The organism is Streptomyces sp. NBC_01216 (assembly GCF_035994945.1).
Classification (GTDB): domain Bacteria; phylum Actinomycetota; class Actinomycetes; order Streptomycetales; family Streptomycetaceae; genus Streptomyces.
Window position 1 is genome coordinate 5,760,879 of sequence record NZ_CP108677.1, and the last position, 227,019, is coordinate 5,987,897.

Consider the following 227,019-nt stretch of genomic DNA (forward strand, 5'->3'; position numbering starts at 1 on the left):
TCCTGGCCCGCGGACGCGCCCGCGCCTGACGCAGGCCGCCACCAGCAGGGGGGACGGGGGCCCGGGGCCGTCGGGGAAGCCGAAGGCCCCGGGGGGCGGGAGCCTGGGCGCGCGGAGCGGTGTCGGGGAGCACCGGGGGGTCCGCGCCGCCCGCCACGGGGCCGAGGTGTGCCGGCCCGGTGGCACACCGCGGGGAGGACGGGGCCGGCGGCCCCGCCCTCCCCGCGGCACACCGGCACCCCGCGAGCCCGCTCCGGCACACGCCGTCTGCGTGCCCCGCCGGATGTCAGCCCGCGATCAACAGCGCCTGGTCCAGGGCCTGGAGGAACCGGTTCGTCGTCGCGCGGTCGCGGACCGCGAGACGCAGCCAGTGCCGGTCGAGGCCCGGAAACGTGTCGCCGCGCCGCGCCGCGAAACCGAGCGCCCGCAGCCGCTCGCGCACCGCGTCCGCGTGGGCGATCCGCACCAGGACGAACGGGCCTTCCGCCGACGCCACCGCCCGCACCTCGTCGAACTCCGCGAGTCCGGCCAGCAGATGCGCCCGCTCGACACCGATCCGGTACGCCGCGCGCTCCGCCTCCGCCAGCGCGGCCCGGGACATGCACGCCTCCGCCGCCACCAGGGCCGGCGTGGACACCGGCCACAAGGGCTGTGCCCGTTCCAGGGTGGCGATCGTCTCCCCGTCCGCGAGGACGTAGCCGATGCGCAGCCCCGCGAGACCCCAGGTCTTGGTCAGGCTGCGCAGAACCACCAGGCCGGGCACGTCCGTCCGCCCGGCCAGCGACTCCCGCTCGCCCGGCACCGCGTCCATGAACGCCTCGTCCACCACCAGGGTGCGTCCCGGCCGCGCCAGTGCCGCGAGCGACTCGGCGGGGTGCAGCACGGACGTCGGGTTCGTCGGATTGCCGACGACGACCAGGTCCGCGTCCGCCGGAACGAGCGCCGGATCGAGACGGAAGCCGTCCTCCGCGCGCAGCAGGACCCGGCCCACCTCGTGCCCGGCGTCGCGCAGCGCCGCCTCGGGCTCGGTGAACTGCGGGTGCACCACCACGGGGCGTCTCGCCGGCAGGGCCCGCGCCAGGAGCACGAACGCCTCCGCGGCGCCCGCCGTGAGCAGTACCCGCCCGGTCGGCAGATCGTGCCGCTCGGCGACGGCGGCCCGCGCGGACCGACCGTCCGGGTACGCCGCGAGGCTCGTGAGCGAGTCCGCGATCCGCTCCCGCAGCCAGTCCGGAGGGGTGTGGGTCCGTACGTTGACCGCGAGGTCGACGAGTTTCTCGTCCCGTACCTCCGCGTCACCGTGGTGCCGCAGATCGTGGACGTCAGTGTGCGCGTGCGTTTCCATGGCCGCCGTCGGGTGGGTGGGGATGGTGGGGGGTGAGCGGAGTCCGGGAGCCGGGCTGGGTGGGGGTGGGTCGAACGCCGCCTGACCACGGGTGTACCCCCGCGCCCGTGGCAACAACCGCACGGAGGCGGCGTCTTCGTCCGGACGAAGCGGGATGGAACGGGCGAGAGCGCACGTAGCGTGCCGCGACCGTCGCTTCGGCACGACGAGTTCGGCCCCGTCCCCGGTCTCGGCGGCGGCCAGCAGCGCGGCCGCCTCGGCCACCGACGCCGTCCCCGACACCGCCAGCGGCACCGCCGACGGATGCGGCACCGGGACGGCGGCCAGCGCCCCCGACGCGTACGCCAGCACCGGGACGCCGAACCGCTCCGCCGCGCCCGTGATCCCCGGCTCGTCGGCGCGTGTCCGCAGCGTCGCCAGGGCCCGTACGGCCGAGACCGGCAGCCCGGCCTCGCGCAGCGCCGCCTCGACCAGACCCGCCACCTCCTCGGCGCGGACCCCCGAACGCGCCCCGACACCGGCCACCACCCGACAGCCGGGCCTCGCCTCGTCTCCGGCGTCCGCCCCGGCCGTCCGGCCGTCTCCGCTCGCGTCCCCGGCGCTCATCGCGTCCCCCAGAGCAGGAACACCGGAGCCACCGGGGCGGCCGACGAGGCGTCATCGGGCAGCAGCCGCTGGGAGCGGAGCAGGACGCCCCCGACCGAGAACCCGGAGGACTCCAGGGCCGAACGCAGCGGAGTCAGCCGTTCCCGAGCCGCCGCCGCCACCACGACCGCCCGCCGCGCCCGCCGCGCCGCGGTCAGGACGACCGTCCGCGGGTCCCGGCAGCCGTCTCCGACGAACACCCCGTCCGGATCGGAGAGATGGGACAGGACCGTCGGCGCCGCCCCGCGCACCACCCGCACCTCGGCGCCCAGCGCCGCGGCGTGCCCGCGGATTCGTGCGGCGCCCGCATCGGTCTCCTCCACCGCGACCGCGCCGGCACCGAGCCGGGCGCACTCCACGGCCACCGAACCGCAGCCCGAGCCGATGTCCCAGACCAGGTCCCCGGTCCTGGGCCCCAGCCGGGCGAGGACCAGCGCCCGCGCCTCGTACGGCAGCGGCGGTGCCACGGCCGGGGCGTCGCCCTCCCCGGTATTCCGGCCGGTACGGGGGAAACCGGAACCCGCCCGGGAGCCTTCCCCGGACCGTGCGCCGGCCGTCGCCCCCGGCAGGAACTCCGTGTCCGGCAGCGCCCAGTGGCCCGGACCGGTGAGCGGCCCGGACACCGCGGGCGCGTGCCGTTGCGGCCGGGACTCGTCCAGGCACAGGACCAGGTCCACCGCCTCCCAGACACGGCACATCGCCTCGTGGGGGGTGACCCGTTCGAAACGCTCGCGGAAGGGGTCGCCGAGGGCCGAGAACACCACCAGCGTCCGGGAGTCCACCCGGTGTACCAGGGCCGCGCCCAGTTCCGCCGGACCCACCCCGGGGCCGGGCAGTACCGCCACCTTGGGGTGGACCCGGCACACGTTGACCGCGCGGTCGAGCGCGGGCCCGTCCCAGGCCGCGGCCCCGTCCACCACGACGGCGTCGTCCCATGCCGGCCGAGGGCGCGCGAAGGCGAGTCCCACCGCCCCGGCTCCCCTGCGCGCGGCCGGGGCGCGCACGAACAGCCGGCCGCCTGCCGGGACGGACTCCGGGGCGCCCGGTGCCTCGGCGCGCGCCTCCGCCACCGGCGTCGCCTCGCTCGTCCAGGAACCCCCGCCACCCGCGTCCGCGTCCGCGCCGGAACCGGTCACCGTGAACACGTGAACACCCTCCCCGCGACCCGCTCGGCGAGGTGCGCCGGGCCCCGCCGATCCGATAGCAAAGGCCCATGGCCGTACTCGTCGCGCTCGGCGCGTTCCTCATGACGCTGTTCGGCGGGTGGACGGCGCAGCGCGTCACCGACCGGCGCCACCTGGTCCTCGGGCTTGCCGGCGGACTGATGCTCGGCGTGGTCGGACTCGACCTGCTGCCCGAGGCGATGGAGGCCGCGGGGAACGAGGTCTTCGGCGTGCCTCGGGCACTGCTGCTGTTCGTCGGCGGCTTCCTCCTCGCACACGTGGTCGAGCGGCTGCTGGCCGTCCGCCGGGCCGCGCACGGTCTCGGGGCCGACGAGCGGGTCCCGCAGGTCGGACTGACGGCCGCGGCGGCGATGATCCTGCACAGCCTCATGGACGGCATCGCGCTCGGCGCGGCCTTCCAGGTCGGCGGCGGCATGGGAGCCACCGTCGCGCTCGCCGTGATCACCCACGACTTCGCCGACGGCTTCAACACCTACACGATCACCAGCCTGTACGGGAACGCCCGGCACAGAGCGGTCGCGATGTTGGTCGCGGACGCCCTCGCACCGGTGGTCGGCGCCGCGTCCACGCTGCTGTTCACCCTTCCGGAGGAGCTCCTCGGCAGCTATCTCGGGTTCTTCGGCGGCGCTCTGCTCTACCTGGCCGCCGCCGAGATCCTGCCCGAGGCCCATCACGAGCACCCCGCCGGCTCCACCCTGCTGTGCACGGTGTCGGGCGTGGGCTTCATCTGGCTGGTGGTGGGTCTGTCCGGCTGAGCTCACGGACCCGGCTCCGCGCTCCGGCCGGGCCGGCAGTGCGCGACGAACCGCGCCGCGGCCTCCGGAGCCCCCGCCCAGTGGGTGTGCACGTAGCTCGCGTGCACTCCCTGCCGGACGAAGCCCTCCAGCCGCCGCTCGGGCTGCCGAAGCCCCCACGCGGCCTGCGCGCCGGCGCCCGGTTCGATCACGGTCCGGTGGAACTCGTGCCCGCGCATCCGCGCGCCGGTGGCGGCGAGCGGGCTGTCGCTCACCGCCACCGCGTCCCGGTACCCGAGCGTGAGGCGCTCCGACATCCGCGCGTCGGCGTCGAGGACCCCGCACATGGGCGTCCCGTCCAGAGACCGCGCCAGGTAGAGCAGCCCGGCGCACTCCGCGGCGACCGGCGCCCCGGAGCGCGCCAGTTCGGCGACGGCCTTGCGCAGCGGCTCGTTCGCGGACAGCTCGGCGCCGTACATCTCCGGGAACCCGCCGCCGATGACGAGCCCCGCGGTGCCGTCGGGCAGTCCCTCGTCGCGGAGCGGGTCGAAGACGACGACGTCCGCGCCCGCCGCGGAGAGCAGCTCCGTGTGCTCGGCGTACGAGAAGGTGAACGCGGCGCCGCCGGCCACGGCCACGACCGGCCGCCGGCCGGCCGGCGGGGCGCCCTCGTCCCGCCGGACACCGGCTACCAGCGTGCGCGCGTCCCACGCCTCGGTGCTCAGTTCGGGGGCGCTGCGGGCGAGCGCCAGCAACGCGTCCAGATCGCATCCGGCGCGTACCTGCTCGGCCTGCGCCGCGACCGCCGCCACGGCGGCCGTCTGCCGCTCCGCCACCGGCACCAGACCCAGGTGCCGCGACGGCGTCGCCACCGCCGGAGCTCGGCGCAGCACGCCGAGCACCGGCACGCCCGACCCGCCGAGCGCCTCGCGCAGCAGGTGCTCGTGCCGGTCGGTGGCCACCTTGTTCAGGATCACCCCGCCGATCCGCACTTCCGGGTCCCAGGACGCGAAGCCGTGCACCAGCGCCGCCACCGACCGGGACTGCGACGAGGCGTCCACGACCAGCACCACGGGCGCCTTCAGCAGCTTGGCGACCTGTGCGGTCGAGGCCAGTTCGCCCTGGTCCGCGGCGCCGTCGTACAGGCCCATGACACCTTCGACGACCGCCAGGTCGCAGCCGCGCGCCCCGTGGGCGAAGAGCGGTGCGATCAGGCCCGTACCGCACATGTACGCGTCGAGGTTGCGGCCGGGCCGGCCGGTCGCCAGGGCGTGGTAGCCCGGGTCGATGTAGTCCGGGCCGACCTTGTGCGGGGACACCGCGAGACCGCGGTCGGCGAACGCGGCCATCAGGCCGGTCGCGACCGTGGTCTTGCCCGCGCCGGAAGACGGCGCGGCGATGACGAGACGTGCTACCACTCGATGCCCCGCTGGCCCTTCTGACCCGCGTCCATCGGGTGCTTCACCTTCGACATGTCGGTGACGAGGTCCGCGAAGTCCACGAGTGCGCGCGGCGCGTTGCGGCCGGTGATCACGACATGCTGCTGCCCGGGACGGTCGCGCAGCACCTCGACCACCTCGGCGGTGTCGATCCAGCCCCAGTGCAGCAGGTAGGCGAACTCGTCGAGGACGTAGAACTTGTACGCCTCGGCGGCCAGGTCGCGCTTGACCTGCTCCCAGCCCTCGCGTGCCTTGTCCTCGTGGGACTGCTCGCCCTCGGCGACCTCACGCTGGATCCAGGACCAGCCCTCGCCCATCTTGTTCCACGTGACGGTGCCACCCTTGCCCGTCTCGCCGAGCGCCTTGAGGGCGTTCTCCTCGCCGACCCGCCACTTGGCGGACTTCACGAACTGGAACACCCCGACCGGCCAGCCCTGGTTCCAGGCGCGCAGCGCCATCCCGAAGGCGGCGGTCGACTTCCCCTTGCCGACACCCGTGTGCACCATCACCAGCGCGCGGTTGCGGCGCTGACGGGTGGTCAGTCCGTCGTCGGGCACGACGGTAGGCTGCCCCTGCGGCATTAAGCGGCCCTCCTGGTTGCTTGTCCGAATTGTCCGGCTTGTACGTCCCTGACGAGTCCGGCGATCGAGTCCGCACGCAGTTCGTCCAGGGTCACCACGGTGCCGCCCAGGTCCCGGGCGAGATTCCCGGCGAGTCCGAGCCGTACCGGCCCGGTCTCGCAGTCCACGACGACGGCTGCGGTGCCTTCGGCGGCGTGCAGCCGCGCCGCGCGGGCGGCGAGCGCCACCGGGTCCTTGCCGCCGCCGGTCGCCCGGCCGTCGGTCACGACGACGAGCAGGGGGCGGCGCGAGGGGTCCCGCAGCCGCTCGACGCGCAGCACGTCGTGGGCCTTGAGGAGCCCGGCCGACAGCGGCGTACGCCCGCCGGTGGGGAGCTGTTCGAGGCGGGCCGCCGCCGCGTCGACGGACGAGGTCGGCGGCAGCGCCACCTCGGCGTACCGGCCGCGAAAGGTGATCAGGCCGACCTTGTCCCGCCGCTGGTACGCGTCGAGGAGCAGGGAGAGCACGGCTCCCTTGACGGCGCTCATGCGCTGCCGGGCCGCCATCGAACCGGAGGCGTCCACGGCGAACAGCACCAGATTGCCCTCACGGCCCTCGCGGGTCGCCTGCCGCAGATCGTCCCGGCGCACCACCAGCCCGGGACCGGTGCGCCCGCGGGTCGCCTGGTGCGGCGCGGCGGCACGTACGGTCGCCGACAGGTGCAGCCTGGTCAGCGCGCCCCGCGGGCGCACCGCGCCGGTGGTCCTGCCGTGCTCGGTCCGGGCCCGGGAGCGGCGCCCCGCGGCGCCCTCGCCGAGTCCGGGCACGCTCAGCGTCTTCGTACGGAAGGGCTCCGCGGCCCGTACGGCGGCCCGTTCCCCCGCGCCCGGCCCGCCGGGGGCCTGCGTCGGCGAAGGCTCGGACGGGGTCTCCTCGGCGCCGGTGCTCTCCGGCGCCGGCTCCGGGCCCTCGCCCTGCGGCGGCACACCGCCGCCCCCGCCGCCCCCGCCGTCCCCGCCGTCCCCCGGCCCCGGGTCCGGATCGTCGTCGCCCTCGTCCTCGCCCTGGAACCGCTCCAGCGTCTCGTCGAGCTTGTCCTCGTCGAGTCCGGGCGCGTCGAAGGGGTTGCGCCGCCTGCGGTGGGGGAGGGCCAGCAGCGCCGCCCGGCGGACGTCCTCGGAGGTCACGTCGGTCCGTCCGGCCCACGCGGCCAGCGCCGTGGCGGTCCGCGCCATCACGATGTCGGCGCGCATGCCGTCGACCTCGAACGCGGCGCAGGTCGCGGCGATCTGCAGCAGCGCCGCGTCCCCGAGCACCACCCGCGGCACCAGGGCGCGGGCGGCCGTGATCCGGTCGCGCAGGGCCGTCTCCTCCCCGGCCCAGCGCGCCGCGAAGCCCACCGGGTCGTCGTCGTAGGCCAGCCTGCGCCGCACCACCTCCACCCGCTGCTCGGGCTCACGCGAGGCGGCGACCTCGACGGTCAGGCCGAAGCGGTCGAGCAACTGGGGGCGCAGTTCGCCCTCTTCGGGGTTCATCGTCCCGACGAGCAGGAAACGGGCCGCGTGCCGTACGGAGACACCCTCGCGCTCGACGTACGACGAGCCCATGGCGGCGGCGTCGAGCAGCAGGTCGATCAGGTGGTCGTGGAGGAGGTTGACCTCGTCGACGTAGAGGATGCCGCGGTGCGCGTCGGCGAGGAGCCCCGGCTCGAAGGCTTTCACGCCCTCCGCGAGGGCCCGTTCGATGTCGAGCGCGCCGACGAGCCGGTCCTCGGAGGCACCGACGGGCAGCTCCACCATCCGCGCGGGACGGTCGGCGGCCGGGCCGGCCTCGTGCGGGCCGTCCGGGCAGGCCGGATCGGGCGCGCCCGGGTCGCAGCTGAACCGGCAGCCCGCGACCACCGGCACCGCCGGCAGCAGGTCCGCGAGCGCGCGGACGGCCGTGCTCTTGGCGGTGCCCTTCTCGCCGCGGACGAGGACACCGCCCACCGCCGGGCTGACGGCGTTCAGCAGCAGCGCCAGCCGCAGGTCGTCCATGCCGACGACGGCGGTGAACGGGTACCGGGTGCTCATCGGTCGATCCTTCCTTCGCGTTCGCTGTGCGTCTCCCACGGGGCGTGCGGCCCTCGTGCGCGCGTGGTGCGGGTGGTGTCGTGTGTCCCGCCCGTGAGGCGCGGGGCGTCCACGGGCGCGGTCACGGAGCGCCCGGCGGGATGAAGGGCAGACCGGCCGGCGGCCCGGTCTCGATGAGCCGGAGCAGCGCGTCCGTGTCGGCGTGTTCCTCGATCAGGTCGCCCAGCCGGTCCAGCTGTTCCTCGCGCAGCGCGCCGAAGGACGTGTCCGGCGCGGGGACGAAGCGGCGTGAGGCGCCCGCGGCCACCTCGCGCAGGAACGCCCGGCGGAATCCGTCGCTCTCCAGCGAGCCGTGCCAGTGCGTGCCCCAGACGGCGCCGACCCGGCAGCCGTCCAGGAAGGGGGCCCCGCCCAGGACCTCGGCGACGCCGTGATGGATCTCGTAGCCCTCGACCCGCTCGCCGAGCGCCTCGCCGACCGGACGGGCCAGTGTCTTGCCCGCGGCGAACCGGACCCGTACCGGCAGCAGGCCGAGCCCGTCGACCGTCCCGGCCTTCGACTCGACCTCGTCCTCGATCCGCTCCCCGAGCGCCTGGAAGCCGCCGCAGATGCCGAGGACCGGCCGGCCCTCCGCCGCCCGCCGCGCGAGGGCGTCCGCGAGGCCGCGCTCGCGCAGCCAGGCCAGCGCCCGTACCGTGCCGCGGGTGCCCGGCACGATCACCAGGTCCGCGTCGACGAGCTCCTCGGCCCGGTCCACGAAGCGCACCACCACGCCCGGCTCGGCGGCCAGCGCGTCCACGTCCGTGAAGTTGGACATGAGGGGCACGGCGCAGACCGCGACCCGCAGTACGTCCTCGCCGACGGGCGGGGCCACGACCGACTCGCGGACCGCGCCGCGCATCGAGACCCGCAGCCCGTCCTCCTCGTCGATGCCGAGCCCGTGGGCGTAGGGCAGAACGCCGAAGGTCCGGCGTCCGGTCAGCCCGTGCAGCATGTCGAGCCCCGGCTCCAGCAGCGTGACGTCGCCGCGGAACTTGTTCACCAGGTAGCCCGCGATCAGTTCCTGGTCCTCCGGTGCCAGCAGGGCCGTCGTGCCGAAGAACTGGGCGAACACCCCGCCCCGGTCGATGTCGCCGACCACGAGCACCGGCAGTCGCGCGGCGCGCGCGATGCCCATGTTCACGATGTCGGTGCGCCGCAGATTGATCTCGGCCGGACTGCCCGCCCCCTCGCAGATCACGGCGTCATACGTGCCCCGCAGCTCCTCCAGGCACGCCAGGACCGGCTCGAAGAGCTCCTTCTGCCGTCCCCCGTGATAGCCGCGCGCGCTCAGCTCGCCGACCGGCCTGCCCATCAGGACGACCTGGCTGGAACGGTCGCTGCCGGGCTTCAGCAGCACCGGGTTCATCAGGGCCGTCGGCTCCACTCGCGCGGCCTGCGCCTGCATGGCCTGCGCCCGCCCGATCTCCGCGCCCTCGCGGGTCACGAAGGAGTTCAGGGACATGTTCTGGCCCTTGAAGGGGGCCACCTTCACGCCCCGGCGGACCAGCCAGCGGCAGATGCCGGCCGTGACGACGCTCTTTCCCGCGTCGGACGTGGTCCCGGCGACCAGCAGTCCGCCCCTCATATCAGCCTCCGCTTGATGGCACCTATGATCATCCGGCCGCCCGCGCAGGTCACCAGCGTCAGCGCGGTCACCCGTCGCGAGAGCCGTACGGCCCGTTCGATGTCGGCGACCTCCACGTCCCGTCCGGGCGCGTTCAGCGCGGGCCGGTGCTCGACCCGTCCGCCGTACGAGAGCGTCCCCCCGAGCCGTACGCCGAGCGCCCCCGCGAACGAGGACTCCACCGGACCGGCGTTCGGGCTGGGATGCCGCCCGGCGTCGGCCCGCCAGGCGCGCAAGGACCCGCGCGGGTCGCCGCCGGCCACCGTGGCGAGCGCGGCGGTCAGCCGGGCCCCCGGCCAGCCGGCGACGTCGTCCAGCCTGGCCGAGGCCCAGCCGAAGCGCCGGTGACGCGGGGACCTGTGGCCGACCATGGCGTCCAGGGTGTTCACGGCCCGGAACCCCACCAGGCCCGGGACACCGGCGGCGGCGCCCCACACGAGCGCCCCCACGACCGCGTCGGAGGTGTTCTCGGCGACGGACTCCACGACCGCGCGGGCCATCGCCGGGCCGTCCAGGGAGTGCGGATCACGCCCGCACAGGTGCGGCAGCCGTTCGCGGGCGACCTCCAGGTCCCCGGCGGCCAGGGCGCCGCCGATGGCGCGGGCCTCCCGGCCCAGGGTCGTCCCGCCGACGACGGCCCACACGGTGGCCGCGGTCAGGGCGACGGACGCGGCGGGCCGGTCCCGGACGGCCCGCGCGGCCAGCGCTCCGGCCGCCGCGGCGCCTCCGGCGCAGAGGGCGGTGTGCAACGCGCCCCAGCCGCGGTGGTCGTGCCACAGAAGACGTTCGACGGTGCCGGCGAACCGCCCGAAACCGGCGACCGGATGGCCGCGGCGGGGGTCGCCGACGAGCAGGTCCGCGGCCAGACCGGCGGCGGCGCCGTACGCGAATACACCGGTGGCTGCAATGCGGCCAGGCATGGCGCTGTGTCCTCACTCAGGGTCCGCGCCCTGGCTCGACGTGACCGACGGCGAGAGTTCCTGGCTCCCGGGGAGGGTTCCCCGGTCACAGTGGCGGGACCGCGCCGGATTCGCACCGGGCTTCCTCTTCTGCCGCCGTCATGGCCCCGGAAGTCCACCACGCTGCGCGAACACCCGTCAACTCACCCTTGACCTGCGGCGGGACAGTGTGCGAAGCCCCACAGCCGACCCGCGCACAGGAAGGGCGGCGCGGCCCGTACGCACAGGACGGCCGGGCGGGCCGCACCCGAAGGTGCGGCCCGCCCGGCCGTCGGTGCTCGCCGCCGTCAGGCGACGATCAGATAGATGCCGTACGCGACGGCCGCCGCGCACAGGGCGAAGCAGGCGTAGGCGCCGGTGCGCGCCAGGGCGGCGGAGCCGCCCTGTGCGGCGGCCTGCTCCTGCTTGGAGAGGCCGACGATGCCGAGGGTGAACAGGCCCACGAGGGCGACGGTCGCCACGAGGCTGACTCCGAAGACGGAGCCGAGAGCTGCCCAGTCGATCTTCATGCGTGCGTGTCCCTTGGTTCCTTAGACCGCCGCGGCGGGGGCCGCGGGGGCTGCCGGGTCCGTGGGGGCCGGCGCGGGGATGGTGGTCTTGAGCTCCTCGGCCGCGGCGACCGCGGTTCCGGTGGGCGGCGGGGTGACGGCCGCGATCGCGGTGGTCACGACACCGGCGGGCTCGTCGTCGAGGTCGTCCGCGGTGACGTTGCTGTGGTCGACCGGCTTGCGGCGGGACAGGGCCCAGATGACGCCCGACCCGGCGACCAGCAGGATCGCGACGACGACGATGCCCCAGGTGCCCTGCTTGGTGAGGAACTCGGCGCCGGCGCCGACCAGTCCGGCGGCGGGCAGGGTCAGGCCCCAGGCGACGAACATCCGGGTCGCGGTGGACCAGCGGACGACACCGCCCTTGCGGCCGAGGCCCGCGCCCATCACGGCACCGGAGCAGGACTGCGTGGTGGAGAGGGAGAAGCCGAGGTGGGAGGAGGCCAGGATGACCGTGGCCGCGCTGGTCTGGGCGGCGAAGCCCTGCGGCGGCCGGAGGTCGGTCAGGCCCTTGCCCATGGTGCGGATGATGCGCCAGCCGCCGAGGTAGGTGCCGAGCGCGATGGCCACACCGGCCGCGACGATGACCCACATCGGAGGGTTGGAGCCGGGGACGAGGACGCCGCCGGTGACCAGGGCGAGGGTGATGACACCCATGGTCTTCTGGGCGTCGTTGGTGCCGTGGGCGAGGGAGACGAGGCCGGCGGAGGCGATCTGCCCGGCACGGTAGCCCTTGGCCGTGGCCTTCGCGTCGGTCCGGGAACCGATCCGGTACGTCAGCCTGGTGGCCGCCCAGGCGGCCAGTCCGGCGACGACCGGTGCGGCGATCGCGGGGAGCAGGACCTTGGTGACGACGGTGCCGCCGTTGACCGCGGACCAGCCGGCCGACATGACGGCCGCGCCTATGAGGCCGCCGAAGAGAGCGTGGGAGGAGCTGGACGGAAGTCCGAGCAGCCAGGTCAGCAGATTCCAGAGGATGGCACCGACGAGCGCCGCGAAGATCACTTCGGTACGAATGCCCTGTTCGTTGATGATCCCGCCGGAGATCGTCTTGGCGACCTCCACGGACAGGAACGCACCGACCAGGTTGAGCACGGCGGACATGGCCACCGCCGTCTTGGGCTTGAGGGCACCGGTCGAGATGGTCGTCGCCATCGCGTTGGCGGTGTCGTGGAAACCGTTCGTGAAATCGAACACGAGAGCTGTCACGACCACAATCGCGAGCAGCAGCGTGATGTGTTCCATTTACCCAGGCAATCGTTTGACGTCAGTGGCTCGTCGAACGTAGGCAACCTGGGTGAACGGAAGGTGAACTGAGTCGGTCGGTGTGGTGTCCCCAACAGGTTCCGCGCGTTCCACTTAGTGCTCCGGAGGTCCGGCCGTCCACGATGTTCCCCACGCAAACCCGGGTAAGCCCTGCCGTAAGGGGACGGTTCCGCCCCCTCCGGGCCGTGGACGGGACCGCCCCCACGTGGGGAGGCGTGGAAGTGACCCGCGTCACCACGGCGAGGCCCCCGCGGACACCCCGGACGACGGCGGTCCGGTGGCACCCCGCCCACGGACTGCCGACACTGGGAGCGTGCGCCCGGCTACAGCGACGGCAGCGGCCGTCACCACACTGATCGGTGCCGGCGCGGCCGCGATCGCGGCCGGCCGGTACGCCGGCGACGTCGCCCTCAGGGTGCCGTCCGGACGACCGCTGCCCGGCGATCCCCGGCTCACCGTGCACGCCACGGAGCCGGACCGGGTCACCCTCACCAGGAGCCTCGTCTCCCTGCGCCCCGGTACCTACGGACTCGACGGCCCGGGGGTCCACGCCGTCGTCGGCCCCGTCCTCGACCGGGTCCCGCACTCCGCCGACACCGTCGTCCGCCGCCTGGAGCGGGTCGAGTACGGGACCCTGGAGCCGGGCACCCGCGTCCGCCTCGACCCCGCCCTGCACACCGGCACGCCGAGGTCGGCGCTCGGCGTCGACTACGAGGACGTCGAGATCCCCGGTGAACTCGGCCCACTGCCCGGCTGGCTCGTCCCCGGCCCCCGGCCCACCTGGGTCGTCGCCCTGCACGGCCTCGGTACCACCCGGCACCAGCCCCTCAACCTGGTCCCCTTCCTCAGTCGCCGGCAGATCCCGGTCCTGATCCCCGCCTACCGCGGGGACGAGGGCGCCCCGCCACCCCCGGACGGCCTCGGCCGCCTCGGCGACTCCGAATGGCGCGACGCCGACGCCGCCGTCCGCTACGCCGTCCGCCGCGGCGCGCGACACGTCGTCCTGTGCGGCTGGGGCACCGGCGCCACGATGGCCTTGCACGCCGCCGCCGACTCCGGCGTACGGGACGCGGTCCGCGGGCTCGTCCTGGACTCCCCGGTCCTCGACCGGGAGGCCACCCTGCGCGCCCTCCTCGCGGCCCGCCACGTGCCCGGTCCGCTGCTGCCGCTCGCCGTCCACGCCGCCCTCAGCCGGGCCGAACTCCACGGCGAACGGCTCCAGGAGGCCGCCGACCCGGCCGCCCTGCGCGTCCCGACCCTGGTCTTCCACGGGCCCGACGACCTGCTCGCGCCCTGGGAGCCGTCCCTTCGGCTGGCCTCCCGCCGCCCCGGACTCGTCACCCTCCAGACGGTCCGGCAGGCCCCCCACGCGTCCATGTGGAACGCCGACCCGGTCCGTTACGAGGAGGCGCTGCGGCGCTTCCTCACCCCTCTGATGTAGGGCGGGCTCCGGGGCCGCGGGCCCCTGGCGCGGGACGCGAGCCGGGGCCCGGACGCGGTCCGGCCGTCCCGCACGCCGCACGCCGCACGCCGCACGCCTCGCGGACCCGCTCCCGCGGAACGCCCTCGCGATCCGTTCCGGAGCCTTCGCGACCCCCGTTCGCCCGCCGCTCCCGAGGGCTTTCGCGGTGGATTCGGATTCCGATTGGGCTTTCGGGCCGCCAGCGGGAAGACTGCCCCCGTGACGTCTCGACAGCCTGATGAGCATTTGGCGCGCAACTCCAGACTCCGACTCGTCCGTCCGCGGGCACTCGCGACCGCCCGACGGGCCGTGACGACCCGGCGGACACGGCCGGCGCCGCGTCCGCCGGAGGGCACTCCGCCCCGCGCGGAACTGGCCCGCCAGGCGCGGACCGTCCTCGCCGACGCCGTACGGATCGCCCGCTGGGCCGCCGACGGACGCGCGGCCGGACTCGTCGCGGTCACCGGCCCCGGCGCCGCCTCCGCCCAGGAACGCGCCGCCCTCGCACTGGACCTGACTCCGGACCAGGTCCGGGCCGGCTGGGACCGGGCCCGTCTCGCCGGGCTCGTCGAGATCCACGGCGACACGGCGCGCCCCGGCTGGCGGCTGCAGGCATGGGATCGCGACGACTCCGCCGTGCTACGCGGCTGGGTCGCCCTGTTCGACGCCTGGTCGCTGGTCCACCCGGCGCCCGAGGGGGTGGCGCCCGGCACCGTCGCCGAGGTCGTCGAGGCCGTCCCCCAGGTCCTCTCGCTCCTTCAGCTGTCCGCGGGGCCGGTGGCCGCCCCGGCCCTCCTCGACCTGCTCCGCCGACGCGTCGAGGAACTGCGCGAGGAACGCTGCGAGGTCCCCTGCGGCCCCCGGCCCCCTGGGGACACCGCGCCCCCCGCCCGGGAGGCCGTTCCCGGCGCGCCGGAGACCGGCGGACTCTGTCCGCTGCTCGCCTGGGCCCTGGACGGCCTCGCGGCCGTCGGAGCCCTGACCCTCGGCCCCGACCAGGCGACCCTGACACCCCTCGGCAACTGGGCGGTCTGGGTCAAACTGGAGCAGATCTGCGTCGCGGCCCAGAGCCCGGCCGGGAACATCGAGCAGTCCGCCGAGGACATGCTCCGCGGCTGCGCCCGTCTCACTCCGGGGCCGGCCCGCGACGAGTACCGTGCCTGGCTGGCGGCCCGGACCTTCTCCAGCGCGGTCACCGAACTCCTGGCTGTGGCGCGCGGCGAGGACGCCCTGCTGCGCGGTCTCGCGTTCGAGGCCCTCCGGGTCGTCGGCGCCCCCGCCGAGACCGAGGTCCGGGCCGCCGCCGAGGAACCCCCGCTCCGCCCGTACGCCCTGCTCTGGCTCGCCGAGTACGACGGCGCCGACCCCGACGACGCGCAGGAGGTGCTGTCCCGCGAGGAGGCGACCTGGCTCTGGGTCGACACCGCCGCGGCCGTCGCCGACCACGGAGAGAGCGCGCTGCTCGTCCGCCACCTCGACTCCGCCGTGCAGGGCACGGTCCCGGCCCTCCTCGACGAGGTCCAGGCCGTCGGCCACCCCCGGACGGTCCAGGTCCTGGTCGCGCTCGCCGCCGCGCACCCCGATCCCGCCCTCGCCAAGGCCGTACGGCGAGCCGCCTTCCAGGTCCACACCGGCGGAGTCTGACCGCCCAGCCCCGGGAGCCGCCGAGTGAACCGTGCCCCGCCGGGCGATGCGCCCGGCGGGGCACGGTTCACTCCGAGACTCCCGGGGCGTACGTCCCGAAGGACCAGATGTTGCCCTCGGAGTCCCGCGCCATGTAGTCCCGCGCCCCGTAGTCCTGGTCCGTGGGCGGCATCACGATCTCGGCGCCGTGCTCCACGGCCCGCGCGTGGTGCGCGTCCACGTCGGCGACCCGGACGTACACCCCGACGGGGCCGCCGTCCGCCATCAGCCGGTCGAACTCGGTACCGGTGCCCTTGCTGCCCAGCATCACCAGCCCGTTGCCGTGTGAGAGCTCCGCGTGGACGACCTTGCCGTCCTCTCCCTCGAACACGGACTTCTCGGTGAAGCCGAACGCCTCCGTCAGCAGGGTGACGGCGGCCTTCGCGTCGTCGTACATGAGGGTCGGACAGATGTCGGGTGCCTCGCCCATCCCGATCACTCCTTCTCGCTCGCTCCGCCGGAATGTGACCCGGGTCTCAGTCTGACAGTCGTCGCCGGTGTGTCAGCGGAAGGTGTCGCACCGGGCCATGTCGCCGGTCTCGAAGCCCGTACGGAACCACTGCCGGCGCTGCGCCGCCGACCCGTGGGTCCACGTCTCGGGTGTCACCCGGCCCTGGAGCCTCTCCTGGACCCGGTCGTCGCCCACCGCCGCCGCCGCATCCAGACCCTCCCGGATGTCCGCTTCCGTCAGCCGGGTGAGCAGCGGGCGGCCGGTCTTCGCGTCCGGAGCCGACGTCGCGTGGTGCGCCCACACGCCCGCGTAGCAGTCCGCCTGCAGTTCGACCCGTACGGACTGGGAGGCGGCTCCCGCGCGCCCGTCCCGGGCGCGTGCGAGTGCGCCCGTCTGGTTCTGGACGTGGTGTCCGTACTCGTGCGCCACCACGTATGCCTGCGCGAAGGGACCTCCGGTCGCACCGAACGTGGTCCGCAGCTCGTCGAAGAAGCCGAGGTCCAGGTAGACCCGCCGGTCGCCCGGGCAGTAGAAGGGCCCGACCGCGGAGGTGGCCGAGCCGCAGGCGGTGGACACCCGGCCGGTGAACATCACCGTGCGCGCGTCCCCGTAGCGGCCCCCGCGCCGCGCGTACTCCGCGCGCCAGTAGTCCTGGAGACTGTTGACGACCGCCACGATCCGGCAGTCGTCGCGGGTGTTCGCGTCCGCTCCCGTCCGGCAGGTCCGCTCCACCCGGGCGGCGGACGAGGCGCTCGCGGCCCGGTCCTCGTCACCGGCGGAGAGGCCCAGCTGTTCGGGGCCCACGCCGAACAGGACGCCCAGGACGAGGGCGATGAGCCCGACGATCCCGCCGCCGACGGTGGCCCCGCCGCCGGGGACGCGGTTGCCGCGGACGTCCCGCACCTCCGAGGTGTCCAGCTCGGCGTCGTCGTCGAACCGCATGGGCCACCGTCCTCCGCGTCGTGCCGCGGCCCTGGCCGCGGCCCTCCGGCCGAGTATCGATCACTCCGAACGGCCCCGCCCCTTGTGCGCGGCGGCGGAGAGGGAGGGGCGGCACCGCCCACCGCCGAGAGCATGTCCGAAAAGCAGTTGCAAGCGACCGTTAGACTGGCTGCATGGCCATTCTCCTTGCGCACGCGTAGCGGCGTCGAAACCGTCAGAGCCCTTCCGCCGTCCATCCCCGCCCTGGAGTCTGTCCGTGATCACCGCTTCCGGCATCGAGCTGCGCGCCGGCGCCCGCATCCTCATCGAGTCCGCTTCCTTCCGCATCGCCAAGGGCGATCGCATCGGCCTGGTCGGCCGGAACGGCGCGGGCAAGACCACGCTCACCAAGTGCCTCGCCGGTGAGGGGCAGCCCGCCGGCGGCACCATCGCCTGCTCCGGAGAGGTCGGCTACCTTCCGCAGGACCCGCGTACCGGGGACCTCGACGTGCTGGCCCGCGACCGCATCCTGTCCGCCCGTGGTCTGGACGTGCTGCTGCGCAAGATGCGGCTGAACGAGGAACGCATCGCCACCGGCACCGGGGCCACCCGCGACAAGGCGATGAAGCAGTACGAGCGCCAGGAGACGGAGTTCCTCACCAAGGGCGGGTACGCCGCCGAGGCGGAGGCGTCCACCATCGCGGCGGCCCTCGGACTGCCCGACCGGGTCCTCGGCCAGCCGCTGCACACCCTCTCCGGCGGCCAGCGCCGCCGTGTCGAGCTCGCCCGGATCCTCTTCTCCGACGCCGACACCCTGCTCCTCGACGAGCCCACCAACCACCTCGACGCCGACTCGATCGTCTGGCTGCGCGACTACCTCAAGACCTACCGCGGCGGCTTCATCGTCATCTCGCACGACGTCGACCTCGTCGAGACCGTCGTGAACAAGGTCTTCTACCTGGACGCCAACCGTTCGACCATCGACGTCTACAACATGGGCTGGAAGCTCTACCAGCAGCAGCGCGAGGCCGACGAGAAGCGCCGCCGCCGCGAGCGCCAGAACGCCGAGAAGAAGGCGGCGGCCCTCAACTCGCAGGCCGACAAGATGCGCGCGAAGGCCACCAAGACCGTCGCCGCGCAGAACATGGCCAAGCGCGCCGAGCGCCTGCTGTCGGGCCTGGAGGCGGTCCGGGTCTCCGACAAGGTCGCCAAGCTCCGCTTCCCGGAGCCCGCGCCGTGCGGCAAGACGCCGCTCACCGCCGAGGGCCTGTCCAAGTCGTACGGCTCGCTCGAGATCTTCACCGACGTGAACCTCGCGATCGACAAGGGCTCGCGCGTCGTGATCCTCGGCCTCAACGGCGCGGGCAAGACCACCCTGCTGCGCCTCCTCGCGGGCGCGGAGAACCCGGACACCGGCGAGGTCACGCCGGGGCACGGTCTCAAGCTCGGCTACTACGCGCAGGAACACGAGACGCTCGATCCCGAGCGCACGGTCCTGGAGAACATGCGCTCCTCCGCGCCCGACCTGGACCTCGTCGAGGTGCGCAAGACGCTCGGCTCCTTCCTCTTCTCCGGCGACGACGTCGACAAGCCGGCCGGAGTGCTCTCCGGCGGCGAGAAGACCCGGCTGGCCCTGGCCACCCTCGTCGTCTCCTCGGCGAACGTGCTGCTCCTGGACGAACCGACGAACAACCTCGACCCCGCCAGCCGTGAGGAGATCCTCGGCGCCCTGCGCACCTACAAGGGCGCGGTGGTGCTGGTCACCCACGACGAGGGCGCGGTGGACGCGCTGGAGCCGGAGCGGATCATCCTGCTGCCGGACGGTGTCGAGGACCTGTGGGGACCGGACTACAAGGATCTGGTGGCCCTCGCCTGACGGGAGCGAGCCGGGGTGCGGGCCGCGCCCGCGACCGGCGGGCCGACCGCTTCGGCCCTCCGCTGATCATTCCGGTATGGATCATTCGGCTCATGGGTGATCCTTCATCTGAGTGAGTGCGTCTCATACCCCCGGTGCGGCACCCGGCGGAATCCTTCCGTCAGGTGTCGCGCCGTCCTCTTTCCCGACGGACGTGCTGACCTGGGACTTCCCGCGCTCGGCGGCTTCCCCGCGTGTCTCGCACGCATCGGAATGAGGGCTTCCGGTCGTGTCGGCGCCTTGTCTTCCGGCGAACCCGGCGGAACGGACCTCGTCGAATGGGTGGCCAGGACGTCCGGAAGGGGTGATCATGAGAAGTCCAGAGCGCACTTCCCATGAGGAGGCACGGGTGGCCGAGACTCTGAAGAAGGGCAGCCGGGTGACCGGCGCCGCGCGCGACAAGCTCGCGGCAGACCTGAAGAAGAAGTACGACTCCGGTGCGAGCATCCGGGCGCTGGCCGAGGAAACCGGCCGCTCCTATGGATTCGTCCATCGGATGCTCAGCGAGTCCGGAGTCACACTGCGTGGACGTGGCGGAGCGACGCGAGGCAAGAAGACGTCCTCGGCCTGACTCGGGGCGCGGTTCGTCGGGTCCACCGGTTCCGAGGTGGCCACCCGGTCGGCCGTGCGGTCGACCGGGTGGTTACTGTGCAGTCACTTAGTGGCCGAAGCGGTTACTGAGCGATCGCCCAGTGCTGCACCGGAACCGGAGGCGCCCCATGACTTCGCTCGACTCTGTGCTCGTGTTCGACAAGGACGGTGTACGGCTCACCGTCGAGGACGCCGTTGCCACGGTGACCCTGACCAATCCGGCGAAGCGCAACGCCCAGTCTCCCGCTCTGTGGCGGGCGTTGGTGGAAGCCGGCCGGTCATTGCCCGGCAGCGTGCGGGTCGTGGTACTGCGGGGAGAGGGCCAGTCCTTCTCCGCGGGTCTCGACCGGCAGGCGTTCACGCCCGAGGGCTTCGACGGCGAGCCGTCCTTCCTCGACCTGGCACGGGGTTCCGACGAGGACCTCGACGCGGTCATCGCCGAGTACCAGGAGGCGTTCACCTGGTGGCGCCGCGGCGACCTCGTGTCGATCGCGGCCGTCCAGGGGCACGCCATCGGCGCCGGCTTCCAGCTCGCCCTCGCCTGCGACCTGCGGGTCGTCGCCGAGGACGTGCAGTTCGCCATGCGCGAGACCAGCCTGGGCCTGGTGCCGGACCTCACCGGCACACATCCCCTGGTCTCGCTCGTGGGCCCTGCCCGCGCGCTGGAGATCTGCGCCACGGGCCGCTTCGTCCACGCCGACGAGGCCGAGCGGATCGGCCTCGCCAACATCGCCGTGCCCGGTGCCGAGCTCGACGCCGCGGTCCGGGACCTCGCAGCGGCCCTGCTCGCCGCTCCCCGTGACGCGGTGATCGAGACCAAGGCGCTGCTCCAGGGCGCCTCCGGCCGCACCTACGAGGAGCAGCGCGTCGCCGAGCGGGCCGCCCAGGCCCGTCGCCTGCGCGACCTGGCCGGCCTGGGCGACTGAGAGCCTGCCGGCCGAAGGCACCCGACAGGCTCTGACCCGCGCGAGCCACCGCGGACACCCCGTCGGCGGACGCCGGCCGGGACACCCTCACCGCACCTCGGACACCAGGACCGTGACCGCGGTCCCCGCCGGAGAGGCCGCGGTCAGGGCCGCGCGGACGGCTCGGGCCACGTCCAGGGCGCGACGGCCGGCGGTCACGGCGCACTCCACCCGGAGCGCGTCCGGCGCGCGGTGGACCGGCGGGCCCAGGGCGTCCGTGAGTGCGGCCACGCCCGCGACGGCCCGCACGGTCACCGCGACCGGGTCCGTCACGGCCGGCGAGGTGTGCCCGGGGGGTGGCGCGACGTCCGGGTCCTCGGCGGTGCCCGTCCCGTCCCCGACGAGTTCCGTCACCCGCAGATCCACCCGTACGGCCCTCAGGCCCAGCTCCGTCTCCGCCGCGGCGCAGAGCGCCGCGCGGACCTGCTCCGCCAGGGCGGGCAGTGGGTGGTCACCCGACACGGCGAACTCCGCCGTGATCCCCAGCGGTCCCGGCGGCAGCCCGCCCGGCGGCAGCCCGCCCGGCGGTACGGGCGAGGGCACACCGGGCGGCCCGTTCCCCGCCGAGTCCGCCGGCCCGGCCGCCGCCTCCGGGGCCGCCACGAGTCCCACCCGCAGGCGCCCCGGGATCACGCCGTCCACCCGGCCGGCGGCCCGCAGCAGCACCGTCCGCGCCGCCCGTTCCGCCAGCCACACGCCGTCCCGCTCGTCCCCCAGTGGCAGTAGCAGGCCCGGCCCCAGCCGCCCGCGTACCGCCGCCGCCCATCCCGCTTCCGCACGCGTCGTCATCAGTCCAGCCTGCCGCATCCCCGGCGCGCGACCGGGTAAGCGCACTTAATGTGAGCGAAGGAGCTGAAAACAGCCCCGATCTCCCTCGATCCTCCGGAAGGGGCGAACGGCGATGAGCGAGACCACGCATTCCGACGGACTGTCCGTGACCAAGCGGGGCGGCGGCCCCCCGGCTACCCGCGGACGCACGACGATCGCCGACGGCGTCGTCGAGAAGATCGCCGGCCTGGCCGCGCGGGACGTCGTCGGCGTCCACGCCATGGGCAGCGGTCTCTCCCGCACCCTCGGGGCCGTTCGCGACCGGGTACCGGGCGGAGGCAGCGCCAAGTCGAACGCCACCAGGGGTGTCAAGGCCGAGGTCGGCGAGGTGCAGACCGCCCTCGACCTGGAGATCGTCGTCGACTACGGAGTCTCGATCTCCGAGGTGGCCGGCGAGGTCCGCGAGAACGTGGTCGCGGCCGTGGAGCGCATGACCGGCCTGGAGGTCGTCGAGGTCAACATCGCCGTCAGCGACGTGAAGCTGCCGGACGAAGAGGACGAAGAGCCGGAGCAGCGGCTCCAGTAGCCGCGGGCGGCCGGGCGGAAAGGGCTCAGCATGAGCATGGCATCGGTCGGCCTGGTGGCCGGCATGGCCCTCGGCTTCGCCGGATACTTCGGCGGCTTCGGGGCGTTTCTCCTGGTCGCGGCCTTGGGGGCGATCGGATTCGTCGTCGGGCGCTTCCTCGAGGGCGATCTCGAAGCCGGCGACTTCTTCCGGAGTCGCGCACGCGGCGACCGGCGGCGGTGACCCGGGTGGCAACGGTTCCGGTCGGAGCCGCGGGCCGCGGGGCGACCACCATCGCCGACCGGGTCGTCGCGAAGATCGCCGCACGGGCGGCACGGGAGGCACTCGTCTCCCTGCCCGGGGAGGCTTCGGCACCGCACGCCTCGGTCGTCGTCCACCGGGACACGGCGCGGGTCTCGGTAAGCCTGGAGCTCGGCTATCCCGCCGATCTCAGCCGCCAGTGCGGCGCGGTCCGCAGCCGGGTGAGGCGGCGGGTCGAGGAACTGGCCGGTCTGGAGGTGCCGGAAGTGACCGTGCACGTCGAGCGGCTGTACTCGCCGCACACGGCGCGCGACTCCGCCCGGGGGAGGCTGCGGTGACCGCGGAACCCGGCACGGAGCCCGTGCCACCGGCGCCCCCCGCCCGGGAGGAGCGGCCCGACGCGGTGCCCGCGCGCCGGTTCTGGGCGGTACGGCGCGTCCCCGCCGGGCTGGTCGCCCTGATCCTGCTCGGAGCCACCGGCCTGCTCCTCTACGACGTCGCCGCGGTGCGGGCCGGCCACAGCGCCATGCAGTGGCGGCGCGACCTCGCCGACGACCTGGCCACGACCCCCCTCGACAACGCCTGGGTGCAGGCCGGGGCGGCCCTCGCCGTACTCCTCGGCGTCTGGCTCCTCGTGCTGGCGGCCACCCCCGGCCTGCGCGCCGTGCTGCCCATGCGACGGCGCCACGCCGACGTATGCGCCGGGCTCGACCGCGACGCCGTCGCGCTCATCCTGCGCGACCGGGCCATGGAGGTCTCCGGCGTGCAGTCGGCCCGGGTGAAGGCGAGACGGCGCAGGGTGGCGGTGCGCGCGGTCTCGCACTTCCGCGAACTGGACGAGGTGCGGGCCGACCTGGACACCGTGGTCGCCACCGGCATCGAGGAACTGGGGCTCGCCCGCCCGCCGGCGGCGACCGTCCGGGTGACCCGCCCGCCGAAGAAGGGATGAGGATGACCGTCGTCCTGCGCCGCGTCAACCGGATCGTGCTCGGCCTCGTGGGGCTGGCCCTCGTCGCCGTCGGCGGGGCGGTGCTCGCGGCCGGCCTGGACCTGCCCGTACCGGACTGGTGGCCGTGGTCGGGCCCCGCCGACGTGCTGCTGAGCCGGGCCGAACGGCAGCGGTGGCGCGACGAAGGCTGGTGGTGGCCCGCGGTCATCGCCCTGCTCGGGGTTCTGGTGCTGCTGTTCCTGTGGTGGCTGCTGGCCCAGTTCCGCAGGGCCCGGCTGCGGGAGGTGGTGATCGACACCGGTGACGGAGAGGCCGCGGTCGTCAGGGGACGGGCCCTGACAGGCGTCCTGGTGGCGGACGCCGCCGCCCAGGACGGTGTGGCCGGCGCCCGGATCGTCCTGACGGGCCGTCGCACCGCACCGCGTGCCCGGGTCGCCCTGCTCCTCGAGCCGCACGCCTCGCCGGGCGAGACCCTGCGCGGACTGACGCACGAGGCCCTGGCGCACGCCCGGACCTCCACCGGGCTGCCGTCCCTTCCGGCGGAGGCCCGGCTGCGCGCGGTCAGGCACCGGGCGCGCCGGGTCTCCTGACCCGGGACCCGCGGGCCCCGTGCCGGGCGGGCCGTCAGAAGCCGTGCCGCGCACCGCCGTCCACCTGCAGCATCACCCCGGTGAGGTACGAGGCCGCCGGTGACAGCAGGAACGCCGCGGTGGCACCGAACTCCTCGGGCCTGCCGTAGCGGCGCAGCGGGATCCGGGACTCGTTGGCCGCGCGTGTCGCGTCCGCGTCGCCCGACAGGGCGTCCAGGGCGCTCATCCGGTCGGTGGCGATCCGGCCCGGCAGCAGGCCGACGACCCGGATGCCCCGGGGGCCCAGGTCCGCGGCGAGGGACTTCGCGAATCCGGCGAGCCCGGGCCGCAGACCGTTGGAGAGGGCCAGGCCCGGGATCGGCTCGTGCACCGAGCCGGACAGCACGAAGCCGATCACCCCGCCCTCGGTCAGCGTCTCCGCGGCGGCGCGCGCCATCCGCACCGCGCCCAGGAAGACGGTGTCGAAGGCCGCCGCCCACTGTTCGTCGGTGTTGTCGGCGCCGAAGCCCGGCGCGGGACCGCCCACGCTGATCAGGATGCCGTCGAAGCGTCCGAAACGGGACCGGGCCTCCGCGATCAGGCGGCCGACGGCCTCCGGGTCGGCGTTGTCCGCGGCGACCCCGGCCGCGCCCGGTCCCAGTTCCGCGACCGCCTCGGCGACCGGCTTCTCCTCCCGCCCGGTGATCACCACCTTCGCGCCCTCGGCGAGGAGCGCCTCGGCGGATGCCCGGCCGAGCCCTCGCGTCGCCCCGGTCACCACGTACACACGGTCGTTCAGTCCGAGATCCATGGGCCTATCCTGCCGTCTCCTCCCACGGCAGGGCGAGGGCGGTGTTCACCAGCCCGATGTGGCTGAATGCCTGGGGGAAGTTGCCCAGCTGCCGCCGCGCCACCGGGTCGTACTCCTCCGCCAGCAGCCCCACGTCGTTGCGGAGGGACAGCAGTCGCTCGAACAGTTCCCGGGCCTCCTTCACGTGCCCGGTCAGCCGCAGGGCGTCCGCCAGCCAGAACGAGCAGACCAGGAAGGTGCCTTCCTGCCCGGGGAGCCCGTCGACCGAGGCGCCCTCGGTGCTGTACCGGCGGAGGAAGCCCTCGTGCAGCAGTTCCGCGCGCACCGCCTCGACGGTTCCCGCCACCCGGGGGTCCTCCGGCGGCAGGAAGCCGACCTGCGGGATCATGAGGGTCGCCGCGTCCAGTTCCCGTGAACCGTACGACTGGGTGAAGGTGTTGCGCTCCGGGTCGTAGCCCTTCTGACAGACCTCGGCGTGGATCTCCTCCCGCATCGCCCGCCAGCGCGCCGGGTCGCCGTGCAGCGAGGGGTCTGCCTCCAGCATCCGCACCGCCCGGTCGGCCGCCACCCACGCCATCACCTTGGAGTGGACGAAGTGGCGCCTGGGCCCGCGCACCTCCCAGAGCCCCTCGTCCGGCTGCCGCCAGGTCGACTCCAGGAAGCCGAGCAGGCTCAGCTGGAGGTTCCAGGCGTGACGTTCGGCCGGGATGCCCGCCTCCCTGGCCCGGTACAGCGAGTCCATGACCTCGCCGTACACGTCGAGCTGGAACTGGTCCACGGCCGCGTTGCCGGTCCGTACCGGCGCCGAGTCCGCGTGGCCGCGCAGCCACGGCAGGGTCGTCTCGGGCAGCCGACGTTCCCCGGCCGGCCCGTACATGATCTGGAGGTCGGCCGGATCGCCCGCCACGGCGCGCAGCAGCCAGTCGCGCCAGGCCGCCGCCTCCTGGACGTAGCCGGCCTCCAGCAGCGCCCCGAGCGTCAGGGTCGAGTCGCGCAGCCAGCAGGAGCGGTAGTCCCAGTTGCGGACACCGCCGAGTTCCTCGGGCAGCGAGGTGGTGGGGGCGGCGACGATGCCGCCCGTCGGGCTGTAGGTGAGCGCCTTCAGGGTGATGAGGGAGCGCAGCACGGCCGGCCGGTAGGGGCCCTCGTAGGTGCACCGCGCGGACCAGTCCCGCCAGTCCATCAGGCACTGTTCGAGGGCCGAGTACGGGTCGATCAGCTCCGGACGCGGCTCGTGCGAGGGGTGCCAGGTGAGGACGAAGGCCACCTTCCGGCCCGCCTCCACCGTGAACGAGGAGCAGGTGGAGAACTGCTGGCCCCAGGTCTTCACCTCCGGCTCGCTGCGGAGCCAGACCGAGTCGGGCCCGGCGACCGCCACCCGGTGGCCGTCGGCGCGCCGGACCCAGGGCACGATCGAGCCGTAGTCGAAGCGAAGCCGCAGCACGGAGCTCATCTCCACGCTGCCGCTGACGCCCTCCACGATGCGCATGACGTCGGGTGCCGTGTCCCGCTGCGGCATGAAGTCGACGACCTTGACGGTGCCGGTGCGGGTCTGCCAGTACGTCTCCAGGACCAGGGAGTCACCCGCGTAGCCTCGCCGGGTGCACTGGGTGGCGCCCTTGGGCGCGATCCGCCAGTGGCCGTTGTCCTCGTCGCCCAGGATCGAGGCGAAGCAGGCCGCCGAGTCGAAGCGCGGCAGGCACAGCCAGTCGATGGATCCGTCGCGTCCGACGAGCGCGGCGGTCTGCAGATCGCCGATGAGGGCGTAGTCGTCGATGCGTTGCGTCACGCTCTGGCGTGTTCCCGCAAGAGGCGAAGGTCAATCAGCGGGGCGCCGGTGGGTGTGCCGGACGACGGGGTACGCGGGGCGGGGCGGGCACCCGGAGGGAGCCGCGCCGTGCGGGACGGGAGCGGTGACGCGGCGGGAGCCGTCCGCCCCGCGTGCCTGTCGGGTGATCTCCGAGCGGGCGGTCGTGCGCGTCGGTCGAAGGCCATCCCACAGGCTCTCAGCCGACGGCCGCGGCCGGTTCGGGGCTCTCCGCGACCCCTTCGGCGCGGGCCGCGGCCTGCCGGTCACGCTTCTCGCGACGCACCAGGATCACCCAGCCCACCGGGACGCCGGCGGTGAAGAGCCACCACTGGACGGCGTACGCCATGTGCGCGCCGATCGAGTCGTGGTCGGGCTCGGGGATCGGCTCGGGCGTGCCGCCGGCGGGCTCGGGGCCGGTCTGTTCCAGATAGCCGCCGAGCACCTCGCGGCCGAGCAGTTCCTCCTGCTGCCCGCTGTTGATCAGCATCACCTGGCGGTCCGGCAGGCCGCGCAGGTCCTTGATCCCGCTGGCGTCGGTGGTCTCGTCCGCCTTCAGCCGGCCGGTGACCGTGACCTCGCCCCGGGGGGCGGGCGGGACGTCGGGGTATGCCTTCTGGTCGGCCGCCGCCGGGACCCAGCCGCGGTTGACCAGGACGGTCCGGCCGTCCTCGAGTACCAGCGGGGTGAGGACGTGCACGCCGATCCGGTCGTCGGCCGAGGTCCTGCGGCGGACGACGACCTCGTGCGCGGTGTCGAAGGTGCCGGTGGCGGTGACCCGCCGCCAGTAGTCGGCCCGCGGGACGGTGTGCCCGACGCCGGTCAGCGTCTCCATGGGGACCGGTTCCGCCCGCAGGTTGTCCGCGATCAGGGCGTTCTGGGCGACCCGGCGCTCGTGCCGGTGGAACTGCCAGAAGCCCAGCTCGATCATCGTCGGCATGAGGACGAGGGCGACGAGGGTGAGGATCACCCACTGCCGGGACAACAGGAAGCGGTACACCCCATGACGGTACAACCGCGGTCACGGGGTGCGCGCAGGGGGGCTCCGGTCGCTCGGGACGGCCGGGCCCTCAGACCTTGTCGACGATGCCCACCTTCCCCTCCGACCGGGCGCAGTGGGCGCCGCAGTACCAGGTGCCCTCGACCTCGACGCCCTGGCCGATGATCTGGACCCGGCAGTGGTCACAGATGGGCGCCATGCGGTGGATGGCGCAGGAGAAGCAGTCGAAGACGTGCACCGCGCCCTGCGCGTGCACCTCGAACGACATGCCGTAATCGTTTCCGCAGACCTCACAACGTGCCATGCGCCACAGGGTGGGGCCCCGGGCGGCGGAAGAGTGGGACGCACGCCCGGCGCGTCACCCGTCTGCCGGGTCCACGTCCCGCAGCAACTGGGTGAAGGCCGCCTCGTCGACGATCGGCGTGCCGAAGGACTTCGCCTTCACCGTCTTGGAGGTGGCCGCGTCCGGATCGTTCGTCACCAGCAGGCTCGTCAGCCGGGAGACGCCGCTCGCCACATGGAGCCCGGCCTCGGTCGCGCGGTCCTCCAGGAGCTCGCGGTCGATGGAGGTGTCGCCGGAGAACGCCACCCGCATACCCTGTTTGAGCGGTTTGTCGGATGTGTAACGTCCGGGGTTCGGATACGGGCACGGTGGGCGCTTCCGTGAGGGGCGCCAGCCGTTCGCGTGGTACGACGCCTGGTGACCGACCCTCGGCGCGGCCGGCGCGGACACCCACTCCGTCAGCGGCCGGCACTCCAGCAGCGGCAGCCGCACGCCGCGCTCCGCCGCCGCGCGCAGACTCGGCCGGAACGCCTCGGCCAGCACCCGGGCGTCGTCCAGCGCGTTGTGCGCGCGCCGCTGTACGACGCCGAAGTGCGCGGCCAGCGACTCCAGCTTGTGGTTGGGCAGCGGGAGCGACAGCTCCTTGGCGAGCGCGATGGTGCACAGCCGCTGGCGCACCGGCGCGGTCCGCTCGGCACGCGCGTACTCCCGGGCGATCATCGACCAGTCGAAGAGCGCGTTGTGCGCCACCAGCACCCTGCCGTCGAGACGGGCGGAGAACTCGGCGGCGATCTCCGGGAAGAGCGGCGCGCCCTCCAGGACGTCGCTGGTCAGGCCATGGATCCAGACCGGACCGGGGTCCCGTTCCGGATTGACGAGCGTGTACCAGTGGTCCTCCACCTCGCCCTGGGCGTCCAGCCGGTAGACGGCAGCCGACACTATCCGGTCGTCACGGGCGAGGCCGGTGGTCTCCACGTCGACGACCGCGTACCCCTGGGGGTAGGCGGTCGGCCACGGCGCTGCTGTCGTACGGTCGTCGAGCATGGTCACTGAGAATACGGGCAGCCGCCGACACCGCGTCCCCCGGTTCCGGAACCGGGCCCCCGGTTCCGGCCATCCCATGGGCACGTGAGGGCTGAGAGCCGGCCGCCCGGAGGGGACGACGGGTCAGCCGACCGGGCCCCGCGGCGGCCCCGGAACCGCCAACAGTCCCTCCACCAGGGCCCGCACGGACACGGCGAAGAGGTGTCCGGTGTCCACCGGGCGGGCCAGCGCGCGGGCCAGGGCCGGGTCGGGCGACGTGTCGCCCTCGGCGTTCCAGAGAACCTCCTCGCCCGGCGACTGGACCGGGGCCCGTTCCCGGTTCCGCTCCACCAGGACGTAGCCGACGACCTGGAACTGCACGGCGCGGACCACCCGCGCGGCCCGCGTGCCCCGCAGCCCCGCCGCGTGCACCTCGCGGGCCAGGGCGCGCTGGGCGGGCAGGAACATCCGTTCCGTCAGGCCCCGCTCGTGGACCATTGCCACCAGGTGTGGGCGTTCGCGCAGATCGCGGCGGAGAGCGTCGGCCACGGAGACGATCCGGTCGACGGGGGTGCGGCCGTGGGCGGTGACCGCGGCCAGCTCCGCCACGGTCCGTTCGACGAGCGCGTCCAGGAGGGACTCGCGGTTTCCCACGTGCCAGTAGATCGAGGTGACCGCGGTGCCCAGCTCGGCCGCCAGTCCGCGCATCGTGAGCGCGTCCGGACCGAGCTCCCTCACCAGCGCCGCGGCGGCGCGCAGGACCTCCTCGCGGGTCAGCGCGGAGCGAGCCATGGTCTCCTCAAGTCTCTTGTTCGCACGGGTATTTACCCTTCATCGCGCGGGGTGTAACTGTGTTACACGCTGACGGTTCCCCGAAGGGCGGTACCTCATGGCACGCGTACGGTACGGCGCGCGCACGGACGCCGAGATCGCGGCGGCCCGCGCGAGGCGATCCTCGCTTCCCGACCTCTGGTCCACCGGCGTGGTCGCCGTCTGGGAGACCGACCCCGAGGTGGTCGCGGCCGTCCTGCCGCCTCCGCTGAAACCCGTCGGGGATCCCCTCGTCCGGGCCACCCTCTCCCGGGTGGACCTGTCGGGTCACCCCCTCGGCGCCGGCTCGGTCGCCGTCGCCGCCGCCCACGGCGACCGGGAGGGCTGGTATCCCCTGGTCATGCCGATGACCCACGAGCGCGCCCTGGTCGGCGGACGCGAGGTCTTCGGCGAGCCCAAGAAGCTCGGCGAGGTCACCGTCGAGCGGGAGGGCACGGCCGTCCGGGCCGCGCTCGCCCGCCACGGTGTCGCCTTCGTCGAGGTACGCGGCGCGGTGTCCGGCCCGCTGCCCCTGCCCGAGCCCGCGGAGAAGACCGACTTCTACTACAAGTTCCTTCCCGCGGTGGACGGTTCCGGCTTCGAGGACGATCCCGTCCTCGTCCACTGCGTCCGCCGCGAGAAGGTCCGCCGGCTGGAGCGTGTCATCGGCGACGTCGTCCTGCGCGAGTCCCCGTACGACCCGGTCGCCGACCTCGCCGTCCGCCGGATCGTCGGGATCACCCTCGGCGAGAAGACCACCGGCCAGTGGGGCCGGGTGGCCGAGCGGGTGAGCGCCGCGAGCCTCGCGCCGTACGCCCACCAGCGCTACGACGACCCGGGGCAGAGCCTCGACGGCCCGCCCGAAGGGAGCGCGTGATGGACCTGCGCGCGGGACAGGTCGCCGTCGTCACCGGGGCGGCCGGCGGCATCGGACTCGCGATGGCCCGCCGATTCGCCGCCGAGGGACTGGCCGTCGTCCTCGGCGACGTGGAGGAGCCCGCGCTCGGCCGGGCCGCCGCGGAGTTGTCGGGGGACGGCGCCCGAGTCCTCGCCCACCCGGTCGACGTCACCGACTCGGCGTCCGTGACGGCCCTCGCGGACGCCGCCTATGACACCTTCGGCGCGGTACACGTGCTGTGCAACAACGCGGGTGTCGCCTCGGGCGCCGAGGGCCCGATGTGGGAGCACGAGCCCAACGACTGGGCATGGGCCTTCGCCGTCAACGTGTGGGGCGTCTTCCACGGCGTCCAGGCATTCGTCCCGCGCATGATCGCGAGCGGCGGCCCCGGGCACGTCGTCAACACCTCCTCCGGGGACGGCGGGATCGCCCCGCTGCCCACCGCCTCCGTCTACGCCGTCACCAAGTCGGCCGTGGTCACCCTGACCGAGTCGCTGTACGCGCAGCTGAGGGCCCGGCGCGCGCCCGTGGGCGCTTCCGTGCTCTTCCCCGGCCCGCACATGCTGCGCACCGGCTTGTGGGAGTCGCACCGCAACCGGCCCGAGCGGTACGCCAAGCAGCGCCCGCGCCGGACCCCGTACCGCAGCCTCGACCAGTGGGAGGCGGCCATGAGGGCGGCCGGGCACGAGGTCGCCTTCACCCCCGTCGAGGAGGTGGCCGGGCACGTCGTCGACGGCATCCGTGCCGACCGCTTCTGGATGCTGCCGGCCGGCGAGCACAGCGACCGTCAGATCAGGGCGCGCTCCCAGTCCATGCTCGACCGCGCCGACCCGACCTATCTGGAGAGCTTCATCCTCGACTGAGGGGCTTCGCCATGAGCGATGACGATCCGTATCTGATCATCTCCTCCGACTGCCACGCCGGGCTGCCGACCGAGCGGTACCGGCCTTACCTCGACTCCCGGTTCCACCGGGACTTCGACGAGTTCCTCGCCGGCCGGGACGCCCGCCGCGAGGCCATGACACGGCTCGGCGTGCGCAACGAGACCTTCGCGGAGAAGTGGTTCAGCGACAACGAGGAAGGACTGCGCGGCGGCTGGGACGCCGCCCGGCGGCTCAAGGAACTCGACGGCGACGGCGTCGCGGCCGAGGTCGTCTTCCCCGACGCGGACGCCGTCGACAGCCGGACCGCCGCCCCCTTCGGCGTCGGCCTCGGCCTCTCCGGCGACCAGGACCCGCGGCTCGGCATGGCAGGCGCGCGGGCCCACAACCGCTGGCTGGCCGAGTTCGTGGGGAGCCACCCCGAACGCCATCGCGGGGTGGCTCTCCTGCCGGTGACAGCCGACACGGACGAGGTCGTCGCCGAGATCCGCCGCGCCAGGGAGTCGGGCCTCGGCGCCCTCATGATCCCCTCGATGTGGGTGGACAAGGAGCCCTACCACGACCGGCGCTACGACCCGGTGTGGGCCGCGGCGGCCGAGGCCGGCATGCCCCTGGTCACCCACTCCGGCGCGGCCCCCCGGGAGGAGTACGGCGACCACCTCGGCATCTACGTCAGCGAGGTGACCTGGTGGCCCGCCAGACCGCTCTGGTTCCTGCTCTGGTCGGGGGTCTTCGAACGCCACCCAGGGCTGCGGTTCGGCGTCGCCGAGTCCGGATGCTGGTGGCTGCCCAACCTGCTGTGGTTCATGGACCGCCTCTACCTCGGGGCCCACGGCGGCAAGAAGCTGTCACCGTTCCCGGGACTCCGGCGGCCCCCGAGCGAGTACCTGGACCGGCAGGTCTTCGTCTGCGCCACCAACACCAAGCGGCGGGAGCTGGCCCAGCGGTACGAGATCGGCGTCGACAACATCCTGTGGGGCTCCGACTTCCCGCACCCCGAGGGGACCTGGCCGGCCACCCGCGCATGGCTCCGGCGGACCTTCCACGACATTCCGGTGACCGAGACCCGGCGGATGCTGGGACTGTCCGCCGCCGAGGTCTTCGGCTTCGACACCGCCGCACTGGCGCCGGTCGCCCGCCGGATCGGCCCCACCCCCGCCGAACTCGGCCAGCCGGCCGACCAGACGGCGGTGGAGGCGTCCTGGGCCCGCTCCCGCGAGGTCGGCCGCCACTGGCTGACGGACCACGACTTCCCCGCGCTGGGAGTGACACCGTGAACGGCGACGACCGGTACACCGTCATCTCGGCCGACTGTCACGCCGGCGCCGACCTGCTCGACTACCGGCCCTACCTGGAGAAGCGCCACCACGACGACTTCGACGCCTGGGCGGCCGGCTACGTCAACCCGTACGAGGACCTGCTCGCCGACACCGCCGACCGCAACTGGAACTCCGCGCGCCGGCTGCGCGAACTGGAAGCGGACGGCATCGTCGCCGAGGTCGTCTTCCCCAACACCGTCCCACCGTTCTTCCCCTCCGCCTCGCTGATGGCCCCGGCGCCCACCCGGCAGGAGTACGAACGGCGCTGGGCGGGCCTGCGGGCCCACAACCGCTGGCTCGCCGACTTCTGCGCCCGGGCGCCGGGCCGCAGGGCGGGGGTGGCACAGATCCTCCTCAACGACGTCGACGAGGCGGTGCGGGAGATCCGCCGCACCAGGGAGGCGGGGCTCACCGGCGGCATCCTGCTGCCCGGCACCCCGCCCGGCAGCGGGCTCCCGGAGCTCCACTCACGGACGTACGACCCGATCTGGGCGGTCTGCGCGGAGCTGGAGGTCCCGGTCAACCACCACGGCGGCTCCGCCTCACCACCGCTCGGCGACGAACCGGCGGCGCGCGCGGTGTTCATGGTCGAGACGACCTGGTTCTCGCACCGGGCGCTGTGGCACCTGGTGTTCGGCGGGGCCTTCCGCCGCCATCCGGGACTTCGGCTGGTCCTCACCGAACAGGGCTCCGGCTGGATCCCCGGCGTCCTGGAGATGCTGGACTACTACCACGCCCGCCTCGTCCCGGCCGGCTCCCGGACCGCCACCGCGGAGTCCCGGTTCGGCACGGGCCTCGCCCGGTCCGCGGACAGGCGGCCCAGTGAGGTGTGGCGCGAGAACTGCTTCGTCGGTGCCAGTTTCATGCGCCCGCACGAGGTTCCGCTGCGCGACCGGATCGGCCTCGACAAGATCATGTGGGGCAGCGACTACCCGCACGACGAGGGCACCACGCCGTACTCCCGCGAGGCACTCCGCATCGCCTACGCGGGGCTGCCGCCGGCGGAGGTCGCGGCGATGGCGGGCGGCAACGCGGCCCGCGTGTACGGCTTCGACCCGGCGCTGCTGGAGCCGCTGGCCGCGCTGCACGGGCCGACGGTCGCCGAGATCGCCCGGCCCCTGACGGAGATCCCGCGCGACGCCACCAGCCCCGCCTTCGCGTCGGGCGGGTCGGTCCGCGTGTGGTGAGCGCCCGCGGGGAATACTCCGCGTCGTGACCGACGAGACCGGGACCGCAGCGACCGAGCACGACGAAGCCCACGGGGGCGGCCTCGGTACCCGCCTCAACTGGCTCCGAGCCGCCGTCCTCGGGGCCAACGACGGTGTCGTCTCCACCGCGGGCCTCGTCGTCGGCGTCGCCGGCGCGACGGCCTCCCGCTCCGCGCTGCTGACCGCGGGCCTGGCCGGACTGCTCGCCGGGTCGATGTCGATGGCGGCGGGCGAGTACGTGTCGGTCTCCACCCAGCGAGACTCGGAGAAGGCGGCCCTGGCCCAGGAGAGACGCGAACTGCGCGAGCGGCCCGAGGAGGAGCTGGCCGAGCTGACCGAGCTGCTGTCCGCCCGCGGCCTCTCACCGGCCGTCGCCCGCGAGGCCGCCGAGCAGCTCACCGACCGCGACGCCCTGCGGGCCCATGCCCGCGTGGAACTGGGCATCGACCCCGACGCGCTCACCAACCCCTGGCACGCGGCAGGCGCGAGCTTTCTCGCCTTCACGGTCGGCGCCCTGCTGCCGCTGCTGGCGATGGTCCTGCCCCCCGCCCCGGCCCGGCTCTGGATCACGGTCGTGTCGGTCCTCGCGGCCCTGGCCCTCGCCGGCTGGGGGAGCGCCCGCCTGGGAGCCGCCCCGCCGGGCCGGGCGGTGCTCCGGAACACCGGGGGAGGGGCGCTGGCGATGGCGGTGACCTACGCGGCCGGGTCACTGCTGGGCGCGGCCGGAGTCTGACGCCCCGGCCGGCGGCGACGGTGTGGGCGGCGACCGGCCGCCAGGACCGGGCCCCCGGGGGACGGCAGCGTGCCGGTGCCCTCCCCGGCGACGGCGGATGCGCCACGACCGGAGTACGGTGAACGTCGTACGAACGTCTGCACAGCCGAGGACCGCCCCCATGCGCGCCACCACCATCCACGCCCCCTTCGACATGCGCGTGGAGGACGTGCCCGACCCGGTGATCAAGGAGTCCACGGACGTCGTCCTGCGGGTGCTGCGCGCCTGCATCTGCGGCAGCGACCTGTGGGCCTACCGGGGCGAGTCCGCCCGGCGGCCCGGCCAGCGCATCGGCCACGAGTTCCTCGGCATCGTCGAGGAGACCGGTGCCGACGTCACCGGCTTCGCCCCCGGTGATCTGGCCGTGGCCCCCTTCGTCTGGTCCGACGGGACCTGCGCCTTCTGCGACGAGGGCCTCCAGACCTCCTGCCCACGGGGCGGGTTCTGGGGCTCGGTGGGCTCCGACGGCGGCCAGGGCGAAGCGGTCCGTGTCCCCTTCGCCGACGGCACCCTCGTCCGGCTTCCCGCCGAGGCGGCCTCCGACGACCACCTGCTGACCGGTCTCCTCGCCCTCTCGGACGTCCTCGGCACCGGCCACCACGCGGCCCTCGGCGCCGGTGTCAAGCCGGGCGCCACCGTCGCGGTCGTCGGCGACGGGGCCGTGGGCCTGTGCGGCGTGCTCGCCGCCCGGCGGCTCGGCGCGGAACGGATCATCGCGCTCGGCCGGCACACCACCCGCACCGACATCGCCCGCACCTTCGGCGCCACCGACGTCGTAGCCGAGCGCGGCGAGGCCGCAGAGGCGGCCGTCCGCGAGCTCACCGGCGGCCACGGCGCCCACGCCGTCATCGAGGCGGTCGGCACGGAGCAGTCGATGCGCACCGCCGTCGCCATCGCCCGGGACGGGGGCTCCGTCGGCTACGTCGGCGTCCCGCACGGCAGCGGCACCGGCCTGGACCTCTCGGTGATGTTCGGCCGGAACATCTCGCTGCGCGGCGGGGTCGCCCCGGTCCGCGCGTACATCCCGGAGCTGCTCCCCGACGTGCTCGACGGCACGATCGACCCGGGCCCCGTGTTCGACCTGGCCGTCGGCCTCGACGGCGTCCCGGCCGGATACCGGGCCATGGACGAGCGCACGGCCCTGAAGGTCCTCGTCACGCCGTAGGCGTACCTCGGGCGCGGTCCGGGGCGGGCCGGTGTCCTCAGGCCCCGAGCCACTCGGGCGCGTCGGCCCCCGCCGGGCCCGGGGGACGCGACCAGTCCGCCGGCCCTCCGTCGTACACCACCGGCGACCGCGCGTACCGCAGCCGCCCGGCCGGGCCGTCCCGCTCGGTGAGGTGGGGCTCCGGCTCGTACCGGGGGAGCGCGGCCGACAGCCAGTGGCCCGTCTGCGCCAGCGCGAGCCGGACCAGCCGGGTGCCACCGTCCCGGTCCTGCTCGGTGAGGGAGCGCAGCACGGCCGCCGCCAGCAGATAGCCCGAGCCGTGGTCCAGTGCCTGCGCCGGCAGGGCACCCGGCTGCTCCGTCGAGCCCTCCGTCACCGCGATCCCGGTCGCCGCCTGCACGAGGCTGTCGAATCCGCGTCGCTCGCCCCAGGGGCCGTAGTCGCCCCACGCCGACAGCCGGGCCACGACGAGACCGGGGCGGTGCAGACCGAAGCGGTCCAGGGCCCCCGGGCGGTAGCCGGTGACCAGGACGTCGGCGGAGTCCAGGAGGTCGTCGAGGGTGCGGCGGTCCGACGGGCGCGTCAGATCCAGCGCCGCCGTCCGCTTCCCGATGTCGCCGTCCGTGTGCTGGTCGGGGAGTTCGGGCCGCTGCGGCGGGTCGATCCGCAGCACGTCCGCGCCCAGCAGCGCCAGCGTCCGGGTGGCCACCGGACCCGCGATGACCCGGGTCAGATCGAGGACGCGCAGCGGACGTCCGTCGGGTGCGGTGAGCCCCGCCGCACCGCCGGTGCCCCGTGCCGGCTTCCCGGTGCCGTGCCGTGTGCCACGCTGCCGGAACCGGGCCGGAACCGCGTCGTCGAGGCGTTGCGCCGTCAGCAACGGGCGCGCCGCCACCTCCCGGCCCTGCGGATGCGCGGCCCACTCCCGCGGGGTGCGCAGGGCGACGGCCAGGCCCCCGGCGGCGTACACCGCCGTCTCGACCTCCGTCGCGGGCCGCTCGGCGATCACCGCCGCCACGGCCTGCGCCGATTCCTCGCGCACTCCGAGCGCGGCCAGCAGCGCGGCCCGGTGGTGGGGATAGTTCGCATGGGTCCGGACCCAGCCGTCCGCCGTTCGCCAGAAACGGGACAGCGGCGCGAAGGAGACGGGCGCCCGCCCGTCGATCCGGAGATGACGCTCACTCACGAACGCGGTGGCGACGGCCCCGTCGTCCACCCGCACGCGGCCCGTACCACCCTCCCGTTCGGCGGCGGCCAGACCCGCGACCGCGACCGTCGACCGGGCCAGGGTCATCACGGGCAGCCGGGCGGGCAGCAGACCGGGCGGACCGCCGTACGACACCCGGCGGAGCAGGGCGGGATCGCCGCCCAGGGCCGACCACAGCGACTGCGTGGCACCGTGCGGGGTGTCGTCCATCCACTCGTTCATGGACGCATGATGGCACTCCGTGCCCCTCCGCGAGGCCGGAGTCCCGTGCCACGCGCACGGGTCCCGGTGCGGCACACCGCACCGGGACCCGCCGGGAACTACCTGCGCACCGCGTCGAGGGCGTCGATCAGCCCCGCGCCGTAGAAGCCGTTCTTCTTCTTGCCGCCCTCGCACACCGCGTCGACGACACCGTCGCCGTTGATGTCGTAGGGGTTGGTGCAGGCGCGGTCGTCGGCCTGCGCGTACAGCAGGGCCTTGAGCGCCGCCGGGCTCGCGTGAGGGTGGGTCGACTTCAGGAGCGCGAGCACACCCGCCGCGTGCGGCGAGGCCATCGACGTGCCGGCCTTGTAGTTGTAGCCGCCGTTGACCGTGGTCGACAGGATACGGCCGTTCACCGCCGGGGCGTCCGGGGTCTGGTACTCGGTGCGGTCGCCGCCCGGGGCGGAGACGTCGATGACGCCGAGACCGTAGTTGGAGTACGAGGCCTTCAGGTCCTTGGCGCCGGTCGCGGAGACCGTCACCACGCCCGGCAGCATCGCCGGGTAGTCGAAGCAGGTCTTCGGGTCGATGACGCGGTCACCCGGGGTGGAGTCGTTCGGGCTGCTGTTGTCCACGATCGAGTCGGCCGCGAGGTCGAACGCCGAGTTCCCGGCCGCCGCGACGTTGACCGTGCCCCGGCGCTCGGCGTAGCGGGTCGCGCGGGTCACCGCCTCGATCAGGGCCTTCTGGTCCGCGTCGTTCTTGCAGGCGAACATCCACGGGTCGGTGTAGTAGCTGTTGTTCGTGATGTCGACGCCGTGCTCGGCGGCCCACACGAAGCCGCAGACGACGGCCTCGGTGAAGAAGTAGCCGTCCGGGGTGGAGACCTTGATGCCGGCGACCTTCACGCCCGGCGCGACGCCGGTGACACCGATGCCGTTCTTGGCGGCGGCGATGGTACCGGCCACGTGCGTGCCGTGGTCGCTCTCCCCGGGGTTGGGGCGCCACGAGCCGGGCGTGGTGTCCGGGACGCCGGACACGCAGTTCGCCGAGGCCCGCGCGTTGAAGTTGGGCGCCAGGTCCGGGTGGGTGTCATCGACACCGGTGTCGATGACACCGACGGTCACCCGGCTGCTGCCGAGCGTCCGCTTGTGTGCCTTGTCCGCCTTGATGGCCGGCAGGTCCCACTGCAGGGGCTCCAGCGCGTCCTGGTCGTCGCCGGCACGGGCCGCCGCGGCGGCGGCCTCGGCGGGGGTCAGCTCCTGGTCGCCCTCGCCGACGGAGTCGTCGGACTGGACGGAGAGCGGGGCGGTACGCGTGGCGCCGGCCGACACCACACCGCGGGCCTTGCGGATCGTCTTCGCGAACTCGGGGTTCTGCGAGTGGACGACTATCACGCCTATTCGGTCATAGGAGATGACCACCGAGCCGCCCGCCGCCGCGATCGCCCGCTTCACCGAGGCGCCCGTCCAGCGGCCACCGGCGATGTTGACGACGTACGACAGCTCCGGGCCGTCGGCCGAGACCGTGGTCGCCGTCGGCGCGTCGCTCAGCTCGGCCGCGGAGGCGCCGGTGGGCAGGAAGCCGAGCGAGGCGGTGAGCGCGAGTCCGGCGGGCAGAGCGAGTACTCGGCCGCGTCGCGATCCCAGATGAGCCATGGGTTCTCCACATCATCCGTATGTACTGACCGCGCGCCGGTTGCGCGCAGTCAGGTGCATGACGAGTGAAGTTATCGCTGATCTTCCCGGCCCTTCAATGAGTTGAGAGGACTTGATGAAGATCCGGCGCAATAAAAACGTCGGCGGTGAACCGCGTCGCGCCGTCCTCCGTGCCGTTGTGCAGGGACGGAGCTCCGTCCGGAGCCCCGTCCCCCAGCCCCTGCGAGGCACCGTCCATGACCACCGCACCCGCGTCCCGAGGAGACTCCGTGGCCACCGAAGCACCGCCGCCGCCCCACGGCGGCACGGACGCCACCCCCGCCCCCGTCCAGCCCACGACCGAAGCGTTCGTCGAGGTGCAGGAAAGTCCGGAATTCGCCGAACTGCGCCGCACCTACCGCTCCTTCGCCTTCCCCCTGACCCTCGGCTTCATCACCTGGTACCTGCTCTACGTCCTGCTGTCCAACTACGCGGGCGGCTTCATGGGGATCCGGCTCTTCGGCAACGTCAACGTCGCCCTCGTGCTCGGTCTGGGCCAGTTCCTCACCACCTTCCTCATCGCCTGGCTCTACTCGCGGCACGCGGCCGGGCGCCTCGACCCGAAGGCCGAGGCCATCAAGTCCCGTATGGAGGCCGACGCGTGAGCAGCACCTTCCAGGCCGTCCGGCTGGCGGCCGAGAACGCCACCAGTGAGCACCGGACGCTGATCATCACCCTCTTCGGACTCTTCGTCGTCGCCACGCTCGTCATCACCGTGTGGGCGGGACGCCAGACCCGGAGCGCCGCCGACTTCTACGCCGGCGGCCGGCAGTTCACCGGCTTCCAGAACGGTCTCGCGATCTCCGGCGACTACATGTCGGCCGCGTCCTTCCTCGGCATCGCGGGCGCCATCGCCCTCTACGGCTACGACGGCTTCCTCTACTCCATCGGCTTCCTGGTCGCCTGGCTGGTCGCCCTGCTCCTCGTCGCCGAACCACTCCGCAACTCCGGCCGGTTCACCATGGGCGACGTCCTCGCCTACCGGATGCGCCAGCGGCCCGTACGCACGGCCGCCGGAACCTCCACCATCGTCGTCTCGATCTTCTACCTGCTGGCCCAGATGGCGGGCGCCGGCGTGCTCGTCTCGCTGCTGCTGGGCATCACCAGCGACGGCGGCAAGGTGGCGATCGTCGCCCTGGTCGGCGTCCTGATGATCGTGTACGTCACCATCGGCGGGATGAAGGGCACCACCTGGGTGCAGATGGTCAAGGCCGTCCTGCTCATCGCGGGCACCCTCCTGATCACCTTCCTCATCCTGCTCAAGTTCGACTTCAACCTCTCCGACCTGCTCGGCGCCGCCGCCACCAACAGCGGCAAGGGCGCGGCGTTCCTGGAGCCCGGCCTCAAGTACGGCGCCACCGGCGTCTCGAAGCTGGACTTCCTCTCGCTCGGCATCGCGCTCGTCCTCGGGACCGCCGGCCTCCCGCACATCCTGATCCGCTTCTACACGGTGCCGACGGCCAAAGCCGCCCGTAAGTCCGTGAACTGGGCCATCGGCATCATCGGCGCCTTCTACCTGATGACGATCGTCCTCGGCTTCGGCGCCGCGGCCCTGCTGAAGAACGGCGACATCATCGCCTCCAACAAGGCCGGCAACACGGCCGCGCCGCTCGCGGCGCTGGAGGTCGGCGGCGGCGCCGGATCGACCGGCGGCGCGATCCTGCTCGCGGTCATCTCGGCCGTCGCCTTCGCCACCATCCTCGCCGTCGTCGCCGGACTGACCCTGGCCTCGTCCTCGTCCTTCGCGCACGACATCTACGCCAACGTCATCCGGCGCGGAGAGGCCACCGAGAAGGAGGAGGTCCGTGCCGCCCGCTGGGCGACGGTCCTCATCGGCGTCGTGTCCATCGCGCTCGGCGCGCTCGCCCGCGACATCAACGTCGCCGGCCTGGTCGCCCTGGCGTTCGCCGTCGCCGCCTCCGCGAACCTGCCGACGATCCTCTACAGCCTGTTCTGGAAGAGGTTCACGACCCAGGGCGCGCTCTGGTCCATCTACGGCGGCCTGATCTCCTCGGTCGTCCTCGTGATCTTCTCGCCGGTCGTCTCCGGGAAGCCCGGCTCGATGGTCAAGGGCGCCGACTTCCACTGGTTCCCGCTGGAGAACCCGGGCCTGATCTCGATCCCGCTGGGCTTCCTGCTCGGCTGGCTCGGCTCGTTGCTGTCCAAGGAGGAGCCGGACAAGGGCAAGTACGCCGAGCTCGAGGTCAAGTCCCTCACCGGTGTCGGAGCGCACTGAGTCGCACACATTCCGCATTCCCGGACGCGGTCCTGTCGTAGAGTTCTACGACAGGACCGCGCCGGTCCTCGTGACAATGGGGCCGTGCCCCGCGCCGGTGCGCTCACGTAGGCTCGGGACCACAGGGTTCAGACGAACGGGGAGGAGGCCGCGATGCTGCTCGACACGTACGGCCGCGTGGCCACCGACCTGCGCGTCTCACTCACCGACCGGTGCAATCTCCGGTGTACGTACTGCATGCCCGAAGAGGGCCTGCAGTGGCTGGCCAAGCCCGATCTGCTCACGGACGACGAGATCGTCCGGCTGGTCCGCATCGCGGTCACCGCACTCGGCGTCACCGAGGTCCGCTTCACCGGGGGCGAGCCTCTGCTCCGACCCGGACTGGTGGGCATCGTCGAGCGCTGCGCGGCGTTGGAGCCCCGCCCCCGGATGTCACTGACGACCAACGGCATCGGACTCAAGCGGACCGCGAGCGCGCTGAAGACCGCCGGCCTGGACCGCGTCAACGTCTCCCTCGACACCCTGCGGCCCGAGGTCTTCAAGACCCTCACCCGGCGCGACCGCCACCACGACGTCCTGGACGGCATGGCCGCCGCCCGCGCGGCGGGCCTCACCCCCGTCAAGGTCAACGCGGTCCTGATGCCCGGACTCAACGAGGACGAGGCCCCCGACCTGCTGGCCTGGGCCGTGGACCACGCCTACGAACTGCGCTTCATCGAGCAGATGCCCTTGGACGCCCAGCACGGCTGGAAGCGCGAGGGCATGATCACCGCCCAGGACATCCTGGAGTCGCTGCGCACCCGCTTCGAGCTCACCCCCGAGGGCGGCGAGGAGCGCGGCTCCGCCCCCGCCGAGCGCTGGGTGGTCGACGGCGGACCGCACACCGTCGGCGTCATCGCCTCCGTCACCCGCCCGTTCTGCCGGGCCTGCGACCGGACCCGGCTCACCGCCGACGGCCAGGTGCGCACCTGCCTGTTCGCCACCGAGGAGACCGACCTGCGCGCCGCGCTGCGCTCCGGGGCACCGGACGAGGAGATCGCCGGGATCTGGAAGACCGCGATGTGGGGCAAGAAGGCCGGTTCGGGTCTGGACGACCCGAGCTTCCTCCAGCCGGAGCGCCCGATGTCAGCGATCGGCGGCTGACTCCCACTCCGCCAGGGGCACGACGTCCTTGAGGAACCCCCGGACGCCCAGGAACTGTGACAGGTGCTCCCGGTGCTCCTCGCACGCGAGCCAGGTCTTGCGGCGCTCGGGCGTGTGCAGCTTCGGGTTGTTCCAGGCCAGGACCCAGACCGCGTCGGCGCGGCAGCCCTTGGCGGAACAGATCGGGGACTCTTCACTCACCGGATTGATCACCGGGACATTGTCCAACAATGGCGATGCCGGGCAGCCACGGGGGGAGCTGCCCGGCATCGGTCCGTCGCTCCGACGGGGGATGCGGAGCGCGTAGGAAGTATGTCACGGGGAATGGGGTGTGGTGCACCGGAACTTCATGATTGATCTGAGCTTTTCCTGAGCTTTTCGACCCCGTTGATGATCACTCTGTCCGTGCGCGGGACCGTGCCGAGGTCATTCCGAGGGGTCCGACCCGGCTTCCGTTCCGGCTTCCGTGCGTGTTTCCGTTCCCGGACCACCACCGTCCTCCGCCGCGTCGTCCCGCTCGTCCCCGCCGCGCAGCATCGGGCGTGCCGGAGGCGGTACGAACGTGGAGGGGAGGGACGGCGCGTTCTCCCGCCCCGCGTTGGCGATGACCACCGCCACGTACGGGAGCAGCAGGCCCAGGGCCAGTGCCACGAACGCCACGTGGCGCTCGACGTTCCACAGGACGGCCGCCGCGATGACGGCCAGCGTCCGCACGGTCATCGAGATCACGTACCGACGCTGCCGGCCGCGCACGTCGTCACTGAGACCCTGCCGGGCTCCCGTGATCCGGAAGACCTCGCTCGTGCTTTGCTTCCGCATCACCCACCACCACCAGGCGTCACTGCCGGACCCTCCCTGGTCCGGACCTCCTTCCACGGTACGCCCGACGCCCGAGCCGGAAGAGACCGGGTCACGTATGGAGCCGTCCGACATGCGCCGTATGGCGGACGGACCGAGACTGGGCCCGCATGCGCAGATCGCGCCGCACGAGGAGGCGACCATGGGTTGGCTGTGGGCAATCATCGTGGGATTCGTGCTCGGCCTGATCGCGAAAGCGATCCTTCCGGGCAAACAACAGATCCCGCTGTGGCTGACGACCGTATTCGGAATTCTCGGCAGTGTGCTCGGAAATGCCGTCGCGACCTGGATCGGGGTCAACGACACCAAGGGCATCGACTGGACACGTCACCTGCTCCAGATCATCGGCGCGGTCGTGGTGGTCGGCGTGGGCGACATGCTGTGGGCCTCACTCAAGGGCGGCAGGCAACGGGCGTGACGCCTGTTCGCGCCGGGGGCCCGGTGCGCGCTCGCCGGCGCGCACCGGGCCCCCGGCGCGAACGGTCCCGGACCATCACCGGGTCCGGGACGTCAGCCCTCGGTGCCGACCTCGATCGCCGCCAGGTTCTTCTTGCCCCGGCGCAGGACCAGCCAGCGCCCGTGCAGCAGGTCGTCCGCGGACACCTCGGCCTCCTCGGCCGTGACCTTCGCGTTGTTCACGTAGGCACCGCCCTCCTTCACCGTGCGCCGCGCGGCGGACCTGCTGGGTGCCAGACCGACCTCGGTGAACAGGTCCACGACCTGACCGAGCTCCGTCACCCGCGTGTGCGGCAGCTCGGAGAGCGCCGCCGCCAGCGTGGCCGCGTCCAGCTCCGCCAGATCGCCCTGCCCGAACAACGCCTTCGAGGCGTCGACGACGGCCGCGCACTGGCCGGCCCCGTGCACCAGCGTCGTCAGCTCCTCGGCCAGCGCCCGCTGGGCGGCCCGCGCCTGCGGGCGCTCGGCGGTCTGCCGCTCCAGCTCCTCCAGCTCCTCGCGGGTCCGGAAGGAGAGGATGCGCATGTACGTCGAGATGTCCCGGTCGTCCACGTTCAGCCAGAACTGGTAGAAGGCGTACGGAGTGGTCATCTCCGGGTCGAGCCAGACGGCCCCGCCCTCGGTCTTGCCGAACTTCGTGCCGTCCGCCTTCACCATCAGCGGGGTCGCCAACGCGTGCACCTCCGCGCCCGGCTCCAGCCGGTGGATCAGGTCGAGGCCGGCCACCAGATTGCCCCACTGGTCGGAGCCGCCCTGCTGGAGGGTGCAGCCGTACCGGCGGTACAGCTCCAGGAAGTCCATGCCCTGGAGCAGCTGGTAGCTGAACTCGGTGTAGCTGATCCCCTGCTCGGACTCCAGCCGCCGGGCCACCGAGTCCTTGGAGAGCATCTTGTTGACCCGGAAGTGCTTGCCGATGTCCCGCAGGAACTCGATCGCCGAGAGCCCGGCGGTCCAGTCCAGGTTGTTCACCATGACCGCGGCGTTCTCCCCCTCGAAGGAGAGGAACGGCTCGATCTGCGTGCGCAGCCGGGCCACCCAGTTCGCGACCGTCTCCGGGTCGTTCAGGGTGCGCTCCGCGGTCGGGCGCGGGTCACCGATCTGCCCGGTCGCCCCGCCGACCAGCGCCAGCGGCCGGTGACCGGCCTGCTGGAGCCGGCGAACCGTGAGCACCTGCACCAGGTGGCCGACGTGGAGGCTGGCCGCGGTCGGGTCGAAACCGCAATAGAACGTGACGGGACCGTCCGCGAGAGCCTTGCGCAAAGCGTCCTCGTCGGTGGACTGGGAGAACAGCCCCCGCCACTTCAGCTCGTCGACGATGTCCGTCACGGTGTCCGGTCTCCTTGATCGATGGTCGTCACGCCGCCCTCAGTCTAGTACTCCAGTTGTAGATCGCGATCTTCATGTCTGGGCGGCTTGTCGCTGATAGTGGCTGGCCTGGGATCGGGCCTGGTGGCGGCGTCGCCAGTGGGACCAGTCGAGCCGGTGAGCCGCGTCGTGGACGGGCCGGACGACGAGCGCGGTGAACAGGTGCTGGATCTCGTTGCAGGTGAGCGGTATCAGCCCGTCCGGCTTCGAGTGGCGGGCATGTTCGTCGGCGCGGACGACGGTGAGGAAGGCGTGGGCGAGCATCGCGAGGGTGACCCAGCGGTGCCAGGACGTCCAGCGTCTGACCTGGTGCTCGTCCAGTCCGGCCAGGCCCTTGCCGGACTGGAAGGTCTCCTCGACCGTCCATCTGCGCCCGGCGACCCGCACCAGAGTGGACAGCGGAACCCGGATTGCCGAGTAGCAGCGGTAGAAGGCAAGTTCACGGGTGCGCCGGTTGCGGCGGACGAGCAGCTGACGGTGGCCCGGCCGGTCGTCGGCGATGTCGGCCAGGGCCCAGTCGTAGAAGCGGTGCCCCTTGGCGCCGGCACCAGCGGAGAGTTTCTGCCAGGCCCGCTTCGGCAGCATCTTGACCAGGGCGTCGGCGCGGAGCTTGCCCGCTCGGGTGGCGATCTGGTGGTCACAGGCCACGGCGAGCACGTAGCCGGTCTCGCGTCTCTCCAGCTCGGTCCGCAGATGCGGGTTGCCTCCGTAGACCTCATCGCCCGCCACCCAGGATGCGGCAACGCCGGCATCCAGGGCGCGGCCGATCATGCGGGCGGCGAGGGCGGGTTTCGTGGTAAAGCCGACGGCGTCGGGTATCCCGGCGGCCCGGCAGCGGGCCGGGTCCTCGGTCCAGGAGCGCGGAACATACAGCTCCCGGTCGATCGCCGCGTGCCCGAGCGGGGTTGAGTAGGCGAGGTAGACGGCGACCTGGCTGTTCTCGATGCGGCCTGCGGTGCCGGTGTACTGGCGCTGCACGCCCACCGTGCCGGTGCCCTTCTTCAGGTCGCCGGTCTCGTCCACGACCAGCACCGCGTCCTCGTGGTGCAGGTACTCAACGACGAAGCCGCGGATGTCATCGCGTACCGCGTCGGCGTCCCACCTGGCCCTCGACAGCAGGTGCTGCAGACCGTACGGGGCCGCGTCCCCAGCATGCTCGGCGAGCGTCCAGCAGTTCTTGCGCGGCAGGCCCGACAACAACCCGAGCACGAACGCCCGTGCCCGGCGCCGGGGTTCCACCCGGACGAACCGTCCCGCAATACGGCCCATCAGGGCCTCGAACGCCTCCTGCCAACGGGCAGGATCTATACTGTGACCCGCGGCCACCGTCTGATCTTCTGTCTTCACACACCGATGATCACCGGTAATTGTCGAAAACGATCAAATTCGTGGGCCAGGTGGCCACGCGCGCGGCGACAAGCTCTGCCTTGTACATCGCAACAGGCCCAGACTCGTTCACGACCATGAGCCCCGCCGGAAGGTACTTACCTCCGCTAACGACGATCACGGGCTTGCTGTCGCGGTACTCGATCGACAGTGTGCCCACGTCTTCGGGCTTGACCTCGTCAGCCGAGATCGGCGCCGGAACCGCTGTTTCAGGTGTGAGCTGAACCGGGGCCGGTCCTTTTGCGTCGGGCGTGGTCTCAGTCATGGCCTCTCCTTGCTTGCCGGCGCAATACCGACCCGGCCAGAGCGTCGCATCACGGAGCGGCACCAGTCCATCACTCTCGAGAAGAGGGCCGGAAGTCAGCTTGGTGGCGCGAATTGACCCCTGTACTCGGAGGTGTACCCCCATGCCCTGTCAAAGTAGGTCAGGCCAGGCATGGTGGATGACTCATGGAGTCGAAGGCGGGTAGGGAGAAGCGCCCACAGTGGCCGGCCCCACCGACCTGATCCCGCAGTCCTGCAACGAAATCCAGCGGTATTCATGACCATCATCGTCCAGTCCGTCCATGACGCGGCCCACCGTTTCGTCTGGTCCCGCTGGCGATGCCGCCACCAGGCCAGATCTCAGGCCAGCCACTATCAATGCTAAGTCGACCGGACATGAAGATCGCGATCTACAACTGGAGTACTAGGCGGGTCATACGCCCTTGCTGACCGAGCTCATGTTGAAGTCGGGCACCCGCAGCGCGGGCATCGCCGCCCTGGTGAACCAGTCGCTCCACTCGCGCGGCAGTGTCTTCTCGGTCCGCCCCGCCTCCGAGGCCCGCGACAGCAGATCCACCGGCGACTCATTGAAGCGGAAGTTGTTCACCTCACCGACCACCTCGCCGTCCTCGACGAGGTAGACGCCGTCCCGGGTCAGACCCGTCAGCAGCAGCGTCGCCGGGTCGACCTCGCGGATGTACCAGAGACAGGTCAGCAGCAGGCCGCGCCGGGTGGAGGCCACCATCTCCTCCAGGGACCGCTCGCCGCCGCCGTCCAGGATCAGGTTCCCGGCGGCGGGCGCCACGGGCAGGCGGCTGAGCGCCGCCGTGTGCCGGGTGGTGACCAGGTGCTCCAGGCGTCCCTCCCGCATCCAGTCGACCGGAGGCACCGGAAGGCCGTTGTCGAAGACCGAGGAGTCGTCACCCGAGGAATGCGCGACGACGAACGGCGCCGACTCCAGGCCCGGCTCGTTCGGATCACTGCGCAGGGTCAGCGGCAGCGGGGAGAGCGTCTCGCCGATCCGGGTACCGCCGCCCGGCTTGGAGAAGACGGTACGGCCCTCGACGGCGTCCCGTGCCGCCGAGGACCACAGCTGGTAGATCAGCAGATCGGCCACCGCGGTCGGCGGCAGCAGCGTCTCGTACCGCCCGGCGGGCAGGTCGACACGCCGCTCCGCCCAGCCGAGCCGCCGCGCCAGCTCGGCGTCCAGCGCGGCCGGGTCGACGTCCTTGAAGTCCCGGGTGGAACTCCCGGCCCAGGCCGAACGGGAACGGTCGGGGGACTTGGCGTTCAGCTCCAGGGTGCCGTTGGGCTGGTCGTGCCGCAGCCGCAGACCCGTCGAGGTGCCCAGGTAGGTCGAGGTCAGCTCGTGATGGGCGAAGCCGTACAGCTCGCGCCCGCCGGCCCGGGCCCGGGCGAAGGACTCGCCGAGCGCCGGCGCGAAGTCCGTGAACACGGCCGACGAGGTCTCGGCGGGCGCGTCGGTGAAGTCGGGGGAGGTGTCGATGCCCCGGACGAGCGGCTGCGCGTCCTCGGCGGGACCGGCGGCCCGCGCGGCCTCCTCGGCAGCCCGCACCAGCGGCTCCAGGTCCTCGGCGGTCACCGCGGAACGCGAGACGACACCGGAGGCGGTGCCCTGCGCGCCGTCCACGGTGGCGACGACGGTGAGCGTCCGGCCGCGCGTGACCCCGTTGGTGGTCAGCGCGTTGCCCGCCCAGCGCAGATTCGCCGAGGACTCCTCGTCGGCGATGACGACACATCCGTCCGCGCGGGACAGCTCCAGGGCCCGCTCGACGATCTCGTGCGGCTTGCTGACGCGGCTCATCGACCGGCCTCCTGCGTCGTGTTGAGGATGTTGACGCCCCGGAAAAGGGCGGAAGGGCAGCCGTGGGAGACCGCGGCCACCTGGCCCGGCTGGGCCTTGCCGCAGTTGAACGCGCCGCCCAGCACGTAGGTCTGCGGGCCGCCGACCTGCTCCATCGACCCCCAGAAGTCGGTGGTCGTCGCCTGGTACGCGACGTCCCGCAGCTGACCGGCCAGCCGGCCGTGCTCGATGCGGAAGAAGCGCTGTCCGGTGAACTGGAAGTTGTAGCGCTGCATGTCGATGGACCAGGACCGGTCGCCGACGACGTAGATGCCGCGCTCCACGCCGCCGATCAGATCCTCGGTCGACAGACCGCCGGGGTCGGGCCGCAGCGAGACGTTCGCCATCCGCTGCACCGGTACATGCGCGGGGGAGTCGGCGAAGGCGCAGCCGTTGGAGCGGCCGAGACCCGTGAGCTTCGCGATCCGGCGGTCCAGCTGGTAGCCGACCAGGGTGCCGTCCTTCACGAGGTCCCAGCTCTGGCCCGCGACCCCCTCGTCGTCGTAGCCGATGGTCGCGAGGCCGTGCTCGGCGGTCCGGTCACCGGTCACGTTCATGATCGACGATCCGTAGGTGAGCTTCCCCAACTGGTCGAAGGTGGCGAACGAGGTCCCCGCGTACGCCGCCTCGTACCCCAGCGCCCGGTCCAGCTCGGTGGCGTGCCCGATCGACTCGTGGATGGTCAGCCACAGGTTCGACGGGTCGACGACCAGGTCGTACGTCCCCGCCTCCACGCTGGGCGCCCGCATCTTCTCCGCCAGCAGCTCGGGGATCCGGTCCAGTTCCGCGTCCCAGTCCCAGCCGGTCCCGGTCAGGTACTCCCAGCCCCGGCCGACCGGCGGCGCGATCGTCCGCATCGAGTCGAACTCGCCGGTCGTCTCGTCGACCGCGACGGCCGTCAGCTGCGGGTGCAGCCGCACCCGCTGCTGGGTGGTGACCGTGCCCGCCGTGTCCGCGTAGAACTTGTTCTCGTGGACGGTCAGCAGCGAAGCGTCCACGTGCGCCACGCCGTCGGCACGCAGCAGACGCGCGCTCCAGTCGGCGAGCAGCGCGCTCTTCTCTGCCCCGGGGACGTCGAACGGGTCGATCTCGTACGAGGAGATCCAGGTCCGGTCGGCGTGCACGGGCTCCTCGGCGAGCTCCACACGCTCCTCGGACCCGGCCGCCGCGATCACCTTCGCGGACAGCTTGGCCATGGCGACGGCCTGCGAGGCCACCCGGGCCGCGCCGTCCATGGTCAGGTCGACACCGGAGGCGAATCCCCAGGCCCCGCCGTGCACCACGCGCACCGCGTACCCGAGGTCCGTGGTGTCCGAGGAGCCGGAGGGCTTGGCGTCCCGGAGCCGCCAGGAGGCGCTGCGGACCCGCTCCAGGCGGAAGTCGGCGTGCTCGGCGCCGAGGGCACGCGCGCGCGCGAGCGCCGCATCGGCGAGCGCCCGCATCGGCAAGGCGGTGAACGTCTGATCGATGTCGTGGGGCACGGCTGATTTTCCTCCAGGCACTCACCGGATTCGCTACGGCACGCAGTGAATCACGGCCCGGGGGCACCATGTCCGGCGATTTCCCACGACACCGGGCACGGGTCCGGCCGTTCCCCGTGACGTGCTGTCACCCGGACGAGGTCCGCGGACGAACGGGCGGGTACGGGAGTCGTTCCCCCCAACCGCCCGTGAACGGCGCGCACGGTGCGGCTTCAGCCGCGCGGGGCGTGACTCCCCGCGACTGCCGTGAACGCCGCCCACGCGGTCGGCGTGACGACGACGGACACCGGCGCCGCCCGCGGGCGCGCGACGAGGCCGGGGACACGGGCCGTGGCGTACCCGGGCGGACTGGCCGATCCCGACGGTTCGGTGGCCGAGATCCTACGGACGGAAGGAGCCGGGATCCCGGTCGCCGGGAGGTCCGGCCGCCCCCGGCTTCCCCGCCGCCGTCCGCCGCCTGGTCACCTCAGACGAGCGCCCGCGCGCCCCCGCCCCGGGGAGCCGTGACCCGCTGCCGCGGGTCGGCCGCGGCGGGCCGGGAGCCGGGACACCTCAAGCCGGTTCTGTAGGGACCCGACAGGGACCGGATTGAGGCACTGTCGGGGACCGATTCCTCGTGAGGCGGATCGGACCGATAGGTTTCCGGTATCCAGACCGCTATCGAAAGGGTGATCAGTTGAGCCGCTCGGTTCTCGTCACCGGAGGAAACCGGGGCATCGGCCTCGCCATCGCCCAGGCGTTCGTCGAGGCCGGCGACAGGGTCGCCGTGACCTACCGGTCCGGTGAGCCGCCGGCCGGCTTCCTCGCCGTCAAGTGCGACATCACCGACGCCGAGCAGGTGGAGCGGGCGTACAAGGAGATCGAGGAGAAGCACGGTCCCGTCGAGGTGCTGGTGGCCAACGCCGGCGTCACCAAGGACCAGCTGCTGATGCGGATGTCCGAGGAGGACTTCACCGTCGTCGTCGACACCAACCTGACCGGCACCTTCCGCGTGGTCAAGCGCGCCAACCGCGGCATGCTGCGGGCCAAGAAGGGCCGCGTCGTGCTGATCTCCTCCGTCGTCGGACTGCTCGGTTCGGCCGGGCAGGCGAACTACGCCGCCTCCAAGGCCGGCCTGGTCGGCTTCGCCCGTTCCCTCGCCCGCGAGCTCGGTTCGCGCAACATCACGTTCAACGTCGTCGCACCCGGTTTCGTCGACACCGACATGACCAAGGTGCTCACCGAGGAGCAGCGCAAGGGCATCGTGTCCCAGGTGCCGCTGGGCCGCTACGCGCAGCCCGGGGAGATCGCCGCCACGGTGCGCTTCCTCGCCTCGGACGACGCCTCGTACATCACTGGAGCCGTCATCCCGGTTGACGGCGGATTGGGCATGGGTCACTGATCACCATGAGCGGAATCCTCGAGGGCAAGCGCATCCTGATCACGGGTGTGCTGATGGAGTCCTCCATCGCCTTCCACGCCGCCAAGCTGGCCCAGGAGCAGGGCGCGGAGATCATTCTCACCGCCTGGCCCCGGCCGTCGCTGACCGAGCGCATCGCCAAGAAGCTGCCCCGGCCCGACAAGGTCAAGGTGCTGGAGCTGGACGTCTCCAACGACGCGCACCTCGCACGCCTGGAGGGCCAGGTCCGCGAGCAGCTGGGCGACCGGCTCGACGGCGTCGTCCACTCGATCGGCTTCGCCCCGCAGGACGCCCTGGGCGGCAACTTCCTGAACACGCCGTTCGAGTCCGTCGCCACGGCGATGCACGTCTCGGCCTTCTCGCTGAAGTCGCTGACGATGGCGCTGCTGCCGCTGATGACCGAGGGCGGTTCGGTCGTCGGCCTCACCTTCGACGCGCAGTTCGCGTGGCCGCAGTACGACTGGATGGGCCCGACCAAGGCCGCCCTGGAGGCCACCAGCCGCTACATGGCGCGCGACCTCGGCAAGCAGGACATCCGCTGCAACCTGGTCTCGGCCGGTCCGCTCGGTTCCATGGCCGCGAAGTCCATCCCCGGCTTCTCCGAGCTGGCGAGCGTCTGGGACAGCCGCGCCCCGCTCCAGTGGGACCTGTCCGACCCGGAGCCGGCCGGCCGTGCCATCGTGGCCCTGCTCTCCGACTGGTTCCCGAAGACCACGGGCGAGATCGTCCACGTCGACGGCGGCCTGCACGCGATCGGCGCCTAGGAGCCTGTCGGGTGGCCTCTGGCCGGGTGGTCACGCCCTGGCATGCGCGGGACTTCCGCAACACGTCCTGGAGGCGCCTGTCGCGCGGCGGCGGGAGCGGTCCCGCCGCCGCGCGACGAACGGAGGCCGGGTGGCCGCCCCTCATGGGGGCGGCCACCCGGCCTCCGTCGTGCTCCCGCCGTCCCGAGTCGAAAAGTTCGGCGAACCACCTCAAAATGGTCCAAGCGTGACATTCCGGATACTGACGGGGAGGAGGTACGGGCATGCGTGCGCTCCACCACAGGTCCGCCGCGCTGGCCTCGGCCGCCGTTCTCTTCACCGGGATCGCCGTCGCCGCCGAGGTGCGCGCCGCTCCCACCCCCACCGAGGACGTCCCGACCGCCTCCGCCCCCGGCGAACACCCCGAGGACTTCGGCGCCTCCTGCCGCACCGTCGTCCAGGGCTCGCGCGTCACCGCGTACTGCCACAACCCCTACCCCGACACCGATCGTGTCCGGCTGCACGTCGAGTGCGCCCGTTGGTGGGACGTCGACACCGACAGTGCCCCGGCCGACGTCGACCCGACCGCCTACGTCCAGGTGACCGGGCGGTGTTGGAAGGAGGTCCGGACCGCCTGGGTCACCCACCAGCCGGCGGGGCCTGCTCCGTCGTCGCCGGACCTCTGAGGCACAGGAACGGATAGCCGGCCGCCTCGACCGCGGCCGTCTCCGCGTCCCGGGTGCGGATGGCCTCGACCAGGCGCGCGTGGTCCATGTGGTGTTCCGGGCGCAGTTCCCCGCCCACGTCATCGCGCAACCAGGACCGCAGCACATCGCCCAGATCCGCGTACACCTCGGTCAGTACGTCGTTCCCGGAGGCCGCCACCACCGCGTGGTGGAAGGCGGCGTCAGCCGTCACGAAGCGCTCCGCGTCCCCCGTCTCCCACGCCTCCTCGCGTCGGCCCAGCAGCGTCTCCAGCTGCCGCAGATCCCGCTCCGTCCGCCGCTGGGCCGCGAGGCGCGCGGCGGAGGACTCCAGGGTGGACCGCAGCTCCGCCACGTGCCGGGGGTCGGAGTGCGCGAACCGCCGGTGCATGACGCCCGCCAGTTCGCTCGTCGCCAGGACGTAGGTGCCCGAGCCCTGGCGGATGTCGAGCAGGCCGTTGTGCGCCAGGGCGCGCACCGCCTCGCGAACGGTGTTGCGGGCCACGCCCAGCTGTTCGACGAGTTCCGGCTCGGTGGGGATGCGTGAGCCCACGGGCCACTCGCCGGAGGTGATCTGGTTCCGAAGCTCGGTGATCACCTGATCGGAGAGCGCGGAACGCCGGGGGGTGCCGAGCGCCATGGGGACACCTGCCTGTCGTTTCGGATTGGACAATCAATCATCCCATGATTCTATGATGGCGCCATGCCTGACGAGCCGCAGACCCTCGACCCCGCCGCGCCAACGGCCCTGGTCTCCTCCGCCGCACCCGTCACCACCGCGCCGGCGGACACCCCCGTCGCGGCCGGCTCCGCCGTGCCGGACCGCGCCGGCCCCTGGGCCGTCCGCCTCGTCGTCGTCGGGCTCGTCCTCGCCGCGGTCAACCTCCGCCCCGCCATCACCAGCCTCGGCGCCCTCCTCGAAGAGGTCCGCGACGGCCTCCACATGAGCGGCACCGCCGCGGGCGTCCTCACCTCCGTCCCGCCGCTCTGCTTCGCGGTCTTCGGCATCACCGCCCCGCGCCTCGCCCGCCGCTTCGGCGCCGCCGCCGTCGTCTGCGCGGGCATGGCCGCGATCTTCGCCGGCCTCGCGCTCCGCCCCTTCGCCACCGGCACCGTCGGCTTCCTCGCCGCCAGCGCCCTGGCCCTGATGGGCATCGCCGTCAGCAACGTCCTGATGCCCGTCATCGTCAAGCGGTACTTCCCCGACCGCGTCGGCACCGTCACCGGCCTCTACTCCATGGCCCTCGCCCTCGGCACCTCGCTCGCCGCCGCGGCGACGGTGCCCGTGACCGAGGCCCTGGGCGGCGGCTGGCGTACCGGACTGGGTGTCTGGGCGATCCTCGCCGCCTGCGCCGTCCTGCCCTGGCTCCCCCTGGCACGCGACCGCGGGACCAGGCCGCGCGCGGGCTCCACCGGCCGGCCCACCGCCGACGGACAGGCCGCCCCGCCGCGCGTCACCCGCAGCCGCACCGCGTGGGCCCTCGGCGTCTTCTTCGGTCTCCAGGCCACCGGCGCCTACATCACCATGGGCTGGATGCCGCAGATCTTCCGGGACGCCGGTGTCCCGGCCGGCACCGCCGGAGTGCTGCTCGCCGTGACGATGGTGATGGGCGTACCGCTCGCCTTCGTCATCCCCCGGCTGGCCACCCGGCTGAGGAACCAGGGCCCGATCGTCGTGACCCTCGGCCTGTGCGGATTCGCCGGCTACACCGGCCTGTACCTCGCGCCCGCCGGAGGCGCCTGGGCCTGGGCCCTCCTCCTGGGCGTCTCCAACTGCGCCTTCCCGCTCGCCCTCACCATGATCGGCATGCGCTCGCGCACCGGTGCCGGAGTGGTCCGGCTCTCCGCCTTCGCGCAGAGCGTCGGCTACCTGATCTCCGTCCCCGGACCCCTCCTGGTCGGTGTCCTCTACCAGCACAGCGGTGGCTGGGGACTCCCCCTCGCGCTGATGGCGGGGCTGATGCTGCCCCAGATGATCGTCGGGACGCTCGCGGGACGGGACCGGGCGGTCGAGGACGAATGCTGAGATGCGACACTGGGGCCATGCCCGTGCTCGACCCGAACCCCCAGAACGGCCAGAAGAAGCTCCTGCTCGTGCTCGGCGCGATGCTCGGGATCTCGGTCGTCATCGCCGTCATCGCCACCCTCGCCTCCCCGTGACCGCCCCGGGGCAGAGCGTGAGCATCACTCGGGCCCCCGGCTTCGCGCCGGGCGCGGAGGGGGGCTGTCCCCCGGTCCCCTAAGGGCCGGTGTCAGGGTGAAGTGGGTGGATCACCGGATGGGACCGGCGTTCCAGGCTCCGTACGTTGGAGACCACGCACCGGACGACCCACCCCACGGAGGCGGCCATGCCGGCCCACACCCGCACCCCGGCCACGGCACCGTCCGCCGGCGGCCTCGACGCCCGTCTTCCCTGGTGGTCCCTCACGCTCCCGGTGGCCGCGTTCGTCGTGCTCTTCGCCCTGATGACGCACTCCGGCGGGGCCGTCGCCACCGGCGGCGACCCGGGCGTCACCCGGCCCCTCGAACAGATCCGGCACACGCTGCCCCACTGACTCAACACCCTGCGCCCGACGGGCGGTTTCATGCGAAGCTGGAACCCATGAGCGTCGATACACCCCGCAGGATTGTGCTGCTCCGGCATGCCAAGGCCGACTGGCCCCAGGTGTCCGACCACGAGCGACCGCTCGCCGAGCGCGGCCGCACGGACGCGCCGGTGGCGGGCCGCAGGATCGCCGACACCGGGATCTCCTTCGATCTGGCTCTCTGCTCGACCGCCGTCAGGACGCGTGAGACCTGGAAGCTGGCCGTCCAAGAGCTGCCTCACCGCCCCAGGACCGTGTACGAGGATCGGCTGTACGAGGCATCGCTCGGCGAGCTCATCGCCCTGCTCAACGAGACCTCCGACGAGGTGGACGACCTCCTCGTCATCGGGCACAACCCCGGCATGCACGCGCTCTCCGACGCCCTCGCGGGCTCGGCGGAGGGCGACGCGCTGGCCCGGATGACCCGCGGCGGCTTCCCGACCGCGGCCTTCGCCGTCGTCGGCTTCAACGGCTCCTGGAAGTCGGTGGAGCACGGCGTCGGCACCCTGCTCGACTACTGGGCCCCGCACGACTGAGAGCCTGCCGGGTGGCCTTCGACCGACAGGCGGGCGTGCCAGGGCGTGACCGCCCGGTCAGAGGTCATCCGACAGGCTCTGAGCTTAAGAGGGCCGGGCCGGTTCTCCGGACGCCGCGCCTTGCCGCGCCCGCCTTCCGGCCGCGGCCGTCCGACAGGCTCCGAACCCTCCGGCATCCACACGGAGACGACAGAAGACCCGGTCACCCCCACGGTGACCGGGTCTTCTGCCGTCCGTCAGTGCAGCAGGTCCTCGCCGCCGTCCGCGGCCTCCACCTCCTCGCGGGTGATGCCCAGGAGGTAGAGCACGGCATCGAGGAAGGGCACGTTCACCGCGGTGTGGGCGGCCTCCCGCACGACGGGCTTGGCGTTGAAGGCCACCCCGAGCCCGGCGGCGTTCAGCATGTCCAGGTCGTTGGCCCCGTCGCCGATCGCCACGGTCTGCGCCAGCGGCACCCCGGCCTCGGTGGCGAACCGGCGCAGCAGCCGCGCCTTTCCGGCGCGGTCCACGATCTCGCCGGTGACCCGTCCGGTCAGCCTGCCGTCCACGATCTCCAGGGTGTTCGCCGAGGCGAAGTCGAGCCCCAGCTTCTCCTGGAGGTCGTCCGTGACCTGCGTGAAACCGCCTGAGACGACGCCGACCTGGTACCCGAGCCGCTTGAGCGTCCGGATGAGGGTCCGGGCGCCGGGGGTGAGCCGCACCTCGGCCCGGACCTTGTCGACCACGGACGCGTCGAGCCCGGCGAGCAACGCCACCCGGGCGTGCAACGACTGCTCGAAGTCCAGCTCCCCGCGCATCGCCGCGGCGGTGACCTCGGCGACTTTGTCCTCGCAGCCCGCATGGGCCGCGAACAGCTCGATGACCTCGTCCTGGATCAGCGTGGAGTCGACGTCCATGACGACGAGGCGCTGCGCACGACGGTGCAGTCCGGCGGAGACGACCGCCACGTCCACGCCGATCTCGGAGGCCGCGGTGGCCAGCGCGGTCCGCAGCGGCTCCGTCTCACACCCGGAGACGGCGAACTCGACAGCCGTGACCGGGTACTTCGCGAGGCGGAAGATCCGGTCGATGTTGCCGCCGGTCCCGGCGATCCTCGACGCTATGGCCGCCGTCGATTCGGCCGTCAGCGGGTTCCCGAGGACGGTGACGTGCGAACGGCCGCTGCCGCGTGGCCGGTTGTCACCGGTACCCGAGATGATCTCGGCCTGCAGTTTCAACGACTCGGCCCAGCTGTGCACGGTGGCGCGCAACTCGCCCTGCGAGGCGACGGTCGGCTCGGTGACGAGCGCGCACAGGACGAGCCGGCCGCGGGACACGACCTGCTCGATGTCCACGACGTCGACGGAGTAGGCGGCGAGGGTGTCGAAGAGCCCGGCGGTGATCCCGGGACGGTCCTTCCCGAAGATCTTGACGAGAAGAGTGGGAACGTCTGAGGTCTGCGATGCGCTCATGGTGCCTCCACCGTATCGGGCACGGGGTGCCACCAGCCTCCCCGTCCCGAGTGCCGGACACCCCTGCCGGCCTCGGCGGGCTCCGCTCCGGGCTCCCGGACACCGCCGCGTGCCGGCGACGGGACGCCCGGCCGGAGCCCGCCCGACAGGCTCTCAGCCCCCTCCCGGGCGTCCGTCCGGCGGCGCAGGGCCGCTCCGGTGGCCCGGGCGATCCGGCGGGTGCGGTGGGGGAGTGGGTGGTGGAGGCACGACGGGACCGAAGTCACGACCGCGCCGGGGACCCTCACCAGGACCGGGACCACCACCGCTCCGGGCGCCTCCACGGGGCCGGCCGTCACGACCCTGCCCGCGGCCGGGGAAGCGGATCGGCCCCGCCACGGTCGGCGCGGCGTGCAGACCGTGGCCCTCCCCGCCGCCTCCGTGGCCGTCCCCGCCGTCCTCTCCGTCCGTGTAGGGATTCCGCTCACCGCCCGGCGGCACGTACGGCCGCGACGGGACGTACGGGCCCGGCAGCGGCGCCCCCGGCAGCGGCGCCCCCGGGTCCCCTCTCCCCGGGACCGACCGCCCGCCGGCCACCAGCGCCCCCACCGCTCCCGCGACCCCGCCCCACAGGGCCCCCAGCACCAGAGCCGCCGACGGGTTCCCGTGCAGCTCCACCCCCGTGTCGAAGGCGTCGATCCCCAGAACCGACAGCGAGGCGTCCACAGACACCCCGCTCCACAGCACCACCACCAGGAGCGCCGGAGCCGTCACCACGGCCAGCCGTGCCCCGCACCGCCCCGCGAACGCCCACCGCCCGAGCCCGCCGCGAGGCGTCCGGGACGCCGCCAGCACGCCGGCGCTCAGCATCATCGCCCCCGCGGCGACCGCGAGCAGCCAGACGGTCCCGTCCAGCTCGGCGAGCCGCGCCACCGTCACCGGACGGCTCACCGACGGCCCGCCCGAGCCCAGCAGCGCGTCCAGCGGGCCGGGCAGACCCTTCGCCGCCGAGCCGCGCACGGCGCCGCTCCACGGCACGAACAGGCCGAGCGGGACGCCGACCCCGACGCCGTTCGGGGCACCGAGCAGCGCCGCCCCCAGCACCCGGCGGGGATGGTCGTCACCGGCCGCGGCATACCCGGCCGCGGCGTAGCCGGCGGCCAGCGTCACCAGCCCCGCGGCGGCCAGCGCCGAGGCCGCCGGCCGCACCGTGCGCCGCAGCGCGTCGGAGAACCGCCCCGGGGGAAGCGGCGCCCGCCGGGAGCAGAGCAACGCGAGGAGGACCACCGCCAGGACCCAGCGTGCCGCGCCCGTCAGTGACTCGGCCGTGTCCACCGAGAAGCCCACCGACGCCTTCGCGTCCACCAGGTCTCCGAGCCGGTCCGGCAGCAGTCCCCCGACGTCCCCGAGCCCCGGCACACGGAGCCCGCCGTCCCCGCCCGGCGGCGTCCCGGTACCCCAGGCGGTCCCGTCGATCGTCACCACGTCGTGGCCGGCCCAGGCCAGTCCGCCCACGGCCGCCAGGAACACGGCCGTCAGGACCACCACGCGGAAGGTGAGTTCCGCCACCGGGATGTACGGCCCGCGGTGCCGTAGTGAGCGCAACAGGAGGAAGCCGAGGATCGACGCCCCCACCAGGGCGACCCCGAGTGGCGTGAAATCGACCGCGGTCCGCGCCGCCGCCCCCTCCAGCCCGTACGCGGAGACGTCGCCCCTCGGTGTCACCGAACCGCCCACGGCCAGCACGACCACGGCGGCGGTCATCGGGCCGAGATCGCCCACCGTGTCCGCGCCCAGGAGACGCAGCCCCAGTGCCGCGGTCGCCGTCATCCCCACCAGCGCCCAGCCCACGGCGGCGACCGAGCCCAGGATCACCTCGATCGGGGACGCTCGTCCCCGGTCACCTCTCGCCGTCACCAGAGCCCCCTGACCGATGCCGAGTTGCCCACTTCGTGCATGATCCGTACGCACTCGTGGGCGCTTACCACTCTCCGGGCTGATTTCTCCTGCTGTCAACGGCTCGCGCACACGCCGGGGGAGCGCGTCCGCCGCGCGTCCGCGCCGGGTCTTCACACCGCCCGACTTTCGGATCGGGGACCGGGCCTGAAATAGTTCCCCCGGATGTTCGCCATCCCTGGACTCCCGCGACGGGAGCGCATCGGGGGACAAGTAGTGGGGCATGGAGTGCCGGAACTCGTACTGGAATTGAACGGAAGGACCTGGACGCTCGATCCGTCCAGGTCGTACACGCTCGGACGCGATCCACAGGGCGACCTGGTGATCGACGACTCCAGGGTGTCGTGGCGTCATGCCACCGTGAGCTGGAGCGGGCGGAGTTGGGTCATCGAGGACCACGGCTCCACCAACGGCACCTACGCGCAGGGCCGACGGGTCCACCAGTTGGAGATCGGCCCCGGCTCGGTCCTCCACCTCGGCAACGCGACCGACGGCCCGCGGCTGGATCTCGCCGCCGCCGGTGCCCCTGCGCACCAGGCCGCCGCGGCCCAGGCCCCGCCGGCGCAGCCCGCGCCGCAGCCCGGCGCCCCGGCCGGCTGGGCCGCCCAGCAGACCCCGCCTCACCAGGCCCCGCCCCAGCAGCAGGGCGGGCAGCCGCAGTTCCAGCCGCCCCGGTTCCCGGAGCAGCAGGGCGGCCAGGGCGCCGCCGCGGGCGCGCCGCCGGTCTACGGTGACCGCAGCCCCACCACCTTCCACCAGCTGGCCCTCGGCCACGTCATGCGGATCGGCCGCGCGCTCGAGAACGAACTGGTCGTCTCCGACCTCCAGGTCTCGCGCAACCACGCGGAGTTCCGCGCGACGCCCGACGGCCGCTTCGAGATCCATGACCTCGGCTCCCACAACGGCACCTACGTCAACGGTCAGCCGATCGCCAAGAACGGCTCGGTCCTCATCGGCCCGAACGACATCGTCGGCGTCGGCCACTCGACCTTCCGCATCGTCGGCGGCCAGCTCGAGGAGTTCGTCGACACCGGCGAGGTCTCCTTCTCGGCCCGGCACCTCACCGTCACGGTCGACGACGGCAAGCAGATCCTCCGGGACGTCTCCTTCGGCGTCCCGGAGAAGTCGCTGATCGGCGTCATCGGTCCGTCCGGCTCGGGCAAGTCCACGCTCCTCAAGGCGCTCACCGGATACCGCCCGGCCAACGAGGGCGACGTCCTCTACGACAACCGGAGCCTCTACCGGCAGTTCGCCGAACTGCGCCAGCGCATCGGGCTGGTTCCGCAGGACGACATCCTGCACAAGGAGCTGACCGTCCAGAAGGCGCTCCGGTACGCGGCCAAGCTCCGCTTCCCCGGCGACACCGCGGCCGCCGAGCGCGAGGCCCGCATCGACGAGGTGCTGCGCGAGCTGAAGCTCGACCCTCACAAGGAGAAGAAGGTCACCTCCCTCTCCGGTGGTCAGCGCAAGCGGGTCTCCGTCGCTCTGGAGCTCCTCACCAAGCCCTCGCTGATCTTCCTCGACGAGCCGACCTCCGGCCTCGACCCGGGCATGGACCGTGACGTCATGCAGCTGCTGCGGGCCCTGGCCGACGACGGCCGTACGGTCCTCGTCGTGACCCACTCGGTCGCCGAGCTCGGTCTGTGCGACAAGCTCCTGGTGATGGCGCCCGGCGGCTCGGTCGCCTACTTCGGCCCGCCGGAGGAGGCGCTGAACTTCTTCGGCTACGACACCTGGGCCGACGTCTTCTCCGCTTTCGAGAACTACCGCGACTACGACTGGGCGGGCCGCTGGAAGGGATCGCAGCACTACCAGATGTACGCCGCGGACATCGACGCGGTGGCCGCGCAGCCGGTCCAGATGTCGCAGCAGGCGATGGCCAGACCGCCCAAGCCGCAGGGCTGGGGGTCCCAGCTGTGGACGCTGATCCGCCGCTACGCCTCGGTGATCGCCTCCGACAAGGGCTTCATCGGCCTGATGGTGATCCTGCCGGCCGTCCTCGGCGTGGTCTCGGTCGTCATCCCCGCCGACTTCGGCCTGGCCCCGCCGAAGCCGCCGTCCCGGTTCAACGGCGACGCCGGCACGATCATGCTGATCCTCGCCGTCGGCATATGCTTCTCCGGCGCCGCCAACTCCGTCCGCGAACTGATCAAGGAACGGGTCATCTACGAACGGGAACGGGCCACCGGCCTGTCCCGCTCGGCGTACCTGATGTCCAAGGTCATCGTCCTCGGCCTGATCACCGCCGTCCAGGGCGTGATCATCTGCGGCATCGGCTTCGCCACCCGCGAGCTGCCCGCGGAGGGTCTCGTCCTGCCGCCGGCCGTCGAGCTGTGCGTCACGATCATCGCGCTCGGCTTCACCTCGATGATGTTCGGCCTGGTCATCTCCTCGCTGGTGAAGACCGCCGAGAAGACGATGCCGCTGCTCGTGATGTTCGCGATCGTCCAGGTCGTCTTCACCGGCATCCTGTTCCAGGTGTACGACTCGCCGGGCCTGGAGCAGTTCGCCTGGCTGATGCCCTCGCGCTGGGCCATCGCCGCCGCGGGCTCGACCCTCGACCTCGCGCACCTGATGCCGCCGTGGGACCGCGAGGACCCGGCCAACCTGGACCCCCTGTGGGAACACACCGTCGGCCAGTGGGGCCTCAACCTCACGATCCTGCTCCTCATCGGCGTCGCCTGTGGCTTCGCCGTGGCGCGCCTGCTGCGCCGCCACGAGCCGGAGGTCATGCGGAAGTAACCGTGCTCACGGGCGGTACACGCCCGCGGCGACGCCGGAGGGCAGCACCCCTGTGGGTGCCGCCCTCCGGCGTCGCCGCCTCGGAGCCCGTCTCGGCCGAAGGCCGCCCGACAGGCTCTCAGCGCGCTCAGTAGGCGCTGTTGACGTTGTCGATCGAGCCGTAGCGGTCGGCCGCGTAGTTGGCGGCGGCGACGATGTTGGCGACCGGGTCGTACTGGTCGAACTTGGTGCCGGGCACGTGGTATGCCTTGAAGGTCGGGTAGATGACCTGGAGGAGCCCCTTCGAGGGCACGCCGTTGATGGCGTTGATGTCCCAGTTGTTGATGGCCCGCGGGTTGCCGCTGGACTCACGCATGATGTTCTTGTGCAGGCCGTGGTAGCTGCCCGGAATGTCGTGCTTGTCCATGATGTACAGCGCCTCGCGGATCCAGCCGTCGAGGTTGTTCGCGAAGACGGGCTTGCGCGCGGCGGCGCGGCTCGCGGCGGTCTTCGCCGCGGCGCGCTTCTTGGCCTCGGCCTTCGCCTTCGCGGCGGCGGCCTTCGCCTTGGCCGCCGCCTCGGCCTTGGCCTTGGCCTTCGCCGCCGCCTCGGCCTTCGCCTTCGCGGTGGCCTTGGCCGCAGCCTCCGCCTCCTGCTTGGCCTTGAGGCCCACCGTGGTGTGCTGGTCGGTCAGGCTCGCACGCAGGGCCTTGGCCTGCGTGCTGTCGGCGTTGTACGCCCAAGCGGCCTGCTGGGTGTTCGCCAGCGCCTGAGGCTCCACCTCGGCGGCCGCGTTGCCCGGGACGAGAGAGAAGGCGAGAGCTGCGGCGCCAAGCGTGGCGACACCGGCGATCGATGCCTTGTGGGTCTTGGTCAGACGGCGAAGGCCAGAAGTGTTCGCAGACATGCAGGACTACCTCTTCGAATAGCAGGGGGTCGCTCAGGCCGGGGGCGGCACTGCGCCTCCTCGGCGGCGACGGCTGCAATTCTTAGCGGCGGCAAAATGCCCTGGCAAAGGTGTGATCTACGACCCCGGGTAGTGGATCAGCGGCCCGCGATCTTCGCCCCGAAACCCCTGCAATGCCCGTTTTGGCGTACTGATCTGTCCCTTATGCGTCCACTAGGGGTACTAGTAAGTGACATGGGTCCTATGTGCGGGCTCACATTGGCCAGGTAACGAACTGACCAGGTGTTGCATCAGCAATGCGAGCGGTGACGGGAACCCTTCGGGAGGAGGAGATGGACGTCCCCGAACTCGTGCAAGAGGTGCTGCCGCTCCCGCACCGCCGTGTACGCCCGGTGCGGCGCGGGCCCCCGCGATCGCCTCCAGCATCAGCAGGTGCGAGGCCACCGGCTCGTGCAGCCCGTCAGCAGCCCGTCGACCACCCGCACACCACGCGCCGGCGTCACCACCAGATCCGTCCACCCCGACGCCCCACGGCCCCCGACGCGTCCACCGCGGACTCCAGGGCGCGCACGACCGTGGTCCCGACCGCCATGACCCGTCCGTCCGCGCCGCCGCGACCAGCCGCGCCCGTCGCCGCCGGTACCGCGAAGCGTTCCGGGTAGGGCGGCTCGTGCGTCCGCCGACGCCACCCCCGTGTGCAGCGTGAGCGGGCGAACCGCACGCCCCGCCGCTCCGGCTCCGCCACCAGCCCCGCCGTGAACGGCCGGCCCGCGCTCGGCATCTCCGCCGAACCCGCACCATTCGGCGAGGGCCAGCAGAACACCGTCTGGTACACCCGCCGACCGGGCGTCCAGCACCAGGTCCCAGCCCCGCCCGTCCGGCGCGCTCGCCAGCGCCCGGCCCAGCTCCTTCGACGCGCCCGTGACGATCGCGACAGCCATGACATCCATCCCCCTCGGTACCGGCCTTCGCCCCGACGCCGTCCAGGGTCCGGCAGCGACCCGGCCCGCCGCCTCGTCCTCCAGGGGCCCCGACCGGGCACGGCACTTCGACCCAGGGCGTGTCGCGGAAGCAGCTGCGTCCGCCCGGAGGGCGGGGCCCGCGGCGCCTGGTGCGTGCGATCGCGAGGCGGAGGATCGTCCTCGTACCGGGCGTCGTACTCGGATGACTCCGACAACGCGGGGAGCGTGCGTGCCAGGCGTCACGGACCGGGAGGGACTCTCGCAACACGTCCGTGATCAATACACCTAGGCCCGTGGTCCCGGACCGGGGCCGTCTCCGGACGGATACGCACCGTCACACCTCACCGGTACGGTGAGTGCATGAGTCATCGACCGCGCTCCGGCCTCGCCGCCGTGAGCACCGCACTGCTGGCGATGAGCCGCCACCTGGAGGTGCGCGACGTCCTCAAGACGATCGTGGCCTCCGCGCGCGAGCTGCTCGACGCCGAGTACGCGGCCCTGGGGGTGCCGGACGACCACGGCGGCTTCGCCCAGTTCGTGGTCGACGGCGTCGGCGAGGAGCAGTGGCGCGCCATCGGCCCGCTGCCACGCCAGCACGGCATCCTCGCCGCCATGCTCCACCGGGCCGAGCCCGAGCGGCTCGCCGACGTCCGGAAGGACCCGCGCTTCGAGGGCTGGCCCCCCGCCCACCCGGAGATGTCCGACTTCCTCGGCATGCCCATCCGGGACGGCGAGGAGACCATCGGCGCGCTCTTCCTGGCGAACAAGCGCTGCCGCGACACGCGACCGGCCCCCGGGGACGGCTGCGGGTTCACCGCCGGGGACGAGGAACTGCTCGCGATCCTCGCCCAGCACGCCGCCATCGCCCTGACCAACGCCCGCCTGTACGAGCGCAGCCGTGAGCTCACCATCGCGGAGGAACGTTCCCGCCTCGCCCACGAGCTGCACGACGCCGTCAGTCAGAAGCTCTTCTCACTGCGGCTCACCGCCCAGGCCGCCGCCGCCCTCGTGGACCGCGACCCGGTCCGTGCGAAGGGCGAACTCCAGCAGGTGGCCGCCCTCGCCGCGGAGGCCGCGGACGAGCTGCGCGCCGCCGTCGTCGAGCTGCGGCCGGCCGCGCTCGACGAGGACGGTCTCGTCCACACCCTGCGGACGCAGATCCAGGTGCTGGACCGCGCCCACAGCGCCCGCGTCACCTTCGACAGCCCCGGGATGCGCGCCCTGCCCGCCGCTCAGGAGGAAGCCCTCCTGCGGGTCGCTCAGGAAGCCCTGCACAACGCGCTGCGGCACGCCCGGCCGGCCCTCGTCGCGGTCTCCCTCGCCAGGCGCGGCCAGGGTGCCCTGCTCACCGTCCGGGACGACGGCACGGGCTTCGAACCCCGTACGGTCCGCAGCGCCGGCCGGCACCTGGGACTCGTCTCCATGCGGGACCGGGCCGGCGGCGTCGGCGGGCGACTCACCGTGACATCGGCGCCCGGCCGAGGCACCACGATCGAGATGGAGGTCCCCGGTGGCTGAGAAGACCATTCGCGTCCTGCTCGTCGACGACCACCAGGTCGTCCGGCGCGGGCTGCGGACCTTCCTGGAGGTCCAGGACGACATAGAGGTCGTCGGCGAGGCGGCCGACGGCGCGGACGGGATCGAGCGGGCCGAGGAGCTGCGGCCCGACGTCATCCTGATGGACGTCAGGATGCCCGGCATGGACGGCATCGAGGCCCTGCGCAAGCTGCGCGAGCTCGCCAACCCGGCACGGGTGCTGATCGTCACCAGCTTCACCGAGCAGCGCACGGTCGTCCCCGCGCTGCGCGCGGGTGCCTCCGGGTACGTCTACAAGGACGTGGACCCCGAGGCGCTGGCCGGGGCCATCCGCTCCGTCCACGCGGGCCACGTCCTGCTCCAGCCCGAGGTGGCCGGGGCCCTCCTCTCGCAGGAGGACGCGCCGAGCGGCACGGGCCGCGGCTCCACCCTCACGGAACGCGAGCGCGAGGTCCTCCGACTCATCGCTGACGGGCGGTCCAACCGGGAGATCGCGAGGGCGCTGGTGCTCTCGGAGAAGACCGTCAAGACGCACGTCTCGAACATCCTGATGAAGCTCGATCTGGCCGACCGGACCCAGGCGGCGTTGTGGGCGGTACGGCACGGCCTGAGTGCCTGAGTGCCTGAGTGCCTGAGTGGCCCGGCGCTCGGCCGGCGGAACGGAGGAAGGGAACGGAAGAGGACTTCCGTTCCCTTCTTCATACCGTCGGGTGTATGTCCCCCGTTCGGCGCAACCCGGAGAGGGTGGTGGCGTTCTCCATGGCGTGCTGCGGCGGCCCGGCCGCAGCGGATACCAGGAGGAACCCGAAAGTGAAGAAGCTCAAGAAGGCCGCCGCCCTCACCATGGTCGCCGGGGGCATCGTCGCCGCCGGCGCGGGGGTCGCCTCCGCCCAGGCGGACGCGCACGGCCAGGCCCTCGAATCGCCGGGTGTCGCCTCCGGCAACCTGGTGCAGGCCCCGGTGCACGTTCCCGTGAACGTCTCCGGCAACACCATCAACGTGGTCGGCCTGCTCAACCCGGCCTTCGGCAATACCGCCGCCAACGGCTGACCCCGGCGCCCCAGGCCCGGCCCCCGGACGATCCCCCCGGAGGCCGGGCCTCACGCGCTCCCGCGCCGGGCGCCGCGACACGGCCGCACCACGCGCGGGACCTCAGCGTTCCCGCTCCCGCTCCTCCACGTAGGCGTTGTACGCCGCGACCCGGGCACGGCGCGCCACCCGCTCCACCGGCCGCAGCGCCGCACCCCGCGCGGCCATCTCCGACGCGCTCGCAGCGCCCCCGTGACCGCCGTCGTACGCCAGCCCGACCAGCAGCCCCACCCGCCGCGCCAGCTCCAGGACCCGCACCGCGCGCGGCGGGTACCCGGGGGCCAGGATCTCGGCTCCCGCTTCCGCGCGAGCCCGGTACGCCTCCCGCGCGGCGTCCGCCGCCGGGCCCGAGGCCGCCACGTCCAGTCTGGTCAGCGCCGTCGTGGCATCCCGCAGCGCCTCCGCGAGCTCCCGCTCCGCCTCGCCCAGCGAGGGCACGTCGGCCGGCGGAGCCTCCCGCACCGCCAGGCACCGCCAGACGACCTCCACCCGCACGTCACCCGCCGGACCCATCTCGGTGACCCGAGGCACGAGACCGTACGGCGCGCCGAAACCGGTCACCGCCTCCTCGGCCTCCATCGCCCGCGCGTTGAACTCCGCCGGTCCGCTCAGCCCCAGCGGATGCCCCGGCGCGGGCAGCGCCACCCGCCACCCGGTCACCCCGAGCACCCGCAGCCGCCCCAGCGCCAGCGTCAGCCCGACCGGCGTCGCCTCACCCGGCAGCCCCTCGACGCGGTGCACCGCGTCCTCCCCGACAATGGCCGACGCCGCCTCGTCCGGCGACACCGACCCGGCCGACAGGGCATTGCCCCAAGCGGCCAGACGCCCTGAGCGTGGTTCCGAAAACATGCCCCCAGCCTAGGGACTCCGACGGCTGGGCAAGGGGGCACCGGACCCAACGGCGAACCTGAGGACCGCCCCGCTCCGTCAGTGGCGTAGGTTTTCCCTGGACGCCGCGCCCACAGGCGCCAGGCGACGACACGACTCGACCGCAAGGGGAGACAACGCGCTCATGAGCGATGTACTGGAGCTGGTGGACGTATCCGTGGTCCGCGACGGACGGGCTCTGGTGGACGAGGTCTCCTGGTCGGTCAAGGAGGGCGAGCGCTGGGTGATCCTCGGCCCCAACGGCGCCGGCAAGACCACCCTGCTGAACATCGCCTCCAGCTACCTCTTCCCGTCCTCCGGCACCGCCCGGATCCTCGGCGAGCGGCTCGGCGGCGTCGGCACGGACGTCTTCGACCTCCGACCGCGCATCGGCATGGCCGGTATCGCCATGGCCGAGAAGCTCCCCAAGCGGCAGACGGTCCTGGAGACCGTCCTCACCGCCGCGTACGGCATGACCGCCACCTGGCACGAGGACTACGACGCCGTCGACGAGGAGCGCGCCCGCGCCTTCCTCGACCGCCTCGGCATGACCGACTACCTCGACCGCAGGTTCGGCACCCTCTCCGAGGGCGAGCGCAAGCGCACCCTGATCGCCCGCGCCATGATGACCGACCCCGAGCTCCTCCTCCTGGACGAGCCCGCTGCCGGACTCGACCTCGGCGGCCGCGAGGACCTGGTCCGGCGCCTCGGCCGCCTCGCCCGCGACCCGTACGCCCCCTCCATGATCATGGTCACCCACCATGTCGAGGAGATCGCCCCGGGCTTCACACACGTCCTGATGATCCGCCAGGGCAAGGTGCTCGCCGCCGGACCGGTGGAGACCGAGCTGACCTCCCGCAACCTCTCGCTCTGCTTCGGCCTGCCTCTCGTCGTCGAGCACGTCGGCGACCGCTACACGGCCCAGGGACTCCCGCTCAAGTAAGCACCCCCGGGCGCCGGTTGCATCCTCCGCCAGATCACCGCCCGAGCCCCGCCCGGGAGACTCCCGGGGCCGACCGCGCCCTGTCCCCGGCGCCCCCGCCGCCCTACCATGACGACGTGGACATCGACGCGTGGCTCTGGTGGCTGATCGGCGCGGTGGGACTGGGCATCCCACTCGTTCTGACCGCGATGCCCGAATTCGGGATGTTCTCCGTCGGCGCGATCGCCGGAGCCGTGACGGCCGGTCTCGGTTTCGGCATCGTCGCGCAGGTGATCGTCTTCGCCGTCGTCTCGGTGGCTCTGCTCGCGGTGGTCCGCCCCATCGCGGCCCGTCATCGCGACGGCCCGCCCCGGCACGCCAGCGGCATCGACGCCCTGAAGGGCCGTCAAGCCGTCGTACTGGAACGGGTCGACGCCGACGGCGGACGCATCAAGCTCGCCGGCGAGGTCTGGTCGGCCCGCGCCCTCGACTCCGCTACGGCCTTCGAACCCGGCGATCAGGTCGACGTCGTCGACATCGACGGGGCGACCGCCGTCGTCATGTGACCGAACCCCCCACGCGAGGGCGCGCGGTCTGGGAAACTGGATCTTCAGAAGCACACCCGGCAGTCAACCCGCAGCGAAGGGCACAGGGAACACGATGTCAGCAGTCATCATCGTCCTGATCATTCTGGTGGTGCTTGTCTTCATCGCCCTGATCAAGACGATCCAGGTCATCCCGCAGGCGAGCGCCGCGATCGTGGAGCGGTTCGGACGCTACACCCGCACGCTCAACGCGGGCCTGAACATCGTCGTCCCGTTCATCGACTCGATCCGCAACCGAATCGACCTGCGCGAACAGGTCGTCCCCTTCCCGCCGCAGCCGGTGATCACCCAGGACAACCTGGTCGTCAACATCGACACCGTCATCTACTACCAGGTGACCGACGCCCGCGCCGCGACCTACGAAGTGGCCAGCTACATCCAGGCCATCGAACAGCTCACCGTCACCACCCTGCGCAACATCATCGGCGGCATGGACCTCGAACGGACCCTCACCTCCCGCGAGGAGATCAACGCCGCCCTCCGGGGCGTCCTCGACGAGGCCACCGGCAAGTGGGGCATCCGCGTCAACCGCGTCGAGCTCAAGGCGATCGAGCCGCCGACCTCCATCCAGGACTCGATGGAGAAGCAGATGCGCGCCGACCGCGACAAGCGCGCCGCGATCCTCACCGCCGAAGGCATCCGCCAGTCCCAGATCCTCACCGCCGAGGGCGAGAAGCAGTCCGCGATCCTGCGCGCCGAGGGCGAGGCCAAGGCCGCCGCCCTGCGCGCCGAGGGCGAGGCCCAGGCCGTCCGCACGGTCTTCGAAGCCATCCACGCCGGCGACCCGGACCAGAAGCTCCTCTCGTACCAGTACCTCCAGATGCTGCCGAAGATCGCCGAAGGCGACGCCAACAAGCTGTGGATCGTGCCCAGCGAGATCGGCGACGCCCTCAAGGGCCTCTCGGGCGCGTTCGGCAACCTCGGCGGCGGAGCCCCCGGCTTCAACACCGGTGCCGTGCCCGGCAGCCGCACCGGTACCGAGACCGAACGCCGCGAACAGCCCCCGGTCGACTGACCCGTACACGCGATCGTGCATGATCGGTGCGAGCCCCTCGACCCTCACGGGCGGGGAGGCGACTCACTGACCATGTAAGGGAGATGGCGTTGTCCATCTGGGAGATCCTGGCAGTCTTCGCGGCCGGCGTCGGAGCCGGCACCATCAACACCATCGTGGGATCGGGAACACTCATCACCTTCCCGGTCCTGCTGCTCACCGGCCTCCCCCCGGTGACGGCCACCGTCTCCAACGCCCTCGGCCTCATTCCCGGTTCCGTCAGCGGCGCCATCGGCTACCGCGAGGAACTCAAGGGCCAGCGCCGCCGTGTCCTCCGCCTCGGCGCCGTCGCCGCCGTCGGCGGCCTCACCGGCGCCGCGCTGCTGCTGACGCTCCCGCCCCGGGCCTTCGAGACGATCGTCCCCGTCCTCGTCGCCCTCGCCCTGGTGCTCGTCATCCTGCAGCCCCGCATCTCCAGGGCCGTCCTGGCCCGCCGCGAGCGCTCCGGAAGCCCCGGCGACCCCGACGGCGGGACGCTGCTGCTGACCGGACTCCTCCTCGCCAGTGTCTACGGCGGGTACTTCACCGCGGCCCAGGGGATCATCTACCTCTCCCTCATGGGCATGCTCCTCGCGGACAGCCTCCAGCGTCTCAACGCCGTGAAGAACGTCCTCGCCGCGATCGTCAACAGCATCGCCGCGCTCTTCTTCCTCTTCGTCGCCGACTTCGACTGGCCCGCCGTCGTCCTCATCGCCGTCGGCTCCGCCATCGGGGGCCAGATAGGCGCCAAGGTCGGACGCAGACTCCCGCCCACCGTCCTGCGCGGCGTCATCGTCACGGTCGGCACCGTCGCCATCGTCCAGCTCCTGCTCCGCTGACCCGTGCAACCCCGCCCCGGGGCCTGTTCCCTCCCTCCGGAGGGAGGGAACAGGCCCCGGGGCGGACGGCCCTCAGGCCGCCGAACCCGAAGCCGCCAGCCATTGCGGCAGCCCGGACCGCTCACCGGACCGCATCGCCAGCAGCATCGCGTCCGCGGGCGTCGGCACGAACGGCTGGTGCAACAGCGGCATCCCCGCCTGCTCCGGCGTCCTGTCGGCCTTGCGGTGATTGTCCTCGGCGCAGGACGCGACCGTGTTCAGCCAGCTGTCCCCGCCGCCCTGCGCCCGCGGTACCACATGGTCCACGGTCGTCGCCCGCCTCCCGCAGTACGCGCACCGGTGCTGGTCCCGCACCAGCACACCTCGCCTCGACCACGGAGCCTGTCTTCGGAACGGCACCCGGACGTAGCGGCAGAGCCGGATCACCGTGGGCACCGGAAGATCGACGGCGGCACCACGCATGCGCAGACCGGGATGCTCCTGCTCCACGACGGCCTTGTCCTGAAGCACCAGCACCACGGCACGGTTCAGCGTGACCGTGGAAAGCGGTTCGAAGCTCGCGTTCAGTACCAGTGTGTCCCGCATCCTGCGCACCTCCCGTACACCGGCCCAGCCCTCGTGGCAGGGCTTCCGGACGTGGATCAACTCTGGCCGGGCGCGCCGGGTTGGACAACGCAATATCCGTGCGGAACGAAAAGATGCCCGCTTCTGATCTCTCCAAGACCAGAAGCGGGCAAACAACAGACGAACGCTCAGCTGCCTTCGGGCCCCGTGTACTCGGCGACCAACTGGGCCCGCCCCAACGTATGGAAACGCAGGTTGAAGCCCACGGCCGCGGGCGACGCGTCCTCGTCCGGACCGAGCCTCTCCTGATCCACCGCGTACACCGTGAACACGTAGCGGTGGTTCTCCCCGGCCGGGGGAGCGGCCCCGCCGAAGTCCTTCGACCCGTAGTCGTTGCGGACGTGCGTCGCACCCGTCGGCAGCCCCGCGAACGCCCCCGAGCCCGCACCGGCCGGCAGCGCGGTCACGGACGCGGGGATGTCGAACAGCACCCAGTGCCAGAAGCCGCTGCCCGTCGGCGCGTCCGGGTCGAAGCAGGTGACGGCGAAACTCTTCGTCCCCGCCGGGAAGCCCTCCCAGCCCAGCTGCGGGGAGACGTTGCCCGCCGCGTGGACCTGAGTGTCCTTCAGCACCCCACCCGGCACGATGTCCTCGCTCACCACGGTGAACTCCGGCACCGGCGGATGGAAGTCGTGAGGGAGCGGCGCCCTCTTCACCTCGGCCACCTTTTCCTCGGCCACGTCCGAACCTCCGTATCGCCAGCTGCGGGACCACCCCGAGCTTACGACGCGGCGGGAGGTGAGAAGGGCGACCGGGCTTCCGACACTCCCGCCGTCCGCTCCCCGTGCTCCCCGGGCCACCGGAGCCCGCGGCCAGGCCGGCCCACCGCCGCACCCGAGGGACGCCACGGCCCGGCGCCTGGAGCCCGCCCCGGACACCCTGTCAACGACGCGCTTTCCCAAGGAGATTGAAATGATTACAGGAAGGTCACTACGATTGGATCTCGAACCTTCGCGCGATCGAGCACCCTCAGGGGTGGCTGCGAAGACACCGCCGCGGCCGTGCACCTGCACGGAGCCGGGAATCACCCTCCCTCATCGCCTGGTCCGCGGCCCAACGAAGAAGGAGCCCGCCTCCGTGGCGTCCCACCGTCGTCCCAAGCAGCAGAGCCGCACCCGCACGACCGTGCTCACCGCTACCGCCGCCGCGGCCGTGGCCCTGACCTCCCAGGCCGCCCACGCCGACCCCAAGCCGACCAAGAGCGAGGTCAAGGCGGCGGTGGACAAGCTCTACCACGAGGCGGAGGTGGCCACCGAGCAGTACAACGGGGCCAAGGAGAAGCAGGAGAAGCTCGAGTCCCAGATCGACGCCCTGCAGGACAAGGTGGCCCGCGGTCAGCAGGACCTCAACACGCTGCGCTCCGGCCTCGGTTCGCTCGCCGCAGCCCAGTACCGCTCCGGCGGCATCGACCCCTCGCTGCAGCTCTTCCTCGCCTCGGACCCGGACGACTACCTCGACCGGGCGTCCGTACTCGACCAGGCGACGGCCAAGCAGGCCCAGTCCATGGAGACGATCCAGACGAAGCAGCGCGCCCTCGCCCAGCAGCGGACGGAGGCCCAGGCCAAGCTGACCGACCTCGCGGACGTCCGCAGGACGCTCGCGGCGAGGAAGAAGGAGCAGCAGGGCAAGCTCGCGGAGGCGCAGAAGGTGCTCAACACCCTGACCGCGGCCGAGCGAGAGAGGATGCGCGAGGACGACGTGCGCGCCGGCCGCGCCGCCGGCGAACGGGTCGAACTCGGCAAGGAGACCCCCGCCTCCGCCCTCGGCGCCGCCGCGCTCCAGGCGGCCGCCACCCGGGTGGGCAAGCCGTACTTCCGCAGCGCCACCGGCCCCAACGCCTTCGACTGCTCCGGCCTGACCCAGTGGTCCTACGCCCAGGCCGGCGCCCGGATCACCCGCACCACGTACACCCAGATCAACGAGGGCACCCGTATCCCGCGCAGCCAACTGAAGCCGGGCGACTTGGTCTTCTTCAACAACACCTCACACGTGGGGCTGTACGCGGGCAACAACACCGTCCTCCACGCCCCCTACCCGGGTGCCTACGTCCGCTACGAGTCGATGAACACCATCGGCAGCTTCCAGGCCGCGGTGCGTATCTGAGCACGGCACCGGCCGGGGAGGGTCCGTCGGCACTGCGAAGGACCCTCCGGAACGGCCCGGTCAGAACCAGTTGCGCTTGCCGCCGACGTCGGCGAGCCACTGGTTGAGGTAGGCGGCCCAGTCGGTGCCGTGGAAGTCGTGCAGACCCACCCGGAAACTACGGAACGAGTCGCTGCCCTCGCTGAACAGGCCCGGCTTCTTGTCCATCTCCAGGACGACGTCCATCTCGCGGTCGTCCGCGACGAAACTGACCTCGACCTGGTTCAGCCCCCGGTACTGCTGGGGCGGGAAGAACTCGATCTCCTGGTAGAACGGCAGCCGCTGCCGGGTGCCGCGGATGTGCCCCCGCTCCATGTCCGCGCTCTTGAAGCGGAATCCGAGCTGGATGAAGGCGTCGAGGATCGCCTGCTGCGCCGGCAGCGGGTGCACGTTGATCGGGTCCAGGTCACCCGAGTCCACCGCCCTGGCGATCTCCAGCTCCGTGGTCACACCGATGTTCATGCCGCGCAGCTGCTGCCCTTCGATCGCGGTGACCGGCGTCTCCCAGGGAATCTCCAGCCCGAACGGCACGACGTGCACCGCACCCGCCTTCACCTCGAAGGCACCCCCGAGCCGGACCTTGACGAACTCGATGTTCTGCTTGAACTCCTGCTCGCCGCCCTCGACTTCGACCCGCGCCTGCAGCCCGACGGACAGCCCCTCGATCTGCTGGTCGACCGACCCGCCCTGGATCCGCACCTCGCCCTGGACGACCCCGCCGGGGACGACGTTCTCCTCGGTGAGCACCGTCTCCACGGACGCGCCGCCGGCGCCCAGGCTCGCGAGCAGCTTCTTGAATCCCATGTCCACTCCTTGTTGGGTCCTGACCCCTACATACGCGCCACGACCGTAGCCGGTTCCCCGTACGCGACCGTGCGCCCCCCGGTAGGCTCGGTGGCCATGAGCGAGAACCCCGGCCGTACGCCGCGCCCACGGGGGCGTAGGGCCGGGGCGATCGACCCGGGGTCCCACGCCTTCCGGGGCCGTACCGTCCGCGGCGCCGCGATGTTCGGTGCGGCCGGGCACGCGTACTCCCCCTATGGCATGTCAAGGCGATCCGCATGAACGTTGACTTCCTCGCCCGTCCCGCCGAGGAGGTCGCCCCCAGGCTGCTCGGGAGCGTCCTCGCCTGCAGGACCCCCGAAGGGGCCGTGAGCATCGCCGTCACGGAGACCGAGGCATACTCCGGTACGGCCGACCCGGCTTCCCATGCCTACCGGGGCCAGACTCCCCGTAACGCCGTCATGTTCGGACCCGCGGGACACCTGTACGTCTACCGGTCCCACGGTCTCCATTGGTGCGCCAACGTCGTCACCGGAACAGACGGAGTCGCTTCGGCCGTCCTCATCCGGGCAGGCAGGGTCGTCGAAGGGGAAGACCTGGCGCGCAAGCGGCGAGGAGCGGAGGTCGGGAGTGCACGCCTCGCGCGGGGTCCGGGGAACCTCTGCCGGGCGCTCGGCGTCACGGCGGAGCACAACGGCACAGACCTGCTGACGGGCACCTCGGTCGTGCTGTCCGAGGGTGAGGCGGTACCCGCTGCGCTGATCCGGGTGGGCCCACGGGTGGGCGTGAGCAAAGCCCACGACTGGCAGCATCGCTTCTACATCGCCGGTGACGCGACGGTCTCGGCGTACCGGTTGAGTCCGAGAGCCATGAGGGGGGCTTGACTCAACTTGACTTGGATGCTCCGGACGCCTAGTGTTTTCCGAGCCGCTTGAGAAGGGCCCTGCTTGTTCAAGCATCCCGGAGCGGTCAACCACTACCTACGACGAACCCAAGCCGGGTCTTTTTCAGCGTGCCGAAAAAGCATTCGACTGACTCGATTATGAGTCCCCCGGGAATTCGGCTAACGTAGTGAACACGCCGGAAGGGCCCGGAGCGAAAGCGAACGGGACCGGAAAGCACCGAGGAAATCGGACCGGGAAGGTCTGGTAGAGTCGGAAACGCAAGACCGAAGGGAAAATGCCCGGAGGAAAGCCCGAGAGGGTGAGTACGAAGGAAGCGTCCGTTCCTTGAGAACTCAACAGCGTGCCAAAAATCAACGCCAGATTAGTTGATACCCCGTCCATCTTCGGATGGTCGTGGTTCCTTTGAAAGTCCTGTCGGCCCTTGTGGTGGGCAGGCGACATACACAGCGAGGACGCTGTGAACGACCGGTCCTATTCCGACTGGTCGTTCCGCTCTCGTGATGTGTGCACCCGCGGCCCTTCATCGGGCATTGGTCGGGTAAACATTCACGGAGAGTTTGATCCTGGCTCAGGACGAACGCTGGCGGCGTGCTTAACACATGCAAGTCGAACGATGAAGCCCTTCGGGGTGGATTAGTGGCGAACGGGTGAGTAACACGTGGGCAATCTGCCCTTCACTCTGGGACAAGCCCTGGAAACGGGGTCTAATACCGGATAATACCGGCTTCCGCATGGGGGTTGGTTGAAAGCTCCGGCGGTGAAGGATGAGCCCGCGGCCTATCAGCTTGTTGGTGGGGTAATGGCCTACCAAGGCGACGACGGGTAGCCGGCCTGAGAGGGCGACCGGCCACACTGGGACTGAGACACGGCCCAGACTCCTACGGGAGGCAGCAGTGGGGAATATTGCACAATGGGCGAAAGCCTGATGCAGCGACGCCGCGTGAGGGATGACGGCCTTCGGGTTGTAAACCTCTTTCAGCAGGGAAGAAGCGAAAGTGACGGTACCTGCAGAAGAAGCGCCGGCTAACTACGTGCCAGCAGCCGCGGTAATACGTAGGGCGCAAGCGTTGTCCGGAATTATTGGGCGTAAAGAGCTCGTAGGCGGCTTGTCACGTCGGGTGTGAAAGCCCGGGGCTTAACCCCGGGTCTGCATTCGATACGGGCAGGCTAGAGTGTGGTAGGGGAGATCGGAATTCCTGGTGTAGCGGTGAAATGCGCAGATATCAGGAGGAACACCGGTGGCGAAGGCGGATCTCTGGGCCATTACTGACGCTGAGGAGCGAAAGCGTGGGGAGCGAACAGGATTAGATACCCTGGTAGTCCACGCCGTAAACGTTGGGAACTAGGTGTTGGCGACATTCCACGTCGTCGGTGCCGCAGCTAACGCATTAAGTTCCCCGCCTGGGGAGTACGGCCGCAAGGCTAAAACTCAAAGGAATTGACGGGGGCCCGCACAAGCAGCGGAGCATGTGGCTTAATTCGACGCAACGCGAAGAACCTTACCAAGGCTTGACATATACCGGAAAGCATTAGAGATAGTGCCCCCCTTGTGGTCGGTATACAGGTGGTGCATGGCTGTCGTCAGCTCGTGTCGTGAGATGTTGGGTTAAGTCCCGCAACGAGCGCAACCCTTGTCCTGTGTTGCCAGCATGCCCTTCGGGGTGATGGGGACTCACAGGAGACCGCCGGGGTCAACTCGGAGGAAGGTGGGGACGACGTCAAGTCATCATGCCCCTTATGTCTTGGGCTGCACACGTGCTACAATGGCCGGTACAAAGAGCTGCGATGCCGTGAGGCGGAGCGAATCTCAAAAAGCCGGTCTCAGTTCGGATTGGGGTCTGCAACTCGACCCCATGAAGTCGGAGTTGCTAGTAATCGCAGATCAGCATTGCTGCGGTGAATACGTTCCCGGGCCTTGTACACACCGCCCGTCACGTCACGAAAGTCGGTAACACCCGAAGCCGGTGGCCCAACCCCTTGTGGGAGGGAGCTGTCGAAGGTGGGACTGGCGATTGGGACGAAGTCGTAACAAGGTAGCCGTACCGGAAGGTGCGGCTGGATCACCTCCTTTCTAAGGAGCACTTCTTACCAGGCTTGCCTGGTCAAGGGGCCAGTACACCGGCGAGTGTCCGGTGCTGGTTGCTCAAGGGTGGAACGTTGATTAGTTGGCGTGAGAGTCCTGTGGGACCACTAGTACTGCTTCGGCGTGGAACGTGGATCTTGTTCGGGAGGCTCGCGCTTGGCACGTTGTTGGGTGTCTGAGGGTGCGGCCGTGAGGTCGTTGCCTTCGTGATGCCGGCCCCAGTGAACCTGTTGCTTGTCGACGGGGTGATGGGTGGCTGGTCGTTGCTTGAGAACTACACAGTGGACGCGAGCATCTGTGGCCAAGTTTTTAAGGGCGCACGGTGGATGCCTTGGTACCAGGAACCGATGAAGGACGTGGGAGGCCACGATAGTCCCCGGGGAGCCGTCAACCAGGCTTTGATCCGGGGGTTTCCGAATGGGGAAACCCGGCAGTCGTCATGGGCTGTCACCCATGCCTGAACACATAGGGCATGTGGAGGGAACGAGGGGAAGTGAAACATCTCAGTACCCTCAGGAAGAGAAAACAACCGTGATTCCGGGAGTAGTGGCGAGCGAAACCGGATGAGGCCAAACCGTATGCGTGTGATACCCGGCAGGGGTTGCGCATGCGGGGTTGTGGGATCTCTCTTTCACAGTCTGCCGGCTGTGAGGCGAGTCAGAAACCGTTGATGTAGGCGAAGGACATGCGAAAGGTCCGGCGTAGAGGGTAAGACCCCCGTAGCTGAAACATTGACGGCTCGTTTGAGAGACACCCAAGTAGCACGGGGCCCGAGAAATCCCGTGTGAATCTGGCGGGACCACCCGCTAAGCCTAAATATTCCCTGGTGACCGATAGCGGATAGTACCGTGAGGGAATGGTGAAAAGTACCGCGGGAGCGGAGTGAAATAGTACCTGAAACCGTGTGCCTACAAGCCGTGGGAGCGTCGCATGCAAGCTTGCTTGTATGTCGTGACTGCGTGCCTTTTGAAGAATGAGCCTGCGAGTTTGCGGTGTGTTGCGAGGTTAACCCGTGTGGGGAAGCCGTAGCGAAAGCGAGTCCGAATAGGGCGTTTGAGTAGCACGCTCAAGACCCGAAGCGGAGTGATCTAGCCATGGGCAGGTTGAAGCGGAGGTAAGACTTCGTGGAGGACCGAACCCACCAGGGTTGAAAACCTGGGGGATGACCTGTGGTTAGGGGTGAAAGGCCAATCAAACTCCGTGATAGCTGGTTCTCCCCGAAATGCATTTAGGTGCAGCGTCGTGTGTTTCTTGCCGGAGGTAGAGCACTGGATAGGCGATGGGCCCTACCGGGTTACTGACCTTAGCCAAACTCCGAATGCCGGTAAGTGAGAGCGCGGCAGTGAGACTGTGGGGGATAAGCTCCATGGTCGAGAGGGAAACAGCCCAGAGCATCGACTAAGGCCCCTAAGCGTACGCTAAGTGGGAAAGGATGTGGAGTCGCAGAGACAACCAGGAGGTTGGCTTAGAAGCAGCCACCCTTGAAAGAGTGCGTAATAGCTCACTGGTCAAGTGATTCCGCGCCGACAATGTAGCGGGGCTCAAGCGTACCGCCGAAGTCGTGTCATTGCAGTATGTACCCCCAACGGGGACTGTGATGGGTAGGGGAGCGTCGTGTGCCGGGTGAAGCAGCCGCGGAAGCGAGTTGTGGACGGTTCACGAGTGAGAATGCAGGCATGAGTAGCGATACACACGTGAGAAACGTGTGCGCCGATTGACTAAGGGTTCCTGGGTCAAGCTGATCTGCCCAGGGTAAGTCGGGACCTAAGGCGAGGCCGACAGGCGTAGTCGATGGACAACCGGTTGATATTCCGGTACCCGCTTTGAAACGCCCAGTATCGAGCCCATTGATGCTAAGGCCGTGAAGCCGTCCTGGATCCTTCGGGTGAAGGGAAGTGGTGGAGCCGCTGATCCAAGGTGGTAGTAGGTAAGCGATGGGGTGACGCAGGAAGGTAGTCCAGCCCGGGCGGTGGTTGTCCCGGGGTAAGGGTGTAGGCCGTGTGATAGGTAAATCCGTCGCACGTTAAGGCTGAGACCTGATGCCGAGCCGATTGTGGTGAAGTGGATGATCCTATGCTGTCGAGAAAAGCCTCTAGCGAGTTTCATGGCGGCCCGTACCCTAAACCGACTCAGGTGGTCAGGTAGAGAATACCGAGGCGTTCGGGTGAACTATGGTTAAGGAACTCGGCAAAATGCCCCCGTAACTTCGGGAGAAGGGGGGCCATGTCTGGTGATGAGTCTTGCACTCTGAGCTGGGTGTGGCCGCAGAGACCAGCGAGAAGCGACTGTTTACTAAAAACACAGGTCCGTGCGAAGCCGTAAGGCGATGTATACGGACTGACGCCTGCCCGGTGCTGGAACGTTAAGGGGACCGGTTAGTGATCTTTCGGGGTTGCGAAGCTGAGAACTTAAGCGCCAGTAAACGGCGGTGGTAACTATAACCATCCTAAGGTAGCGAAATTCCTTGTCGGGTAAGTTCCGACCTGCACGAATGGCGTAACGACTTCTCGACTGTCTCAACCATAGGCCCGGTGAAATTGCACTACGAGTAAAGATGCTCGTTTCGCGCAGCAGGACGGAAAGACCCCGGGACCTTTACTACAGTTTGATATTGGTGTTCGGTTCGGCTTGTGTAGGATAGGTGGGAGACTTTGAAGCTGTGACGCCAGTCATGGTGGAGTCGCCGTTGAAATACCACTCTGGTCGTGCTGGATGTCTAACCTCGGTCCGTGATCCGGATCAGGGACAGTGTCTGATGGGTAGTTTAACTGGGGCGGTTGCCTCCCAAAGAGTAACGGAGGCGCCCAAAGGTTCCCTCAGCCTGGTTGGCAATCAGGTGTTGAGTGTAAGTGCACAAGGGAGCTTGACTGTGAGACCGACGGGTCGAGCAGGGACGAAAGTCGGGACTAGTGATCCGGCGGTGGCTTGTGGAAGCGCCGTCGCTCAACGGATAAAAGGTACCCCGGGGATAACAGGCTGATCTTCCCCAAGAGTCCATATCGACGGGATGGTTTGGCACCTCGATGTCGGCTCGTCGCATCCTGGGGCTGGAGTCGGTCCCAAGGGTTGGGCTGTTCGCCCATTAAAGCGGTACGCGAGCTGGGTTTAGAACGTCGTGAGACAGTTCGGTCCCTATCCGCTGTGCGCGTAGGAATATTGAGAAGGGCTGTCCCTAGTACGAGAGGACCGGGACGGACGAACCTCTGGTGTGCCAGTTGTCCTGCCAAGGGCATGGCTGGTTGGCTACGTTCGGGAGGGATAACCGCTGAAAGCATCTAAGCGGGAAGCCTGCTTCGAGATGAGTATTCCCACCTCCTTGAGAGGGTAAGGCTCCCAGTAGACGACTGGGTTGATAGGCCGGATGTGGAAGCCCAGTAATGGGTGGAGCTGACCGGTACTAATAGGCCGAGGGCTTGTCCTCATTTGCTCGCGTCCACTGTGTGGTTCCCGGGTTGCGAACAGTCGCACCGGTTGAACCAGCTCCACTACTTAACTAAAGAGTGTGCTTGTTCGCTAGAACCCGATAGGGTTTCGGTGGTCATAGCGTTAGGGAAACGCCCGGTTACATTCCGAACCCGGAAGCTAAGCCTTTCAGCGCCGATGGTACTGCAGGGGGGACCCTGTGGGAGAGTAGGACGCCGCCGAACAATCTTTCAGGACCCTTGGTCCCAGCGTTCACGCTGGGACCAAGGGTCCTTTTGTTTTTACCTTGAATTGTTTCGAAGCGCGTCGGAGTGCCGGCTGCGCGAGAATGACTGCAGTACCCGAAGACAGGAGTCACGTCGATGTCCACCAACTCTCCCGACGACCGTCCGGAGCGCGAACCGCGTCGTAGGGACGGTGGCGAGCGGGGCGGCTTCCGTGGGCCGCGTCGTGATGACAACCGTGGTGGTGGCGGTGGCTACCGTCGTGACGACCGTCCTCGTGATGACCGCCGTGATGACAACCGTGGCGGCGGTTTCCGTCGTGATGACAACCGTCGTGATGACAACCGTGGTGGTGGCGGTGGGTATCGCGGGCGTGATGAGCGTCCGTCGTTCCCCCGTGACGACCGCCGTGACGACCGGCCCCGCGGCCCCCGTCGTGATGACAACCGTGGCGGCGGCGGTGGCTACCGTCCTCGTGATGACCGCCGTGACGACAACCGTGGCGGCGGATTCCGTCGCGATGACAACCGTGGTGGTGGCGGTGGGTATCGCGGGCGTGATGAGCGTCCGTCGTTCCCCCGTGACGACCGCCGTGACGACAACCGTGGCGGCGGATTCCGTCGCGATGACAACCGTGGTGGTGGCGGTGGCGGCTACCGCGGCCGTGACGACCGTCGCGATGACAACCGTGGTGGTGGCGGTGGGTATCGCGGGCGTGATGAGCGTCCGTCGTTCCCCCGTGACGACCGCCGTGACGACCGGCCCCGCGGCCCCCGTCGTGATGACAACCGTGGCGGCGGTTTCCGTCGTGATGACAACCGTGGTGGTGACAACCGTGGTGGTGGCGGTGGCTACCGTCGTGACGACCGTCCTCGTGACGACCGCCGTGATGACAACCGTGGTGGTGGCGGTGGGTATCGCGGGCGTGATGAGCGTCCGTCGTTCCCCCGTGACGACCGCCGTGATGAGCGTCCGTCGTTCCGTCGCGACGACCGTCCTCGTGACGACCGGCCCCGCGGCCCCCGTCGCGATGACAACCGCGGTGGCGGTGGCGGCTACCGCGGCCGGGACGACCGGCGCGATGACAGCCGGGGCGGCTACCGCGGCCGGGAGGACCGGGGTGGCTACGGTCGCCGGGACGACCGAGACCGTGACAGGCCGGAGCGCGCGCCCATCAAGCGGCTGCCGATCCCCTCGGACGTCACCGGCGAGGAGATCGACGCGGATGTGCGCCAGGAGCTGATGAGCCTGCCCAAGGGCCTCGCGGAGGACGTCGCGCGCAACCTCGTCATGGTCGCCAATCTGATCGACGAGGACCCCGAGCAGGCCTACGCGTACGCTCGCATCGCTCTGCGGCTCGCCTCCCGCGTCGCCGCCGTCCGCGAGGCGGCCGGCTTCGCCGCGTACGCGACGCAGAAGTACTCCGAAGCGCTGGCCGAGTTCCGGGCGGCGCGGCGGATGACGGGCAGTGTCGAACTGTGGCCCGTCATGGCCGACTGCGAGCGCGGCATGGGCCGGCCCGAGCGGGCACTGGCGATGGCCGGTGAACCCGAGGTGCAGAAGCTCGACAAGGCCGGGCAGGTCGAGATGCGGCTCGTCGCCGCGGGTGCCCGTCGGGACATGGGACAGATCGACGCCGCCATCGTGACCCTCCAGAGTTCCGAGCTGGCGTCCAGCGCCGTCCACCCGTGGACCGCGCGGCTCCGCTACGCCTACGCCGATGCCCTGCTGGCCGCCGGTCGTGAGCGTGAGGCCCGCGAGTGGTTCGCCAAGGCCCTGGAATCGGACAAGGACGGCGCCACGGACGCCTCCGACCGCCTCGCGGAGCTGGACGGAGTCGAGTTCGTCGACGCGATCGACAAGCTGGGTGACTCCGAGGACGTCATCGGAACCGGCACCGCGGACCTGGAGCCCGCCGAGGACGCGGAGTCGGAGGAGAGGGACCTGGAGTCCGACGGGGACGACGTGGCGGACGACGACGCGCCGGCCGACTCCCTCGTCACCGAGAACGACGCCGACGGCGAGCGGCCCGCCGCCGCCCCGGTCACGGACGGCGCGGCCGACGACGCCACGGGCGTGGACGGAGACGCGGCCGGAGACGCGGACCGCGGCAACTGAGTGGGCGCGTGAGGAAGGGCGGCATCCCGATCGGGATGCCGCCCTTCCCTGTCTTCGGGGTCCGTTCCCCCGGCTCAGTCCAGCGCCAGGCTCCTGAGCACCAGACCCGTTGCCGGCTTCGGACCGAACGAGGTCGACTTGCGGGGCATGGTGACGCCCTGACGGGCCAGGTCCCGGACGACCTCCTCCCGTACCGGATGCATCAGGACCGCCGTCCCGCCGCGGCGTTCGGCCTGGACGACGGCGGCCTCGGTGTCATGGATGTAGCTGATGTCCTCGGGGGCGTCGGGGATGCGCCAGACGTGCTCGAGCAGGGTGTCGTGCAGAACCGTGGCATCCAGGGTGCGCCAGGCCGCGGGGCGGTCCGTGCGGATCGTCCGGGCGAGGAGCTCCGGCGCCGGCCGGTCGACGAGGTGGAAGGCGCCGTCCCCCGCCAGCAGGAAGGCGTTGCCTTCGGCCGCCGCCTCGGCGAGAGCCGCCAGGGCCGATGAGCGCGGTCCCTCGACCCGCCGGACGCGGAAGTCGCCCTCCAGGGCCGCCAGCGCGTCCGCCACCGGAAGGCGGTGGAGAAGCCGATGGATGGCGCGGACCCGCAGCGGGTAGCGGGCGGTGTCGATCAGGAGGACCAGGCCGTAGTTCCACGGGCTCGGGGAGACGTGCTCCTCGCGCAGCCGCAGGTACGTCGCCCAGCGGTGATGCCCGTCGGCGATGAGGGCCTGGTGCCCGGCGAGGTCCGCGGCGACCACGGCCAGTTCCGTCGGGTCCGTGATGGCCCAGAGGCGGTGGCTGAAGCCGTCCTCGGTGGTCGTGGCGAGCAGCGGCTCACTCCGGACGGTCCGCTCGATGACCTGGGCCGCCGCGTCGCCGTCGCCGCGGTAGGTGAGGAGCAGCGGCTCCAGATTGGCCGCCGTGGTCCGCATCAGCGCGGCGCGGTCCTCGACGATGTGCGGCATCACGTCCTCGTGGGGGAGCACGATGCCTTCGTCCGGGCCGGACAGTTCCAGGGCCCCGATGACACCACGCTGGAGGATGCCGTCGCCGCTCTGCTCGTACACGTACAGCGCGGGCTCCGGGTCCGGGGCGAGGACGCCGTCGGCCAGCCAGCGGTCCAGGGTGACGGCGGCCTTGCGGTGACGGGTGCCGGCGGTGATGGCCTGCGGAAGGATCAGCCGGACGATGTTGTGGGGGTCCGAGGACTCCAGGTGGTGCAGTCCGTCGGGCCGTACGACGACGTCGTACGGAGGTGAGGTCACGGCGGCCAGGCTGCCGACCCGTTCGGGCACGTAGCGAAGCCCCCGGAACGGGACGAGACGCAGACCGTCGGCGCGGACGTCTTCGGCCGCGGGACCTGAGGTGTTCATTACGCAATCGTAAGTGCGAGGTGGCAATGAGCGATGATCGGGGGGCAGAGCGGGTACCGCGCGGTGATGTAGAGGAGTACGAGGGCATGGGTGACGTGGGCCGGGGTCGGCAGAGCAGGAAGCGGCCGGGCGGCAGCGCACGGGCGTTGCACGAGGCGTACGACACGGCACTGCTCGATCTGGACGGTGTGGTGTACGCGGGCGGTGAGGCGATCCCGCACGCGGTCGACGCGCTGGGCGCGGCGCGGGACGGCGGGATGCACCTCGCGTACGTCACCAACAACGCCTTGCGGACGCCGGAGGCGGTGGCGGCGCATCTGACCGAGCTCGGTGTGCCCGCCGCGGGAACGGATGTCATCACCTCGGCGCAGGCGGTGGCCCGGCTGATCGCCGACGAGGTGCCGGAGGGCGCCCGGGTGCTGGTGATCGGCGGTGAGGGGCTGCGGGTGGCGCTGCGCGAGCGCGGGCTGGAACCGGTGGACTCGGCGGACGACGACCCGGCGGCGGTGGTGCAGGGGTACGGCGGTCCCGAACTGCCGTGGGCGCGGTTCGCGGAGGCGAGCTACGCCGTGGCGCGCGGCGTGCCGTGGTACGCCTCGAACACGGACCTGACGATTCCCGGCGCGCGGGGGATCGGGCCCGGGAACGGGGCGGCCGTGGAGGTCGTGCGGATCGCGACCGGAGCCGAGCCGAAGGTGGCGGGGAAGCCGCTGCCCCCTATGCACCGTGAGACGGTGCTGCGGACCGGTGCCGAGCGGCCGCTCGTGGTGGGTGACCGGCTGGACACGGACATCGAGGGCGCGTTCAACGGGGGAGTCGACTCGTTGCTGGTGCTGACCGGCATCACGGACGTGCCCCGGCTGCTCGCGGCGGTTCCGGAGCACCGGCCGACGTACGTGGACGCGGATCTGCGGGGACTGCTGTCCGGGCAGCCCGAGGTCGCCGACGCCGCGACGGCCGGCGGGTTCGCGTGCGGGGGCTGGACGGCCTCGGCGGACGCGGGAGCCCTGGTCCTGGAGGGCACGGGCGACGCCATGGACGGTGTCCGGGCTCTGTGCGCCGCGGCCTGGACCGAGGCGGGCGCCGGCGCCTGCGGTCTGGACGCGGAGAAGGCCCTCGGTCGCCTGGGGTTCTGAGCGGACCCCCGCGTCCCGGACGGCCGGGGCGGAGCCGTCTCCGTTGCCGCGCCGCCGCCTCCCGTCCGTACCGGCGAGCGCACGCGAGGAGGCGGACCCCCGCGTCCCACGAGGTTGGCAGGGTAGGCTAACCTAACCGAATCGTGGGGTGTGTCGGGGCGTCACCGGGACACGGCCGAGTGGAACGTCGGGAGTACGGGCATGAACGGTCAGCCTCAACGGCTCAGCGCGGATGCGGTCACGCTCGCCTACGACCGGCGGACCATCGCCCGTGACCTCTCCGTCGCGATACCCGATCACTCCTTCACGGTGATCGTCGGACCCAACGCCTGTGGCAAGTCGACCCTGCTGCGTGCCCTGTCGCGGATGCTCAAGCCGTCCGAGGGGCGCGTCCTGCTGGACGGGCAGTCCATCCACACCCTGCCGGCCAGGAAGGTCGCCAGGACCCTCGGCCTGCTGCCCCAGTCGTCCATCGCACCCGACGGGATCACCGTCGCCGACCTCGTGGGCCGGGGACGCTACCCGCACCAGGGTCTGTTGCGGCAGTGGTCCTCCGAGGACCAGCGGATCGTGCGGGAATCGATGGCGGCGACCGGCGTCGGCGAGCTGGCGGACCGGCACGTCGACGAGCTGTCCGGCGGACAGCGCCAGCGGGTGTGGATCGCGATGGCCCTCGCCCAGCAGACCCCGCTGCTCCTGCTCGACGAGCCCACGACCTTCCTCGACATCCAGCACCAGATCGACATCCTCGACCTGTGCGCCGAGCTGCACGAGACGCGGGGACGGACTCTCGTCGCCGTCCTGCACGACCTGAACCAGGCCGCCCGCTACGCCACCCACCTCATCGCCGTACGCGACGGAGCGGTGGTGGCCGAGGGCGCGCCGTCCGACATCGTGACGGCCGAACTGGTGGAGCGGGTCTTCGGCCTGCGCTGTCAGGTCATCGAGGACCCGGAGACCGGCACGCCGCTGGTGGTTCCGGCCGGACGCGGGGCCCGCGCCCGGCAGATGCCCGAACCGCTGCTCCGGGCGTGAGGCCGCCAGGACGCCGGCCGTTCGTGTCCGCCGGCCTGGGCGTGCGCTTCCGCCGGACGTACGCGTCCGGCGGGCCCGCCCTCAGAGCAGTGACCGCAGCCGCAGCAGATCGCGGAAGCCGGCCTCCAGCCGGACACGCCCGGACGCCCATGCCTTCGCGAAGTTCAGCTCCCCGCCGACCATCGCCACGAGGTCGTCGCCCGTCATCGCCAGCCGGATCTGCGCCTTGCCCGGCGGCGGGCCGACCACCGTGTCCCGGACCTCGATCCGGCCGTCGGAGAGGCGGCCGGTGAACGTCGTGTCCAGGTCCGTGACGTGGCAGCTCAGGGTGCGGTCGAGCACGGCGGCGCCGCGTACCTCGCCGTCCGCCCGCGCCAGGTTGTCCGAAAGCCTGTCGAGTGCGTCGCGGCACTCCGTGATCGTCGCCATCGCGCTCGACCGTACCTCAGGGCTTCGCGATAGCGTCGGGGCATGAGCGACCTGAATCCTGCCCCGGAGGGCCCCGGGACGTCTCCGGGGGGCCCCGGGACCTCCCCGGAGGGCATCGGAACCGGCCCGGGGGCCACCGGGGCCCCCGCGTCCGGCGACGGGGCCGGACCGGAGCACACCGGCGACGCCGAGGACGGCCCGGTGGCGGGGGCCCGCGGCCCCGGCAGGGACGGCACGGCCTTCGAGCCCGCCGCCCCCACCCCCCTCGGCGTGGAACGCGTCCCCACCGGGCATCCCCGGGTGGACACGCTCCTGGAACGTCTCGCCGACGCCGACCACCTCGCGGCGGACGGACACCTGGAGGTGTACGAGGATGTACACCGCGGGCTGCGCGACGAACTGAACTCGCTCGACGCCGCCCGCCCGGGGCCGGGCCCCGCCCCCGATCCGTACGATCACAGGAGCTGAACCGAACGTGGCAGGAGTGGCACGCCGCCGTCTCGACGCCGAGCTGGTACGCCGCAAGCTCGCGCGCTCGCGCGAGCACGCCGGCCAGCTGATCGCCGCCGGGCGGGTGTCCGTCGGCAAGACCGTGGCGACCAAGCCCGCCACCCAGGTCGAGACCGCCGCGGCCATCGTCGTCGCGCGGGACGACGACGACCCCGACTACGTCTCGCGCGGGGGGCACAAACTGGCCGGTGCCCTCGCGGCCTTCGGCCCCCTCGGACTGCGGGTCGAAGGCCGGCGGGCACTGGACGCGGGCGCCTCGACCGGTGGCTTCACCGACGTGCTGCTGCGCGCGGGCGCCGCACCAGTGGTCGCCGTCGACGTCGGCTACGGGCAGCTCGCCTGGTCGCTCCAGAGCGACGAGCGCGTCATCGTGAAGGACCGGACGAACGTCCGCGAGCTGACACTCGACCTGATCGACGGGACCCCCGTCGACCTGGTCGTCGGCGATCTCTCCTTCATCCCGCTCGGTCTCGTCCTTCCCGCCCTCGCGGGCTGTACGGCGCCCGACGCCGACCTCGTGCTCATGGTGAAACCGCAGTTCGAGGTGGGCAAGGAGCGACTCGGTAGCGGCGGCGTGGTGCGCGACCCCGAGCTGCGCGCCGACGCGGTACGGAACGTGGCGCGGCAGGCGTCCGCCCTCGGACTCGGCGTCCTGGGCGTCACGGCGAGCCCGCTGCCGGGCCCGTCGGGCAACGTCGAGTACTTTCTGTGGCTGCGGGCAGGGGCGCCCGCACTGGATCCGGCGGATGTCGACCGCGCCGTGGCGGAAGGACCTCGTTGACCTCAACTACCGCACCCTCTGCTCCCCGTACCGTCTTCCTGCTCGCACACACCGGCCGGCCGGCCGCCGTGCGCAGCGCCGAACTCGTCGTCCTCGGCCTGCTGCGCAGCGGGATCGGCGTGCGTGTCCTGGAGGCGGAGGCGGCCGATCTGCCGCTGCCTCCGTCCGTCGAGACGGTCCCGGAGGCATGCAGCGACGCGCTCGAAGGCTGTGAACTGCTCGTGGTGCTCGGCGGTGACGGGACGCTGCTGCGCGGCGCCGAGTTCTCCCGTGCCTCGGGCGTGCCGATGCTCGGCGTCAACCTGGGCCGTGTCGGCTTCCTCGCGGAAGCCGAGCGTGACGACCTCGACAAGGTCGTGGACCGGGTGGTGACGAAGGCGTACGAGGTCGAGGAGCGCATGACGCTCGACGTCGTCGTGTACGAGAACGGCGACGTCCTGCATCGCGACTGGGCGCTCAACGAGGCCGCCGTGCAGAAGGTCTCGCCGGAACGGATGCTGGAGGTCGTGTTCGCGATCGACGGGCGGCCCGTCACCGGGTTCGGCTGCGACGGCGTGATCTGTGCGACGCCCACCGGCTCGACGGCGTACGCGTTCTCGGCGGGCGGTCCCGTGATCTGGCCGGAGGTCGAGGCACTGCTGATGGTGCCCATCGGAGCGCACGCGCTGTTCGCCAAGCCACTGGTGACGACGCCGGAGTCGGTGCTCGCGGTGGAGGTCGAACCGCACACTCCGCACGGCGTGCTCTGGTGCGACGGACGCCGGACGGTCGAACTCCCGGCCGGTGCGCGGGTCGAGGTGCGGCGGGGGGCGGTCCCGGTGCGACTGGCCCGTCTGCACCACGCCTCCTTCACGGACCGGCTGGTGGCCAAGTTCGCGCTGCCGGTCTCGGGGTGGCGGGGCGCGCCCCGCTGAGAGGCTGTCGGGTGGCCTTCGGCCGACAGGCTCTGAGCAGGTCCGCGCTCCCGCGCGGCGTCTCCCCGGGGAGGCTCGCGCGGAAGGCCCGCGGGGGACGGGTCCGCGGGCCGGCGGCACGGGCGCCCGCTGGGCCCGGAGAGAGCGACGCACGCCGTCCGGCACCTCGCGCCGTGGTGCGCGGGCCCCGGCAGGGCCTGTCCGGTCCGGGCGGTGCCCGCCGCCGTCCTCCGGGTCGCCCACTCCGACGAGTGACACGGACACCGCCGACCTGGGGTTTCGCCCGGTTCCGGCAGGGGCCGTCGCACAGCGGTGCCCGGACCTCGTAAGGTCTTCCCCGTGTTGGAGGAGATGCGGATACGGTCGCTCGGGGTCATCGACGACGCGGTGGTCGAGCTGTCGCCCGGTTTCACCGCGGTGACGGGTGAGACCGGTGCGGGCAAGACCATGGTGGTGACCAGCCTGGGGCTGCTGCTCGGCGGGCGGGCCGACCCTGCCCTGGTACGGATCGGCGCGGCGTCCGCCGTCGTCGAGGGGCGGATCAGTGTGCCCGAGGGCGCGTCCGCCGCCGTCCGGGCCGCGGAGGCCGGTGCCGAGCTGGACGACGGCGTCCTGCTCGTCAGCCGCACGATCTCCGCCGAGGGACGCTCGCGGGCTCACCTCGGCGGACGTTCCGTGCCGGTCGGACTGCTCGCCGAGCTCGCCGACGAACTCGTCGCCGTGCACGGCCAGACCGACCAGCAGGGCCTGCTCAAGCCGGCCCGGCAGCGCGGGGCGCTCGACCGGTACGCAGGCGAGGCCGTCACCACGCCGCTGGCCGCCTACGGGGAGGCGTACCGACGGCTGCGCGCCGTCGTCGCCGAACTGGACGAGATCACCACCCGTGCCCGTGAGCGGGCGCAGGAGGCCGATCTGCTGCGTTTCGGCCTCGCCGAGGTCGAGGCCGTCGAACCGAGGCCCGGCGAGGACGTCGAGCTGGCCGCGGAGGCCGAGCGGCTCGGGCACGCGGAGGCCCTCGCCTCCGCCGCGGCCCTGGCACACGGCGCGCTGGCCGGGAACCCCGAGGACCCCGAGGGCGTCGACGCCACGACCCTGGTCGCGGGCGCGGGGCGTGCGCTGGAGGCCGTACGGGCGCACGACGCGGCACTCGCCGCGCTCGCGGACCGGATGGGGGAGATCTCCATCCTGCTGGCCGATGTCGCGGGTGAACTCGCCGGGTACGCCGACAACCTGGACGCCGACCCCTTGCGGCTCGCGGCCGTCGAGGAGCGGCGCGCGGCACTGACCCAGCTCACCCGGAAGTACGGCGCGGACGTCACCGGCGTCCTGGCCTGGGCCGAGGAGAGTGCGGCCCGGCTGGCCGCACTGGACGGCGACGACGAGCGCATCGGCGAGCTGACGGCCGAGCGCGACGAGCTGCGCGCGGGACTCTCGGGCCTCGCGCAGGCGCTCACCGACGCCCGTACGGAGGCGGCTGCCCGCTTCGCGGAGGCGGTCACCGCCGAACTCGCCTCGCTCGCGATGCCGCACGCGCGGGTGTCCTTCGACATCCGTCAGACCGAGGCCGCCGACGAGGCGTCGGGTGTCGAGGTCGGCGGCCGGTCCGTGCTGTACGGGCCCTCCGGCGCCGACGAGGTCGAGCTGCTGCTCGCTCCGCACCCGGGCGCGCCGCCCAGGCCGATCGCCAAGGGGGCCTCCGGCGGTGAGCTTTCCCGTGTGATGCTCGCGGTCGAGGTCGTCTTCGCCGGGACCGACCCGGTGCCGACGTATCTCTTCGACGAGGTCGACGCGGGTGTCGGCGGCAAGGCCGCCGTGGAGATCGGCCGCCGCCTCGCCAAGCTCGCCAGGTCCGCGCAGGTCGTCGTGGTCACCCATCTTCCGCAGGTCGCGGCGTTCGCCGACCGGCAGCTGCTGGTGGAGAAGACCAACGACGGCTCCGTGACCAGATCCGGCGTGACCGTCCTGGAAGGAGAGGACCGGGTGCGCGAACTGTCGCGGATGCTGGCCGGCCAGGAGGACTCCGAGACGGCCCGGGCTCACGCGGAGGAGCTCCTCGCGACGGCGCGCGCGGACCACTGACGGAGCCGCCCCGCCGGCCCGCGACGCACCACCGGCCGCTTCCGCGACCGGACTTCTCCGGAAGGGGACGCCTCGGGCCGTACGGGTCGGCGTGTGCCGGACGGGACGACGACGAAAGGCCCCGGAACGGTGGGACCGAGGGGGCGCGGGGGACCTGTCGGGGCGGCCCCGGTGGTCGCGGCCGTCGGAAAGCGTGATCGCCGGTCCGGCCGTCCACGCGGGGCGGCGCTCGTCACCGCGGCGGTGTACGGAGACCGGATCAGCGCGCTGGGGCGCTCACCCATGTGAGTGATAGCGGCGGCGGAGTTGGGGCGTCGGACACGGGAACGAAGCCACTTCGGTCCCGGAACGTGCGTACGGACTGGCATCCTTGGGCGCGTGACACAGCTCCGTACGGTCCAAGTGCTGGGCGGCGGCAGCGCGGGCAGCAGCGCTCACGTCCGATCACTTGCCGCGGGGCTCGTGGCGAGGGGCGTGCGTGTGACCGTGTGCGCCCCGGTCGAACTCGACCGCGCCTACGACTTCATCGGTGCCGGCGCGCACTTCGTGCCCGTACCCCGCCGCAACGACCCCGCGACCGTGGCCGCGTTGCGTGGCGCCTGCTCCGGCGCGGACATCGTGCACGCGCACGGCCTGCATGCCTCGGTACGGGCGATGCTGGCCCTGGCGGGCGGCGCGCGGACGCCGTCGCTCGTGACGACCTGGCACACCCGCAACCAGGTGGACGGCGCGCGCGGCGGGCTGCTGCGGCTCCTCGAACGCCGGACGGCACGGGCCGCCACCGTCGTCCTCGGGACCTCCTCCGAACTCGTGGAGCGGGCGCGACGCCGCGGCGCGCGCGACGCCCGGCTCGCCCCGGTGACCGTTCCGGTCTCCCGCGCCCCGGTGTGCCTCCACGACGGCAAGGCGCGGGCGGAACTCGGGGCGGTGGACCGGCCGTTGCTGATGGCGGTCGGCGCGCTGGTACCCGGCCGCGGATACGGAGTCCTCCTCGACGCGGCGCGGGAGTGGCGGGACCTCGACCCGCAGCCGCTGCTCGTCATCGCGGGAGAGGGGCGGGAGCGAGCCCTCCTGCGGCGGCGGATCGAGACCGAGGAACTCGGTGTCCGGCTGATCGGCAGCCGCGACGACGTGGCGGAGCTGTTGGCGGCGGCGGACGTGGCGGTCCTGCCTTCGCGGTGGGAGGCCCGCTCGCCGCTGGCACAGGAGGCGCTGCGGCTCGGCGTGCCGCTGGTCGCGACCGCCGTGGGCGGGGTGCCGGAGCTGGTCGGTGACGCCGCCGAGCTGGTCCCCTGGGGCGACGCGCACGCCCTGGCGGAGGCGGTACGCGGCCTGCTGGACGATGCCGACCGCCGGATGGACCTCGCGGCGGCGGGCCGCGTCCAGGCCGGCACATGGCCCACGGAGGACGAGACGATCGCGCACGTCCTGAGCGTGTACGACGAGTTCTCGGGCCGCTGAGAGCCTGTCGGGTGGCCTCTGACCGGGCGGTCACGTCCCGGCAGGCACGCTGTCGGCGTTGGCGGGACGCCCCGGTAGCTCCGCTACAGCGGTATCCCGGCGCCTTGGGATCGCACTCACCAGGCCGCGTCCGTCTTTTGATCGAAGGTCACCCGACAGGCTCTGAGAGACCGGGGTCCGCCCCTCGCGACGCCGCTCAGTCCGTGTGCCGCCGGGCCCGCAGGGCCAGCGACAGGGCCAGGACCGTCTGCGGGTCGTCCAGGTCGGTGCCCAGGAGTTCCGAGATGCGGGCCAGTCGGTTGTAGAGCGTCTGGCGGTTCAGGTGGAGTTCGCGGGCGGTCTCCGCCTTCCGCCCGGCATGGGCCAGGTACGTCTCCAGGGTGGGCAGCAGCGGCGGGCGCGAGGTGCGGTCGTGGTCCCGCAGCGGTCCGATCGCCCGGTCCACGAAGGCCGCCAGGTCCGGATGGTCCCGCAGCCGCCACAGCAGCAGGTCGGTGTCCAGGCGCCGGGCGTCGTACCAGGGTCGGTCGCTCAGTCCCTGTGCCGCCGTCGCTGTCTCTCCGGCGTGCCGCAGCGATGCCGACGCCGCCGCCCAGCCGCCCGCGACACCCACCACGACCACCGGCGGGTGGCCACCGGACCGTCCCAGGACCCCACCCCCGGGCGCGCCCAGCCCGGCCCGATCCACGCCTGCCCGCAGCGCCGCCGCCACCCGGTCGGCCACCGCCGTACGTTCCGACTCCGACCGCAGGCCCAGCAGCAACGGCACCCGGCCCTCCACCGGGCGGACACCCAGCAGTACGGGAACGCCCACCGAGGACAGCTCCTCCAGCACCGCCCGGGCGAGCAGTGCCCAGTTCCCTGAAGGGGACAGCTCGGAGGCCAGTCGCATCACCACCGGCAGCAGCGGGCCGTCCCCCGGCTTGAAACCGAGCACCCGTGCCTGGGCGGGGGCGTCCTCGGCGGTGATCCTGCCCTCGGCCAGGTCGGTCAGGAAGTCCCCCCGGCCTCGCGCCGCCAGCTCCTCCTCCTGACGTGCCTGCATCAGTACGACCGCCAGGATTCCGGCCGCCCGCTCGGCCGCCATCCGGTGCACGGAGGAGAGGGGCGCGGAGACCGCGAGGAGGACCAGGCGGGCGCGGACCGAGCCGGTGCCCGGTCCCCCGCCCGGCACGTCCACGAGCACGGCGCCCGTGGGCGGCCCCGCCTCGCGGGCCGCCCGCTGGCCGCGCAGGCCGTCCCACACCTGCAGGGGGTCCGCGGGGGCGGTGTCCGAGCCCGCCGCGTAGAGCAGCTGGCCGTCCGGAGTCTCCAGGAAGACGGGATTGGCCGTGAAGTCGGCCAGGATCCGCAGGACCTGGGGCACCCCGCCGCCGCCGAGCAGTGCCTCGGTGCACTGCCGGTGCACCTCGTCCGCCTGCCTCAGCAGCGCGTAGTGCCCGTTGACGATCTCGGTGTGGATCTCCTCGGTGACCGTCACGAACGGCACCTCGCGGTGCAGCTGGACCAGTGGGAGGCCCGCCGACCGCGCGGTCTCCACGATCGTCCCCGGCAGGCGCGAGAAGCGCGGGCCCAGCTCCACCACCAGGGCGGCGATACCCCGGTCCGCCAGCCGGCGGACGAAGGCGCGCTGCTCGGCCGGTCGGGTGCCGAGCCCCAGTCCGGTGGTGAGAAGCAGCTCGCCGCCCTTGAGCAGCGACGCGATGTTCGGCACCTCGCCGGCGTGCACCCAGCGGACCCGCCGGTGCAGTCGGTCGGCGCCCGCCACGACCTCCGGGAGCCCACTGCGGAGACCGGGCAGATCGAGCGCCCGCTGCACGGTGATCCCGCCCTGACTGTCCATGGAGCCGGACGCTACCTCCGTCCCTGTTCCGGCGACATCACCCCGCGGGCGCGAGACTCGACGGTTCGTCCAGCGGGGCGACAACTCGTCCACTCCGGGCGGTACTTCCGGGACCGGATGTCGCGTGTGTCGTCCGTCACGGCCGGGTCCGTCCGCCGGAGTCCCGCCGTCGGTGAGTGAGGCACGGAGGCCGGCCGGTGACCACCGGGTCCGGGCCGGACGACCCGCCCGGCCCGGACGAACGGCCGCGCTCTCAGCTCAGCACCGGTCGGCCGAAGGGCACCCGACAGCCTGTCGGTCTCAGTCGGCGGGAGTGATGTTGTGGTTGAAGCGGAAGACGTTGTCGGGGTCGTACGCGGCCTTGACCGCGGCCAGCCTCCGGTAGTGGTCGGGGCCGAAGCCGGAGACCAGCCGCTGTTCGCCCTCCGAACCGATGAAGTTCAGGTACACGGCCCCTGTCGACCACGGCGTGGCGTCGGCCCGCACGTCGCGGACCCACTGGACCGCCCGCGCGTCGTCCGCCGGGTCATCCCACACCCCGAAGGGGTGGACGGCCCAGGGCGCGTCGCGCCAGGGCAGGGGGTAGTCCGTCGGCCCCCGGGCCACCTGTCCGCCCATCGGGAACAGCACGTGCTGCGTACCGGACGGCACGATCATGTGGTCCGCGCGGGCGCAGAAGGCGGCGACCGCCTCGTCGGGGAACGCGGTCAGGTACTCCGCCGACCAGTAGTTCCGCATCCCCGGCGGGTCGTCGAGCATGCACTGGAAGTCGGCGTACGGCACGTCCATGACGACCTCGGCGAGCGGTCCCTGCGCGAACAGCGGTGCCGCGAACTCGCGGGCTTCGGAGACCGGACCCGCCCAGGTCACCAGGGCTCCGCAGACCAGCCCGCCCACCAGTTCCTCGGGCACGAAAGGCTCGGGCGGCGCGGTGAGGTAGATGACCCCGCCGCCGGCCGCGTCCGGTGCGGAGGCGAGCAGGTCCCGGTACGCGCGGACCACCTGTGGCCCTGCGTCGCGGTCGAACAGCAGCAGCACCACGCTGAACTCCGGCAGCGGGTGGACGCGCAGCGTCAGCGAGGTCACCACCCCGAAGTTGCCACCGCCGCCGTGCAGTGCCCAGAACAGTTCGGGGTTGCGTTCGGTGTCGGCGTGCAGGTGCTTGCCCTCGGCCGTGATCAGCTCCGCCGCGAGCAGGCTGTCGCAGGCGAGGCCGAACTTGCGTTCCAGCCAGCCCGAACCGCCGCCCAGCGTGAAGCCGCCGACACCGGTCGTCGAGGCCCGTCCACCGGTGACCGCGACGTGGAACGGCTGGCAGGCGCGGTCCAGATGCCCCATCGTCGATCCGCCGCCGAGGCGGACCGTCATGTTCTCCGGATCGGCGACGACCGTGTGCATCCGGCGTAGATCGACCACGAGTCCGCCGTCGTTGAGGGCGGAGCCGGAGACGCTGTGCCCGCCGCCGCGGACGGCGATGGGCAGACCCGCCTCGCGTCCGAAGACGACCGCGTTGGACACGTCGTCCTGGGAGGCGCACTGCGCGATCACGGCGGGCCGCCGGTCGATCATCCCGTTGAAGACGACCCTGGCCTCGTCGTAGCCGGGATCGCCCGGGACGAACACGTCGCCCGCGAGATCCTCGCGGAGCCCGGCGAGGGCACTGTCGGGGACGGTGGTGTGGGGAGCCATGGAGTGCCCCCCTTTCGTACGGGGGGACAGGACTCTCCCATCGTAGGTCCGTGTCCCGCCCGGCGCTCCTCAGCCCCCGTACGCCCCGCTCGCCGTCAGCCGCAGCGCCGTGTCGATCAGCGGCACGTGGCTGAACGCCTGCGGGAAGTTGCCCACCTGCCGCTGGAGGCGCGGGTCCCACTCCTCGGCGAGCAGCCCCAGGTCGTTGCGGAGCGAGAGCAGCCGCTCGAAGAGCCGGCGGGCCTCGTCCACCCGCCCGATCATCGCCAGGTCGTCGGCGAGCCAGAACGAGCACGCGAGGAAGGCGCCCTCGTCGCCCTCCAGGCCGTCGACACCCGCCTCCTCACCGGCGGTGGGGTAGCGCAGCACGAAGCCGTCCTCGGTGGACAGCTCCCGCTGGATCGCCTCGATCGTGCCGATGACCCGCTTGTCGTCCGGCGGCAGGAACCCCATCTGCGGAATCAGCAGCAGCGAGGCGTCCAGCTCCTTGGAGCCGTACGACTGTGTGAAGGTGTTCCGCTCCTTGTCGTAGCCCTTCTCGCAGACGTCCCGGTGGATGTCGTCGCGCAGCTCGCGCCAGCGCTCCAGCGGGCCGTCGGCGTCCCCCGACTCGATGAGCTTGATCGTGCGGTCCACCGCCACCCAGGCCATCACCTTGGAGTGCACGAAGTGGCGGCGTGGTCCCCGCACCTCCCAGATGCCCTCGTCGGGCTGGTCCCAGTGCGTCTCCAGGTACCTGATCAGCTTGAGCTGGAGCAGCGAGGCGTAGTCGTTGCGGGACAGGCCCGTCATGTGGGCGAGGTGGAGCGCCTCGGTGACCTCGCCGTACACGTCCAGCTGGAGCTGGTTGGCCGCGCCGTTGCCGACCCGGACGGGGCCGGAGTTCTCGTAGCCGGGAAGCCAGTCGAGCTCGGCCTCGCCGAGCTCCCGCTCCCCGGCGATCCCGTACATGATCTGGAGGTTCTCCGGGTCGCCGGCGACCGCGCGCAGCAGCCAGTCCCGCCAGGCGCGGGCCTCCTCGCGGTAGCCGGTGCGCAGCATCGAGGAGAGGGTGATCGCGGCGTCGCGCAGCCAGGTGTAGCGGTAGTCCCAGTTGCGCACCCCGCCGATCTCCTCGGGCAGGGAGGTGGTCGGCGCGGCGACGATGCCGCCGGTGGGCGCGTACGTCAGGGCCTTGAGGGTGATCAGCGAGCGGACCACGGCTTCGCGGTAGGGGCCGTGGTAGGTGCAGTGTTCCACCCAGTCCCGCCAGAAGTCCTCGGTGGCCTCCAGCGAACCGTCCGGGTCGGGCAGGGCGGGCGGTTCCCGGTGCGAGGGCTGCCAGCTGATGGTGAAGGCGATCCGGTCGCCCGGGGCGACGGTGAAGTCCGAGTACGTCGTCAGGTCCTCGCCGTGTGTCTCGGTCTCGGTGTCGAGCCACACGGAGTCGGGTCCGGCGACGGCGACCGTGCGGTCCCCGACCTTGTGGACCCAGGGCACGACCCTGCCGTAGCTGAAACGCATCCGCAGCGCGGACCGCATGGGCACCCGGCCGGAGAGGCCCTCCACGATGCGGATCAGCTGGGGGGCGCCGTCACGCGGAGGCATGAAGTCGGTGACCCGGACGGTGCCCTGCCGGGTGTCCCACTCGGACTCCAGTACGAGCGAGTCGCCGCGGTAGCGCCGCCGGTCGGCCGCCGGCGGGGTGGAGCCGTCGGGGCCGGCCGGGCCGATCCGCCAGAACCCGTGTTCCTCGGTGCCGAGGAGTCCCGCGAAGACGGCGTGCGAGTCGAAGCGTGGCAGACAGAGCCAGTCGACACTGCCGTCCCGGCAGACCAGGGCTGCGGTCTGCATGTCTCCGATGAGTGCGTAATCCTCGATGCGCCCGGCCACGTGCAATCTCCAGTCGAACGGCCACGTCCGCCCCGCGGGGCGCTTACTACAAGTCAGCGGTCAACTGATCGTTGACGATCGGCAGCGAGTGTCCGAGCAGGATACGACGCGCTTCGCGGGGCCGCAGCGTCGTACGGGTAACGTCGATGCTCCGTTCGGGCCAGGAGGGCTTGACGCCCCGAATGCGGCGGCGTGGCGTGGCCACGCGAGGGCGTGTCGCGGTCCGTGTGCACCCGACTGCCCCGTGTGGCCGGAAGCGGTCTCCCGCTGTCGCTGATACCCTGGTACCCCGTGGACCGGTGGGAAACGGCGAGAGCCGGAACCCCCGAAACCGCAGCGACGGCACCCCCCGATTCTTCCGGAGGGCACGCCGGAACGCACCTTCAGAACGCGACCACGGGAGCCCCCTCTTGGCGATGCCGCCCAAATCCACGACGACCAAGCACATCTTCGTCACCGGGGGTGTCGCCTCCTCCCTCGGCAAGGGCCTGACCGCCTCCAGCCTGGGTGCGCTCCTCAAGGCGCGGGGCCTGCGGGTCACGATGCAGAAGCTCGACCCGTACCTGAACGTCGACCCGGGCACGATGAACCCCTTCCAGCACGGCGAGGTGTTCGTCACCAACGACGGCGCCGAGACGGACCTGGACATCGGCCACTACGAGCGCTTCCTCGACGTCGACCTCGACGGCTCGGCCAACGTCACCACCGGCCAGGTCTACTCGCAGGTGATCGCCAAGGAGCGGCGCGGCGAGTACCTGGGCGACACGGTCCAGGTCATCCCGCACATCACCAACGAGATCAAGTCCCGGATCCGCCGGATGGCGACCGAGGACGTCGACGTGGTCATCACCGAGGTCGGCGGCACGGTCGGCGACATCGAGTCGCTGCCGTTCCTGGAGACCGTCCGCCAGGTCCGGCACGAGGTCGGCCGGGACAACGTCTTCGTCGTGCACATCTCGCTGCTGCCCTACATCGGTCCCTCCGGCGAACTGAAGACCAAGCCGACCCAGCACTCGGTCGCGGCCCTGCGCAACATCGGCATCCAGCCGGACGCGATCGTGCTGCGCGCCGACCGTGAGGTCCCCACCGCCATCAAGCGCAAGATCTCGCTGATGTGCGACGTGGACGAGGCCGCGGTGGTCGCCGCGATCGACGCCAAGTCGATCTACGACATCCCGAAGGTGCTGCACACCGAGGGCCTGGACGCCTACGTCGTGCGCAAGCTCGACCTGCCGTTCCGCGATGTGGACTGGTCCACCTGGGACGACCTGCTCGACCGCGTCCACAACCCGGAGCACGAGGTCACGGTCGCGCTCGTCGGCAAGTACATCGACCTGCCCGACGCGTACCTCTCGATCACCGAGGCCATGCGGGCCGGCGGCTTCGCCAACAAGGCACGGGTCGCGGTGAAGTGGGTCACCTCCGACGAGTGCAAGACCGCGGCGGGCGCGCAGAAGCACCTCGGCGACGTCGACGCGATCCTGGTCCCCGGCGGCTTCGGCGACCGCGGGGTCAACGGCAAGATCGGCGCGATCCGGTACGCCCGGGAGAACAAGGTGCCGCTGCTCGGCATCTGCCTGGGCCTCCAGTGCATCGTGATCGAGGCCGCCCGGAACCTCGCGGACATCCCGGAGGCGAACTCCACCGAGTTCGACGCCGCGACCGCGCACCCCGTCGTCTCGACGATGGAGGAGCAGCTCGCGTACGTCGAGGGCGCCGGCGACCTCGGCGGGACCATGCGTCTCGGTCTGTACCCGGCGAAGCTCGCGGAGGGCTCGATCGTCCGGGAGGTCTACGACGACCAGCCGTACGTGGAGGAGCGCCACCGCCACCGCTACGAGGTGAACAACGCCTACCGCGCGGAGCTGGAGAAGAAGGCGGGCCTCGTCTTCTCGGGCACTTCCCCGGACAACAAGCTCGTCGAGTACGTCGAGTACCCGCGCGAGGTGCACCCCTACCTGGTCGCCACCCAGGCCCATCCGGAGCTGCGCTCGCGTCCGACGCGTCCGCACCCGCTGTTCGCGGGTCTGGTCAAGGCCGCCGTGGAGCGCAAGACGGGCAAGTAGGCACAGGAGTTAACGTTGCCGGGGTACGGGTCCCACCAGGACCGGTACCCCGGTTTCCCTGTGTGCCGCGAGTCGTGTCTGGGAGGACGCAGATGGAGTTGAGGGACACCCCCGAGGAGTGGCGGGTCGTCGCGACGACGACGCCCTTCCGGGGTCACAAGACGAGTGTCCGCACCGACGACGTGGTCATGCCGGACGGCACCGTCGCGAGCCGTGACTACCAGGTCCACCCCGGGTCGGTGGCGATCGTCGCCCTGGACGAGGAGGACCGTGTCCTGCTGCTCAAGCAGTACCGGCACCCCGTGCGGCAGCGGCTCTGGGAGATCCCGGCCGGCCTCCTCGACGTGCCCGGCGAGAACCCGCTGCGCGCCGCCGAACGCGAGCTGTACGAGGAGGCCCACGTCAAGGCGGCGGACTGGAAGGTCCTGGCCGACGTCTACACGACCCCCGGTGGTTGTGACGAGGCGGTACGGATCTTCCTCGCGCGCGGACTGTCGGAGGCGGAGGGCGAGCGCTTCGAGGTCTCCGACGAGGAGGCCGACATGGAGTCGGCCCGGGTGCCGCTCGCCGAGCTGTCGCGCCGGGTGCTCGCGGGCGACGTGCACAACACCTGTCTGGTCGTCGGTGTCCTCTCGCTGATGGCGGCGCGCGGCGGGGACGGGGTCGACAGCCTGCGCGCGGCCGACGCGCCCTGGCCGGCCCGTCCGTTCGAGCGGTAGACCACCCGGAGGTTCCGGTGTGACCATCTGCTGATCCGATCGGGGGATCTGTCCGCCGCGCTCCGCCGGGTCGCGACCACGCCCTGAACTACGCTCGGGATCACCCGTGCGGAGCCCCCGCGGGATCGGCTCGTGCGCAGGTGGACGGGAGCGTGGCCCGTGACGGATCAGGCGGTGGCAGCGGGCGGAGTACGGCAGTTCTTCGGGCGGCAGCGGGAACTCAAGGCCCTGCGCGCCGACATCGAACGGACCGGACTCGACACCCTCGCCGGCCGCAAGGCCCCCCGCGCCCGCGTGCTGCTCATCGCGGGGCGGCCCGGGTCCGGACGGACCGCACTCGCCCGGGAACTCGCGGCCGGACTGGGGGAGCGCTACCCCGACGGGGTGTTCTCCGCCCGGCTCACCGAACCGGGCGGGGTCACCGTCCCCACCGCGCGGGTCGCCCAGGGGCTGCTCCAAGACCTCGGCGTCACCGAACCCCCGGGCGCGGGGGAGGACGAACTCGCCGAACTCGTCCGTGGAGCGCTGGCCACCCGCCGCACCGTGCTCCTCCTGGACGACGCCGTCGACGCCGAGCAGGTCGACCCCTTGATCCCGGACAACCCCGACGCCCTCGTCCTCGCCGTCGCCCGCGGCCCGCTCACCGGAATCCCCGACGTCCGGCCCTGCACGCTCGGCGGACTCGACCCCAAATCGGCCATCGAGCTGCTCACCACGCTCACCGGCTCCGTCCGCGTCACCGTCGACCCGCAGGCCGCCGAGACCCTCGTCGAGGAGTGCGGCGGCCAGCCCGCGGCCGTGGTGCTCGCCGGCGCCTGGCTCGCCACCCGTCCCAAGGCGTCCGTCGCCGATCTCGCCAAGCGGCTGCGCTCTCTCTCCGGCGACCCGCTGACCCGCGCGTTCCGACTGGTCCACGACTCCCTGGCGCCGTCCGCCGCCCGGACGTTGCGGCACCTCGCGCTCGCCCCGCTGGGCCTCGTCGACGCCCACACCGCCTCCGCCCTGGCGGGCTGCTCGGTCTCCGCGGCGAGCGGCACCCTCGACGGCTTCGTCGCCCTGAACCTCCTCACGCGGGGCGGCGACGGCCGGTACGAGGTCCCCGGACACCTCGCCCCGCTGCTGCGCGCCGAACTGGACGAACGTGACCGGCCCCCCGAGGTGCAGCTGGCCCGGGCCCGGATGCTGGAGCGGACCGTGCGGCTCCTCCAGTCCTGCCGCGCGGTCACCGAACCCGAGGGGTCAGCCGCCCGCAGGAAGCTCGCCGGGATGCCCCGCGCGCTGCGCTTCCCGGACGTTCCGGCCGCCGCCGACTGGCTGGACGGCCGCCGGCCCGTGCTGCTCGCCTCCGCCCGGCTCGCCGTCGCCGACGGCGAGTTCGACACCCTGGCCCGACGGCTGATCGCCGCCCTGGTCCGGGCGCTCACCGCGCACCGCGGCGCGCGGGCCGCGGCGCCCGAGTTGTACGGACTGCACCGGCTGGTCCTGGACGTCGCCGAGCGGCGCGGACTGCACCGGGAGCGGGCCGCGGCCCTGCTGAACCTGGCCGACCTGGACGCGGGCACCGGCCGGACCCGGGAGGCCCTCGCCCGGTACCGGACCGCGCTGGACGCCGGGCGGGCGGCGAACGACCCCTACGCGATCGGCCGGGCGATGGAATCCGTAGGCGGGTCCTACCAGGAGCTGGGGGACTGGCAGCGCGCCGGGGACTGGTACGCCCGCGCCCTGGCCCAGCGACTGGCCCGGGACGAGCGGGCCGACCAGGCCCGGCTCTACGCGCGGCTCGGCGCGGTGCAGACCTACGCCGGCCGCTACGGGGAGGCCCTGCGGCACTGGCGGGCCGCCGCCGCGGGCTGCCGCCGCGAGGCCGATCTTCCCGGCTACGCGAGGGCGTTGAGCGAGGTGGCCCGGGTCCAGGAGTACGCGGGGCGGCCCCAGGAGTCCCTGCGGACCTGCGAGGAGGCGGTGGAATGGGCGCGCCGGGCGCAGGACGTGCGGCTCCAGGCGGCGCTCCAGCTCAGACTGGCCGACACCCTGGACCGGCTCGGCGATCCGGCGGCGGCCCGACTGCACCGGTCCGCGGCGGACCGGCTCCTCCAGCCCCACCCCTCCGCCTGCGAAATCCGCAGTGCTTCTGTCGAAGATTAATGCTTTGCAAGGCTAGACAGCGGGAACTCCTTCATTAGACTGGTCTGGCCGCAATCGAACGCGGTCTGCCCCGGTGTGCTGTCATGCATATGGGTATGTATCGCTATGCCCCCAGTTTCCCCCTGATTCAAGGACCGTGATCGACGATGAAGGTCGGCATCCCCCGCGAGGTCAAGAACAACGAGTTCCGCGTGGCCATCACCCCCGCCGGTGTCCACGAGCTCGTCCGGAACGGCCACCAGGTCTTCGTCGAACGGAACGCCGGTCTCGGCTCCTCGATCCCCGACGAGGAGTACGTCTCCGCCGGTGCGCGGATCCTGCCCACCGCCGACGAGGTGTGGGCCACCGCCGACCTGCTGCTCAAGGTCAAGGAGCCCATCGCGGAGGAGTACCACCGCCTCCGCAAGGACCAGACCCTCTTCACCTACCTGCACCTCGCCGCCTCCCGTGAGTGCACGGACGCCCTCCTCGCGTCGGGCACCACCGCCATCGCGTACGAGACCGTCGAGACCGCGAACCGCGCGCTCCCGCTGCTCGCCCCGATGTCCGAGGTCGCGGGCCGCCTCGCCCCCCAGGTCGGCGCCTACCACCTGATGCGCTCGGTCGGCGGCCGCGGCGTGCTCCCCGGCGGAGTGCCCGGCACCCACGCCGGCGAGGCCGTCGTCATCGGCGGCGGCGTCTCCGGCTGGAACGCCACCCAGATCGCCGTCGGCATGGGCTTCCATGTGACCCTGCTCGACCGCGACATCAACAAGCTCCGCGAGGCCGACAAGATCTTCGGCACCAAGGTGAAGACGGTCGTCTCCAACGCCTTCGAGCTGGAGAAGGCGGTCGTCGAGGCCGACCTCGTCATCGGCGCCGTCCTCATCCCGGGCGCCAAGGCTCCGAAGCTGGTCACCAACGAGCTGGTCGCCAAGATGAAGCCCGGAAGTGTCCTTGTCGACATCGCCATCGACCAGGGCGGCTGCTTCGAGGACTCCCACCCGACCACCCACGCCGAGCCGACCTTCCGGGTTCACGACTCGGTCTTCTACTGCGTCGCCAACATGCCGGGCGCGGTGCCCAACACCTCCACCTACGCGCTCACCAACGCCACGCTGCCCTACATCGTGTCGCTGGCGAACAACGGCTGGGTCGAGGCCCTGCGCCGTGACGCCTCGCTCGCTCTGGGCCTCAACACCCATGACGGCAAGGTGGTTTACAAGGAGGTCGCCGAGGCGCACGGTCTCGAGCACGTCGAGCTCGGCACCCTCCTGGGCTGACCCCCGCCGACCCGCCGTCAAGGCGCGTCGTCAACCTCACGCATCCGGCCGGACCTTGTCGAGCAAGGTCCGGCCGGATGTGTGTCCGGCCACGCCGGAGGCCCTGTTCAACTCGCCTCGAACGTAACCCTTTAACCGTTTCGCGCCCCCCTGAAACGTGCGGATGCGTGGCCGTGCACCCTTGACAGCGGGGTGTTCGGTTGCCGACACATCGTGCCGGGTCCGGCGGATTGTGTTGCTGCGGACCGGTGACACGCCATAGAGTCGCCAACCGTCGGCATGGTGCCACGCTGACCTATCGATAAATGTTCCTGGTCACATCCAAGGAGGTAAGACGACTTGTGAATGAGTCGACATTTACTCCCGGGGGTGGACAGCCAGGAATCCCTGTCGGCTCCGTCGCTGTCCGAACCTCCGCGGCCCACGCGGCCGATCAGCCCATGACGACAGCCCACACGATGAAGATGATGGACGGCCTACACGTGAACGCCACGGCCGGCAACGAGAGTGGCCGAGAGTCCACCCACTTCGCCGCCTACGACGAGGTGCCCGAGGGGCACTTCTACGACCCTGACGCCGAGTACGAGCCCGACCCGGAGTACGCGGCCACGCTCGCACCCGACGCTGCCCGGCAGCGCCGCGAGCGGATCGGCCCCACCGGACGGCCCCTGCCGTACTTCCCGATCCCGGGCCCGCTCACCGACCACGGGCCCGCGAAGATCATCGCGATGTGCAACCAGAAAGGCGGCGTCGGCAAGACCACGTCGACCATCAACCTGGGTGCCGCGCTCGCGGAGTACGGCCGCCGGGTCCTGCTCGTCGACTTCGACCCGCAGGGAGCCCTGTCGGTCGGTCTCGGCGTGAACCCGATGGAGCTCGACCTCACCGTCTACAACCTGCTCATGGAGCGGGGCATGTCGGCGGACGAGGTGCTCCTCAAGACCGCCGTGCCCAACATGGACCTGCTGCCGAGCAACATTGACCTCTCGGCCGCCGAGGTACAGCTGGTCAGCGAGGTCGCGCGCGAGTCGACGCTCCAGCGGGCCCTCAAGCCCCTGATGAACGACTACGACTACATCGTGATCGACTGTCAGCCCTCGCTCGGCCTGCTCACCGTGAACGCCCTGACGGCCGCTCACAAGGTCATCGTGCCCCTCGAGTGCGAGTTCTTCGCCCTGCGCGGCGTGGCTCTGCTGACCGAGACGATCGAGAAGGTCCAGGAGCGGCTCAACCCCGAGCTGGAACTCGACGGCATCCTCGCCACGATGTACGACTCCCGGACGGTGCACAGCCGTGAGGTGCTCGCCCGCGTCGTCGAGGCATTCGACGACCACGTGTACCACACGGTGATCGGCCGGACCGTGCGCTTCCCGGAGACCACGGTCGCCGGCGAGCCCATCACGACCTACGCCTCCAATTCCGTGGGCGCCGCCGCCTACCGCCAGCTCGCCAGGGAGGTGCTCGCCCGGTGTCACGCCGAGTGAGTCTGCCCGGCGCCGACGAACTGTTCCGTACGACCGGGGGGATGGCGCTGCAGGCGTCGTCACCGCGGCGGGGCGAGGCCCGGGTGCCGGCCCCCGCGGGCGAGAGCGACACGGAGGCGGCGGAGGGCTCGGCACCGACGGAGCACACGGCGGCGGAGCCGGAGCCCGCGTCGGAACCTCGGGCTCGCACCGCCGAACCCGCCGGCCCCCCGCCGGCGCGACGCCGGGGCCGGTCGCCGAACCGGCGGCCGAGCGGACGGGAGCGGCACGACGAGAAGATCACGGTCTACGTGTCCGCCGAGGAGCTGATGGACCTGGAACACGCGCGCCTGGTGCTCCGGGGCGAGCACGGCCTCGCCGTGGACCGCGGCCGGATCGTCCGCGAGGCGGTGGCGGTGGTCCTGGCGGACCTGGAATCCCGCGGCGACGCGAGCATCCTCGTGCGCCGCCTGAGGGGCCGCTGACGGTAGCCTGCGGGCCTGCCGCTCTTCCGTTCCCCTTCTGGACCCCGATGCCCCCGCCGTCCGCCGAAACGTCCCGCCCGTCCCGCCGACGCGTCCTCGGACGCGGCCCCGGCGCGGCCCCGGCGGACCCCGGCGGCACGGCACACGCGGACCCGCCCGGCCCGCCCGGAACACTGCCGGAGACGTCTCCCGCCGCACCGGAGGTTCCGCCGGATGACGAGGCGGACGACCAGGCGGACGCCGCCGACCGCCCGCCTGCCGGCACGCCTGTCCCGGCGGGTGGCCCGCGGGAGGCCGACGGGGCCTCCGCCGGCGACGGCCGGTTCACCGTGCGGCTGGCGAACTTCGAGGGACCCTTCGACCTGCTGCTCCAGCTGATCTCCAAGCACCGGCTCGACGTCACCGAGGTCGCCCTCTCACAGGTCACCGACGAGTTCATGGCACACCTCCGCGCCATGGGGCCCGAGGGAGACCTCGACCAGACCACCGAGTTCCTCGTCGTCGCCGCTACCCTGCTCGACCTCAAGGCCGCCCGCCTGCTGCCCGCGGCCGAGGTGGAGGACGAGGCCGACCTCGCCCTCCTGGAGGCGCGGGACCTGCTCTTCGCCCGGCTGCTCCAGTATCGCGCGTACAAGCGGATCGCCGAGATCCTCGACGGGCGATGGGACACCGAGGGCCTGCGTTTCCCCCGCACCGTCGGCCTGGAGCCGCACCACGCGGCGCTGCTCCCCGAGGTCGTCCTCGGCATCGGCGCCGAAGGATTCGCCCGGCTGGCCGCGAAGGCCATGCGGCCCCGGCCCGCGCCCCAGGTGTACGTCGACCACATCCACGCCCCGCTCGTCAGCGTCCGTGAGCAGGCCGAGGTCCTCGCCGCACTCCTCAGGGAGCGCGGGACGGTCAGCTTCCGGGAGCTCGCCGAGGACGCCGAGGACACCCTGACCGTCGTCGCCCGCTTCCTCGCCCTCCTGGAGCTGTACCGGGAGTGCGCCGTCGCCCTCGACCAGGAGGACGCCCTGGGGGAGCTCACCGTCTCCTGGACCGGCGGCGACGGCGCGACCCGGGTCACCGACGAATTCGACCGCGCGACGGAGGACACGGTATGAGCGACCTCAAGCCCGCCCTCGAGGCCGTCCTGATGGTGGTCGACGAACCCGCGACCGAGGAGCACCTCGCGAAGGTCCTGGAGCGGAGCCGCCGCGAGGTCGGCGACGCCCTGCGCGAACTCGCGGACGAGTACACCGTCCAGGGCCGCGGTTTCGAGCTGCGCCTGGTCGCCGGAGGCTGGCGCTTCTCCACCCGCGCCGAGCACGCCGCCGCCGTCGAGCGCTTCGCCCTCGACGGCCGTCAGGCACGGCTCACCCAGGCGGCCCTGGAGACCCTCGCCGTCGTCGCGTACCGCCAGCCGGTCAGCCGTTCGCGGGTCTCCGCGGTGCGCGGAGTGAACTGTGACGGGGTCATGCGGACCCTTCTCCAGCGCGGTCTGGTGGAGGAGGCGGGCGCGGAACCCGAAACAGGTGCGATCCTGTACAGGACGACGAACTACTTCCTGGAGCGGATGGGCCTGCGCGGCCTGGACGAACTCCCCGAACTCGCGCCCTTCCTCCCCGAGGCGGACGCGATCGAGGCGGAGACGCTGGAAGGGGTGCCGTCGTTCGACCCGGACGCACCAGATGCGCCGGGTTCCGAGGACGCAGACGACAAGACGGAAATTTGATGCGAAGCAGCAGCGGCAGGAACAGCAGCGGAAACAACGGCGGGAGCCGTGGTGGCAACAGCGGCGGCCGCGGCGGCAGCAGCGGCGGCGGGCGCGGCAACCACCGCGGTGCCGGCAACAGTCGCGACGACCGGCAGAGCGGCGGCAAGCCGCGCAAGCCGCGCCCCGAGGAGCGCAGCTACGACGTGGGCGGTCCCTCCGAGGGGCCCAAGCGCGGTCGCGGCTCCGCCGCCCGCGGCGGTGCCAAGGGAGGCCCCCGGCAGTCCCCGCAGCGCGGTGGCGGCCGTACGGCGCCCGCCCGCTCGCGTGAGTACGACGCACGCGCCGAAGAGCGCAACCGGGAGCGGTACGCCGACAAGCCGCAGGTCAAGGCTCCCAAGACCTTCCCCGGTGCCGAGCAGGAAGGCGAGCGGTTGCAGAAGGTGCTCGCGCGGGCCGGCATGGGCTCGCGGCGCGCCTGCGAAGAGCTGATCGACATGGGCCGCGTCGAGGTCAACGGCCAGATCGTGATCGAGCAGGGCATGCGCGTCGAACCCGAGAAGGACGAGATCAAGGTGGACGGTCTCACCGTCGCCACCCAGTCGCACCTCTTCTTCGCGCTGAACAAGCCGGCCGGCGTCGTCTCCACCATGGAGGACCCGGACGGGCGCCAGTGCCTCGGCGACTACGTCACCAACCGCGAGACCCGCCTGTTCCACGTCGGCCGGCTCGACACCGAGACCGAGGGCATCATCCTGCTCACCAACCACGGTGAGCTGGCCCACCGTCTGACGCACCCCAAGTACGGCGTGAAGAAGACCTACCTGGCCGCCATCACCGGCCCGCTGCCGCGTGAGGTCGGCCGCCGGCTCAAGGACGGCATCCAGCTGGAGGACGGCTACGCCCGCGCCGACCACTTCCGGGTCGTGGAGCAGACCGGCAAGAACTACCTGGTCGAGGTCACGCTGCACGAAGGCCGCAAGCACATCGTGCGCCGGATGCTCGCCGAGGCGGGCTTTCCGGTCGAGAAGCTGGTCCGCACCGCCTTCGGGCCGATCTCGCTCGGCGACCAGAAGTCGGGCTGGCTGCGCCGCCTGACCAACACCGAGGTCGGCATGCTGATGAAGGAAGTCGGCATGTGACGCCGACCCCGCGCGGCCCGCGAAGGCCCGTGACCGCCACCGGCGGCCACGGGCCTTCGCCTTGCTCCCGCCGGTTCGCTCTTGTGGCCGGGACCCGCCTTCTTTATAGTCAAGAAGACTCTTATCGGAGGTGGGCGTGAGCCTCGCGCACATGCCGGAACCCCTACGGCAACCGCTCTCCACCGCCCTGGCCACCCCGGTCGGCTCGACCGCGGCCCTGGACTTCGGCAGCGGCGCGCTCTGCGTCCTCGGCCTGCGCGGCCGGAGCGGGGACGCCGCGGGCCGGGGCGGCCTCCCCCCGGAGGCGGCGGCGTGAAGCGCTACGGGCACGGCCTGGTCCTCGGCAGGTTCCACCCGCCGCACGCCGGCCACCACCACCTCGTCGACACCGCCCGCGACCGCTGCGAGCGCCTCACCGTACTCGTCCGCGCCTCCTCCGTGGACAGCCTGCCGCCGGCGGACCGCGTCGCCTGGATGCGGGAGATCCACCCCGACGTCCTGGTGGTCGGCGCAGTCGACGACATCACCGTGGACCTCCAGGGCCCCGACGTCCGGGCCTCGCGCATGGCCGTCCTCCGCGCCGCGGTCCCCGAGCGCGTCGACGTGGTCTTCACCTCGGATGCCCGCGGTGAGGAGCTCGGCCGCCGCTTCGACGCCGACGTCGTGTACGTCGACCCGGACCGGACGCGCTTCCCCGTCTCCGGCACCGCCGTCCGCGAGGACCCCGCCGCCTGCTGGGAGTACCTGAAGCCGCCGGTGCGCGCCGCGCTCACCCGTCGTGTGGTCGTCCTCGGCGCCGAGTCCTCCGGCACCACCACCCTGGCGCTCGCCCTGACCGAGCACTACCGAGGCCGTGGCGGTGTCTGGGCGGACACTCGGTACGTACCGGAGTACGGACGCGCGTACGGCGAGCTCCGGCTCGCCGAACTCCGCGCCCGGCGGCCCGGGGCCACCTGGCGGGACGTCACCCTCCGCTCGGGCGACTTCCCGGTCATCGCCCAGCGCCAGGCGGAACTCGAGGAGGAGGCCGCACGGGCCGGGTCGCCCGTGCTCATCTGCGACACCGACGCCTTCGCCACCACCATCCGGCACGAGCGGTACCTGGGCACCGCCAGCCCCGCCACCGGGGCCGTCGCCGCCCGCGGCCGACAGCACCTGTGGCTGCTCACCGACCACCGGGGCGTGGCCTTCGAGGACGACGGGCCGCCCGACGGGGAGCACCTGCGGCCCTGGATGACCGCACGCCTCCTCGCGCGGCTCTCCCTCACCGGACGCCGGACCGCCGTGCTCACCGGACCGCACGAGGAGCGGCTCGCCACCGCCGTCGCCGCCGTCGACGCCCTGCTCGTCGAGGGCAGTCACCTCGCCGCCCCCCTTCCGGGGCGCCGATGACCGGCTCCCGCGCCCCCGAGGGCTACGACCGGCGCGCGTTCGAGCCCTTCGCCGTCACCGTCGACCTCGCCGTCCTCACCCTGTGCGAGGGCCGCCTGCACGTCCTGCTGGTGGAACGCGCCCAGGAGCCGTACGCCGGTTCCTGGGCCCTGCCCGGCGGCTTCGTGCTGCCCCACGAGTCCGCCGAACAGGCCGCCTGCCGCGAACTCGCGGAGGAGACCGGCCTCTCCCCGGACACCGCCGCCGGACTTCACCTCGCCCAGCTGCGGACCTACAGCGACCCCGGCCGCGACCCGAGGACGCGGGTCGTCTCCGTCGCCTACACCGCGCTCGTCCCGGACCCGCCCGAGCCGCTCGGCGGCGGCGACGCCGCCCAGGCGCGCTGGACGCCCTACGGGGCGCACGGGCCGCTCGCCTTCGACCACGACCGGATCCTCGCCGACGCCCATGACCGGGTCGGCGCCCAACTGGAGTACACCTGCCTCGCCACCGCGTTCTGCCCTCCCGAGTTCACCCTCGGCGAGCTGCGACAGGTGTACGAGACCGTCTGGGGCATCACGCTCGACCGCCCCAACTTCCGACGCAAGGTCCTCGCCACGCCCGGCTTCGTCCAGGCCGTGGCGGGGCCGCCGCGTCTCACCGGCGGACGGGGGAAACCGGCCGCTCTCTACCGGGCGGGGGAGGCCACGGGCCTCCACCCGCCGCTGCTGCGACCGGAAGGACCCCCACGTGAGCCCCACCCGCACCGCGACGAAGCAGGCCGCCACCGGCTCCCTGATCGGACTCGCCCTCGGTGACGCCCTCGGCTTCCCCACCGAGTTCAACGACGTGCCCGGCATCCTCGCGAAGTTCGGCCCCTGGCGGCACCTGGAACTCCAGGGGCGGACGAAGGCATACGTCAGCGACGACACCCAGATGACCCTCGCCCTCGGCCGCGGCATCCGCACCGCCACGGACCGCGGCGTGCTCACCCCCCAGCGCATGACCCGCCCCGTCCGGGAGGAGTTCGTCGACTGGTACCACTCCCCGGAGAACAACCGCGCCCCCGGGAACACCTGCCTGCGCGCCTGCGAGCTCCTCGCCGGCGACCGGCCCTGGCAGCAGGCCGCCCAGATCGGCTCCAAGGGATGCGGCGCCAACATGCGGGTGGCGCCTGTCGCCCTCGTCCCCGGGCTCAGCGACGAACAGCGCGCGGGCGCCGCCCAGCTCCAGTCCGGACTCACCCACGGCCACCCCACGGCCCTGGCCGCATCGGACCTGACGGCCCGCGCCGCGTACCTGCTGGCCCAGGGCGCCGAACCGCTCGGCCTGGTCGGACAACTCCGCTCCTACGCGCTGGAGAACCGCTCCCGCTATCACGCCGACTGGCTGGGCGACCTGTGGGCCCGCGCCCAGGACCCGACGCCGGAACACTTCATGGCCCGCGGCTGGGACGAGTGCCTGGCCGTCCTGGAGCGGCTGGCGGGCGTCCTGCGCACGGCCGACCCGGAGGTCGACCCGTGCGAGTACACCGGCGACGGCTGGATCGCCGAGGAGGCGTTCGCGACCGGGCTGCTGAGTTTCCTGCTCTTCCCCGACGAGCCGGTCACGGCCCTGCGGCGGGCCGCCTGCACCCGCGGCGACTCTGACTCGATCGCCTGCCTGACCGGCGCGTTCGCGGGGGCGCACCTCGGCGCCGGGGCGTGGCCCGAGGAGTGGGCGGAGCGGATCGAGTACCGCGACGAGCTCCTGGCCCTGGGCACCCTCTGGGACGCCTGACGCCCTCTGGGAGGCTGGTGCCATGACCCGGCCCCTCATCCCCGATGCCGACCTCTCCGCCGTCGTGGCGGAGCAGGCCGACCCCCTCGTCTTCGCCACCGTCTCCGGCGCGCACCTCTACGGCTTTCCGTCCCGGGACTCGGACGTGGATCTGCGCGGTGCCCATCTGCTGCCGGTGGCCGGGCTGATCGGCCTGCACGAGCCGGAGGAGACCCGCTCCCGGACGGGGGACCGGGACGGCGTCGAGATGGACCTGGTCACCCACGACCTGCGGAAGTTCGTCCTGCTGATGCTGCGCCGCAACGGCTACGTGCTCGAGCAGCTGCTGTCGCCGCTCGTCGTCCGCACCACCGAGGCGCACGCCGAACTGGTCTCGCTCGCGCCCCGAGTGCTCACCCGCCACCACGCCCACCACTACCGAGGCTTCGCCGGGACGCAGTGGCGGCGCTTCGAGAGGACGGGGGAGCTGAAGCCGCTGCTCTACACCTTCCGCGCGCTCCTCACGGGCATCCATCTGATGCGCGCGGGCGAGGTGCAGGCGCATCTGCCCACGCTCGTCGGAGAGGTGCCGGAGGCCCCCGGCCACCTGCCCGGGCTCGTCGAGGCCAAGTCGGCGGCCGAGCACGGACCCGCGGAGGTGGACCCGGCCCGGGTGCGCGCCGACGTCGAAACGCTGCACACGGTCCTCGACGCGGCGCAGGAGGCGTCAGCCCTGGCCGACGCCCCCGCCCCCGGGACGCACGACGCCCTGCACGACCTCCTCGTCCGGACCCGGCTCGCGCGGGACTGACGCGCGGCGGGCGCGCATCAGGAAGTCCTCGACCCGGTCGTGGTCGGGAGCCGCCGGGAGCGGACTGCGCACGGAGGCCCGGTCGGCCTCCTCGGTGAGGCGGTTCATCCAGGACTCGACCTCGTCCCACGGCACCTCGCCGCGCCTGATCGCGAGCAGGCGGTCCCGCTCGTCTCCGACGTCCAGGGCGAGTTCACCCGTGCGCAGCAGGTCGCGGCAGCTCGTCAGCAGCCGCAGCAGGTGCATGGCGTGCTTCCAGCGCGGTGCCCCGTACCGGCGGACGTCGGCTTCGAGCTTGCGGCGCTGGCCGCCGGCGTACCGGACGAAGGTCCCGTGCGCCCGGCGGGAGAGGAACGCCCCGCGCAGCGCGAGCAGCTCACGGCCGGTGCCGTCGAGATGCTCGACGAGCGGGGAGTGGAGGCACTCCAGGACGTTCGGGTTGGCGCGCAAGGCCAGCTCGCAGAAGCGTTCCAGCTCCCAGCTGAACTGTTCCTCGCCTGGCCCCTCCACGTGCGCCGGCGGCTTCTCGAACCGCCAGAAGAGCGGCGCCGGGGCGAGGTAGACACCCCGGCGGTCGGTGTCGCTGCCCTCGGTGGCCAGGCCGAAGGCGCGCGACCCCATGACACAGGAGTAGACGGTGTGGTGGCGCACCAGGTCTGCCGGATCCATGGGCGAGAGGCTACCGGGACTGATCACGGCGCGTCGGGTCGGCTCTTTGGCGAAGAGGTACCGCGAAGTGCTCTGACCCGCAGGCTGGTGCGGGCGCCCCTCGGGGGCATTCCCCGTCGGAGTCTGCGCGAGGGCATGGCCTCGGACGGCACGAAGACCGGCGCCCCGCGGAGCGGAAGTCAAGCGAGGGTGATCGTGTCCCCCGACACGGTGATGGGCTCCTCGGGGAGCGGCCGGGGCGCGGGACCCTGGGCCACCGAGCCGTCCGCGACGCGGAACCTGGAACCGTGGCAGGGGCAGTCGATCGTGCCGTCCGCGACCTTGTTCACCGTGCATCCCTGGTGGGTGCAGATCGCCGAGAACGCCTTGAAGGTCCCGGACGTGGGCTGGGTGACCACCACCTTCGCCTCGGGGAAGACGGTGCCGCCGCCGACCGGGATGTCGGAGGTCCGTGCGAGCACCTCGCCGGCGGACGCGGAGGCCGGTCCGCTGGTGGCGGCCGAGGGGATGTTCGTCGTGGTGGCCGACGCCGGGGCGCTCGCGGGCGGGCTGTCCGTGGCACCGGCGTCCTGGCCGCCGTCCGAACCGCAACCGGTGGCGAGGGCGGCGACGCTCCCCGCGCCGGCCAGCAGCGCGGTACGGCGGGTCGTGACATCTGGAGTCATGCCGGACAGCTTGGCCGCCTCGCCCCGCCCGCGGCGTACCGACACGCCCACACGGGTCAGGGGCCCTGCCACTGGTCCCAGGGGACCAGCTCCCGTGCCCGGCCGTCCGCGTCCCGGCGCACCTCCAGGACCGCGGTGACCGCCTCCCGTTCGATCGGCCCGTGGACGTGCGGGAACAGCGCGTCCCGGGAGCCCTCCCAGCGGACCTCGCCGGACAGCCGGCTCTCGTCCACCACCAGCACCAGGAGAGGCCCCGCGACGTCCCGGTAGCGCGCGTCGGCGACGGCCAGCGCCGACGCCTCGTCCGCCGAGCAGTGCACGAACCCCTCGGACGACAGGGAGGGCGGGGTGTAAGGGAGCGCGGGGCCGGCGGACCACGCGTCCAGCGGTACGACGTGCAGCAGCATGCCTTCCTTTGTACCCGCTGTGCCCGCCGAGGGGTCCGGCCGGCGACGGCGGGGCCGGTCCGCGGCGGGCACCGAGCGGGACCGTCCCCCGGCCGGTGCCCCGCCCCGCCCACCGAGCCACCGGCGACGGCGGGACAGCCCGTAGGCTGACCGGGACACTCTCGTGCGATCCGAAGGAGGAGGACGTGACGGTACGAGCGGTCCCAGGCGCCGTACGGACGGGGCGGGACGAGACCGGACACCCCTGCGGGGACGTCGGCTTCCGGGCCGCCCCGGACGGGGACGTCGTCCGGTGAGGACCGCACTCGTCATCGGGACCGGCCTGATCGGCACGTCCGCGGCGCTCGCGCTCGCCGGACGCGGCATCGCCGTCCACCTGCGCGACCACGACCCGGCGCGCGCCCGTACCGCCGCGGCGCTCGGCGCCGGCACGGACGAGGCCCCCGGAGGACCCGTCGACCTCGCCATCGTCGCCGTACCGCCTGCGCACGTGGCGGCCACCCTCGCCGAGGCGATGCGGGACGGGCTCGCCCGGGGGTACCTCGACGTGGCCAGCGTCAAGGGAGGTCCCCAGCGGGAGCTGGCGGACCTGGGGCTCGACCTCACCGCCTACATCGGCACCCATCCGATGTCCGGGAAGGAACGCTCGGGCCCGCTCGCGGGCACCGCCGACCTGTTCGAAGGACGGCCCTGGGTGCTCACGCCGACCCGGGACACCGACACCGAGGTGCTGAACCTGGCCCTGGAGCTGGTCGCGCTGTGCCGGGCCGTCCCCGTGGTCATGGACGCGGACGCCCACGACCGGGCCGTCGCGCTCGTCTCGCACACCCCGCAACTGGTGTCCTCGATGGTCGCGGCGCGCCTGGAGGAGGCGGACGAGACGGCGGTGCGGCTCTGCGGACAGGGGATTCGTGACGTCACCCGGATCGCGGCCTCCGACCCCCGGATGTGGATCGAGATCCTGTCCGCCAACCCCGGACCCGTGGCGGACGTGCTCGCGGGCGTCGCGGCCGACCTGGACGAGACGGTGCGGGCGCTGCGCTCGCTCCAGTCCTCCGACGAGGACAAGCGCAGCGTCGGCGCCACCGGGGTCGAGGACGTCCTGCGCCGCGGCAACGCGGGCCGGGCCCGGGTGCCGGGCAAGCACGGCGCCGCCCCGGCGCAGTACGAGACCGTCGCCGTCCTCATCAGCGACCAGCCCGGCGAGCTGGCCCGCATCTTCGCGGACGCCGGCCGGGCGGGTGTCAACGTCGAGGACGTCCGCATCGAGCACGCCACCGGCCAGCAGGCGGGACTCGTCCAGCTGATGGTGGAGCCCTCGGCGGCCCCCGTCCTGGGCACGGCGCTGCGGGAGCGCGGCTGGTCGCTGCGGACGAGTTGAGCCCCGGCGGCCCCCGGTTCCGGCCCGCTCGACGCGGTCCGGGGCCGGTCCGCCGCCCCGGTGGGGCCGAACGGGTGGCGTCAGTCGGTAACCTTGGGGGAGTCCCTCGCGTGTCCGCCGGGGCTCACCGCGTACCCAGGAAGGTGTCCCCCACCGTGGAATCCGTGATCGTCGCCATCGACGGCCCCTCTGGCACGGGCAAGTCGAGCACCTCGAAGGCGGTTGCCGCCAAGCTGGGACTGAGCTACCTGGACACCGGTGCGCAGTACCGGGCGATCACCTGGTGGATGCTCAGCAACGGTGTCGACGTCGACGACGCCGAAGCCGTCGCGAACGCCTCCGCCAAGCCCGTCATCGTCTCGGGCACCGACCCGAACCGCCCGACGATCACCGTCGACGGGTTCGACGCCGCGGGACCCATCCGGACCGAGGAGGTCACCTCCAAGGTCAGCGCGGTCAGCGCCGTCCCCGAGGTGCGGGCCCTGATCACCGAACTCCAGCGGACCATCGCCGGGAGCGCCGAGCAGGGCATCGTCGTCGAGGGCCGGGACATCGGCACCACGGTCCTGCCCGACGCGGACCTCAAGATCTTCCTCACGGCCTCTCCGGAGGCCCGTGCCGCCCGCCGCTCCGGCGAACTCAAGGGCGTCGACGTGGCCGCCACCCGGCAGGCCCTGATCAAGCGGGACGCGGCCGACTCCAGCCGCACGACGTCCCCGCTGGCCAAGGCGGGCGACGCCGTCGAGGTCGACACCACCGACCTCACCCTGGACCAGGTCATCGAGTGCGTCGTGACCCTCGTCGAGGAGCGGCGCGACGGCGACGCGACGCGGGTGGAGCGTCCCGAGTGAGCGAACGGCGACGGGCGCTCGGCCGGAACGGCGCGGAGGCCGGGCGCAGCCGCGGGCACGGGGGAGCGGGCGACCGCCGCGCGACCCCGCCCTCCGCGAGGGGCGCCGCCGTCGGGCGCGGTATCGGCATCGGGCTCATGTACGGCCTGTGGAAACCGCGCGTCCTCGGCGCCTGGCGGGTACCGGCCACGGGCCCCGTCATCCTCGCCGTCAACCACGCGCACAACATCGACGGGCCCATGCTCATGGGTACCGCTCCCCGGCCCGTGCACTTCCTGATCAAGCGGGAGGCATTCGTCGGGCCTCTCGGGCGGTTCCTGGAGGGCATCGGCCAGCTGAAGGTGGACCGGTCGCGCGCCGACCGGACCGCCATATCCGACGCCCTGGGCGTGCTGGAGCACGGTGGCGTCCTCGGGATCTTCCCGGAGGGCACCCGGGGGGAGGGTGACTTCGCCTCCCTGCGCTCCGGTCTGGCGTACTTCGCCGTGCGCAGTGGCGCGCCGATCGTCCCGGTCGCGGTGCTGGGAAGCACCGACCGCCCCGGGCGTCTGGTCAAGGCGCTGCCGCCGCTGCGCGGCCGCGTCGACATCGTCTTCGGCGACGCCTTCGAGGCGGGCGACGGCAGCGGTCGCCGCACCCGCAAGGCGATGGACGAGGCCACCATACGTATTCAGGAGCGGCTCACCGCCCACCTGAAGAACGCCAGGCGCCTCACCGGGCGCTGAGCGAGACTCTGAGTAGTGGGTCAGCACCCACCGACCACGAATGATCAAGGAACGGACTTCATGAACGACCAGCACGACCACGGGGCGCTTGGCGATGCCGAGTACGCGGAGTTCATGGAGCTCGCCGCGGTAGAGGGCTTCGACGTCGAAGACGTCGAGACCGCGATCGAGGAGGCGGGCCACGGCCCCCTCCCCGTACTCGCCGTCGTCGGCCGCCCGAACGTCGGCAAGTCGACCCTGGTGAACCGGATCATCGGCCGTCGCGAGGCCGTCGTCCAGGACAAGCCGGGCGTCACCCGTGACCGCGTCACCTACGAGGCCGAATGGGCCGGCCGCCGCTTCAAGGTCGTCGACACCGGTGGCTGGGAGCAGGACGTCCTCGGCCTCGACGCCTCGGTCGCCGCCCAGGCCGAATACGCGATCGAGACCGCCGACGCGGTCGTCTTCGTCGTCGACTCCACGGTGGGGGCGACCGACACGGACGAGGCCGTCGTCCGGCTGCTGCGCAAGGCCGGCAAGCCCGTGGTGCTGTGCGCCAACAAGGTGGACGGCCAGAGCGGCGAGGCGGACGCGACCGCCCTGTGGTCGCTCGGTCTCGGCATGCCGCACCCGGTGTCCTCGCTCCACGGCCGCGGTACCGGCGACATGCTCGACGCCGTCCTCGAGGCCCTCCCCGAGGCCCCCGCCCAGACCTTCGGCAACACCGTGGGCGGCCCGCGCCGCATCGCCCTCATCGGCCGTCCGAACGTCGGCAAGTCCTCGCTGCTGAACAAGGTCGCCGGCGAGGACCGCGTGGTCGTCAACGAACTCGCGGGCACCACCCGTGACCCGGTCGACGAACTGATCCAGCTCGGCGGCACCACCTGGAAGTTCGTGGACACCGCCGGTATCCGCCGCCGCGTCCACCTCCAGGAGGGCGCGGACTACTACGCCTCCCTGCGGACCGCCGCCGCGGTCGAGAAGGCCGAGGTCGCCGTGGTACTCATCGACACCAGCGAGTCGATCTCGGTGCAGGACCAGCGCATCATCACCATGGCCGTCGAGGCCGGCCGGGCGCTCGTCATCGCCTACAACAAGTGGGACACCCTCGACGAGGAGCGCCGCTACTACCTCGAACGCGAGATCGAGACCGAGATGCAGCAGGTCTCCTGGGCGCCCCGCGTCAACGTCTCCGCGCAGACCGGCCGCCACATGGAGCGGCTGGTCCCTGCGATCGAGACCGCCCTCGCGGGTTGGGAGACCCGCGTCCCCACCGGCCGGCTGAACGCCTTCCTCGGTGAGCTGGTCGCCGCCCACCCGCACCCGATCCGCGGCGGCAAGCAGCCCCGCATCCTCTTCGGGACCCAGGCGGGCACCAAGCCGCCGCGCTTCGTCCTCTTCGCCTCGGGCTTCATCGAGGCCGGCTACCGCCGCTTCGTCGAGCGCCGGCTGCGCGAGGAGTTCGGTTTCGAGGGCACCCCGATCCACATCTCGGTACGGGTCCGTGAGAAGCGGGGCCGCAAGAAGTAGCGGCGGGAAACGGACGACGACCGAGGGCCGGGGCGATGTGCGGATGCCCCGGCCCTCGGCCGTCGCCGCGTGGTCCCCGGTCCTACAAGCCCCTGCGGGGGCCGGGTGGCAGCGCCGCCGGAAGGTGGTGCTGCGCGGTCCAGGACACCGGCGGGGCCGCGTGCCGGGCGGACCCGCGTTCCTGTGTGTGCGTCCCCGCCGTCCCCGCGCCGACCGGCGTTCCGAAGGACCGGAAGACCAGGTCCTCCTCGCCGCTGCGATCGCCCGGGAGCGTGCGGAACGTCCGGCGGTACTCCGAGTACAGGGCGTCGTAGATCGGCGTGGCCGACTGGCCGTCGGCCATCAGGTCCTGCGCCGGGCGCATGGAGGGGATCTGGCTCGGATACGGCGGGCGGCGGGATTCGTAGGCGTGCACGTAGGTGCCAACGACCCCGTCGCCCGTCGGATGCGGGCGACCGCCGGAATGGGCCGCCCGCAGGGGTCGCGGAACCGTCCCGGTTCCGCGCGCCCGCCCCGCCCCGGGGCGCCCGCCTGCCGTCACGTGCCGGCCAGCGGCATGGCGGCGGCCACCAGTCGGCCGTTGGCCGCCGCCTTCTCCAGCGCGTCGCGCAGCAGGTCCTCGCGTGGCTGCTGGCCGATCGAGCCCACCGGAGCGGCGAAGACCAGCACGGTGTGCGACTTGTTCGCCGCCGCGCGCCAGCCCTCGGTCACCTGCAGCGGCTGATGGGCCTGCCACCAGGCGGCCTGACCGCCGCCGCCGGTGCCGGGCTGGAGCACCGAGTGCAGCTGCCCCATGGCGACCAGCACGGACCATCCCGGCAGTGTGTCCGGCCGCTGGTTCAGGTCGTTCACCGGCAGGAAGCCCTGCTCGATCAGGAGAGGCAGGAACTCGTCGCTTTCCCCGTCGGTACCGGGACGGGCGACCGGCGCGGTCGGTTCGACGACCAGCGCGGGGTGCAGCTCGCCCTCGATCAGCACCAGACCGCTGGTGACGCCGAGAACGGCCTGCTCCGGGTGGGCGGCGGTGAGCGCGTCCGTCGCCGTGATGGAGCGGACGGCGCCCTGGAGCTGCTCCTCGGCGACCTGGACGACCTGGGAAGGAATGCAGCTGGCGTGGGCGAACGCCAGGACGGCGGTCTCCTCGCCGACGAACAGCACCGTGCTCGTGCGCTCCTGCTCGGAGTCGCCCGGCGTGCGGCAGGAGGTGCAGTCGTAGCTGCCCGGGGCGTTGTCGCCGGCGAGCAGCCGGTCGGCTTCTTCGTCGCCGATCTCGGCGCGTACGTCCTCGCTGACGTCGAGCATGCGCGGCACGGGGGGCTCCCTGGACTCGTTCGTGCGACACCGGGCGGTTTCCCGGCTCGTCTCATGCAGAGTTCAACGGGAGAGGCTCGGCCGGGGTCACGCGTCGGCGTACCACAACTTGTGCGGGGGCCGTCCGCGTCCGCGAGCGCGACCGGGTTCCGGCCCGTGTCCGGTCGGGGTCCGGGCGTCCTGCCGCGGCGGGTGCCCGGCCCGCTTCCTCCGCGGCCCGCGCCCGGACGTGACGCCGACCGGGTGGGGCGCGCGGGTTGTTCCGCGCGGCACGGTCCGCCGACCAGTTCGCCCCGCCTAGCCTGCCCCGATGTCGAAGCTCCGATGGTGGACGGCCGGTGCCTGTTCCGCCGTACTGACGGCCCTCCTCCCGGGCCTGGCCGCGGCGTCCGCCTCCGCCGTCCCCGTCCCCCCCTACGCCTGCGCCCAGGACCAGTGGCCGTGGGGCTGCGTCGCCGAGTGCGAGAGCGGTGGCCGCTGGCACGTCTCCACCGGCAACGGCTACTACGGCGGGCTCCAGTTCTGGCAGCCGACCTGGGAGGAGCACGGTGGGCTGCGGTACGCCCGGCGGGCCGATCTGGCGACCCGGCAGCAGCAGATCACGGTCGCCGAGGCGGTGCTGCGGACCCAGGGATGGGGAGCCTGGCCGGTCTGCTCGAAACGGTACGGACTGAGCGGGCGGGTCCACACCGTCCAGCCCGGCGACACGCTCGGCTCGATCGCCCGCCGCTTCGGTGTCACCGGCGGCTGGAAGGCCCTGTACGCGGCGAACCGGAGCATCGTCGGGCCGGACCCCGACCGGATCGCGGTCGGGATGATGCTGCGCTTCGCGCCGCTCACCGCCGGGTGAACTCGGCGGCCTCCCCGCTGAAGGCGAGCGAGCCGCGCCGCAGCCCGTGCACCAGGGTCCCGGGCGGCAGCCCGGACGGGACACGCTGCTCGGCCAGCACGACGGCGGCGCCGGCGGACCGGGCCAGGCCGGCGAGCAGCCGGTGGGTGCGGGCCGCCACCCCCGGTGACATGCCGAGCACGGGTTCGTCGACCAGCACCACCCGCCCGGGCGCCGACAGGGCGCGGGAGACCGCCAGCATCCGCCGTTCCCCGCCGGAGAGCGTCCCGGCGGCGCGGTCCAGGAGCCGGGAGAGCTCCGGATAGGCGGCCAGGGCGTCCGCGGGGTCCCCGGGGGCCAGCTCCAGGTTCTCGGCCACGGACAGCGAGGTGAACACGGCCCGCCGGTCCGGTACGAGGCACAGCCCGCGCCGCGCCCGCTCGTGGGCGGGCATCCGGGTCACGTCCGCGCCGCGCCACAGGGTCCGTCCGGCGGTCGGCGGCACGGTGCCGGCGAGGACGCGCAGCGCGGTCGTGCGCCCCGCGCCGTTGCGGCCGGTGAGCACCGTGACGGTGGCGGACGGCACGGGCAGGTCGATCCCGTGCAGGGCCTCCAGGGGCCCGTAGCGGACGCGGACGCCGCACAGCTCGATCTCGACGCTCATGACACGATCCGCCCTCCTTCCATGGTGTGCACGGCGTGGGCGATGTGCTCGACGAGGTCCGGGTCGTGTTCGACGACGAGGACGGTGAGCCCCTCCGCGGCGAGAGCCGCCAGGACCCGGGCGAGGGCGTCGGTCTCGACGGCGTCCAGACCCGCGCCGGGCTCGTCCAGGAGGAGCGTGTGGGGGGCTCCGGCGAGGGTGCGGGCGAGTTCGACCCGGCGCAGCGTCCCGGTGGGCAGACCGGCGGCGGGCCGGTGGCGGACGGTTCCCTCACCCGTGCCTGTGTCGAGGCGTTTGTCGACAGCCCGGAGCCGTACACGGCCCGCGGACTGCTGCTGCCGGTCCGCTTCGAGCGGCTGCCCGAGCCCCCGAAGACCCGTCACACCTGCCTGTCCGTGGCCCGTTGGCAGGACGGGCGGGGCTGGGTCACCCAGGGGGACATGGACACGAACTGGGCCACGGTCCCGCAGCTCGGCTACCGACCGTGATCACTGTCCCCGGACGCCCGCCGAAGTCGCTCCCGACCACGTGCGCCACGTCGGGGCTCGAGGCCGACGTGATCGTCACGGCCCGAGTGCGGATCGACGCGGTGCCCGACAGCGTCCCCGCGCCGACCGTGGCGCCCGCCGATCCGGCCGCCGGGGGCGTCGTGGCCGCGGTCCGGCTCATCCCGGTCAAGCCTTCCGACGTGCTGATCGACGCCTTCGCCCGGGACCGGATGACCCGCGTCCTGCACCGGGCCACGGAGCGGCCGGAGGGCTGATCCCGGCCCGCTCGACGGCCGCGAACTCCGGGTGGTGGAGGTCGAACGCCGGTGCCTCGGAACGGATCCGGGGGACGGAGTCGAAGTTGTGGCGGGGCGGCGGGCAGGAGGTCGCCCACTCCAGAGAGCGTCCGAAGCCCCACGGGTCGTCGACCTCGACCCGCGCGCCGTACCTGGCGGTCCGCCAGACGTTGTAGAGGAACGGGAGGGTCGAGAGGCCCAGCAGGAAGGCGCCGATGGTCGAGATGGTGTTCAGGGCCGTGAAACCGTCCGCCTCGAGGTAGTCGGCGTACCTCCGGGGCATGCCCTCCGCGCCGAGCCAGTGCTGCACCAGGAACGTGAGGTGGAAGCCGGCGAACAGCGTCCAGAAGTGGATCCGGCCCAGCCGTTCGTCGAGCATCCTGCCGGTGAACTTGGGCCACCAGAAGTGGAAGCCGGCGAAGGTCGCGAAGACCACGGTGCCGAAGACCGTGTAGTGGAAGTGGGCGACGACGAAGTACGAGTCGGTGACGGCGAAGTCCATCGGCGGCGAGGCCAGGACGATCCCGGTGAGCCCGCCGAACAGGAACGACACCAGGAAGCCGACCGCCCACAGCATCGGCGTCTCGAAGGACAGTGAGCCCCGAAGCATCGTGCCGGTCCAGTTGAAGAACTTCACGCCGGTGGGGACGGCGATGAGGAAGGAGAGCAGCGAGAAGAACGGCAGCAGTACGGCGCCCGTGACGAACATGTGGTGGGCCCACACCACCACGGAGAGCCCTGTGATCGCCATGGTGGCCCCCACCAACGTGGCGTAGCCGAAGATCGGTTTGCGGGAGAAGACCGGGATGATCTCGCTGATGATCCCGAAGAACGGCAGGGCGATGATGTAGACCTCGGGGTGGCCGAAGAACCAGAACAGGTGCTGCCACAGCAGCGCGCCGCCGTTCGCGGCGTCGAAGACCACCGAGCCGAAGCGGCGGTCGGCCTCCAGCACCAGCAGTGCGGCGGCGAGCACCGGGAAGGCCAGCAGCACCAGGATCGTGGTGAAGAGGACGTTCCAGGTGAAGATCGGCATCCGGAACATGGTCATGCCCGGCGCCCGCATCCCGATGATCGTCGCCAGGAAGTTCACCGAGGTGAGGATCGTGCCGAAACCGGAGAGCGCGAGCCCCATGATCCACAGATCGGCGCCGACGCCGGGGGAGCGCTCCAGACCGTTCAGCGGCGCGTAGGCGGTCCAACCGAAGGCGGGCGGCCCGGTGGGCAGCAGCAGCGCGCCGACCACCATCAGTCCGCCGAGGAGGAACAGCCAGTACGAGAACATGTTCAGCCGCGGGAAGGCGACATCCGGGGCGCCGATCTGGAGCGGCACCAGCTCGTTCGCGAAACCGGCGAACGTCGGGGTCGCGAAGAGCAGCAGCATGATCGTGCCGTGCAGCGTGAACGCCTGGTTGAACTGCTCGTTGTCCAGCAGCTGGAGACCGGGCCGGGCCAGCTCGGCCCGCATGAGCATCGCCAGGAGCCCGGCGGCCAGGAAGAAGACGAACGCCGTGATCAGGTACAGGTGCCCGATCTTCTTGTGGTCGGTGGTGGTGAGCCAGTCGATCAGGACCCGCCCGTGCCGGTGCGGCGCTGATTCGACGACCGCGGGAGCGGTCTCGGTGCCCATCGCCACCTCCGGTGGTCCGGTCGTCCGGACATGATGCGTGAGTCGGGGGACGGATGGCCGGAGGCGGGGCTGACGGGCTGCTCCGGACGGCGGAACCGGGTGCGCCGGGGAGGGAATGGACGAATGCCGTGCGGCCCGTGGCGGGCCCACGGATTTCCGCGGGCGGGCCGGGAAGCAGAATTCCCCGAAGTCCGGCGCAATATCCCGGAGCGCGTCCGAAAATACGGGAGAATCGGTTGGGAACTGCCCGAACGAGTGACGAAGCCTGTGCCAAACATATGTCGAGAACCTGTGACACAAGCGTGACCGCCAGGGTACGTGGGCTTGCTGGGGCCTCTCTCGTCCGCGCGCTTCCGTCACCGTCCGGGGCCGCCTAACGTGAGGCGCATGACACCGGAACCCGACTTTTCCGCACCCCCCGAGGATGACGCGCCCGACGCCTATGTGGGCCTTGCCCGGGAGCGGGCCGAGCGGCTCGCCGGGCTGCGCGGCTGGAGCGTGGTGCGGTCCGTGCCCGCCGGCTCGATCATCACGCTGGAGTACCTGGAAGGGCGCATCAACTTCGAGGTGGACGGCGGTACGGTCACCCGCTGCTGGCTCGGCTGACGCCGCCGCCGGCGCTCCGGACGGCGTTCCCGCCCCATGAGACGAAGGGCCCCGGCGGGGAGCCGGGGCCCTTCTCGTACGGTCGTGTGCCCGGGTGCTCAGCCGCCCGTGAGAGGCCGCGAGTGCCCCGGGCGACGGCTGCCCGCCGGGGTGACCGGCGTCCGCTCGGAGCGCGCCGCGTGCGGCCGGGAGGCGGTGAGCGGCGGGGCCAGCCGGCCCTCCCCCCGCCCGACGGCGGCACGGCCGTTCCGGATGCCGACGCTCTCGCGGACCGGCTCCTCGGCCCCCGACGGACGCGGTGGGAAGAGCACCGGGCGCGGACCACCGGTCGCGACGGGGAGCGACGGAACCAGCCGGCGGCGGGCCCGCAGCCTCTCGCGCAGCCGGTCGCGCAGGGCGAGGACCGCCTCCTCCGTCCGGCCGATCACCGGCTCGCACCAGGGCAGCGCGAGCAGGATGAGCAGACCGGCGGCCCAGCCGAGCAGGACGTCGCTGAGCCAGTGCGTCCCGAGGTAGACGGTGGTGAGGCCGACTCCCAGCGCCACCACGGCCGACAGGGCGGACAGGTAGCGGCGGGCCCGCGGAGTGGTCGCCAGATAGGCCAGGATTCCCCAGGTCACGACCGCGTTGGCGGTGTGTCCTGACGGAAATATATCGCCGCCCGCGAAGAGCTCGGCGGAGCCGATCTGCGTCGCGTAGTGAGGGCCGAGACGGCCGAGTCCGAGCTTGACCGCGCCGACCGTGACATTGAGCAGCAGCAGCGCGGCGCCGAGCGCCAGCAGAGGGCGCAGCGTGTGCTGGCGCCAGGAGCGCCAGCCCAGCCAGGCCGCCACCATCACGGCCGTCGGGCCGCGCTGGCCGAGGACGACGTAGTAGTCGAGGAACCCGTGTACCTCCGGCCACTGCTGGTACGGACGGAAGAGCATGATCTTCCAGTCCAGGGTCACCAGCGAGGTCGAGAGCAGTACGGCCACGACGATCGCGAGATAGAACGCCGACGTCCCGCCGAAGAGGGCGAGACGCGTGCGGGTCATCCGCGGGACCTCTATCTTCGGCGGTTCCGGCTCCCGGTCCAGCCGGGCAAAGATGTCGGTACGCACCCAATCGACGTTACAGGGAGTGAGTAGCGAGACCGGTCGATCCCGTGCCTTCGTGATGACGATGTGATGTGGAGTAGGTCTCAGTACGGTGAATTCGTCCGACCCCGGTCGGCTAATCGCACGACCTCACGTCCTATTGCCGCCGGACGTGATTCCGGAAGCGGGTTTGCCGGTCCGGGAATTGCCCCGGGCCGTCGTCCGGCCGTAATTCCCCTGCCTCGCGGGCCGATCGGAGTGGCGTACGCCACACGGGGCGGCTCGTCGCGGTGAGAGCTGCACCACGCGCTCGCCCTTCGGACTCGCGTACGCTGACGGCTCACTCGCCCGTCGATGCCGGGCCGCCCCGAGGACACGCACCCCGGCCGGTGCCCGCCGAACGCGAGGGAAACACTGGGAGGTACGCAGATGCAGCGGACGAACACGGCCCGAACACGGCTCCGTGCCGCCGCGGGCGGCACCAACCGCTGGGTCGTCCTCGTCGTCCTCTGCGTCAGTCTGCTGCTCGTCGCCCTGGACGCCACCGTGCTCCACGTCGCGGTCCCGTCCGTCACCGAGGACCTGCGCCCCAGTGCCACCGGCCTGCTGTGGATAGTCGACGCCTATCCGCTGGTCTGCGCCTCCCTCCTCATCCTCTTCGGCACGCTCGGTGACCGGGTCGGCCGCCGCCGGGTACTGCTCCTCGGGTACGCGCTGTTCGGCCTCGCCTCCGCGGTCGCCGCCCTCGCCACCGTCCCCGAGGTGCTCATCGCGGCCCGCGCCCTGCTGGGCGTCGGCGGCGCGATGATCATGCCCGCCACCCTCTCGATCCTCCGGGCGGTCTTCCCCGACCGGCGCGAGCGGGCCACCGCCATCGGCATCTGGACGGCCGTCGCCGCGGTCGGCGCCGCCACCGGACCGGTGATCGGCGGATTCCTGGTCGAGCACTTCTGGTGGGGCTCGGTCTTCCTGATCAACATCCCGCTGATGGCCCTGATCCTGCCGCTCGGCCGCTGGCTGCTCCCCGAGTCCCGGGGCGTCGGCGACGGCCCCTGGGACGTCCTCGGCGCGCTGATGGCCGCGGCCGGCGTGCTGGGTGCGGTCCTCGGCGTGAAACGGCTCGGAGCGGGCGAGAGCCTGCTCGCCTTCCCGACCGCCGCGCCGCTGTGTGCCGGGGCGGCCCTGCTGATCCTCTTCGTCCGGCGGCAGCGCCGACGGGAACACCCGCTGATCGACATGCGGCTCTTCTCCCGCGCCGCCTTCACCACTTCCGTCGGCTGCATCGTGCTCGCCATGCTGGCCCTGGTCGGCCTGGAGCTGATCGCGGTCCAGTACCTCCAGCTCGTCCTCGGGCTCAGTCCCCTGGAGACCGGCCTTCGGCTGCTGCCGCTCACCTTCGCGGCCATGGCGGCCGGCGCCACCGGCTCGTACACTCTGCGCCGGATCGGGCCGCGCCGGATGGTCGGCTGGGGCTTCGTGCTCACCGCCGCCGCCGTGCTGCTGCTGATCCTCATGGGCCAGCACGACCGGCCGCTGCTGCTCACCGTGGGCTTCGTGCTGCTCGGTTTCGGGCTTCAGACCACTCTCTTCTCCGCGTACGAGTCGATGCTCAGCGAGGCTCCGCCGGAGAGCGCGGGTGGCGCGGCCGCGATCGGGGAGACCTCCTACCAGCTCGGCGCGGGCATGGGCATCGCGCTGCTCGGCAGCGTGATGAACGCGGCCTACGGCCCCGGTCTCTCCCGGGTCCCCGGGGTTCCCGACAGCGCGAGCCGCGCCGCCGCGAACTCCCTCGGCGAGGCGTACCAGGTCGCCGACGGCCTCGGCGGCGAAGCCGGGACCGCACTGCACCGGGCGGCCCGGCACGCCTTCGTCCACGGTCTGCACGTGACCCTGTTCGTCAGCGCCGGGCTGCTGCTGCTCGGTGCGCTGATGGCGCTGCGGCTGCCCCGGGTCATGGAGTGCACGGTGGACCCGGAGGACCTGGCGGAGCGGACACCGCCCACGGACGCCCGGAGACCGGCCGTCGGCCCCGACGGCCCGGCCGCGCGGGACGACCGGGCCGCGCGGGGGGAAGCCCGCCCGGCCGTGCGGGTTCCCGCCACGCGGGAGGCGGTCGAGCCGGCCGGCTCTGGACGCGCGGCACACTGAGCCGTAACGTCGGCGCAGATTCCTGATCAGCAACGCCACGTACCTGTTGTGCGTTCCGCCGGAGGCCCCCGCATGTCCGCATCCTCGCCCGCTGCCCCGAAGCCGCCGCCCTTCGACCCCGGCGACCCGCTCGGCATCGACGACCTCCTGGACCCCGAGGACCTCGCCGTCCGTGACACGGTCCGCGGCTGGGCCGCCGACCGGGTCCTGCCGCACGTCGCCGAGTGGTACGAGCGTGGCGAACTGCCCGCCATCCGCGAGCTGGCCCGGGAGCTCGGCTCGATCGGCGCGCTCGGGATGTCCCTCACCGGCTACGGCTGCGCCGGCGCCACCCATGTCCAGTACGGCCTGGCCTGCCTGGAGCTCGAGGCCGCAGACTCGGGCATCCGCTCCCTCGTCTCCGTGCAGGGCTCGCTCGCCATGTACGCGATCCGGAAGTTCGGCTCCGAGGAACAGAGGCGGCGCTGGCTGCCCGGCATGGCCGCGGGCGAGATCATCGGCTGCTTCGGTCTCACCGAGCCCGACCACGGCTCGGACCCGGCCGGAATGCGCACCCACGCGAAGAAGGACGGCGGCGACTGGGTGCTGAACGGCCGCAAGATGTGGATCACCAACGGCTCGGTGGCGGGGGTCGCCGTGGTCTGGGCGCAGACCGACGAGGGCATCCGCGGATTCGTGGTGCCGACCGACGTGCCGGGGTTCTCCGCGCCCGAGATCCGCCACAAGTGGTCGCTGCGGGCCAGCGTCACCAGCGAGCTCGTCATGGACGACGTGCGCCTGCCGGCCGACGCCGTGCTGCCGGAGGTCACCGGACTCAAGGGCCCGCTCAGCTGCCTCTCGCACGCCCGCTACGGCATCGTCTGGGGCGCGATGGGCGCCGCACGCTCCTCGTTCGAGTCGGCCCTGTCGTACGCGAAGACCCGTGAGCAGTTCGGCAGGCCGATCGGCGGATTCCAGCTGACCCAGGCCAAGCTCGCCGACATGGCCGTGGAACTGCACAAGGGCATCCTGCTCGCCCATCATCTCGGGCGCCGGCTCGACGCCGGGCGCCTCCGTCCCGAGCAGGTCAGCTTCGGCAAGCTCAACAACGTGCGGGAGGCGATCGAGATCTGCCGTACCTCACGCACCATCCTCGGTGCCAACGGCATCTCCCTGGAGTACCCCGTGATGCGGCACGCCACCAATCTCGAGTCCGTCCTCACCTACGAGGGGACCGTCGAGATGCACCAGCTGGTCCTGGGTAAGGCGCTCACCGGGCTGGACGCGTTCCGGTAGTCGTGTCCTGGTGGCCGGGGACCCGTCGGCCGTCGGCGGGGGGGACGGCCTTCCGGCGAGCGGCCCCGCCCTCAGCTCTGGTTGAAGAAACCGTCCTGCGCGCGGGCCGAGTGGTCCCCGGTGACGATCTGGGTGTCGGCCGGGGTCAGCAGGAAGACCCGCGTCGCCACCCGCTCGATCGATCCGCGCAGGCCGAAGGCGAGACCGGCGGCGAAGTCCACCACGCGCTTGGCGTCGGAGGGTTCCATGGCCGTGAGGTTCACGATGACCGGGACGCCGGCCCGGAAGAGCTCGCCGATGCCCCGGGCGTCCCGGAAGCCGTCCGGGGAGACGGTCGCGATCCGGCGGCCCTGCTCCTGTGCCGTGTCGGACGCCACCCGGACCCGCGGGTCCGTCACCCAGGCGTCGCCGTTCTCGGCACCTTCGGCGTACTCGTCGTCGTAGTAACGCTCGTCGTTGTCCTCGACGAGTCCCAGCCATGCACTCGCCTTGCGCACCGATCCCATGGACGCCTCCTTTCAGCGCGGTCACTTGTGGTTCCGCAATCCCTATCGTCGTCCATGATGCGGATTACGCGCCAAGTGGATAGTCGGCGCGCGAGGGATTCGTGACGGGACTGGTGCAGAACGTGAGGCCCGTTTTCTGGCGAATCGTCAGGAATATTGCGCAATGTCGGGCCTGACGGAGGGTCGGGAGGGGCCGCGCAACTCAACATATGAAAGTCGGCCCATAAGGGTGACGAGGGGGGCGTACGGGTGAACGGCACGACGGATACGATGCCCACTCGCACGTGCGCGACACACGGGGGACCGCTTGTTCGGAATCGTCAGGCCCTGCACGCACCGTCTCGGTGTGGGGCTCAGGGCGGAGTGGACGGCGCATCTGTGCGGGCTGTGTCTGGCCCTGCGGGCCGACCACGGACAGTTCGCCCGGGTGGTCACCAACTACGACGGTCTCGTCGTCTCGGTACTGACGGAGGCTCAGACCGGCACTCGCGACGGGACGGTCGCGGGCGGGCGCCGCACCGCGGGCCCGTGCCCCCTGCGTGGGATGAGGACCGCCCCGGTCGCCCAGGGCGAGGGCGCGCGGCTCGCCGCGGCGGTCTCTCTGGTGCTCGCCTCGGCGAAGGTGCGGGACCACGTCGCCGACCGTGACGGACTGCTGTCCCGCAGGCCGGTCGCCGCGGCGGCGCGCCGGGTCGCCCGGTCCTGGAACGAGGCGGGCGCGCGCTCCGGGCGGGCGGTCGGCTTCGACACGGCCGTCCTGGTCGACGCCGTCGACCGCCAGCCCGGGATCGAGGCGGGCGCCGGACCCGGTACGTCCCCGCTCGTCGTGACCGAGCCGACCGAGACGGCCACCGCCGCGGCCTTCGCGCACACCGCGGTACTGGCCGGCCGGCCCGGGAACGTCGCGCCGCTGACCGAGGCCGGCCGGCTCTTCGGCCGGCTCGCACACCTCCTGGACGCCGTCGAGGACCGGGAGGCGGACGCGGCGAGGGGTGTGTGGAACCCGCTGACCGGGACGGGTACCTCGACGCGGGAGGCCCGGCGCCTCGCGGACGACGCCCTGGGCGGCATACGGACGGCGCTGAGGGAGACCGGGTTCACCGACGGCCGGCTGACACACGTACTGCTCGCGCACGAGCTCCGTAACGCGGTGGACCGCGCCTTCGGCACGACCGCCTGCGCCCATCGGCCGGCGGACGCCGCCCCTCGGCCCCTGGCGCGCCGGCCCGGTCCCTCCGCGCCCGGGACGGTGCCCGGCCACCCGTACGCGCCGGGTCCCGATGGTCCCACGGGCCCGGACGGAACACCGCCCCCCGAGCCGCCGAACCGCCGTCGGGGCCTGATCGCCGGCTGCGCGGTCTGGGCGGGCCTGGCCTGCACCTGCCGGCTGTGCTGCGGCACCTACGAGGACCCCTGGAGCCGGCGGCGCAGGCGGGGGCTGTGCGACTACTGCGACTGCTTCGAGTGCTGTGACTGCTGTCAGTGCGGCGATGGGGGTCGCTGCGACGGCTGTGACTGCTGCGGCTGCGATTGCGGCTGCTGACGGTCCGTCCGGCGGGCCGTCCCTCACCGGCACCCACTGGCTCTCCAGCTACCCGGAGGGTTGAATTCCGGCCGTTCCCGGGCGGTGGCCTGCGGACGGCGACGATGTGCTCCCCGGCACGCGGCGGCCCAGGACACGACCGGCGTCGACGGGAAGGACCTGACCGGCCGTGCCCGATCACCGTCGGCCACGCCCCGGCCCACGCGTCCAGGGTCACCTCGGGACGGCGATGCTGGTGGGCCGCGCCGCCAACGGCGGTGGGCGGTCCGCGACCTTCTGGGCGGAGCCGCTCCCGGACCTCCTCGCGAAGCCCTCCCCGGGCCCACGGCGGAGGTCGGTTCCGGGTCGGTCCGGCGGTGTTCCCCGTATCCACCCGGCGTGTACCGGCGGCACACCGCCGTCCGTGCCCGTGCGCCGAATGCACCCGTGAAGTCCCTTGTGTGCGGCGGTAGTTGAGCTTCGTACGGCCGAAAGGCGCCCTTGCGAGGCCGCCCGGGGCGGGCCGAGACTCCCCCACAGCGCCGGCCCCTGGCCGCGCCTCACGGGCCCGACACCCCACTGCGGGCCCTCGATTCCCCCCTGGAGGAACGCGAAGTGAGGATCAAGCGCACCATCCCCACCACCCCCCACGGCCGTGTCACGAGACGGCTCCGCCTCGCCGCCGTCACCACCGGTCTCGTCGCCGCCGCGGCGCTCGCCGTCCCCACCGCGAACGCCGACACCGCCCAGACCTTCAGTGCGTCACAGCTGTCCGCCGTGGGTGACGCCGTGCTGAGCGCCGACGTGGCCGGAACGGCCTGGCACGTCGACCCGGCGACGGACAAGCTGGTCGTCACCGTGGACTCCACCGTGTCGAAGGCCGAGATAGCCGAGATCAAGCAGCGAGCCGGAGCCAACGCCGGGGCGATACGCGTCGAACGCACGCCGGGCCGGTTCACCAAGCTGATCTCCGGCGGTGACGCCGTCTACGCCAGCGGCTGGCGTTGTTCCCTCGGCTTCAACGTCCGTGACAGCGCGGGCAACTACTACTTCCTCACCGCCGGCCACTGCACCGACGGCGCGGGCACCTGGTACTCCAACTCCGCCCGGACGAACGTGCTCGGTTCCACGGCGGGATCCAGCTTCCCGTACAACGACTACGGCATCGTCCGCTACACCAACAGCTCCGTCTCCAAGCCGGGCGCGGTGGGCAACGTGGACATCACCAGCGCCGCCAACGCCACCGTCGGCATGTCCGTGACCCGGCGCGGTTCCACCACCGGCACCCACAGCGGCTCGGTGACCGGCCTCAACGCCACGGTCAACTACGGCGGCGGCGACGTCGTCTACGGCATGATCCGCACCAACGTCTGTGCCGAGGGCGGCGACTCCGGCGGTCCGCTCTACTCCGGCAGCCGCGCCATCGGTCTCACCTCCGGCGGCAGCGGCAACTGCTCCTCGGGCGGCACCACCTTCTTCCAGCCCGTCACCGAGGCGCTGAGCGCGTACGGGGTGAACGTCTACTGAGCGACCCTGGCCGGAGGGCTTTCCTCCGGTGCGCGCCATGACACCGTGAGACGAACCAGGTCCCCCGGCCGGACGCGGCCGGGGGACCGCCGCGTGACGGGGAGGGCCGCGCCGGCGGCCGGCGCAGCCGACGGACGGAGCCCGGGCCGGCCGCTGCCTCCCGCCCTCTTCGCCCGCACCGGCGCCGGCCCCCGCCCCGTCTCGTCGGCGCCCTGAGGCGCGCTCCGGGACGTCCTACGGCTTCACGCCCATCTCGTCCGCGAGCGGCTCCGCCGCGGGGTTCCGCTTCAGGGACGTCGTCACGAGTGTGATCGCGGTCCCGGCGACGGCCCAGGCGGACAGGACCAGGAGCGGGCCGGTGACACTGTTGCCCTCGAAGTACGCGAGGGAACGGGCCACCCAGGTGCCCGCGCCCGGTGGCAGGGCCGGGCCGATCGCGTTCCAGAAGGGGGGAAGCATCGGCAGCGGGAAGGCGCCGCCCGCGCTCGGGTTGCCCGCGACCACGATCAGCAGGATCGCCAGGCCGATTCCCACGATGCCGAAGACCGACTGGAGGGCCAGGGTCGCCGCGCCGACCGCGAAGACGACCAGGGTGCCCAGGCCCCACAGGGCCACGACGCTGCCCGGCAGGGCGCCGAGGACCGGGCCGACGATGACGGCACCACCCAGTCCGCCGAGGGCGGAGTAGACCGCGAGCGTGGCGAGCCGGATGAACGCCCGGGGCATGTCGGCGGGCCGGGAGCCCGCGCTGATGGCCAGGATCGCGGCGCAGATGTAGCCGCCGACGCACCAGCCGACCACCAGGTAGAACGCCGAGAGGCCGTCGAAGTCCTCGGCCGAGGCGGGGGCGACGTCCACGGTCCTGACCGTGCGGCCGTCGGCGGCCTCGATCCGGGTGAAGAGCCCTTGCAGGGTGGAGGACAGCACCGTGCCGCCGCCGGAGGCGACGAGCAGGGTGTCGGTGGTCCCGGCCGGGTCCACCAGCAGGGCGCCGTCGATGTCCCGGTTCAGGATCTGCTCGCGGGCCGCGGCCTCGTCGGTGACCGTCCGGGGGGCCAGCGGCTCGCCGGGAAGCCTCTCCAGCCGTCCGACGAGCTGGGCGGAGACCTGCTGCGGTGCGACCACGCCGAAAGGGACGTCCCGGGGCTGCGGATGGTGCAGCGCCCCGACGTACGAGGTGATGAAGAGCAGCTGGAGGGCGAGGACGCCGACGACGAGCAGGGCGGCTCGAGGGGTGACGGCGCTCTTCAGCTCATCGGCGAAGGTCATGCCCTCACGCTCCGGGGCCGGGGGCGTCCGCGCAGGTGGGATGGGTCCGTATGGCTGACCCGCGCGCAGTATCGTACGTTCGTTCGATATGAGTTAGGGTGAAGGGGAGGGGGTGGGAACATACGTACGAATCGATGCGGGAGGTGCGCATGCCGGGATTCACGCATCTGCATACCGCGTCGGGTTTCTCCCTGCGCTACGGCGCCTCGCACCCCGAGCGGCTGGCCGAGCGCGCCGCGGAGCGCGGCATGGACGCCCTCGCCCTCACGGACCGGGACACGGTCGCGGGCGTGGTGCGCTTCGCGAAGGCGTGCGAGAAGGCGGGCGTCCGTCCCCTGTTCGGCGTCGACCTCGCGGTCGCGCCGCCCGCGCGGCCGTCCTCCCCTCCTGCCCGCGGGCGCGGCCCGGCCGCGACGTCCGGAAGCGGCGGGTGGCCCGGGGTGGGGGAGACGCGGACCTCGGCGCGACGAGTGCCCGTGCGCGGCGGGGCCTTCGTGGACGAGTCCGCGACCCGGGCCGTCCTGCTCGCCCGTTCCCGGGCGGGCTGGGCCGCTCTCTGCCGGACGATCACCGCCGCCCACGCCGCCGGCGGCCGGCCCCTGCTGCCCTGGGACGCCAACCACGGCGAGGGCCTGTTCGTCCTCCTCGGTCCCGAGTCTGATGTCGGCCGCGCCCTCGCCGCGGGCCGCCCCGACCGGGCCGCCCGCCTGCTCGCCCCCTGGCGCGAGCGCTACGGCGACGCGCTGCGCCTGGAGGCCGTCCACCACGGCCGCGACGGCGCCGGCCCCGGCTCGCTGCGGCTCGCCGCCCGTACCGTCGGATTCGCCGCCGAACAGGGGGTCCGTCCGGTCCTCGGCAACGCCGTCCGCTACGCAGACCCCGGCCAGGGCCCGGTCGCCGACGTCCTCGACTCCGCCCGTCGCCTCGTGCCGATCGACCCCCGCAAGGAACTCGACGGCGGCCGGTCCTGGCTCAAGGGCGCGGATGACATGCGGGCCGCCGCCGAGCGGATCGTGGAGGCCGCGGGCTTCCGCCGGAACGCCGCGCACCGGCTGCTCGAACAGACCCGAGCGGTCGCCGAGGAGTGCCTGCTCGACCCCCAGGACGACCTCGGCCTGGGCTCCGCCCACTTCCCCGAACCCCGCCTCGTGGGCGCCGGGCACCGCACCGCCCAGCGCGTCCTCGCCTCCCGGGCCGCCGCGGGCATGGTGCTGCGCGGCTACGACCGCGGCCGCGACCGCCGGGTCTACTGGGACCGCGTGCACCACGAGCTCGACATCATCGCCCACCACGGCTTCGCCACCTACTTCCTGACGGTCGCCCAGGTCGTCGACGACGTACGGCGGATGGGTATCCGGGTCGCCGCCCGCGGCTCCGGGGCGGGGTCGCTCGTCAACCACCTCCTCGGCATCGCCCATGCCGATCCGGTCGAGCACGGGCTGCTGATGGAGCGCTTCCTCTCCAAGAACCGCGTCGCCCTGCCCGACATCGACATCGACGTCGAGTCCGCCCGCCGGCTGGAGGTCTACCGCGCGATCATCGGCCGCTTCGGCGCCGAACGCGTCGCCACCGTCGCCATGCCCGAGACCTACCGGGTGCGCCACGCCCTGCGGGACGTGGGCGCCGCCCTGTCCATGGACCCGGCCGAGATCGACCGGCTCGCCAAGGCGTTCCCGCACATCCGGGCCCGGGACGCTCTCGCCGCCCTCGACGAACTCCCGGAACTGCGCGAACTCGCCGGGGAGAAGGAGCGGTACGGCAGGCTCTGGGAATTGGTCGAGGCCCTCGACGCCCTGCCGCGCGGCATCGCCATGCATCCCTGCGGGGTGCTGCTCTCGGACGCCTCGCTGCTCACCCGCACACCCGTGGTGCCCACCAGTGGAGAGGGGTTCCCCATGTCGCTGTTCGACAAGGAGGACGTGGAGGACCTCGGACTGCTCAAGCTCGACGTGCTCGGGGTGCGGATGCAGTCCGCGATGGCGCACGCCGTCGCGGAGGTCGAGCGGGCGACGGGTGCCCGGGTCGACCTCGACGACCCGGAGCAGGTGCCGCCGGGCGATCCGGCCACGTACCGGCTCGTCCAGTCCACCGAGACCCTCGGCTGCTTCCAGATCGAGTCGCCGGGGCAGCGCGACCTGGTCGGCCGGCTCCAGCCCGCCACCTTCCACGACCTCGTCGTGGACATCTCGCTCTTCCGGCCCGGCCCGGTCGCCGCCGACATGGTCCGCCCCTTCATCGAGGCCCGCCACGGCCGCGCGCCCGTCCGCTACCCCCACCCGGATCTGGAGGAGGCGCTGAGGGAGACGTACGGCGTCGTCGTCTTCCACGAGCAGATCATCGAGATCGTGCGGATCATGACCGGCTGCGGCCGGGGCGAGGCCGACCAGGTGCGGCGCGGGCTCTCACATCGCGAGTCACAGGGCCGGATCAGGCTCTGGTTCGCCGGGCGGGCCTCTCTGCGGGGATACGACGACGCCGTCGTCGCCCGTACCTGGGAGATCGTGGAGGCATTCGGCTCGTACGGCTTCTGTAAGGCGCACGCGGTGGCCTTCGCCGTGCCGACGTACCAGTCCGCCTGGCTCAAGGCGCACCACCCCGCCGCCTTCTACGCCGGGCTGCTCACCCACGATCCGGGGATGTATCCGAAGCGGCTGCTGCTCGCGGACGCGCGGCGACGGGGGGTGCCGGTGCTGCCGCTGGACGTGAACCGGTCCGCCGCCACCCATCGGATCGAACTGGTGTCTGATTCTCCTGAGGTGTGGGGCGTGCGGCTCGCACTCGCCGACGTCCACGGCATCAGTGAGGCGGAGAGCGCGCGGATCGAGGCGGGACAGCCCTACGCCTCGCTGCTCGACTTCTGGGAGCGGTCCCGGCCGCGCAAGCCGGTCGCCGAACGGCTGGCTCAGGTGGGCGCGCTGGACGCCTTCGGCGCCAACCGCCGGGACCTGCTGCTCCATCTGGCCGAACTCCACCGTACCCAGCGCGGAGCCGCCTCCTACGGTGGGCAGCTCCCGCTCGCCCAAGGCCGGAAGACCGCGCCCGTCGGCCTGCCCGACCTCGACGAGTCCGAGCGTCTCAGCGCCGAACTGGGCGTGCTCGGCATGGACGCCTCGCGCCATCTCATGGGTGACCACGACGCCTTCCTGCGCGAACTCGGCGTCGTCTCCGCCAAGCGGCTGCGCGAGGTCCCGCACGGTGCCACCGTGCTCGTTGCGGGAGCCAAGGCGGCCACCCAGACCCCGCCGGTCCGCTCCGGCAGGCGGGTCATCTTCAGCACGCTCGACGACGGCACGGGTCTGGTCGACCTCGCCTTCTTCGACGACGCCCACGTGGCCTGCGCGCACACCGTCTTCCACTCCTGGCTGCTGCTCGTCCGGGGCGTGGTGCAGCGACGCGGCCCCCGCAGCCTCAGCGTGGTCGGAGCGGCGGCCTGGAACCTCGCCGAGCTGGCGGAACTGCGCGCGACCGGCGGTCTGGAGGCGGTGGGCGCGCGGCTCGCGGAGCCCGCGCCCGCCTCCGCCGGCCCCGGTGACAACGGCCGCCGGATCACCATGGAGACCGGGTACGCGATGAACCCCTGGGCGGACCTGAAGCCGGCCGGCGAGGGTGTGCGCGCCCCGGCGAAGAAGCAGAGGAAGCTGTGGCACCAGAGTCCGGGGAGCGCGGGATGATCCTCTGTGTACGGTTCCGGGTCGAGCCGGACCGCCAGGCACTGCTCCCCCGGCTGGTCGCGCTGCTGGGCGAGTTCACCCCGGTCGTCGAGGCCGCGCCGCCCGACACCCTGTTCGCCGACGTGCGCGGCGCGCCGCGCTACTTCGGCTGGAGCCCGGTGGAACTGGCCTCGGTGGTACGGGTCAGGGCGCTCGCCCTGTACGGCGTCGACTGCGTCATCGGGGCCGGTCCGAACCCGATGCTGGCCCGGATGGCGGCCCGCGACGCCCGACCCGGCAGCACCCCCGTCGTCGAGGACCCGGCCGCCTTCCTGCGGGACCGTCCGGTCGGCGCGCTCGACGGGGTCGGGCGCGCCCTGGCCCGCACGCTCCGCGGGTACGGCCTGGACTCCGTCGGCCGGGTCGCGGACGCGCCGCTCGCCGTGCTCCAGCGGCTGGTCGGCGCGCGGACCGGACGCGAACTGGCGGAGCGGGCGCGGGGCATCGACCGCACGCCCGTCGTCCCGAACGCGGCCTCCCGCTCGATGGCGGCCGAACGGTCCTTCCCGAACGACGAACTGGACCAGGACGTCCACCGCAAGGCGCTGCTCTCGCTCGCCGCGGAGCTGGGCGCCGGAATGCGGACGGAGGAGCGGGTCTGCCGTTCCCTGACGGTCACCGTGCGCTATGCGGACCGGTCCGTCACCAGCCGTACCCGGACGCTTCCCGAGCCGACCGCGCACTCGGTGGCGCTCGCCTCACTCGCCTACGCGGTCCACGCGTCGTTCGGGCTCCAGCGGGCGCGGGTGCGGGGGATCGCGCTGCGGGCGGAAGGGCTGGGCCCGGCGGAGGGGACGGCTCGGCAGCTCACCTTCGACCCGGCCGACGAGAAGGCCCGGCGGATCGAGGAAGTGGCGGACCGGGCGCGGGCGAGGTTCGGGCCGAACGCGGTCCTGCCGGGATCGCTGGCGGCCTGAGAGCCTGTCGGTCGAAGGCCACCCGGCAGGTTCTGAGCGGCCCTCGGGCCTGGTGGTCCGGTGCGGCGGCGGCCCGGGGGGCGCGCACCGGCGGCGGTCCCGGGTGTCCTGTTCACTCTTCTTGACGACAGGTCAGTTTTTACCGACGCGTAACTTCCCAGTGAAGGCTACTCGTCCGTAGCTTGGTGGGAGCAGAGCATCCCCACTTGTGGTCCGGACCGCAGGGCTCCACGCATCCACCATTTCCCCTTGAGCCGCAAGGAGATCGCACGATGCTGCCCTGGAAGCACGCGCTCAGAGCCTTGTCCGTCCTGCTGCTGACCGCCGCCGCCCTCATCGCCCCCACCGCCTCGGCCCAGGCCGCGACCGCCCCCAGCCGGGGCTGGAACGACTACTCCTGCAAGCCCTCGGCCGCCCACCCCCGCCCCGTCGTCCTCGTCCACGGGACCTTCGGCAACTCCGTCGACAACTGGCTGGCCCTCGCGCCGTACCTGGTCAACCGCGGGTACTGCGTCTTCTCGCTCGACTACGGCCAGCTGCCCGGCGTGCCCTTCTTCCACGGGCTCGGCCCGATCGACAAGTCGGCCGAGCAGCTCGACGCGTACGTGGACCGGGTGCTCGCCGCCACCGGCGCCGCCGAGGCCGACCTCGTCGGCCACTCGCAGGGCGGCATGATGCCGCGCTACTACCTGAAGTTCCTCGGCGGCGCCGAGAAGGTCAACGCGCTCGTCGGCATCGCCCCCGACAACCACGGCACCACGCTGCTCGGTCTGACCAGGCTGCTGCCGTACTTCCCCGGAGCCCAGGACCTGCTCGACGCCAAGGTCCCGGGCCTGGCGGACCAGGTGGCGGGCTCGCCCTTCATCACCAAGCTCAACGCCGGCGGGGACACCGTGCCGGGCGTCCGGTACACGGTCATCACGACCAAGTACGACGAGGTCGTCACCCCGTACCGCTCCGGTTTCCTCTCCGGGGCGAACGTCACCAACGTCGTCATCCAGGACAAGTGCGCTCTGGACCTCTCCGAACACGTGACGATCGGGACGGTGGACCGGGTGACGTTCCACGAGGTGACCAACGCCCTCGACCCGGCCCACGCGACCCCGACCACCTGTCTGTCCGTGATCGGTTAGCGGTCGTAGCGGCCCGTCGGCAGCGACCTGCGGCGGGCCGAGACGAAGAGCACGGCCGCGCCCAGCACCAGGACGGCGGCGCCCACGGCCGCGAGGTACGGGGCCGTGGCGTCGCCCCCGGTCTCGGCGAGACGCTCGCCGGAACCGGCGGCGGCGGGTTCGTTCGGCGCGGCGGACCTCCCGGAAGCCGGGGCGGAGGTGGCCGATCCGGCCTCCGCCCCGGCCTCGCCCGGCGCGTCGGCCGGTGCCGCGGCGGTCGCCTTCGCGCCCGTCGCGGCGTCCGCGTCACCGTGCCCGCCGTGCTCGACGGACGACTTCTCCGCGCCGTCCTCGATCTGCTGGTCGGTCGGGGCGGACGCCGTCGGTGCCGGGGTTCCGGACGTGTCGACGTCGTCCTCGCCGAAGACGACGTCGGAGCACGTGTAGAACGCCTCGGGGGAGTCGGAGCGCTGCCAGACCGAGTAGATCAGGTGCCGGCCGGACTTGCCGGGCACGGTCCCGTCGAAGACGTAGTCACCGTTCTCCATCCGCGGGTCGGTCGCCGTCACGAACGGCTTCTCCTCCAGGTCCGACCATTTCAGCGGCTTGGTGGGGTCGTAGCCGTCCCTGGTGACGTAGAGCGCGAAGGACCCCCGGTGCGGCGCCGTCCCCTTGTACCGGAAGGTGTGCCGGCCCGAGGCGAGGGCGACGGCGGGCCAGTCGCCGCGCGCGAGGTCGAGCCCGCGGTACTTGTCGTTGCCGGCGCTGCACAGCTTGCCGTCCGGGATCAGCTCGCGGTGCTTCCCGGCCGCGTTGGCGATGTTCACCGCGTTCCAGTCGTAGATGGCCTGGGTACCGCTCGCCGCCACCGCCGCCTTGCACGCCGCCGACCTGGGGCTCTCCGGCCCCTCCGCGTAGCAGGCCGACACCCGGCTCACCGGATCGGTCATCGACCCGTGCGCGGCGGCCGGAGCGGCGCCGAGCCCGACCGGCACGAGCGGCGTGATGCCGAGAGCGAGGACGACGGCGGCCGTGCGGCGGCGAGAGGTCATGACGGGCGACTCCTTCGAGGGGGGAACGGAATCCGAGGGGCGCGGGGGAGCCCGGTGCGCGGACCCGTCCGCCCCCGGCGCTCAGCAAGTTAGCCGCCGCGCACGGTGGAAATCCCCGCAGTAGGCCGGAGACGACGATCCTTATGGTCGCTTTAAGGCGTTGCTAAGAGGCACCTCAGACGGGGGCGCGACGAGGTGATCCCGCGTCGCGGGCGCGGTCCGGATACGAGACCGGCGACCGGCGAGCGGCGCGCGGACCGTCCGTACGATCGTATGCACTGCCGACGTACCCTCAACTCGCCCCCGTTCGAGTGGGTTTCGGGGTCCGAGCGCCGTGATCCGGTATCCCTGGCGGGCGACACCACCCCCACCGGAGGACACCCCTATGCGTCACCGCCTTCCCCTCGCCCTCGGAGCCCTGATGATCGCCGCCACCGCGATCGCCACGACCGCGGCCCACGCCGGCCCGGCCGACGGAGTCACCGTCGACCCGACGGGCACCGTGTCCGCCGACGGCGCGGTCACCCTCTCCGGCACCTATCGCTGCGTCGACGACGCCGCGGGACCGGTCTTCGTGAGCAGCGCGCTCGTCCGGCAGGACCGGTCCACCGGCATCGGCGGCACCCGTGCCGTCTGCGACGGCAGGGTGCGCGCCTGGTTCCACTCCGGAGTCGTCGAGGAAACGGTCCGCCAGGAGGGTGCCCGGGCGCGGGCCGCCCTGACGCAGCTCGGGCCCGGTCCCCTGGGGCTCCCGTTGCCCCGTCTGCGCGCGACCGGGGAGGCGCACATCGCGCCGGTCCGAAGCAGTTGACGGAATGTCAGGTGGCCGGTCGGCCTCAGAGCCTGTCGGGCGGCCTCTGACCGGGTGGTCGAAGGTCACCCGACAGGCTCTCGGAGGGCCGCCCGACGGGCTCTCAGTCCGAACGGCGCAGCGCGACGAGCGGCACGCCCCCGCGTCGGTCGGCGCCGAGCGCCTCGAACTCGGCCGGGGTGCGCGGCGCGTGGCCGACGGAGCGCATCAGCCGTTCGGCCAGCCTCGGGTGGCGGCGGGCGTAGTCGGCGAGCGCGCGCCCCGACTCCTCCGGGGGCAGCGGGACGGCCGTGCCCTGGTAGGCGCGGCGGCCCACCTGGTAGCGCACCTCGGGGGTGGCGAGGACGTTGCGCAGCCACTGCGAGCGTTCTCCGTACCCCGAGGCGATGAGGTACGCGCCCGGTTCGGGGAGCCGGGCGACCACCTCCAGCACCACCTGCCGGGGCCGGCCGGACACCCGGCCGGTGTGCGTGAGCAGCACCATGCGCTGCCCCAGCAGTCCTCCCAGGCCCAGGCGGTAGAGCGTGATCGGCGCGCGCAGTACCGCGCGGCGGAGCCCCTTCGTGGGCGGTCCTCCCTTGAGCGGGTTGAGCATGGTGCGGTTCCCCTCTCCGTTCTTCGGCGGGTTGCGGGTGTGGTGTGGGCGCGGGTGGCCGTCAGCGGTGTGGCGGGACCAGCAGCGTGACGATCGGTTCGGCGAGGGCGGCCAGGTCGACCGTGGGGTCGAACAGCCACTGCAGGACGCATCCCTCGATGGCTCCCACCAGTACCGCGGCGTGCGCCGACGGGGTGACGGAGGCTTCCGCGCCGTGTGCCTCGGGCGCCGCCAGCAGTCCGGCGAGGACCGCCCGGTAGTCGCGGTAGAAGGCGGCCATGTCGATCCAGGCCGGCTTCCGCGCCCCCGCGGACCAGACGTCCAGCAGTGCCAGGGCGAGGTCCCGTTCCCGGGCCAGCAGCTCCACCACCGAGCGCACCAGGAACGCCAGCCGCTCGGAGGCGTCGCCCGGATGGTGTCCGACCTCCGACAGCAGGGCCTCGGAGCGGGCCGCGAGACCGTCGTACGCCGCCCGCAGCAACTCCTCCCGGCTGCCGAAGTACAGGTAGACACTGCCCTTGGCGATGCCCGCCTCCCGGGCGATGTCCTCGATCCGGCTGTCGGCGTAGCCGTGCCGGGCGAAGACCCGCACCGCGGCGGCCAGGATCTCCTCGCGCCGCGCCTCCCGGTTCACCCGCTTCGGCATCCCACCACCCCTCCCGATAATGACTGACTGGTCAGTCATTATTGCGGACGGCTCTGCGGATGGCCAGGCCGAACGACGGAGCGGGGCCGCGCCTCCGTCGGCCGGCCTCTGGCCGACGGCCTCAGTGCCCCAGCAGGTCGATCAGCCCCTCACGCCCCAGGACCTCGAGCTCGTCGAGGGCGACGACGGCGCGGGCCGCCGCCTCCGGGTCGGCGGCGGCGAGACCGCTCGCCGTGAACTCGTCCTCGTCCAGGCGCAGCACCTCGCTGCCGTCCGCCGACACCCACAGATCGAGGTCGAGGTCCTCGACCACCACCTTGCCGCCGGCGACGGAGGCCGGCCGGGTGATGTCGCAGTACCACCCCTTGAGCGCTCCGCCGCCGGAGCGCACCTCCTTCACCGCGTACCAGCGGTCACGCCAGTAGTGCTCGACGAAGACGTCCCCCGGCTCGAAGCGCACGAACCCGAAGTCCCGCACGCCCCGCGCGGCCCATGGGGCGCGGACCGTCAGCCGGACCCCGTCGTCGGTGACGACGTCCGCCGGGTAGCGGATCTTCGTCCGGCCCGCCTTCGTCAGTACCACCTCAACCGAGCGAACGGACATACCGGACCTCCGTCGCGCAGACCTCGTAGCCGAACCACTTGTTGATCGCCAGCATCGGCTCGTTGCCGGTGTCGTTCCCAGTGAACGCCTCCGTGCATCCGCCGGCGCGGGCGCGGTGCAGGGAGTGGTTCTTGGCGAGCTTGGCGAGGCCGCGGCCCCGGAAGGCGGGATCGGTGCCGGTCATCCCGGTGCTGTAGCGGCCCGCCCCGTCGGTCTGGGCGGCGCTGAAGGCGGCGGGGCGGCCGTCGACGACGGCGACGGTCGTCAGCTCGGCGTCGAAGAGCGGGTGGTTCCAGGTGGTCGCCAGCCAGTGCTCGTAGTCCGTGAGCAGGGCTCCCACGTCGCCCGGCTCGTCCGCGGTCGTGAGCGCGTCCAGGGCGAACAGCGGTCGCGGATCGTCCGCGTACGCCGACGCCGGACGCAGTTCCACGCCGGTGGGCGGCTCCTGGAGCGGCGGGAGCGACGAGCCGGTCAGGTCGAGCCGGAGGAAGTGGGCGGAACGCCGGGAGACGTAGCCGCGCCGCTCGGCGAACGCCCGGTTTCCCGGGGCGTCCAGGACCCAGCTGTACAGCGTCGTGGCGCCCTTCTCCGCCAGGTGCTCCTCGGCGGTCCGGGCGAGCAGTGCGCCGGCCCCGCGGCCCTGGTGCCCCGGATGCACATAGACGTTGAGGGAGCCGACGTGCGGCTCCGGCGCGTCGTGCGCGATCCGGACCTGCGCCGTCCCGACGAGCTCGCCGTCGGTCGTCTCGGCCACCAAGGGGCGTTCGTGGCCGTCGGGATGGGACCGCGCCCAGTCGAAGGCCAGTTGCCGGGCGGTGGAGAGCATGAAGGGAAGCGCGGCGCGCCGGACCAGGGCGAAGCGTTCGGCGTCCTCGGGACGTACATCCCGCACGATGAGGGGCATGGGCCCGAAGGTACGTGCGGATGTGGTGGGGGTGCCTCCCCATTTTCCGGGGATCGGGGGCAGAATCGGGCTGTGACCTTGCGTATCGTCGTGGACACCGACTCCACCACCGCTCCCTACGAACAACTCCGCGCCCAGATCTCGGAGCGGGCCCGCTCCGGGGTGCTGCCCGTCGGCTTCAAGCTGCCGACGGTGCGCGGCCTGGCGGAGGACCTGGGCTTGGCGGCCAACACGGTCGCCAAGGCATACAAGGCGCTGGAGGCGGACGGCGTGATCGAGACGCGCGGTCGGCTCGGCACCTTCGTCGCCGCGGCGGGCGACGAGGCGGAGCGCCGTGCGGCGGCGGCGGCGGCCGGTTACGCGGCGGAGGCCCGGCGCCTGGGCCTGAGCCGGGAGGCGGCGCGGGCCGCGGTCGAGGACGCGCTGCGGGCGGTGTACGGAGCCTGAGCGCCTGTCGGGTGGCCTCTGGCCGGGCGGACCGCCGAGGGAAGGACCCCTGCCGGGGAGGGGCCAACGCCGGGCGAGCGCGGGGAACGGGTGCGCGGTCTAGAGGTACAGGCCCGGCTCCGGCGCGCGCGAGCCCGGCACGCCCGCCGCCGGAGTGCCCCGGCGTAGGGCGAAGAGTTCCGCGAGCGTCGCGCCCTCGCGGCCGACGCCGTCCTCTGTGCCGAGCCATGTCACGGCTTCCTCGCGGGTCAGGCCGCCCACCTCGATCCGCGCCAGGCACCGGCCGGGGCGGACCACCGCCGGGTGCAGACGCTCCAGGTCCTCGTTGGTCGTCACACCGACGAGGACGTTGCGGCCCTGCCCGAGCAGTCCGTCCGTCAGGTTCAGCAGCCGGGAGAGCGCCTGGCCCGCCGTGTGTTTGGCCTCGCCGCGGATCAGTTCGTCGCAGTCCTCCAGAAGGAGCAGCCGCCAGCGTCCCTTCGCCGTGCCCTCGTCCTCGCCGATCGCGATGTCCATCAGATAGCCGACGTCGTTGAACAGCCGCTCCGGGTCCAGGACGCAGTCCACCTGGCACCAGTCCCGCCAGGACCGGGCGAGCGTGCGCAGGGCGGAGGTCTTGCCCGTTCCCGGCGGGCCGTGGAGGAGCAGCAGGCGTCCGGCGATGTCGTCCGGGGTGACCTTCATCAGTCGGTCCATCGCGTCGGCCACCGGCGCGGTGTAGTTGGGGCGGATCTCCTCCCAGGTGCCCGCGCTGATCTGACGCGTCGTGCGGTGCGGTCCGCGCCGCGGGGAGACGTACCAGAAGCCCATCGTCACGTTCTCGGGCTGCGGTTCCGGTTCGTCCTTCGCCCCGTCCGTGGCCTCCTTGAGGACCCGCTCCGCGAGGTCCGCACCCGTCGCGGTGACGGTGACGTCGGCGCCCCGGCTCCAGCGGGAGACGAGCAGCGTCCAGCCCTCGCCCTCGGCCAGGACGGCGCTGCGGTCGTCGTCCTTGGCGGCGCGCAGCACCGTCGCGCCCGACGGCAGCAGGGACGCGGCCGGTTTCACCCGGTCCAGGGTGGTGCTGTGGGAGTGCGGTTGCTCGCCCGTCGCGAAGCGGCCCAGGAACAGCGCGTCGACGACGTCGGCGGGTGAATCGCTGTCATCGACGTTCAGCCGGATCGGCAGCGCCCGCTGCGGCTCCGACGGCTCCGGTGGCGCGGACGGTACGGGCGAGGTGGCAGACATGGCGACCATGATCCGGCAACGGGGCATGCCGCGCACGGTGTTTTGGGCGGGTCGTTCCGCGGGTGACGGCAGCGCGGGACGCTGGCTCGAACTCGATGCTCCGTCCAGGGCTTTCCATTACCGAACGTGACGGTTCGTCGGGGTCGACGGGGCTCCTTCCGGACGCGTGTGACGGGCCTTCACAGAGCGCTTACGTAACCGTCTTGGCATGGACACTTCCAGAGTGGCCGGTGCGCTGCTACTACCTAGTAACGCAGAGATCCTGCTACAGGGAGGTTTCATGAAACTGTCGCGAATCACGGCGTTCACGTCTTCGCTCCTGCTCGGCGCCGTCCTCGCTCTCACCGCCGGCACGGGGGCCGCCCAGGCCGCCGAGACCGCCGCGCTCGACTACGTGGCCCTCGGCGACTCCTACTCCTCCGGTGTGGGGGCGGGGAGTTACGACGGGGCCAGTGGTAGCTGCAAGCGTTCCACCCGTGCCTTCCCGGTCCTCTGGGCGAACGCGAACGCCCCCGCCTCCTTCGCCTTCACCGCCTGCTCGGGCGCCCGAACGGGTGATGTGACGAGCAGCCAGCTCGGCCCCCTCTCGGCCGCCACCGACCTCGTCTCGATCAGCATCGGCGGCAACGACGCCGGCTTCGCGGACGTCATGACCACCTGTGTCCTCCAGTCCGAATCCACCTGCATCAACCGTGTCAATCAAGCCAAGAGTTACGTCGACACCACGCTGCCCGGAAAGCTCGACTCCGTGTACTCGGCGATCAGATCCAAGGCGCCGGCCGCCCGGGTCGTCGTCCTCGGCTACCCCCGCTTCTACAAGCTGGGCGGCAGTTGCATCGCCGGACTGAGCGAGAAGGAACGGAGCGCCATCAACAACGCCGCCGACTACCTCAACGCGGCCACCGCCAAGCGCGCGGCCGACCACGGCTACACCTTCGCGAGTGTCGTCCCCGCCTTCACCGGCCACGAGATCTGTTCCGGCTCCGCCTGGCTGCACAGCCTCAACTGGCTGAACATCGGTGAGTCGTACCACCCCACGGCCTCCGGTCAGTCCGGCGGCTACCTCCCGACCTTCAGGAACGCGGTCTGACCCGGCCCACCCGTGCCGGTGGCCTCCTCCGTCGAGGTCGCCGGCCCGCCGTCGCCGGGAACGTCTCCCGGCTCCCGGGCGCTCCGGCACCCGGAAGCCCGATCCCCACGCCCCCCGGGGCCGTGGCCGCCTTGCGGGCGGTGACCCGGGGCGCGTGCTTCACGGGTGCGAGGCGCGCGGCGCGCGTGCCGATGCCGTGACGACATCCGCCACGCCGGACCCGGCCCCACGATCCGTCCCCGCGCCGCTGCCGGAGCCTTGCTCCCGCAGCAGCGCGTACGCCAGCCCGCCCAGCGCCAGGAGCAGCAGGGCGATCCCGGCCGCGAGCACCAGCACCGCACGCCGCTGAGGACCTTCGCCGTCCGTCGGCACCGCACGGGTCGCCGCGTCATCTCCCAAACCCGACGGCGGCGCCGTGCCGGCGACCGCGTCGTCCGAGGTGCCCGGGGACCGGGCCGGGCCGGACGGCCCCCCGCGCACCGGCCCGGAACGCGGCGTGCCGCCGGCCTCCGCCAGGTGCAGGCGCCGCTCGGCCTCGACGGCCGGCAGGCGCTCCTCCGGGTCCTTGCGCAGCAGGTCTTCGATCACCGGGGCCAGGGCTCCGGCGCCCGAGGGAGGCGCGGGCTCCTCGTCCATCACGGCCCGCAGGGTGCCCTGCCCGGTGTCCCGCCGGAACGGCGAGCGGCCCTCCACCGCCGTGTACAGCAGCACGCCGAGCGACCACAGGTCCGAGGCGGGGCCGGGACCGTGGCCCGACACCCGCTCGGGGGAGCGGTATCCGAGGGACCCGGCGAACCCGTCGGCCGTCGCCGGGGGCGGGCTCCCCTCCTCCGACGCGATACCGAAGCCGGTCAGCACCACGCGGCCGTCGTTGGCCATGAAGACGTTACCTGGCCGCACGTCCCGGTGCAGTACCCCGGCCTCGTGAGCGGCGCGCAGCGCGGCGAGCACCCCGGTGCCGACATGAGCGGCGCGCTGTGGAGACATCGGACCCTCGGCGTCCAGGACCTCGGCGAGGGTGAGGCCGCGGACCAGTTCCATCACGATCCACGGGCGGGCGTCCTCGACGGCCACGTCGTGGACCGTCACCACGTTGCGGTGCGAGATCCGGGCGGCGGCCCAGGCGTCCCGCTCCACGCGCGCGTACAGACGGCGGCGGTCCGCCTCGGCGAGTCCGGCCGGGGCCCGCACCTCCCGCACGGCGACCTCACGGCCGAGCGCCTCGTCCCGGGCCCGCCAGACGGTCCCCGTCCCGCCCTCGCCGAGGACGTCCAGAAGCCGGTACCGCCCTGCGACCACGGTCATGGCGCGTCCCCTGTCCGCCGATGGGTCCCGTGGGACATGTCTGCCCCCGTGAGTGGTGGTTCGAACGTGACCGGACCGGCCCCGGCGCGGTGGCTCGAAGGCGTTCGGACCCGTCCCGGGTGATCTTGGTGGTGGAGATCACACACCGTCAGGTGATCGTGCGTGACGTGCTTGTGTGCAGGATGGTTCGTGACGGTTCGACAGGTGTTCACGCGCTGTCCAACTCGCCCTGGAATCGCACGGATTCGGAGAGTGACCGTCAACCCCCGTACGGGTGCGGTGAATCGCGCAGGCGGGATACACGGGTGTCACTGCGGGGCGATAGGGTTAACCTGCCCGGGCCGGGTGCCCTCGTCAGGGTGGGGAGTGACATGGAACAGATAACGATGCGCGGCAGGCCGAGAGTGCCTGCCATCACATGCGGGAGCAGTGCGACCAGTTCGCGCCTCGACCGTCATCTCGCGGTGCTGGGCGGGCCTGCCGTGCCGCAGCGCGAAGCGGCCGAGGCGACCCTGCTCATGCGTGAACTGACCGCCCGAGACCGCACGCACAGCCGTCGTAGCAAGAGCGCGCGCGTCTCGCTCTTCGCTCCGCTGCGCCGACTGCGCCGCTCACTCTTCGGCAGCCGCGGCTAGGGGTCTCCCGCGGATCTCCCCGCCGGGCTCGCGCTGCCCGGCGCCGCACCGCTCGACCTTCCGGCCCGGCGGACGGTTGGGCGTACCGGTCGCCCGTCGGTCCATGACGCCCCCACAGCCCACGGGCTCGGGGGCACCCCACCCCATGGACCCTCCGAGACCGGCCGGCCGATGCTCCTCTCCGACCCGCCCTCAGGCCACCACTCCCCGCTCCCGCAGTTCCCGCAGCTCGGCCTCCGTGACGCCCAGTTCCCCGAGTACCTTCGCCGTGTGCTCACCCAGCGCCGGGACGCGTTCCATCCGTGGGTCCGGGCCGTCCGGGAACGTCACCGGGGGGAGCAGTGAACGCAGCGGTCCCACCGGCGAGTCCACCGCCCGCCAGCGATCACGCGCCGCGAGTTGCGGATGGTCCGCCAGGTCCGTGACCGTGTTCAGCCGCGCGCAGGCGATGCCCGCCGCCTCCAGCCGTTCCAGTGCCTCGGTCGCGGTCAGCGGCGCCAACGCCTCCGCGACCGCCGAGTCCGTCCGGTCCCGGCCCGCCACCCGGGCCGTGTTCGTGGCGAACTCCGGATGGTCGGCGAGCTCGGGCCGCCCCAGGACGCGTTCGGCGAGCCGCCGCCACTCACGGTCGTTCTGCACGGAGAGCAGCACCCGACTCCCGTCCGCCGTGGGATAGGCGTCGTACGGTGCGATGACGGCGTGTGCCAGACCCGTGCGCGCCGGGGGTTCGCCCCCGTGCATCGAGTAGTGCAAGGGGTGCCCCATCCATTCGGCCAGCGCGTCGAGCAGCGACACCTCCACCGGCCCGCCCCGCCCGGTGGTCCCGCGCCGCACCAGCGCGGCGAGGACGCCCGTGTACGTGTACATTCCCGCCGCGATGTCGGCCGCCGGGATCCCCGACTTGACCGGCCGCTCCTCCGTTCCGGTCACCGACACCAGCCCGGCCTCGCATTGCACGAGCATGTCGTAGGCCCGCTTCCGCGCGTACGGCCCGCCCGGTCCGTAGCCCGACACGTCGACCGCGACCAGTCGCGGATGAGCCGCACAGAGCGTGGCCGCGTCCAGACCGAGCCGCGCCGCCGCACCCTGCGCCAGGTTCTGTACGAACACGTCGGCGTCCGCGACCAGTCGCCGGACCAGCGCCAGACCGCGCGGGTCCTTGAGGTCGACCGCGACCGACTCCTTGCCCCGGTTGCACCAGACGAAGTGCGAGGCGAGGCCCCGGGCGGCCGTGTCGTAGGCACGGGCGAAGTCACCGCCGTCCGGGCGCTCGATCTTGACGACCCGGGCGCCGAGATCGGCGAGCTGCCGCGTGGCGAAGGGAGCGGCCACGGCCTGTTCGACCGCGACCACCGTGATCCCCTCCAGGGGAAGTGGCTGAGTGCTCATGACAGACCTGCCTACCGTGCGGGTGCCGGGTCTGTCACCTGTGGACCGCGCTCCGGACGACACCGCGGAACGTGCGGTGCGCCTTTCCCGGCCCCCCGTTCCGCCGCCCGCGTGCCCTGGCCCCGTCGTCCGGCCTCCGTGTGCCCGTGCGACCGGCGGCCCGCCGCGGGGGAGGCGTTCTCGACGAGTCGTCCGGGCACCTCGCCGGAACACGCGGCGCGGTGGCCGTCCGCGCCCGCCGGACGACGAGGCCGACGCGCCGTACCGGACCTCGTCCGCGTGCCGGAGGCGTCGCGGGCCGAACACTGCTGCCGGACACCGGCAGTGCGGGGAGGACCGCCGGGCAGAGACCATGAAGCCCGCCGTCGGGAGGGAGGACGTCCGTGGAGGAGACCGGTGCGGCCCGCAGCGTGACGGGTGCGCGCAGGGGGTCCGGCGTGGCTCTGACGCTTCTGCTGCTGCCGTTCGCCGGCCACGGACCGGCCAGGGCGTATCTGGGCCTTGCCGCCCACACGACGCTCGCCTTCCCGTCACTCACGGTGTCCGTGAGCCTGTACACATGCGCCGTACTCCGGCTCGGCGGGCGGTAGGCAGCCCCGCGGGGGCTGACGGGACCCGGACCGGCACCGGCACCGGCACCCGGGCGTCGGACGGCCCGCCCCGTCCGACGCCCGCCGTCAAAGGAGCGCGAACTGTCCTTCCGGGCCCTCCTCGTGGTGGTCGAGGACGGACGCGGGGCGCCGCGCCGTGCCCGGTACCGGCAGTATCCCGGCCGCCCGCAGCTCCGTCCGGGACCATCCCGGCCGGCGCGCGAGTGCCCCGCGCTCCGCTTCGCTCCGGGCCAGCAGGGCGAGGATCGTGATCAGCTCCAGCAGCTCGGAGGTCCACTCCTGGGGCCAGGCGGCAGGCCCGATCGCCTCCAGGCTGCCCGGCTCGGCGGCTGCCGTGCGGTGCGCGAACCACTGCTCCAGCATCCGTGCCCCGGAGACGTGGAAGTCCCAGACCTCGGCGGGCACGGGGGAGATCCGCCCGCTCCCTCCACCGCCCGGATCGCGCGACGCGGCCACGATCAGCGTCTCCCCGGCGACGTCGTACGACAGCTCCCCGGGGCGGCCCGGGAGCGGAGCCCGCACGTAGGGGCGCCGCCCGCCCGGCAGCCGGGGCTTCTCGCCGGAGTGCGCGCCACGCAGCTGGACATCGGTGAGGCGCCGGCCGAGTGCCATGCCGGAGCGCCAGACCTCGGGGTCGCGGGGCAGCGGCACCCGGCATCCGGTGGGGGAGGGGAGCGCCGACGCCACCACCCAGGCCAGCAGGTCGGCCGCGGAGACGGGCTGTCGGTACCACTCGGTCAGCAGTGCCCGCAGACCGGGCGCGACATTGGGCTCCCGTCCCCCGGGCCGCCGGAACAACGGACGGATGCGGCCGGGGCGTCCGGCCGGCGACCGGCCGTCGGGCAGGGCGCCCGTCACCAGCAGCGCGGGGCCGGCCGCGCCCGGCACGTAACCCTGCTCGACGACGAAGAGCTGCGCCGCGTCGGCGACCCGCCACAGCTCGGGCCGGGCGGCGTCGATCAGCCGGTGGTCGGGGAGCAGCCACTGCTCGTCGAAGGGGCCGTGGGCGAGCCGCACGGGCGCGGGGCACGGTCCGCTCTCGCGGGCGAACCGGCCGGTCCCGGTGCGCTGACCGGGCAGCGCCGCCACCGAACTCGCCGTCGTACGGGCCCGGCTGGGTCGGAACAGCCTCTCCCGCTCTTCCGCGCCCGCTGACGTCAGCCGGTCCCAGCGGGTCCGCAGCGTGCGGACGTCGGGCGCCACGATCCAGGACCGCCCGAGCCGCAACGGGGCCACGGACCAGGGCATGAGCTCGTCGAGCAGCGGCATGTCGTCGAGCCGCGGGTCTTCGGTCACGTCCCGCATGGTAGTGCCGGGCCCTCCGGGTTCGCCCCCGTCGCCGTGACCGGCGGGGTACCCCGCACCGTCGCCGGGTCGGCCGCGCGGGGCCCCGACGAGGCCCGTCCGGCGCCGCGGCGTCCACCGTGATGGTCAGTGCCGCGTCTCGACCGTCACGGTGAAGGAGAAGCGGTCGCCGCGGTAGCGGATGCGGGCCACGTCCACCACCCGGCCGTCCTCGTCGTAGGTCACGCCCGTGTAGTGCAGGATCGGCGACAGCAGCGGCACCTGGAGCAGGGTCGCCGTCTCCGGGTCCGCGAGCCGGGCCTCGACGGTGTCCGTGATGCGGCTGATCCGGACGCCGACGACGTCCCGCAGTACCTTCGTCATCGGCCAGCGCTCCAGGTCCGCCGGGTCGACCCGCGCCGCGAGCTCCGGGCGCACCGCGTTCTCCGCCCAGTTGGTGGGCTCCCCGCTCTCGCCGTCACGGCGCAGCCGCCGGTAGGCCACCACCTCCGGCAGGTCCGGGAAGTACTCGGACAGTTCGCCCGGTACCGGCTCGGGACCGTGGCCGAGCACCGTCGTCCGCTCGCCGGACTGCTGGGCCACGATCGCGTCGATCGAGCCGAGCAGCCGGCGCGGGGTGGAGCGCCGGGCGCCCGGTTCGATGAAGGTGCCGCGCCGCCGGTGCCTGCTGATCAGGCCCTCCTCCTCCAGCTCCTTCAGGGCCTGGCGCATGGTCAGCACGCTGACGCCGTAGTGCGTGGCGAGCTGTTCCTCGGTGGGCAGCCTTAGCGAGGCGTCGGGCGCGCGGCCGAGTATCGAGGCGCGCAGGGACTGCGAGACCTGGTACCAGAGCGGCAGCTTGCGGTTCAGGACCAGCGAGTCGGGGGCGAAGGCGGTCACGGCGTTCTCCGTACGGCGGCTTTACTACGACCGGAAGTGGCGCTCAAGACCCTGCCACACGTCGTCGTACCCCTTCTGCAGATGGTCGGCGCCCGCTGCCTGGGCGGTGGCCGTGACGGGCCAGCGGGTCTCGAACATGAAGGCCAGGCCGTCGTCGATCTTCTGCGGCTTCAGCTCGGCGGCGCTCGCCCGGTCGAAGGTCTCCCGGTCGGGGCCGTGCGCGGACATCATGTTGTGCAGCGAGCCGCCGCCGGGCACGAATCCCTCCGCCTTGGCGTCGTACGCGCCCTCGATCAGGCCCATGTACTCGCTCATCACGTTGCGGTGGAAGTACGGCGGCCGGAAGGTGTCCTCGCCCACCAGCCAGCGTGGGGCGAACACCACGAAGTCGACGCCCGCGAGACCGGGGGTGTCGGACGGCGAGGTCAGCACCGTGAAGATCGAGGGGTCCGGGTGGTCGTAGGAGATCGTGCCGATGACGTTGAAACGGCGCAGGTCGTAGACGTACGGCGTGTGGTTGCCGTGCCAGGCCACGACATCGAGCGGCGAGTGGTCGTAGGTCGCCGACCAGAGGTTGCCGCAGTACTTGTTGACGACCTCGACAGGGCCCTCGACGTCCTCGTAGGCGGCGACGGGCGCGCGGAAGTCACGGGCGTTGGCGAGGCCGTTCGCGCCGATGGGGCCGAGGTCGGGCAGCTGGAAGGGGGCCCCGTAGTTCTCGCAGACGTAGCCGCGGGCGGTCTCGTCCAGCAGTTCGACCCGGAAGCGGACCCCCCGCGGGATCAGCGCGACCTCACCCGGGTGGGCGGCGAGCAGGCCCAGCTCGGTGCGCAGCAGGAGGCCACCGCGCTCCGGGACGATCAGCAGCTCGCCGTCGGCGTCGCTGAAGACCCGGTCCATGGAGGTGTCGGCGTGGTAGAGGTGCACGGCCATGCCGCTCCGCTGGGCCACGTCGCCGTTGCCCCCCAGCGTCCACAGGCCGGCCAGGAAGTCCGTGCCGGGCGCGGGCGCGGGCAGCGGGTTCCACCGGAGCCGGTTGGGGTCCGCCACGGCCTCCGTGAAGGGCGCCGAGCGGACGGCGCCGCTGTCGATCCGGGTGAACGGCGGGTGGGCCGCCGACGGACGGATCCGGTAGAGCCACGAGCGGTGGTTGTGGGCACGCGGCTCGGTGAACGCGCTGCCGCTCAGTTGCTCGGCGTACAGGCCGAGGGGCGCGCGCTGCGGCGAGTTGCGGCCGTGCGGCAGCGCACCCGGCACCGCCTCCGAGCCGTGCTCGTTGTCGAAACCGGTGCTGTACGTCAGCGACTCGGCCGTCTTTCTCGCCTGCGCGGTGGTCTCCGTGGTCATCGCCCGCTCCTGTCCTGAGCCCGCAAGGGAATCCTATGGAAGACCGTAGGATTCCGCGACCGCTCACGTCAACGGGGTGCCGGCGAGTCTCGGTTCGACGTGATGTGCGCATGAGGGGTTCCAAAAGATGAACATTGCTCTACTCTCTCGCCCATGTCGTGGACCCGCAGGCTCCTTGTCGCGCTCTCGGTCGTTCTCGCGGCGCTCGCCGCCGCCCTCGTCACCGCCTCCGGGGCCCAGGCCCACGAGGAGCGGCCCGTCACCTTCCCCGACGGCTCCGGCAGCGTGCCGGTGCTGCGCACGGGCGAACCCGATCTCCTGGTCTGCAAGACCGACCGGGCCGACTTCGAACGCCGGACGGCGAACTTCCCGGACGCGCTCAAGGTCCGGAACCAGGAGCTCTTCGCCCGGTGCTCCCGCACCGGATACCGCCACATCCAGCAGGCCGTCGACGCCGTCGACCGCCCCGGCATGACCATCGCCGTCCTGCCCGGCCTCTACGAGGAGGAGCCCTCACTCGCCCCGCCGGCCGGATCCTGCGCCGCGCTGAAGGCCCCCAGATCCGCGCTCGGCTACCAGATCCTGTCGTACGAGCAGCAGAAGCAGTGCCCCCACAACCAGAACCTGGTCGCGATCCTCGGAAAGAAGGACCTCCAGATCGAGGGCACCGGCGCCTCCCGCCTGGACGTCGTCGTGGACGCCAAGTACGCCAAGCTCAACGCCGTCCGGGCCGACAAGTCCGACGGGATCTACTTCCGCAACTTCACCGCCCAGCGCACCACCTTCAACTCGCTGTACGTCCTCGCGGGCGACGGCTTCGTCATCGACGACGTCCTGACCCGCTGGAACGACGAGTACGGCTTCCTGACCTTCGCCTCCGACCACGGCCTCTACAAGAACTGCGAGTCGTACGGCAACGGCGACTCCGGCATCTACCCCGGCTCGGCCTCCGACATCAACGACGGCCGCGGCTACGACGTCCCGCGCCATTCCATCGAGATCACCGGCTGTCGCAGCCACCACAACATGGTCGGCTACTCGGGCACGGCGGGGGACTCCGTCTACGTCCACGACAACGAGTTCGACCACAACATGGGCGGCGCCTCCATGGACTCCGCCTTTCCCGGCCACCCCGGACTCCCGCAGAACCACGCCCGCTTCGAGCGCAACCTGATCCACGACAACAACCAGAACTACTACCGCTACGTCGACGACGGCACCTGCGCCGCACCGCCGGTCGAGCGCGGCTACGAGCAGGGCGTGGTCTGCCCGCAGATATCGATGCCGCCGGGCACCGGCATCATCACCGCGGGCGGCAACTGGAACCTGTACGAGGACAACTGGGTGTACGGCCACCAGCGTGCCGCGTTCTTCCTGAGCGCCGTCCCCGCCTTCATCCGGGGCGAGTCCGCGTGGGGCAAGCAGACCGACACCTCCCACCACAACCGCTACGCCGGCAACCACCTGGGCGTCGACCCGTCCGGGAGGTCCCGCCCCAACCGCACGGACGTGTGGTGGGACGGTCAGGGCAGCGGCAACTGCTGGCAGGCCGACGCCGGCGCCTCCACCCCCGGAGCCCTCCCCGCCTGCGGGACCCGCCGCGGCGACGTCTCCGGGAACACCGGCCGCCTCGTCGGCGAACCCGTCAAACTCGCGCAGCTCCTGGTGTGCGCCGACTACAGCGTCCAGGCACGACGGCTGCCCGCCGGCTGCGACTGGTACGGCGCCCGCGGCATCCAGCGCGTCGAGACCCAGCTCGCCCTGGCGTCCGCGCTCGTCCTCGCCCTCGTCGGCGGCATCCTGTGGTGGCGCCGGCTCCGGGGCAGCCGGCTCGCGGGCGCCGCGACGCTACTGGGCCTCGTGGGCCTGGCCCTCGAGGTGGCGGGCTCGACCCTGCGGCTCACCGCGGGCCCGGTCCCCGCCGTCGCGCTGCTTCTCATCGGCCTCTGGTGGGCCGGAGTGGGCCTCGCCCTGCGCCCCCACCACCCCGCCTTCGCCCGGACCACGCTCGCCCTCGGTGCCCTCACCCTTCTCGACGCCTTCGACAAGGCGGTGCTGATGATCCCCTGGATCCCGCTCGGACCGGCCTGGCCGCGGACCCTCCTCGCGGTCGTCTGGGTCCTGTGGGCCGTGGTGGCGGCGGGCCGCGCCGCCACCACCGCGGCACCACCCGCGCACGAGGAGGTCACCGGCCGGACCGGCACCGGCCTCCCGGCCGGAGGCACGGCGTGAGGCCCGCCGCACGGCCGGTCGACGGCCGCCGCGCCGTGCCGTACCGGACCCGCATCCCGACCGTGGTACTCACCGCCGTCGTGACCGCGCTCCTCGCCGCCGGCTGCGGCGGCCGGGCCACGACGCACCACAAGCCGGGCACCACCCACCAGGAGGCGACCGGGGGCAGCGGCACGCTCCTCGCGGCCGAGGACGGAGCCGGACACCGGCTGCGGCAGCTGCCGGCCGCCGAGGCCCCCGCCGTGCGGGTCGAGGCGCGACCCGACACCGAGGGCGGCTGGAACATCCACCTGACCGTGGAGAGGTTCCGCTTCACCCCGGAGAGCGTCGGCGGAGCCGCCATCCCGGGCCGCGGCCACGCCCGGCTGCTCGTCGACGGCAAGGACACCGCCCGCCTCTACGGCCCCTGGCACCACGTCCCAGCCGGCGCCCACACCCTGACCCTCCGCCTCCACGCGGACGACCACACCGTCTGGGCCGTCGACGGCAGGCCCGTCGAGACGACCCTGCGTCTGACGCCGGCCACCTCCCCGACCGGCACCACCTCCCCCTCCTCGCCTCCGTCCCCGACCTCCGTCCCCGGCCGCACCCTCACCCTCACCGTCACCGGCACCTCCGTCCAGCCACCCCCCTCCCGTGTCGAGCTGAGGAAGGGCGAACGCCTCACCCTCCGCGTCACCACCGACCGCGCCGACACCCTCCACGTCCACGGCTACGACCGTGAACTCTCGCTCCGGCCGGGCGAGCCGGGCACCCTCACCCTCACCGTCGACCGGACCGGCCTCTTCGAGGTCGAGACCCACGAGTCCGGGCTCGTCCTCACCCAACTCGTCGTCCGGTGACCGGCGCCCCCACCGTCGTCCTCGCCCACGGTGTCGGCTCCCGCCACGACCTCCCGCTCTCGCCCTTCTACGCCTACGCGGGAGCCTTCGCCGCGCTCTTCGTCTCCTTCCTCGCCCTCGGTCTGCTCTGGTCCGCCTCACGGTTCCGCGGGGCGACCGCGGGTCACCCGCTGCCGGCCGCCGTCCAGCGATGCGCCGACGCCCCCGCCACCCGCACCGCCCTGCGTGTGGCCGGTCTCGCCGCCGCCCTCACCGTCCTGCTGCACCTCCTCCTCGGTCCCGACGACCCCGACCGCAACCCCGCGCCCGGAGCCGTCTACGTCCTCCTCTGGGTCGGACTCGTCCCCGCCTCCCTCCTGCTCGGCCCCGCCTGGCGCCTCCTCAACCCCCTGCGCACCCTCCACGCCCTCCTGCCGCACCCCCGCGCACCCCGCCCGCTGCCCGCCGGGCTCGGCATCCGGCCCGCCGCCGCCGGCCTCCTCGCCTTCGCCTGGCTCGAACTCGCCGCCCCCGCACCCGCCTCCACCACCGCCCTCCTCGGCCTCCTCGTCGTGCACACGACCGTCCAGTTCCTCGGCGCCGCCCGCCACGGCCCGGACTGGTTCGCCCGCGCCGACCCCTTCGAGGTCTACTCCTCCCTGCTCGCCCGGCTCTCTCCGCTCGGCCGCCGCACCGACGGACGGCTCGTCCTGCGCTCCCCCTTCCACGGCCTCGACTCCACACCGCGGACCCCCGGCCTCGTCGCCTGCGTCTGCGTCCTCCTCGGCTCCACCGCCTACGACGGCCTTTCCGACAACCCCCGCTGGCTCACCACCCTCCAGACCTCCCCCCTCGGCCCGTCCACCACCGCGACCCTCGGTCTGCTCGCCACCGTCTCCCTCGTCGCCGCCCTCTACGGACTGTGCGCCGGCACCCTGCGACTGATGGACCGCACCCTCGCCCACCCGCTCTCCGCCTTCGCCCACTCCCTCCTGCCCATCGCCCTCGGCTACCTCGTCGCCCACTACTTCACACTCTTCGTCACCGAAGGACCACGTACCGTCATGATGGCAGTGGGTGCTGACAACGCCCTCGCACCCGACCCGCCCCTGGGCCCCGGCGGCCTCGCCACCCTGCAGGTCGCCGCCGTCGTCACCGGCCACGTCCTCGGCGTCGTCGCCGCACACGACCGCTCCGTGCGCCTCTTCCCGCCCGCCCGCGCGGTGGCCGGCCAACTCCCGCTGTTCGCGCTGATGATCGTGTACACCCTCGGCGGCATCGGCCTGCTCGTCGCCTGACGCCGGGCGCGCGCCCGGCGTCAGGCGACGAGCAGGCCCTCGCGCGACCGACGACCCGACCGGAGCGGCATCATGGTCCCCGTGCCCCAGTCCCGCCGCCAGAACCCGCCCACGCCGCCCGCCCCGCGCCCCGCCCTGCGGCGCGCGCCCGTCCAGCGGCGGAGCGCCGAGCGGCTCGCCCGGATCCTCGACGCCTGCGCCGAGCTCCTCGACGAGACCGGCTACGAACAGCTCAGCACCCGGGCCGTCGCCGTCCGCGCGGGCGTTCCCATCGGCTCCGTCTACCGCTTCTTCGGCAACAAGCGGGCCCTGGCCGCCGCCCTCGCTCACCGCAACCTCGACCGCTACGCGGAACGGATCACCGCCCGCCTCGCCGGGCTCCCCGCCGTCGACGGGCGCGGCGCCATCGACACCGTCCTCGACGAGTACATCGCCATGAAGCGGACGGTGCCCGGCTTCGCCCTGGTCGACTTCGGGGTCCCGGCACCCGGCGAAGCCGGGGAGGACGACCCCAACCACCTGGTCGCCGGCCGTCTCTGCGAACTGCTCGCGACCCCGCTCGGCCGCGCCGACGACGACACCCTGCGCCGTAAGATCCTGGTGGGCGTCGAGGCCACCGACGCCCTGCTCCAGCTCGCCTTCCGGGCCGATCCGGCGGGGGACCCCGACCTCATCGCCGAGACCCGCGAACTCCTCCACGCCTATCTGGCGCCCGCCCTTTCCTGAGCGCGGGCCCTTCCCGAGCCCTTTCCCGAAGCGGGTTCCTGCCGGGTGAGGGTCTTCCGGCGGCGGGTCCTTCCCCGGTGCGGGCATCTCCCACGGCGCTCGCCGGTGCCGGGCGCGCCCGCCGTGGGCCCGCGTGCCCCGCGCATCCGCCCCTCGCCGGGCTTCCCGTGCCCGGGTGCGAGCCCTCGCGCCCTCCGTCCCGGCCCTCCCCTTCATGCCTACCGGTCGGTATGCTCGGCCCAGCCCGTCGCCGCCCGCCCCAGGGGAGACCGCCATGCCCGACGCCAGGTCCGACGCCATGCCCGACGCGACATCCACCGCCCTGCGCATCTGCCCGCTGTGCGAAGCCACCTGCGGACTGACCCTGACCCTGGCCGGGACCCGCGTCACCGGGGCCCGCGGTGACCGCCAGGACGTCTTCAGCGCGGGCTTCGTCTGCCCCAAGGGCGCCTCCTTCGGCGAGGTCGACGCCGACCCGGACCGCCTCAGGACGCCACTCGTCCGAACCGACGGCGAGCTGCGCGAGGCCACCTGGACCGAGGCCTTCGACCACATCGCCGCCCGGATCCGCCCGCTCGTCGAGGAGTACGGGCCGAACGCCGTGGGTATCGTCCTGGGCAACCCCAACGTGCACACCATGGCGGGCGCCCTCTACCCGCCCCTCCTCATCGGCGCGCTGCGGACCCGAAACCTCTTCACCGCCTCCACGCTCGACCAGATGCCCAAGCACGTGTCCAGCGGGCTGCTCTTCGGCGATCCCTTCGCCATTCCCGTCCCCGACCTGGACCGGACCACGCATCTGCTGATACTCGGAGCCAACCCGCTCGAGTCCAACGGAAGTCTGTGCACCGCCCCCGACTTCCCCGGCCGGCTCAAGGCCCTGCGCCGACGCGGCGGCACCCTCACCGTCGTCGACCCGCGCCGGACCCGCACCGCCGCGCTCGCCGACCGGCACATCGCCCTCCGGCCCGGCACCGACGCCCTCTTCCTGGCCGCCCTCGCCCACACCCTCTTCGACGAGGGCCTCACCGACCTCGGTGCGCTCGCCGCCCATGTCGAGGGCGTGGCGGACGTCCGTGAAGCACTGCGGGACTTCACCCCGGAGGCGGTGGCCGATGCCTGCGACCTCGACGCGGCCACGCTGCGCGAGGTCGCCCGCGAACTCGCCGCGGCGCCCTCGGCCGCCGTCTACGGACGGATGGGCAGCTCCACCGTCGAGCACGGCACCCTCGCCAACTGGCTCGTCGACGTGCTCAACGTCCTCACCGGAAACCTCGACCGCCCCGGCGGGGCGCTGTTCCCGCTGTCCGCCACCGCGCCCGCGCCCCGCCCGGCCGGCCCCGGCAAGGGCTTCGCGCTCGGCCGCTGGCGCAGCAGGGTCTCCGGGCATCCCGAGGCCAAGGGGGAGTTCCCGACGGCCGCGCTCGCCGAGGAGATCGAGACCCCGGGGGAGGGCCGCATCCGCGCCGTGATCAGCATCGCGGCCAACCCCGTCCTGTCCGCCCCGGACGGACGCCGTCTCGACGCGGCCCTGGGCGGCCTCGACTTCATGGTCTCCGTCGACCCCTACCTCAACGAGACCACCCGTCACGCCGACGTCGTGCTGCCCCCGCCGCCGCCCTCCCAGAGCGCCCACTTCGACTTCGCCTTCAACGGCTTCGCCATCCGCAACCAGGCCCGCTACACCCCCGCCGCCGTTCCCCTCGAGGACGGACGGATGGACGAATGCGAGATCCACGCCCGTCTGATCCTCGCCGTCTCCGGCATGCACGGCGCCTCGCCGTCCGCCGTCGACGACCTCGCCGTCGACTCCGCCCTGGCCAAGGCCGTCGCCCAGGAGCACTCTCCCCTGCACGGGGGCGACCCCCAGGAGCAGGCCCGGCTGCTCGCCGGACGGACCGGGCCCGAGCGGCGCCTCGACCTGATGCTGCGCCTCGGACCGTACGACCTCATCCTCGAAGACCTCCTGCGGGCACCGCACGGCATCGACCTCGGACCACTGCGCCCCCGCCTGCCCCAGGTGCTCAAGACCCGCAGCGGGCGCGTCGAACTCCTGCCCCAGCCGCTCGCCGCCGATCTGCCCAGACTGCGGGCCGCACTGGCCTCCCGCCGGGACGGCCTGGTCCTCGTGGGCCGTCGTCACCTCCGATCCAACAACAGCTGGTTGCACAACGTCCCCTCCCTGACCGGGGGTTCGAACAGGTGCACCCTCCAGGTCCACCCGGCGGACGCCGACCGTCTCGGCCTCGCCGATGGCAAGCCCGCCAGGATCAGCTCCGTGGGAGGTGCGCTGGAGGTCGAGGTGGAGGTCACCGACGCGGTACGCGCCGGAGTGGTGAGCCTGCCACATGGCTGGGGCCACGACCGTCCCGGCGCACGGCTCACCGTCGCGGCGGAACGTCCGGGAGTGAACGTGAACCAACTGCTCGACGGCTCCCTGCTCGACCCGCTCTCGGGCACCGCCGTGCTCAACGGATTCCCCGTGGACGTGACGCCCGTGCCATGAGGCTCGTGCCACGACGCCTTCGTCGTGCCCCCTCTCGTGACGCCCTGCCCGTGAGGTTCCCGTGATGCCCCGGCCCGGTGCACGGCCGGCATCGCTCACCCCCTGGGCGTCGCCGGCAGGCGGTCCGCCCCTGGGCGGACCCGGGTCGCTCCGGGCGGTCGGCTGGGCGGGTGGGAGCCGGGTCCAGGACCGATGGGGTGAAGATCGGAGGGTGGTGCGGCGCTGCCGCCACCTCCTCTCTCCCCGTCCCGGCAGATAGTCAGATTATCGACTTATTGTCTGGCGTCATCACGACGGGAGCACCGCATGAACGTTCCGATGGTCCGTCCGCTGCTGTCCACCGCCCTGGCCGCCGTCGCCGTCGGCGGCGGCTTGCTGGCGGGCGCGTCGAGTGCCGACGCGGCGGTCGGGGATGGAGGTGACATCAAGATCCAGCGTACGGACACGGACCCCGACACCCGTGCTGACCATGCCCGGGTCTGCCGATTCCACCTGGCGGCCTTCAACTTCGAGACGCTGCGTGAGGTCGACTGGGAGATCGCGCCCCAGCCCCAGACCGCCGGTGCGACCTCCGGCGGTCGCATCACGCTCCGCGGCGGAATGGGGCACACCGGGGACATGGATCTGGCGGAGGGCCGCTACAGGCTGACCTGGACCTTCGACGACGCGAGCGAGCCCGGAAAGGAGAAGGGCTTCCGGGTGGACTGCGACAGCGACCCGACGGGCGCTCGGCCCGACGGCGACGGAGGTGATGGCGGAGGAGGTGGCGGGGACGGCGGTTCCTCCGAGGCCGGTGCCTACGGAAGCGGCCGGAGCGGTGCGGAGGGCGGCGCCGCCGAGGTGGACGGACCAGACGGCGCCCCGGGCCGCCGGGGTGACCCGGGTGACGGTGACGGCGTCGCGGACCCACGCGCCGACCGCGCCGAGGCCCGCTCCCCGCATGGTCCGGTCGGTGCCGGCGGCGGCGGTGTCGCCGAGGTCGCCGCCGAGGGCGATTCCGCCGTCGGGGCCGCGTCCGCCCTCGCCGCCGGGCTCGCGGGCGCGGCCGTGCTGATGCTCGTCCGCCGGTCGCGCCGGCGCGCCGATGGCGCGGCGTAGATCTCGCTCCGCCCGGAGACGGCGCCGCCTCCTCCGGCTCCTGCGCACCGTCGTGGGAGGCGTGTCCCTGGCCGTCGGGGGCGTCTGGTGGGCCCAGGGCGGGGAGCCGCCCGACCCGCCGGCCAGTACAGCCTCCGCGGCGGACGGGCACACCGACGGCCCGGCGGCCCGCGCAGGGTCGCCGCGGCCGGCCGGACCGCCCGCCCGGGCGAGGCCCGGCGCCTCGTCGCGCCCCCCGGCCGGACCGTCGCCCACGCCGCTGCCCGCCTCGCGCGCCACCCGCCTCGCCATCCCCGCGATCACCATCGAGGCGCCGGTGCGAGCCGTCAGCGTGGACCGGGTGGGACGGCTCGGCTCCCCGCCGGTCGACAACCCCCGGGTCGTCGGCTGGTACGCGCGCGGCGCCGCGCCGGGCGAGCGCGGCACGGCCGTCTTCGTCGGGCACCGGGACACCCGCACCGGACCCGCGATCTTCCTCAACCTCGACTCGCTCAAACCGGGCAACACCGTCCGGATCGGCCGGGCGGACGGTCGCGTCGCCGTCTTCACGGTCGACAAGGTGCGGACGTACACCAAGACCGCGTTCCCCGACACGGAGGTCTACGGGCCCACCGGCCGTCCCGAGATCCGTTTGCTCACCTGCGGCGGAGCCTTCTCGCCGAAGACCGGATACCAGTCGAACATCGTCGTCTTCGCCCACCTCACGGACGTCACCCGACGTCTCTGAGGGGCCGGCCGCCGCTCCGCCCGCCGGGCCCGCCTCACCCGGCGGGTCGCCCGTGCGGGGAGCGCTCCGAGGGCCCCGGGGGAGGGTCCGGATCCGGACGGCGGGTAAGACCCGCCCTGGCGTCAGAAAACTAACAGCGCTAGTTTGGGTGGCCATGACGAACCGGCCGGTCACACGAGGAGACAGTCGATGAAGGCCCACGACGCGATGTACATCGGCGGAGCTTGGCGCGCAGCAGCCTCCTCCGGCACGATTCCGGTGACCGATCCTTCGGACGAGCGGATCGTCGCGCACGTCCCGGCCGGCACCCCCGAGGACGTGGACCTCGCCGTCCGCGCCGCCCGCGCGGCCCTGCCCGGCTGGGCGGCCACCGCGCCCGCCGAGCGCGCCGCCCGCCTCGTGGCGCTCCGCGACGCACTCGCCGCTCGTGCGGAGGAGATCGCCGCCACCGTCACCACCGAGCTCGGCGCTCCGCCCAGGCTCGCCGCCGCCGTCCATACCGGCCTGCCGATCGCCGTCGCGGGCTCCTTCGCCGAACTCGCCGCCACGCACCCCTTCGAGGAGAAGGTCGGCAACTCCACCGTCTACGCCGAGCCCGTCGGTGTCGTCGGCGCCATCACGCCCTGGAACTACCCGCTCCACCAGATCGTCGCCAAGGTCGCCCCGGCGCTCGCGGCGGGCTGCACCGTCGTCCTCAAGCCCGCCGAGGACACCCCGCTGACCGCCCAGCTCTTCGCCGAGGCCGCCCACGAGGCGGGCCTCCCGGCCGGGGTCTTCAACCTGGTCACCGGCCTCGGACCGGTCGCCGGCCAGGCACTCGCCGGGCATTCGGACGTCGACCTCGTCTCCTTCACCGGGTCCACCGCAGTCGGCCGGCGGATCGGCGCCCTCGCGGGCGGGGCGGTCAAGCGGGTCGCCCTGGAGCTCGGCGGTAAGTCGGCCAACGTCATCCTGCCCTCCGCCGACCTGGCGAAGGCCGTCGCCGTCGGCATCGCCAACGTCATGTCCAACTCCGGCCAGACGTGCAGCGCCTGGACTCGGATGCTGGTCCACACCGACCGGTACGACGAGGCCGTGGCGCTCGCCGCCGAGGCCGTCGCCGCGTACGTACCCGGCGAGCGCGTCGGCCCGCTCGTCAGTGCCGAGCAGCAGCAGCGCGTCCTCGGCTACATCGAGAAGGGGATGGCGGAGGGCGCTCGGCTCGTCGTCGGCGGTCCCGATGCCCCCAGGGAGACCGGCTACTACGTCTCCCCGACCGTCTTCGCCGACGTCACCCCGGACATGACCATCGCCCAGGAGGAGATCTTCGGCCCGGTCGTCTCGATCCTGCGCTACCGGGATGAGGAGGAGGCCCTCGCGATCGCCAACGGGACCGTGTACGGCCTCGCGGGCGCCGTCTGGGGCGAGCCGGAGGCCGCCGTCGCCTTCGCGCGGCGCATGGACACGGGCCAGGTCGACATCAACGGAGGCCGATTCAACCCGCTGGCGCCGTTCGGTGGTTACAAGCAGTCGGGCGTCGGGCGCGAACTGGGCGCCCACGGCCTCGCCGAGTACCTCCAGACCAAGTCCCTCCAGTTCTGAGCACCCGAGGAGCCAAGAGCGTGATCCGCGCCGCCGTCCTGCCCGCCGTCGGATCTCCGCTGGAGATCACCGGCATCGAACTGCCCGAACCGGGCCCCGGCCGGGTCCGGGTCCGCCTGGCAGCCGCCGGGGTGTGCCACTCCGATCTGTCCCTGTCCGACGGCACCATGCGCGTGCCCGTGCCGGCCGTCCTCGGTCACGAGGGCGCCGGTACCGTCGTCTCGGTGGGCGAGGGGGTCGAGCACGTCGCCGTCGGGGACGGCGTCGTGCTCAACTGGGCGCCGTCCTGTGGTGCCTGCCACCACTGCTCGATGGGTGAGGTGTGGCTCTGCGCCGACGCGCTGACCGGCGCGGGCGCCGTGTACGCGGTCACCGAGGACGGCACCGAACTCCATCCCGGGCTCAACGTCGCGGCCTTCGCCGAGGAGACCGTGGTGCCCGCGAAGTGTGTGCTGCCCGCCCCGGACGGCGTTCCGCTCACGGAGGCCGCCCTGCTCGGCTGCGCCGTGCTCACCGGCTGGGGCGCGATCCACCACTCCGCGCGGGTCCGCGAGGGGGAGTCGGTCGCCGTCATCGGCGTCGGAGGAGTCGGCCTGGCGACTCTCCAGGCCGCCCGGATCGCGGGCGCGGGGCGGATCGTGGCGGTCGACGTCTCGCCCGAGAAGGAGGCCCTGGCCCGCGCCGCCGGCGCGACCGACTACCTGGTGGGGTCGGACAGGACGGCGCGGGAGATCCGCGCGCTGACGGGCGGCCACGGAGCGGACGTGGCCGTCGAGTGTGTCGGACGCGCCGTCACCATCCGTGCGGCCTGGGACTCCACCCGGCGCGGCGGACGCACCACCGTCGTCGGCATCGGCGGCAAGGACCAGCAGGTCTCCTTCAACGCCCTGGAGCTCTTCCACTGGGGCCGGACCCTGTCCGGCTGTGTCTACGGCAACTGCGACCCGGCCGAGGACCTTCCGGTCCTGGCCGAGCACATCCGCGCCGGTCGTCTCGACCTCGGGGCGCTGGTCACGGAACGGATCACCCTGGACGGCATCCCGGGCGCCTTCGCCGACATGCTGGCGGGCAAGGGCGGCCGGGCGCTGGTGGTCTTCTGACCCGGAGGCGTGCCCCGGCGTGACGGGCCCGCGAGTCCGCAGGCCCGTCGGTCCGCGGGCCCGTGGACCTGTGGGGAGCGGGCCGCGCCCCCCCGCCGGTCGAGGGGTGGACCTCAGACCGTTTCCGGCGCCGTGTCGGTGCTCCCGGCCGGGTCCGGCCGGGAGGCGTCGCCTCCCGGCGCCGGTGCGGCCGGCCTCGCGACGTCCGCGGCGCGCGCCGCGGACGTCGCGGCACCCTCCGCCTCCGTGGTTCTCGGCCGGGAGCGCGAGACGGCCACGCCGGCCAGGCAGAGCACACCGCCCGCGAGGGTCAGCGGCCCCGGCAGTTCGCCCAGGAGCACCCACGCCATGACGACCACCAGTGCCGGGACGGCGTACGTGGTGGCGCCCATGCGTCCGGCCGTCGTACGCGCCAGGGCGTAGGCCCAGGTCGTGAAGGCGAGGGCGGTCGGGAAGACGCCGAGGTACACCATGTTCAGGGTCGCCGGCACCGGGGCCCCGGAGAGCTCACGGATCAACTGCCAGGAGAAGGGCAGGCAGGCCACCGTGCCGACGAGGCATCCGAAGGTGGTGACCTGCAGCGCGCTGCCGTGCCGGAGCGCCGGCTTCTGGGCGACGACACCGCCCGCGTACGCGAAGGCCGCGAGCAGGCACAGCACCACGCCGAGGACCGAGGCGTGCCCCTTCCCGGACATGGACAGGCCCACCGCCACGGCCCCCACGAAGGACACGCCCATGCCGGCGATCAGCCGGGGCGGCAGCTTCTCGCCCAGGAAGCGGGCGCCGAGCAGTGCGATGAGCAGGGGGCCGATGTTGACGACCATCGCGGCCGTTCCCGCGTCGACCTCCCGCTCGCCCCAGTTCAGCACCACCATGTATCCGCCGAACCACAGCAGCCCCGACGTGAGGATCCCGGGCCAGGCTCCTCGGGACGGCAGCCCCTCACGCCGTATCAGCAGCACCAGGCCGAGCACGAGGGAACCGGCGAGCAGCCGGCCGAGCGCGAGGGCACCGGGGGAGTAGACCGCCCCGGCGCTGCGGATCGAGACGAAGGCGGAGGCCCACAGGGCGACGGAGACACCGGCGGCGGCGAGCGCCGGGCGGGAGGTGGTGCGGGAGTTCGGCATGGGGCGACCGTAGGCCCTGGACGGTTCGGCGCTCACCGAATTTCCGGTGGGCTGATTCCCAGCGCGGTCCGGAGCGCTTCCTCGCCCTCGGATGTCACCTTCACGGCCCGTTCGGAGCCGATCCGTACGCACCAGCGCCGCTCCAGCGCGTGGCGGCACAGGGCCGCGCCCGCCAGGCCCGCGAGGTGCGGTCTCCGTTCGGTCCTGTCGAGGCAGCCGCGCGCGACGGGGCGTCGCCCGGTGGCGGCGAGCGTGATTCCCAGGTCCCCGAACCACGCCATGCCGAGGTCGGTGAGGGCGAACCCGGTGTCCTGGCGCAGCAGCCCGCGGGTGGTCATCGCGTCGGTGACGGCGGTGCCCAGGCGCCCGGCGAGATGGTCGTAACAGGTTCGCCCCCGGGCCATGGCCCGTCCCGCGCCGTGGGCACGAAGACCGTGCGGCGGTGCGGGGACGGCGGGTTCGGCGTGGGCCGCGAGAGCCTCCACGAGATGGGCGAAGCCCGCATCGGCGAGACGGACGTACCGGTGCCGCCCCTGACGCTCCTCGGCGAGCACACCGCCCGCCACGAGCCTGGAGAGGTGCTCGCTGGTGGTGGACGGCGCCACACCTCCGTGACGGGCCAGCTCACCGGCGGTCCAGGCTCGTCCGTCGAGGAGGGCGAGCAGAAACGCGGCGCGGGTCTCGTCGGCGAAGAGGGCCGCGAGGGCGGCGAGATCTCGGGGTGCCATGCCCACCATGTTCCCGCAGGGACGTTTCGGCGGGGACCGAACGTTTGCGTCGCGCCTGTCCGCGTGCTTCCCGTTCCGTCCGCCGCTACGCGCCGCGCGCCGACTCCGTACCCCGGCTCCCCGCCCCGTACTGGATCGACAGCCCGTCGAGCAGGGCCCGCAGGCCCGTCTCGAACGCGCCCTCGTCCACCTGCTGGCGGTGCTCCGCCAGCAGGTGCGCCTGGCCCAGGTGGGGGTAGTCGGCCGGGTCGTAGGCGGTCTCGTCGTCCACGAAGCCGCGGGCGAAGGAGCCGAGCGCCGAACCGGTGATGAAGTAGCGCATCAGCGCCCCGATGGAGGTCGCCTGCGCCGGCGGCCAGCCTGCCCGGACCATCGCTCCGAACACCGCGTCCGCCACCCGCAGGCCCGCCGGGCGGCGGCCCGGGCCCTGGGCGAGGACGGGGACGATGTGCGGGTGGTCGGCCAGGGCGGCCCGGTAGGAGACGGCCCAGTCGTGCAGGGCCGTACGCCAGTCACGGTCGTCGTCCTCGTCGAACATCGACAGGTCGACCTTCGCGCTGACCGCGTCGGCGACGGCGTCGAGGATCTCGTCCTTCGTGTGGAAGTGGTTGTAGAGGGAGGGGCCGCTCACTCCCAGTTCCGCCGCCAGCCGCCGGGTGGAGACCGCGGCGAGGCCCTCCGCGTCCACGAGCGCGCCGGCCGTCTCGACGATCCGGTCTCGGTTGAGGAGGGGCTTGCGCGGTCGGGCCATGGCGCACATAGTAGGCCCGTACCCCAGAAACTAGCAGTGCTAATTAAAGGCGATCGAAGGTCGGTGCCGCAGTGAACCTGGAACTGAGCGAGGAGCAGGAAGCCGTTCGGAGGCTCGCCGCGGACTTCGTCAGCCGCGACGTCGCCCCCCACGCCGTGGCCTGGGACCGCGCCGAGGAAGTCGACCGTTCGATCGTCGGCAGGCTCGGTGCGGTCGGCTTCCTCGGGCTCACGATCCCGGAGGAGTACGGAGGCTCCGGCGGCGACCACCTCTCGTACTGCCTGGTCACCGAGGAGCTGGGGCGGGGCGACTCCTCCGTGCGCGGCATCGTGTCCGTCTCGCTCGGGCTCGTCGCCAAGACGATCGCCGCCTGGGGCGACGAGGAGCAGAAGCGGCGGTGGCTGCCGCGCCTCGCCACGGGCGACGTCGTCGGCTGCTTCGGCCTCACCGAGCCCGGGACCGGCTCCGACGCGGGGAACCTGGCCACCAGGGCGGTCCGTGACGGCGACGCGTACGTCATCGACGGCGCGAAGACGTTCATCACCAACGGCACCTGGGCCGATGTCGTGCTGCTCTTCGCCCGCACCAACGACACCCCCGGTCACCGGGGCGTCTCCGCCTTCCTCGTCCCCGCCGACGCTCCCGGACTCACCCGGCGCGCCATCCACGGCAAGCTCGGGCTGCGCGGTCAGGCCACCGCCGAACTGGTCCTGGAAGGCGTCCGTGTCCCGGCCGCCGCGATGCTCGGGCCCGAGGGCAAAGGCTTCACGGTCGCCATGTCCGCGCTCGCCAAGGGGCGGATGTCGGTCGCGGCCGGCTGTGTCGGCATCGCGCAGGCGGCACTCGACGCGGCCGTGCGCTACGCGGGCGAGCGCGAGCAGTTCGGCAAGCCCATCGCCTCCTACCAACTGGTCCAGGAGCTGATCAGCGACATCGCCGTCGACGTGGCCGCGGCCCGGCTGCTGACCTGGCGCGTCGCCGATCTGATCGACCGGGGCGAGGAGTTCGCGACCGCCGCCTCCCAGGCGAAGCTGTACGCCTCGGAGGCCGCCGTGCGCTGTGCCAACAACGCCCTCCAGGTCTTCGGCGGCTACGGCTACATCGACGAGTACCCGGTCGGCAAGCTGCTGCGCGACGCCCGTGTGATGACGCTCTACGAGGGCACCAGTCAGATCCAGAAGCTGATCATCGGGCGGGCGCTGACGGGGGTCTCGGCCTTCTGAGTACCGGGATGAGTAGCCCGGCGGATGTGGCGAAGGCCGCCTGCGCGGGACGCTGTCGCCATGAGTGAGACACCGGTCAAGCAGCAGAACACGGCCGCCTACCACCTGCAGGCGGTCCTCTCCTTCGGACTCGCCCTCGCGGCCGTGGGCGTCGGGATCTTCAACCTCCAGGCGGACGCCTGGGTGCGGTCCTTCCTCGCCATCGCGGTCCTCTATCTGACGACCTCGGCCTTCACGCTCGCCAAGGTCGTGCGGGACCGCCAGGAGGCCGGCCAGATCGTCAGCCGTGTGGACCAGGCCCGTCTGGAGAAGCTCCTCGCCGAGCACGACCCCTTCCAGAAACTCTGATCCGCCGAGCCCCCCACCCGGGGACGCGGGGGAGCGGGGCCGGGGAGCGGGCGGGCCGGGCGTCAGGGGTGGCGGTCATGCCGGCGAAGCCGGTCGTGCGGGGATGCCGTGGTGCGGTCGGCGTGGTAAGGAGGCCGGCGCGTCACGTGGGCAGGGGGCCGGGCCCGCACCCCGCCCACTTCTCTAAGCGCTTGCTCAGCTTCGTTGTATGGTGTTCGTCCTGGCGGATGAGGAAAGGGCGAACGATGAGCGTGGCGGAGCAGACGCCCGACGGCGAGGACGTGCCGTGGGGCGAGGTCACGCCCGAGGCGGCCCGGCGCCTGCTGGTCGCGGCCGTCGAGGCATTCGCCGAGCGCGGGTACCACGCCACGACGACCCGCGACATCGCGGGCCGCGCCGGGATGAGCCCCGCGGCCCTCTACATCCACTACAAGACCAAGGAAGAGCTGCTCCACCGGATCAGTCGCATCGGCCACGACAAGGCCCTGGAGATCCTCCGGGCCGCCGCCGACGGTGGGGGGACGTCCGGCGAGCGTCTCGCCGACGCGGTGCGGTCCTTCGTGCGCTGGCACGCCGAGCGTCACACCACCGCCCGGGTCGTCCAGTACGAACTCGACGCGCTCGGCCCCGAGCATCGTGCCGAGATCGTGGAACTGCGCCGCGAGTCCGACGCCGTCGTCCGCCGGATCATCGACGAGGGCGTGGCGGCGGGTGAGTTCGAGGTGCCGGACGTGGCCGGCACGGCGGTCGCCGTGCTCTCCCTGTGCATCGACGTGTCCCGTTGGTTCAACGCGCAGGGCCGCCGCACGCCGGACGAGGTCGGCGCGCTCTACGCCGACCTCGTGCTGCGGATGGTCGGCGGTGCTCAGAAGTAGTAGCGGGAGACCGACTCGGCGACACACACCGGCTTGTCGCCGCCCTCGCGCTCCACGGTCACCGTCGCGGTCACCTGCACCCCGCCGCCCGCCTCCGTCACCTCGGTCAGTACGGCGCTCGCGCGCAACCGCGAGCCTACGGGTACGGGTGAGGGGAATCGGACCTTGTCGGTGCCGTAGTTGATCCCCATCCTCATGCCCTCGACGCGCATGATCTGCGGCACCAGGGCGGGAAGCAGCGAGAGGGTCAGATAGCCGTGTGCGATGGTCCGCCCGAAGGGGCCGGTGGCGGCCCGCTCCGGGTCGACGTGGATCCACTGGTGGTCGCCGGTCGCGTCGGCGAACAGGTCGATCCGCTTCTGGTCGATCTCCAGCCAGTCGCTGTGGCCCAGCTGCTCGCCCACCCCGGCGCTCAGCTCCTCGGCGGAAGTGAAGACCCTCGGCTCGGTCATGTCCCTGTTCCCTGCCTCTCACCCGGTCGGTCCCATGTCTAAGCGACTGCTTAGTCTGGCGGGATCGAGGTCCGCTGTCAACGGGGCGGACCAGCCCTGCCAGTAGGGTCCGAGGAGTGCCCCAGATTCCGGAGAAGATCCACGAGCTCAGCGTCGGCCAGCTGTCCGCGCGTAGCGGCGCCGCCGTGTCCGCCCTGCATTTCTACGAGGCCAAGGGCCTGATCGGAAGCCGTCGCACGAGCGGCAACCAACGCCGCTACAGCCGGGACACGCTGCGTCGCGTCGCCTTCATCCGGGCCGCCCAGCGGGTCGGCATCCCGCTGGCCACCATCCGTGACGCGCTCGGCGAACTTCCCGAGGAGCGCACCCCGACCAAGGACGACTGGACCCGGCTCTCGGCGGCCTGGCGGGCCGAACTGGACGAGAGGATCGACCGGCTCGGCCGCCTGCGCGACCATCTGGCCGACTGCATCGGCTGTGGCTGCCTGTCGCTGGAGAACTGCGTGCTGTCCAACCCGGACGACGTCTTCGGCGAGCGGCTGACGGGCTCGCGGCTGATGCCGGAACGCCCTCGCGCGACGGAGGACTGAGGCGTCCCGCCCGGAACGTGCGGCAGGGGTCCGGCACCCCCGTGGTCGGACCCCTGCCGTTCTCGGAGAGCGGCGCCTCGCCTACACGGCGTCGCCCTTGCCTCCCGGGCGGGCCGGGCCGCCCGCCGTCCCGCCTCCGGCGGAACCGGCGGACTCCCCGGCGCCGCCCCGTCGGTGAACGGAACACGAGGCATCCCCGCGCCCCCGGCACACCCGCCCCCGGCACGCCGGGCCCCGGTCTCCCGCACGGGAGACCGGGGCTCCGGCCGTGACGCGTGGCGTCGGCATGGTGTGAACTCCGGTCGCTCCAGGGCCTCGTGGCCGTCACCGGACACACTGCGGTACGCGCACGGCGCTGTGCCAATGATTTTGTGGCCGGTGGCGTCGCTCTCCGTGTCCGACGCGTCGAGCCGCACGGGGCGAAACCGGCCGCAACGAGTGGTGCCGGGCGGTCCGGGGCTCCGGAGCAGCGGGGCCGTTCGCGTTCCCGGGGCCCGCCGACGCCGTGCGCGGCGTGTCGCGGCCGGCAGACGGGGGCGAGAGCCGGGAGTCGGGACCCCGGGGTCCGGGACGAAGGCGGTCGAAGCCGCCCGGGCCGGGCACCTCTCATCGTCGCGTCGGCCCTCCGCCCGGCGGTACCGGCACGCGCCCGGGGTCGTCGAGGCCGCGGGGGTACCGTCCCGAGGCCGGGCACAGGCACATCCGCGGGGTTTCCGGGTGCCGGACCCCGCCTGTCAGGCCGCCGCCGACGCCAGCGCCGGTCGTGCCTCGCCCCGGGCCCGCGCCAGCGCGGCCGCCGTGAGGACCGCACGCGGCACCACCACCCCGCAGGTCCCGCACACCGGGCCGCACCAGGGTTCGCCGCCCAGCGAGGGGCGCCACTCGACGAAGGACCCCGCGCACACCGGACAGTGCTCGCCCGGCTCGGCCTTCAGCGCGGCTATCAGCCGACGCAATACCTCGGCCAGCGACTCCGAGGGATGCACGGCGGGATCGTCGCACCGCGCCACCCCGTTGCCGCCCCAGGTCCGTCGGTGCACGTCGTCGACCGCGCCCGGCCGGCGCAGCCCCGCGTGCTTCTCGCGCCGCCGCCGCTCGGCGAACTCACGCTCGTACGCGAGCCATACAGCCCGCGCCTCCTCCAACTCCTCCAGTGCGGCCACCAGCCGCCCAGGATCGGCTTCCCGGTCCTCGGGCCCGAACCCGTGCCTGCGGCACAGATGGGTCCAGGTCGCGCGGTGCCCGTACGGGGCGAACCGCTCCAGGCACTTGCGCAGCGAGTACCGCCGCAGCGCCGTGTCGCACCCCGGATCACGCACCTGTCTCGCAAGACTCCGGAAACCGGCCATCGTTCCCCACCTCCGTCGCTCGTACTTCGGCGTCAAGGACGTTATGGAATGGACGAACGAGTGCCCCGTCCTGTTCCATCGAAATGCGGACGAGGCCCGGGAACGGCGGGGCGGGAACGGTCGGCGCGCGACGCGATGCGGAGGCTCTCGGACAATCCGGTGCCCCCGGGGACGCCGCTCGGCCGACACGCGGAGCCCCGCGACGAGGATGCCCCGAGCCTGCTCGCCACACGTGACGAGCTGACGAAGGCCCAGCTCAAGGCGGTGTCGGCGGCGGCGGGCCCGGCCCCGTACGGCCGGCTCCGCCGTGCCGGGCGGGCCTCCGGTGGCGAGGCCCCACGGCGGGAACCGGTCCACCTTCCCGACGCCGACCTCGGTGGCGTCGACCCCGTGTGGTCTGGCGAGAACTCGCCGCCGTGGCCCGACGCCGCGCCGCGGCCCCGTGGCCCGCACCGGCCCCGGCCCGCATCGGAGTCGTCCCGGCACGGACGAGACCCCTACCGGCCCCGTCGCGCCCCGCCGGGCGGACGGCCGGTCCCGTCGCACGCCCCCGTGCGGCGGAGCGAGGAGCTGGTGCGGCGGTGCTCAGGCTCCGAAGCGCCCAGCCGACGCCACCACCCGTGCCAGCTCCCGGTGGCAGATGTCGCTGTGCGCGCCCGACGGCGGGCCGCCGTCCTTGACCACCGCCGCCGTGTCCACGCTCACACAGCCGGACGCCGGAATCCCGTTCCGCAGCGCCGCCGCCAGGGTCAGCGAGGCCGTCCCCGGGACCGCCTGGACGCCGTCGTGGCCGATCGCCCACCAGCGCCGGTCGCTGCCCAGGATCGACGAGGCGTCCCGGGCCATCCGGGAGGCCAGCGGGTAGATCACCCCGAGCGCCGTGTCGTGGCGGGAGTAGCAGGCCACCACCGGCCCGTCGACGCGGCCTTGCATGTCACGCAGCGCCCCGGCCCGTCCGGGCTCGTGCGGCAGGCTCGCCGAGAAGGCGTAGTGCGAGAAGGCCCCCTGGAGCAGCGTCACCGACCGGACGTTGCGGGTACCGGGCGGCAGGCCGCGCAGCGCGTACGCGACGAGCCGGGCACCCATGCTGTGCCCCACGAGATGGACCCGCAGGCCGGGGGAGGAGCGCGCGAGACCGCCCAGCAGCGGCCCGAGTCCCCGTTCGCCGACCGCGCCCGCCCGGCGCTTCATGGTGTAGTACGTGGCCTGACGCAGCACCTCCCGCGCCCCTTTCCAGTACCGCCCGAGTCTCCCGCCGAGGGCCTCGCGGGGTGTCGGGACCCCGCCCGGACCCGCCGCCTCCTCCAGCGCGTCGGCGAACATCGCGCAGACCGCCACCGGGTCCCCCACCAGGAAGTCGGGCGGGGGCGTGCCCTCCAGGAGGGCCCGGGCGGCCGAGCCCGTGTCGGTCAGCTCCCTGATCAGGTCGCCGAACTCGGTGAAGGCGGCCTCGTCCTCCGGCTGTTCCCGCAGCAGCACGGAGAGCCGCTCCACCACCGCCTCCTTGCCGGGGTGCACCGCCGCCACCGACGCGAAGTCCGGGATCGGCTCGTCGGTGAACATGGTCGACGGCCAGACCACACCCACGTACCCCAGGCGCACGCCCGGCCTCACCACGCCCGGGAACGGGGCGAAGAACGCCGAGTAGAGGCGGGTCGCCGCCGTCCGGTCGCTGTTCCACCCGTGGGCGAACAGCACCAGATCCGTGACGCCCCGGGCGGCGAACGCCGACAGCGCCGTACGCTGCCCGGCCGCGCCGTCGCCGTCCTTGTCGAAGGTGATCTCCCGGTACGGCTCCACACTCATCCCTGCCATCGGCGATCCGTCCCTCCGTGTCGCGGACACTGCTGTCGCGGGGAGCTCGCGGCGCTCCTCCGGCGACAGCATCCTGCGCGCACGGGAGGACGGCCAGGCTTTCGGCGTGGACGCGCCGCGCGGAGCCGGGGAGTACCGCGAGCGCGGGGCCCCGCGGCGGCGGAGCCCCGCGCGACTCGGAGCCGGCAGGCTCAGCGGTAGAGCAGGTGGTCCCCGCGCACGGCCCGGAAGGCTTCCAGGTCCGCCGCCCAGGCACCCGCCACCTCGTCCGTGTCCGCGCCCGCGTCGACGAGGGTCCGCACCCGCGTGGAGCCCGTCAGCTTGTCGATCCACTGGTCCGGGCGCCAGGCGAAGCCGCTCCAGGAGGCTCTGGCGCTGATCAGCAGTCCGACGCCGGTGCGTACCGGGTCGAAGGCGGCCCGGTCGTGGACGTGCAGCTGCACCCCGCCCACCGTCCTCCCCCGGAACTTCGAGGACGTCGGAGCGAAGTACGCCTCCCGGAAGCGCACGCCGGGCAGGTCCAGGGTGTTCGCCGCCTCCGCCCAGCGCCGGTCGACCCCCTCCGCGCCGAGCAGTTCGAACGGACGGGTGGTGCCGCGCCCCTCGGAGAGGTTGGTGCCCTCGAAGAGACACGTGCCGGCGTACACGAGCGCGGTGTCCGGCGTCGGCATGTTGGGGCTCGGCGGTACCCACGGAAGACCGGTCGCGTCGAAGAAGTCCCGCCGCCGCCATCCCGACATCGTCACGGTCCGCAGCGGGACCGGTGTCGCCAGGAACTCCGCGTTGAACAGCCGGGCCAGCTCCGCCACCGTCATCCCGTGCGCCTGCGCGATCGGCTCGCGGCCCACGAAGCTCGCGAAGGCACGGTCCAGGACGGGCCCGAGCGCCGCCCGGCCGCTCACCGGGTTCGGCCGGTCCAGGACGACGAGGCCCTTGCCCGCCAGCGCGGCGGCCACCATGCAGTCGTACAGCGTCCAGATGTACGTGTAGAAACGCGCGCCCACGTCCTGGATGTCGAAGACGACGGTGTCGATGCCCGAGGCGGCGAACACCTCCGCGAGGGCCCGGCCGCTCTTCAGGTACGTGTCGTAGACGGGCAGGCCGGTCGCCGGGTCGTCGTGGCGCCCCTCTGAGCCGCCCGCCTGCGCCGTCCCCCGGAATCCGTGTTCGGGGCCGAAGACGGCCACCAGGTTCACCCGGTCGTCGGCATGCATGGCGTCCACGATGTGCCGGGCGTCGGGGGTGATCCCGGTCGGATTGGTGACCAGGCCGATCCGCTCGCCGGTGAGCAGACCGTAGCCGTCGGCGGCGAGCCGCTCGAACCCGGTCCGGACCCGGCGCCCGCCGGGGTGCCCGCCATCGTGCGCGACGGCCGCCGGTGCGGCCACCGCACCGGCCCCCAGGGCGCCGCCCGTGACCAGCAGTCCTCGTCGGGTCAGGCTCACGCGGGTCCTCCTCGGTCGCGTCCGTTGACGAGCGGGCGCTCGCGCCCCTCCCGGCGACACTGCCCCGTCGCGGCGCCCGCCACGCGCCCGCCGCTCCCGCCCGACGGACCGCGAGCACGGCGTGACCCGGAGCCGAACCCCGTCCCGGCCGCTCCCCTCGGGGGCTTCCCTGACGACATACCGACTGGTTAGTCTGCCCGTACGGTCGCAACGGAGAGGCGGGTCCCGATGGGTACGGTGCAGGGCGCTGGAGTGGTCGTCACAGGCGCGGGCGGCGGAATCGGAGCCGCGCTGGCGCGGCGCTTCGCCGCCGACGGAGCCCGGGTCGTCGTCAACGACCTGGACCCCGGCCGCACCAAGGCCGTCGCCGAGGAGACCGGCGCCACCGCGGTCGTGGGCGACGCGTCCGCCGTCGTCGAGGAGGCCCGCGAGGCCCTCGGCGGCTCCGTCGACGTGTGGTGCGCCAACGCCGGACTGGCCTCACCGGGTGACGCCTTCGCCGACGAGGCCGTCTGGGCCGCCGCCTGGGACGTCAACGTCATGGCGCACGTCCGCGCGGCCCGCGCCCTGCTGCCCGACTGGCTGGAGCGCGGCAGCGGCCGTTTCGTCTCCACCGTCTCGGCCGCCGGTCTGCTCACCATGGTCGGCGCCGCGCCCTACAGCGTCTCCAAGCACGGCGCCTACGCCTTCGCCGAATGGCTGTCCCTGACGTACCGCCACCGCGGGATCAAAGTCCACGCCATCTGCCCACAGGGCGTCCGTACGGACATGCTCACCGCCGCCGGGTCGGCCGGCGAACTAGTCCTGGCACCCACCGCCATCGAGCCCGAGGACGTGGCCGACGCCCTCGTCGACGCCATCGCGTCCGACCGGTTCCTCGTCCTGCCCCACCCCGAGGTGGCCGACTACTACCGGGCCCGCGCGACCGACCCGGAGCGCTGGCTGGGCAACATGAACCACCTCCAGCAGAAGTGGGAGGGGGCCGGCGCATGACCTCGATCTACGCGGCCATGCCCTGGCTGGCACAGCTCAGCGACGCCCAGCGCGCCCCCGTCACCCCGCCGCCCACCGTGCTGCACGCCTTCCGCGCCGCCGTCACCCGCAGCCCCGAGCATCCGGCCCTCGTCTACTTCGACGGCCGCCTGACCTACCGCGACACCGACGCGCTGTCCGACTCCGTCGCCGGCCACCTCGCCGCCCGCGGCGTGGCCCGCGGCGACCGGGTCGCGATCATGCTCCAGAACAGCCCGCACTTCGTCCTCGCGCTGCTCGGCGCCTGGAAGGCGGGCGCCACCGTCGTCCCGCTCAACCCGATGTACAAGTCCGGAGAGGTCACGCACGCCCTGCGGGACTCCGCCGCCACCGCGCTGATCTGCTCCGACCGCGCCTGGGCCGAGCACCTGCGGGACACCGCGGTCGCGTGCTCGGTCCGTGTCGTCCTCACCGCCTGCGAACGCGACCTGCAGACCCGCGACGACCCCCGCGTCCTCGCCTTCACGCGTGTCCCCACCGAGGTCGACGACCTGACCGAGGTAGCCCGGGCCGGTCACCCCGCACCCGCGGACCGCGACCCCGGCACCGAGGACGTGGCCCTGATCAGCTACACCTCGGGCACCAGCGGCACCCCCAAGGGGGCCCTCAACCTCCACCGCGGCATCATCCACAACGCCGAACGCCAGCGCACCGGCCACCCCGTTCCCGAGGGCGCCGGATACTTCGCGCTGGCCCCGCTCTTCCACATCACCGGCCTCGTCTGCGAGCTCGGCGCCTGCCTCGCCAACGCCGGCACCCTGATCCTCGCCTACCGCTTCCACCCCGGTGTCGTCCTGGACGCCTTCCTGGAGCACCGTCCCGCCTACACCGTCGGCCCCTCCACGGCCTTCATGGCGCTCGGCGCCCACCCCGGGGCCACCTCCGAGCACTTCTCCTCGTTCCTGGTGATCTCCTCGGGCGGCGCCCCGGTGCCGCCCGCCCTGGTGGAGCGCTTCCGCGCCGGCTTCGGCCCCTACCTCCACAACGGCTACGGCCTCACCGAGTGCACCGCTCCCTGCGCCGCCGTACCGCCGGAGAAGGAGGCACCGGTCGACCCGGTCTCGGGCACGCTGTCGGTCGGCGTCCCCGGGCCCGACACCCTCGTCCGGGTCCTCGACGAGAGCGGCGCGGAGGTGCCCTTCGGCGAGCACGGCGAGATCGCGGTCCGCGGCCCTCAGGTCGTCCCGGGCTACTGGGGACTGCCCGACGCCACCGCCGCCGCCTTCCCGGACGGGGAACTGCGCACCGGCGACATCGGCTTCATGGACGCGGAGGGCTGGCTGTACGTCGTCGACCGCAAGAAGGACATGATCAACGCCTCCGGCTTCAAGGTCTGGCCGCGCGAGGTCGAGGACGTGCTGTACACCCACCCGGCGGTCCGCGAGGCCGCGGTCGTCGGCGTGCCCGACCCCTACCGGGGTGAGACGGTCAAGGCGTTCGTCAGCCTGCGTCCGGGCGCCGAGGTGCGGCCCGGGGAGCTGTCCGCCCACTGCGCGCGGCGGCTCGCCGCGTACAAGTATCCGCGTGACGTCGAGGTCCTGGCGGAGCTGCCCAAGACGACAAGTGGGAAGATCCTCAGACGGGAACTGCGTTCCCCCCGGTGAAGACGAGCATCAGTGAGAGGCGGCGGCGCATGGCCAGGACCACGGACGGGAGCGGCACCCCCGTCCCCCAGAGGCTGCTGGCCGCCGCCACCCGGCTCTTCGCCGAGCAGGGCTACGACCGCACCTCCGTCCAGGAGATCGTGGAGGCGGCCGGGGTCACCAAGGGTGCGCTCTACCACTACTTCGGCTCCAAGGAGGACCTTCTCCAGGAGGTCTACTCCCGGGTGCTGCGGCTCCAGCAGGAACGCCTCGACGCCTTCGCGGACGCCGACGCCCCGGTCGAAAGACGGCTGCGTGCCGCCGCCGCCGACGTCGTCGTCACCACCATCGAGAACCTCGACGACGCCGCGATCTTCTTCCGTTCGATGCACCACCTCAGTCCGGAGAAGAACAAGCAGGTGCGGTCCGAGCGGCGCCGCTACCACGAGCGGTTCCGGGCGCTGATCGAGGAGGGCCAGCAGGCCGGCGTGTTCTCCTCCGTGACCCCCGCGGACCTGGTGGTCGACTACCACTTCGGTTCCGTGCACCACCTGTCGACCTGGTATCGGCCGGACGGCCCGCTCACCCCGCAGGAGGTCGCCGACCAGCTCGCCGACCTGCTGCTGCGGGCCCTGCGGCCCTGACGGCGCCGGCCGGCCGCGTCGGCGTCGCACCACCCGAGGCCGGCCGCCCCGGACCGCCGTGGCTCCCCGCTGTACCGGACGATCGCACGGGTCCACGCTGGAGGCATGAGCAACCGCGTACCGCGGCTGTGGAGCGCGGCGTCCGGACCCTCCCGCGCCCCGCTCACCCGCCTGCTCGCCCGCGGCGCCCTCCGGTTCACCGCCTTCGTCCGGGAACCGGCCCTGGCCGATCAGCGGCCGTTCGTCAGCCTGTGACGCACACCGCGGACCCGCCGCCGAAGACCCCCGTGACGGCATGCCCGCGCCCCGGTGCCGGTCCGCCCGCCGCCCCGGTCGCCCCGGCGGCGGAACCGGTCGGCCCGGGGCACGGGCGGACCCGGGTCACAGGTACCGCTTGAGCTCCCGGCGGGCGAGCGACCGCTGGTGCACCTCGTCGGGTCCGTCGGCCAGCCGCAGCGTCCGTGCCGCGGACCAGAGTTCGGCCAGCGGGAAGTCCTGCGACACACCGCCGGCGCCGTGCACCTGCACCGCCTTGTCGATGATGTCGACCACCGCCCGCGGAGTCGCGATCTTGATCGCCTGGATCTCGGTGTGCGCGCCGCGGTTGCCGACCGTGTCCATCAGCCAGGCCGTCTTGAGGACCAGGAGCCGCAGCTGCTCGACGGTCACCCGGGCGTCCGCGATCCAGTTCCGCACGACGCCCTGCTGCGCGATCGGCCTGCCGAAGGCCGTACGGGAAACGGAGCGGCGGCACATCAGCTCGATGGCGCGCTCGGCCATGCCGATCAGCCTCATGCAGTGGTGGATGCGGCCCGGTCCGAGCCGCGCCTGCGCGATGGCGAAGCCGCCGCCCTCCTCGCCGATCAGGTGCGTGGCCGGGACGCGCACGTCGTGGAAGACGACCTCGGCGTGGCCGCCGTGGTCGTGGTCCTCGAAGCCGTACACCCGCATCGCGCGCCGCACCTCGACACCGGGCGTGTCGCGCGGCACCAGGATCATCGACTGCTGGCGCCGTACGTCCGTCCCCTCCGGGTCGGTCTTGCCCATCACGATGAAGATCCGGCAGTTCGGGTTCATCGCCCCGGAGATGTACCACTTGCGGCCGTTGACGACGTAGTCGTCGCCGTCGCGATCGATCCGGGTCTCGATGTTCGTCGCGTCGGACGAGGCCACCTCGGGCTCGGTCATCGCGAAGGCCGAGCGGATTTCTCCGGCCAGCAGCGGCTCCAGCCACTGCTTCCGCTGCGCCTCGTCGCCGAACTGGGCCAGCACCTCCATGTTGCCGGTGTCCGGGGCGGCGCAGTTCAGGGCCGTCGGCGCCAGTTGCGGACTGCGGCCGGTGATCTCGGCGAGCGGCGCGTACTGGAGGTTGGTCAGGCCCGCGCCGTGCTCCGCGTCGGGCAGGAAGAGGTTCCACAGGCCCTGGCGCCTGGCCTCGGCCTTGAGGTCCTCCACGATCCGCGGGGTGTCCCAGGGGGAGGCGAGCCGCGCGCGCTGCTCGTGCGCCACCGGCTCGGCCGGGTAGACGTACTCGTCCATGAAGGCGAGCAGCCTCGCACGCAGTTCCTCGGTGCGGGCGTCGAATGCGAAGTCCATGACGGTTCAGCCTTCCTGGAGGGTGGTGAGGCCGTGCTCGATGAAGACGGGGACGAGCGCGCCGATGCGGTCGAAGCCGGCGCCGACGGTCTGCCCGAGGGTGTACCGGTAGTGGATGCCCTCGAGGATCACCGCGAGCTTGAACCAGGCGAAGGCCGTGTACCAGGACAGAGCGGAGGTGTCGCGGCCCGAGCGGGCGGCGTAGCGCTCGATGAGCTCGGCGGGATCGGGGTGACCGGCCGCGGACGCGGTGGTGCTGACGGGGGAGTGGGGCAGGTCCAGCTTCGCGCTGTACATCACCAGCAGCCCGAGGTCCGTCAGCGGGTCGCCCAGGGTCGACATCTCCCAGTCCAGGACCGCCTTGATGCGGTCGTCCTCGCCGATCAGCACGTTGTCCAGGCGGTAGTCGCCGTGCACGACGGTGGCGGTGGGGGAGACGGGGAGGGCCCGGCCGAGTGCGGCGTGCAGCTCGTCGACACCGGCCAGTTCCCGGTTGCGGGAGGCGTCCAGTTGCTTGCCCCAGCGGCGGAGCTGCCGGTCGAGGAAGCCCTCGGGACGCCCGAAGTCGGCGAGGCCCGCCTCCGCCGGGTCCACGGCGTGCAGGTCGACGAGGGTGTCGACCAGTCCGAGGACGGCGCCGCGGGTACGTTCCGGGCCGAGGGGAGCGAGCTGCTCGGCCGAGCGGTAGGGGGTGCCGGTGACGAACTCCATGACGTAGAAGGGCGCGCCGAGCACCCCGTCGTCCTCGCAGAGCAGCACCGGCTCGGGAACCGGGACCGCCGTGGGGTGGAGCGCGCTGATCACGCGGTGCTCGCGCTTCATGTCGTGCGCGGTCGCCAGGACGTGGCCGAGCGGGGGCCTGCGTACCACCCATTCGCCGGAGCCGTCGGTGACGACGTACGTGAGGTTGGACCGGCCCCCCTCGATCAGGCGGGCGGTGAGCGGTCCGCCGACGAGTCCGGGCCGCTCGCGGTCGAGGAATCCGCGCAGCTGCTCGGGATCGAGACCTGGCGGCTGGGCTGGGCTCATCGTGCGTACCTCCGGATGCTTCGCGGCCGGACGCGGCCGGCTGGACGGTCTTCATGATGACCGACCAGTCGGTATGTCGTCCAGGGGGGTGGCCGTCAGGTCCTCGGCGAAGCGGGTCCGCTGTCGTCGGGTCCGGCCGCGCACGGGTCCGCACCGACGTACGGGCGTCGCCCGTCAGGCGTGGCAGGCCACCGGGACGCCCCCGTTCATGGCCGCCATGTCCCCGAAGACCGCCGCCGCGTCCAGGGGGGACCCCTCGGGCAGGCCGTCCAGCTCCGCGTACGCCCGGTGCAGGTTCGCGACCAGTCGCTCACTCTCCCGCCAGGCGGCGAACTCCCCGAGGTCCGCCCGGCGCGCCGTCTCCAGCGGGGACGCCCCCTGGGTGTGACCCTCGCGGGCGAGTTCGGCGACCCGGAGCAGGTAGCGTTCCGTCGCGTCGTAGGCCGTCGGGTCGGTCACCCGGCCGTGGCCCGGCACCACTGTGGGGGCGTCGAGGGAACGGAGCAGCGCGAGCGCGCGCAGCGATCCGGAGAGCGAACCCATCGGCAGGAACGGCGTTCCGCCGTGGAAGACCAGGTCTCCGGTGAAGACGATCCCGTGTTCCGGCAGGTGCACGATCGAGTCGCCCGTGGTGTGCGCGGGCCCCGGGTGCAGCACCCGGACCTCGGTCCCGCCGGCGTGCAGGGTCAGGCGCTCGCTGTACGTGAGGGACGGCGGGGACACCTCGATGTGCCCGAAGTCGGTCTGCGGCCACAGCAGGTGCAGTTGGCGGCCGGCGGCGAGCTGCTCGGTCCGGCAGTTCTCGTGGGCGACGATCCTCGCCTCCGGGAGGAACACGCCGTTGCCGTAGGTGTGGTCGCCGTGGTGGTGGGTGGACACGATGGTCCGGGGCAGTGGCAGCCCCTCGGTGAGCACCGCCTCGCGCAGCAGTCTGGCCCGTCGTTCGGTGGCGGCCGTGTCCACGAGCAGCGTCTCGCCGCCGCCGCCCACGAAGCCGGCGTTGTTCAGGCACCAGCCGCCGTCGGGCTGGACGAAGGCGTGCACGGACGGGGCCAGTGCGACGACGTACGGATCGGTGGCAGGCAAGGAGATCCCCCCGGACGGGAACTGGCGCGTGCTCGGCTGACAGGGGCAGCCTGCCAGTCGCGCGCCCTGGGGGGAAGGACGGCCGGCGGCATCGGAGGCCGGCCGCGCCGGGACTCAGTGGTCGTCCCAGTGCCCGTCGTGGGCCGCGTGCCGGTGGCCGTCGTGGACGTAGTCCAGGTGGTCGCCGTGGGGCACCGTCGGGTGGCCGCACTCCGGCCCGTGCTCGTGTGGGTGGCCGTCGTGGGCTACGTGTCCGCCCGGCTCGCACTCGTCCCAGTGGCCGGCGTGCTCGCGGTGCAGATGGCCGTCGTGGGCGTAGTCGACGTGGCCGTCGTGGTCGATGGCCGGGTGCCCGCAGCCGGGCCCGTGGGTGTGCTCGTGTGTGGGGTGCTCGGAGTGGAGCGTGGTCATGGAGCCGCCTCGGTGAGGGATGGGGATGACATGTATAGATTAGTCCGATTTACCCCTCAGGGGTGGCTTCCCGTCCCGTTCCCGGAGGACGCGTCGCCGTCCCGGCCGTCCCCCGGGCCCCTGTCACGGCCGCCGACGCTCTCCCGGGGGACCCCCGCTTGCGGGCCGCGCACGCCGGATCGATCGTTCGAATCATGAAGGCGATCAGCTACAGCCGGTACGGCGGACCCGAGGTGCTGGAGTACGGCGAGCGGCCCGACCCGAAGGTCGGTCCCGACGCGGTGCTCGTCAAGGTGCGGGCGGCGGCCGTGAACCCCGTCGACTGGAAGGCCCAGGCCGGCTACCTGGACGGCATGATGGACGCGATCTTTCCCGTCGTCCCCGGCTGGGACGTCTCCGGTGTGGTCGTCCAACCAGGCGTCTCCGTCACCGAGTTCGCCGTCGGAGACGAGGTCATGGGCTACGTCAGGGAGGACTTCCTCGCCCGGGGCACCTTCGCGGAGTACGTCGCGGCCCCGGTCCGCACCCTCGCCCGCAAGCCCCGCACCGTCGGCTTCGAGGAGGCGGCGGCGCTGCCGCTCGTCGGACTCACCGCCTACCAGGCCCTCCACCAGGCGCTCGCGGTGCGCTCCGGTGAGACCGTCCTGGTCCACGCGGCAGCCGGCGGGGTCGGCTCGATGGCCGTCCAGATCGCCCGCCACCTGGGCTGCCGGGTCCTCGGCGCCGCCCGCGAGGCGGGCCAGGAGCGTGTCCGGGAACTCGGCGCCGAGGCCGTGCTGTACGACGAGCGGACCTTCGCCGAGCAGGTCCGCACGCTCGCCCCGGACGGTGTGGACGCCGCCCTCGACACCATCGGCGGCCCGTTCCTCCGGCTGACTCCGGACGTCCTGGCCCCCGAGGGCCGCCTCGCCTCGATCGCCGACGGGGAGGTGATCGCTCTGGGAGGGCGGTACTTCTGGGTCCGCCCCGACTCCGCGGACCTCGCCGCCCTCGCCGCACTGGTCGACGAGGGGGTCCTGACGGTCCGGGTGGCGCGTTCCTTCCCGCTGGAGGAGGCGGCCGAAGCCCAGCGGGCCAACATGGAGGGCGGGCTCAACGGAAAGGTCGTCGTCACCGTGGCCTGGCCGGACTGAGACCCCGTCCCCGTACCGGGCGGTCCGTGAACGTCCGCCCCGACGCCGCACCGTCGGCCCGGACGTTCGCGGCGAGCCGCGGGGGGATTACAGCACTACCGCCACGGCGAACCCCGCCAACGCCACCGTGCACGCCGTCGCCAGCAGGGCGCCCCGGCGCGAGAGCGCCCGGGGCTCCGCCGCGTCCAGGTCCCGGATGCGTCGCTGGGCGACCGCGAGGAACCCCACCCAGACCAGCGCCGCCCCGGCCGCCCCCGCGACCCCGACGGCCGTGATCTCGTCGTGGATCGCCGCCTTCGCGGCCAGCACGGCCACGACCGTGCAGGTCAGCGTCGTGCGCCGCCAGGCCAGCCGGGTCCGCTCCGGCTGGAGTCCCGGGTCACGGTGGACCCGCGTCACCTGCCCGCCCAGCCGAAGACGACGACCACCACCATCGCCAGGGCCACCACGGCGACGGCGAGGCTCAGCAGCGTCGGGAAGCGCGACACCGGCAGATCCTCGCCCCGCCGCATCGCCCGCTCGCACCGCACCCAGTGGTTCACCGCCCGCAGCGCGCACAGCACGCCCGCCGCGAGCAGCGCCAGAGCCAGCCCCACCCGCACCCCCCAGCGCAGGTCCGGCAGGAACTGGTCGACCGCGAAGCCGCCGCCCACCAGCGCCAGAGCGGTCCGGATCCAGGCGAGGAAAGTGCGTTCGTTGGCGAGGGAGAAGCGGTAGTCGGGGGTCTTGCCCTCGCCCCGGATCCGCTGCGGCGCGAACCACAGCCGCAGGCTTTGCACGAAGTCGCTCACGCGGGCACCTTATAGGCCCGGTTGTCCGGCCGCCCGGCGCGCGAGCAGCCGCTCGTACGCGGCCAGTCCGTCCGGCACCCACTGCCACGAGCCGAGCCGCCGTGCCAGCTCCTCCTCCGGCAGGAAGGCGTGCCAGGCGACCTCCTCCACCTGTGGTTGCACCGGCAGGACGCAGCGCACCCGGTAGACCGCCGACCACCACTTCCCCGCGACGCCCCCGGAGTCGTAGAGGAACCGGAACAGCGGTTCCGGGCGTGGGAGCCCGCGCACCCCCAGTTCCTCCTCGGCCTCGCGCAGGGCCGCCTCGTCGTACGACTCGCCGGCACCGACCACCCCGCCGACGAACATGTCGTTCAGGGACGGGTAGACGAGTTTGGACGGCGTGCGGCGGTGCACGAAGACGCGGCCCTCGGCGTCCCGCGCCAGGACGAAGACACAGCGATGGATCAGACCCCGCGCGTACACCTCACCGCGCGGGGCTTGTCCGGTGACCCGGTCGTACTCGTCGACGACGTCGAGGATTTCGTCAGCGGAGGCGTTCATCCGGCCATCCAAGCAGGCCGGAGCCGCGCACCGGCCCGTTCACCCGTCCAGGACGTACTCCACCGTCGGTCCGGCCGTCCAGCCGCCGTCGACCACCGGTTCCGCGCCCGTCACGTACGAGGCCGCGTCCGACGGCGGGAACACGACCGCGCCTGGCATCAAAACGGGAGCGGCCGGGTCCGGTCCGGACGGTTGACTGGATACACCGGTGTATCCAAGATTCGGTCCATGACGTACGACGCTGACGTGATCGTGATCGGAGCCGGGCTCGCCGGGCTCGTCGCCACCGCCGAACTGGTCGACGCCGGGCGGAGCGTCATCCTGCTCGACCAGGAGCCCGAGCAGTCCCTGGGAGGGCAGGCCCACTGGTCCTTCGGTGGCCTCTTCCTGGTCGACTCGCCGGAACAGCGCCGGATGAGGATCAAGGACAGCCACGAGCTCGCGCTCCAGGACTGGTTCGGCTCAGCGGGATTCGACCGGCCGGAGGACCACTGGCCGCGGAAATGGGCCGAGGCGTACGTCGACTTCGCCGCGGGCGAGAAGCGGGCCTGGCTGCACTCCCGTGGCGTGCGCTTCTTCCCGGTGGTCGGCTGGGCCGAGCGCGGCGGCTACGACGCGAACGGGCACGGCAACTCGGTCCCGCGCTTCCACATCACCTGGGGGACCGGGCCCGGACTGGTCGCCCCCTTCGAGCGCCGGGTCCGCGAGGGCGTCGCCGCCGGGCGGGTCCGGCTCCGCTTCCGGCACCGCGTCACCGCCCTCGGTGGGACAGCCGGAGCCGTGGACACCGTCAGCGGCGAGCTCCTGGAGCCGTCGGACGCCGAGCGCGGCACCGCGAGCGGCAGGGAGGCCACCGGCTCCTTCGCGTACCGCGCTCAGGCCGTGATCGTCACCTCCGGCGGCATCGGAGGCAACCACGACCTGGTGCGAGAGCAGTGGCCCGAGCGGCTCGGCACCCCGCCCGCGAGAATGCTGTCCGGAGTGCCCGCACACGTCGACGGACTGATGCTGGGGATCACCGAGAAGGCCGGGGCGCGCCACATCAACCGCGACCGGATGTGGCACTACACCGAGGGCATCGAGAACTGGAACCCGATCTGGGCCCGGCATGGCATCCGTATCCTGCCCGGCCCCTCCTCCCTCTGGTTCGACGCCCGCGGCCGGCGGTTGCCCGTCCCGCTGTTCCCCGGATTCGACACCCTCGGCACCCTCGAACACATCATGCGCACCGGCTACGACCACACCTGGTTCGTGCTCGACCAGCGGATCATCGGCAAGGAGTTCGCGCTCTCGGGCTCGGAGCAGAACCCCGACCTGACCGGCAAGTCGGTCCGCGGCGTCATCGGACGCGCGCGGGCCGACGTCCCCGGGCCGGTCCGGGCCTTCATGGACCACGGTGTGGACTTCGTGGTGGAACGCGACCTCGGAGCCCTGGTCCGGGGCATGAACGCGCTGACCGGCGAGCCCCTCCTGGACGAGGCGGAACTGCGGCGCGAGATCACCGCACGCGACCGGGAGATCGCCAACCCCTTCAGCAAGGACCTCCAGGTCACGGCGATCCGGGGAGCTCGCGCCTACCTGGGCGACCGGCTGATCCGTACGGCCGCGCCGCACCGGATCCTCGACCCCGGGGCGGGTCCGCTGATCGCCGTACGGCTGAACATCCTCACCCGCAAGTCACTGGGCGGTCTGGAGACGGACCTCTCCTCGCGGGTGCTCACCGAGGGCGGCGAACCGCTCGCCGGCGTGTACGCGGCCGGCGAGGCGGCCGGATTCGGCGGCGGGGGCGTCCACGGGTACCGCTCCCTGGAAGGCACCTTCCTCGGCGGCTGCGTCTTCTCGGGCCGGGCCGCGGGCCGGGCGGCGGCGAAGGCGGTCGGCTGACGGCCGCCGCCCGCGCGCGACGGCCGACGGGACCGTGGGGCGGCCTCCGCCCGACGGGCTCTCAGCTCAGGCGAGGCGTTCCGCCACCCGGAAGCGTTCCGCCACCACCAGCGTGGTGTCGTCGACGGTGAACCCGGGGTCCCCCAGCGCCTCCCGCATCTCCTCCGAGTGCCAGAAGCGCTCGTGGTCGGCCCGCCACGCGGCGACGGTGGTGTGTCCCTCGCCCTCGTCGACGGCGTGCCGGAGGCCGACCTCGCCCAGGGGCAGTACCCGAACCTCCGTCACTTCCAGGACCGCCACCTCGCGCCCGTCGGAGTCGATCAGGGCCGAACGCTCGCCCACCTCCGGCAACTCCTCCTTCTCCACCGCCCATTCGGCGAAAAGCCCGGTGGTGGAGACCTTCTCGCCGGAGAGCACCGCGGCGACCAGGCGGTCCCGCAGCGGGCCGGGGAAGGCGAGGAGACAGGGCTTGAGTGCGTGAGGACCGGTCATGCCGGCAGTCTGTCAGCCACGACCATCCCCGTCGCCCCCCGCGCCCCGGTCCCGCCCGTCGTCACCGGGGAGGACGGAGCCCACCCGGTACGACCTCCCCGCACCTCCGCGGACGAGGAGACCCCCGCGGACGCGACCTGCGGGGGTCTCGCCCTCCGTCAGGAGATAGTGGTAGCCAAGAGCCTTACCAAGGAAGGGAAGTGCACGATGGCGCAGCAGGTCCAGGGAGTCGTCGCCCCCGGCAGGGACAAGCCCGTACGGGTGGAGACGATCCTTGTCCCCGATCCGGGCCCCGGCGAGGCGGTGGTGCGGATCCAGGCATGCGGGGTCTGCCACACCGATCTCCACTACAAGCAGGGCGGCATCAACGACGAGTTCCCCTTCCTGCTCGGTCACGAGGCGGCCGGGGTCGTGGAGTCAGTCGGCGACGGGGTCACCGACGTGACCCCCGGAGACTTCGTGATCCTCAACTGGCGTGCCGTGTGCGGCACCTGCCGGGCCTGCACCCGCGGTCGTCCCTGGTACTGCTTCGCCACCCGCAACGCCACGCAGCGGATGACCCTGCTCGACGGCACGGCACTCTCCCCGGCCCTCGGCATCGGAGCCTTCGCCGAGAAGACGCTGGTCGCCGCAGGCCAGTGCACCAAGGTCGACCCGGCCGTCGCCCCCGAGATCGCCGGACTCCTCGGCTGCGGGGTCATGGCCGGCATCGGTGCCGCGATCAACACCGGCGACGTCGGCCGCGGCGACACGGTCGCCGTCATCGGCTGCGGCGGTGTCGGCGACGCCGCCGTCGTCGGCTCCCGCCTCGCCGGAGCTGCCCGGATCATCGCCGTCGACATCGACGACCGCAAGCTGGAGAAGGCGAAGGAGATGGGCGCCACCCACACCGTCAACTCCCGCTCCACCGACCCCGTCGAGGCGATCCGCGAGCTCACCGGAGGCTTCGGCGCCGACGTCGTCATCGAGGCCGTCGGCCACCCGGAGACCTACCGGCAGGCCTTCTACGCCCGCGACCTGGCCGGCACCGTCGTCCTCGTCGGCGTCCCCACCCCCGAGATGAGACTCGAACTCCCGCTCCTCGACGTCTTCGGCCGCGGCGGAGCCCTCAAGTCCTCCTGGTACGGCGACTGCCTGCCCTCCCGCGACTTCCCGATGCTCATCGACCTGCACCAGCAGGGCCGCATCGACCTCGGCGCGTTCGTCACCGAGACCATCGGCCTCGGCGACGTCGAGAATGCCTTCGCCCGGATGCACGAGGGCGACGTCCTGCGCTCGGTGGTGATCCTCTGATGGCGACCCGAGTCGACCACCTGGTCACCTCCGGAACCTTCTCGCTCGACGGCGGCACCTGGGACGTCGACAACAACGTCTGGATCGTGGGCGACGACACGGAGGCGATCGTCATCGACGCCGCCCACGACGCCCCCGCGATCCTCGCCGCCCTCGACGGCCGCACCCTGCGGGCCATCGTCTGCACCCACGCCCACAACGACCACATCGACGCGGCCCCGGCGCTCGCCGCCGCCACCGGCGCCCGAATCCTGCTACACCCCGACGACCAGCCGCTCTGGAAGCAGACCCACCCCGACCACACCCCCGACGGCGACCTCGCCGACGGCCAGGTCCTCACCATCGCCGGGACCGACCTCCAGGTCCTGCACACTCCCGGACACGCCCCCGGCGCGGTCTGCCTTCACGCCCCCGACCTGGGCACCGTCTTCACCGGCGATACCCTCTTCCACGGCGGTCCCGGTGCGACGGGGCGCTCCTTCTCCCACTTCCCGACCATCATCGAGTCGATCCGCACCCGCCTGCTCACCCTCCCGCCCGAGACCGTCGTGCGCACCGGCCACGGCGATTCGACCACCATCGGCGCCGAGGCACCCGCGCTCGACGCATGGATCAGCCGAGGCCACTGAGTCGCAGCCGACTCTCGAACCGCCTCGGCACGCCCGTCACCGGGTCGGTGAACTCCAGCGTCCGCGCCAGCAGTTGCAGCGGACGGGTGAAGTCCTCCGGCCCGTCCGGGCACACGTCGGGATAGAGCGGATCGTGCAGGATCGGCAGCCCCAGGGAGTTCATGTGCACCCGCAGCTGATGGGTGCGCCCGGTGACCGGCGCCAACCGGTACCGGGCCAGGCCGCCCCGGTGCCCGACCCGCTCGATCCGACTCTCGCTGTTGGGCTCGCCCGGCTCCTCCCGGGCCGCCGGCGCGCCCCGCTCCTTCACGATCCGGCTCCGCACCGTCACCGGGAACGCGAGCCCCGGATCGTGCGGGGCCACCGCCTCGTACTCCTTGGCGACCAGCCGGTCCCGGAACAGGGTCTGGTACGCGCCCCGGTCCTCGGTCCGCACGACGAAGAGCACCAGGCCGGCTGTCAGCCGGTCGAGCCGGTGCGCCGGCTGGAGCTCCGGCAGTCCCAGCTCGCGCCGCAGCCGGGCCATCGCCGTCTCCGTCACATGCCGGCCGCGCGGCATCGTCGCGAGGAAGTGCGGTTTGTCGACGACCACGAGCCGTTCGTCGCGGTGCACCACCCCGATGCCGAAGGGCACCCGCTCCTCGGCGGGGAAGTCCCGGTGGAACCAGAGGTACCGTCCGGAGTCGTACGGCTCCTGGCCGGACACCGGCCCCCGGACCCCGACGAAGCGGCCGTCCCGGAGCATCTCGTCGACCCGCCCGGCCCCGATCGCGCCCCCGAACCGCGCCCGGAGATGGTCCCCGACCGTCGCCCAGACCCCTTCCGGGTCCTCGGGCAGCCGCACCCGTGCCGGGTCGACGCCCTCCCGCTGGGGCAGCGGCGCGGCAGGGGTCCTCGTTCTCCGTCTCACCGGTCCACGGTATCGAGCCACCGCGACGCTGAACCGTTCCGGGTTCGATCGAGACTCTAGATCTTGACTGTGAACTGGGGTTTCGTGATTCTGCGGTCCTGGTTGGTTTCAGAACCGTCGGCTCCTGGTTCCGGCCACCACTCGCCGGGGAACACCATGGCCTGGTGCGGGCATTCACGCATGGGCGGAGCGCGGAAGCCCGCCGCCTGCGGTGCGGGCCGACTCGGCCCGTCGTCCCTGGTCTGACCTGGGGAATCGCTGGACCGTTGGTCACGTGATTGGTCACGCCACCGCCCAGAAATGCGAAAGACCCCAGATCGACTGGGGTCTCAGCTGGTGTCCGAGGGGGGACTTGAACCCCCACGCCCGATAAAGGGCACTAGCACCTCAAGCTAGCGCGTCTGCCATTCCGCCACCCGGACAAGGTGTCTGTCTTCCCGGCCGTCCGGCCGTTCCGACGTGGAAAACCATAGCAAACATTCGGGGTGGCCGATCACCACCCAGATCCCCGGTGACCCCGCCCCGCACCGTGCGCCGTACCGGCCGGCCGCCGCCCTTGGGTCCCCGGGGCGGGAAGCGGGAGGATGAGGGGGACCACCAGTCGTCATGTGGGGCACGTAGTGGGAGGAAGCAGCGTGAGCGAGTCGAACAAGGCCCGGAGTCTCAGCGGCGGGACCGGCGAGGACGAGGTCGTCGACCTCTGCCGTGACCTCATCCGGATCGACACCAGCAACTACGGCGACCACTCGGGTCCGGGCGAGAGGGCCGCGGCCGAGTACGTGGCGGAGAAGCTCGCCGAGGTCGGACTCGAACCGAAGATCATCGAGTCGCACAAGGGGCGCGCCTCGACCGTGGCCCGGATCGAGGGCGAGGACCCCTCCCGCCCGGCCCTGCTCATCCACGGGCACACCGACGTCGTGCCCGCCAACGCGGACGACTGGACGCACCACCCGTTCTCCGGCGAGGTCGCCGACGGCTGCGTCTGGGGCCGGGGCGCCGTCGACATGAAGGACATGGACGCCATGACCCTGGCGGTGGTGCGGGACCGGATGCGCAGCGGACGCAAGCCCCCGCGGGACATCGTCCTCGCCTTCCTCGCGGACGAGGAGGCGGGTGGCACCTATGGTGCCCGGCACCTCGTCGATCACCACCGTGACCTCTTCGACGGGGTCACCGAGGCCATCGGCGAGGTCGGCGGATTCTCCTTCACGGTCAACGAGAACCTGCGGCTCTACCTCGTCGAGACCGCCCAGAAGGGCATGCACTGGATGCGGCTGACCGTCGACGGCACGGCCGGTCACGGCTCGATGACCAACGACGACAACGCCATCACCGAGCTCTGCGAGGCGGTCGGCCGACTGGGCCGCCATCAGTGGCCGGTACGGATGACCAAGACCGTCCGGTCCTTCCTGGACGAACTCTCGGACGCGCTCGGCACCCCGCTCGACCCCGAGGACATGGAGGCCACGCTCGCCAAGCTCGGCGGCATCGCCAAGATGGTCGGCGCCACCCTGCGCAACTCCGCGGCCCCGACCATGCTGGGCGCCGGCTACAAGGTCAACGTCATTCCCGGCCAGGCGACCGCCCATGTCGACGGACGGTTCCTGCCCGGCTACGAGGAGGAGTTCCTCGCCGACCTCGACCGGATCCTCGGCCCGCGGGTGCGGCGCGAGGACGTGCACGGCGACAAGGCCCTGGAGACCGGTTTCGACGGCGGCCTCGTCGATGCCATGCAGCTCGCCCTGCGGGCCGAGGACCCGATCGCCCGCGCCGTGCCCTACATGCTCTCCGGCGGCACCGACGCCAAGTCCTTCGACGACCTCGGCATCCGCTGCTTCGGTTTCGCGCCGCTCCAGCTGCCCCCTGAGCTGGACTTCGCGGGGATGTTCCACGGTGTCGACGAGCGGGTGCCGGTCGACGGTCTGAAGTTCGGCGTGCGGGTGCTCGACCGGTTCATCGACGCCTCCTGAGCCTGAGGTGAGGCCGGGCCCTCCGGCTCACCCCCTCCGGCTATTCGTCCACCTGTCCGTATGTGACCGGAAAGAGTGAATGCGTTCAGGGGCTCGTAGCCCCCTCACCTCCCCCTCGTTACAGGTGGTGCGGTCCGCGGTTGGGACCGCATTTGCCAACAAGGAGGAATAATGATCAAGAAGGTCGTCGCTGCTGCGGCTGCCACGGGCGGTCTCGTTCTCGCGGGTGCGGGCATGGCCGTTGCCGACTCGGGTGCCCAGGGTGCCGCCATCGGTTCCCCCGGCGTGCTCTCGGGCAACGTCGTCCAGGTGCCGGTCCACGTCCCGGTGAACGTGTGCGGCAACACGGTCTCCGTGATCGGCCTGCTGAACCCCGCCTTCGGCAACACCTGCGTCAACGCCTGACGTTGTGCCTCGACCCCCTGAGGGTCCGAGCCAGGCCGGCCCCGGAGTGCGTGCCATGCACTCCGGGGCCGGTGGGCATTTCCGCCCCGGGCCCTGATGCCCGGAGGCCCCTTCTGAAGCCCAGAAGGCAGTAGCCGAGAAGCAGGGAACACAAGCTATGCGACAGGTCACGCGCAAGGGTCTGATCACCGTTGCGGCAGCCGGCGGCGTCATCGCCCTCGGCGGGGGTTACGCGCACGCCGACGCGGGTGCGAGCGGCACGGCCTCGAACTCTCCGGGCGTCGCGTCCGGAAATTCCGTCCAGGTTCCGGTGCACGCGCCGGTGAACGTCTGCGGGAACACCGTCAACGCCGTCGGGCTGCTCAACCCGGCGTTCGGCAACTCGTGCGCCAACGTCTCCAAGCCCGGCGGCGGGTCCCGCGCCCACGGGCGCACCAGTCACTCTCCGGGCGTCGCGTCCGGCAACACCGTCCAGGTGCCCATCGACGCCCCCGTGAATCTGTGTGGCAACAGCGTCACGGGCGTGGGCGGCCTCAACCCGGCCATGGGCAACGACTGCGCCAACGGCGCCGGGCCCTCGCACCCGGAGCACCCCGAGCACCCGGACTGCCCGGAGCACCCGGGTACTCCTGAGACCCCGGGCAACCCGGGTACTCCTGAGAACCCGGGTACTCCTGAGACCCCGGGCAACCCGGGTACTCCTGAGAACCCGGGTACTCCTGAGACCCCGGGCAACCCGGGTACTCCTGAGAACCCCGGTAGCCCCGAGACCCCGGGCAACCCCGGCGGGCCGGGGTCGCCGTCCGGGCCGAACACGCCCGGGGTCCAGGTGGTCACCCCGCCGAACGGTGCCGACGAGCTGGCTCGGACCGGCTCCGACGCGCTCGGGATGGCCGTCCCGGCCGGCGCGGGCCTGCTGCTCGCCGGCTCCGTGCTCTACCGCCGCGCGCGCCGATCGGCCTAGAAGCGTCCTGAAGATCTTGAAATCGTGCCCGGCTTGCACCAGTTCGTAACGATTGACATTTAATGGCAATCCGGGGCGAGCCGGGGGGCCGGAGTGCGATCCTCATCGGTCTTCCAGGTTTGCTGTCCGGTGAGGTGGGCCGTGCGGCGCGCACCTCACGCGTCGGAGGGGCGTCCGCGTACGCGGACGCCCCTCCGACGTCAGATGTCCCGCGTGTTCCGGCGAGTGCGGAGCGTGTCAGGAGACCCGCGCGGCGGACGACGACGGTTCGGCCGGGCCCCCTGTCACCAGGTGGCGCGAACCTGCCGGATGATGCGCCGGCGCAGCCGCACCCTGCGACTGCCGTCCCGGTGCAGGGTCAGGCGGTCCAACTCCCAGTGCTGGTACTCGGCATGGTCGGTGAGAAGCCGCGTCGCCTCCTTGCGGGAGACGCCCCGAGGCACGTACAGGTCGACGAATTCGTATTCCGGCATCGCATCTATTGTGCGGGCACGGGTCCCGTACGGATAGCGTCTGTCCCATGTCTGATGCTGCGCAGCCCACCGCTGCCGAGGTACGTGCCGCCGCCGAGGCGGTCAAAGCCGCACTGGACCGCCACCTCGCGGCGGTCGAACGCCGCACGGGGGACGACGACCCGGCCGTCTACGAAGCCTTCAACGCCCTCGCCGCGGCGGCGGAGGCGTACGACGAGCGGCTCTACGACCGGTACGACGAGGTCACGCCCTTCGAGATCCCCGGCGCCGACGACTCCCTTCCGCCGTACGCCGGACCCGAGGAGCCGCACGCTCTGAGCGTGCTCATCCGCCGTGACTACGCGGTGGCCGAGCCGAAGCGGCTGCTCGCCCAGGCGCAGCGCATCGCCGATCTGGAGAACGAGGGCGACCCGGAGACGGCCGCGCTGGTCGGTGCCAGTACCCACGCGGCACTCGGCGTACTCTTCGGCGAGTTCGAACCGGACGAAATCGCCTCGCGGCACCAGGAGTTCGGCTTGGAGGAGGGTGACTCCACGCTCTGGGTCGCGGCCGCCGAGGAACTGCCGGACCCGGGGGAGTGGCTCGACGCGCCCTTCGAACAGGCGGACCCCGAACGGATCGTCTGCCGCTTCGACGTCAGCGCGGTCTTCGACGACGAGCTGGACGAGGACCCCGAGGCCCCCGGGGCCTGACCGGAGCGGCCGCCCGGCGGCCGGTGCGCGGCGAGGGGCGGGCACCGCGGGTGCCCGCCGCTCCTTCCCTCTTCCTCACCAGTCCTGGATCAGTCCTCCGCTGCCGCCAGCAGGGACTCCAGGAGCGGCCTCAGCCGGGTCGTACGGTCCGGCGCGAGCCCTTCCGCCACGGCCCGCGGCAGCGCCTGGTCCACGCCGTGGACGACGGACAGGTGACGCTCGGCGCGGCCGAAGGCGGTGTACACCCACGCCCGGCTCAGACCGCCGGCCGCGTCGCCCGGCAACACCACCACCGCGGCCGGCCAGCGCATCGCGGCGGCCTGGTGCGCGGTCAGGGCCCAGCCGTGGCGCAGTGTCCCCGCCACCCGCTCCTTCGGCACCAGGACCTTCGTCCCCTCGCACTCCAGGTGAAGACCCTCGGCGTCGGCCGAGACGACCGTACCCGTGACCGTCCCGCCGGGCGCCGGCGCGTAGGCGACGGCGTCGCCGGGGTCGTAGCCGCCGAAGCGGCCGGGGCCGGGGTTGAGGCGCTCCTTCAGCGCCGTGTTGAGCGCGCGGGTGCCGGCTGAGCCGCCGTGGCCCACGGTGATCACGCGGGTCCCGTCGGCCGGTACGCCGATGGCCCGCGGGATCGAGTCGGCGACGAGCTGGACGGTGCGGTGGACCGCCTCGCCCGCGTCCCCGACCGGGACGATCACAACCTCCTTGCCGGGTGCCTCCACCGGGTGGAGTTCCCCGATGCCGATGCCGGAGACCAGCTCGCCCAGTGGCCCGGGGTCGGGCGTGCGGGAGACGACCCGCGGGCACACCCGCGCCGCCAGCAGATCGGCGAACACCCGGCCCGCGCCGGCGGACTCCAGCACGGCGGGGTCGCCGCCGAGCACCAGCCGGCAGCCGTCCGGCAGCGACTCCACGATCATGGCGGCGCTCTCGACGTCCAGTCGCGGGGCGTCCAGGACGATCAGCAGGTCCAGGGCGAGGGCGCCTTCCTCGTCCCGGCCAGGTCCGGCCTCGCCGGACAGCAGCGAGGCGACGGTCACCGCGTCGGCGCCGAGCCGGCGTCTGCCGTTCTCGCCGTGCACCGCGAGCGTGACCCGCAGGCCGCGCTCGCCCGCGGCCTGGGCGAGCGCGACCGGCTCGGCGCGGGCCGCCTCGCCGCCGGTGTGCAGCACCAGGCCGTGTCCTCCGGCGGTCCGGACCAGCTCCGGGCCCTCCCAGACCTCGGGGGTGACCGTCTTGACCAGTCGGGCGAGACCGTCCGCCAGGCTCTCCTCGGCGAGGGCGTAGCGGTCCAGGCCGAGCAGGACGGGAAGCCCGGCGCCTGGTGCCGCCTCCTGAGGGTCTTCCTCGTCGGGGTCCTCCGCGACGGCGTCCCCGGGGGGCGCCGCCGGGGTCTCCTCGTCATGGAAGACGAGCACCGCGGCCTCGGCGACCGCCTGCCGGACCGCCTCGTCCGGGTCCGGCACCGAGAGCCCGGCCAGCCCGGCGCTGACCTCGCCGATCTCCAGGGCGGTGTGCCCCTTCAGCGCGGCCCGTTCGAGGAGCAGGCCGACCAGCGCGACGCCGCGGCGCGGATCGTCCGGGGCGCATGACGGGCCGAGCAGCGCGCGGGCGAAGGCGTCCGCGTGCTCGGGCCGTACGCCCGGGACGCGGAGCAGTTGCCAGGGGTCCTCGCCGAGGATCTGGGCGGCTCCCTCGCCGAGCGTCGCCGCGACCCGCTCCGCCAGTGTCTCGGGGGCCCCGCCCCGGGCGAGGACCCCGCGTACCGCGGCCACCGTCTCGGGAGCGTGGTGCGTCGGGGGCTCGGCCGAGGGCCGTACCTGGGGTGCGGGCGGGGGGACGGGGGCCGCCCGCCGGGGCGCAGGTTCCGGCGTCTCGAGGAAGGCGGCGCCGTCCCGGGTACCGCTCTCCACGGCGCGTACCGCCGCCAGCAGATCGGCCGCCTCACCGCTCAGCCCCGTGCCCGCCGCGATGGGGCCTTCCTTCTCCGCCTTGCGCTGCTCGATCCGGGCCCGCAGCTCGCGCTGGGCGGCCAGCTCCGCCTGCGCCTCGGAGACTCCGGCCGCGGCGTCACCCGCGGCCGGAGTCGCCGTGGCCGCGCTCGTGTCCGTGTCCGTCTGTGCCGTCGCTCCGGCCCCGGCGGCGGGTGTGGCGTCCTGTGGCGCCGAGCGCTCCGCGGCCGGCTCCACGACGGCCTCGTCGTGCTCGGCCTCGGGAGTGGTCTCGCGGGAAGGCTCGGTCACAAGGTGCTCCAGTCCTGGTCCGGATAGCGGTGCACGGGCGCCGACACGTCGTCGAGGGCCCGACAGATCTCGTCAGGAAGACTAAGGCTCTCCACTGACAGCGCGGCCGTGAGCTGGTGCGCGTCGCGCGCGCCGACGATCGGCGCGGTCACTCCGGGCCGGTCGCGCACCCAGGCCAGCGCCACCTGGAGGGGCGTCGTCGCCAGGCCGTCCGCCGCCGTCGTGACCGCGTCCACGACCCGGGTCGCCGCCTCGTCCAGATACGGCTCCACGAACGGCGCCAGCGTCTCCGATCCGCCCCGCGAGTCCGTCGGCGTACCGTGCCGGTACTTGCCCGTCAGCACCCCGCGCCCCAGCGGCGAGGACGGCAGCAGACCTATTCCCAGATCCAGCGCGGCCGGCAGCACCTCGCGCTCCACTCCCCGCTGGAGCAGCGAGTACTCCATCTGCGTCGCCGCGAGACGGGTCCGCGTCCCGCCCGCCGCACCGAGCTGCCAGGTCCCCGCCTTCGCCAGCTGCCACCCGCAGAAGTTCGACACTCCGACGTAGCGGGCCCGGCCGCTGCTCACCGCGATGTCGAGCGCCTGCAGCGACTCCTCCAGCGGCGTGTGGGGGTCGAAGGCGTGGAGGTGCCACAGGTCGACGTGGTCGGTGCCCAGCCGCGCCAGCGAGGCGTCGAGCGCGTCGAGCAGGTGCCCGCGGGAGCCGTCCGTCCGCCGGTCGGGGTCGGGCACACTGCCGGCCTTCGTCGAGACGACGAGATCCCGCCGGGGCACCAGGCGCTCCATCAGCCGCCCGAGCAGGTATTCGGCCTCACCGCCTCCATACACGTCCGCCGTGTCGACGAGGGTGCCGCCGGCCTCCCAGAACGCCTTCAACTGGTCGGCCGCGTCGTGCTCGTCGGCGTCCCGTCCCCAGGTGAGGGTGCCGAGTCCGAGCCGGGACACGCGCAGGCCGGTCCGTCCGAGATACCTCTGCTCCATGAGCGCGAGATTACTGGCCAGGACTGCACGCGCAGAGACCCCGTGGGCATCCTCCTCCTGACGGATGCCGTGCCCGCGCGCTAGAGTCCGCCGCAAGGGACGTTACTGATCGGTAAAGAGGGTGCGGATATGCGGCTCGGCATCAACCTCGGCTACTGGGGCGCCGGTATGGACGGCGACAACCTCGCCGTCGCCCAGGAGGCGGACCGCCTCGGCTACGACGTGTGCTGGGCCGCCGAGGCATACGGCTCCGACGCGCCCACCGTGCTCTCCTGGGTGGCCGCCAAGACCGAGCGGATCGACGTCGGTTCCGCGATCATGCAGATCCCGGCGCGCCAGCCGGCCATGACGGCCATGACCGCGGCCACCCTGGACTCGCTCTCCGGCGGCCGTTTCCGCCTCGGTCTCGGCGTGTCCGGACCGCAGGTCTCGGAAGGCTGGTACGGCGTCAGGTTCGACAAGCCGCTCGCCCGCACCCGGGAGTACGTCGAGATCGTCCGCAAGGCCATGACCCGGGAACGGCTCACCTACGAGGGCGCCCACTGGACGCTCCCGCTGCCGGACGGGCCGGGCAAGCCCATCAAGCTCACCGTCCATCCGGAGCGCGAGCACATTCCCCTCTACATCGCCGCGATCGGCCCCAGGAACCTGGAGCAGACCGGCGAGATCGCCGACGGCGCCCTGTTGATCTTCCCCTCCGCCGAACACCTGGAGGACACCGCGATCCGCCACCTGCGCGCGGGCCGCGAGAAGGCCGGTCTGACGATGGACGGCTTCGACGTCCACCCGACGCTGCCCCTGGCGCTCGGGGACGACATCGACGCCCTCGCGGACGTGTTCCGTCCCTACACCGCCCTGTACGTCGGCGGCATGGGCAGCCGCAAGCAGAACTTCTACAACCAGCTCGCCCGGCGCATGGGGTACGAGAAGGAGGCCGGCGAGATCCAGGACAAGTACCTGGCCGGCGACAAGACAGGAGCCGCCGCCGCCGTACCGCGGCAGCTCATCGACCAGACGACCCTGCTCGGGTCCGTCGAGCGGATCGCCGACCGTATGCGGGCCTACGCCGAGGCCGGCGTCACCACCCTCACACTCGCCCCGGCCGGGTTCACGCTGGAGGAGCGGATCGCCGCCCTGCGCGCCGGTACGGAGGCGCTGGAGCGGGCGGGACTGGCCTGACACGCCACCGGCCGGGTCCGTCGGAGGAGGAAGTCCGCGGCCGTGGTGGGGGCTCGGGGGTCTTCCCCGCCACGGCCGTCGTGCTGAACAACGCGCCGGACCGCCCTCCGGTTACGCTCCGGCGCTCCTTCGTTCGGCCGAGTGACCCGCGTCTCGTGTTGCCCGCCGGGCCGCCGCGCATTTGACTCGTGGTCTGCGGACGTGCGGCGTGCGGACGCCCGCATGGAGGTGGCAGCATGATCACGGCCAGGAGCCTTTTCCAGGAGATCATCGACGACGACGAGTCCTTCCGGCTGTTCTGCTCCATCGCCGCAAGCGGCGAGGCGCAGGGAGGCTGGGAGAACGCCAGGATCGCCGCGCTCGTCGCCCCGGGCATGCGGGACCTGACCCCCAAGATCACCCGGCACGGCGCCGACGAGGACAAGCACGGGCGGATCTTCAACGCCCTGATGCGCAAGCGCGGCCTGGAACCCGTACCGGTCCCCCCGGAGACCGACTACACCATGCTCCTGGAGCAGCGCGGGATCGGCCTCGCCCACGAGAAGCTGCGCCGGGACGAGCCACTGAGCGAGGCCGACGTGGTGGTCTACCTCGCCCACAGCAGGGTGACGGAACAGCGGGCGGCCGACCAGATGGACATGCTGGTCACCTCCTTCGGCGACCATCCCGAACTGGGCAAGGCCATCCACCTGATCTGCAACGACGAGGAGAACCACCTCGCCTACTGCCACGAGGAACTACTGCGCCTCGCGCGCGCCGGACACGGGCGGCTCATCCAGCGGACCCTGCGCGAGTCCGCGCTCACCGAGATCGGGGTCTACCGCGACGTCAGCCTGGCCGTGATGAGCCACATGGGCCGCCTCCTGAGGTGGCCGCGGCCCAAGTCGGCCGCGCTCGCCGCCGGCATCCGCGCGATGTACGCGTGGGAGCGGGTCGCCGGCTGGCACCGGATGGTCGACCTGAGGATTCCCGAGCGGCGCAACGCGCTGGGCGGCCCCGCGACCCCCGCTCCCGCCTTCTGACCGCCCGGCGCCGAGCGGCGCGGGGCTACATCCAGCCGCGCCGCTTGAACAGCCGGTACAGGCCGCCCACGGCCCCGGCCATCAGCACGATGACCATCGGGTACGACCAGCCCCAGGCGAGTTCCGGCATGTGCGCGAAGTTCATGCCGTAGATCCCCGCGACCATCGTGGGGACGGCGGCCATGGCCGCCCAGGCCGAGATCTTCCGCATGTCGTCGTTCTGCCGCACGCCCATCTGCGCCAGATGCGCCGACAGCACGTCGGAGAGCAGCCGGTCCAGACCCTCCACCTGCTCGTTGGCCCGGGTCAGGTGGTCGACGACGTCCCGGAAGAACGGCATGGCCTGCTCGTGCACGAACGGCACCGCCCCGGCCGCCAGCCGCTGCATCGGCGCCATCAGCGGCCCGCCGGCCCGCCGGAACTCGAGCACCTGGCGCTTGGCCGCGTAGATCCGCGCCGCGGTGTTGCCCGGCTTCCTGCCGACCGGCGCGAACACATCGGCCTCCAGCTCCTCCAGGTCGACCTGGAGCTCACCGGCCACGTCGATGTAGTGGTCGACGACCGCGTCGCTGATCGCGTACAGGACCGCCGTCGGGCCGTGCCGCAGCACCTCCGGCTCGGCCTCCAGCCGTCGCCGAACCGCCGCGAGCGGCGCGCCCTCGCCGTGCCGGACCGTCACCACGAACGAATCGCCCAGGAAGACCATCAGCTCGTCCGTGCTGACGCGGTCGCTTTCCGGCTCGTAGACCACGGGTTTGAGGACCATGAAGAGCGAGTCCTCGTACACCTCCAGCTTCGGCCGCTGATGAGCCTTCAGCGCGTCCTCGACGGCCAGGGGGTGCAGCGCGAACTCGGCCGACACGTGATCGAACTCCGCCTCGGTCGGCTCGTACAGACCGACCCAGAGGAAGGCGTCCCCGCTCGCCCGGGCCTCCGCCAGGGCGGCGGACAGATCGGCGGGGCCGTCGGCACGAGCACCGCTCTTGTAGAGGGCAGAGTTCACGATCACGCCGGGTATTCTTCCCCGCCCCACCGGTTCCCGCACCCGTGCCCCGCGCCCGGCCGTGCCCCTACCCTTGCCGCCATGGCCACGTTGCTCCTCGTCCGCCACGGACGTTCCACCGCCAACACCTCCGGGGTCCTCGCCGGGCGGATGCCCGGGGTCGCCCTCGACGAGCGCGGCGCCGCGCAGGCCGCCGCGCTCCCCGGACGGCTCGCCGCCGTGCCGCTGTCCGCCGCCGTCAGCAGCCCCCTGCAGCGCTGCCGCGAGACCCTCCGGCCGCTCCTGGACGCCCGCCCCGGGCTGCCGTTGCACACCGAGGAGCGGATCAGCGAGTGCGACTACGGCGACTGGTCCGGTCGCAAGCTCGCCGAACTCAACGACGAACCCCTGATGGAAGTCGTCCAGGCGCACGCGTCCGCCGCGGCCTTCCCCGGCGGCGAGTCCATGCGCGCCATGCAGGCGCGGGCCGTCGACGCCGTACGGGACTGGAACGCCCGGATCGAGGCCGAGCACGGCGAGGACGCCGTCTACCTGATGTGCTCGCACGGCGACCTCATCAAGTCGATCGTCGCGGACGCGCTCGGCATGCACCTCGACCTCTTCCAGCGCATCCACGTCGATCCCTGCTCCGTCACCGCCGTGCGCTACACCCGGGTGCGCCCCTTCCTGGTCCGACTCGGCGACACCGGCGACCTCGCCGCGCTCGCGCCCCGGGAGAGCCCGGACACCCAGGGGACCGCGGAGGTCGGGGGCGGCGCGGGCGCACCGTGATCCATCCGCGCAGTAGGGTGGACGGGCCGCTGTAGCGCGGGCCTTCACCGCTGTCGAGACGCAAGGGAGTCAGGGACGTGTCCCGTCAGGTGTTCCTCTACGACCCACCGGAGCGTTTCGTGGCCGGTACGGTCGGGCTGCCTGGCCGCCGTACGTTCTTCCTTCAGGCGTCCGCGGCGGGCCGGGTCACCAGCGTGGCCCTGGAGAAGACCCAGGTGGCCGCCCTCGCCGAACGCATCGACGAACTCCTCGACGAGGTCGTGCGCCGCACCGGCGGCAACGCCCCCGTCCCGGCCGTCGCCCCCGCCGACATCGCGGACACCGCCCCGCTGGACGCTCCGGTGGAGGAGGAGTTCCGGGTCGGCACGATGGCACTGGCCTGGGACGGCGAGGAACAGCGCATGATCGTCGAGGCGCAGGCGCTGGTGGAACTCGACGCCGAGTCCGACGAAGACCTCGCCGATGCCGAGGAACGCCTGCTCCAGGACGAGGAGAACGGCCCGCCGATGCTGCGCGTCCGGCTCACCGGAGCGCAGGCCCGTGCCTTCGCCAAGCGCGCCCTCGACGTGGTCAACGCGGGCCGTCCGCCATGCCCGCTGTGCAGCCTGCCGCTCGACCCCGAGGGCCATGTGTGCCCGCGCCAGAACGGATACCGGCGCGGCGCATGACGGACGCCGAAGGACCCCCCGTACCCCTGGTTCCGGCCCGGTACCCCGGGCCGGCCGGGCCCCCCTCCGTCGCGGACGCCGAACTCCTCAGCCGGGGGGAGCTGACCGTCCGCGGCCAGATCCACGAGGCGTCCAACGCGGTGCTCCTCTGCTCGGTCGCCCACCGGGGCCGGCGGGCCGAATGCGTCTACAAGCCCGTCGCCGGCGAGCAGCCGCTGTGGGACTTCCCCGACGGGAACCTGGCTCGGCGCGAGGTCGCCGCCTATGCCGTCTCCGAGGCGACCGGCTGGGGCCTGGTGCCGCCCACGGTGCTGCGCGACGGCCCGTACGGCGAGGGCATGGTCCAGCTGTGGATCGAGGCCGACCCCGGCGCGAGCCTGCTCGCGCTCACCGAGGACGAGCAGGCCGGGGAGGGCTGGAAGGCCGTCGGCCCCGCGCAGGTCGGAGCGGACCGCACCGCGCTCCTGGTACACGCCGACAGCCCCGTGCTGCGCCGCCTGGCCGTCCTGGACGCGGTCATCAACAACGGCGACCGCAAGGGCGGACATCTGCTGCCCGCCTCCGACGGGCGGCTGTACGCCATCGACCACGGGGTGACCTTCCACGTGGAGGACAAGCTCCGGACGTTGCTGTGGGGCTGGTCGGGCGAGCGGCTGCCCACCGAGGCCGTCGAGGTCCTGGCCGATCTCGCCACCGCACTGGAGCCCGGCGCTCCGCTCGCCACCCGGCTGGCGGAACTGCTCACCGCGGCCGAGGTGGACGCTCTGCGCGCCCGGGTGGACGCCCTCCGGGCCGCCGGACGGCACCCGGAGCCGTCCGGCCGGTGGCCCGCGATCCCCTGGCCACCGGTCTGACCGGTCCGGTCGGCCCATCAGGCTCCCTCCGGAGTGCCCGCGTGGAGAAGCACGGACCCTCCTGGCCCGCAAGATCGCCTTATCGGCCAAGATCCCGGATCCGGTTCGTATCCGGAACAGGTGTCCGGTTACGCTCAGGACATGCATGCCTGGCCCGCTTCTGAGGTCCCCGCCCTGCCCGGCAAGGGCCGCGACCTCCGGATCCACGACACCGCGACCGGCGGACGAGTGACTCTCGCCCCCGGCCCCGTCGCCCGTATCTACGTCTGCGGCATCACGCCGTACGACGCGACCCACCTGGGTCACGCGGCGACCTACAATGCGTTCGACCTCGTTCAGCGCGTGTGGCTCGACACCAAGCGGCAGGTCCAGTACGTCCAGAACGTCACCGACGTCGACGATCCACTCCTGGAACGGGCGATCCGCGACGGCGTCGACTGGGTGGGGCTCGCCGAGCGTGAGACCGCCCTGTTCCGTGAGGACATGACCGCCCTGCGGATGCTGCCGCCGCAGCACTACATCGGCGCGGTCGAGGCCATACCGGGGATCGTGCCGCTGGTCGAGCGACTGCGTGACACCGGCGCCGCCTACGAGCTGGACGGCGACGTCTACTTCTCCGTCGAGGCCGACCCGCACTTCGGCTCGGTGTCGCACTACGACACCGAGCTCATGCGGCACCTCTTCGCCGAGCGCGGCGGGGACCCGGACCGTCCGGGCAAGAAGAACCCGCTCGACCCGATGCTCTGGATGGCCGCCCGGGAGGGCGAGCCGAGCTGGGACGGCGGCAGCCTCGGCCCCGGCCGCCCCGGCTGGCACATCGAGTGCGTCGCCATCGCCCTCGACCACCTCGGCATGGGCTTCGACGTGCAGGGCGGCGGCTCCGACCTCGTCTTCCCGCACCACGAGATGGGCGCCTCGCACGCCCAGGCGCTCACCGGCGAGTACCCGATGGCCAAGGCGTACGTCCACGCCGGCATGGTCGCGCTGCACGGCCAGAAGATGTCCAAGTCCAAGGGCAACCTGGTCTTCGTCTCGGCGCTCCGCCGCGCCGGTGTCGACCCGGCCGCCATCCGCCTCGCGCTCCTCTCCCACCACTACCGCGCCGACTGGGAGTGGACCGACCAGGTCCTCCAGGAAGCCGTGGACCGGCTGGCGCGCTGGCGCGCGGCGGTCTCGCGTCCCGACGGAGTGTCCGCCGACGCGCTCGTCGAGGAGATCCGGGAGGCCCTCGCCGACGACCTCGACGCCCCGGCGGCGCTCGCCGCGGTCGACCGCTGGGCCGCGGCCCAGACCGCGGACGGCGGGACGGACGAGTCCGCGCCCGGCCTCGTCTCCCGCGCCGTCGACGCACTGCTCGGGGTCGCCCTGTAGCCGGCGGCCCCGCCGACTACCCTTCGCGCAACCGCCCGCGGACTTCCGGCCGAAGTCCGCGGGCGGTTCTTCTTTTGTCCTGACCCGGCGCTCGATTACGCGCCAAATAGCATCCACGCAATCAACATCACGCATGAAGACCGCAGTCTCCGGCCGCTCTCAGAGCCTGTCGGGTGGCTTCTGGCCGGGCGGTCACGCCGTGGCACGCACGCTGCCGGTGTTGCCGACATGCCCCGGTGGCTCCGCTCCAGCGACATCCCGGCGCCTTGGAATCGCACGCACCAGGGCGTGACCACCTGCCGGTCGAAGGCCAACGACAGGCTCTCAGGCGTCCCCGTCCCCGTCCGTGCCCCTGTCCCCGCCCTCGCCGGCGTCGTCGCCCGCCGCGCGCGGCGGCCCGGCCTGCTCCGTACCGCCGTCCTCCGGCTGCGCCTCGGGCCCCGGACGGTCCGGCCTCGGAGGCCGTGTCCGGCTACTGGAGGGGTCCCGCAGGTACGAGGTGTCGCCGCCCTCCGTCGCGAGCCCCGGTCCCGGTCCCGGGCCCGGCTCGCGTCGCCGCAGATACCGCTCGAACTCCCGGGCGATGGCCTCGCCCGAGGCCTCCGGCAGTTCCGCGGTGTCCCGCGCCTCCTCCAAGGTCTGGACGTACTCGGCGACTTCGCTGTCCTCGGAGGCCAGCTGGTCCACGCCCAGCTGCCAGGCCCGCGCGTCCTCGGGCAGCTCCCCCAGCGGGATGCGCAGGCCGATGAGGTCCTCCAGCCGGTTCAGCAGCGCCAGCGTGGCCTTCGGGTTCGGCGGCTGCGACACGTAGTGCGGCACCGCGGCCCACAAGCTCACCGCCGGAACACCCGCGTGCGTGCACGCCTCCTGGAGGATGCCCACGATGCCGGTGGGACCCTCGTAGCGCGTCTCCTCCAGCTCCATGGTCCGTGCCAGATCGGGGTCGGACGTGACCCCGCTGACCGGCACCGGCCGGGTGTGCGGCGTGTCTCCGAGCAGCGCGCCCAGGATCACCACCATCTCCACGCCCAACTCGTGGGCGAATCCCAGGATCTCGTTGCAGAACGAGCGCCAGCGCATCGACGGCTCGATACCCCGGACCAGCACCAGGTCCCGCGGCTTGTCGCCGCCGACGCGGACCACCGAGAGCCGGGTCGTCGGCCAGGTGATCTTCCGGACCCCGTTGTCCAGCCACACCGTGGGGCGGTTGACCTGGAAGTCGTAGTAGTCCTCGGCGTCCAGCGCCGCGAAGACCTCGCCCTTCCATTCCCGGTCCAGGTGGGCGACCGCGGTGGAGGCGGCGTCGCCGGCGTCGTTCCAGCCCTCGAACGCGGCCACCATGACCGGGTCGATCAGCTCGGGAACCCCCTCGAGCTCGATCACCCAGTGCCTCCTTTTCGACGTTCCTGTCGTACGGACCAACCTTACGGCTTTCCGGCGGTCCGGCCGCAGCCCTCGTACCCGCCGAGGGCGTCCGCTGCCCTGACCCGCTACCCAGGAACTCCGCCCGGCACACGAGGACCTGGTCTCCCGGGGGACTCGGGGCACTGTTTCCGGGCGACGCCACGGCGCCCGCCCGGCGGCCCCGGACCGCGCCGCCGCCGCACCGGTTCCGGGCGCGCCGCGGGGGCGGCCCGGAACCGGACCGCCCCCGCGCGCACCGCCGTCAGGCCCGTTCGCCGAGGAACCCCTCGACCCTGGCGCGGATCTCGTCGGTGGCGAGTCCGCGGATCGTCAGCGTCGTGCGGCGGCGCAGCACGTCGTCCGCCGTCTCGGCCCACTCGTGGTCGCGCGCGTAGGCGACCTGGGCCCAGATCTCCGGGGCGTCCGGGTGGACGCGCTGTGCCAGCTCCGGGTTCTCGTTCGCCATCCGCGCGATGTCGAAGGAGAGCGAACCGTAGTGCGTGGCCAGGTGCTTGGCGGTGTCGGCGGCCATCCGCGGACCGGGGGCCGGTCCGTCCACGAGCAGCCGGTGTGCCACCGCGTTCGGGTTGGCGATGCCGGGCAGCGGCAGGCGCTTCGGCAGCTTGGAGACCGGCTCGTAGTCCTCGCCCAGCGGGTGGCCGGGCAGGGACTCCAGCTTCTTCATCACCGTGCGACCGATGTGACGGAAGGTCGTCCACTTGCCGCCGGCCACCGACAGCATGCCGCCGCGGCCCTCGGTGACGACGGTCTCCCGCTTGGCCTTGGACGTGTCACCGGGACCCCCCGGAAGCACCCTCAGACCCGCGAAGGAGTAGGTGATCAGGTCGCGCGACAGCTGCTGGTCGCGGATGGAGAAGGCTGCCTCGTCCAGGATCTGGGCGGTGTCCCGCTCGGTGACCTCGACCTGGCCGGGGTCGCCCTCGTACTCCTCGTCGGTGGTGCCGAGCAGGAGCATGTCCTCCCAGGGGAGGGCGAAGGTGATGCGGTACTTGTCGATCGGCGTGGCCAGCGCGGCCTTCCACGGGGAGGTCCGCTTGAGGACCAGGTGCGCGCCTTTCGACAGGCGGATCGAGGGAGCCGCGTTCGGGTCCTCCATCCGGCGCAGGTGGTCGACCCACGGGCCGGTGGCGTTGAGCACGAGACGGGCGCTGACGCCGAACTCGTCGCCTGTGGTGCGGTCCTTGAGCTCCGCACCGGTGACCCGGCCTCGGGTGAAGCGCAACCCGGTGACCTCCGCGTGGTTGAGGACGGTGGCTCCGGCGGCGACCGCCGCGCGGACCGTCATCAGCGCCATGCGGGCGTCGTTCATCTGGTCGTCGCCGTACACGGCCACGGCCTTGAGGTCGTCGGTGCGCAGTTCGGGCACGTCCTGCGCGGCCTTGGCCGGTGAGAGGAGGTGTCCGACGCCGTCGCCGAAGGCCGACAGGGCGCTGTAGGCGAAGACGCCGGCGCCGAGCTTGGCCGCGCCGTGCGGGCCGCCCTTGTAGACGGGCAGGTAGAAGGTGAGGGGGTTGGCGAGGTGCGGTGCCACCTGGCGGGACACCGCACGCCGCTCGAAGTGGTTCTCCGCGACCAGCTTCACCGCGCCGGTCTGCAGGTAGCGCAGACCGCCGTGGAGCAGCTTGGAGGAGGCGGAGGAGGTGGCGCCGGCGAAGTCGCCGGCGTCCACAAGGGCCACCCGCAGGCCCGACTGCGCGGCGTGCCAGGCGGTGGAGATGCCCAGGATGCCACCGCCGATCACCAGGAGGTCGTACGTCGCCTTGGAAAGCTGTTCCCGGGTCTCGGCGCGGCTCGGCAGGGAACCGGCAGCCGGGCGCGTCCCGAGGGTGGGGACGCTCTGCAGGGTGGTCATGTCGAATTACTCCTCGTCAGATCCGTCTTCGAGCCAGCCCATGGAGCGTTCAACGGCCTTCAGCCAGCTCTTGTACTCGCTGTCACGCTTGTCGGCGTCCATGCGAGGGGTCCATTCAGCGGCGCGGCGCCAGTTGGCGCGCAGCGCGTCGGTGTCCGGCCAGAAGCCGACGGCCAGGCCGGCGGCGTAGGCGGCGCCGAGGCAGGTCGTCTCGGCGACCATCGGACGCACGACCGGCGCGTCCAGGAAGTCCGAGAGGGTCTGCATCAGCAGGTTGTTGGAGGTCATGCCGCCGTCCACCTTGAGCGCGGTCAGTTCGACGCCGGAGTCCTTGGTCATGGCGTCGGTGATCTCGCGGGTCTGCCAGGCGGTGGCCTCGAGGACGGCGCGGGCGATGTGCGCCTTGGTGACGTACCGGGTGAGGCCGGCGATCACACCGCGGGCGTCGGAGCGCCAGTACGGGGCGAACAGGCCGGAGAAGGCCGGGACGAAGTAGGCACCGCCGTTGTCCTCGACGGAGGACGCCAGGGTCTCGATCTCGGCGGCGGACTTGATCAGGCCCATCTGGTCGCGCATCCACTGCACCAGCGAACCGGTGACGGCGATCGAGCCCTCCAGGGCGTAGACCGGCTTCTCCTCGCCGATCTGGTAGCCGACCGTGGTCAGCAGGCCGCTGTAGGAGTTGATGATCTTGTCACCGGTGTTCATCAGCATGAAGGTGCCGGTGCCGTAGGTGGACTTGGCCTCGCCCTCGGCGAAGCAGGTCTGGCCGAAGAGGGCCGCCTGCTGGTCGCCGAGCGCGGAGGCGACCGGGATGCCGTCCAGGACGCCGCCCTTGACGTGGCCGTAGACCTCGGCGGAGGAGCGGATCTCCGGCAGCACGGCGGCCGGGACGTCCATGGACTGGAGGATCTTGTCGTCCCACTCCATGGTGTGGAGGTTCATGAGCATGGTGCGCGACGCGTTGGTCACGTCGGTGACGTGGTGGCCGCCGTCGACGCCGCCGGTCAGGTTCCAGATGACCCAGGAGTCCATCGTGCCGAAGAGGATGTCGCCGCGCTCGGCGCGCTCCCGCAGGCCCTCGACGTTGTCGAGCAGCCAGCGGACCTTCGGCCCGGAGAAGTAGCTGGCCAGCGGCAGGCCCGTCTCGCGCCGGAAGCGGTCCTGGCCGACGTTGCGGCCGAGCTCCCTGCACAGCCCGTCGGTGCGGGTGTCCTGCCAGACGAGCGCGTTGTGGACCGGCTCACCGGTGTTCTTGTCCCACATCAGCGTGGTCTCGCGCTGGTTGGTGATGCCGATGGCCTTCACGTCGGCGGCGGAGATGCCGCCCTTCTCGATGGCTCCGGCCACCACTTCCTGCACGTTGGTCCAGATCTCGGCGGCGTCGTGCTCCACCCAGCCCGGCTTGGGGAAGATCTGTTCGTGCTCCTTCTGGTCGACGGAGACGATCCGGCCGTCCTTGTCGAAGACGATGCAGCGGGACGAGGTCGTGCCCTGGTCGATGGCGGCGATGAAGGGGCCGCTGGTGTGTGCGTCGGTCACTGGTGCTCCCTGGAGGTCTCGGTGTTCATTCCCACGACTACTGCTGTACGGCTCAGGCGAACGCGATGTTGTAGATACCCGCCGCGAGGGCACCACCGATCAGCGGACCGGCGATCGGGATCCAGGCGTAGCTCCAGTCGGAGCCGCCCTTGTTCGGCAGCGGGAGCAGGGCGTGCACGATGCGCGGACCGAGGTCACGGGCCGGGTTGATGGCGTAGCCGGTCGGGCCGCCCAGCGAGAGGCCGATGGAGACGACGACGAAGGCGGTGATCAGGGCGCCGAGGACGCCGAGGCCCTTGCCGCTGTCGTTGAGGCCCTGGGTGAGCACCGCCAGTACCAGCACGACGGTGCCGATGATCTCGGTGGCCAGGTTCTGCCACACGTTGCGGACCTCGGGGCCGGTGGAGAAGATGCCGAGCACGGGGCCGGCGTTCGGAGCGGTCTTCTGGTCGACCATGCCCTCCTCGTGCGGGGGCGCGGCGATGATCTCCGGGTCCGTGAGGTGGGCCTGGAACTGGCCGTAGTAGGCGACCCAGACCAGCGCGGCGCCGATCATCGCGCCGAGCAGCTGGCCGGCGAAGTAGACCGGAACGTTGCTCCAGTCGCTGTCCTTGATCGCGATACCGACCGTGACCGCCGGGTTGAGGTGGGCGCCGGAGAGGGAGGCCGTCATGTAGACCGCGGTCATGACCGCGAAGCCCCACCCGAAGGTGATGGCCAGCCAACCGGCGTTCTGCGCCTTCGAGCGCTTGAGTACGACGGCGGCGACGACGCCGGCGCCGAGCAGGATGAGTACGGCGGTACCTATGGTCTCGCCGATGAAGATGTCGGAGCTGGACACCCGCGACTCCTTTGTCCATCGTCCAGGGGAAGGCGAACCACGGGATTCTCCGATGGTCCGCGCCCTCGAGTGAGGGCGTTGGCCGGCCCATGGCACTGTCACACCCTAGCGCGTATTGCCGTTAGGTGTTCGACAATGTCGACCGGTGAACGGAAGTTTTGCCCTCCGGTTAACAGCACGTCAAGAGGTCCTGCCCGAGAACCGTCTGCATAACGCGATCGTTACCGAGGGGCTCCGACGCTGCATCCCGAACGACCGGGCGGAAGGGGGACCGACCACCGGCGGGGCGGCCGGTCCGGGCGCGGACGAGGCCCGGGAGTGACGTGTCCTGGTGCGTGAGCGGCACCCCGGGGCCCGTGTGGCGCCGGGGTGCCGGTTCGAGGCAAAGGGGGGGGTCGGCCCCACAGGGCGTGAGCGCGGCGCCTGTGGCGCTGGGGGCGGGCCCGGGTCCGCCTCGTGACCCCGCGGGCCCCGGCGGAAAGGGTGAGCCCGGTGGGAAGGGCGGGTGTCGGCGGGGCCGGGGTTCCGTGGTGAAGGCTCCGCGCGGCGCGATGGCCAAACCCGCCACGAGGGCGGGCGCCGCCGGGGACGCGGGGCGGTCCTCGGTGAAGGCCGTGCCGGGGCGAACCTCGCCGGGCGCCGCCCTGGGGCTACTCTCGCGACACGCCCTAGAAGCGGCCTGCGCCCAGGTCGCGGGAGACGGCGCGGGCGCAGTCACGCACCGCGGCGACCAGCTCGGAGCGCAGTTCGCCGCCCGCACAGACCCGCTCCACGGCGCCTGTGATGGCCACCGCGCCTACCGGCATCCGGCGTCGGTCGTGGATGGGGGCGGCCACTGAGGCCACGCCCTCCCAGGTCTCCTCCACGTCGGCTGCCCACCCGCGCGCCCGGGTGTGGTCGAGCAGCGTCTCGAAGGACTCCGTGTCGGTGACGGTGCGGGGCGTGAAGGGCTCGCGCGCGATCTCCAGGACCTCGCTGTGCGCCACCGGGTCGTAGGCCGACAGCACCTTGCCCAGTGCCGTGGAGTGCAGCGGCTGCATCGCGCCGACCTCCAGGACCTGCCGACTGTCGTCGGGCCGGAAGACGTGGTGCACGATCAGGACGCCCTGCTGGTGCAGGACGCCCAGATGGACGCTCTCGCCGCTGGAGCGGGCCAGGTCGTCGGTCCAGACCAGCGCCCGCGCCCGCAGCTCGTGCACGTCCAGGTAGCTGTTGCCCAGGCGCAGCAGTTCCGCGCCCAGCTGGTAGCGCGAGGCCGCGTCCTGCTCGACGAAGCCCTCGGCCTGGAGGGTGCGCAGGATGCCGTGTGCCGTGCCCTTGGCGAGCCCCAGGGACGAGGCGATGTCGGACAGCCCGAGCCGGCGTTCGCCGCCCGCGAGCAGTCGCAGCATCGCCGCCGCCCGTTCAAGCGACTGGATGTTCTTCGCCATCGCCCGGCCTTTCTCCCTGTCCCCGATCCCGAAGGCTCCGTGGATCTTACGGAGTGGAGTCCCCTGGATCATGCTGTTCGGTAATGCTGAACACTATCGGTCGATGCCGACCAGTAGTTACTCTGACAGTGTCGTTCACGAACACAGGTGACCGGGAGTCCCGCGACACAGGATGCCGTCCGTCCCGTGGAACACCCTGCCCACCCTGCCACCGGCATGGTTACTCTGGCTCCGTACGCCCTCCACCGAGGGTGTGAAGCCGACAGCCGTCGCATCCCAGGGAGCTCATCCATGGCCTCGTCGCCGACCCCGCCCGCCGGCAGCCCCGACCGCGCCGCAGCCCTCCGTGAGGCACTCGCGACCCGTGTGGTCGTGGCGGACGGAGCGATGGGCACCATGCTCCAGGCGCAGGACCCCTCGATGGAGGACTTCGAGAACCTCGAGGGCTGCAACGAGATCCTGAACGTCACCCGGCCCGACATCGTCCGCTCGGTGCACCAGGAGTACTTCGCCGCGGGCGTCGACTGTGTCGAGACCAACACCTTCGGCGCCAACCTCGCCGCGCTCGGCGAGTACGACATCCCCGAGCGCGTGCACGAGCTCTCCGAGTCCGGCGCCCGGATCGCCCGCGAGGTCGCCGACGAGTTCACCGCCTCCACCGGGCAGCAGCGCTGGGTGCTGGGCTCCATCGGTCCGGGCACCAAGTTGCCGACCCTGGGCCACGCGCCGTACACCGCGCTGCGCGACGCCTACCAGCAGAACGCCGAGGGCCTGCTCGCGGGCGGCGCCGACGCGCTGCTGGTGGAGACCACCCAGGACCTGCTCCAGACCAAGGCGTCCGTCGTCGGCGCCCGCCGCGCCCTCGACGCGCTCGGCGCCGACGTCCCGCTGATCTGTTCCGTCACGGTCGAGACGACGGGCACGATGCTGCTCGGTTCGGAGATCGGCGCGGCGCTCACCGCGCTGGAGCCGCTCGGCATCGACATGATCGGCCTGAACTGCGCGACCGGTCCGGCCGAGATGAGCGAGCACCTGCGGTATCTGGCACGCCACTCGCGCATCCCGCTGTCCTGCATGCCCAACGCCGGCCTGCCGGTGCTGGGGAAGGACGGCGCGCACTATCCGCTGTCTCCGACGGAGCTGGCCGACGCGCAGGAGAACTTCGTCCGTGAGTACGGGCTGTCGCTGATCGGCGGCTGTTGCGGTACGACCCCCGAGCACCTGCGCCAGGTCGTGGAGCGGGTCCGGGGCCTCGCCCCGACCGCTCGCGAGCCGCGCCCCGAGCCGGGTGCCGCCTCGCTCTACCAGACGGTGCCGTTCCGGCAGGACACCGCCTACATGGCGATCGGGGAGCGGACGAACGCCAACGGGTCCAAGAAGTTCCGCGAGGCGATGCTCGAGGCCCGCTGGGACGACTGTGTGGAGATGGCGCGGGACCAGATCCGCGAGGGAGCGCACATGCTGGATCTGTGCGTGGACTACGTGGGCCGTGACGGCGTCGCGGACATGGCGGAACTGGCGGGTCGCTTCGCGACGGCGTCGACGCTGCCGATCGTGCTGGACTCCACCGAGGTCGACGTCCTCCAGGCCGGTCTGGAGAAGCTCGGCGGCCGTGCGGTGATCAACTCGGTCAACTACGAGGACGGTGACGGCCCCGACTCGCGCTTCGCGAAGGTGACCCGGCTGGCTCGGGAACACGGTGCCGCGCTGATCGCCCTCACCATCGACGAGGAGGGCCAGGCCCGGACCGTCGAGACCAAGGTCGCCATCGCCGAGCGGTTGATCGAGGACCTGACCGGCAACTGGGGCATCCACGAGTCGGACATCCTGATCGACACCCTGACCTTCACGATCTGCACCGGTCAGGAGGAGTCGCGCGGCGACGGTGTCGCCACCATCGAGGCGATCCGTGAGCTCAAGCGCCGCCATCCGGAGGTGCAGACCACGCTCGGCCTGTCGAACATCTCCTTCGGTCTCAACCCGGCCGCCCGGATCCTGCTGAACTCCGTCTTCCTCGACGAGTGCGTCAAGGCGGGTCTGGACTCGGCGATCGTGCACGCCTCCAAGATCCTCCCGATCGCCCGGTTCGACGAGGAGCAGGTCACCACCGCCCTCGACCTGATCCACGACCGGCGTTCCGAGGGCTACGACCCGCTCCAGAAGCTGATGGCCCTCTTCGAGGGCGTCGACACCAAGTCGATGAAGGCAGGCAAGACCGAGGAACTCCTCGCCCTGCCGCTGGACGAGCGGCTGAAGCGGCGCATCATCGACGGAGAGAAGAACGGTCTGGAGACCGATCTCGATGAGGCACTGGAGACCCGCCCCGCGCTGGACATCGTCAACGAGACGCTGCTGGAGGGCATGAAGGTCGTCGGTGAGCTGTTCGGCTCCGGCCAGATGCAGCTCCCGTTCGTGCTCCAGTCCGCCGAGGTGATGAAGAACGCGGTCGCCTACCTCGAACCCCACATGGAGAAGTCGGACGCCGAGGGCAAGGGCACCATCGTGCTGGCCACGGTGCGCGGTGACGTTCACGACATCGGCAAGAACCTGGTCGACATCATCCTCTCCAACAACGGCTACAACGTGGTGAACCTCGGCATCAAGCAGCCCGTCGCCGCGATCCTGGAAGCCGCCGAGGAGCACAGGGCCGACGTCATCGGCATGTCGGGCCTCCTGGTCAAGTCCACCGTGATCATGAAGGAGAACCTCGAGGAGCTCAACCAGCGCGGACTCGCCACCGACTTCCCCGTCATCCTCGGCGGCGCCGCCCTCACTCGCGCCTACGTCGAACAGGACCTCCACGAGATCTACCACGGCGAGGTCCGTTACGCCCGCGACGCCTTCGAGGGCCTGCGCCTCATGGACGCCCTGATCGCCGTCAAGCGCGGCGTCCCCGGCGCTGCCCTGCCCGAACTCAAGCAACGCCGGGTCGCCCAGCGCGCCAGCGCGCTCGAGGTCAACGAGCCGGAGGAAGCCGGCCGTTCCGACGTCGCCACGGACAACCCCGTGCCGGCCCCGCCGTTCTGGGGCACCCGGGTCGTGAAGGGCATCCAGCTGAAGGAGTACGCGAGCTGGCTCGACGAGGGCGCCCTCTTCAAGGGCCAGTGGGGCCTGAAGCAGACGCGTGCCGGGGACGGCCCGAGCTACGAGGAGCTCGTCGAGACCGACGGCCGCCCGCGGCTGCGCGGCTGGCTGGAGCGGCTGCACACCGAGAACCTGCTGGAGGCGGCCGTCGTGCACGGCTACTTCCCGTGTGTCTCCAAGGGCGACGACCTGATCATCCTCGACGAGCAGGGCAACGAGCGGACCCGCTTCACCTTCCCGCGCCAGCGCCGGGGACGCCGCCTGTGCCTGGCCGACTTCTTCCGCCCCGAGGAGTCCGGCGAGACCGACGTGGTCGGCCTCCAGGTCGTCACCGTCGGCTCCCGGATCGGCGAGGCCACCGCCAGGCTCTTCGAGTCCGACTCCTACCGCGACTACCTCGAACTGCACGGCCTGTCGGTGCAGCTGGCCGAGGCCCTCGCCGAGTACTGGCACGCCCGGGTCCGGGCGGAGCTCGGCTTCGCGGGCGAGGACCCGGCCGATGTCGAGGACATGTTCGCGCTGAAGTACCGTGGCGCCCGCTTCTCGCTGGGCTACGGTGCCTGCCCCGACCTGGAGGACCGCGCGAAGATCGCCGAGCTGCTCCGTCCCGAGCGGATCGGAGTCCAGCTGTCCGAGGAGTTCCAGCTCCACCCGGAGCAGTCCACGGACGCGATCGTCATTCACCACCCCGAGGCGAAGTACTTCAACGCCCGCTGACACCGTCCGCCGTGCCCGCACGGCGGCACGACCGCGCACGTCAGGAGATAGATGCCTGCATCCGCGGTGGTCGAGACGTACACTGGTCGGTCCAGTGCAGGCCGGTCTCCCTCCCCGTACCGGGAGGGGGCCGGCCTTCTCGTCCCTCCATGGAGGTGTGCCGGATGACCAGTACGGTCCCCGCGTCCTTGTTCCGTACCGACGGCAGCTCCGCCCTGCAGGCGGTGTTCCTCGACATGGACGGCACCCTCGTCGACACCGAGGGATTCTGGTGGGACGCGGAGGTCGAGGCGTTCCGGGACCTCGGGCACCGGCTGGACGAGTCCTGGCGGGACGTAGTCGTCGGCGGCCCCATGACGCGCAGTGCCGGCTACCTCATCGACGCCACGGGCGCCGACATCACCCTCGCCGAACTGACGGTCCTGCTCAACGAGAAGTTCGAGCAGCGCATCGACCGGGGAGTACCACTGATGCCGGGCGCCGAGCGGCTCCTGGCCGAGCTGTCACGGCACGCCATCCCGACCGCCCTGGTCTCCGCCTCGCACCGGCGGATCATCGACCGGGTCCTCGCGTCCCTGGGCCATGACCGTTTCACCCTCACCGTCGCCGGCGACGAGGTCCTGCGTACCAAGCCCCACCCCGAGCCGTATCTGACGGCCGCCCGTGGCGTGGGCGCCGACCCGGGTCTCTGCGCCGTCATCGAGGACACGGCGACCGGCGTGGCGGCTGCCGAGGCGGCCGGTTGCCGGGTGGTCGCGGTTCCCTCCGTGGCACCTATCCCGCCGGCCGGGGGCCGTACCGTCGTCCGTTCCCTGGAAGAGGTCGACGTGCCGTTTCTCCGGACCTTGATCACTGGTCCCCGATGATTTGAGCTTTGTCTGAGCTTCGTTTTCCCGGCGCGGGCGCACGCGAACGCTGAGCACTTGATCGTGCATTTTCCGTGACCGGGGCGTGAAGGCCCGCAGTGGTCCGCGCGAGGTATTCCGGCCACCCGTCGAAAAAGCACCGGCGTGACCTTGGTCACGCAGCGTGTGCTTCGGCGGGTGGCCTTCACGTGTCCGGCATCCGGAATGTGCGGATTCACCCCTGCCCTTGTGTCCCGGTTCAGCGCTTGATGTACGAATCACGTGCCGCATGACTATCGAGACCCTCGCATTCATGATCACCGTGCGATTACCCCTGAAGTCGCTCGGCGTCCGGTAATGCCGACGCCGCCCACTAATCTTTCGCGAGTACTTCGCCGCATATCCGCGTGCCCCCGGCGCATACCCGAGCCGCCGCGAACACAGGACCGATCGCACACCATCCCGGCCCGATCGCCCGCCCCGACCGGGCGGTAGCGGCGAGTGTTCGCCCACCCGCTGAAAACAGTGCCGGATGAGGAGACTGTCCAGGATGAACCGCAAGACCTTGGTGCTGCCGGCCGTGGCCGGACTGCTCGCGCCGCTGCTCGTCGCGTGCGGCGGTTCGGACGAGAACAGAGCCATCGTCGTCGGCACCACCGACCGGTTCCTCGCCGACAGCGAGACCCCGGCGCCCCTCGACCCGGCCTTCGCCTACGACACCGGCGCCTGGAACATCCTGCGCCAGACCGTGCAGACGCTGATGCACGCGCCTCGCGGCGGCGGCGAGCCCGTGCCCGAGGCCGCCGAGAGCTGCGGATTCAGCGACAAGGCCAGCGAGAGCTACCGCTGCAAACTGCGCGAGGGCCTCACCTTCTCGGACGGCACACCGCTCACCGCCGATGACGTGAAGTTCTCCGTCGAGCGCGTCCTGAACATCAAGTCCGACAACGGCACCGCGGCCCTCCTCGCCGGCATCGACACCATCGAGACGAAGAACGACCGCGAGATCGTCTTCCACCTCAAGACGCCTGACGCGACCTTCCCGTACAAGCTCTCCACCCCGGTCGCCGGCATCCTGAGCAAGGGCAAGTACAGCGCCACCGAGCTACGCGAGGGCTTCGAGGTCGACGGCTCCGGCCCGTACACGATGAAGGTCGAGCGCGAAGGCGACCGCGTCGCCAAGGCTGTCTTCACCCGGAACCCGAAGTACCAGGGTGACATCACCCTGCGCAACGACAAGGTCGAGCTCCGCTCCTACGCCGACGCGGACACCATGGGCCGGGCGCTCCGGAACCGCGAGATCGACGTCATGACCCGCTCGATGTCGCTGGACCAGATCAAGGACCTCACCGAGAAGCCCCAGGCGGGCATCGAACTCACCGAGGTCCCGGGCCTGGAGATCCGCTACCTCGCCTTCAACACCGAGGCGCCCTCCGTCAAGGACAAGGCCGTCCGGCAGGCCATGGCCTCCGTCGTCGACCGCGGCGCGCTCGTGAACGCGGTGTACGGCACCACCGCGCAGCCGCTCTACTCACTGATCCCCTCCAGCATCACCGGGCACTCCACCGACTTCTTCGACATCTACGGAGAGCCCAGCGCCGCCAAGGCCCGCGGCATCCTGAAGGACGCCGGCATCAAGACCCCGGTGAAGCTGACGCTGCACTACACCACCGATCACTACGGTTCCGGCACACAGAAGGAATTCGAGACGCTGCGCGAGCAGCTCAACTCCACGGGCCTCTTCGACGCGGCCATCGAGGGCGCCGAGTGGTCCACCTTCCGCCCGGCGCAGAAGCGCGGTGACTACGCGGTCTACGGCCTCGGCTGGTTCCCCGACTTCCCGGACCCGGACAACTACGTGGCGCCGTTCCTCGACGCGGACAACTTCCTCAACACGCCTTACGTCAACAAGGCGGTCCGGGAGCAGCTGATCCCGGAGTCGCGCCGCTCGGCCGACCGCACCGCCGTCAGCCCGGTCTTCGGCGAGATCCAGGAGACCGTGGCCAAGGACGTGCCGCTCCTTCCGCTGTGGCAGGGCAAGCAGTACGTCGCCGCCCGCGACGACGTGACCGGCGTCGAATGGGCGCTGAACACCTCCTCCGACCTGCTCCTGTGGGAGCTCGGCCGGGGCAGCGTCTGACCGCTCCACCAGCTCGGTGACCCCGGCCGCGCGGCGCGGCCGGCCTGGCAAGAGATCAAGAGGCAAGTTCTGTGAAGCACAACAAGTGGCTGACGGCCCCGCTCGCGGCAGGTCTGTCCGCCGCCCTGCTCAGCGGCTGCGGCACCGAGCAGGGCGGGGGCTCCGCCGGCTCGGGAGGCAGCGTGCGCGTCGGGATGTCGGACGAGATCCTGGCGACCGACCCCGCCGCCGGCTACGACCCCGGCTCCTGGCTGTTGTTCAACAACGTCTTCCAGTCCCTGCTGAGCTTCCCCAAGGGCTCCACCCTTCCCGAGCCCGAGGCGGCCGAGAAGTGCGGCTTCGAGACGGGCAGCAAGGTCTACCGCTGCACCCTGCGCGACGGCCTGAAGTTCTCCAACGGCAACGACCTGACCTCGGAGGACGTCAAGTTCTCCTTCGAGCGCGCGCTGAAGATCAACGACCCGTCCGGGCCGGTGCCGCTGCTGTCCACGATCGACTCCATCGAGACCCCGGACGACAGGACCGTCGTCTTCCACCTCAAGGTCCCCGACGCCACGTTCCCGAGCAAGATCGCCTCCGGCGCCGGCTCCATCGTCGACCACCGCGAGTACGCCCCCGACGCCCTGCGCACCGACGGCAAGGCGGTCGGCTCCGGCCCGTACACGCTGGAGTCCATCAGCGACTCCGAGGCCCTTTTCTCCGTCAACGCCGCCTACCAGGGCAACGCGCGGCCGAGCAACGGCGGCATCACGCTCAAGCTCTACAACGGCGACCGCGAGGCCCTGGCGAAGGCCCTCGCCGACAACGACGTGGACGTGGCCTACCGTGGCCTCGCCGCGGACGACATCGCCGCCCTGGAGACCTCCGAGAACACGGACGACCGGGGCGTCGAGATCGTCCAGGGCACCAGCGCCGAGGTCCAGCACCTCGTCTTCAACGTGGAGGACCCGGTCGTCGGCAAGCTCGCCGTCCGCCAGGCGATCGCCCACCTCGTCGACCGCGAGGCCCTCGTCGAGGACATCCTCAAGTCCACGGCGACCCCGCTGTACTCGATCGTCCCGGCCGGCATCGCCGGACACAACACCGCCTTCTTCGACACCTACGGCCGCCCGGACGCGGCCAAGGCCAAGAAGACGCTCCGCAAGGCCGGCATCACCGACAAGGTCAAGCTCACCCTCTGGTCCACCCCGAGCCGCTACGGCCCCTCCACCGACCTGGAATTCGGGGCGATAGCCGAACAGCTCAACAGCAGCGGACTGTTCGACGCGGACGTCCAGTCCGTCGCCTTCGAGCAGTACGAGAAGGACATCACGGCCGGCAAGTACGGCGTGTACGTCAAGGGCTGGGTGCCCGACTACCCGGACGCCGACAACTTCACCGCCCCGTTCTTCGGCGAGGACAACGTCCTCGGCAACCACTACGAGAACGCCACCATCACCGGCACTCTCCTCCCGCGGACCTCGGCCGCCGCCGACCGCGCGGCCACCGACGCGGACTTCGGCCGCCTGCAGGACCTGGTGGCCGACGAGCTGCCGATCCTCCCGCTCTGGCAGGGCAAGCAGTACGCGGTCGCCCGTGACAACGTCACCGGCCTCGAATGGACCCTGGACGCCTCCACGGTCTTCCGCTTCTGGGAGATCAAGAAGGCCTGATCTCCCTCTAGGCGGCCTGACCTGCACTTTCGCGGGTCGCGCCGCTTAGCTGTCCGCACCCGGTCCGCAGGCCGCCGAGCACGGCGTCCATGACGGCCCGGGTGCGGTCTTCTTCCCCGGGCCACAGGTGCGCGTAGATCCGCAGCGTGATGACGGCGGACGCGTGCCCGAGGACCAGCTGAACCTGCTTGACGCTTGCGCCGCCGGCGATGAGCGCGGAGGCGTAGAAGTGCCGCAGGTCGTGGGTCACCATGTGCGGCAGCTCGATGGGCTTGCGGCCCTCGCGCTTGGCCGCCTCACTCTCCTCCGCCTGGAGCGCCCTGCGGGCGCAGTTCCACTCGGTCTTCCACCGCCGGTAGTTGAGCGGCTCCCCCTCCTCCATCGTGAACAGCCACTCCTTGGAGGGGCGTGCGGCGAGATGCGCGAGGAGCGCGTCGGTGACGACCTCCCCGACCGGGACCGTACGCCGGGACTTCGCGGTCTTCGGCGGGCCGATCTTCCCGGACTGAAGCCGCTGCCGGTCGACCCGGATGGTGCCAGCCTTGAAGTCGACGTCCGACACCTTCAGGCCGAGCAGTTCACCGATGCGCAGCCCTGATCCGGCGAGGGTGACGATCGCCGCGCGGATGTACGGCGGCATCACGCGGGCCATGGCCTCGACCTGGGCGACCGTGGGCGGGGTGACCTCTTCGTCCGGCATGGCCGGGAGGGTGATCCGGCGGCATGGGCTGGAGGCGATGACCTTGTCGTCCACGGCCGCCGCCATGACGCGCACGAGGACGTCGTAGACGTTCCGCACGCTGCCGGGGCCGAGCTGGTCGGACAGGTGCTTGAAGAGCACTTGTATGTCGTTGCGGCGTATCGCCGCCATGGAGCGGGCGCCCAGTGCCGGTACGAGGTGGAGCCGTAGCGCGTTGTCGGTGATGCGCTCGCCCGCCTCGCTGGCGATGAGCGAGCCCTCCCACTTCTCGGCGTACTTCTCGAACGTGATCCGACCGGCGCGCGGGTCGACGTACTGACCGGTGACCATGCTCGCCGTGACCTCGTCGAGCCACCGCTGGGCGTCGAGCTTCCGCTCGAAGTGGCGGGCGTGCTCCTTGCCGTCGAGATCGCGGTAGCGGGCACGCCATTTGCCGTTGGGGCGCTTCTGGATGTTGGCCAAGTGGCCTCTCCTTCGTGTCGGTTGTCAGTAGTGGCCGCCGTCCTCGATGTCGTTGCTGAGGGTGCGAGCGTCGCGCTCGTCGCCCATGAGGCGGAGGCACTGCTCGTGGATCGCCCGCGAGCTGTCGGGATGAGCCTTGATGTGGTCGGCGATGGCGACCACGGCGCGGTGGAGGCGGTCGCGCGCGTCGCGGGCCTCATAGAACGCTTCGACGGCTTCTTGGACGAGCCGCCGACTGTCGATGTCGAGCCCCTCCAGGGGCGGTGACATCAGCTCTTCGAGAGGAAGCTCGAAGACGCGGCTGAAGGCGAGGGCCTCATCGAGATTAATGCGCCGACGCGGTGTGCCGTTCTCGATGCGCCAGACCGCCGTCTGGTTCATCTTCACGCCGGCTCTGGTCACCCGATCCGCCAGCTCGGTCGTGCTCCACCCTCTGACCTCACGCTCCAGGGCCACGCGCGCGGCCACGTTCCCCTCGCTGTAGAGCAGCGGCACCTCGCCGCCTTCGGGTCTGTCGCCTGCCATCGAACCTCCATCATCACCGTCGCTATCCCAATTGAAACATGAGCTTCCCGATTTGGTTAACCGCCGATCCCGAGGTACAACTCTATGCAGATCGAATCGCCACCTAGCCGAATGGGAATGCATGCGATACCTGACCACTGCCGAGGTCGCCGAGCGCTACCGCACAGCCGAGAGCACCGTCCGCTACTGGCGCCAGATCAAGAAGGGGCCGCGCGGCATCAAGGTCGGCAAGCGGGTGCTCTACCCCGAGGCCGAGCTGCTGCGCTACGAGCGCATCCTGATCGACGGCCGAGACGAGTGGGGCCTGGCCTCGTGAGCCGCCGACAGACCCGGACACAGCAACGGCCCCCGGCGCGCCAACGCCGAGGGCCGGAGATTCCCCTGCACGTCGCCCATCCCTGAACGAACGAACCGGTGAGAGGCGGGACCTTGCCCGTCCCGTCCCTCACCTGAGAGGAACGCCAATGGAGGACTCTACGTCCCCCGCCACCTCGAACACGTCCCCCAAGGTCGTCTGGCCCACCCCTGCGGTCCCCGGCCAGGGCATCCCGTGGCACCGTCCGGACCGACCCGCGACCGAAACCCGGACCGGAGTTCCGGACAACCCGGACCAGGAACCCGGACCGGCGGAGAACACGCAGCTCAGCGCCCAACTGGACCGGACCGGGAACCCGGACCATGGACCCGGTCCGGAAGCCGAGGACCGGACGGAGAGTTCCGGTCAGTCGGCTGGCGAACCCGGACCGCCGGTCCGGGTTGACCACGGTGCTGCGGAGACGGTCCCCGAACCCGGACCGGGGACTCGGGACCGCGAACGTGCCAGCCTCACAGCGGACGGGGACCAGGACGGGACCGTCGTATTGGACGACCTGCGCGCCGCGATCGGCCGGTACGTCGTCCTGCCGAGCGAGGAGGCCCTGACCGCGGTCACCTTGTGGGTGGCGGCCTCCCCCATCCAGCCCGCTCTCCAGCATGCGCCGCGTCTGGCGGTGGTGGGGCCGACCAAGGGGTGCGGCAAGTCCCGTGTCCTGGACGTGCTCCACGAGACCGTGTCCCGGCCGATGATGACCGTGAACACCTCACCGGCGGTGGTTTTCCGGATCATCGGCGAGGACCCTCCGACGCTGCTGGTGGACGAGGCCGACACCATTTTCGGCCCGAAGGCCGGCGACAAGGAGGACCTGCGTGGCCTGCTGAACGCCGGACACCAGCGCAACCGCCCCGCCTGGCGGATCTCCGGCCCGGAGCACAAGCCGACCGCGTTCCCGACCTTCGCCATGGCCGCGCTGGCAGGCATCGGCGACCTGCCGGACACGATCATGGACCGTGCCGTCGTGCTCCGCATGCAGAAGCGCAAGCCCGGCGAGAAGGTCGCTCCCTTCCGCTCCCGGCACTCCGTCCCGGAACTGAACGCGTTGCGGGACCGCCTGGCCGCGTGGCTGACCCCGCTGCGCGGGGCAGCGCACCGGCTGGTGCCACCGATGCCGGTCGAAGACCGGGCCGCGGACACCTGGGAGCCCCTGGTCATCGTCGCCGACCTGGCCGGCGGACACTGGCCCACGCAGGCCCGTGCGGCCTGCCTGGCGATGACCCGCACCGAGCTGGTCCAGGACGAACAGACGACGCTGAAGACCCGGCTGCTCCGGGACATCCGCCGCGCCTTCGAGCAACACGGCGATACGGAGGCGCTGCGCAGCCACGACCTGCTCGCCGCGCTCATCCAGGACGCCGAGGCGCCGTGGGCCGAGTACGGGACGAAGGGCCTGAACGCCTACCACCTGGCCAATCTGCTGCGCGACTTCGGCATCAGCCCGGCCAACCACCGTTTCGAGAACGGCAGGCAGGCCAAGGCGTACGCCCGCAACCAGTTCCTCGACGCCTGGGCCCGCTACTGCCCCGACCCTGCCCAACCAGCACCCGCAGCCAGCGAGGCCGTGCTCGCACGTCGAGCCCAGGGCAAGCCACCGGCCCCTCCGTCGGGGACGCTGCCCATCGGCCCGCCCGGCGGGCCTGCTGGCCCCAGGCCCACTCGCTGACACCAGCTCCGTATCCATCCGTCGCATCCGTCCCCGCGCAGGTCAGCGCGGGGACGGAGTTCCTCGCCGATACGGATCACTCCGTACCTGCGACCGCCTCCGTACCTGTCCTGACCAGCTACGGGACGGATGCAACGGACGTGACGAAGCCCCACCCCACACGACCACCGGAGCACCACCATGCCCGAAACGAGCACCGACAACTCCCCCACCCGCCGCCGCAAGGGATTCTTCGGCCTGACCCGCCGATCAGCAGCAAGCTGGAGCGAACGAGCCTCTAACGAGGCTTCGTCCGCGCTTGCCCCCGCCCCAGGGGTGGCGGAGGAGGCCGAGCGCCAGGGGGCGCCCGAGCCGGAAGAGGGTGCAGCCGAGAGCAGTTGCCCTCCCGCACCCGACTCCGCCGCCCCGAGCACTCAGCCGCCGGCCGATATCCCGCCACCCGCCGAGCAGCCCTCCTGGCGAGAGCTCGATGCCCCCGTCCTGCCCGCTCTGATGAACCGCAAGCGCACCGTGGAGAAGCGCGATCAGGAGAAGACCATCCGCTTCACACGAACAGCTGTGACCGTGA

Annotated in this window: 208 protein-coding genes, 1 tRNA gene, 3 rRNA genes, 2 pseudogenes and 1 riboswitch (2 of these 215 running past the window's edge); of the genes and pseudogenes, 123 read left to right on the forward strand and 91 right to left on the reverse strand. The window is 72.3% G+C overall.

The window, feature by feature from the left end; genetic code table 11:
• A protein-coding gene (locus OG393_RS25810) for an SCO1860 family LAETG-anchored protein (protein WP_327377089.1) crosses the window boundary here: on the forward strand, nt 1–29 show its end. It extends 913 nt beyond the left edge of the window; 29 of the gene's 942 nt are visible here — the last part of the coding sequence; its start codon lies off the left edge, out of view; it ends in the stop codon at nt 27–29.
• Between the two features lie 257 nt (nt 30–286).
• Here OG393_RS25810 and cobC read toward each other — a convergent pair whose 3' ends face one another.
• Nucleotides 287–1,951, reverse strand: coding sequence for an Rv2231c family pyridoxal phosphate-dependent protein CobC (gene cobC / locus OG393_RS25815; protein ID WP_327377090.1), 1,665 nt, complete (start codon nt 1,949–1,951; stop codon nt 287–289).
• The gene (locus OG393_RS25820; protein WP_327377091.1) at nt 1,948–3,135 is read right to left on the reverse strand and encodes a bifunctional cobalt-precorrin-7 (C(5))-methyltransferase/cobalt-precorrin-6B (C(15))-methyltransferase; all 1,188 of its coding nucleotides are present in this window, start codon (nt 3,133–3,135) and stop codon (nt 1,948–1,950) included. Before OG393_RS25820 ends, cobC begins: the two co-directional genes overlap by 4 nt.
• A 68-nt stretch (nt 3,136–3,203) precedes the next feature.
• On the opposite strand from OG393_RS25820, the gene OG393_RS25825 reads away from it, so the two are divergent.
• Nucleotides 3,204–3,929: a ZIP family metal transporter gene (locus OG393_RS25825; protein ID WP_327377092.1), complete on the forward strand. Its 726-nt coding sequence runs from the start codon at nt 3,204–3,206 to the stop codon at nt 3,927–3,929.
• Between the two features lie 2 nt (nt 3,930–3,931).
• Here the strand turns inward: OG393_RS25825 and OG393_RS25830 are convergent, their stop codons facing one another.
• From OG393_RS25830 to OG393_RS25860, 7 genes are all read right to left on the reverse strand, one after another.
• Nucleotides 3,932–5,326: a cobyrinate a,c-diamide synthase gene (locus OG393_RS25830; protein ID WP_327377093.1), complete on the reverse strand. Its 1,395-nt coding sequence runs from the start codon at nt 5,324–5,326 to the stop codon at nt 3,932–3,934.
• Nucleotides 5,320–5,928: a cob(I)yrinic acid a,c-diamide adenosyltransferase gene (gene cobO, locus OG393_RS25835; RefSeq protein ID WP_327377094.1), complete on the reverse strand. Its 609-nt coding sequence runs from the start codon at nt 5,926–5,928 to the stop codon at nt 5,320–5,322. The genes OG393_RS25830 and cobO overlap by 7 nt, the downstream gene beginning before the upstream one ends.
• Nucleotides 5,928–7,979 carry a putative cobaltochelatase gene (locus tag OG393_RS25840; protein ID WP_327377095.1) on the reverse strand — a complete coding sequence of 684 codons (2,052 nt, stop codon included), beginning with the start codon at nt 7,977–7,979 and terminating at the stop codon, nt 5,928–5,930. The genes cobO and OG393_RS25840 overlap by 1 nt, the downstream gene beginning before the upstream one ends.
• A gap of 121 nt (nt 7,980–8,100) precedes the next feature.
• Nucleotides 8,101–9,606: a cobyric acid synthase gene (locus OG393_RS25845; RefSeq protein WP_327377096.1), complete on the reverse strand. Its 1,506-nt coding sequence runs from the start codon at nt 9,604–9,606 to the stop codon at nt 8,101–8,103.
• Nucleotides 9,603–10,565: a cobalamin biosynthesis protein gene (locus OG393_RS25850; protein ID WP_327377097.1), complete on the reverse strand. Its 963-nt coding sequence runs from the start codon at nt 10,563–10,565 to the stop codon at nt 9,603–9,605. The genes OG393_RS25845 and OG393_RS25850 overlap by 4 nt, the downstream gene beginning before the upstream one ends.
• A 32-nt stretch (nt 10,566–10,597) precedes the next feature.
• A riboswitch (cobalamin riboswitch) is annotated at nt 10,598–10,720 on the reverse strand.
• A 171-nt stretch (nt 10,721–10,891) separates the two neighbouring features.
• Nucleotides 10,892–11,113: a hypothetical protein gene (locus tag OG393_RS25855; protein ID WP_327377098.1), complete on the reverse strand. Its 222-nt coding sequence runs from the start codon at nt 11,111–11,113 to the stop codon at nt 10,892–10,894.
• Between the two features lie 21 nt (nt 11,114–11,134).
• The gene (locus tag OG393_RS25860; RefSeq protein ID WP_327377099.1) at nt 11,135–12,397 is read right to left on the reverse strand and encodes an inorganic phosphate transporter; all 1,263 of its coding nucleotides are present in this window, start codon (nt 12,395–12,397) and stop codon (nt 11,135–11,137) included.
• 334 nt (nt 12,398–12,731) lie between these two features.
• Between OG393_RS25860 and OG393_RS25865 the strand changes: the two genes are divergently transcribed.
• Nucleotides 12,732–13,859, forward strand: coding sequence for an alpha/beta hydrolase (locus tag OG393_RS25865; protein WP_327377100.1), 1,128 nt, complete (start codon nt 12,732–12,734; stop codon nt 13,857–13,859).
• 240 nt (nt 13,860–14,099) lie between these two features.
• The gene (locus OG393_RS25870) at nt 14,100–15,524 is read left to right on the forward strand and encodes a hypothetical protein (RefSeq protein ID WP_442817360.1); all 1,425 of its coding nucleotides are present in this window, start codon (nt 14,100–14,102) and stop codon (nt 15,522–15,524) included.
• A 67-nt stretch (nt 15,525–15,591) separates the two neighbouring features.
• On the opposite strand, the gene OG393_RS25875 is transcribed toward OG393_RS25870, so the two are convergent.
• Both OG393_RS25875 and ypfJ read right to left on the reverse strand, forming a co-directional pair.
• A complete protein-coding gene (locus OG393_RS25875) occupies nt 15,592–15,993 on the reverse strand; it encodes a VOC family protein (protein WP_327377101.1) in 402 nt (133 codons plus the stop codon).
• Nucleotides 15,994–16,065: 72 nt separating this feature from the next.
• Nucleotides 16,066–16,956, reverse strand: coding sequence for a KPN_02809 family neutral zinc metallopeptidase (ypfJ, locus tag OG393_RS25880; protein WP_327377102.1), 891 nt, complete (start codon nt 16,954–16,956; stop codon nt 16,066–16,068).
• A gap of 256 nt (nt 16,957–17,212) precedes the next feature.
• Between ypfJ and OG393_RS25885 the strand changes: the two genes are divergently transcribed.
• From OG393_RS25885 to OG393_RS25895, 3 genes are all read left to right on the forward strand, one after another.
• The gene (locus tag OG393_RS25885) at nt 17,213–18,811 is read left to right on the forward strand and encodes an ABC-F family ATP-binding cassette domain-containing protein (protein WP_327377103.1); all 1,599 of its coding nucleotides are present in this window, start codon (nt 17,213–17,215) and stop codon (nt 18,809–18,811) included.
• Nucleotides 18,812–19,199: 388 nt separating this feature from the next.
• Entirely contained in the window at nt 19,200–19,421 is a 222-nt protein-coding gene (locus tag OG393_RS25890; RefSeq protein ID WP_327377104.1) for a helix-turn-helix domain-containing protein, read from the forward strand.
• Between the two features lie 148 nt (nt 19,422–19,569).
• On the forward strand, nt 19,570–20,367 hold the full coding sequence (locus OG393_RS25895) for an enoyl-CoA hydratase/isomerase family protein (RefSeq protein ID WP_327377105.1): 798 nt from the start codon (nt 19,570–19,572) through the stop codon (nt 20,365–20,367).
• 87 nt (nt 20,368–20,454) lie between these two features.
• On the opposite strand, the gene OG393_RS25900 is transcribed toward OG393_RS25895, so the two are convergent.
• A complete protein-coding gene (locus tag OG393_RS25900) occupies nt 20,455–21,195 on the reverse strand; it encodes a hypothetical protein (protein WP_327377106.1) in 741 nt (246 codons plus the stop codon).
• Between the two features lie 112 nt (nt 21,196–21,307).
• Between OG393_RS25900 and OG393_RS25905 the strand changes: the two genes are divergently transcribed.
• Genes OG393_RS25905 through amaP form a run of 5 tightly spaced genes read left to right on the forward strand, consistent with a single transcriptional unit; the run spans nt 21,308 to nt 23,539 of the window.
• Nucleotides 21,308–21,760, forward strand: coding sequence for an Asp23/Gls24 family envelope stress response protein (locus tag OG393_RS25905; protein ID WP_327377107.1), 453 nt, complete (start codon nt 21,308–21,310; stop codon nt 21,758–21,760).
• Nucleotides 21,761–21,790: 30 nt separating this feature from the next.
• Entirely contained in the window at nt 21,791–21,982 is a 192-nt protein-coding gene (locus OG393_RS25910; RefSeq protein ID WP_327377108.1) for a hypothetical protein, read from the forward strand.
• Nucleotides 21,979–22,338 (forward strand): Asp23/Gls24 family envelope stress response protein, encoded by a 360-nt coding sequence (locus tag OG393_RS25915; protein ID WP_327377109.1) that lies wholly within the window; start codon nt 21,979–21,981, stop codon nt 22,336–22,338. The genes OG393_RS25910 and OG393_RS25915 overlap by 4 nt, the downstream gene beginning before the upstream one ends.
• 23 nt (nt 22,339–22,361) lie before the next feature.
• On the forward strand, nt 22,362–22,949 hold the full coding sequence (locus tag OG393_RS25920; RefSeq protein ID WP_327378551.1) for a DUF6286 domain-containing protein: 588 nt from the start codon (nt 22,362–22,364) through the stop codon (nt 22,947–22,949).
• A 2-nt stretch (nt 22,950–22,951) separates the two neighbouring features.
• Nucleotides 22,952–23,539 carry an alkaline shock response membrane anchor protein AmaP gene (amaP, locus tag OG393_RS25925; RefSeq protein WP_327377110.1) on the forward strand — a complete coding sequence of 196 codons (588 nt, stop codon included), beginning with the start codon at nt 22,952–22,954 and terminating at the stop codon, nt 23,537–23,539.
• A 34-nt stretch (nt 23,540–23,573) separates the two neighbouring features.
• On the opposite strand, the gene OG393_RS25930 is transcribed toward amaP, so the two are convergent.
• From OG393_RS25930 to OG393_RS25955, 6 genes are all read right to left on the reverse strand, one after another.
• Nucleotides 23,574–24,329, reverse strand: coding sequence for an SDR family oxidoreductase (locus OG393_RS25930; RefSeq protein WP_327377111.1), 756 nt, complete (start codon nt 24,327–24,329; stop codon nt 23,574–23,576).
• A gap of 4 nt (nt 24,330–24,333) precedes the next feature.
• Nucleotides 24,334–26,118 (reverse strand): glycoside hydrolase family 15 protein, encoded by a 1,785-nt coding sequence (locus tag OG393_RS25935; RefSeq protein WP_327377112.1) that lies wholly within the window; start codon nt 26,116–26,118, stop codon nt 24,334–24,336.
• A 217-nt stretch (nt 26,119–26,335) separates the two neighbouring features.
• A complete protein-coding gene (locus OG393_RS25940) occupies nt 26,336–27,136 on the reverse strand; it encodes an SURF1 family cytochrome oxidase biogenesis protein (RefSeq protein WP_327377113.1) in 801 nt (266 codons plus the stop codon).
• Nucleotides 27,137–27,206: 70 nt separating this feature from the next.
• Nucleotides 27,207–27,440 (reverse strand): hypothetical protein, encoded by a 234-nt coding sequence (locus OG393_RS25945; RefSeq protein WP_327377114.1) that lies wholly within the window; start codon nt 27,438–27,440, stop codon nt 27,207–27,209.
• Nucleotides 27,441–27,494: 54 nt separating this feature from the next.
• Nucleotides 27,495–28,469, reverse strand: a complete 975-nt coding sequence (locus OG393_RS25950) for a DEDDh family exonuclease (protein WP_327377115.1) — start codon at nt 28,467–28,469, stop codon at nt 27,495–27,497.
• 117 nt (nt 28,470–28,586) lie between these two features.
• A complete protein-coding gene (locus tag OG393_RS25955) occupies nt 28,587–29,234 on the reverse strand; it encodes a TetR/AcrR family transcriptional regulator (protein WP_327377116.1) in 648 nt (215 codons plus the stop codon).
• Nucleotides 29,235–29,331: 97 nt separating this feature from the next.
• Here OG393_RS25955 and OG393_RS25960 point away from each other — a divergent pair, with 97 nt between their 5' ends.
• From OG393_RS25960 to OG393_RS25985, 6 genes are all read left to right on the forward strand, one after another.
• Nucleotides 29,332–30,129, forward strand: coding sequence for an acetoacetate decarboxylase family protein (locus OG393_RS25960; RefSeq protein WP_327377117.1), 798 nt, complete (start codon nt 29,332–29,334; stop codon nt 30,127–30,129).
• Nucleotides 30,129–31,013: an SDR family NAD(P)-dependent oxidoreductase gene (locus OG393_RS25965; protein WP_327377118.1), complete on the forward strand. Its 885-nt coding sequence runs from the start codon at nt 30,129–30,131 to the stop codon at nt 31,011–31,013. The genes OG393_RS25960 and OG393_RS25965 overlap by 1 nt, the downstream gene beginning before the upstream one ends.
• Nucleotides 31,014–31,024: 11 nt before the next feature.
• Nucleotides 31,025–32,308: an amidohydrolase family protein gene (locus OG393_RS25970; protein WP_327377119.1), complete on the forward strand. Its 1,284-nt coding sequence runs from the start codon at nt 31,025–31,027 to the stop codon at nt 32,306–32,308.
• Nucleotides 32,305–33,537 (forward strand): amidohydrolase family protein, encoded by a 1,233-nt coding sequence (locus tag OG393_RS25975; protein WP_327377120.1) that lies wholly within the window; start codon nt 32,305–32,307, stop codon nt 33,535–33,537. Before OG393_RS25970 ends, OG393_RS25975 begins: the two co-directional genes overlap by 4 nt.
• 25 nt (nt 33,538–33,562) lie before the next feature.
• Nucleotides 33,563–34,291, forward strand: a complete 729-nt coding sequence (locus OG393_RS25980; protein ID WP_327377121.1) for a VIT1/CCC1 transporter family protein — start codon at nt 33,563–33,565, stop codon at nt 34,289–34,291.
• Between the two features lie 160 nt (nt 34,292–34,451).
• On the forward strand, nt 34,452–35,495 hold the full coding sequence (locus OG393_RS25985) for a zinc-dependent alcohol dehydrogenase family protein (protein WP_327377122.1): 1,044 nt from the start codon (nt 34,452–34,454) through the stop codon (nt 35,493–35,495).
• Between the two features lie 37 nt (nt 35,496–35,532).
• On the opposite strand, the gene OG393_RS25990 is transcribed toward OG393_RS25985, so the two are convergent.
• Nucleotides 35,533–36,924, reverse strand: a complete 1,392-nt coding sequence (locus tag OG393_RS25990) for a CoA transferase (protein WP_327377123.1) — start codon at nt 36,922–36,924, stop codon at nt 35,533–35,535.
• A gap of 98 nt (nt 36,925–37,022) precedes the next feature.
• Nucleotides 37,023–38,561, reverse strand: a complete 1,539-nt coding sequence (locus OG393_RS25995) for a S8 family peptidase (protein ID WP_327377124.1) — start codon at nt 38,559–38,561, stop codon at nt 37,023–37,025.
• A gap of 269 nt (nt 38,562–38,830) precedes the next feature.
• Between OG393_RS25995 and OG393_RS26000 the strand changes: the two genes are divergently transcribed.
• From OG393_RS26000 to moaA, 3 genes are all read left to right on the forward strand, one after another.
• Nucleotides 38,831–39,205, forward strand: a complete 375-nt coding sequence (locus tag OG393_RS26000) for a DUF485 domain-containing protein (protein ID WP_327377125.1) — start codon at nt 38,831–38,833, stop codon at nt 39,203–39,205.
• Nucleotides 39,202–40,836 (forward strand): solute symporter family protein, encoded by a 1,635-nt coding sequence (locus OG393_RS26005; protein WP_327377126.1) that lies wholly within the window; start codon nt 39,202–39,204, stop codon nt 40,834–40,836. The genes OG393_RS26000 and OG393_RS26005 overlap by 4 nt, the downstream gene beginning before the upstream one ends.
• 153 nt (nt 40,837–40,989) lie before the next feature.
• Nucleotides 40,990–41,979 (forward strand): GTP 3',8-cyclase MoaA, encoded by a 990-nt coding sequence (moaA, locus tag OG393_RS26010; RefSeq protein ID WP_327377127.1) that lies wholly within the window; start codon nt 40,990–40,992, stop codon nt 41,977–41,979.
• Here moaA and OG393_RS26015 read toward each other — a convergent pair.
• Complete coding sequence (locus tag OG393_RS26015) at nt 41,962–42,192, reverse strand: hypothetical protein (protein ID WP_327377128.1); 231 nt, start codon at nt 42,190–42,192, stop codon at nt 41,962–41,964. The genes moaA and OG393_RS26015 overlap by 18 nt on opposite strands.
• 213 nt (nt 42,193–42,405) lie before the next feature.
• A complete protein-coding gene (locus tag OG393_RS26020; protein ID WP_327377129.1) occupies nt 42,406–42,798 on the reverse strand; it encodes a DUF3099 domain-containing protein in 393 nt (130 codons plus the stop codon).
• Between the two features lie 181 nt (nt 42,799–42,979).
• Here OG393_RS26020 and OG393_RS26025 point away from each other — a divergent pair, with 181 nt between their 5' ends.
• Nucleotides 42,980–43,255 (forward strand): GlsB/YeaQ/YmgE family stress response membrane protein, encoded by a 276-nt coding sequence (locus tag OG393_RS26025; RefSeq protein ID WP_327378552.1) that lies wholly within the window; start codon nt 42,980–42,982, stop codon nt 43,253–43,255.
• A gap of 92 nt (nt 43,256–43,347) precedes the next feature.
• On the opposite strand, the gene tyrS is transcribed toward OG393_RS26025, so the two are convergent.
• From tyrS to OG393_RS26050, 5 genes are all read right to left on the reverse strand, one after another.
• The gene (gene tyrS, locus OG393_RS26030) at nt 43,348–44,619 is read right to left on the reverse strand and encodes a tyrosine--tRNA ligase (protein ID WP_327377130.1); all 1,272 of its coding nucleotides are present in this window, start codon (nt 44,617–44,619) and stop codon (nt 43,348–43,350) included.
• 72 nt (nt 44,620–44,691) lie between these two features.
• Nucleotides 44,692–45,927, reverse strand: coding sequence for an IS701 family transposase (locus tag OG393_RS26035; RefSeq protein WP_327378430.1), 1,236 nt, complete (start codon nt 45,925–45,927; stop codon nt 44,692–44,694).
• 88 nt (nt 45,928–46,015) lie between these two features.
• The gene (locus tag OG393_RS26040) at nt 46,016–46,309 is read right to left on the reverse strand and encodes a hypothetical protein (RefSeq protein WP_327376133.1); all 294 of its coding nucleotides are present in this window, start codon (nt 46,307–46,309) and stop codon (nt 46,016–46,018) included.
• A gap of 432 nt (nt 46,310–46,741) precedes the next feature.
• Complete coding sequence (locus OG393_RS26045; RefSeq protein ID WP_327377131.1) at nt 46,742–48,133, reverse strand: metallopeptidase TldD-related protein; 1,392 nt, start codon at nt 48,131–48,133, stop codon at nt 46,742–46,744.
• Nucleotides 48,130–49,653 carry a TldD/PmbA family protein gene (locus tag OG393_RS26050; RefSeq protein ID WP_327377132.1) on the reverse strand — a complete coding sequence of 508 codons (1,524 nt, stop codon included), beginning with the start codon at nt 49,651–49,653 and terminating at the stop codon, nt 48,130–48,132. The genes OG393_RS26045 and OG393_RS26050 overlap by 4 nt, the downstream gene beginning before the upstream one ends.
• Before the next feature lie 676 nt (nt 49,654–50,329).
• Here OG393_RS26050 and fabG point away from each other — a divergent pair.
• The 3 genes from fabG (at nt 50,330) to OG393_RS26065 (ending at nt 52,481) form a co-directional block, all read left to right on the forward strand.
• Complete coding sequence (fabG, locus tag OG393_RS26055) at nt 50,330–51,034, forward strand: 3-oxoacyl-[acyl-carrier-protein] reductase (RefSeq protein ID WP_327377133.1); 705 nt, start codon at nt 50,330–50,332, stop codon at nt 51,032–51,034.
• A gap of 5 nt (nt 51,035–51,039) precedes the next feature.
• A complete protein-coding gene (gene fabI / locus OG393_RS26060; RefSeq protein ID WP_327377134.1) occupies nt 51,040–51,816 on the forward strand; it encodes an enoyl-ACP reductase FabI in 777 nt (258 codons plus the stop codon).
• 263 nt (nt 51,817–52,079) lie between these two features.
• Nucleotides 52,080–52,481 (forward strand): hypothetical protein, encoded by a 402-nt coding sequence (locus OG393_RS26065; RefSeq protein ID WP_327377135.1) that lies wholly within the window; start codon nt 52,080–52,082, stop codon nt 52,479–52,481.
• Here OG393_RS26065 and OG393_RS26070 read toward each other — a convergent pair.
• On the reverse strand, nt 52,435–53,139 hold the full coding sequence (locus OG393_RS26070) for a FadR/GntR family transcriptional regulator (protein WP_327377136.1): 705 nt from the start codon (nt 53,137–53,139) through the stop codon (nt 52,435–52,437). The genes OG393_RS26065 and OG393_RS26070 overlap by 47 nt on opposite strands.
• A 63-nt stretch (nt 53,140–53,202) precedes the next feature.
• On the opposite strand from OG393_RS26070, the gene OG393_RS26075 reads away from it, so the two are divergent.
• From OG393_RS26075 to OG393_RS26090, 4 genes are all read left to right on the forward strand, one after another.
• On the forward strand, nt 53,203–54,525 hold the full coding sequence (locus OG393_RS26075) for a CynX/NimT family MFS transporter (RefSeq protein ID WP_327377137.1): 1,323 nt from the start codon (nt 53,203–53,205) through the stop codon (nt 54,523–54,525).
• Nucleotides 54,526–54,542: 17 nt separating this feature from the next.
• Nucleotides 54,543–54,659: an SGM_5486 family transporter-associated protein gene (locus OG393_RS26080; protein WP_327377138.1), complete on the forward strand. Its 117-nt coding sequence runs from the start codon at nt 54,543–54,545 to the stop codon at nt 54,657–54,659.
• 146 nt (nt 54,660–54,805) lie between these two features.
• Nucleotides 54,806–55,054 carry a hypothetical protein gene (locus OG393_RS26085; protein ID WP_327377139.1) on the forward strand — a complete coding sequence of 83 codons (249 nt, stop codon included), beginning with the start codon at nt 54,806–54,808 and terminating at the stop codon, nt 55,052–55,054.
• A gap of 47 nt (nt 55,055–55,101) precedes the next feature.
• Complete coding sequence (locus tag OG393_RS26090) at nt 55,102–55,620, forward strand: SixA phosphatase family protein (RefSeq protein WP_327377140.1); 519 nt, start codon at nt 55,102–55,104, stop codon at nt 55,618–55,620.
• Between the two features lie 236 nt (nt 55,621–55,856).
• On the opposite strand, the gene serB is transcribed toward OG393_RS26090, so the two are convergent.
• Entirely contained in the window at nt 55,857–57,071 is a 1,215-nt protein-coding gene (gene serB / locus OG393_RS26095; RefSeq protein WP_327377141.1) for a phosphoserine phosphatase SerB, read from the reverse strand.
• Between the two features lie 153 nt (nt 57,072–57,224).
• Entirely contained in the window at nt 57,225–58,967 is a 1,743-nt protein-coding gene (locus tag OG393_RS26100; protein WP_327377142.1) for a streptophobe family protein, read from the reverse strand.
• A 255-nt stretch (nt 58,968–59,222) separates the two neighbouring features.
• On the opposite strand from OG393_RS26100, the gene OG393_RS26105 reads away from it, so the two are divergent.
• Nucleotides 59,223–61,748: an ABC transporter ATP-binding protein/permease gene (locus OG393_RS26105; protein WP_327377143.1), complete on the forward strand. Its 2,526-nt coding sequence runs from the start codon at nt 59,223–59,225 to the stop codon at nt 61,746–61,748.
• Nucleotides 61,749–61,875: 127 nt separating this feature from the next.
• On the opposite strand, the gene OG393_RS26110 is transcribed toward OG393_RS26105, so the two are convergent.
• On the reverse strand, nt 61,876–62,634 hold the full coding sequence (locus tag OG393_RS26110; protein WP_327377144.1) for a transglycosylase SLT domain-containing protein: 759 nt from the start codon (nt 62,632–62,634) through the stop codon (nt 61,876–61,878).
• A gap of 499 nt (nt 62,635–63,133) precedes the next feature.
• Nucleotides 63,134–63,580: an S-adenosylmethionine:tRNA ribosyltransferase-isomerase gene (locus OG393_RS26115; RefSeq protein ID WP_327377145.1), complete on the reverse strand. Its 447-nt coding sequence runs from the start codon at nt 63,578–63,580 to the stop codon at nt 63,134–63,136.
• A 376-nt stretch (nt 63,581–63,956) separates the two neighbouring features.
• Between OG393_RS26115 and OG393_RS26120 the strand changes: the two genes are divergently transcribed.
• The 3 genes from OG393_RS26120 to OG393_RS26130 all read left to right on the forward strand — a co-directional run bounded on the left by OG393_RS26120 (nt 63,957) and on the right by OG393_RS26130 (nt 66,182).
• Nucleotides 63,957–65,114 (forward strand): GAF domain-containing sensor histidine kinase, encoded by a 1,158-nt coding sequence (locus OG393_RS26120; RefSeq protein ID WP_327377146.1) that lies wholly within the window; start codon nt 63,957–63,959, stop codon nt 65,112–65,114.
• Nucleotides 65,107–65,751 carry a response regulator transcription factor gene (locus OG393_RS26125; protein ID WP_327377147.1) on the forward strand — a complete coding sequence of 215 codons (645 nt, stop codon included), beginning with the start codon at nt 65,107–65,109 and terminating at the stop codon, nt 65,749–65,751. The genes OG393_RS26120 and OG393_RS26125 overlap by 8 nt, the downstream gene beginning before the upstream one ends.
• Before the next feature lie 191 nt (nt 65,752–65,942).
• On the forward strand, nt 65,943–66,182 hold the full coding sequence (locus OG393_RS26130; RefSeq protein ID WP_327377148.1) for a chaplin: 240 nt from the start codon (nt 65,943–65,945) through the stop codon (nt 66,180–66,182).
• Between the two features lie 102 nt (nt 66,183–66,284).
• Here OG393_RS26130 and OG393_RS26135 read toward each other — a convergent pair whose 3' ends face one another.
• Nucleotides 66,285–67,070: a hypothetical protein gene (locus OG393_RS26135; RefSeq protein WP_327377149.1), complete on the reverse strand. Its 786-nt coding sequence runs from the start codon at nt 67,068–67,070 to the stop codon at nt 66,285–66,287.
• A gap of 163 nt (nt 67,071–67,233) precedes the next feature.
• On the opposite strand from OG393_RS26135, the gene OG393_RS26140 reads away from it, so the two are divergent.
• The 4 genes from OG393_RS26140 to OG393_RS26155 all read left to right on the forward strand — a co-directional run bounded on the left by OG393_RS26140 (nt 67,234) and on the right by OG393_RS26155 (nt 70,487).
• Nucleotides 67,234–68,031, forward strand: coding sequence for an ABC transporter ATP-binding protein (locus OG393_RS26140; RefSeq protein WP_327377150.1), 798 nt, complete (start codon nt 67,234–67,236; stop codon nt 68,029–68,031).
• 116 nt (nt 68,032–68,147) lie between these two features.
• Complete coding sequence (locus OG393_RS26145) at nt 68,148–68,576, forward strand: NfeD family protein (protein ID WP_327377151.1); 429 nt, start codon at nt 68,148–68,150, stop codon at nt 68,574–68,576.
• Between the two features lie 94 nt (nt 68,577–68,670).
• Nucleotides 68,671–69,630: an SPFH domain-containing protein gene (locus OG393_RS26150; protein WP_147977372.1), complete on the forward strand. Its 960-nt coding sequence runs from the start codon at nt 68,671–68,673 to the stop codon at nt 69,628–69,630.
• Nucleotides 69,631–69,719: 89 nt separating this feature from the next.
• A complete protein-coding gene (locus OG393_RS26155; RefSeq protein WP_327377152.1) occupies nt 69,720–70,487 on the forward strand; it encodes a sulfite exporter TauE/SafE family protein in 768 nt (255 codons plus the stop codon).
• Between the two features lie 72 nt (nt 70,488–70,559).
• On the opposite strand, the gene OG393_RS26160 is transcribed toward OG393_RS26155, so the two are convergent.
• Both OG393_RS26160 and OG393_RS26165 read right to left on the reverse strand, forming a co-directional pair.
• Nucleotides 70,560–71,072 (reverse strand): HNH endonuclease, encoded by a 513-nt coding sequence (locus OG393_RS26160; RefSeq protein ID WP_327377153.1) that lies wholly within the window; start codon nt 71,070–71,072, stop codon nt 70,560–70,562.
• Between the two features lie 167 nt (nt 71,073–71,239).
• Complete coding sequence (locus OG393_RS26165; protein ID WP_327378553.1) at nt 71,240–71,776, reverse strand: YbhB/YbcL family Raf kinase inhibitor-like protein; 537 nt, start codon at nt 71,774–71,776, stop codon at nt 71,240–71,242.
• Between the two features lie 412 nt (nt 71,777–72,188).
• On the opposite strand from OG393_RS26165, the gene OG393_RS26170 reads away from it, so the two are divergent.
• Complete coding sequence (locus OG393_RS26170; RefSeq protein ID WP_327377154.1) at nt 72,189–73,214, forward strand: C40 family peptidase; 1,026 nt, start codon at nt 72,189–72,191, stop codon at nt 73,212–73,214.
• A gap of 60 nt (nt 73,215–73,274) precedes the next feature.
• Here the strand turns inward: OG393_RS26170 and OG393_RS26175 are convergent, their stop codons facing one another.
• Entirely contained in the window at nt 73,275–74,057 is a 783-nt protein-coding gene (locus OG393_RS26175; RefSeq protein WP_327377155.1) for a sporulation protein, read from the reverse strand.
• Nucleotides 74,058–74,314: 257 nt separating this feature from the next.
• Here OG393_RS26175 and OG393_RS26185 point away from each other — a divergent pair, with 257 nt between their 5' ends.
• From OG393_RS26185 to OG393_RS26210, 6 genes are all read left to right on the forward strand, one after another.
• Nucleotides 74,315–74,920 (forward strand): DNA-3-methyladenine glycosylase, encoded by a 606-nt coding sequence (locus tag OG393_RS26185; RefSeq protein ID WP_327377156.1) that lies wholly within the window; start codon nt 74,315–74,317, stop codon nt 74,918–74,920.
• A gap of 566 nt (nt 74,921–75,486) precedes the next feature.
• A 16S ribosomal RNA gene (locus OG393_RS26190) occupies nt 75,487–77,012 on the forward strand.
• Between the two features lie 311 nt (nt 77,013–77,323).
• Nucleotides 77,324–80,445 (forward strand): 23S ribosomal RNA (locus OG393_RS26195).
• A 109-nt stretch (nt 80,446–80,554) separates the two neighbouring features.
• Nucleotides 80,555–80,671: ribosomal RNA gene (gene rrf, locus OG393_RS26200) — 5S ribosomal RNA — on the forward strand.
• The 16S, 23S and 5S rRNA genes sit together here, the layout of an rRNA operon.
• A gap of 229 nt (nt 80,672–80,900) precedes the next feature.
• Nucleotides 80,901–81,914, forward strand: coding sequence for a hypothetical protein (locus OG393_RS26205; RefSeq protein WP_327377157.1), 1,014 nt, complete (start codon nt 80,901–80,903; stop codon nt 81,912–81,914).
• A complete protein-coding gene (locus OG393_RS26210; RefSeq protein WP_327377158.1) occupies nt 81,899–82,789 on the forward strand; it encodes a tetratricopeptide repeat protein in 891 nt (296 codons plus the stop codon). The genes OG393_RS26205 and OG393_RS26210 overlap by 16 nt, the downstream gene beginning before the upstream one ends.
• A gap of 74 nt (nt 82,790–82,863) precedes the next feature.
• Here the strand turns inward: OG393_RS26210 and OG393_RS26215 are convergent, their stop codons facing one another.
• The gene (locus OG393_RS26215) at nt 82,864–84,150 is read right to left on the reverse strand and encodes a DUF1015 domain-containing protein (RefSeq protein ID WP_327377159.1); all 1,287 of its coding nucleotides are present in this window, start codon (nt 84,148–84,150) and stop codon (nt 82,864–82,866) included.
• Between the two features lie 86 nt (nt 84,151–84,236).
• Between OG393_RS26215 and OG393_RS26220 the strand changes: the two genes are divergently transcribed.
• Nucleotides 84,237–85,286, forward strand: coding sequence for an HAD-IIA family hydrolase (locus OG393_RS26220; RefSeq protein ID WP_327378554.1), 1,050 nt, complete (start codon nt 84,237–84,239; stop codon nt 85,284–85,286).
• A 201-nt stretch (nt 85,287–85,487) separates the two neighbouring features.
• Nucleotides 85,488–86,321 (forward strand): ABC transporter ATP-binding protein, encoded by an 834-nt coding sequence (locus tag OG393_RS26225; RefSeq protein ID WP_327377160.1) that lies wholly within the window; start codon nt 85,488–85,490, stop codon nt 86,319–86,321.
• Nucleotides 86,322–86,402: 81 nt separating this feature from the next.
• On the opposite strand, the gene OG393_RS26230 is transcribed toward OG393_RS26225, so the two are convergent.
• Nucleotides 86,403–86,750 (reverse strand): SCP2 sterol-binding domain-containing protein, encoded by a 348-nt coding sequence (locus tag OG393_RS26230; RefSeq protein ID WP_327377161.1) that lies wholly within the window; start codon nt 86,748–86,750, stop codon nt 86,403–86,405.
• 201 nt (nt 86,751–86,951) lie between these two features.
• Between OG393_RS26230 and OG393_RS26235 the strand changes: the two genes are divergently transcribed.
• From OG393_RS26235 to OG393_RS26255, 5 genes are all read left to right on the forward strand, one after another.
• A complete protein-coding gene (locus OG393_RS26235) occupies nt 86,952–87,218 on the forward strand; it encodes a hypothetical protein (RefSeq protein ID WP_327378555.1) in 267 nt (88 codons plus the stop codon).
• Nucleotides 87,219–87,225: 7 nt separating this feature from the next.
• The gene (locus OG393_RS26240) at nt 87,226–88,041 is read left to right on the forward strand and encodes a TlyA family RNA methyltransferase (RefSeq protein ID WP_327377162.1); all 816 of its coding nucleotides are present in this window, start codon (nt 87,226–87,228) and stop codon (nt 88,039–88,041) included.
• On the forward strand, nt 88,038–88,955 hold the full coding sequence (locus OG393_RS26245; protein ID WP_327377163.1) for an NAD kinase: 918 nt from the start codon (nt 88,038–88,040) through the stop codon (nt 88,953–88,955). Before OG393_RS26240 ends, OG393_RS26245 begins: the two co-directional genes overlap by 4 nt.
• Before the next feature lie 351 nt (nt 88,956–89,306).
• Complete coding sequence (recN, locus tag OG393_RS26250) at nt 89,307–91,034, forward strand: DNA repair protein RecN (protein WP_327378556.1); 1,728 nt, start codon at nt 89,307–89,309, stop codon at nt 91,032–91,034.
• Nucleotides 91,035–91,412: 378 nt separating this feature from the next.
• Nucleotides 91,413–92,495 carry a glycosyltransferase family 4 protein gene (locus OG393_RS26255; RefSeq protein WP_327377164.1) on the forward strand — a complete coding sequence of 361 codons (1,083 nt, stop codon included), beginning with the start codon at nt 91,413–91,415 and terminating at the stop codon, nt 92,493–92,495.
• 196 nt (nt 92,496–92,691) lie between these two features.
• Here the strand turns inward: OG393_RS26255 and OG393_RS26260 are convergent, their stop codons facing one another.
• The 3 genes from OG393_RS26260 to OG393_RS26270 all read right to left on the reverse strand — a co-directional run bounded on the left by OG393_RS26260 (nt 92,692) and on the right by OG393_RS26270 (nt 97,899).
• Nucleotides 92,692–94,338, reverse strand: a complete 1,647-nt coding sequence (locus tag OG393_RS26260; RefSeq protein ID WP_327377165.1) for a PucR family transcriptional regulator — start codon at nt 94,336–94,338, stop codon at nt 92,692–92,694.
• 300 nt (nt 94,339–94,638) lie between these two features.
• The gene (locus tag OG393_RS26265; RefSeq protein WP_327377166.1) at nt 94,639–96,027 is read right to left on the reverse strand and encodes an FAD-binding oxidoreductase; all 1,389 of its coding nucleotides are present in this window, start codon (nt 96,025–96,027) and stop codon (nt 94,639–94,641) included.
• A 69-nt stretch (nt 96,028–96,096) separates the two neighbouring features.
• The gene (locus OG393_RS26270; protein WP_442817361.1) at nt 96,097–97,899 is read right to left on the reverse strand and encodes a glycoside hydrolase family 15 protein; all 1,803 of its coding nucleotides are present in this window, start codon (nt 97,897–97,899) and stop codon (nt 96,097–96,099) included.
• Between the two features lie 416 nt (nt 97,900–98,315).
• Here OG393_RS26270 and OG393_RS26275 point away from each other — a divergent pair, with 416 nt between their 5' ends.
• From OG393_RS26275 to OG393_RS26340, 14 genes are all read left to right on the forward strand, one after another.
• The gene (locus OG393_RS26275) at nt 98,316–99,965 is read left to right on the forward strand and encodes a CTP synthase (RefSeq protein ID WP_327377168.1); all 1,650 of its coding nucleotides are present in this window, start codon (nt 98,316–98,318) and stop codon (nt 99,963–99,965) included.
• A 92-nt stretch (nt 99,966–100,057) separates the two neighbouring features.
• A complete protein-coding gene (locus OG393_RS26280) occupies nt 100,058–100,684 on the forward strand; it encodes an NUDIX hydrolase (RefSeq protein WP_327377169.1) in 627 nt (208 codons plus the stop codon).
• 159 nt (nt 100,685–100,843) lie between these two features.
• Nucleotides 100,844–102,829, forward strand: coding sequence for a tetratricopeptide repeat protein (locus tag OG393_RS26285; RefSeq protein ID WP_327377170.1), 1,986 nt, complete (start codon nt 100,844–100,846; stop codon nt 102,827–102,829).
• A gap of 146 nt (nt 102,830–102,975) precedes the next feature.
• Nucleotides 102,976–104,091 (forward strand): alanine dehydrogenase, encoded by a 1,116-nt coding sequence (ald, locus tag OG393_RS26290; protein WP_327377171.1) that lies wholly within the window; start codon nt 102,976–102,978, stop codon nt 104,089–104,091.
• 440 nt (nt 104,092–104,531) lie between these two features.
• A complete protein-coding gene (locus tag OG393_RS26295) occupies nt 104,532–105,575 on the forward strand; it encodes a ParA family protein (RefSeq protein WP_229818740.1) in 1,044 nt (347 codons plus the stop codon).
• Nucleotides 105,560–106,039 carry a hypothetical protein gene (locus tag OG393_RS26300; RefSeq protein WP_327377172.1) on the forward strand — a complete coding sequence of 160 codons (480 nt, stop codon included), beginning with the start codon at nt 105,560–105,562 and terminating at the stop codon, nt 106,037–106,039. Before OG393_RS26295 ends, OG393_RS26300 begins: the two co-directional genes overlap by 16 nt.
• A gap of 47 nt (nt 106,040–106,086) precedes the next feature.
• On the forward strand, nt 106,087–107,142 hold the full coding sequence (locus OG393_RS26305; protein WP_327377173.1) for a segregation and condensation protein A: 1,056 nt from the start codon (nt 106,087–106,089) through the stop codon (nt 107,140–107,142).
• Nucleotides 107,139–107,753 (forward strand): SMC-Scp complex subunit ScpB, encoded by a 615-nt coding sequence (scpB, locus tag OG393_RS26310; RefSeq protein ID WP_327377174.1) that lies wholly within the window; start codon nt 107,139–107,141, stop codon nt 107,751–107,753. The genes OG393_RS26305 and scpB overlap by 4 nt, the downstream gene beginning before the upstream one ends.
• Nucleotides 107,753–108,874: a pseudouridine synthase gene (locus OG393_RS26315; RefSeq protein WP_327377175.1), complete on the forward strand. Its 1,122-nt coding sequence runs from the start codon at nt 107,753–107,755 to the stop codon at nt 108,872–108,874. The genes scpB and OG393_RS26315 overlap by 1 nt, the downstream gene beginning before the upstream one ends.
• A 151-nt stretch (nt 108,875–109,025) precedes the next feature.
• A complete protein-coding gene (locus tag OG393_RS35530) occupies nt 109,026–109,190 on the forward strand; it encodes a hypothetical protein (protein WP_442817362.1) in 165 nt (54 codons plus the stop codon).
• Nucleotides 109,187–110,266, forward strand: coding sequence for an AAA family ATPase (locus OG393_RS26325; protein ID WP_327377176.1), 1,080 nt, complete (start codon nt 109,187–109,189; stop codon nt 110,264–110,266). Before OG393_RS35530 ends, OG393_RS26325 begins: the two co-directional genes overlap by 4 nt.
• On the forward strand, nt 110,263–111,063 hold the full coding sequence (locus tag OG393_RS26330) for an NUDIX hydrolase (RefSeq protein WP_327377177.1): 801 nt from the start codon (nt 110,263–110,265) through the stop codon (nt 111,061–111,063). Before OG393_RS26325 ends, OG393_RS26330 begins: the two co-directional genes overlap by 4 nt.
• Nucleotides 110,996–112,024: an ADP-ribosylglycohydrolase family protein gene (locus tag OG393_RS26335; protein ID WP_327377178.1), complete on the forward strand. Its 1,029-nt coding sequence runs from the start codon at nt 110,996–110,998 to the stop codon at nt 112,022–112,024. The genes OG393_RS26330 and OG393_RS26335 overlap by 68 nt, the downstream gene beginning before the upstream one ends.
• Before the next feature lie 22 nt (nt 112,025–112,046).
• Nucleotides 112,047–112,814 carry a nucleotidyltransferase domain-containing protein gene (locus OG393_RS26340; RefSeq protein WP_327377179.1) on the forward strand — a complete coding sequence of 256 codons (768 nt, stop codon included), beginning with the start codon at nt 112,047–112,049 and terminating at the stop codon, nt 112,812–112,814.
• Here OG393_RS26340 and OG393_RS26345 read toward each other — a convergent pair.
• From OG393_RS26345 to OG393_RS26355, 3 genes are all read right to left on the reverse strand, one after another.
• On the reverse strand, nt 112,731–113,483 hold the full coding sequence (locus OG393_RS26345; RefSeq protein ID WP_327377180.1) for a nucleotidyltransferase domain-containing protein: 753 nt from the start codon (nt 113,481–113,483) through the stop codon (nt 112,731–112,733). The two genes, OG393_RS26340 and OG393_RS26345, sit on opposite strands and share 84 nt — an antisense overlap.
• A 179-nt stretch (nt 113,484–113,662) precedes the next feature.
• Nucleotides 113,663–114,148: a Rieske (2Fe-2S) protein gene (locus OG393_RS26350; RefSeq protein ID WP_327377181.1), complete on the reverse strand. Its 486-nt coding sequence runs from the start codon at nt 114,146–114,148 to the stop codon at nt 113,663–113,665.
• Between the two features lie 56 nt (nt 114,149–114,204).
• Nucleotides 114,205–114,555: a DUF952 domain-containing protein gene (locus OG393_RS26355; RefSeq protein WP_327377182.1), complete on the reverse strand. Its 351-nt coding sequence runs from the start codon at nt 114,553–114,555 to the stop codon at nt 114,205–114,207.
• 292 nt (nt 114,556–114,847) lie between these two features.
• On the opposite strand from OG393_RS26355, the gene OG393_RS26360 reads away from it, so the two are divergent.
• The 4 genes from OG393_RS26360 to der all read left to right on the forward strand — a co-directional run bounded on the left by OG393_RS26360 (nt 114,848) and on the right by der (nt 119,021).
• Complete coding sequence (locus OG393_RS26360; RefSeq protein ID WP_327377183.1) at nt 114,848–115,936, forward strand: prephenate dehydrogenase; 1,089 nt, start codon at nt 114,848–114,850, stop codon at nt 115,934–115,936.
• 143 nt (nt 115,937–116,079) lie between these two features.
• The gene (gene cmk / locus OG393_RS26365) at nt 116,080–116,787 is read left to right on the forward strand and encodes a (d)CMP kinase (RefSeq protein ID WP_327377184.1); all 708 of its coding nucleotides are present in this window, start codon (nt 116,080–116,082) and stop codon (nt 116,785–116,787) included.
• Nucleotides 116,788–116,924: 137 nt separating this feature from the next.
• Nucleotides 116,925–117,512: a lysophospholipid acyltransferase family protein gene (locus OG393_RS26370; protein ID WP_327378557.1), complete on the forward strand. Its 588-nt coding sequence runs from the start codon at nt 116,925–116,927 to the stop codon at nt 117,510–117,512.
• A 60-nt stretch (nt 117,513–117,572) separates the two neighbouring features.
• Complete coding sequence (der, locus tag OG393_RS26375; protein WP_327377185.1) at nt 117,573–119,021, forward strand: ribosome biogenesis GTPase Der; 1,449 nt, start codon at nt 117,573–117,575, stop codon at nt 119,019–119,021.
• Between the two features lie 82 nt (nt 119,022–119,103).
• On the opposite strand, the gene OG393_RS26380 is transcribed toward der, so the two are convergent.
• Together OG393_RS26380 and OG393_RS26385 are read right to left on the reverse strand one after the other, a co-directional pair.
• Nucleotides 119,104–119,385: a hypothetical protein gene (locus OG393_RS26380; protein WP_327377186.1), complete on the reverse strand. Its 282-nt coding sequence runs from the start codon at nt 119,383–119,385 to the stop codon at nt 119,104–119,106.
• 173 nt (nt 119,386–119,558) lie between these two features.
• Nucleotides 119,559–120,332 carry a hypothetical protein gene (locus OG393_RS26385; protein ID WP_327377187.1) on the reverse strand — a complete coding sequence of 258 codons (774 nt, stop codon included), beginning with the start codon at nt 120,330–120,332 and terminating at the stop codon, nt 119,559–119,561.
• A gap of 310 nt (nt 120,333–120,642) precedes the next feature.
• Here OG393_RS26385 and OG393_RS26390 point away from each other — a divergent pair, with 310 nt between their 5' ends.
• Entirely contained in the window at nt 120,643–121,182 is a 540-nt protein-coding gene (locus OG393_RS26390; protein WP_327377188.1) for a LysM peptidoglycan-binding domain-containing protein, read from the forward strand.
• Here the strand turns inward: OG393_RS26390 and OG393_RS26395 are convergent.
• A complete protein-coding gene (locus tag OG393_RS26395) occupies nt 121,169–121,825 on the reverse strand; it encodes an ATP-binding cassette domain-containing protein (RefSeq protein WP_327377189.1) in 657 nt (218 codons plus the stop codon). The genes OG393_RS26390 and OG393_RS26395 overlap by 14 nt on opposite strands.
• Before the next feature lie 257 nt (nt 121,826–122,082).
• On the opposite strand from OG393_RS26395, the pseudogene OG393_RS26400 reads away from it, so the two are divergent.
• Both OG393_RS26400 and OG393_RS35535 read left to right on the forward strand, forming a co-directional pair.
• Nucleotides 122,083–122,313 (forward strand): annotated as a pseudogene (locus tag OG393_RS26400) (ABC transporter substrate-binding protein); the annotation flags it as partial.
• Nucleotides 122,310–122,588 carry a hypothetical protein gene (locus tag OG393_RS35535; protein WP_442817363.1) on the forward strand — a complete coding sequence of 93 codons (279 nt, stop codon included), beginning with the start codon at nt 122,310–122,312 and terminating at the stop codon, nt 122,586–122,588. The pseudogene OG393_RS26400 and the gene OG393_RS35535, both read left to right, overlap by 4 nt.
• Here OG393_RS35535 and ctaD read toward each other — a convergent pair.
• Entirely contained in the window at nt 122,500–124,239 is a 1,740-nt protein-coding gene (gene ctaD / locus OG393_RS26410; protein WP_327377190.1) for an aa3-type cytochrome oxidase subunit I, read from the reverse strand. The two genes, OG393_RS35535 and ctaD, sit on opposite strands and share 89 nt — an antisense overlap.
• Nucleotides 124,240–124,626: 387 nt before the next feature.
• Between ctaD and OG393_RS26415 the strand changes: the two genes are divergently transcribed.
• Nucleotides 124,627–124,845, forward strand: a complete 219-nt coding sequence (locus OG393_RS26415; RefSeq protein WP_327377191.1) for a proteinase inhibitor I78 — start codon at nt 124,627–124,629, stop codon at nt 124,843–124,845.
• A gap of 98 nt (nt 124,846–124,943) precedes the next feature.
• Here OG393_RS26415 and OG393_RS26420 read toward each other — a convergent pair whose 3' ends face one another.
• Nucleotides 124,944–125,945, reverse strand: coding sequence for a phosphatase PAP2 family protein (locus tag OG393_RS26420; protein ID WP_327377192.1), 1,002 nt, complete (start codon nt 125,943–125,945; stop codon nt 124,944–124,946).
• 405 nt (nt 125,946–126,350) lie between these two features.
• On the opposite strand from OG393_RS26420, the gene OG393_RS26425 reads away from it, so the two are divergent.
• Both OG393_RS26425 and OG393_RS26430 read left to right on the forward strand, forming a co-directional pair.
• Entirely contained in the window at nt 126,351–128,069 is a 1,719-nt protein-coding gene (locus OG393_RS26425; protein WP_327377193.1) for an MFS transporter, read from the forward strand.
• A gap of 72 nt (nt 128,070–128,141) precedes the next feature.
• Complete coding sequence (locus OG393_RS26430; RefSeq protein ID WP_327377194.1) at nt 128,142–129,344, forward strand: acyl-CoA dehydrogenase family protein; 1,203 nt, start codon at nt 128,142–128,144, stop codon at nt 129,342–129,344.
• Between the two features lie 71 nt (nt 129,345–129,415).
• Here the strand turns inward: OG393_RS26430 and OG393_RS26435 are convergent, their stop codons facing one another.
• Nucleotides 129,416–129,850, reverse strand: a complete 435-nt coding sequence (locus OG393_RS26435) for a cell division protein SepF (RefSeq protein ID WP_327377195.1) — start codon at nt 129,848–129,850, stop codon at nt 129,416–129,418.
• A gap of 307 nt (nt 129,851–130,157) precedes the next feature.
• Here OG393_RS26435 and OG393_RS26440 point away from each other — a divergent pair, with 307 nt between their 5' ends.
• Together OG393_RS26440 and OG393_RS26445 are read left to right on the forward strand one after the other, a co-directional pair.
• Nucleotides 130,158–131,393: a DUF5685 family protein gene (locus tag OG393_RS26440; protein ID WP_327377196.1), complete on the forward strand. Its 1,236-nt coding sequence runs from the start codon at nt 130,158–130,160 to the stop codon at nt 131,391–131,393.
• 594 nt (nt 131,394–131,987) lie between these two features.
• Nucleotides 131,988–132,899 (forward strand): S1 family peptidase, encoded by a 912-nt coding sequence (locus tag OG393_RS26445; RefSeq protein WP_327377197.1) that lies wholly within the window; start codon nt 131,988–131,990, stop codon nt 132,897–132,899.
• Nucleotides 132,900–133,133: 234 nt separating this feature from the next.
• Here the strand turns inward: OG393_RS26445 and OG393_RS26450 are convergent, their stop codons facing one another.
• Complete coding sequence (locus tag OG393_RS26450) at nt 133,134–134,168, reverse strand: DUF3533 domain-containing protein (protein ID WP_327377198.1); 1,035 nt, start codon at nt 134,166–134,168, stop codon at nt 133,134–133,136.
• 149 nt (nt 134,169–134,317) lie between these two features.
• On the opposite strand from OG393_RS26450, the gene OG393_RS26455 reads away from it, so the two are divergent.
• The 3 genes from OG393_RS26455 (at nt 134,318) to OG393_RS26465 (ending at nt 139,928) form a co-directional block, all read left to right on the forward strand.
• Complete coding sequence (locus OG393_RS26455) at nt 134,318–137,839, forward strand: DNA polymerase III subunit alpha (RefSeq protein WP_327377199.1); 3,522 nt, start codon at nt 134,318–134,320, stop codon at nt 137,837–137,839.
• The gene (locus OG393_RS26460) at nt 137,836–138,795 is read left to right on the forward strand and encodes a DNA polymerase Y family protein (RefSeq protein WP_327377200.1); all 960 of its coding nucleotides are present in this window, start codon (nt 137,836–137,838) and stop codon (nt 138,793–138,795) included. The genes OG393_RS26455 and OG393_RS26460 overlap by 4 nt, the downstream gene beginning before the upstream one ends.
• A 272-nt stretch (nt 138,796–139,067) precedes the next feature.
• On the forward strand, nt 139,068–139,928 hold the full coding sequence (locus OG393_RS26465) for an esterase/lipase family protein (protein WP_327377201.1): 861 nt from the start codon (nt 139,068–139,070) through the stop codon (nt 139,926–139,928).
• Here OG393_RS26465 and OG393_RS26470 read toward each other — a convergent pair.
• Entirely contained in the window at nt 139,925–140,959 is a 1,035-nt protein-coding gene (locus tag OG393_RS26470; protein ID WP_327377202.1) for a lytic polysaccharide monooxygenase, read from the reverse strand. The genes OG393_RS26465 and OG393_RS26470 overlap by 4 nt on opposite strands.
• Before the next feature lie 385 nt (nt 140,960–141,344).
• On the opposite strand from OG393_RS26470, the gene OG393_RS26475 reads away from it, so the two are divergent.
• Complete coding sequence (locus tag OG393_RS26475) at nt 141,345–141,770, forward strand: DUF6299 family protein (protein WP_327377203.1); 426 nt, start codon at nt 141,345–141,347, stop codon at nt 141,768–141,770.
• Between the two features lie 103 nt (nt 141,771–141,873).
• Here OG393_RS26475 and OG393_RS26480 read toward each other — a convergent pair whose 3' ends face one another.
• The 4 genes from OG393_RS26480 to OG393_RS26495 form a co-directional block, all read right to left on the reverse strand.
• Complete coding sequence (locus OG393_RS26480) at nt 141,874–142,365, reverse strand: nitroreductase family deazaflavin-dependent oxidoreductase (RefSeq protein WP_327377204.1); 492 nt, start codon at nt 142,363–142,365, stop codon at nt 141,874–141,876.
• Between the two features lie 61 nt (nt 142,366–142,426).
• Nucleotides 142,427–143,011, reverse strand: a complete 585-nt coding sequence (locus tag OG393_RS26485; RefSeq protein ID WP_327377205.1) for a TetR/AcrR family transcriptional regulator — start codon at nt 143,009–143,011, stop codon at nt 142,427–142,429.
• Between the two features lie 121 nt (nt 143,012–143,132).
• Nucleotides 143,133–143,615 (reverse strand): DUF402 domain-containing protein, encoded by a 483-nt coding sequence (locus tag OG393_RS26490; protein ID WP_327377206.1) that lies wholly within the window; start codon nt 143,613–143,615, stop codon nt 143,133–143,135.
• Entirely contained in the window at nt 143,596–144,519 is a 924-nt protein-coding gene (locus OG393_RS26495; RefSeq protein ID WP_327377207.1) for a GNAT family N-acetyltransferase, read from the reverse strand. The genes OG393_RS26490 and OG393_RS26495 overlap by 20 nt, the downstream gene beginning before the upstream one ends.
• A 72-nt stretch (nt 144,520–144,591) precedes the next feature.
• Here OG393_RS26495 and OG393_RS26500 point away from each other — a divergent pair, with 72 nt between their 5' ends.
• On the forward strand, nt 144,592–144,966 hold the full coding sequence (locus tag OG393_RS26500) for a GntR family transcriptional regulator (protein ID WP_327377208.1): 375 nt from the start codon (nt 144,592–144,594) through the stop codon (nt 144,964–144,966).
• A 99-nt stretch (nt 144,967–145,065) separates the two neighbouring features.
• Here OG393_RS26500 and OG393_RS26505 read toward each other — a convergent pair whose 3' ends face one another.
• Nucleotides 145,066–146,193, reverse strand: coding sequence for a DUF5925 domain-containing protein (locus OG393_RS26505; protein WP_327377209.1), 1,128 nt, complete (start codon nt 146,191–146,193; stop codon nt 145,066–145,068).
• A 280-nt stretch (nt 146,194–146,473) separates the two neighbouring features.
• On the opposite strand from OG393_RS26505, the gene OG393_RS26510 reads away from it, so the two are divergent.
• The gene (locus tag OG393_RS26510; protein WP_327377210.1) at nt 146,474–147,283 is read left to right on the forward strand and encodes an SGNH/GDSL hydrolase family protein; all 810 of its coding nucleotides are present in this window, start codon (nt 146,474–146,476) and stop codon (nt 147,281–147,283) included.
• Between the two features lie 159 nt (nt 147,284–147,442).
• Here OG393_RS26510 and OG393_RS26515 read toward each other — a convergent pair whose 3' ends face one another.
• Nucleotides 147,443–148,588 (reverse strand): serine/threonine-protein kinase, encoded by a 1,146-nt coding sequence (locus OG393_RS26515; RefSeq protein WP_327377211.1) that lies wholly within the window; start codon nt 148,586–148,588, stop codon nt 147,443–147,445.
• Nucleotides 148,589–148,959: 371 nt separating this feature from the next.
• On the opposite strand from OG393_RS26515, the gene OG393_RS26520 reads away from it, so the two are divergent.
• Nucleotides 148,960–149,223, forward strand: coding sequence for a hypothetical protein (locus OG393_RS26520; RefSeq protein WP_327377212.1), 264 nt, complete (start codon nt 148,960–148,962; stop codon nt 149,221–149,223).
• 192 nt (nt 149,224–149,415) lie between these two features.
• Here OG393_RS26520 and OG393_RS26525 read toward each other — a convergent pair whose 3' ends face one another.
• The gene (locus OG393_RS26525) at nt 149,416–150,612 is read right to left on the reverse strand and encodes a CaiB/BaiF CoA transferase family protein (RefSeq protein ID WP_327377213.1); all 1,197 of its coding nucleotides are present in this window, start codon (nt 150,610–150,612) and stop codon (nt 149,416–149,418) included.
• A 437-nt stretch (nt 150,613–151,049) separates the two neighbouring features.
• Between OG393_RS26525 and OG393_RS26530 the strand changes: the two genes are divergently transcribed.
• Nucleotides 151,050–151,202: a hypothetical protein gene (locus OG393_RS26530; RefSeq protein ID WP_327377214.1), complete on the forward strand. Its 153-nt coding sequence runs from the start codon at nt 151,050–151,052 to the stop codon at nt 151,200–151,202.
• Nucleotides 151,203–151,289: 87 nt separating this feature from the next.
• Here the strand turns inward: OG393_RS26530 and OG393_RS26535 are convergent, their stop codons facing one another.
• From OG393_RS26535 to hmgA, 3 genes are all read right to left on the reverse strand, one after another.
• Complete coding sequence (locus OG393_RS26535; protein WP_327377215.1) at nt 151,290–152,528, reverse strand: type ISP restriction/modification enzyme; 1,239 nt, start codon at nt 152,526–152,528, stop codon at nt 151,290–151,292.
• Between the two features lie 126 nt (nt 152,529–152,654).
• Nucleotides 152,655–153,407 (reverse strand): GntR family transcriptional regulator, encoded by a 753-nt coding sequence (locus OG393_RS26540; protein ID WP_327377216.1) that lies wholly within the window; start codon nt 153,405–153,407, stop codon nt 152,655–152,657.
• A gap of 24 nt (nt 153,408–153,431) precedes the next feature.
• Nucleotides 153,432–154,754, reverse strand: coding sequence for a homogentisate 1,2-dioxygenase (gene hmgA, locus OG393_RS26545; protein WP_327377217.1), 1,323 nt, complete (start codon nt 154,752–154,754; stop codon nt 153,432–153,434).
• A 153-nt stretch (nt 154,755–154,907) separates the two neighbouring features.
• On the opposite strand from hmgA, the gene OG393_RS26550 reads away from it, so the two are divergent.
• From OG393_RS26550 to OG393_RS26590, 9 genes are all read left to right on the forward strand, one after another.
• Nucleotides 154,908–156,986 (forward strand): right-handed parallel beta-helix repeat-containing protein, encoded by a 2,079-nt coding sequence (locus OG393_RS26550; RefSeq protein WP_327377218.1) that lies wholly within the window; start codon nt 154,908–154,910, stop codon nt 156,984–156,986.
• A gap of 35 nt (nt 156,987–157,021) precedes the next feature.
• Complete coding sequence (locus OG393_RS26555; RefSeq protein ID WP_442817435.1) at nt 157,022–157,828, forward strand: hypothetical protein; 807 nt, start codon at nt 157,022–157,024, stop codon at nt 157,826–157,828.
• Complete coding sequence (locus tag OG393_RS26560; protein WP_327377219.1) at nt 157,825–159,105, forward strand: hypothetical protein; 1,281 nt, start codon at nt 157,825–157,827, stop codon at nt 159,103–159,105. Before OG393_RS26555 ends, OG393_RS26560 begins: the two co-directional genes overlap by 4 nt.
• Nucleotides 159,106–159,177: 72 nt before the next feature.
• Nucleotides 159,178–159,831, forward strand: coding sequence for a TetR/AcrR family transcriptional regulator (locus OG393_RS26565; RefSeq protein ID WP_327377220.1), 654 nt, complete (start codon nt 159,178–159,180; stop codon nt 159,829–159,831).
• A gap of 298 nt (nt 159,832–160,129) precedes the next feature.
• On the forward strand, nt 160,130–162,337 hold the full coding sequence (locus OG393_RS26570) for a molybdopterin oxidoreductase family protein (protein WP_327378559.1): 2,208 nt from the start codon (nt 160,130–160,132) through the stop codon (nt 162,335–162,337).
• Between the two features lie 306 nt (nt 162,338–162,643).
• Complete coding sequence (locus OG393_RS26575) at nt 162,644–163,435, forward strand: hypothetical protein (RefSeq protein WP_327377221.1); 792 nt, start codon at nt 162,644–162,646, stop codon at nt 163,433–163,435.
• A gap of 61 nt (nt 163,436–163,496) precedes the next feature.
• On the forward strand, nt 163,497–164,162 hold the full coding sequence (locus tag OG393_RS26580; protein WP_327377222.1) for a class F sortase: 666 nt from the start codon (nt 163,497–163,499) through the stop codon (nt 164,160–164,162).
• A 189-nt stretch (nt 164,163–164,351) separates the two neighbouring features.
• The gene (locus tag OG393_RS26585) at nt 164,352–165,743 is read left to right on the forward strand and encodes an aldehyde dehydrogenase family protein (RefSeq protein ID WP_327377223.1); all 1,392 of its coding nucleotides are present in this window, start codon (nt 164,352–164,354) and stop codon (nt 165,741–165,743) included.
• 20 nt (nt 165,744–165,763) lie between these two features.
• On the forward strand, nt 165,764–166,843 hold the full coding sequence (locus OG393_RS26590) for a Zn-dependent alcohol dehydrogenase (protein WP_327377224.1): 1,080 nt from the start codon (nt 165,764–165,766) through the stop codon (nt 166,841–166,843).
• Nucleotides 166,844–166,956: 113 nt separating this feature from the next.
• Here the strand turns inward: OG393_RS26590 and OG393_RS26595 are convergent, their stop codons facing one another.
• The 3 genes from OG393_RS26595 to OG393_RS26605 all read right to left on the reverse strand — a co-directional run bounded on the left by OG393_RS26595 (nt 166,957) and on the right by OG393_RS26605 (nt 169,458).
• Nucleotides 166,957–167,970, reverse strand: coding sequence for a DMT family transporter (locus OG393_RS26595; RefSeq protein ID WP_327377225.1), 1,014 nt, complete (start codon nt 167,968–167,970; stop codon nt 166,957–166,959).
• Nucleotides 167,971–168,002: 32 nt separating this feature from the next.
• Nucleotides 168,003–168,698 carry an ArsR/SmtB family transcription factor gene (locus OG393_RS26600; RefSeq protein WP_327377226.1) on the reverse strand — a complete coding sequence of 232 codons (696 nt, stop codon included), beginning with the start codon at nt 168,696–168,698 and terminating at the stop codon, nt 168,003–168,005.
• Between the two features lie 85 nt (nt 168,699–168,783).
• Nucleotides 168,784–169,458 (reverse strand): TetR/AcrR family transcriptional regulator, encoded by a 675-nt coding sequence (locus OG393_RS26605; RefSeq protein WP_327377227.1) that lies wholly within the window; start codon nt 169,456–169,458, stop codon nt 168,784–168,786.
• Between the two features lie 62 nt (nt 169,459–169,520).
• Here OG393_RS26605 and OG393_RS26610 point away from each other — a divergent pair, with 62 nt between their 5' ends.
• The 3 genes from OG393_RS26610 to OG393_RS26620 all read left to right on the forward strand — a co-directional run bounded on the left by OG393_RS26610 (nt 169,521) and on the right by OG393_RS26620 (nt 171,895).
• On the forward strand, nt 169,521–170,672 hold the full coding sequence (locus tag OG393_RS26610) for an acyl-CoA dehydrogenase family protein (protein WP_327377228.1): 1,152 nt from the start codon (nt 169,521–169,523) through the stop codon (nt 170,670–170,672).
• Nucleotides 170,673–170,732: 60 nt separating this feature from the next.
• Nucleotides 170,733–171,020: a YiaA/YiaB family inner membrane protein gene (locus OG393_RS26615; protein ID WP_327377229.1), complete on the forward strand. Its 288-nt coding sequence runs from the start codon at nt 170,733–170,735 to the stop codon at nt 171,018–171,020.
• Between the two features lie 245 nt (nt 171,021–171,265).
• Nucleotides 171,266–171,895 carry a TetR/AcrR family transcriptional regulator gene (locus OG393_RS26620; RefSeq protein ID WP_327377230.1) on the forward strand — a complete coding sequence of 210 codons (630 nt, stop codon included), beginning with the start codon at nt 171,266–171,268 and terminating at the stop codon, nt 171,893–171,895.
• Here OG393_RS26620 and OG393_RS26625 read toward each other — a convergent pair.
• Entirely contained in the window at nt 171,886–172,347 is a 462-nt protein-coding gene (locus tag OG393_RS26625; RefSeq protein WP_327377231.1) for a MaoC family dehydratase, read from the reverse strand. The two genes, OG393_RS26620 and OG393_RS26625, sit on opposite strands and share 10 nt — an antisense overlap.
• Nucleotides 172,348–172,463: 116 nt before the next feature.
• Between OG393_RS26625 and soxR the strand changes: the two genes are divergently transcribed.
• Nucleotides 172,464–172,937, forward strand: coding sequence for a redox-sensitive transcriptional activator SoxR (gene soxR / locus OG393_RS26630; RefSeq protein WP_327377232.1), 474 nt, complete (start codon nt 172,464–172,466; stop codon nt 172,935–172,937).
• Between the two features lie 734 nt (nt 172,938–173,671).
• On the opposite strand, the gene OG393_RS26635 is transcribed toward soxR, so the two are convergent.
• The 3 genes from OG393_RS26635 to OG393_RS26645 form a co-directional block, all read right to left on the reverse strand.
• Nucleotides 173,672–174,286: a hypothetical protein gene (locus OG393_RS26635; RefSeq protein WP_327377233.1), complete on the reverse strand. Its 615-nt coding sequence runs from the start codon at nt 174,284–174,286 to the stop codon at nt 173,672–173,674.
• Nucleotides 174,287–174,871: 585 nt separating this feature from the next.
• Nucleotides 174,872–176,101: a serine-threonine protein kinase gene (locus OG393_RS26640; RefSeq protein WP_327377234.1), complete on the reverse strand. Its 1,230-nt coding sequence runs from the start codon at nt 176,099–176,101 to the stop codon at nt 174,872–174,874.
• A gap of 191 nt (nt 176,102–176,292) precedes the next feature.
• Nucleotides 176,293–177,546, reverse strand: a complete 1,254-nt coding sequence (locus OG393_RS26645) for an exo-beta-N-acetylmuramidase NamZ family protein (protein ID WP_327377235.1) — start codon at nt 177,544–177,546, stop codon at nt 176,293–176,295.
• A 228-nt stretch (nt 177,547–177,774) separates the two neighbouring features.
• Here OG393_RS26645 and OG393_RS26650 point away from each other — a divergent pair, with 228 nt between their 5' ends.
• The 4 genes from OG393_RS26650 to OG393_RS26665 all read left to right on the forward strand — a co-directional run bounded on the left by OG393_RS26650 (nt 177,775) and on the right by OG393_RS26665 (nt 181,060).
• Nucleotides 177,775–178,539 carry an SDR family oxidoreductase gene (locus OG393_RS26650; protein WP_327377236.1) on the forward strand — a complete coding sequence of 255 codons (765 nt, stop codon included), beginning with the start codon at nt 177,775–177,777 and terminating at the stop codon, nt 178,537–178,539.
• Nucleotides 178,536–180,182, forward strand: a complete 1,647-nt coding sequence (locus tag OG393_RS26655) for a class I adenylate-forming enzyme family protein (RefSeq protein ID WP_327377237.1) — start codon at nt 178,536–178,538, stop codon at nt 180,180–180,182. Before OG393_RS26650 ends, OG393_RS26655 begins: the two co-directional genes overlap by 4 nt.
• Before the next feature lie 29 nt (nt 180,183–180,211).
• Nucleotides 180,212–180,805 (forward strand): TetR/AcrR family transcriptional regulator, encoded by a 594-nt coding sequence (locus OG393_RS26660; RefSeq protein WP_327377238.1) that lies wholly within the window; start codon nt 180,212–180,214, stop codon nt 180,803–180,805.
• 105 nt (nt 180,806–180,910) lie between these two features.
• Nucleotides 180,911–181,060, forward strand: coding sequence for a hypothetical protein (locus tag OG393_RS26665; RefSeq protein ID WP_327377239.1), 150 nt, complete (start codon nt 180,911–180,913; stop codon nt 181,058–181,060).
• Nucleotides 181,061–181,186: 126 nt separating this feature from the next.
• Here the strand turns inward: OG393_RS26665 and OG393_RS26670 are convergent, their stop codons facing one another.
• From OG393_RS26670 to OG393_RS26685, 4 genes are all read right to left on the reverse strand, one after another.
• Nucleotides 181,187–182,401 carry an acyl-CoA dehydrogenase family protein gene (locus OG393_RS26670; RefSeq protein WP_327377240.1) on the reverse strand — a complete coding sequence of 405 codons (1,215 nt, stop codon included), beginning with the start codon at nt 182,399–182,401 and terminating at the stop codon, nt 181,187–181,189.
• 6 nt (nt 182,402–182,407) lie between these two features.
• Nucleotides 182,408–183,430: a phosphotransferase family protein gene (locus OG393_RS26675; protein WP_327377241.1), complete on the reverse strand. Its 1,023-nt coding sequence runs from the start codon at nt 183,428–183,430 to the stop codon at nt 182,408–182,410.
• Nucleotides 183,431–183,604: 174 nt separating this feature from the next.
• Nucleotides 183,605–184,516 carry an MBL fold metallo-hydrolase gene (locus tag OG393_RS26680; RefSeq protein WP_327377242.1) on the reverse strand — a complete coding sequence of 304 codons (912 nt, stop codon included), beginning with the start codon at nt 184,514–184,516 and terminating at the stop codon, nt 183,605–183,607.
• A 114-nt stretch (nt 184,517–184,630) separates the two neighbouring features.
• The gene (locus tag OG393_RS26685; protein WP_327377243.1) at nt 184,631–184,927 is read right to left on the reverse strand and encodes a hypothetical protein; all 297 of its coding nucleotides are present in this window, start codon (nt 184,925–184,927) and stop codon (nt 184,631–184,633) included.
• 194 nt (nt 184,928–185,121) lie between these two features.
• Here OG393_RS26685 and OG393_RS26690 point away from each other — a divergent pair, with 194 nt between their 5' ends.
• Nucleotides 185,122–186,060 carry an NADP-dependent oxidoreductase gene (locus tag OG393_RS26690; protein WP_327377244.1) on the forward strand — a complete coding sequence of 313 codons (939 nt, stop codon included), beginning with the start codon at nt 185,122–185,124 and terminating at the stop codon, nt 186,058–186,060.
• A gap of 87 nt (nt 186,061–186,147) precedes the next feature.
• On the opposite strand, the gene OG393_RS26695 is transcribed toward OG393_RS26690, so the two are convergent.
• From OG393_RS26695 to OG393_RS26710, 4 genes and pseudogenes are all read right to left on the reverse strand, one after another.
• On the reverse strand, nt 186,148–186,459 hold the full coding sequence (locus tag OG393_RS26695) for a DUF202 domain-containing protein (protein WP_327377245.1): 312 nt from the start codon (nt 186,457–186,459) through the stop codon (nt 186,148–186,150).
• Nucleotides 186,456–186,851, reverse strand: coding sequence for a YidH family protein (locus OG393_RS26700; RefSeq protein ID WP_327377246.1), 396 nt, complete (start codon nt 186,849–186,851; stop codon nt 186,456–186,458). Before OG393_RS26700 ends, OG393_RS26695 begins: the two co-directional genes overlap by 4 nt.
• Before the next feature lie 9 nt (nt 186,852–186,860).
• The gene (locus tag OG393_RS26705) at nt 186,861–187,394 is read right to left on the reverse strand and encodes an NUDIX domain-containing protein (RefSeq protein ID WP_327377247.1); all 534 of its coding nucleotides are present in this window, start codon (nt 187,392–187,394) and stop codon (nt 186,861–186,863) included.
• Nucleotides 187,395–187,433: 39 nt separating this feature from the next.
• Nucleotides 187,434–187,547: pseudogene (locus OG393_RS26710) on the reverse strand (3-alpha-hydroxysteroid dehydrogenase); the annotation flags it as partial.
• A gap of 75 nt (nt 187,548–187,622) precedes the next feature.
• On the opposite strand from OG393_RS26710, the gene OG393_RS26715 reads away from it, so the two are divergent.
• Complete coding sequence (locus tag OG393_RS26715) at nt 187,623–189,278, forward strand: FAD-binding dehydrogenase (protein ID WP_327377248.1); 1,656 nt, start codon at nt 187,623–187,625, stop codon at nt 189,276–189,278.
• A gap of 66 nt (nt 189,279–189,344) precedes the next feature.
• Here OG393_RS26715 and OG393_RS26720 read toward each other — a convergent pair whose 3' ends face one another.
• The gene (locus OG393_RS26720) at nt 189,345–189,770 is read right to left on the reverse strand and encodes an ASCH domain-containing protein (protein WP_327377249.1); all 426 of its coding nucleotides are present in this window, start codon (nt 189,768–189,770) and stop codon (nt 189,345–189,347) included.
• Between the two features lie 207 nt (nt 189,771–189,977).
• On the opposite strand from OG393_RS26720, the gene OG393_RS26725 reads away from it, so the two are divergent.
• Together OG393_RS26725 and OG393_RS26730 are read left to right on the forward strand one after the other, a co-directional pair.
• Nucleotides 189,978–191,063 (forward strand): S-(hydroxymethyl)mycothiol dehydrogenase, encoded by a 1,086-nt coding sequence (locus OG393_RS26725; protein WP_327377250.1) that lies wholly within the window; start codon nt 189,978–189,980, stop codon nt 191,061–191,063.
• A complete protein-coding gene (locus tag OG393_RS26730; protein ID WP_327377251.1) occupies nt 191,063–191,692 on the forward strand; it encodes an MBL fold metallo-hydrolase in 630 nt (209 codons plus the stop codon). The genes OG393_RS26725 and OG393_RS26730 overlap by 1 nt, the downstream gene beginning before the upstream one ends.
• Here the strand turns inward: OG393_RS26730 and OG393_RS26735 are convergent.
• Nucleotides 191,676–192,602, reverse strand: coding sequence for a pseudouridine synthase (locus OG393_RS26735; RefSeq protein WP_327377252.1), 927 nt, complete (start codon nt 192,600–192,602; stop codon nt 191,676–191,678). The two genes, OG393_RS26730 and OG393_RS26735, sit on opposite strands and share 17 nt — an antisense overlap.
• Before the next feature lie 334 nt (nt 192,603–192,936).
• Nucleotides 192,937–193,024 (reverse strand) — tRNA-Leu (locus OG393_RS26740).
• Between the two features lie 213 nt (nt 193,025–193,237).
• On the opposite strand from OG393_RS26740, the gene OG393_RS26745 reads away from it, so the two are divergent.
• The 3 genes from OG393_RS26745 to OG393_RS26755 all read left to right on the forward strand — a co-directional run bounded on the left by OG393_RS26745 (nt 193,238) and on the right by OG393_RS26755 (nt 195,941).
• On the forward strand, nt 193,238–194,572 hold the full coding sequence (locus tag OG393_RS26745) for a M20/M25/M40 family metallo-hydrolase (protein WP_327377253.1): 1,335 nt from the start codon (nt 193,238–193,240) through the stop codon (nt 194,570–194,572).
• Nucleotides 194,573–194,743: 171 nt separating this feature from the next.
• A complete protein-coding gene (chpH, locus tag OG393_RS26750) occupies nt 194,744–194,977 on the forward strand; it encodes a chaplin ChpH (protein WP_030315925.1) in 234 nt (77 codons plus the stop codon).
• A 157-nt stretch (nt 194,978–195,134) separates the two neighbouring features.
• Nucleotides 195,135–195,941, forward strand: coding sequence for a chaplin (locus OG393_RS26755; RefSeq protein ID WP_327377254.1), 807 nt, complete (start codon nt 195,135–195,137; stop codon nt 195,939–195,941).
• Nucleotides 195,942–196,225: 284 nt separating this feature from the next.
• On the opposite strand, the gene OG393_RS26760 is transcribed toward OG393_RS26755, so the two are convergent.
• Nucleotides 196,226–196,414: a DUF5703 family protein gene (locus OG393_RS26760; RefSeq protein WP_147977249.1), complete on the reverse strand. Its 189-nt coding sequence runs from the start codon at nt 196,412–196,414 to the stop codon at nt 196,226–196,228.
• Nucleotides 196,415–196,461: 47 nt separating this feature from the next.
• On the opposite strand from OG393_RS26760, the gene OG393_RS26765 reads away from it, so the two are divergent.
• Nucleotides 196,462–197,106, forward strand: a complete 645-nt coding sequence (locus OG393_RS26765; RefSeq protein WP_327377255.1) for a hypothetical protein — start codon at nt 196,462–196,464, stop codon at nt 197,104–197,106.
• An 89-nt stretch (nt 197,107–197,195) separates the two neighbouring features.
• On the opposite strand, the gene OG393_RS26770 is transcribed toward OG393_RS26765, so the two are convergent.
• Both OG393_RS26770 and OG393_RS26775 read right to left on the reverse strand, forming a co-directional pair.
• The gene (locus OG393_RS26770) at nt 197,196–199,349 is read right to left on the reverse strand and encodes an ATP-dependent RecD-like DNA helicase (protein WP_327377256.1); all 2,154 of its coding nucleotides are present in this window, start codon (nt 199,347–199,349) and stop codon (nt 197,196–197,198) included.
• Nucleotides 199,346–200,332, reverse strand: a complete 987-nt coding sequence (locus OG393_RS26775) for an aldo/keto reductase (protein WP_327377257.1) — start codon at nt 200,330–200,332, stop codon at nt 199,346–199,348. The genes OG393_RS26770 and OG393_RS26775 overlap by 4 nt, the downstream gene beginning before the upstream one ends.
• A 129-nt stretch (nt 200,333–200,461) precedes the next feature.
• Here OG393_RS26775 and OG393_RS26780 point away from each other — a divergent pair, with 129 nt between their 5' ends.
• The gene (locus OG393_RS26780; protein ID WP_327377258.1) at nt 200,462–201,511 is read left to right on the forward strand and encodes an LLM class F420-dependent oxidoreductase; all 1,050 of its coding nucleotides are present in this window, start codon (nt 200,462–200,464) and stop codon (nt 201,509–201,511) included.
• Nucleotides 201,512–201,747: 236 nt separating this feature from the next.
• On the forward strand, nt 201,748–202,533 hold the full coding sequence (locus OG393_RS26785; protein WP_327377259.1) for a ferritin-like domain-containing protein: 786 nt from the start codon (nt 201,748–201,750) through the stop codon (nt 202,531–202,533).
• 25 nt (nt 202,534–202,558) lie between these two features.
• Here the strand turns inward: OG393_RS26785 and corA are convergent, their stop codons facing one another.
• On the reverse strand, nt 202,559–203,551 hold the full coding sequence (gene corA, locus OG393_RS26790) for a magnesium/cobalt transporter CorA (protein ID WP_327378560.1): 993 nt from the start codon (nt 203,549–203,551) through the stop codon (nt 202,559–202,561).
• A gap of 66 nt (nt 203,552–203,617) precedes the next feature.
• Here corA and OG393_RS26795 point away from each other — a divergent pair, with 66 nt between their 5' ends.
• From OG393_RS26795 to mshC, 4 genes are all read left to right on the forward strand, one after another.
• Nucleotides 203,618–204,307, forward strand: coding sequence for a histidine phosphatase family protein (locus OG393_RS26795; protein ID WP_327377260.1), 690 nt, complete (start codon nt 203,618–203,620; stop codon nt 204,305–204,307).
• A gap of 77 nt (nt 204,308–204,384) precedes the next feature.
• Nucleotides 204,385–204,975, forward strand: a complete 591-nt coding sequence (locus tag OG393_RS26800; RefSeq protein WP_327377261.1) for a DUF3090 domain-containing protein — start codon at nt 204,385–204,387, stop codon at nt 204,973–204,975.
• Nucleotides 204,972–205,829: an SCO1664 family protein gene (locus OG393_RS26805; protein WP_442817364.1), complete on the forward strand. Its 858-nt coding sequence runs from the start codon at nt 204,972–204,974 to the stop codon at nt 205,827–205,829. The genes OG393_RS26800 and OG393_RS26805 overlap by 4 nt, the downstream gene beginning before the upstream one ends.
• Nucleotides 205,830–205,970: 141 nt before the next feature.
• On the forward strand, nt 205,971–207,200 hold the full coding sequence (mshC, locus tag OG393_RS26810) for a cysteine--1-D-myo-inosityl 2-amino-2-deoxy-alpha-D-glucopyranoside ligase (RefSeq protein ID WP_327377263.1): 1,230 nt from the start codon (nt 205,971–205,973) through the stop codon (nt 207,198–207,200).
• A gap of 324 nt (nt 207,201–207,524) precedes the next feature.
• On the opposite strand, the gene OG393_RS26815 is transcribed toward mshC, so the two are convergent.
• The 5 genes from OG393_RS26815 to OG393_RS26835 all read right to left on the reverse strand — a co-directional run bounded on the left by OG393_RS26815 (nt 207,525) and on the right by OG393_RS26835 (nt 214,290).
• A complete protein-coding gene (locus OG393_RS26815) occupies nt 207,525–208,583 on the reverse strand; it encodes a PAC2 family protein (protein WP_327377264.1) in 1,059 nt (352 codons plus the stop codon).
• 283 nt (nt 208,584–208,866) lie between these two features.
• Nucleotides 208,867–210,477: a glycerol-3-phosphate dehydrogenase/oxidase gene (locus OG393_RS26820; protein ID WP_327377265.1), complete on the reverse strand. Its 1,611-nt coding sequence runs from the start codon at nt 210,475–210,477 to the stop codon at nt 208,867–208,869.
• A 6-nt stretch (nt 210,478–210,483) separates the two neighbouring features.
• The gene (gene glpK, locus OG393_RS26825) at nt 210,484–212,019 is read right to left on the reverse strand and encodes a glycerol kinase GlpK (RefSeq protein ID WP_327377266.1); all 1,536 of its coding nucleotides are present in this window, start codon (nt 212,017–212,019) and stop codon (nt 210,484–210,486) included.
• Between the two features lie 52 nt (nt 212,020–212,071).
• Nucleotides 212,072–212,860, reverse strand: coding sequence for an MIP/aquaporin family protein (locus OG393_RS26830; RefSeq protein WP_327377267.1), 789 nt, complete (start codon nt 212,858–212,860; stop codon nt 212,072–212,074).
• 668 nt (nt 212,861–213,528) lie between these two features.
• Nucleotides 213,529–214,290: an IclR family transcriptional regulator gene (locus OG393_RS26835; RefSeq protein ID WP_327377268.1), complete on the reverse strand. Its 762-nt coding sequence runs from the start codon at nt 214,288–214,290 to the stop codon at nt 213,529–213,531.
• A gap of 291 nt (nt 214,291–214,581) precedes the next feature.
• Between OG393_RS26835 and metH the strand changes: the two genes are divergently transcribed.
• From metH to OG393_RS26855, 4 genes are all read left to right on the forward strand, one after another.
• Nucleotides 214,582–218,091: a methionine synthase gene (gene metH / locus OG393_RS26840; RefSeq protein WP_327377269.1), complete on the forward strand. Its 3,510-nt coding sequence runs from the start codon at nt 214,582–214,584 to the stop codon at nt 218,089–218,091.
• A 164-nt stretch (nt 218,092–218,255) separates the two neighbouring features.
• The gene (locus OG393_RS26845; RefSeq protein ID WP_327377270.1) at nt 218,256–218,957 is read left to right on the forward strand and encodes an HAD family hydrolase; all 702 of its coding nucleotides are present in this window, start codon (nt 218,256–218,258) and stop codon (nt 218,955–218,957) included.
• Nucleotides 218,958–219,486: 529 nt separating this feature from the next.
• On the forward strand, nt 219,487–221,076 hold the full coding sequence (locus OG393_RS26850) for an ABC transporter substrate-binding protein (RefSeq protein WP_327377271.1): 1,590 nt from the start codon (nt 219,487–219,489) through the stop codon (nt 221,074–221,076).
• A gap of 71 nt (nt 221,077–221,147) precedes the next feature.
• Nucleotides 221,148–222,728, forward strand: coding sequence for an ABC transporter substrate-binding protein (locus OG393_RS26855; RefSeq protein WP_327377272.1), 1,581 nt, complete (start codon nt 221,148–221,150; stop codon nt 222,726–222,728).
• Nucleotides 222,729–222,735: 7 nt separating this feature from the next.
• Here the strand turns inward: OG393_RS26855 and OG393_RS26860 are convergent, their stop codons facing one another.
• Both OG393_RS26860 and OG393_RS26865 read right to left on the reverse strand, forming a co-directional pair.
• The gene (locus OG393_RS26860; protein WP_327377273.1) at nt 222,736–223,890 is read right to left on the reverse strand and encodes a tyrosine-type recombinase/integrase; all 1,155 of its coding nucleotides are present in this window, start codon (nt 223,888–223,890) and stop codon (nt 222,736–222,738) included.
• Between the two features lie 24 nt (nt 223,891–223,914).
• On the reverse strand, nt 223,915–224,415 hold the full coding sequence (locus tag OG393_RS26865) for a helix-turn-helix transcriptional regulator (RefSeq protein ID WP_030207231.1): 501 nt from the start codon (nt 224,413–224,415) through the stop codon (nt 223,915–223,917).
• A 121-nt stretch (nt 224,416–224,536) separates the two neighbouring features.
• Between OG393_RS26865 and OG393_RS26870 the strand changes: the two genes are divergently transcribed.
• From OG393_RS26870 to OG393_RS26880, 3 genes are all read left to right on the forward strand, one after another.
• Nucleotides 224,537–224,731 (forward strand): helix-turn-helix transcriptional regulator, encoded by a 195-nt coding sequence (locus OG393_RS26870; RefSeq protein WP_327377274.1) that lies wholly within the window; start codon nt 224,537–224,539, stop codon nt 224,729–224,731.
• A gap of 553 nt (nt 224,732–225,284) precedes the next feature.
• Nucleotides 225,285–226,451: a DUF3631 domain-containing protein gene (locus OG393_RS26875; RefSeq protein ID WP_442817436.1), complete on the forward strand. Its 1,167-nt coding sequence runs from the start codon at nt 225,285–225,287 to the stop codon at nt 226,449–226,451.
• A gap of 315 nt (nt 226,452–226,766) precedes the next feature.
• Nucleotides 226,767–227,019: the 5' portion of a hypothetical protein gene (locus OG393_RS26880; protein WP_327378562.1), read on the forward strand. It continues 320 nt past the right edge of the window; 253 of the gene's 573 nt are visible here — the first part of the coding sequence; its start codon is at nt 226,767–226,769; the stop codon falls past the right edge of the window.

Excerpts from the sequence above, each read along its gene's own strand:
- cobC (WP_327377090.1), bottom strand. The coding sequence starts at position 1,951 with ATGAGCGCCGGGGACGCGAGCGGAGACGGCCGGACGGCCGGGGCGGAC.
- OG393_RS25825 (WP_327377092.1), top strand. The coding sequence starts at position 3,204 with ATGGCCGTACTCGTCGCGCTCGGCGCGTTCCTCATGACGCTGTTCGGC.
- cobO (WP_327377094.1), bottom strand. The coding sequence starts at position 5,928 with ATGCCGCAGGGGCAGCCTACCGTCGTGCCCGACGACGGACTGACCACC.
- OG393_RS25840 (WP_327377095.1), bottom strand. The coding sequence starts at position 7,979 with ATGAGCACCCGGTACCCGTTCACCGCCGTCGTCGGCATGGACGACCTG.
- OG393_RS25845 (WP_327377096.1), bottom strand. The coding sequence starts at position 9,606 with ATGAGGGGCGGACTGCTGGTCGCCGGGACCACGTCCGACGCGGGAAAG.
- OG393_RS25850 (WP_327377097.1), bottom strand. The coding sequence starts at position 10,565 with ATGCCTGGCCGCATTGCAGCCACCGGTGTATTCGCGTACGGCGCCGCC.
- OG393_RS25855 (WP_327377098.1), bottom strand. The coding sequence starts at position 11,113 with ATGAAGATCGACTGGGCAGCTCTCGGCTCCGTCTTCGGAGTCAGCCTC.
- OG393_RS25860 (WP_327377099.1), bottom strand. The coding sequence starts at position 12,397 with ATGGAACACATCACGCTGCTGCTCGCGATTGTGGTCGTGACAGCTCTC.
- OG393_RS25875 (WP_327377101.1), bottom strand. The coding sequence starts at position 15,993 with ATGGGCGAGGCACCCGACATCTGTCCGACCCTCATGTACGACGACGCG.
- ypfJ (WP_327377102.1), bottom strand. The coding sequence starts at position 16,956 with ATGCGGTTCGACGACGACGCCGAGCTGGACACCTCGGAGGTGCGGGAC.
- OG393_RS25895 (WP_327377105.1), top strand. The coding sequence starts at position 19,570 with ATGACTTCGCTCGACTCTGTGCTCGTGTTCGACAAGGACGGTGTACGG.
- OG393_RS25900 (WP_327377106.1), bottom strand. The coding sequence starts at position 21,195 with ATGACGACGCGTGCGGAAGCGGGATGGGCGGCGGCGGTACGCGGGCGG.
- OG393_RS25905 (WP_327377107.1), top strand. The coding sequence starts at position 21,308 with ATGAGCGAGACCACGCATTCCGACGGACTGTCCGTGACCAAGCGGGGC.
- OG393_RS25910 (WP_327377108.1), top strand. The coding sequence starts at position 21,791 with ATGAGCATGGCATCGGTCGGCCTGGTGGCCGGCATGGCCCTCGGCTTC.
- amaP (WP_327377110.1), top strand. The coding sequence starts at position 22,952 with ATGACCGTCGTCCTGCGCCGCGTCAACCGGATCGTGCTCGGCCTCGTG.
- OG393_RS25930 (WP_327377111.1), bottom strand. The coding sequence starts at position 24,329 with ATGGATCTCGGACTGAACGACCGTGTGTACGTGGTGACCGGGGCGACG.
- OG393_RS25945 (WP_327377114.1), bottom strand. The coding sequence starts at position 27,440 with ATGGCACGTTGTGAGGTCTGCGGAAACGATTACGGCATGTCGTTCGAG.
- OG393_RS25955 (WP_327377116.1), bottom strand. The coding sequence starts at position 29,234 with ATGGCTCGCTCCGCGCTGACCCGCGAGGAGGTCCTGCGCGCCGCCGCG.
- OG393_RS25960 (WP_327377117.1), top strand. The coding sequence starts at position 29,332 with ATGGCACGCGTACGGTACGGCGCGCGCACGGACGCCGAGATCGCGGCG.
- OG393_RS25965 (WP_327377118.1), top strand. The coding sequence starts at position 30,129 with ATGGACCTGCGCGCGGGACAGGTCGCCGTCGTCACCGGGGCGGCCGGC.
- OG393_RS25970 (WP_327377119.1), top strand. The coding sequence starts at position 31,025 with ATGAGCGATGACGATCCGTATCTGATCATCTCCTCCGACTGCCACGCC.
- OG393_RS25985 (WP_327377122.1), top strand. The coding sequence starts at position 34,452 with ATGCGCGCCACCACCATCCACGCCCCCTTCGACATGCGCGTGGAGGAC.
- OG393_RS25990 (WP_327377123.1), bottom strand. The coding sequence starts at position 36,924 with ATGAACGAGTGGATGGACGACACCCCGCACGGTGCCACGCAGTCGCTG.
- OG393_RS25995 (WP_327377124.1), bottom strand. The coding sequence starts at position 38,561 with ATGGCTCATCTGGGATCGCGACGCGGCCGAGTACTCGCTCTGCCCGCC.
- moaA (WP_327377127.1), top strand. The coding sequence starts at position 40,990 with ATGCTGCTCGACACGTACGGCCGCGTGGCCACCGACCTGCGCGTCTCA.
- OG393_RS26020 (WP_327377129.1), bottom strand. The coding sequence starts at position 42,798 with ATGCGGAAGCAAAGCACGAGCGAGGTCTTCCGGATCACGGGAGCCCGG.
- OG393_RS26025 (WP_327378552.1), top strand. The coding sequence starts at position 42,980 with ATGGGTTGGCTGTGGGCAATCATCGTGGGATTCGTGCTCGGCCTGATC.
- OG393_RS26035 (WP_327378430.1), bottom strand. The coding sequence starts at position 45,927 with ATGGGCCGTATTGCGGGACGGTTCGTCCGGGTGGAACCCCGGCGCCGG.
- OG393_RS26040 (WP_327376133.1), bottom strand. The coding sequence starts at position 46,309 with ATGACTGAGACCACGCCCGACGCAAAAGGACCGGCCCCGGTTCAGCTC.
- OG393_RS26045 (WP_327377131.1), bottom strand. The coding sequence starts at position 48,133 with ATGAGCCGCGTCAGCAAGCCGCACGAGATCGTCGAGCGGGCCCTGGAG.
- fabI (WP_327377134.1), top strand. The coding sequence starts at position 51,040 with ATGAGCGGAATCCTCGAGGGCAAGCGCATCCTGATCACGGGTGTGCTG.
- OG393_RS26065 (WP_327377135.1), top strand. The coding sequence starts at position 52,080 with ATGCGTGCGCTCCACCACAGGTCCGCCGCGCTGGCCTCGGCCGCCGTT.
- OG393_RS26070 (WP_327377136.1), bottom strand. The coding sequence starts at position 53,139 with ATGGCGCTCGGCACCCCCCGGCGTTCCGCGCTCTCCGATCAGGTGATC.
- OG393_RS26075 (WP_327377137.1), top strand. The coding sequence starts at position 53,203 with ATGCCTGACGAGCCGCAGACCCTCGACCCCGCCGCGCCAACGGCCCTG.
- OG393_RS26080 (WP_327377138.1), top strand. The coding sequence starts at position 54,543 with ATGCCCGTGCTCGACCCGAACCCCCAGAACGGCCAGAAGAAGCTCCTG.
- OG393_RS26090 (WP_327377140.1), top strand. The coding sequence starts at position 55,102 with ATGAGCGTCGATACACCCCGCAGGATTGTGCTGCTCCGGCATGCCAAG.
- serB (WP_327377141.1), bottom strand. The coding sequence starts at position 57,071 with ATGAGCGCATCGCAGACCTCAGACGTTCCCACTCTTCTCGTCAAGATC.
- OG393_RS26110 (WP_327377144.1), bottom strand. The coding sequence starts at position 62,634 with ATGTCTGCGAACACTTCTGGCCTTCGCCGTCTGACCAAGACCCACAAG.
- OG393_RS26115 (WP_327377145.1), bottom strand. The coding sequence starts at position 63,580 with ATGTCATGGCTGTCGCGATCGTCACGGGCGCGTCGAAGGAGCTGGGCC.
- OG393_RS26120 (WP_327377146.1), top strand. The coding sequence starts at position 63,957 with ATGAGTCATCGACCGCGCTCCGGCCTCGCCGCCGTGAGCACCGCACTG.
- OG393_RS26135 (WP_327377149.1), bottom strand. The coding sequence starts at position 67,070 with ATGTTTTCGGAACCACGCTCAGGGCGTCTGGCCGCTTGGGGCAATGCC.
- OG393_RS26140 (WP_327377150.1), top strand. The coding sequence starts at position 67,234 with ATGAGCGATGTACTGGAGCTGGTGGACGTATCCGTGGTCCGCGACGGA.
- OG393_RS26150 (WP_147977372.1), top strand. The coding sequence starts at position 68,671 with ATGTCAGCAGTCATCATCGTCCTGATCATTCTGGTGGTGCTTGTCTTC.
- OG393_RS26160 (WP_327377153.1), bottom strand. The coding sequence starts at position 71,072 with ATGCGGGACACACTGGTACTGAACGCGAGCTTCGAACCGCTTTCCACG.
- OG393_RS26175 (WP_327377155.1), bottom strand. The coding sequence starts at position 74,057 with ATGGGATTCAAGAAGCTGCTCGCGAGCCTGGGCGCCGGCGGCGCGTCC.
- OG393_RS26185 (WP_327377156.1), top strand. The coding sequence starts at position 74,315 with ATGAACGTTGACTTCCTCGCCCGTCCCGCCGAGGAGGTCGCCCCCAGG.
- OG393_RS26205 (WP_327377157.1), top strand. The coding sequence starts at position 80,901 with ATGACAACCGTGGTGGTGGCGGTGGCTACCGTCGTGACGACCGTCCTC.
- OG393_RS26215 (WP_327377159.1), bottom strand. The coding sequence starts at position 84,150 with ATGAACACCTCAGGTCCCGCGGCCGAAGACGTCCGCGCCGACGGTCTG.
- OG393_RS26220 (WP_327378554.1), top strand. The coding sequence starts at position 84,237 with ATGGGTGACGTGGGCCGGGGTCGGCAGAGCAGGAAGCGGCCGGGCGGC.
- OG393_RS26225 (WP_327377160.1), top strand. The coding sequence starts at position 85,488 with ATGAACGGTCAGCCTCAACGGCTCAGCGCGGATGCGGTCACGCTCGCC.
- OG393_RS26230 (WP_327377161.1), bottom strand. The coding sequence starts at position 86,750 with ATGGCGACGATCACGGAGTGCCGCGACGCACTCGACAGGCTTTCGGAC.
- recN (WP_327378556.1), top strand. The coding sequence starts at position 89,307 with ATGCGGATACGGTCGCTCGGGGTCATCGACGACGCGGTGGTCGAGCTG.
- OG393_RS26260 (WP_327377165.1), bottom strand. The coding sequence starts at position 94,338 with ATGGACAGTCAGGGCGGGATCACCGTGCAGCGGGCGCTCGATCTGCCC.
- OG393_RS26265 (WP_327377166.1), bottom strand. The coding sequence starts at position 96,027 with ATGGCTCCCCACACCACCGTCCCCGACAGTGCCCTCGCCGGGCTCCGC.
- OG393_RS26275 (WP_327377168.1), top strand. The coding sequence starts at position 98,316 with ATGCCGCCCAAATCCACGACGACCAAGCACATCTTCGTCACCGGGGGT.
- OG393_RS26280 (WP_327377169.1), top strand. The coding sequence starts at position 100,058 with ATGGAGTTGAGGGACACCCCCGAGGAGTGGCGGGTCGTCGCGACGACG.
- ald (WP_327377171.1), top strand. The coding sequence starts at position 102,976 with ATGAAGGTCGGCATCCCCCGCGAGGTCAAGAACAACGAGTTCCGCGTG.
- OG393_RS26295 (WP_229818740.1), top strand. The coding sequence starts at position 104,532 with ATGACGACAGCCCACACGATGAAGATGATGGACGGCCTACACGTGAAC.
- OG393_RS26305 (WP_327377173.1), top strand. The coding sequence starts at position 106,087 with ATGCCCCCGCCGTCCGCCGAAACGTCCCGCCCGTCCCGCCGACGCGTC.
- scpB (WP_327377174.1), top strand. The coding sequence starts at position 107,139 with ATGAGCGACCTCAAGCCCGCCCTCGAGGCCGTCCTGATGGTGGTCGAC.
- OG393_RS26315 (WP_327377175.1), top strand. The coding sequence starts at position 107,753 with ATGCGAAGCAGCAGCGGCAGGAACAGCAGCGGAAACAACGGCGGGAGC.
- OG393_RS35530 (WP_442817362.1), top strand. The coding sequence starts at position 109,026 with ATGCCGGAACCCCTACGGCAACCGCTCTCCACCGCCCTGGCCACCCCG.
- OG393_RS26330 (WP_327377177.1), top strand. The coding sequence starts at position 110,263 with ATGACCGGCTCCCGCGCCCCCGAGGGCTACGACCGGCGCGCGTTCGAG.
- OG393_RS26340 (WP_327377179.1), top strand. The coding sequence starts at position 112,047 with ATGACCCGGCCCCTCATCCCCGATGCCGACCTCTCCGCCGTCGTGGCG.
- OG393_RS26345 (WP_327377180.1), bottom strand. The coding sequence starts at position 113,483 with ATGGATCCGGCAGACCTGGTGCGCCACCACACCGTCTACTCCTGTGTC.
- OG393_RS26350 (WP_327377181.1), bottom strand. The coding sequence starts at position 114,148 with ATGACTCCAGATGTCACGACCCGCCGTACCGCGCTGCTGGCCGGCGCG.
- OG393_RS26355 (WP_327377182.1), bottom strand. The coding sequence starts at position 114,555 with ATGCTGCTGCACGTCGTACCGCTGGACGCGTGGTCCGCCGGCCCCGCG.
- OG393_RS26370 (WP_327378557.1), top strand. The coding sequence starts at position 116,925 with ATGTACGGCCTGTGGAAACCGCGCGTCCTCGGCGCCTGGCGGGTACCG.
- der (WP_327377185.1), top strand. The coding sequence starts at position 117,573 with ATGAACGACCAGCACGACCACGGGGCGCTTGGCGATGCCGAGTACGCG.
- OG393_RS26380 (WP_327377186.1), bottom strand. The coding sequence starts at position 119,385 with ATGCGCCCGGCGCAGGACCTGATGGCCGACGGCCAGTCGGCCACGCCG.
- OG393_RS26390 (WP_327377188.1), top strand. The coding sequence starts at position 120,643 with ATGTCGAAGCTCCGATGGTGGACGGCCGGTGCCTGTTCCGCCGTACTG.
- OG393_RS26395 (WP_327377189.1), bottom strand. The coding sequence starts at position 121,825 with ATGAGCGTCGAGATCGAGCTGTGCGGCGTCCGCGTCCGCTACGGGCCC.
- ctaD (WP_327377190.1), bottom strand. The coding sequence starts at position 124,239 with ATGGGCACCGAGACCGCTCCCGCGGTCGTCGAATCAGCGCCGCACCGG.
- OG393_RS26415 (WP_327377191.1), top strand. The coding sequence starts at position 124,627 with ATGACACCGGAACCCGACTTTTCCGCACCCCCCGAGGATGACGCGCCC.
- OG393_RS26425 (WP_327377193.1), top strand. The coding sequence starts at position 126,351 with ATGCAGCGGACGAACACGGCCCGAACACGGCTCCGTGCCGCCGCGGGC.
- OG393_RS26430 (WP_327377194.1), top strand. The coding sequence starts at position 128,142 with ATGTCCGCATCCTCGCCCGCTGCCCCGAAGCCGCCGCCCTTCGACCCC.
- OG393_RS26435 (WP_327377195.1), bottom strand. The coding sequence starts at position 129,850 with ATGGGATCGGTGCGCAAGGCGAGTGCATGGCTGGGACTCGTCGAGGAC.
- OG393_RS26450 (WP_327377198.1), bottom strand. The coding sequence starts at position 134,168 with ATGACCTTCGCCGATGAGCTGAAGAGCGCCGTCACCCCTCGAGCCGCC.
- OG393_RS26455 (WP_327377199.1), top strand. The coding sequence starts at position 134,318 with ATGCCGGGATTCACGCATCTGCATACCGCGTCGGGTTTCTCCCTGCGC.
- OG393_RS26460 (WP_327377200.1), top strand. The coding sequence starts at position 137,836 with ATGATCCTCTGTGTACGGTTCCGGGTCGAGCCGGACCGCCAGGCACTG.
- OG393_RS26465 (WP_327377201.1), top strand. The coding sequence starts at position 139,068 with ATGCTGCCCTGGAAGCACGCGCTCAGAGCCTTGTCCGTCCTGCTGCTG.
- OG393_RS26470 (WP_327377202.1), bottom strand. The coding sequence starts at position 140,959 with ATGACCTCTCGCCGCCGCACGGCCGCCGTCGTCCTCGCTCTCGGCATC.
- OG393_RS26475 (WP_327377203.1), top strand. The coding sequence starts at position 141,345 with ATGCGTCACCGCCTTCCCCTCGCCCTCGGAGCCCTGATGATCGCCGCC.
- OG393_RS26480 (WP_327377204.1), bottom strand. The coding sequence starts at position 142,365 with ATGCTCAACCCGCTCAAGGGAGGACCGCCCACGAAGGGGCTCCGCCGC.
- OG393_RS26485 (WP_327377205.1), bottom strand. The coding sequence starts at position 143,011 with ATGCCGAAGCGGGTGAACCGGGAGGCGCGGCGCGAGGAGATCCTGGCC.
- OG393_RS26490 (WP_327377206.1), bottom strand. The coding sequence starts at position 143,615 with ATGTCCGTTCGCTCGGTTGAGGTGGTACTGACGAAGGCGGGCCGGACG.
- OG393_RS26495 (WP_327377207.1), bottom strand. The coding sequence starts at position 144,519 with ATGCCCCTCATCGTGCGGGATGTACGTCCCGAGGACGCCGAACGCTTC.
- OG393_RS26505 (WP_327377209.1), bottom strand. The coding sequence starts at position 146,193 with ATGTCTGCCACCTCGCCCGTACCGTCCGCGCCACCGGAGCCGTCGGAG.
- OG393_RS26510 (WP_327377210.1), top strand. The coding sequence starts at position 146,474 with ATGAAACTGTCGCGAATCACGGCGTTCACGTCTTCGCTCCTGCTCGGC.
- OG393_RS26515 (WP_327377211.1), bottom strand. The coding sequence starts at position 148,588 with ATGACCGTGGTCGCAGGGCGGTACCGGCTTCTGGACGTCCTCGGCGAG.
- OG393_RS26520 (WP_327377212.1), top strand. The coding sequence starts at position 148,960 with ATGGAACAGATAACGATGCGCGGCAGGCCGAGAGTGCCTGCCATCACA.
- OG393_RS26525 (WP_327377213.1), bottom strand. The coding sequence starts at position 150,612 with ATGAGCACTCAGCCACTTCCCCTGGAGGGGATCACGGTGGTCGCGGTC.
- OG393_RS26535 (WP_327377215.1), bottom strand. The coding sequence starts at position 152,528 with ATGCGGGACGTGACCGAAGACCCGCGGCTCGACGACATGCCGCTGCTC.
- hmgA (WP_327377217.1), bottom strand. The coding sequence starts at position 154,754 with ATGACCACGGAGACCACCGCGCAGGCGAGAAAGACGGCCGAGTCGCTG.
- OG393_RS26550 (WP_327377218.1), top strand. The coding sequence starts at position 154,908 with ATGTCGTGGACCCGCAGGCTCCTTGTCGCGCTCTCGGTCGTTCTCGCG.
- OG393_RS26565 (WP_327377220.1), top strand. The coding sequence starts at position 159,178 with ATGGTCCCCGTGCCCCAGTCCCGCCGCCAGAACCCGCCCACGCCGCCC.
- OG393_RS26570 (WP_327378559.1), top strand. The coding sequence starts at position 160,130 with ATGCCCGACGCGACATCCACCGCCCTGCGCATCTGCCCGCTGTGCGAA.
- OG393_RS26575 (WP_327377221.1), top strand. The coding sequence starts at position 162,644 with ATGAACGTTCCGATGGTCCGTCCGCTGCTGTCCACCGCCCTGGCCGCC.
- OG393_RS26585 (WP_327377223.1), top strand. The coding sequence starts at position 164,352 with ATGAAGGCCCACGACGCGATGTACATCGGCGGAGCTTGGCGCGCAGCA.
- OG393_RS26595 (WP_327377225.1), bottom strand. The coding sequence starts at position 167,970 with ATGCCGAACTCCCGCACCACCTCCCGCCCGGCGCTCGCCGCCGCCGGT.
- OG393_RS26600 (WP_327377226.1), bottom strand. The coding sequence starts at position 168,698 with ATGGCACCCCGAGATCTCGCCGCCCTCGCGGCCCTCTTCGCCGACGAG.
- OG393_RS26605 (WP_327377227.1), bottom strand. The coding sequence starts at position 169,458 with ATGTGCGCCATGGCCCGACCGCGCAAGCCCCTCCTCAACCGAGACCGG.
- OG393_RS26615 (WP_327377229.1), top strand. The coding sequence starts at position 170,733 with ATGAGTGAGACACCGGTCAAGCAGCAGAACACGGCCGCCTACCACCTG.
- OG393_RS26620 (WP_327377230.1), top strand. The coding sequence starts at position 171,266 with ATGAGCGTGGCGGAGCAGACGCCCGACGGCGAGGACGTGCCGTGGGGC.
- OG393_RS26625 (WP_327377231.1), bottom strand. The coding sequence starts at position 172,347 with ATGACCGAGCCGAGGGTCTTCACTTCCGCCGAGGAGCTGAGCGCCGGG.
- OG393_RS26635 (WP_327377233.1), bottom strand. The coding sequence starts at position 174,286 with ATGGCCGGTTTCCGGAGTCTTGCGAGACAGGTGCGTGATCCGGGGTGC.
- OG393_RS26640 (WP_327377234.1), bottom strand. The coding sequence starts at position 176,101 with ATGGCAGGGATGAGTGTGGAGCCGTACCGGGAGATCACCTTCGACAAG.
- OG393_RS26650 (WP_327377236.1), top strand. The coding sequence starts at position 177,775 with ATGGGTACGGTGCAGGGCGCTGGAGTGGTCGTCACAGGCGCGGGCGGC.
- OG393_RS26655 (WP_327377237.1), top strand. The coding sequence starts at position 178,536 with ATGACCTCGATCTACGCGGCCATGCCCTGGCTGGCACAGCTCAGCGAC.
- OG393_RS26660 (WP_327377238.1), top strand. The coding sequence starts at position 180,212 with ATGGCCAGGACCACGGACGGGAGCGGCACCCCCGTCCCCCAGAGGCTG.
- OG393_RS26665 (WP_327377239.1), top strand. The coding sequence starts at position 180,911 with ATGAGCAACCGCGTACCGCGGCTGTGGAGCGCGGCGTCCGGACCCTCC.
- OG393_RS26670 (WP_327377240.1), bottom strand. The coding sequence starts at position 182,401 with ATGGACTTCGCATTCGACGCCCGCACCGAGGAACTGCGTGCGAGGCTG.
- OG393_RS26675 (WP_327377241.1), bottom strand. The coding sequence starts at position 183,430 with ATGAGCCCAGCCCAGCCGCCAGGTCTCGATCCCGAGCAGCTGCGCGGA.
- OG393_RS26685 (WP_327377243.1), bottom strand. The coding sequence starts at position 184,927 with ATGACCACGCTCCACTCCGAGCACCCCACACACGAGCACACCCACGGG.
- OG393_RS26690 (WP_327377244.1), top strand. The coding sequence starts at position 185,122 with ATGAAGGCGATCAGCTACAGCCGGTACGGCGGACCCGAGGTGCTGGAG.
- OG393_RS26705 (WP_327377247.1), bottom strand. The coding sequence starts at position 187,394 with ATGAACGCCTCCGCTGACGAAATCCTCGACGTCGTCGACGAGTACGAC.
- OG393_RS26715 (WP_327377248.1), top strand. The coding sequence starts at position 187,623 with ATGACGTACGACGCTGACGTGATCGTGATCGGAGCCGGGCTCGCCGGG.
- OG393_RS26720 (WP_327377249.1), bottom strand. The coding sequence starts at position 189,770 with ATGACCGGTCCTCACGCACTCAAGCCCTGTCTCCTCGCCTTCCCCGGC.
- OG393_RS26725 (WP_327377250.1), top strand. The coding sequence starts at position 189,978 with ATGGCGCAGCAGGTCCAGGGAGTCGTCGCCCCCGGCAGGGACAAGCCC.
- OG393_RS26730 (WP_327377251.1), top strand. The coding sequence starts at position 191,063 with ATGGCGACCCGAGTCGACCACCTGGTCACCTCCGGAACCTTCTCGCTC.
- chpH (WP_030315925.1), top strand. The coding sequence starts at position 194,744 with ATGATCAAGAAGGTCGTCGCTGCTGCGGCTGCCACGGGCGGTCTCGTT.
- OG393_RS26755 (WP_327377254.1), top strand. The coding sequence starts at position 195,135 with ATGCGACAGGTCACGCGCAAGGGTCTGATCACCGTTGCGGCAGCCGGC.
- OG393_RS26760 (WP_147977249.1), bottom strand. The coding sequence starts at position 196,414 with ATGCCGGAATACGAATTCGTCGACCTGTACGTGCCTCGGGGCGTCTCC.
- OG393_RS26765 (WP_327377255.1), top strand. The coding sequence starts at position 196,462 with ATGTCTGATGCTGCGCAGCCCACCGCTGCCGAGGTACGTGCCGCCGCC.
- OG393_RS26775 (WP_327377257.1), bottom strand. The coding sequence starts at position 200,332 with ATGGAGCAGAGGTATCTCGGACGGACCGGCCTGCGCGTGTCCCGGCTC.
- OG393_RS26780 (WP_327377258.1), top strand. The coding sequence starts at position 200,462 with ATGCGGCTCGGCATCAACCTCGGCTACTGGGGCGCCGGTATGGACGGC.
- OG393_RS26785 (WP_327377259.1), top strand. The coding sequence starts at position 201,748 with ATGATCACGGCCAGGAGCCTTTTCCAGGAGATCATCGACGACGACGAG.
- OG393_RS26795 (WP_327377260.1), top strand. The coding sequence starts at position 203,618 with ATGGCCACGTTGCTCCTCGTCCGCCACGGACGTTCCACCGCCAACACC.
- OG393_RS26805 (WP_442817364.1), top strand. The coding sequence starts at position 204,972 with ATGACGGACGCCGAAGGACCCCCCGTACCCCTGGTTCCGGCCCGGTAC.
- mshC (WP_327377263.1), top strand. The coding sequence starts at position 205,971 with ATGCATGCCTGGCCCGCTTCTGAGGTCCCCGCCCTGCCCGGCAAGGGC.
- OG393_RS26820 (WP_327377265.1), bottom strand. The coding sequence starts at position 210,477 with ATGACCACCCTGCAGAGCGTCCCCACCCTCGGGACGCGCCCGGCTGCC.
- OG393_RS26835 (WP_327377268.1), bottom strand. The coding sequence starts at position 214,290 with ATGGCGAAGAACATCCAGTCGCTTGAACGGGCGGCGGCGATGCTGCGA.
- metH (WP_327377269.1), top strand. The coding sequence starts at position 214,582 with ATGGCCTCGTCGCCGACCCCGCCCGCCGGCAGCCCCGACCGCGCCGCA.
- OG393_RS26845 (WP_327377270.1), top strand. The coding sequence starts at position 218,256 with ATGACCAGTACGGTCCCCGCGTCCTTGTTCCGTACCGACGGCAGCTCC.
- OG393_RS26850 (WP_327377271.1), top strand. The coding sequence starts at position 219,487 with ATGAACCGCAAGACCTTGGTGCTGCCGGCCGTGGCCGGACTGCTCGCG.
- OG393_RS26865 (WP_030207231.1), bottom strand. The coding sequence starts at position 224,415 with ATGGCAGGCGACAGACCCGAAGGCGGCGAGGTGCCGCTGCTCTACAGC.
- OG393_RS26870 (WP_327377274.1), top strand. The coding sequence starts at position 224,537 with ATGCGATACCTGACCACTGCCGAGGTCGCCGAGCGCTACCGCACAGCC.